This window comes from Pseudomonas sp. DWP2-2 (assembly GCF_049897065.1).
GTDB lineage: Bacteria > Pseudomonadota > Gammaproteobacteria > Pseudomonadales > Pseudomonadaceae > Aquipseudomonas > Aquipseudomonas paracarnis.
In genome coordinates, this window is the sequence record NZ_JAFCVN010000005.1 from 54,551 (window position 1) to 277,067 (window position 222,517).

General features: G+C 60.9%; 211 protein-coding genes, 1 other RNA gene, 2 pseudogenes and 1 riboswitch. Of the genes and pseudogenes, 87 read left to right on the plus strand and 127 right to left on the minus strand.

All coding sequences use genetic code 11. The features are described 5' to 3' along the window. Positions 1-133 precede the first annotated feature (133 nt). Positions 134-2,131 carry a transketolase gene (gene tkt / locus ACP7CZ_RS12920; RefSeq protein ID WP_034128906.1) on the minus strand — a complete coding sequence of 666 codons (1,998 nt, stop codon included), beginning with the start codon at positions 2,129-2,131 and terminating at the stop codon, positions 134-136. A 259-nt stretch (positions 2,132-2,390) separates the two neighbouring features. Here tkt and ACP7CZ_RS12925 point away from each other — a divergent pair, with 259 nt between their 5' ends. The 5 genes from ACP7CZ_RS12925 (at position 2,391) to ACP7CZ_RS12945 (ending at position 7,352) form a co-directional block, all read left to right on the plus strand. Next, positions 2,391-3,386 (plus strand): ArsR/SmtB family transcription factor, encoded by a 996-nt coding sequence (locus ACP7CZ_RS12925; protein ID WP_054899040.1) that lies wholly within the window; start codon positions 2,391-2,393, stop codon positions 3,384-3,386. A gap of 19 nt (positions 3,387-3,405) precedes the next feature. Continuing rightward, the gene (gene metK, locus ACP7CZ_RS12930) at positions 3,406-4,596 is read left to right on the plus strand and encodes a methionine adenosyltransferase (protein WP_003194964.1); all 1,191 of its coding nucleotides are present in this window, start codon (positions 3,406-3,408) and stop codon (positions 4,594-4,596) included. A gap of 212 nt (positions 4,597-4,808) precedes the next feature. Continuing rightward, positions 4,809-5,159 carry a DUF1090 family protein gene (locus ACP7CZ_RS12935; RefSeq protein ID WP_057976504.1) on the plus strand — a complete coding sequence of 117 codons (351 nt, stop codon included), beginning with the start codon at positions 4,809-4,811 and terminating at the stop codon, positions 5,157-5,159. 95 nt (positions 5,160-5,254) lie between these two features. Then, positions 5,255-6,919 carry an NAD-dependent DNA ligase LigB gene (gene ligB, locus ACP7CZ_RS12940; RefSeq protein ID WP_057976502.1) on the plus strand — a complete coding sequence of 555 codons (1,665 nt, stop codon included), beginning with the start codon at positions 5,255-5,257 and terminating at the stop codon, positions 6,917-6,919. Between the two features lie 37 nt (positions 6,920-6,956). Continuing rightward, complete coding sequence (locus tag ACP7CZ_RS12945; protein ID WP_034129072.1) at positions 6,957-7,352, plus strand: DUF1090 domain-containing protein; 396 nt, start codon at positions 6,957-6,959, stop codon at positions 7,350-7,352. A gap of 6 nt (positions 7,353-7,358) precedes the next feature. Here ACP7CZ_RS12945 and ACP7CZ_RS12950 read toward each other — a convergent pair whose 3' ends face one another. Further along, entirely contained in the window at positions 7,359-7,808 is a 450-nt protein-coding gene (locus ACP7CZ_RS12950) for a c-type cytochrome (protein ID WP_054922352.1), read from the minus strand. Positions 7,809-7,936: 128 nt separating this feature from the next. On the opposite strand from ACP7CZ_RS12950, the gene mltA reads away from it, so the two are divergent. After that, entirely contained in the window at positions 7,937-9,130 is a 1,194-nt protein-coding gene (mltA, locus tag ACP7CZ_RS12955; protein WP_034128910.1) for a murein transglycosylase A, read from the plus strand. Positions 9,131-9,254: 124 nt separating this feature from the next. Here mltA and ACP7CZ_RS12960 read toward each other — a convergent pair whose 3' ends face one another. Further along, the gene (locus tag ACP7CZ_RS12960; protein ID WP_034128911.1) at positions 9,255-9,641 is read right to left on the minus strand and encodes an MAPEG family protein; all 387 of its coding nucleotides are present in this window, start codon (positions 9,639-9,641) and stop codon (positions 9,255-9,257) included. Between the two features lie 29 nt (positions 9,642-9,670). Further along, a complete protein-coding gene (locus ACP7CZ_RS12965; protein ID WP_054899037.1) occupies positions 9,671-10,504 on the minus strand; it encodes an EamA family transporter in 834 nt (277 codons plus the stop codon). Positions 10,505-10,607: 103 nt separating this feature from the next. Here ACP7CZ_RS12965 and ACP7CZ_RS12970 point away from each other — a divergent pair, with 103 nt between their 5' ends. Continuing rightward, positions 10,608-11,867, plus strand: a complete 1,260-nt coding sequence (locus ACP7CZ_RS12970) for a cation:proton antiporter (protein ID WP_294195680.1) — start codon at positions 10,608-10,610, stop codon at positions 11,865-11,867. On the opposite strand, the gene ACP7CZ_RS12975 is transcribed toward ACP7CZ_RS12970, so the two are convergent. Together ACP7CZ_RS12975 and ACP7CZ_RS12980 are read right to left on the minus strand one after the other, a co-directional pair. After that, entirely contained in the window at positions 11,861-12,748 is an 888-nt protein-coding gene (locus ACP7CZ_RS12975) for a formate/nitrite transporter family protein (protein WP_034128914.1), read from the minus strand. The two genes, ACP7CZ_RS12970 and ACP7CZ_RS12975, sit on opposite strands and share 7 nt — an antisense overlap. A gap of 76 nt (positions 12,749-12,824) precedes the next feature. Further along, positions 12,825-13,229: an acyl-CoA thioesterase gene (locus tag ACP7CZ_RS12980; protein WP_034128915.1), complete on the minus strand. Its 405-nt coding sequence runs from the start codon at positions 13,227-13,229 to the stop codon at positions 12,825-12,827. Between the two features lie 198 nt (positions 13,230-13,427). Next, positions 13,428-13,534, plus strand: a riboswitch (S-adenosyl-L-homocysteine riboswitch). A gap of 21 nt (positions 13,535-13,555) precedes the next feature. Here ACP7CZ_RS12980 and ahcY point away from each other — a divergent pair. The 5 genes from ahcY (at position 13,556) to ACP7CZ_RS13005 (ending at position 20,124) form a co-directional block, all read left to right on the plus strand. Beyond that, positions 13,556-14,965 carry an adenosylhomocysteinase gene (gene ahcY, locus ACP7CZ_RS12985; RefSeq protein WP_034128916.1) on the plus strand — a complete coding sequence of 470 codons (1,410 nt, stop codon included), beginning with the start codon at positions 13,556-13,558 and terminating at the stop codon, positions 14,963-14,965. A gap of 178 nt (positions 14,966-15,143) precedes the next feature. Beyond that, positions 15,144-15,989 carry a methylenetetrahydrofolate reductase [NAD(P)H] gene (gene metF, locus ACP7CZ_RS12990; protein WP_034129073.1) on the plus strand — a complete coding sequence of 282 codons (846 nt, stop codon included), beginning with the start codon at positions 15,144-15,146 and terminating at the stop codon, positions 15,987-15,989. A 79-nt stretch (positions 15,990-16,068) separates the two neighbouring features. After that, the gene (locus ACP7CZ_RS12995) at positions 16,069-17,151 is read left to right on the plus strand and encodes a hypothetical protein (protein ID WP_034128917.1); all 1,083 of its coding nucleotides are present in this window, start codon (positions 16,069-16,071) and stop codon (positions 17,149-17,151) included. A 63-nt stretch (positions 17,152-17,214) separates the two neighbouring features. After that, positions 17,215-18,018: a substrate-binding periplasmic protein gene (locus ACP7CZ_RS13000; RefSeq protein WP_034128918.1), complete on the plus strand. Its 804-nt coding sequence runs from the start codon at positions 17,215-17,217 to the stop codon at positions 18,016-18,018. Between the two features lie 222 nt (positions 18,019-18,240). Then, on the plus strand, positions 18,241-20,124 hold the full coding sequence (locus ACP7CZ_RS13005; RefSeq protein ID WP_054897559.1) for a DEAD/DEAH box helicase: 1,884 nt from the start codon (positions 18,241-18,243) through the stop codon (positions 20,122-20,124). A 142-nt stretch (positions 20,125-20,266) separates the two neighbouring features. Here the strand turns inward: ACP7CZ_RS13005 and ACP7CZ_RS13010 are convergent, their stop codons facing one another. Then, positions 20,267-20,866, minus strand: a complete 600-nt coding sequence (locus tag ACP7CZ_RS13010; protein WP_014720298.1) for a YceI family protein — start codon at positions 20,864-20,866, stop codon at positions 20,267-20,269. 32 nt (positions 20,867-20,898) lie between these two features. After that, positions 20,899-21,450: a cytochrome b gene (locus ACP7CZ_RS13015; protein WP_014720299.1), complete on the minus strand. Its 552-nt coding sequence runs from the start codon at positions 21,448-21,450 to the stop codon at positions 20,899-20,901. Between the two features lie 272 nt (positions 21,451-21,722). On the opposite strand from ACP7CZ_RS13015, the gene ACP7CZ_RS13020 reads away from it, so the two are divergent. Together ACP7CZ_RS13020 and ACP7CZ_RS13025 are read left to right on the plus strand one after the other, a co-directional pair. Continuing rightward, on the plus strand, positions 21,723-23,129 hold the full coding sequence (locus tag ACP7CZ_RS13020; protein WP_034128920.1) for an adenosylmethionine--8-amino-7-oxononanoate transaminase: 1,407 nt from the start codon (positions 21,723-21,725) through the stop codon (positions 23,127-23,129). 137 nt (positions 23,130-23,266) lie between these two features. Beyond that, positions 23,267-23,986: a 16S rRNA (uracil(1498)-N(3))-methyltransferase gene (locus ACP7CZ_RS13025; protein WP_054897560.1), complete on the plus strand. Its 720-nt coding sequence runs from the start codon at positions 23,267-23,269 to the stop codon at positions 23,984-23,986. Between the two features lie 74 nt (positions 23,987-24,060). Here the strand turns inward: ACP7CZ_RS13025 and ACP7CZ_RS13030 are convergent, their stop codons facing one another. From ACP7CZ_RS13030 to ACP7CZ_RS13040, 3 genes are read right to left on the minus strand one after another with little or no spacing between them, the layout of a single operon-like run. Further along, positions 24,061-24,963 (minus strand): transporter substrate-binding domain-containing protein, encoded by a 903-nt coding sequence (locus ACP7CZ_RS13030; RefSeq protein WP_294195679.1) that lies wholly within the window; start codon positions 24,961-24,963, stop codon positions 24,061-24,063. A gap of 25 nt (positions 24,964-24,988) precedes the next feature. Continuing rightward, positions 24,989-25,339: a RidA family protein gene (locus ACP7CZ_RS13035; protein WP_034128923.1), complete on the minus strand. Its 351-nt coding sequence runs from the start codon at positions 25,337-25,339 to the stop codon at positions 24,989-24,991. A 10-nt stretch (positions 25,340-25,349) separates the two neighbouring features. Beyond that, a complete protein-coding gene (locus tag ACP7CZ_RS13040; protein WP_034128924.1) occupies positions 25,350-26,591 on the minus strand; it encodes a D-amino acid dehydrogenase in 1,242 nt (413 codons plus the stop codon). Between the two features lie 107 nt (positions 26,592-26,698). Here ACP7CZ_RS13040 and ACP7CZ_RS13045 point away from each other — a divergent pair, with 107 nt between their 5' ends. Continuing rightward, entirely contained in the window at positions 26,699-27,601 is a 903-nt protein-coding gene (locus ACP7CZ_RS13045; protein WP_294195678.1) for a LysR family transcriptional regulator, read from the plus strand. 31 nt (positions 27,602-27,632) lie between these two features. Here the strand turns inward: ACP7CZ_RS13045 and trhA are convergent, their stop codons facing one another. Further along, positions 27,633-28,250: a PAQR family membrane homeostasis protein TrhA gene (trhA, locus tag ACP7CZ_RS13050; RefSeq protein ID WP_003195019.1), complete on the minus strand. Its 618-nt coding sequence runs from the start codon at positions 28,248-28,250 to the stop codon at positions 27,633-27,635. A 145-nt stretch (positions 28,251-28,395) separates the two neighbouring features. Between trhA and ACP7CZ_RS13055 the strand changes: the two genes are divergently transcribed. Next, the gene (locus ACP7CZ_RS13055; RefSeq protein WP_014720307.1) at positions 28,396-29,310 is read left to right on the plus strand and encodes a LysR family transcriptional regulator; all 915 of its coding nucleotides are present in this window, start codon (positions 28,396-28,398) and stop codon (positions 29,308-29,310) included. A gap of 124 nt (positions 29,311-29,434) precedes the next feature. On the opposite strand, the gene madM is transcribed toward ACP7CZ_RS13055, so the two are convergent. The 15 genes from madM to pilG all read right to left on the minus strand — a co-directional run bounded on the left by madM (position 29,435) and on the right by pilG (position 46,679). Then, positions 29,435-30,199 (minus strand): malonate transporter subunit MadM, encoded by a 765-nt coding sequence (gene madM / locus ACP7CZ_RS13060; RefSeq protein WP_032897715.1) that lies wholly within the window; start codon positions 30,197-30,199, stop codon positions 29,435-29,437. A 5-nt stretch (positions 30,200-30,204) separates the two neighbouring features. Further along, a complete protein-coding gene (gene madL, locus ACP7CZ_RS13065; RefSeq protein WP_057702139.1) occupies positions 30,205-30,597 on the minus strand; it encodes a malonate transporter subunit MadL in 393 nt (130 codons plus the stop codon). Between the two features lie 67 nt (positions 30,598-30,664). Then, entirely contained in the window at positions 30,665-31,564 is a 900-nt protein-coding gene (gene mdcH, locus ACP7CZ_RS13070) for a malonate decarboxylase subunit epsilon (protein ID WP_294195668.1), read from the minus strand. Next, the gene (locus ACP7CZ_RS13075) at positions 31,561-32,157 is read right to left on the minus strand and encodes a malonate decarboxylase holo-ACP synthase (RefSeq protein WP_294195666.1); all 597 of its coding nucleotides are present in this window, start codon (positions 32,155-32,157) and stop codon (positions 31,561-31,563) included. Before ACP7CZ_RS13075 ends, mdcH begins: the two co-directional genes overlap by 4 nt. Continuing rightward, positions 32,151-32,921 carry a biotin-independent malonate decarboxylase subunit gamma gene (gene mdcE, locus ACP7CZ_RS13080; protein ID WP_054916897.1) on the minus strand — a complete coding sequence of 257 codons (771 nt, stop codon included), beginning with the start codon at positions 32,919-32,921 and terminating at the stop codon, positions 32,151-32,153. Before mdcE ends, ACP7CZ_RS13075 begins: the two co-directional genes overlap by 7 nt. Beyond that, the gene (locus ACP7CZ_RS13085) at positions 32,918-33,760 is read right to left on the minus strand and encodes a biotin-independent malonate decarboxylase subunit beta (RefSeq protein ID WP_070415464.1); all 843 of its coding nucleotides are present in this window, start codon (positions 33,758-33,760) and stop codon (positions 32,918-32,920) included. The genes mdcE and ACP7CZ_RS13085 overlap by 4 nt, the downstream gene beginning before the upstream one ends. Then, positions 33,753-34,052 (minus strand): malonate decarboxylase subunit delta, encoded by a 300-nt coding sequence (locus ACP7CZ_RS13090; protein ID WP_054897567.1) that lies wholly within the window; start codon positions 34,050-34,052, stop codon positions 33,753-33,755. The genes ACP7CZ_RS13085 and ACP7CZ_RS13090 overlap by 8 nt, the downstream gene beginning before the upstream one ends. Continuing rightward, positions 34,052-34,885 carry a triphosphoribosyl-dephospho-CoA synthase gene (locus tag ACP7CZ_RS13095; RefSeq protein ID WP_054916900.1) on the minus strand — a complete coding sequence of 278 codons (834 nt, stop codon included), beginning with the start codon at positions 34,883-34,885 and terminating at the stop codon, positions 34,052-34,054. Before ACP7CZ_RS13095 ends, ACP7CZ_RS13090 begins: the two co-directional genes overlap by 1 nt. Next, on the minus strand, positions 34,886-36,556 hold the full coding sequence (gene mdcA, locus ACP7CZ_RS13100; protein ID WP_054916902.1) for a malonate decarboxylase subunit alpha: 1,671 nt from the start codon (positions 36,554-36,556) through the stop codon (positions 34,886-34,888). It abuts the gene before it with no gap. Positions 36,557-36,832: 276 nt separating this feature from the next. Further along, entirely contained in the window at positions 36,833-37,288 is a 456-nt protein-coding gene (locus tag ACP7CZ_RS13105) for a chemotaxis protein CheW (RefSeq protein WP_003195048.1), read from the minus strand. Then, complete coding sequence (locus ACP7CZ_RS13110; RefSeq protein ID WP_294195654.1) at positions 37,281-43,100, minus strand: Hpt domain-containing protein; 5,820 nt, start codon at positions 43,098-43,100, stop codon at positions 37,281-37,283. The genes ACP7CZ_RS13105 and ACP7CZ_RS13110 overlap by 8 nt, the downstream gene beginning before the upstream one ends. Positions 43,101-43,275: 175 nt before the next feature. Further along, positions 43,276-45,327 carry a methyl-accepting chemotaxis protein gene (locus ACP7CZ_RS13115; RefSeq protein ID WP_034128934.1) on the minus strand — a complete coding sequence of 684 codons (2,052 nt, stop codon included), beginning with the start codon at positions 45,325-45,327 and terminating at the stop codon, positions 43,276-43,278. Further along, positions 45,324-45,848, minus strand: coding sequence for a chemotaxis protein CheW (locus ACP7CZ_RS13120; RefSeq protein WP_034128935.1), 525 nt, complete (start codon positions 45,846-45,848; stop codon positions 45,324-45,326). Before ACP7CZ_RS13120 ends, ACP7CZ_RS13115 begins: the two co-directional genes overlap by 4 nt. Positions 45,849-45,859: 11 nt before the next feature. Then, on the minus strand, positions 45,860-46,225 hold the full coding sequence (pilH, locus tag ACP7CZ_RS13125; RefSeq protein ID WP_014720320.1) for a twitching motility response regulator PilH: 366 nt from the start codon (positions 46,223-46,225) through the stop codon (positions 45,860-45,862). A 46-nt stretch (positions 46,226-46,271) separates the two neighbouring features. After that, complete coding sequence (gene pilG, locus ACP7CZ_RS13130; protein ID WP_014720321.1) at positions 46,272-46,679, minus strand: twitching motility response regulator PilG; 408 nt, start codon at positions 46,677-46,679, stop codon at positions 46,272-46,274. Positions 46,680-46,917: 238 nt separating this feature from the next. Here pilG and gshB point away from each other — a divergent pair, with 238 nt between their 5' ends. The 7 genes from gshB to ACP7CZ_RS13165 all read left to right on the plus strand — a co-directional run bounded on the left by gshB (position 46,918) and on the right by ACP7CZ_RS13165 (position 52,970). Then, entirely contained in the window at positions 46,918-47,871 is a 954-nt protein-coding gene (gene gshB / locus ACP7CZ_RS13135) for a glutathione synthase (RefSeq protein ID WP_054897572.1), read from the plus strand. Between the two features lie 77 nt (positions 47,872-47,948). After that, positions 47,949-48,854: an energy transducer TonB gene (locus tag ACP7CZ_RS13140; protein WP_034128937.1), complete on the plus strand. Its 906-nt coding sequence runs from the start codon at positions 47,949-47,951 to the stop codon at positions 48,852-48,854. A gap of 173 nt (positions 48,855-49,027) precedes the next feature. Beyond that, entirely contained in the window at positions 49,028-49,597 is a 570-nt protein-coding gene (locus ACP7CZ_RS13145) for a YqgE/AlgH family protein (RefSeq protein WP_017139445.1), read from the plus strand. Next, positions 49,597-50,034 carry a Holliday junction resolvase RuvX gene (ruvX, locus tag ACP7CZ_RS13150; RefSeq protein ID WP_003195067.1) on the plus strand — a complete coding sequence of 146 codons (438 nt, stop codon included), beginning with the start codon at positions 49,597-49,599 and terminating at the stop codon, positions 50,032-50,034. The genes ACP7CZ_RS13145 and ruvX overlap by 1 nt, the downstream gene beginning before the upstream one ends. 132 nt (positions 50,035-50,166) lie before the next feature. Beyond that, entirely contained in the window at positions 50,167-50,673 is a 507-nt protein-coding gene (pyrR, locus tag ACP7CZ_RS13155; protein ID WP_019817751.1) for a bifunctional pyr operon transcriptional regulator/uracil phosphoribosyltransferase PyrR, read from the plus strand. A 24-nt stretch (positions 50,674-50,697) separates the two neighbouring features. Further along, on the plus strand, positions 50,698-51,702 hold the full coding sequence (locus ACP7CZ_RS13160) for an aspartate carbamoyltransferase catalytic subunit (protein ID WP_034128938.1): 1,005 nt from the start codon (positions 50,698-50,700) through the stop codon (positions 51,700-51,702). Next, positions 51,699-52,970 (plus strand): dihydroorotase, encoded by a 1,272-nt coding sequence (locus tag ACP7CZ_RS13165; RefSeq protein ID WP_294195644.1) that lies wholly within the window; start codon positions 51,699-51,701, stop codon positions 52,968-52,970. The genes ACP7CZ_RS13160 and ACP7CZ_RS13165 overlap by 4 nt, the downstream gene beginning before the upstream one ends. A gap of 125 nt (positions 52,971-53,095) precedes the next feature. On the opposite strand, the gene ACP7CZ_RS13170 is transcribed toward ACP7CZ_RS13165, so the two are convergent. Then, positions 53,096-53,524, minus strand: a complete 429-nt coding sequence (locus ACP7CZ_RS13170; RefSeq protein WP_054897575.1) for an NINE protein — start codon at positions 53,522-53,524, stop codon at positions 53,096-53,098. Between the two features lie 249 nt (positions 53,525-53,773). Between ACP7CZ_RS13170 and ACP7CZ_RS13175 the strand changes: the two genes are divergently transcribed. Beyond that, positions 53,774-54,412 (plus strand): C40 family peptidase, encoded by a 639-nt coding sequence (locus ACP7CZ_RS13175; RefSeq protein WP_034128941.1) that lies wholly within the window; start codon positions 53,774-53,776, stop codon positions 54,410-54,412. Between the two features lie 146 nt (positions 54,413-54,558). Here the strand turns inward: ACP7CZ_RS13175 and ACP7CZ_RS13180 are convergent, their stop codons facing one another. Beyond that, on the minus strand, positions 54,559-55,593 hold the full coding sequence (locus ACP7CZ_RS13180) for a type IV pilus twitching motility protein PilT (RefSeq protein ID WP_054916912.1): 1,035 nt from the start codon (positions 55,591-55,593) through the stop codon (positions 54,559-54,561). Between the two features lie 57 nt (positions 55,594-55,650). On the opposite strand from ACP7CZ_RS13180, the gene ACP7CZ_RS13185 reads away from it, so the two are divergent. The 9 genes from ACP7CZ_RS13185 to ACP7CZ_RS13225 all read left to right on the plus strand — a co-directional run bounded on the left by ACP7CZ_RS13185 (position 55,651) and on the right by ACP7CZ_RS13225 (position 62,355). Further along, entirely contained in the window at positions 55,651-56,337 is a 687-nt protein-coding gene (locus tag ACP7CZ_RS13185) for a YggS family pyridoxal phosphate-dependent enzyme (RefSeq protein ID WP_054916915.1), read from the plus strand. 34 nt (positions 56,338-56,371) lie between these two features. Beyond that, positions 56,372-57,190: a pyrroline-5-carboxylate reductase gene (proC, locus tag ACP7CZ_RS13190; RefSeq protein WP_294195638.1), complete on the plus strand. Its 819-nt coding sequence runs from the start codon at positions 56,372-56,374 to the stop codon at positions 57,188-57,190. A gap of 25 nt (positions 57,191-57,215) precedes the next feature. Beyond that, a complete protein-coding gene (locus ACP7CZ_RS13195) occupies positions 57,216-57,803 on the plus strand; it encodes a YggT family protein (protein ID WP_054897579.1) in 588 nt (195 codons plus the stop codon). Positions 57,804-57,995: 192 nt separating this feature from the next. Beyond that, a complete protein-coding gene (gene metX / locus ACP7CZ_RS13200) occupies positions 57,996-59,147 on the plus strand; it encodes a homoserine O-succinyltransferase MetX (protein ID WP_034128945.1) in 1,152 nt (383 codons plus the stop codon). Next, positions 59,144-59,764 (plus strand): methionine biosynthesis protein MetW, encoded by a 621-nt coding sequence (gene metW, locus ACP7CZ_RS13205; protein WP_003195091.1) that lies wholly within the window; start codon positions 59,144-59,146, stop codon positions 59,762-59,764. Before metX ends, metW begins: the two co-directional genes overlap by 4 nt. A 21-nt stretch (positions 59,765-59,785) precedes the next feature. After that, positions 59,786-60,220, plus strand: coding sequence for a DUF4426 domain-containing protein (locus tag ACP7CZ_RS13210; protein WP_032894709.1), 435 nt, complete (start codon positions 59,786-59,788; stop codon positions 60,218-60,220). Next, positions 60,217-60,813, plus strand: coding sequence for an RdgB/HAM1 family non-canonical purine NTP pyrophosphatase (gene rdgB, locus ACP7CZ_RS13215; protein ID WP_070415484.1), 597 nt, complete (start codon positions 60,217-60,219; stop codon positions 60,811-60,813). The genes ACP7CZ_RS13210 and rdgB overlap by 4 nt, the downstream gene beginning before the upstream one ends. Next, positions 60,810-62,012, plus strand: coding sequence for a radical SAM family heme chaperone HemW (gene hemW, locus ACP7CZ_RS13220; RefSeq protein ID WP_070415485.1), 1,203 nt, complete (start codon positions 60,810-60,812; stop codon positions 62,010-62,012). Before rdgB ends, hemW begins: the two co-directional genes overlap by 4 nt. 19 nt (positions 62,013-62,031) lie before the next feature. Beyond that, a complete protein-coding gene (locus tag ACP7CZ_RS13225) occupies positions 62,032-62,355 on the plus strand; it encodes a DUF3392 domain-containing protein (RefSeq protein WP_003195099.1) in 324 nt (107 codons plus the stop codon). 138 nt (positions 62,356-62,493) lie between these two features. Here ACP7CZ_RS13225 and trmB read toward each other — a convergent pair whose 3' ends face one another. The 4 genes from trmB to ACP7CZ_RS13245 all read right to left on the minus strand — a co-directional run bounded on the left by trmB (position 62,494) and on the right by ACP7CZ_RS13245 (position 64,732). Beyond that, positions 62,494-63,219, minus strand: a complete 726-nt coding sequence (gene trmB, locus ACP7CZ_RS13230) for a tRNA (guanosine(46)-N7)-methyltransferase TrmB (protein ID WP_003195101.1) — start codon at positions 63,217-63,219, stop codon at positions 62,494-62,496. Between the two features lie 9 nt (positions 63,220-63,228). After that, positions 63,229-64,023, minus strand: a complete 795-nt coding sequence (locus ACP7CZ_RS13235) for a thiazole synthase (RefSeq protein WP_054897581.1) — start codon at positions 64,021-64,023, stop codon at positions 63,229-63,231. A gap of 54 nt (positions 64,024-64,077) precedes the next feature. Next, positions 64,078-64,278 (minus strand): sulfur carrier protein ThiS, encoded by a 201-nt coding sequence (gene thiS, locus ACP7CZ_RS13240; RefSeq protein ID WP_020301926.1) that lies wholly within the window; start codon positions 64,276-64,278, stop codon positions 64,078-64,080. A 79-nt stretch (positions 64,279-64,357) separates the two neighbouring features. Further along, positions 64,358-64,732 carry a DUF423 domain-containing protein gene (locus tag ACP7CZ_RS13245; protein ID WP_054917012.1) on the minus strand — a complete coding sequence of 125 codons (375 nt, stop codon included), beginning with the start codon at positions 64,730-64,732 and terminating at the stop codon, positions 64,358-64,360. A gap of 74 nt (positions 64,733-64,806) precedes the next feature. Between ACP7CZ_RS13245 and mtgA the strand changes: the two genes are divergently transcribed. Beyond that, a complete protein-coding gene (gene mtgA, locus ACP7CZ_RS13250; RefSeq protein WP_200583588.1) occupies positions 64,807-65,529 on the plus strand; it encodes a monofunctional biosynthetic peptidoglycan transglycosylase in 723 nt (240 codons plus the stop codon). 188 nt (positions 65,530-65,717) lie between these two features. Here mtgA and rpoH read toward each other — a convergent pair whose 3' ends face one another. The 4 genes from rpoH to ftsY form a co-directional block, all read right to left on the minus strand. Next, on the minus strand, positions 65,718-66,572 hold the full coding sequence (rpoH, locus tag ACP7CZ_RS13255; RefSeq protein WP_003176698.1) for an RNA polymerase sigma factor RpoH: 855 nt from the start codon (positions 66,570-66,572) through the stop codon (positions 65,718-65,720). Positions 66,573-66,702: 130 nt separating this feature from the next. Beyond that, the gene (ftsX, locus tag ACP7CZ_RS13260; protein WP_003195111.1) at positions 66,703-67,725 is read right to left on the minus strand and encodes a permease-like cell division protein FtsX; all 1,023 of its coding nucleotides are present in this window, start codon (positions 67,723-67,725) and stop codon (positions 66,703-66,705) included. Beyond that, positions 67,722-68,393 carry a cell division ATP-binding protein FtsE gene (gene ftsE / locus ACP7CZ_RS13265; protein WP_003195112.1) on the minus strand — a complete coding sequence of 224 codons (672 nt, stop codon included), beginning with the start codon at positions 68,391-68,393 and terminating at the stop codon, positions 67,722-67,724. The genes ftsX and ftsE overlap by 4 nt, the downstream gene beginning before the upstream one ends. Continuing rightward, the gene (ftsY, locus tag ACP7CZ_RS13270) at positions 68,390-69,790 is read right to left on the minus strand and encodes a signal recognition particle-docking protein FtsY (protein ID WP_294195605.1); all 1,401 of its coding nucleotides are present in this window, start codon (positions 69,788-69,790) and stop codon (positions 68,390-68,392) included. The genes ftsE and ftsY overlap by 4 nt, the downstream gene beginning before the upstream one ends. A 232-nt stretch (positions 69,791-70,022) precedes the next feature. On the opposite strand from ftsY, the gene ACP7CZ_RS13275 reads away from it, so the two are divergent. The 4 genes from ACP7CZ_RS13275 to ACP7CZ_RS13290 all read left to right on the plus strand — a co-directional run bounded on the left by ACP7CZ_RS13275 (position 70,023) and on the right by ACP7CZ_RS13290 (position 74,637). Continuing rightward, complete coding sequence (locus tag ACP7CZ_RS13275) at positions 70,023-71,378, plus strand: M16 family metallopeptidase (protein ID WP_054897586.1); 1,356 nt, start codon at positions 70,023-70,025, stop codon at positions 71,376-71,378. Further along, positions 71,371-72,861, plus strand: a complete 1,491-nt coding sequence (locus tag ACP7CZ_RS13280) for a M16 family metallopeptidase (protein WP_294195603.1) — start codon at positions 71,371-71,373, stop codon at positions 72,859-72,861. Before ACP7CZ_RS13275 ends, ACP7CZ_RS13280 begins: the two co-directional genes overlap by 8 nt. After that, positions 72,861-73,478, plus strand: a complete 618-nt coding sequence (gene rsmD / locus ACP7CZ_RS13285) for a 16S rRNA (guanine(966)-N(2))-methyltransferase RsmD (protein ID WP_034128953.1) — start codon at positions 72,861-72,863, stop codon at positions 73,476-73,478. The genes ACP7CZ_RS13280 and rsmD overlap by 1 nt, the downstream gene beginning before the upstream one ends. A 160-nt stretch (positions 73,479-73,638) precedes the next feature. Next, the gene (locus ACP7CZ_RS13290) at positions 73,639-74,637 is read left to right on the plus strand and encodes a hydrolase (protein WP_054897587.1); all 999 of its coding nucleotides are present in this window, start codon (positions 73,639-73,641) and stop codon (positions 74,635-74,637) included. Between the two features lie 116 nt (positions 74,638-74,753). Here ACP7CZ_RS13290 and ACP7CZ_RS13295 read toward each other — a convergent pair whose 3' ends face one another. Together ACP7CZ_RS13295 and ACP7CZ_RS13300 are read right to left on the minus strand one after the other, a co-directional pair. Next, positions 74,754-75,608: a sulfurtransferase gene (locus ACP7CZ_RS13295; protein WP_054897588.1), complete on the minus strand. Its 855-nt coding sequence runs from the start codon at positions 75,606-75,608 to the stop codon at positions 74,754-74,756. Between the two features lie 33 nt (positions 75,609-75,641). Further along, positions 75,642-76,313 (minus strand): TetR/AcrR family transcriptional regulator, encoded by a 672-nt coding sequence (locus ACP7CZ_RS13300; RefSeq protein ID WP_005792294.1) that lies wholly within the window; start codon positions 76,311-76,313, stop codon positions 75,642-75,644. Between the two features lie 145 nt (positions 76,314-76,458). Here ACP7CZ_RS13300 and ACP7CZ_RS13305 point away from each other — a divergent pair, with 145 nt between their 5' ends. The 5 genes from ACP7CZ_RS13305 to ACP7CZ_RS13325 all read left to right on the plus strand — a co-directional run bounded on the left by ACP7CZ_RS13305 (position 76,459) and on the right by ACP7CZ_RS13325 (position 81,107). Next, positions 76,459-77,886: a coniferyl aldehyde dehydrogenase gene (locus ACP7CZ_RS13305; protein ID WP_054897589.1), complete on the plus strand. Its 1,428-nt coding sequence runs from the start codon at positions 76,459-76,461 to the stop codon at positions 77,884-77,886. Between the two features lie 29 nt (positions 77,887-77,915). After that, positions 77,916-78,461, plus strand: a complete 546-nt coding sequence (locus tag ACP7CZ_RS13310; RefSeq protein ID WP_020301931.1) for a hypothetical protein — start codon at positions 77,916-77,918, stop codon at positions 78,459-78,461. Positions 78,462-78,514: 53 nt separating this feature from the next. Next, complete coding sequence (locus ACP7CZ_RS13315) at positions 78,515-80,110, plus strand: GMC family oxidoreductase N-terminal domain-containing protein (RefSeq protein WP_426174445.1); 1,596 nt, start codon at positions 78,515-78,517, stop codon at positions 80,108-80,110. Between the two features lie 103 nt (positions 80,111-80,213). Further along, a complete protein-coding gene (gene coaD, locus ACP7CZ_RS13320; protein WP_003195136.1) occupies positions 80,214-80,693 on the plus strand; it encodes a pantetheine-phosphate adenylyltransferase in 480 nt (159 codons plus the stop codon). A gap of 162 nt (positions 80,694-80,855) precedes the next feature. Further along, positions 80,856-81,107, plus strand: coding sequence for a YfhL family 4Fe-4S dicluster ferredoxin (locus tag ACP7CZ_RS13325; protein ID WP_003195146.1), 252 nt, complete (start codon positions 80,856-80,858; stop codon positions 81,105-81,107). A gap of 123 nt (positions 81,108-81,230) precedes the next feature. Here the strand turns inward: ACP7CZ_RS13325 and mutM are convergent, their stop codons facing one another. Together mutM and ACP7CZ_RS13335 are read right to left on the minus strand one after the other, a co-directional pair. After that, entirely contained in the window at positions 81,231-82,043 is an 813-nt protein-coding gene (gene mutM, locus ACP7CZ_RS13330) for a bifunctional DNA-formamidopyrimidine glycosylase/DNA-(apurinic or apyrimidinic site) lyase (RefSeq protein ID WP_014720348.1), read from the minus strand. 21 nt (positions 82,044-82,064) lie between these two features. Beyond that, on the minus strand, positions 82,065-82,877 hold the full coding sequence (locus tag ACP7CZ_RS13335; protein WP_169918786.1) for an HDOD domain-containing protein: 813 nt from the start codon (positions 82,875-82,877) through the stop codon (positions 82,065-82,067). A 277-nt stretch (positions 82,878-83,154) separates the two neighbouring features. Here ACP7CZ_RS13335 and ACP7CZ_RS13340 point away from each other — a divergent pair, with 277 nt between their 5' ends. The 3 genes from ACP7CZ_RS13340 to ilvD all read left to right on the plus strand — a co-directional run bounded on the left by ACP7CZ_RS13340 (position 83,155) and on the right by ilvD (position 87,738). After that, positions 83,155-84,351 (plus strand): class I SAM-dependent rRNA methyltransferase, encoded by a 1,197-nt coding sequence (locus tag ACP7CZ_RS13340; RefSeq protein WP_005792302.1) that lies wholly within the window; start codon positions 83,155-83,157, stop codon positions 84,349-84,351. A gap of 125 nt (positions 84,352-84,476) precedes the next feature. Next, positions 84,477-85,667: an MFS transporter gene (locus tag ACP7CZ_RS13345; protein ID WP_181124119.1), complete on the plus strand. Its 1,191-nt coding sequence runs from the start codon at positions 84,477-84,479 to the stop codon at positions 85,665-85,667. 229 nt (positions 85,668-85,896) lie between these two features. Further along, the gene (gene ilvD, locus ACP7CZ_RS13350; RefSeq protein WP_003195159.1) at positions 85,897-87,738 is read left to right on the plus strand and encodes a dihydroxy-acid dehydratase; all 1,842 of its coding nucleotides are present in this window, start codon (positions 85,897-85,899) and stop codon (positions 87,736-87,738) included. Between the two features lie 205 nt (positions 87,739-87,943). On the opposite strand, the gene ACP7CZ_RS13355 is transcribed toward ilvD, so the two are convergent. The 4 genes from ACP7CZ_RS13355 to ACP7CZ_RS13370 all read right to left on the minus strand — a co-directional run bounded on the left by ACP7CZ_RS13355 (position 87,944) and on the right by ACP7CZ_RS13370 (position 93,268). Beyond that, a complete protein-coding gene (locus ACP7CZ_RS13355) occupies positions 87,944-90,385 on the minus strand; it encodes a TonB-dependent siderophore receptor (protein ID WP_259038946.1) in 2,442 nt (813 codons plus the stop codon). A 129-nt stretch (positions 90,386-90,514) separates the two neighbouring features. Then, entirely contained in the window at positions 90,515-91,462 is a 948-nt protein-coding gene (locus ACP7CZ_RS13360) for a FecR family protein (RefSeq protein WP_054917027.1), read from the minus strand. Then, on the minus strand, positions 91,459-91,992 hold the full coding sequence (locus ACP7CZ_RS13365; protein ID WP_034128963.1) for an RNA polymerase sigma factor: 534 nt from the start codon (positions 91,990-91,992) through the stop codon (positions 91,459-91,461). Before ACP7CZ_RS13365 ends, ACP7CZ_RS13360 begins: the two co-directional genes overlap by 4 nt. 214 nt (positions 91,993-92,206) lie before the next feature. Continuing rightward, positions 92,207-93,268 (minus strand): hypothetical protein, encoded by a 1,062-nt coding sequence (locus ACP7CZ_RS13370; protein WP_054898691.1) that lies wholly within the window; start codon positions 93,266-93,268, stop codon positions 92,207-92,209. A gap of 242 nt (positions 93,269-93,510) precedes the next feature. Between ACP7CZ_RS13370 and ACP7CZ_RS13375 the strand changes: the two genes are divergently transcribed. Further along, positions 93,511-94,902 (plus strand): L-cystine transporter, encoded by a 1,392-nt coding sequence (locus ACP7CZ_RS13375; protein ID WP_054917031.1) that lies wholly within the window; start codon positions 93,511-93,513, stop codon positions 94,900-94,902. Between the two features lie 112 nt (positions 94,903-95,014). On the opposite strand, the gene ACP7CZ_RS13380 is transcribed toward ACP7CZ_RS13375, so the two are convergent. Next, complete coding sequence (locus ACP7CZ_RS13380) at positions 95,015-95,527, minus strand: dihydrofolate reductase (protein ID WP_054898689.1); 513 nt, start codon at positions 95,525-95,527, stop codon at positions 95,015-95,017. 69 nt (positions 95,528-95,596) lie between these two features. On the opposite strand from ACP7CZ_RS13380, the gene ACP7CZ_RS13385 reads away from it, so the two are divergent. Continuing rightward, a complete protein-coding gene (locus tag ACP7CZ_RS13385; protein WP_200649212.1) occupies positions 95,597-96,976 on the plus strand; it encodes a DUF2868 domain-containing protein in 1,380 nt (459 codons plus the stop codon). After that, the gene (locus tag ACP7CZ_RS13390) at positions 96,969-98,336 is read left to right on the plus strand and encodes a DUF3482 domain-containing protein (protein WP_294195465.1); all 1,368 of its coding nucleotides are present in this window, start codon (positions 96,969-96,971) and stop codon (positions 98,334-98,336) included. The genes ACP7CZ_RS13385 and ACP7CZ_RS13390 overlap by 8 nt, the downstream gene beginning before the upstream one ends. 29 nt (positions 98,337-98,365) lie before the next feature. Here ACP7CZ_RS13390 and ACP7CZ_RS13395 read toward each other — a convergent pair whose 3' ends face one another. The 6 genes from ACP7CZ_RS13395 to ACP7CZ_RS13420 all read right to left on the minus strand — a co-directional run bounded on the left by ACP7CZ_RS13395 (position 98,366) and on the right by ACP7CZ_RS13420 (position 106,854). Next, positions 98,366-99,493: a TIGR03364 family FAD-dependent oxidoreductase gene (locus ACP7CZ_RS13395; protein WP_054917032.1), complete on the minus strand. Its 1,128-nt coding sequence runs from the start codon at positions 99,491-99,493 to the stop codon at positions 98,366-98,368. 123 nt (positions 99,494-99,616) lie between these two features. Next, on the minus strand, positions 99,617-100,630 hold the full coding sequence (locus tag ACP7CZ_RS13400; RefSeq protein ID WP_294195463.1) for a putative 2-aminoethylphosphonate ABC transporter substrate-binding protein: 1,014 nt from the start codon (positions 100,628-100,630) through the stop codon (positions 99,617-99,619). 22 nt (positions 100,631-100,652) lie between these two features. Beyond that, positions 100,653-102,365 carry a putative 2-aminoethylphosphonate ABC transporter permease subunit gene (locus ACP7CZ_RS13405; protein ID WP_294195462.1) on the minus strand — a complete coding sequence of 571 codons (1,713 nt, stop codon included), beginning with the start codon at positions 102,363-102,365 and terminating at the stop codon, positions 100,653-100,655. 1 nt (position 102,366) lies between these two features. After that, positions 102,367-103,431: a putative 2-aminoethylphosphonate ABC transporter ATP-binding protein gene (locus ACP7CZ_RS13410; protein ID WP_236452451.1), complete on the minus strand. Its 1,065-nt coding sequence runs from the start codon at positions 103,429-103,431 to the stop codon at positions 102,367-102,369. A 224-nt stretch (positions 103,432-103,655) separates the two neighbouring features. Continuing rightward, entirely contained in the window at positions 103,656-104,519 is an 864-nt protein-coding gene (locus ACP7CZ_RS13415; protein ID WP_054917036.1) for a LysR family transcriptional regulator, read from the minus strand. A 16-nt stretch (positions 104,520-104,535) separates the two neighbouring features. Next, on the minus strand, positions 104,536-106,854 hold the full coding sequence (locus ACP7CZ_RS13420) for a heavy metal translocating P-type ATPase (protein WP_236452453.1): 2,319 nt from the start codon (positions 106,852-106,854) through the stop codon (positions 104,536-104,538). A gap of 85 nt (positions 106,855-106,939) precedes the next feature. On the opposite strand from ACP7CZ_RS13420, the gene cadR reads away from it, so the two are divergent. Next, positions 106,940-107,380, plus strand: coding sequence for a Cd(II)/Pb(II)-responsive transcriptional regulator (cadR, locus tag ACP7CZ_RS13425; protein WP_003195185.1), 441 nt, complete (start codon positions 106,940-106,942; stop codon positions 107,378-107,380). A 130-nt stretch (positions 107,381-107,510) separates the two neighbouring features. Here the strand turns inward: cadR and ACP7CZ_RS13430 are convergent, their stop codons facing one another. Beyond that, positions 107,511-108,344, minus strand: a complete 834-nt coding sequence (locus ACP7CZ_RS13430) for a thymidylate synthase (RefSeq protein WP_005792328.1) — start codon at positions 108,342-108,344, stop codon at positions 107,511-107,513. Positions 108,345-108,395: 51 nt separating this feature from the next. Next, entirely contained in the window at positions 108,396-109,208 is an 813-nt protein-coding gene (gene lgt, locus ACP7CZ_RS13435) for a prolipoprotein diacylglyceryl transferase (protein WP_294195455.1), read from the minus strand. A gap of 216 nt (positions 109,209-109,424) precedes the next feature. Here lgt and ACP7CZ_RS13440 point away from each other — a divergent pair, with 216 nt between their 5' ends. Continuing rightward, positions 109,425-110,171 (plus strand): NRDE family protein, encoded by a 747-nt coding sequence (locus ACP7CZ_RS13440; protein ID WP_060763936.1) that lies wholly within the window; start codon positions 109,425-109,427, stop codon positions 110,169-110,171. 98 nt (positions 110,172-110,269) lie between these two features. On the opposite strand, the pseudogene ACP7CZ_RS13445 reads toward ACP7CZ_RS13440, so the two are convergent. From ACP7CZ_RS13445 to ACP7CZ_RS13460, 4 genes and pseudogenes are all read right to left on the minus strand, one after another. Continuing rightward, positions 110,270-110,419, minus strand: a pseudogene (locus tag ACP7CZ_RS13445) (hypothetical protein); the annotation flags it as partial. Between the two features lie 133 nt (positions 110,420-110,552). Further along, a pseudogene (locus ACP7CZ_RS13450) lies at positions 110,553-110,690 on the minus strand (hypothetical protein); the annotation flags it as partial. Between the two features lie 145 nt (positions 110,691-110,835). Next, a complete protein-coding gene (gene ptsP / locus ACP7CZ_RS13455) occupies positions 110,836-113,115 on the minus strand; it encodes a phosphoenolpyruvate--protein phosphotransferase (protein WP_426174456.1) in 2,280 nt (759 codons plus the stop codon). Positions 113,116-113,137: 22 nt separating this feature from the next. Further along, complete coding sequence (locus ACP7CZ_RS13460) at positions 113,138-113,617, minus strand: RNA pyrophosphohydrolase (protein WP_003176750.1); 480 nt, start codon at positions 113,615-113,617, stop codon at positions 113,138-113,140. Positions 113,618-113,760: 143 nt separating this feature from the next. Here ACP7CZ_RS13460 and ACP7CZ_RS13465 point away from each other — a divergent pair, with 143 nt between their 5' ends. Next, complete coding sequence (locus tag ACP7CZ_RS13465; protein ID WP_070415404.1) at positions 113,761-114,417, plus strand: HAD family hydrolase; 657 nt, start codon at positions 113,761-113,763, stop codon at positions 114,415-114,417. Between the two features lie 105 nt (positions 114,418-114,522). Here ACP7CZ_RS13465 and ACP7CZ_RS13470 read toward each other — a convergent pair whose 3' ends face one another. Beyond that, positions 114,523-114,936: a DUF2269 family protein gene (locus ACP7CZ_RS13470; protein WP_054917042.1), complete on the minus strand. Its 414-nt coding sequence runs from the start codon at positions 114,934-114,936 to the stop codon at positions 114,523-114,525. 40 nt (positions 114,937-114,976) lie between these two features. Then, positions 114,977-116,491 carry a threonine ammonia-lyase, biosynthetic gene (ilvA, locus tag ACP7CZ_RS13475; RefSeq protein ID WP_034128978.1) on the minus strand — a complete coding sequence of 505 codons (1,515 nt, stop codon included), beginning with the start codon at positions 116,489-116,491 and terminating at the stop codon, positions 114,977-114,979. A gap of 138 nt (positions 116,492-116,629) precedes the next feature. Here ilvA and rpiA point away from each other — a divergent pair, with 138 nt between their 5' ends. Together rpiA and ACP7CZ_RS13485 are read left to right on the plus strand one after the other, a co-directional pair. After that, positions 116,630-117,301 carry a ribose-5-phosphate isomerase RpiA gene (gene rpiA, locus ACP7CZ_RS13480; protein WP_034128979.1) on the plus strand — a complete coding sequence of 224 codons (672 nt, stop codon included), beginning with the start codon at positions 116,630-116,632 and terminating at the stop codon, positions 117,299-117,301. A 333-nt stretch (positions 117,302-117,634) separates the two neighbouring features. Continuing rightward, positions 117,635-119,581 carry an autotransporter domain-containing protein gene (locus tag ACP7CZ_RS13485; protein ID WP_294195451.1) on the plus strand — a complete coding sequence of 649 codons (1,947 nt, stop codon included), beginning with the start codon at positions 117,635-117,637 and terminating at the stop codon, positions 119,579-119,581. On the opposite strand, the gene ACP7CZ_RS13490 is transcribed toward ACP7CZ_RS13485, so the two are convergent. The 4 genes from ACP7CZ_RS13490 to ACP7CZ_RS13505 form a co-directional block, all read right to left on the minus strand. Then, positions 119,582-120,490, minus strand: a complete 909-nt coding sequence (locus ACP7CZ_RS13490) for an SdiA-regulated domain-containing protein (protein WP_034128981.1) — start codon at positions 120,488-120,490, stop codon at positions 119,582-119,584. A gap of 121 nt (positions 120,491-120,611) precedes the next feature. After that, positions 120,612-121,535 (minus strand): SdiA-regulated domain-containing protein, encoded by a 924-nt coding sequence (locus ACP7CZ_RS13495; RefSeq protein WP_034128982.1) that lies wholly within the window; start codon positions 121,533-121,535, stop codon positions 120,612-120,614. Between the two features lie 247 nt (positions 121,536-121,782). Next, positions 121,783-122,448, minus strand: a complete 666-nt coding sequence (locus ACP7CZ_RS13500) for a fumarylacetoacetate hydrolase family protein (RefSeq protein ID WP_034128983.1) — start codon at positions 122,446-122,448, stop codon at positions 121,783-121,785. Between the two features lie 22 nt (positions 122,449-122,470). Next, on the minus strand, positions 122,471-123,865 hold the full coding sequence (locus ACP7CZ_RS13505; RefSeq protein ID WP_005792341.1) for an FAD-binding oxidoreductase: 1,395 nt from the start codon (positions 123,863-123,865) through the stop codon (positions 122,471-122,473). A gap of 205 nt (positions 123,866-124,070) precedes the next feature. Here ACP7CZ_RS13505 and serA point away from each other — a divergent pair, with 205 nt between their 5' ends. Next, a complete protein-coding gene (serA, locus tag ACP7CZ_RS13510; RefSeq protein ID WP_003195214.1) occupies positions 124,071-125,300 on the plus strand; it encodes a phosphoglycerate dehydrogenase in 1,230 nt (409 codons plus the stop codon). Between the two features lie 135 nt (positions 125,301-125,435). Here serA and ACP7CZ_RS13515 read toward each other — a convergent pair whose 3' ends face one another. Then, the gene (locus ACP7CZ_RS13515) at positions 125,436-125,876 is read right to left on the minus strand and encodes a DUF4399 domain-containing protein (RefSeq protein WP_034128985.1); all 441 of its coding nucleotides are present in this window, start codon (positions 125,874-125,876) and stop codon (positions 125,436-125,438) included. A gap of 134 nt (positions 125,877-126,010) precedes the next feature. Here ACP7CZ_RS13515 and ACP7CZ_RS13520 point away from each other — a divergent pair, with 134 nt between their 5' ends. Continuing rightward, positions 126,011-126,484 carry a transporter substrate-binding domain-containing protein gene (locus ACP7CZ_RS13520; protein WP_054895975.1) on the plus strand — a complete coding sequence of 158 codons (474 nt, stop codon included), beginning with the start codon at positions 126,011-126,013 and terminating at the stop codon, positions 126,482-126,484. Positions 126,485-126,592: 108 nt separating this feature from the next. Here the strand turns inward: ACP7CZ_RS13520 and ACP7CZ_RS13525 are convergent, their stop codons facing one another. Beyond that, positions 126,593-127,075 carry a DUF523 domain-containing protein gene (locus ACP7CZ_RS13525; RefSeq protein ID WP_034128986.1) on the minus strand — a complete coding sequence of 161 codons (483 nt, stop codon included), beginning with the start codon at positions 127,073-127,075 and terminating at the stop codon, positions 126,593-126,595. Between the two features lie 2 nt (positions 127,076-127,077). Next, entirely contained in the window at positions 127,078-127,710 is a 633-nt protein-coding gene (locus tag ACP7CZ_RS13530) for a 2OG-Fe(II) oxygenase (protein ID WP_003195222.1), read from the minus strand. 131 nt (positions 127,711-127,841) lie between these two features. On the opposite strand from ACP7CZ_RS13530, the gene ACP7CZ_RS13535 reads away from it, so the two are divergent. After that, positions 127,842-128,594 (plus strand): DUF2059 domain-containing protein, encoded by a 753-nt coding sequence (locus ACP7CZ_RS13535; protein ID WP_003195224.1) that lies wholly within the window; start codon positions 127,842-127,844, stop codon positions 128,592-128,594. Between the two features lie 86 nt (positions 128,595-128,680). Here ACP7CZ_RS13535 and ACP7CZ_RS13540 read toward each other — a convergent pair whose 3' ends face one another. Beyond that, positions 128,681-129,622 (minus strand): alpha/beta hydrolase, encoded by a 942-nt coding sequence (locus tag ACP7CZ_RS13540; protein WP_197882812.1) that lies wholly within the window; start codon positions 129,620-129,622, stop codon positions 128,681-128,683. 98 nt (positions 129,623-129,720) lie between these two features. Between ACP7CZ_RS13540 and ACP7CZ_RS13545 the strand changes: the two genes are divergently transcribed. Both ACP7CZ_RS13545 and ACP7CZ_RS13550 read left to right on the plus strand, forming a co-directional pair. Continuing rightward, on the plus strand, positions 129,721-130,296 hold the full coding sequence (locus ACP7CZ_RS13545; protein WP_032894642.1) for a DUF6436 domain-containing protein: 576 nt from the start codon (positions 129,721-129,723) through the stop codon (positions 130,294-130,296). Between the two features lie 26 nt (positions 130,297-130,322). Beyond that, positions 130,323-132,677, plus strand: a complete 2,355-nt coding sequence (locus ACP7CZ_RS13550) for a penicillin acylase family protein (protein ID WP_294195441.1) — start codon at positions 130,323-130,325, stop codon at positions 132,675-132,677. Between the two features lie 109 nt (positions 132,678-132,786). Here the strand turns inward: ACP7CZ_RS13550 and ACP7CZ_RS13555 are convergent, their stop codons facing one another. Further along, positions 132,787-133,695 carry an AraC family transcriptional regulator gene (locus ACP7CZ_RS13555; protein ID WP_034128990.1) on the minus strand — a complete coding sequence of 303 codons (909 nt, stop codon included), beginning with the start codon at positions 133,693-133,695 and terminating at the stop codon, positions 132,787-132,789. 99 nt (positions 133,696-133,794) lie between these two features. Between ACP7CZ_RS13555 and ACP7CZ_RS13560 the strand changes: the two genes are divergently transcribed. Continuing rightward, entirely contained in the window at positions 133,795-134,148 is a 354-nt protein-coding gene (locus ACP7CZ_RS13560; RefSeq protein ID WP_034128991.1) for a carboxymuconolactone decarboxylase family protein, read from the plus strand. Here ACP7CZ_RS13560 and ACP7CZ_RS13565 read toward each other — a convergent pair. Next, on the minus strand, positions 134,126-135,091 hold the full coding sequence (locus ACP7CZ_RS13565) for a GlxA family transcriptional regulator (protein ID WP_034128992.1): 966 nt from the start codon (positions 135,089-135,091) through the stop codon (positions 134,126-134,128). The two genes, ACP7CZ_RS13560 and ACP7CZ_RS13565, sit on opposite strands and share 23 nt — an antisense overlap. 248 nt (positions 135,092-135,339) lie before the next feature. Between ACP7CZ_RS13565 and ACP7CZ_RS13570 the strand changes: the two genes are divergently transcribed. Continuing rightward, complete coding sequence (locus ACP7CZ_RS13570) at positions 135,340-135,981, plus strand: HD domain-containing protein (RefSeq protein ID WP_054917059.1); 642 nt, start codon at positions 135,340-135,342, stop codon at positions 135,979-135,981. Positions 135,982-136,109: 128 nt separating this feature from the next. Here the strand turns inward: ACP7CZ_RS13570 and ACP7CZ_RS13575 are convergent, their stop codons facing one another. The 7 genes from ACP7CZ_RS13575 to ACP7CZ_RS13605 form a co-directional block, all read right to left on the minus strand. Beyond that, positions 136,110-136,994 carry an ABC transporter permease subunit gene (locus ACP7CZ_RS13575; RefSeq protein ID WP_003195236.1) on the minus strand — a complete coding sequence of 295 codons (885 nt, stop codon included), beginning with the start codon at positions 136,992-136,994 and terminating at the stop codon, positions 136,110-136,112. Then, positions 136,991-137,911, minus strand: coding sequence for an ABC transporter permease subunit (locus ACP7CZ_RS13580; RefSeq protein WP_003195238.1), 921 nt, complete (start codon positions 137,909-137,911; stop codon positions 136,991-136,993). Before ACP7CZ_RS13580 ends, ACP7CZ_RS13575 begins: the two co-directional genes overlap by 4 nt. Continuing rightward, on the minus strand, positions 137,908-139,050 hold the full coding sequence (locus ACP7CZ_RS13585) for an ABC transporter ATP-binding protein (RefSeq protein ID WP_003195240.1): 1,143 nt from the start codon (positions 139,048-139,050) through the stop codon (positions 137,908-137,910). The genes ACP7CZ_RS13580 and ACP7CZ_RS13585 overlap by 4 nt, the downstream gene beginning before the upstream one ends. A 66-nt stretch (positions 139,051-139,116) precedes the next feature. Beyond that, positions 139,117-140,211 (minus strand): polyamine ABC transporter substrate-binding protein, encoded by a 1,095-nt coding sequence (locus ACP7CZ_RS13590; RefSeq protein WP_034128995.1) that lies wholly within the window; start codon positions 140,209-140,211, stop codon positions 139,117-139,119. Between the two features lie 211 nt (positions 140,212-140,422). Then, positions 140,423-141,517, minus strand: a complete 1,095-nt coding sequence (locus ACP7CZ_RS13595; protein ID WP_034129075.1) for a polyamine ABC transporter substrate-binding protein — start codon at positions 141,515-141,517, stop codon at positions 140,423-140,425. A gap of 183 nt (positions 141,518-141,700) precedes the next feature. Then, positions 141,701-143,065, minus strand: a complete 1,365-nt coding sequence (locus ACP7CZ_RS13600) for an aspartate aminotransferase family protein (protein ID WP_054917061.1) — start codon at positions 143,063-143,065, stop codon at positions 141,701-141,703. A 57-nt stretch (positions 143,066-143,122) separates the two neighbouring features. Next, positions 143,123-144,481, minus strand: a complete 1,359-nt coding sequence (locus ACP7CZ_RS13605; RefSeq protein WP_003195249.1) for a glutamine synthetase family protein — start codon at positions 144,479-144,481, stop codon at positions 143,123-143,125. A 597-nt stretch (positions 144,482-145,078) separates the two neighbouring features. Between ACP7CZ_RS13605 and ACP7CZ_RS13610 the strand changes: the two genes are divergently transcribed. After that, entirely contained in the window at positions 145,079-146,455 is a 1,377-nt protein-coding gene (locus tag ACP7CZ_RS13610; RefSeq protein WP_003195252.1) for a glutamine synthetase family protein, read from the plus strand. 245 nt (positions 146,456-146,700) lie between these two features. After that, positions 146,701-147,330 carry a TetR/AcrR family transcriptional regulator gene (locus ACP7CZ_RS13615; protein ID WP_054917063.1) on the plus strand — a complete coding sequence of 210 codons (630 nt, stop codon included), beginning with the start codon at positions 146,701-146,703 and terminating at the stop codon, positions 147,328-147,330. 122 nt (positions 147,331-147,452) lie between these two features. Here the strand turns inward: ACP7CZ_RS13615 and ACP7CZ_RS13620 are convergent, their stop codons facing one another. From ACP7CZ_RS13620 to ACP7CZ_RS13655, 8 genes are all read right to left on the minus strand, one after another. Beyond that, positions 147,453-147,668 (minus strand): TOBE domain-containing protein, encoded by a 216-nt coding sequence (locus tag ACP7CZ_RS13620; protein WP_003176783.1) that lies wholly within the window; start codon positions 147,666-147,668, stop codon positions 147,453-147,455. Between the two features lie 19 nt (positions 147,669-147,687). Further along, on the minus strand, positions 147,688-148,494 hold the full coding sequence (gene ssuB, locus ACP7CZ_RS13625) for an aliphatic sulfonates ABC transporter ATP-binding protein (protein ID WP_032902254.1): 807 nt from the start codon (positions 148,492-148,494) through the stop codon (positions 147,688-147,690). Beyond that, positions 148,491-149,276, minus strand: a complete 786-nt coding sequence (ssuC, locus tag ACP7CZ_RS13630; RefSeq protein WP_003195258.1) for an aliphatic sulfonate ABC transporter permease SsuC — start codon at positions 149,274-149,276, stop codon at positions 148,491-148,493. The genes ssuB and ssuC overlap by 4 nt, the downstream gene beginning before the upstream one ends. Before the next feature lie 9 nt (positions 149,277-149,285). Then, positions 149,286-150,434, minus strand: a complete 1,149-nt coding sequence (gene ssuD, locus ACP7CZ_RS13635; RefSeq protein WP_294195414.1) for an FMNH2-dependent alkanesulfonate monooxygenase — start codon at positions 150,432-150,434, stop codon at positions 149,286-149,288. A 26-nt stretch (positions 150,435-150,460) separates the two neighbouring features. Then, positions 150,461-151,429 (minus strand): sulfonate ABC transporter substrate-binding protein, encoded by a 969-nt coding sequence (locus tag ACP7CZ_RS13640; protein WP_294195412.1) that lies wholly within the window; start codon positions 151,427-151,429, stop codon positions 150,461-150,463. 97 nt (positions 151,430-151,526) lie between these two features. Continuing rightward, positions 151,527-152,120 carry an NADPH-dependent FMN reductase gene (ssuE, locus tag ACP7CZ_RS13645; protein ID WP_014720392.1) on the minus strand — a complete coding sequence of 198 codons (594 nt, stop codon included), beginning with the start codon at positions 152,118-152,120 and terminating at the stop codon, positions 151,527-151,529. A 328-nt stretch (positions 152,121-152,448) separates the two neighbouring features. Beyond that, complete coding sequence (locus tag ACP7CZ_RS13650; protein ID WP_070415459.1) at positions 152,449-153,087, minus strand: peroxiredoxin; 639 nt, start codon at positions 153,085-153,087, stop codon at positions 152,449-152,451. A gap of 274 nt (positions 153,088-153,361) precedes the next feature. Then, positions 153,362-154,705: an OprD family porin gene (locus ACP7CZ_RS13655; RefSeq protein ID WP_034128998.1), complete on the minus strand. Its 1,344-nt coding sequence runs from the start codon at positions 154,703-154,705 to the stop codon at positions 153,362-153,364. 370 nt (positions 154,706-155,075) lie between these two features. Here ACP7CZ_RS13655 and tauA point away from each other — a divergent pair, with 370 nt between their 5' ends. Further along, the gene (tauA, locus tag ACP7CZ_RS13660; RefSeq protein WP_089041501.1) at positions 155,076-156,062 is read left to right on the plus strand and encodes a taurine ABC transporter substrate-binding protein; all 987 of its coding nucleotides are present in this window, start codon (positions 155,076-155,078) and stop codon (positions 156,060-156,062) included. A gap of 113 nt (positions 156,063-156,175) precedes the next feature. Here tauA and argA read toward each other — a convergent pair whose 3' ends face one another. Beyond that, the gene (gene argA / locus ACP7CZ_RS13665; protein WP_003195273.1) at positions 156,176-157,474 is read right to left on the minus strand and encodes an amino-acid N-acetyltransferase; all 1,299 of its coding nucleotides are present in this window, start codon (positions 157,472-157,474) and stop codon (positions 156,176-156,178) included. A gap of 133 nt (positions 157,475-157,607) precedes the next feature. Beyond that, a complete protein-coding gene (gene argE, locus ACP7CZ_RS13670; protein WP_294195406.1) occupies positions 157,608-158,756 on the minus strand; it encodes an acetylornithine deacetylase in 1,149 nt (382 codons plus the stop codon). A gap of 158 nt (positions 158,757-158,914) precedes the next feature. On the opposite strand from argE, the gene ACP7CZ_RS13675 reads away from it, so the two are divergent. Then, the gene (locus tag ACP7CZ_RS13675; protein WP_020301821.1) at positions 158,915-160,282 is read left to right on the plus strand and encodes an inorganic triphosphatase; all 1,368 of its coding nucleotides are present in this window, start codon (positions 158,915-158,917) and stop codon (positions 160,280-160,282) included. A gap of 127 nt (positions 160,283-160,409) precedes the next feature. Here the strand turns inward: ACP7CZ_RS13675 and ACP7CZ_RS13680 are convergent, their stop codons facing one another. Continuing rightward, positions 160,410-160,880: an Lrp/AsnC family transcriptional regulator gene (locus tag ACP7CZ_RS13680; protein WP_003195279.1), complete on the minus strand. Its 471-nt coding sequence runs from the start codon at positions 160,878-160,880 to the stop codon at positions 160,410-160,412. Positions 160,881-161,007: 127 nt separating this feature from the next. On the opposite strand from ACP7CZ_RS13680, the gene ACP7CZ_RS13685 reads away from it, so the two are divergent. The 4 genes from ACP7CZ_RS13685 (at position 161,008) to ACP7CZ_RS13700 (ending at position 164,823) form a co-directional block, all read left to right on the plus strand. After that, the gene (locus ACP7CZ_RS13685) at positions 161,008-161,346 is read left to right on the plus strand and encodes a hypothetical protein (RefSeq protein WP_236452488.1); all 339 of its coding nucleotides are present in this window, start codon (positions 161,008-161,010) and stop codon (positions 161,344-161,346) included. A 79-nt stretch (positions 161,347-161,425) separates the two neighbouring features. After that, the gene (locus ACP7CZ_RS13690) at positions 161,426-163,123 is read left to right on the plus strand and encodes a GspE/PulE family protein (protein WP_057975327.1); all 1,698 of its coding nucleotides are present in this window, start codon (positions 161,426-161,428) and stop codon (positions 163,121-163,123) included. A gap of 78 nt (positions 163,124-163,201) precedes the next feature. Next, positions 163,202-163,516, plus strand: a complete 315-nt coding sequence (locus ACP7CZ_RS13695; RefSeq protein WP_003176799.1) for a DUF2388 domain-containing protein — start codon at positions 163,202-163,204, stop codon at positions 163,514-163,516. A 164-nt stretch (positions 163,517-163,680) separates the two neighbouring features. Further along, on the plus strand, positions 163,681-164,823 hold the full coding sequence (locus ACP7CZ_RS13700) for a DegT/DnrJ/EryC1/StrS family aminotransferase (RefSeq protein ID WP_294195393.1): 1,143 nt from the start codon (positions 163,681-163,683) through the stop codon (positions 164,821-164,823). 144 nt (positions 164,824-164,967) lie between these two features. Here ACP7CZ_RS13700 and gcvH read toward each other — a convergent pair whose 3' ends face one another. The 9 genes from gcvH to ACP7CZ_RS13745 form a co-directional block, all read right to left on the minus strand. Continuing rightward, positions 164,968-165,351, minus strand: a complete 384-nt coding sequence (gene gcvH, locus ACP7CZ_RS13705) for a glycine cleavage system protein GcvH (RefSeq protein WP_003195293.1) — start codon at positions 165,349-165,351, stop codon at positions 164,968-164,970. 52 nt (positions 165,352-165,403) lie between these two features. After that, entirely contained in the window at positions 165,404-166,486 is a 1,083-nt protein-coding gene (gene gcvT / locus ACP7CZ_RS13710) for a glycine cleavage system aminomethyltransferase GcvT (RefSeq protein ID WP_034129004.1), read from the minus strand. A 156-nt stretch (positions 166,487-166,642) separates the two neighbouring features. Further along, positions 166,643-168,259 carry an ABC transporter permease gene (locus tag ACP7CZ_RS13715; protein ID WP_020301817.1) on the minus strand — a complete coding sequence of 539 codons (1,617 nt, stop codon included), beginning with the start codon at positions 168,257-168,259 and terminating at the stop codon, positions 166,643-166,645. Positions 168,260-168,409: 150 nt separating this feature from the next. Further along, positions 168,410-169,414, minus strand: coding sequence for an extracellular solute-binding protein (locus ACP7CZ_RS13720; protein ID WP_057975325.1), 1,005 nt, complete (start codon positions 169,412-169,414; stop codon positions 168,410-168,412). A gap of 162 nt (positions 169,415-169,576) precedes the next feature. Beyond that, positions 169,577-170,794, minus strand: a complete 1,218-nt coding sequence (locus ACP7CZ_RS13725; RefSeq protein WP_236452503.1) for a 2-octaprenyl-3-methyl-6-methoxy-1,4-benzoquinol hydroxylase — start codon at positions 170,792-170,794, stop codon at positions 169,577-169,579. Between the two features lie 8 nt (positions 170,795-170,802). Next, positions 170,803-171,288 (minus strand): DUF4442 domain-containing protein, encoded by a 486-nt coding sequence (locus ACP7CZ_RS13730; RefSeq protein ID WP_198790962.1) that lies wholly within the window; start codon positions 171,286-171,288, stop codon positions 170,803-170,805. After that, positions 171,281-172,468 carry a 2-octaprenyl-6-methoxyphenyl hydroxylase gene (gene ubiH, locus ACP7CZ_RS13735; protein WP_259038955.1) on the minus strand — a complete coding sequence of 396 codons (1,188 nt, stop codon included), beginning with the start codon at positions 172,466-172,468 and terminating at the stop codon, positions 171,281-171,283. Before ubiH ends, ACP7CZ_RS13730 begins: the two co-directional genes overlap by 8 nt. Beyond that, the gene (gene pepP, locus ACP7CZ_RS13740; protein ID WP_034129009.1) at positions 172,465-173,787 is read right to left on the minus strand and encodes a Xaa-Pro aminopeptidase; all 1,323 of its coding nucleotides are present in this window, start codon (positions 173,785-173,787) and stop codon (positions 172,465-172,467) included. Before pepP ends, ubiH begins: the two co-directional genes overlap by 4 nt. Positions 173,788-173,808: 21 nt before the next feature. Beyond that, positions 173,809-174,366 carry a YecA family protein gene (locus tag ACP7CZ_RS13745; protein WP_034129010.1) on the minus strand — a complete coding sequence of 186 codons (558 nt, stop codon included), beginning with the start codon at positions 174,364-174,366 and terminating at the stop codon, positions 173,809-173,811. A gap of 138 nt (positions 174,367-174,504) precedes the next feature. Here ACP7CZ_RS13745 and ACP7CZ_RS13750 point away from each other — a divergent pair, with 138 nt between their 5' ends. The 4 genes from ACP7CZ_RS13750 (at position 174,505) to ACP7CZ_RS13765 (ending at position 175,927) form a co-directional block, all read left to right on the plus strand. Beyond that, a complete protein-coding gene (locus tag ACP7CZ_RS13750) occupies positions 174,505-174,714 on the plus strand; it encodes a TIGR02449 family protein (protein WP_003177365.1) in 210 nt (69 codons plus the stop codon). Further along, positions 174,711-175,028, plus strand: a complete 318-nt coding sequence (locus ACP7CZ_RS13755; RefSeq protein WP_054895993.1) for a cell division protein ZapA — start codon at positions 174,711-174,713, stop codon at positions 175,026-175,028. Before ACP7CZ_RS13750 ends, ACP7CZ_RS13755 begins: the two co-directional genes overlap by 4 nt. A gap of 30 nt (positions 175,029-175,058) precedes the next feature. Continuing rightward, a non-coding RNA gene (ssrS, locus tag ACP7CZ_RS13760) (6S RNA) lies at positions 175,059-175,237 on the plus strand. A gap of 57 nt (positions 175,238-175,294) precedes the next feature. Further along, complete coding sequence (locus ACP7CZ_RS13765) at positions 175,295-175,927, plus strand: 5-formyltetrahydrofolate cyclo-ligase (RefSeq protein WP_034129012.1); 633 nt, start codon at positions 175,295-175,297, stop codon at positions 175,925-175,927. Positions 175,928-175,936: 9 nt separating this feature from the next. Here the strand turns inward: ACP7CZ_RS13765 and ACP7CZ_RS13770 are convergent, their stop codons facing one another. Beyond that, a complete protein-coding gene (locus ACP7CZ_RS13770; protein WP_010207387.1) occupies positions 175,937-176,086 on the minus strand; it encodes a hypothetical protein in 150 nt (49 codons plus the stop codon). Between the two features lie 195 nt (positions 176,087-176,281). Here ACP7CZ_RS13770 and ACP7CZ_RS13775 point away from each other — a divergent pair, with 195 nt between their 5' ends. Beyond that, positions 176,282-176,731: an EVE domain-containing protein gene (locus ACP7CZ_RS13775; RefSeq protein WP_294195257.1), complete on the plus strand. Its 450-nt coding sequence runs from the start codon at positions 176,282-176,284 to the stop codon at positions 176,729-176,731. Between the two features lie 109 nt (positions 176,732-176,840). On the opposite strand, the gene ACP7CZ_RS13780 is transcribed toward ACP7CZ_RS13775, so the two are convergent. Next, a complete protein-coding gene (locus ACP7CZ_RS13780; RefSeq protein WP_198790960.1) occupies positions 176,841-177,248 on the minus strand; it encodes a flagellar basal body-associated protein FliL in 408 nt (135 codons plus the stop codon). Positions 177,249-177,398: 150 nt separating this feature from the next. On the opposite strand from ACP7CZ_RS13780, the gene ACP7CZ_RS13785 reads away from it, so the two are divergent. Next, entirely contained in the window at positions 177,399-178,376 is a 978-nt protein-coding gene (locus tag ACP7CZ_RS13785) for an NADPH:quinone oxidoreductase family protein (protein WP_294195252.1), read from the plus strand. Positions 178,377-178,667: 291 nt separating this feature from the next. Continuing rightward, positions 178,668-180,005: a glycerol-3-phosphate transporter gene (gene glpT, locus ACP7CZ_RS13790; protein ID WP_032878817.1), complete on the plus strand. Its 1,338-nt coding sequence runs from the start codon at positions 178,668-178,670 to the stop codon at positions 180,003-180,005. Here the strand turns inward: glpT and ACP7CZ_RS13795 are convergent. Next, positions 180,002-180,655 carry a gamma-glutamylcyclotransferase gene (locus ACP7CZ_RS13795; RefSeq protein WP_034129015.1) on the minus strand — a complete coding sequence of 218 codons (654 nt, stop codon included), beginning with the start codon at positions 180,653-180,655 and terminating at the stop codon, positions 180,002-180,004. The two genes, glpT and ACP7CZ_RS13795, sit on opposite strands and share 4 nt — an antisense overlap. Positions 180,656-180,905: 250 nt before the next feature. Between ACP7CZ_RS13795 and ACP7CZ_RS13800 the strand changes: the two genes are divergently transcribed. Next, complete coding sequence (locus ACP7CZ_RS13800) at positions 180,906-181,388, plus strand: hypothetical protein (RefSeq protein ID WP_034129016.1); 483 nt, start codon at positions 180,906-180,908, stop codon at positions 181,386-181,388. A gap of 60 nt (positions 181,389-181,448) precedes the next feature. Here ACP7CZ_RS13800 and ACP7CZ_RS13805 read toward each other — a convergent pair whose 3' ends face one another. The 6 genes from ACP7CZ_RS13805 to ACP7CZ_RS13830 all read right to left on the minus strand — a co-directional run bounded on the left by ACP7CZ_RS13805 (position 181,449) and on the right by ACP7CZ_RS13830 (position 188,722). Continuing rightward, complete coding sequence (locus tag ACP7CZ_RS13805; protein WP_034129017.1) at positions 181,449-182,417, minus strand: CDP-6-deoxy-delta-3,4-glucoseen reductase; 969 nt, start codon at positions 182,415-182,417, stop codon at positions 181,449-181,451. After that, entirely contained in the window at positions 182,417-183,883 is a 1,467-nt protein-coding gene (gene ubiD / locus ACP7CZ_RS13810) for a 4-hydroxy-3-polyprenylbenzoate decarboxylase (protein WP_294195242.1), read from the minus strand. The genes ACP7CZ_RS13805 and ubiD overlap by 1 nt, the downstream gene beginning before the upstream one ends. A gap of 59 nt (positions 183,884-183,942) precedes the next feature. Further along, entirely contained in the window at positions 183,943-185,925 is a 1,983-nt protein-coding gene (locus ACP7CZ_RS13815; RefSeq protein ID WP_054895998.1) for an acyltransferase family protein, read from the minus strand. A 156-nt stretch (positions 185,926-186,081) separates the two neighbouring features. Further along, positions 186,082-187,341, minus strand: coding sequence for a transcription termination factor Rho (rho, locus tag ACP7CZ_RS13820; RefSeq protein WP_003176825.1), 1,260 nt, complete (start codon positions 187,339-187,341; stop codon positions 186,082-186,084). A 234-nt stretch (positions 187,342-187,575) separates the two neighbouring features. Next, positions 187,576-187,905, minus strand: coding sequence for a thioredoxin TrxA (gene trxA, locus ACP7CZ_RS13825; protein WP_034129019.1), 330 nt, complete (start codon positions 187,903-187,905; stop codon positions 187,576-187,578). 121 nt (positions 187,906-188,026) lie between these two features. Continuing rightward, complete coding sequence (locus tag ACP7CZ_RS13830) at positions 188,027-188,722, minus strand: FadR/GntR family transcriptional regulator (protein ID WP_294195200.1); 696 nt, start codon at positions 188,720-188,722, stop codon at positions 188,027-188,029. Between the two features lie 254 nt (positions 188,723-188,976). Between ACP7CZ_RS13830 and ACP7CZ_RS13835 the strand changes: the two genes are divergently transcribed. From ACP7CZ_RS13835 to ACP7CZ_RS13850, 4 genes are read left to right on the plus strand one after another with little or no spacing between them, the layout of a single operon-like run. Then, entirely contained in the window at positions 188,977-189,762 is a 786-nt protein-coding gene (locus ACP7CZ_RS13835; RefSeq protein ID WP_294195197.1) for a transporter substrate-binding domain-containing protein, read from the plus strand. A gap of 14 nt (positions 189,763-189,776) precedes the next feature. Then, a complete protein-coding gene (locus ACP7CZ_RS13840; protein WP_294195194.1) occupies positions 189,777-190,445 on the plus strand; it encodes an amino acid ABC transporter permease in 669 nt (222 codons plus the stop codon). Continuing rightward, positions 190,442-191,092, plus strand: coding sequence for an amino acid ABC transporter permease (locus tag ACP7CZ_RS13845; protein WP_034129023.1), 651 nt, complete (start codon positions 190,442-190,444; stop codon positions 191,090-191,092). The genes ACP7CZ_RS13840 and ACP7CZ_RS13845 overlap by 4 nt, the downstream gene beginning before the upstream one ends. Continuing rightward, a complete protein-coding gene (locus ACP7CZ_RS13850) occupies positions 191,079-191,816 on the plus strand; it encodes an amino acid ABC transporter ATP-binding protein (protein ID WP_034129024.1) in 738 nt (245 codons plus the stop codon). Before ACP7CZ_RS13845 ends, ACP7CZ_RS13850 begins: the two co-directional genes overlap by 14 nt. A gap of 4 nt (positions 191,817-191,820) precedes the next feature. Here the strand turns inward: ACP7CZ_RS13850 and ACP7CZ_RS13855 are convergent, their stop codons facing one another. The 5 genes from ACP7CZ_RS13855 to ACP7CZ_RS13875 all read right to left on the minus strand — a co-directional run bounded on the left by ACP7CZ_RS13855 (position 191,821) and on the right by ACP7CZ_RS13875 (position 197,126). Then, on the minus strand, positions 191,821-192,363 hold the full coding sequence (locus ACP7CZ_RS13855) for a hypothetical protein (protein WP_070415456.1): 543 nt from the start codon (positions 192,361-192,363) through the stop codon (positions 191,821-191,823). Positions 192,364-192,373: 10 nt separating this feature from the next. Continuing rightward, entirely contained in the window at positions 192,374-194,878 is a 2,505-nt protein-coding gene (locus ACP7CZ_RS13860; protein WP_269667773.1) for a fimbria/pilus outer membrane usher protein, read from the minus strand. 6 nt (positions 194,879-194,884) lie between these two features. Then, positions 194,885-195,586: a fimbria/pilus chaperone family protein gene (locus ACP7CZ_RS13865; RefSeq protein ID WP_081095710.1), complete on the minus strand. Its 702-nt coding sequence runs from the start codon at positions 195,584-195,586 to the stop codon at positions 194,885-194,887. Positions 195,587-195,691: 105 nt separating this feature from the next. Next, positions 195,692-196,351, minus strand: a complete 660-nt coding sequence (locus ACP7CZ_RS13870; RefSeq protein WP_157717968.1) for a DUF1120 domain-containing protein — start codon at positions 196,349-196,351, stop codon at positions 195,692-195,694. Between the two features lie 115 nt (positions 196,352-196,466). Then, entirely contained in the window at positions 196,467-197,126 is a 660-nt protein-coding gene (locus ACP7CZ_RS13875; protein ID WP_294195186.1) for a DUF1120 domain-containing protein, read from the minus strand. A gap of 755 nt (positions 197,127-197,881) precedes the next feature. On the opposite strand from ACP7CZ_RS13875, the gene ppx reads away from it, so the two are divergent. Then, positions 197,882-199,384 carry an exopolyphosphatase gene (gene ppx, locus ACP7CZ_RS13880; RefSeq protein ID WP_003195352.1) on the plus strand — a complete coding sequence of 501 codons (1,503 nt, stop codon included), beginning with the start codon at positions 197,882-197,884 and terminating at the stop codon, positions 199,382-199,384. 139 nt (positions 199,385-199,523) lie between these two features. Here ppx and ppk1 read toward each other — a convergent pair whose 3' ends face one another. Continuing rightward, positions 199,524-201,746: a polyphosphate kinase 1 gene (gene ppk1, locus ACP7CZ_RS13885; protein ID WP_054896006.1), complete on the minus strand. Its 2,223-nt coding sequence runs from the start codon at positions 201,744-201,746 to the stop codon at positions 199,524-199,526. Between the two features lie 18 nt (positions 201,747-201,764). Further along, a complete protein-coding gene (gene hemB, locus ACP7CZ_RS13890) occupies positions 201,765-202,778 on the minus strand; it encodes a porphobilinogen synthase (RefSeq protein WP_034129028.1) in 1,014 nt (337 codons plus the stop codon). A gap of 208 nt (positions 202,779-202,986) precedes the next feature. On the opposite strand from hemB, the gene ACP7CZ_RS13895 reads away from it, so the two are divergent. Further along, positions 202,987-203,622 carry a DedA family protein gene (locus ACP7CZ_RS13895; RefSeq protein WP_034129029.1) on the plus strand — a complete coding sequence of 212 codons (636 nt, stop codon included), beginning with the start codon at positions 202,987-202,989 and terminating at the stop codon, positions 203,620-203,622. Here ACP7CZ_RS13895 and ACP7CZ_RS13900 read toward each other — a convergent pair. Next, a complete protein-coding gene (locus ACP7CZ_RS13900; RefSeq protein ID WP_070415500.1) occupies positions 203,603-204,838 on the minus strand; it encodes a sterol desaturase family protein in 1,236 nt (411 codons plus the stop codon). The two genes, ACP7CZ_RS13895 and ACP7CZ_RS13900, sit on opposite strands and share 20 nt — an antisense overlap. Before the next feature lie 115 nt (positions 204,839-204,953). On the opposite strand from ACP7CZ_RS13900, the gene elbB reads away from it, so the two are divergent. Continuing rightward, positions 204,954-205,619 (plus strand): isoprenoid biosynthesis glyoxalase ElbB, encoded by a 666-nt coding sequence (gene elbB / locus ACP7CZ_RS13905; RefSeq protein WP_294195179.1) that lies wholly within the window; start codon positions 204,954-204,956, stop codon positions 205,617-205,619. Between the two features lie 151 nt (positions 205,620-205,770). Here the strand turns inward: elbB and ACP7CZ_RS13910 are convergent, their stop codons facing one another. From ACP7CZ_RS13910 to abc-f, 5 genes are all read right to left on the minus strand, one after another. Then, positions 205,771-206,226 (minus strand): YaiI/YqxD family protein, encoded by a 456-nt coding sequence (locus ACP7CZ_RS13910; protein ID WP_034129032.1) that lies wholly within the window; start codon positions 206,224-206,226, stop codon positions 205,771-205,773. 1 nt (position 206,227) lies between these two features. Then, positions 206,228-208,123 carry an FTR1 family protein gene (locus tag ACP7CZ_RS13915; RefSeq protein ID WP_054896007.1) on the minus strand — a complete coding sequence of 632 codons (1,896 nt, stop codon included), beginning with the start codon at positions 208,121-208,123 and terminating at the stop codon, positions 206,228-206,230. 202 nt (positions 208,124-208,325) lie between these two features. Next, positions 208,326-208,958 carry a LysE family transporter gene (locus ACP7CZ_RS13920; protein ID WP_005792425.1) on the minus strand — a complete coding sequence of 211 codons (633 nt, stop codon included), beginning with the start codon at positions 208,956-208,958 and terminating at the stop codon, positions 208,326-208,328. A 169-nt stretch (positions 208,959-209,127) separates the two neighbouring features. Beyond that, positions 209,128-209,694: a mechanosensitive ion channel family protein gene (locus ACP7CZ_RS13925; protein WP_034129034.1), complete on the minus strand. Its 567-nt coding sequence runs from the start codon at positions 209,692-209,694 to the stop codon at positions 209,128-209,130. Next, complete coding sequence (abc-f, locus tag ACP7CZ_RS13930) at positions 209,694-211,604, minus strand: ribosomal protection-like ABC-F family protein (protein WP_014720438.1); 1,911 nt, start codon at positions 211,602-211,604, stop codon at positions 209,694-209,696. Before abc-f ends, ACP7CZ_RS13925 begins: the two co-directional genes overlap by 1 nt. A 50-nt stretch (positions 211,605-211,654) precedes the next feature. On the opposite strand from abc-f, the gene ACP7CZ_RS13935 reads away from it, so the two are divergent. After that, positions 211,655-212,119, plus strand: coding sequence for a TIGR02444 family protein (locus tag ACP7CZ_RS13935; RefSeq protein ID WP_034129036.1), 465 nt, complete (start codon positions 211,655-211,657; stop codon positions 212,117-212,119). On the opposite strand, the gene ACP7CZ_RS13940 is transcribed toward ACP7CZ_RS13935, so the two are convergent. After that, positions 212,116-213,279, minus strand: a complete 1,164-nt coding sequence (locus ACP7CZ_RS13940) for an AlgP family protein (RefSeq protein ID WP_089041514.1) — start codon at positions 213,277-213,279, stop codon at positions 212,116-212,118. The genes ACP7CZ_RS13935 and ACP7CZ_RS13940 overlap by 4 nt on opposite strands. Positions 213,280-213,471: 192 nt before the next feature. On the opposite strand from ACP7CZ_RS13940, the gene ACP7CZ_RS13945 reads away from it, so the two are divergent. Further along, positions 213,472-214,149 (plus strand): FKBP-type peptidyl-prolyl cis-trans isomerase, encoded by a 678-nt coding sequence (locus tag ACP7CZ_RS13945; RefSeq protein ID WP_034129038.1) that lies wholly within the window; start codon positions 213,472-213,474, stop codon positions 214,147-214,149. A gap of 53 nt (positions 214,150-214,202) precedes the next feature. Here ACP7CZ_RS13945 and ACP7CZ_RS13950 read toward each other — a convergent pair whose 3' ends face one another. The 7 genes from ACP7CZ_RS13950 to ACP7CZ_RS13980 all read right to left on the minus strand — a co-directional run bounded on the left by ACP7CZ_RS13950 (position 214,203) and on the right by ACP7CZ_RS13980 (position 220,591). Then, positions 214,203-214,661, minus strand: a complete 459-nt coding sequence (locus tag ACP7CZ_RS13950) for an Rsd/AlgQ family anti-sigma factor (protein WP_057975310.1) — start codon at positions 214,659-214,661, stop codon at positions 214,203-214,205. A gap of 209 nt (positions 214,662-214,870) precedes the next feature. Next, on the minus strand, positions 214,871-215,392 hold the full coding sequence (locus tag ACP7CZ_RS13955; protein WP_034129040.1) for a disulfide bond formation protein B: 522 nt from the start codon (positions 215,390-215,392) through the stop codon (positions 214,871-214,873). A 236-nt stretch (positions 215,393-215,628) separates the two neighbouring features. Further along, entirely contained in the window at positions 215,629-216,870 is a 1,242-nt protein-coding gene (locus ACP7CZ_RS13960; protein ID WP_034129041.1) for a heme biosynthesis protein HemY, read from the minus strand. Between the two features lie 5 nt (positions 216,871-216,875). After that, a complete protein-coding gene (locus ACP7CZ_RS13965; protein ID WP_034129042.1) occupies positions 216,876-217,991 on the minus strand; it encodes a uroporphyrinogen-III C-methyltransferase in 1,116 nt (371 codons plus the stop codon). 18 nt (positions 217,992-218,009) lie between these two features. After that, on the minus strand, positions 218,010-218,768 hold the full coding sequence (locus ACP7CZ_RS13970; RefSeq protein WP_294195151.1) for a uroporphyrinogen-III synthase: 759 nt from the start codon (positions 218,766-218,768) through the stop codon (positions 218,010-218,012). Further along, entirely contained in the window at positions 218,765-219,706 is a 942-nt protein-coding gene (gene hemC, locus ACP7CZ_RS13975; RefSeq protein WP_034129044.1) for a hydroxymethylbilane synthase, read from the minus strand. Before hemC ends, ACP7CZ_RS13970 begins: the two co-directional genes overlap by 4 nt. A gap of 138 nt (positions 219,707-219,844) precedes the next feature. Beyond that, the gene (locus ACP7CZ_RS13980; RefSeq protein ID WP_034129045.1) at positions 219,845-220,591 is read right to left on the minus strand and encodes a LytR/AlgR family response regulator transcription factor; all 747 of its coding nucleotides are present in this window, start codon (positions 220,589-220,591) and stop codon (positions 219,845-219,847) included. A 500-nt stretch (positions 220,592-221,091) separates the two neighbouring features. Between ACP7CZ_RS13980 and argH the strand changes: the two genes are divergently transcribed. Further along, a complete protein-coding gene (argH, locus tag ACP7CZ_RS13985) occupies positions 221,092-222,486 on the plus strand; it encodes an argininosuccinate lyase (RefSeq protein ID WP_054896011.1) in 1,395 nt (464 codons plus the stop codon). Positions 222,487-222,517: the final 31 nt, after the last annotated feature.

Genomic DNA, 222,517 nt, shown 5'->3' on the forward strand with positions numbered 1-222,517 from the left:
CCCCTATATTGTTTTTTACTTTTTTTATGTTCGGGGCCCCCGGGCGGCACCCCCCGCCCCCCCGGGGCCCGTTCAACAAATTGGGGGGGGGGGTTGCCCCGCGATGGCACCAGTACAGACAACGCAGACTGACTTAGTCTTCCAGCAACTCTTCAGCCTGACCCAGGATGTTTTCCAGGGTGAAACCGAACTCTTCGAACAACGCTGGCGCCGGCGCCGACTCACCGTAGGTGGTCATGCCGATCACACGGCCTTCCAGGCCCACGTACTTGTACCAGTAGTCGGCGTGAGCCGCCTCGATGGCGATACGCGCACTGACCTGCAACGGCAACACCGATTGCTTGTAGCCGGCGTCCTGGGCTTCGAACACGCTGGTGCACGGCATGGACACAACGCGAACGTTGCGGCCTTGCTCGGTCAGCTTGTCGTACGCCTGAACGGTCAGGCCCACTTCGGAACCGGTGGAGATCAGGATCAGCTCCGGCTCGCCGATGCAGTCCTTGAGCACATAACCGCCACGGCTGATGTCGGCGATCTGCGCGTCGGTACGCACCTGGTGCTGCAGGTTCTGACGCGAGAAGATCAGCGCCGAAGGGCCGTCCTTGCGCTCGATGGCGTGCTTCCAGGCCACGGCGGATTCCACGGCGTCGGCTGGGCGCCAGCAATCCAGGTTCGGCGTGGTGCGCAGGCTGGTCAATTGCTCGACCGGCTGGTGCGTCGGGCCGTCTTCGCCCAGGCCGATGGAGTCGTGGGTGTAGACGTGGATCACGCGCTTCTTCATCAGCGCCGCCATACGTACGGCGTTACGTGCGTATTCCATGAACATCAGGAAGGTTGCGCCGTATGGCACCAGGCCGCCGTGCAAGGACACGCCGTTCATGATGGCGCTCATGCCGAACTCGCGCACGCCGTAGTACATGTAGTTGCCGCTGGCGTCTTCGGCCGAGACACCTTTGCAACCCTTCCACAGGGTCAGGTTGGAACCGGCCAGGTCAGCCGAACCGCCGAGGAACTCAGGCAGCAACGGGCCAAAGGCGTTCAGGGTGTTCTGGCTGGCTTTACGGCTGGCGATGGTCTCGCCCTTGGCCGCGACTTCAGCGATGTAGGCCGAGGCCTTTTCCGAGAAGTCGGCAGGCAGGTCACCGGCCAGGCGGCGTACCAGCTCGTTGGCCAATTCAGGGAATTCGGCGGAGTACGCAGCGAAACGCTGGTCCCACTCGGATTCAGCCGCCAGGCCTTTTTCCTTGGCATCCCATTCGGCGTAGATGTCGGCCGGGATTTCGAACGGGCCGTGGTTCCACTTCAGCGCTTCGCGGGTCAGGGCGATTTCCGCGTCACCCAGCGGGGCGCCGTGGCAATCTTCTTTACCTTGCTTGTTCGGCGAGCCGAAACCGATGGTGGTCTTGCAGCAGATCAGGGTTGGCTGCGCGCTCTTGCGAGCGGTGTCGATGGCGATCTTGATTTCTTCCGGATCGTGGCCGTCGACGTTGCGGATCACCTGCCAGTTGTAGGCTTCGAAACGCTTTGGCGTGTCGTCGGTGAACCAGCCTTCGACTTCACCGTCGATGGAGATGCCGTTGTCATCGTAGAAGGCAATCAGCTTGCCCAGGCCCAGGGTACCGGCCAGGGAAGCGACTTCGTGGGAGATGCCTTCCATCATGCAGCCATCACCCAGGAATACGTAGGTGTGGTGGTCAACGATGTCGTGGCCGGGGCGGTTGAACTGCGCGCCCAGGACTTTTTCCGCCAGGGCGAAACCAACCGCATTGGCCAGGCCTTGGCCCAGGGGACCGGTGGTGGTCTCGACGCCCGGGGTGTAGCCGAATTCCGGGTGGCCCGGGGTGCGGCTGTGCAGCTGACGGAAGCTCTTGAGGTCGTCGATGGTGACATCGTAGCCGGTCAGGTGCAGCAGCGAATAAATCAGCATCGAGCCGTGGCCGTTGGACAGCACGAAGCGGTCACGGTCGGCGAACGACGGGTTGCTCGGGTTGTGTTTCAGGTAGTCACGCCAAAGTACCTCGGCGATATCCGCCATGCCCATCGGGGCACCGGGATGGCCGCTGTTGGCTTTTTGCACGGCATCCATGCTGAGGGCACGAATGGCGTTGGCACGCTCACGACGGCTGGGCATCGCTGATCTCCTGGAGTTTGCTGAAAAGAAACGGAAAAAAGGACCGGCATTTTCCCTCAGCCACCGCCTGCGGGCAATGACAGATAGTCACTTGAGGGCGTTTTTCCTGTGCTTTGGGCATCAATCCCTTGCAGAAACCTTTAACCGGTTCGTCTTAAGGTTATAGCGACGGCTTATAACCGCCACTTATCGTTCAATATCAAAACTTTTTGATATTGGCCTTGCGAGGATCTACACCCGTCACTAGACTGCTGGCCTTATGAACCTACCCGTGCCCTCCCTGCGTCCTGACGACGGCGATGAACTGGCTGCCTTGTGCAAGGCCGCTGGCGATCCGTTGCGCTTGAACGTACTGCGCGCACTGGCCAACGATTCTTTCGGAGTACTGGAGCTGGCGCAGATCTTCGCCATCGGCCAGTCCGGCATGAGCCACCATTTGAAGGTGCTGGCCCAGGCCGACCTGGTGGCCACCCGTCGCGAAGGTAATGCGATTTTCTACCGGCGTGCACTGCCCCATACCGAACTGCTTGGCGGCAAATTACACGCTGCCCTGCTCGAAGAAGTGGATAACTTGTGCCTGCCCGGCGATGTGCAATCGCGTATCGGCCAGGTGCACGGGCAACGCGCCGCCGCCAGCCAGGATTTTTTCTCACGGGTGGCCGATAAGTTTCGCGCCCAGCAGGATCTGATCGCCGGCTTGGCACAGTACCGCGAAAGCGTACTGGCGCTGCTGGACAAGCTGAGCTTCAGTGAAGAGGCCACGGCCTTGGAAGTCGGCCCTGGCGACGGCGGTTTCCTGCCCGAACTGGCGCGCCGCTTCGAGCAGGTGACCGCGCTGGATAACAGCCCGGCGATGCTTGAACTGGCGCGCCAACTCTGTGAGCGCGAAGCCTTGGGAAATGTGCGCCTGCAGTTGGCCGACGCCCTGAGTGACACCGGCCTGCGAGCCGATTGCGTGGTGCTGAACATGGTCTTGCACCATTTCGCCGCACCGGCAGAAGCTCTCAAGCAAATGGCCGGGTTGCTGCACCCCGGCGGTAGCCTCCTGGTTACGGATTTATGCAGCCACAACCAGAATTGGGCCAAGGAGGCCTGCGGTGATCTCTGGCTGGGTTTTGAACAGGACGATCTGGCCCGTTGGGCCACCGCTGCGGGACTCGTTCCCGGGGAAAGCCTCTATGTAGGTTTACGTAATGGTTTCCAGATTCAGGTCCGCCATTTTCAGCGACCGGCTGGCGACACTCACCATCGGTAAATATCAGGAAAACATCGAGATGAGCGAATACTCCCTTTTCACCTCCGAGTCCGTGTCTGAAGGGCATCCGGACAAAATCGCCGACCAGATTTCTGACGCGGTGCTGGACGCTATCATCGCTGAAGACAAGTTCGCCCGTGTGGCGTGCGAGACGCTGGTGAAAACGGGCGTGGCGATCATCGCCGGCGAAGTTACCACCACTGCCTGGGTCGACCTGGAGCAGATCGTGCGTGACGTAATCACCGACATTGGCTACAACAGCTCCGACGTCGGCTTTGACGGCGCAACCTGCGGTGTGATGAACATCATCGGCAAGCAGTCCCCGGACATCAACCAGGGCGTTGACCGGGCCAAGCCTGAAGACCAGGGCGCCGGCGACCAGGGCCTGATGTTCGGCTACGCCAGCAACGAAACCGACGTACTGATGCCCGCGCCGATTACCTTCTCGCACCAGCTGGTACAACGCCAGGCCGAGGCGCGTAAATCCGGCGTACTGCCATGGCTGCGCCCTGACGCCAAGTCCCAGGTGACCTGCCGCTACGAAGGCGGCAAAGTCGTGGGCATCGACGCCGTCGTACTGTCGACCCAGCACAACCCGGACGTGTCCTACGCCGACCTGCGTGAAGGCGTGATGGAGCTGATCGTCAAGCATGTGTTGCCTGCCGAACTGCTGACCAAGGACACCCAGTTCCACATCAACCCGACCGGCCAGTTCATCATCGGTGGCCCCGTGGGCGACTGCGGCCTGACCGGCCGCAAGATCATCGTCGACAGCTACGGCGGCATGGCCCGTCACGGCGGTGGTGCATTCTCCGGCAAGGACCCTTCCAAGGTTGACCGTTCTGCGGCTTACGCCGGTCGTTATGTGGCCAAGAACATCGTGGCTGCCGGCCTGGCCGAGCGCTGCGAAATCCAGGTTTCCTACGCCATTGGCGTGGCCCAGCCTACGTCGATCTCGCTGAACACCTTCGGCACCGGCAAGATCAGCGATGACAAGATCGTCAAGCTGGTGCGTGAGATCTTCGACCTGCGCCCTTACGCAATCACCACCATGCTCGACCTGCTGCACCCGATGTACCAGGAAACCGCAGCCTACGGCCACTTCGGCCGCACCCCTGCGCAGAAGACTGTGGGTGATGACACCTTCAGCACCTTCACCTGGGAAAAAACCGACCGCGCCAACGACCTGCGTACCGCCGCCGGCCTGTAATCGTTCGCGGCAAATAGAGCCCCGCCAGGTCTGCCTGGCGGGGCTTTTTGTTGCCTGCAGGACCACTTCGGGCTTTTTTGGATCCAAGGCTTGCAGGCCAAATGATGGCCCACTAGAATCCGCGCCCTCTCGGGCCCTTCACCTTATTTGGATATTGCACTGCGCCCGCCCGGGATGGATAAGCGCGCAGGCAATCGAACATTGAGGTTTTCATGCGCATTTCCACGCTCGCCCCTGCCGCCCTTCTGCTCAGCCTGTTCACCCTGTCGGCCCAGGCCGCTGACCTGAACGCTTTGAGCGGTGCCCTGAGTGCCCAGCTCGGTGGCGGCAATGCCGGCGACTGCCAGCAGCAACCCAAAGACCTGCAAGCCAAGATCGACGCGGCCAATGCCAAGAACGATCTGCTGAAAGTGCGGGCGTATGAGACTGCGTTGGAGCAGGTCAACAAAGCTTGCAACAAACTCGCCGACAGCCAGGCAAAAGTCGACGCCAAGCAGCAGAAGCAGCAGGCCAAGGCTGAAAACAATGATGCTGTGAAGGCCTTGGGCGGCCTGTTCAAGTAAACAGAAACACCCGGTAAAAAGCCCCGCTCGGTCGGGGCTTTTTTGTGGGCGCACGGATCACTTAGGCTGGCCCCCCTTTTCGAGCAAGGATGCTCATGATGCACGTATTACTGGCTGTTCTCATAAGCGCCGCACCCGCCTGGGCCTGGGCCGAAACCTGCCCCGATGACGTTCACTCACAGCTGGAAACCCTGTCCAGGCAAATCCAGCAGTGGGACGACAGCTACCATCGACAGGGCCAAGCCCTGATCAGCGATGAGCTCTACGACCAGGCCCGCAGACGCCTGGCGCATTGGCAAGAATGCACTCGCGAGCAGACACCCAAGCCTGATAACCCGCTGGCCAGTGCGCGCGGTACCTTACCTCACCCGGCCGCACACACTGGCCTGCAAAAGCTGCCGAGCGAGCCGGCCGTCAGTGACTGGCTCAGCACTCGACAGGATGTCTGGGTCCAACCCAAGGTCGATGGCGTTGCGGTGACACTGGTGTATCGCCAGGGCCGCTTGCATCAGCTCATCAGTCGGGGCGACGGCCTGCTTGGCCACGATTGGTCAGCCTCCGCCGTCAAGATCCCCGGCATTGTCCAACAGTTGCCCGACGCCGTTGATGTGGTGCTGCAAGGCGAACTCTATTGGCGCCTCAACCACCATGTGCAATCGCTCAAGGGCGGGCTCAATGCACGCAGCAAAGTGGCTGGCCTGATGAACCGTCGTCGGTTGAGCGATGCCGAGGCTGCCGGGATCGGCCTGTTCGTCTGGGCGTGGCCAGACGGCCCGACGGACTTCACCGAACACCTTGCCACCTTGGCGCGCTGGGGCTTCACCGATAGCCAACAGTACAGCCAACCCGTCAGCACCATCAGCGAAGCTGCGCATTGGCGCACGCATTGGTACAACGCGCCATTACCCTTCGCCAGCGACGGCGTGGTGCTGCACCAGGCTGCGCGAGCGCCCGCCGAGCGCTGGCAAGCCAGTGCGCCCTACTGGTCGGTTGCCTGGAAGTACCCGGCTATCAAGGCACTGGCCCTGGTGCGCAAGGTCGAGTTCAGGGTGGGACGTACCGGGCGTATTACACCTATCCTCGAATTGGAGCCCGTACGGCTGGATGATCGGCAGATCAGCCGAGTGAGCGTCGGCTCCCTGAAACGCTGGCAAGCCCTGGATATCCGCCCCGGCGATCACGTGTCGATCAGCCTGGCGGGCCAGGTCATACCGCGACTGGACGAGGTGATCCTGCGCAACGAGACACGCGTGGACGTGCAGGTACCCAACGCTCAAGACTTCCACGCCTTGAGCTGCTGGCAACTGGACCCTGGCTGCGAAGACCAACTGCTCGCCCGCCTCACCTGGCTGAGCGGTAAACACGGCCTGGCCTTGCCCCACATGGGGCGCGAAACCTGGAACGTATTGATCCAGGCCGGTCTAATCGCAGGCTTTCTCGATTGGTTGACACTTGATGCGGCCGAGCTTGCTACCATTGAGGGCTTAGGCGAGCGTACCCGTGCGCGGGTGCTCGACAGTATTCAAAGCGCCCGGCAACGCCCTTTTTCACTATGGCTCAAGGCCTTGGGCGTGCCGCCGGCGGCGCGCAACAACCTGGAAGGAGACTGGCAGACGCTGGTCGCCAAAGACACTCAAGCCTGGCTGGCCTCAGATGGCATCGGCCCGGGACGCGCGGCGCAACTCAGCGCTTTTTTTCGCGACCCGCAGGTACAAGCCTTGGCTGAAACATTACGCGGAGCCGGGATAGATGGGTTTTGATCCCCTCCCCCACCTGATTGCGAACCTGGAGTCTTATATGAAATTTCTCGCCCCCTTTGCCTTGCTGACCTTCGCGAGCTTCATGGCCACGCCGCTGTTGGCCGCCGAAGACGCACAACCCCTCACCGGCTGCGCCGCCAAGCGCCAGGCCATCAGCAGCCAGATCGAACAAGCCAAGGCCCACGGCAACAGCGCGCAACAGGCTGGCCTGGAAAAAGCCCTGGCCGAAGTTACCGCCCACTGCACCGATGCCGGCTTGAAGAAAGAACGTGAAAACAAGGTGCTCGACGCCAAGCACGAAGTCAGCCGCCGTCAGGCCGACCTCGACAAAGCCATGAAAAAAGGCGACCCGGACAAGATCAACAAGCGTAAGGAGAAACTGGCCGACTCGCGTAAAGAGCTGCAGGACGCAGTGGAAGAACTCGACCAGTAAAACCGATCAATGATCGCGGAACTGTTTATGGCAGGCGCTGCAGGCATCTTCAACTTTTTGCACCGGAGGTTGAAGGCTACTGGCTTTATAAGGCTGCACCTGGCTGGCGATCACCAATTCACCGGTGGCCGCCTCAAGTTCGCGGGCCAGTTGCTGGAACTGCGCCTGTTTTTGCCACACATCATCTTTGGCACTGGTGTGGTCTTCTTCGCGTACGCTCGGGAAATGTTTCCACGGTTCATGGGACAACGCATCCAGCTTGACCGCACCCTCGGCGAACTTGGCGCCATCAAATGGGATACGTCCGCGCAGCATGCCGCCCAGGTCTTCACCGGTCTTGAGCATCTGCTTGAAGATCGCCTTGCGCTGGCCCAGGGGGGAATTGGGATCAACACCGCCACAGGCAGACAAAGCCAGGCAGGCCAGCAATACAACGGTCAGTTTTTTTAACATCATCATGGCTTCAAGGTCACGGGAAACGGCGGCCAGTATCCTCGCACCGCCCACAAAGACCAATAGCCCTATTAATAATAAGGTTGCCCGGATGCAGTGAAGCGCGGGCAATCGTTTCAGGAATTGCTTGCATGAATGTCACCTTCAAACCCTGGGGCCGCCGCCTGGCTTGGGCTCTGCCAATGTTCGCGCTACTGGCCGGCTGCGATGCCGGTAAAGACACCGATAAAGAAGTTGCCCAGGAGCCAACCAAACCTCACGCCGTTGCCACCTATGTGAGCGCACCGTGGGAAGCCCTGCCGAGCGTTTCCGACAGCGACTTGCTCGCCGGGTTTGAATCCTGGCGCAGCGCCTGCCAGCGCCTCAAGGCCGACCCGATCTGGGGCCCGACCTGCGCGACAGCGGCCAGCGTACCGGGCGATGCCGTAGCGGTTCGTAGCTTTCTCAAGGAACACCTGGATGTCTTCGGCCTGCGTTCGGCCAACAACACGCCAAACGGCTTGATCACGGGTTATTACGAGCCGGTCTACCCCGGCAGCCTGACCAAGACCGCCACCGCCCATGTGCCGGTATACGGCGTGCCGGACGACCTGATTGTCGTCAACCTCGAAAGCATCTATCCGGAGCTCAAGGGCAAGCGCCTGCGCGGGCGCCTGGAAGGCCGTGTGCTCAAGCCGTATGACGACGCCAGCACTCTCAACAGCCAAGGCTCCACCGCCAAGCCGATCGCCTGGCTGACCGACCCGATGGACCTGCAGTTCCTGCAAATCCAGGGCTCGGGGCGTATTCAACTGGCCGGCGGGCGTCAACTGCGTGTGGGTTACGGCGACCAGAACGGCTACCCGTACCGCCCTATTGGCCGTTGGTTGGTGGAACAAGGCGAACTGAAAAAAGAAGACGTGACCATGGGCGCCATCAGCGCCTGGGCCAAGGCCCATCCGCAGCGCATTCCAGAACTGTTGGCGAGCAACCCCAGCTACGTATTCTTCAGCGCCCGCCCCGACAGCAACGAAGGCCCGCGCGGTTCGCTGAACGTGCCATTGACCGCTGGCTACAGTGTGGCAGTGGATCGCAAGGTGATTCCGCTGGGCAGCCTGTTGTGGTTGTCGACCACCAAACCAGACGGCACGCCACTGGCACGCCCCGTCGCCGCGCAGGATACCGGCGGCGCAATCACCGGAGAAGTGCGCGCAGATCTGTTCTGGGGCACAGGCAATGCCGCAGGCGAGTTGGCGGGGAATATGAAACAGCAAGGGCAGATCTGGATGCTGTGGCCCAAAGGCGCGGCGTTGCCCCAGGTGCCGGATGCGCCTGCCGGAACCTGACAATCACTGGCGCTTTTTTTAGGAGCGAGCTTGCTCGCGAAAAACGCACAGGCGCCGCGCTTACTCAGGAAGCACGCGTTATCGTTGACGTTCTTCGCGAGCAAGCTCGCTCCTACAACACCCCTTACATCGAAACGAAGAAGAAACTCGCAATCAACGCCATACCCACGGCCCACACCAGCGAACGCAAGATCGCCCAGTCCGCCAGGTAGCAAATGATGTACAGCAGGCGGCTGGTGATAAACAGCACTGCCAGCACGTTGATCGTCACCAGTTCGGCGTTGCCGGCCAGGTGCGCAATGATGACTGCAGCGGCAAACGCCGGGGTCACTTCGAAACTGTTGAGTTGCGCGCTATGAGCACGCTTGGCGACGCCTTCCAGGCTATCGAGGAAGGCACGCGGGTCGTGGTTATCCCGTGGCCCGAACTTGCCTGTGCTGAACTTGGCCACACCGGTGCAAATGTACGGCAGAAAGATTGCGATCAATACACACCATAAAGCGACTGTCATCACCGATTCCTTTTAGTTTTATCCGACGGTTAGAGTTTCATCACCAACATGCCAATCAACACCAACCCACAGGCTATGAGCCGTGGACGGCCAAAAGGTTCTTTCAAGTAACGCATGCCGAACAGCACCACCAGAATCACACTGACTTCGCGCAGCGCGGCGGCTTCGGCAATCGAGCCCAACTGCATGGCCCAAAGTACCAAAGCGTAGCTCAACAACACGCACAGCCCCACGCTCAAGCCCAACCGCCACTGGGTGCGCCAGAACAGGCTGAAGGCCGCACGCTTGCGCACCAGCGCCAGCAACGGAAACGGCCAGGCGCTGATCAGCGTCAGCCACACCAGATAATCCAGCGGATGCGACCAGCGCCGCAGCGCCTGCCCGTCCAGAAAGGTGTAGCAGCCGATGCACAGACCAATCAATACCACCACCGGTAGCATCGACCAGGGCAACCGGTCACCGCCGCCGCCCTGCCACAGCAGGCACACCATGCCGAACGGAATCAGCAGAATCCCCAGAATCTGCTGGGTATTCAATACTTCGCCGGCAAACACCAGGGTCAGCACCAGCACCACCAGCGGCGACAAACCGCGCATCAACGGATACACCAGGCCCAGGTCACCCACCCGATAGGCCTGGATCAACAAATAGCGATAGAGCAACTCAAACAACGCAGAAGCAATGATCCACGGCCAGATGTCCAGCGGCGGCCAGGACACGAAGCCCACCGCGAATACCACGAACAGCAGTGCCACACTGTCCATGCAGGCAATGACTAAAAGGCGCTCGCCACTGAACTTGATCAAGGTGTTCCACGTCGCATGCAACAGCGCCGCTACCAGCACCAGGGCTGTCGCTACCACCAGAACCTCCTTAATTGATACGTCATGTAACAGCACCTGTTTATACTAACTACCGATTCGACGCACCCCGTGCGCCTATATTTCCCTGCTCCAAGGACCCCGGATGCTTGAACTTGTCGCCGCCTTCATCTGCCTCACCACCCTGCTCACTTATGTGAACTTCCGCTTGATCGGCCTGCCGCCCACCATTGGCGTGATGGTCACCGCACTGTTGTTCTCGCTGATCCTGCAAGGCCTGAGCGTGCTCGGCTACCCAGGCCTGGAAGAACGTATCCAGCAGTTGATCGGCCAGATCGACTTCGGCGATTTGCTGATGAACTGGATGCTGTCGTTCCTGCTGTTCGCCGGCGCCTTGCACGTCAACTTGAACGACTTGCGCAGCTACCGCTGGCCCATCGGCCTGCTGGCAACCTTTGGCGTATTGATCGCCACCGTGGTCATCGGCAGCCTGGCGTACTACATCTTCGCCCTGTTTGGCTGGCACGTGAGTTTCCTTTACTGCCTGCTGTTCGGTGCCCTGATATCCCCTACCGATCCCATTGCGGTGCTCGGCGTGCTACGGACCGCCAATGCCTCCAAACCGCTGAAAACCACCATCGTCGGCGAATCGCTGTTCAATGACGGCACCGCCGTGGTGGTGTTTACCGTACTGCTGGGTATCGCGCAGTTGGGTGAGACGCCCACCGTGAGCGCCACGGCCATGCTGTTTGCCCACGAAGCCATTGGCGGCGTGCTGTTTGGCGGGCTGATCGGCTATCTCGTGTACCTGATGATCAAGAGCATCGAACAGCACCAGATCGAAGTCATGCTGACCCTCGCCCTGGTGATCGGCGGCTCGGCCATGGCCTCGGAGCTGCATGTGTCCGCACCGATTGCGATGGTGGTCGCGGGGCTGATCATCGGCAACCTGGGGCGCAAACTGGCGATGAACGACATGACGCGTCGCTACCTGGATGGTTTCTGGGAACTGCTCGATGACATGCTCAATGCCTTGCTGTTTGCGCTGATCGGCATGGAGCTGCTGCTATTGCCATTCAACTGGCTGCACGTGTTCGCGGCCAGCCTGCTGGCAGTGGCGATCCTGCTCTCGCGCCTGCTGACCGTGGCCCCGGCGATCCTGTTGCTGCGCCGTTGGCGCACGGTACCGCGCGGCACTATCCGTATCCTTACCTGGGGTGGCTTGCGCGGCGGGGTTTCGGTGGCACTGGCCTTGGCCCTGCCTCTGGGCCCGGAGCGTGACTTGTTGCTGAGCATCACCTACATCGTGGTGCTGTCTTCGATCCTGTTGCAGGGGTTGAGCATCGGCAAGCTGGTCAAGCACGTGACCCGGGACGAACCCCAGGCCACGCCTGAGCATCACTGATCCTTGTTGATCTGCTGCGGATGCCTCGGGTCCGCAGCCTTTTTACCTGGCAGGCTGCTTTCGCTGCGAACCTGCGCATGGCTGATCAACGCGAAGATGAAACTGCCGCCGATGATGTTGCCGGCCAGGGTCGGCCCGGCGAAGACCAGCCAGAAATCCTTCCATGGCAACTCGCCGGCAAATACCAGGTAGGACACTTCGGCTGAACCGACGACGATATGGGTGAAGTCACCCAGAGCCATGAAGTAGGTGATCAGAATGATGATCCACAGCTTGGCACTCTCCATCGACGGGATCATCCAGACCATGGTGGCGATCATCCAACCGGAGACGATGCCCTTGGCGAACATCTGCGCGGGGTCGTTCTCCATGACCTTGCGCCCGATCTCGAGGAAGGCCAGGTCGGTCTTGGTATCGAAGATCGGCAGGTGCAGCATCACGTATGCCACCAGCAAGGTGCCACACAGGTTGCCCACCAGCACCACTGACCACAGCCGCAACAGACGCCCGGCATTCGCCAGGGTTGGCTTGCTCATCACCGGTAGCACGGCGGTCAGGGTGTTTTCGGTAAACAGTTGCTGGCGTGCCAGGATCACCGCGAGGAAGCCCGCGCAGTAGCCGAAGCTGGCAATTACCTTGAAGGCTTCGCCCTCAGGCAGGCGTGAATTGAGCAGCCCCATGGCCATCAGTGACAAGCCCATGGTCAGCCCGGCTGCCAAGGCCGACCACCACAACGCGGCGACACTGCGCTCCAGCTCCTGGTCGCCCTGGGTACGAATGATTTCGTGCAATACCGCTGCGCGGGGCGGCTGGTTCTTGTCGACGTCCTGCTGCTCTTCCTGGGACAGGTTGGGGGTCTTGCCGTCTTCTTGCGTAGCCATGGTGATACCTGAACGGGGGGCGATGTTCAGGTACGACCTATGGTTGATGAAGAGCGTTCACTGGTCCTGCGCGGGATTACTCGCTGAGGCCGTCTTCCTGGAACTGATCCTTGACGTACTTGATCTCTGTACGGCCGTGAGGCGCGGGCAAACCGTCTTCGCCGAGGTTGACGAAGACCATTTTTTCTACCGTCAGGATGCTTTTGCGCGTGATCTTGTTACGCACTTCACAGGTCAGGGTAATAGAGGTACGACCAAACTCGGTGGCCGTGATCCCCAGCTCGATGATGTCGCCCTGGCGCGAGGCGCTGACAAAGTTGATTTCCGAGATGTACTTGGTGACCACGCGCTGGTTGCCGAGTTGGACAATGGCGTAGATGGCCGCTTCTTCGTCGATCCAGCGCAACAGACTGCCGCCGAACAGTGTGCCGTTGGGGTTGAGGTCTTCGGGTTTTACCCATTTGCGGGTGTGGAAGTTCATGGTCACTCCAAAGCGTCTTGCCAAATGATAGGCAACATCATGGCAGAGCAAGGACCCAAGCTCTATGAACCATTAGCTATCAAGCCCATGAACGATCTTCATGCCGCCGACAGAAAGGCTTGGGAAGTGCCGCTTACACGGCTATAATCGCCTCCGCTTCAAAACGGTCATCTTCGATTGATACCGTTCTCCCGCCACCTGTCCGAGGGGCGCTGCAGCAGGTTCAACCTGTCAGGCTCGGATGGGGCGTTGTCCGGCCTGGTTGCCCTGGCCTGATACTAAACGCACAACGGCGCCCATTCGCACACTACGAATGGAGGCTCTCTATGAGCGCTGTAATGACGCCTGCAGATTTCAACGACTACAAAGTCGCCGACATGTCCCTTGCTGCCTGGGGCCGTCGCGAAACCTTTATCGCCGAATCCGAAATGCCAGCCCTGATGGGCCTGCGCCGCAAGTACGCCGCTGAGCAGCCGCTCAAGGGCGCCAAGATTCTCGGCTGCATCCACATGACCATCCAGACTGCCGTGCTGATCGAAACCCTGGTTGCTCTGGGTGCCGAAGTGCGTTGGTCGTCCTGCAATATCTTCTCGACTCAAGACCAGGCCGCTGCCGCTATCGCTGCTGCCGGTATCCCGGTATTCGCCTGGAAAGGCGAGACCGAAGAAGAGTACGAGTGGTGCCTGGAGCAAACCATCCTCAAAGATGGCGCGCCTTGGGATGCCAACATGATCCTTGACGACGGCGGCGACCTCACCGAGTTGCTGCACAAGAAATACCCGCAGATCCTCGACCGCGTCCACGGCGTGACCGAAGAGACCACCACCGGCGTACACCGCCTGCTGGACATGCTGGCCAAGGGCGAGCTGAAAATCCCGGCCATCAACGTCAACGACTCGGTGACCAAGAGCAAGAACGACAACAAGTACGGCTGCCGTCACAGCCTGAACGATGCGATCAAGCGCGGCACCGACCACCTGCTGTCGGGCAAGCAAGCCCTGGTGATCGGCTACGGTGACGTGGGCAAGGGCTCGTCCCAGTCCCTGCGTCAGGAAGGCATGATCGTCAAGGTCTCCGAAGTCGACCCGATCTGCGCCATGCAAGCCTGCATGGACGGTTTCGAAGTGGTTTCGCCGTTCATCAACGGCCAGAACGACGGCACCGAAGCCAGCATCGACAAAGCCCTGCTGGGCAAGATCGACCTGATCGTCACCACCACCGGTAACGTGAATGTGTGCGATGCGAACATGCTCAAGGCCCTGAAGAAGCGCGCCGTTGTCTGCAACATCGGTCACTTCGACAATGAGATCGACACCGCTTTCATGCGCAAGAACTGGGCATGGGAAGAAGTGAAGCCGCAGGTACACAAGGTTCACCGTACCGGCGCTGGTGATTTCGACCCACAGAACGATGACTACCTGATCCTGCTGGCCGAAGGCCGCCTGGTGAACCTGGGCAACGCCACTGGTCACCCAAGCCGCATCATGGATGGCTCGTTCGCCAACCAGGTGCTGGCGCAGATCTTCCTGTTCGAACAGAAGTACGCCGACCTGTCGCCAGCCCAGAAAGCCGAGCGCCTGACTGTGGAAGTACTGCCGAAGAAACTCGACGAAGAAGTGGCCCTGGAAATGGTCCGCGGCTTCGGCGGCGTGGTGACTCAACTGACCAAGACCCAGGCCGACTACATCGGCGTGACGGTTGAAGGCCCGTTCAAGCCGCACGCTTACCGCTACTGATCGGCCTTGCTGGCGCCGGCTCTTCTGTGGGAGCCGGGCTTGCCCGCGATGCAGACGCCTCGGTGTTCCAGTAACACCGAGCGGATGCTATCGCAGGCAAGCCAGCTCCCACAGAAAGCCAGGCACCCGCATCGATTGTGTATGCCTTCCAGGCTTTCGAGTTTCCAAGGGTATGACCATGTCCCAAGACCGTCGCTACAGCTTCGAGTTCTTCCCGACCAAGACCGATGCTGGGCATGAAAAACTGATGGCAACTGCCAAGCAGTTGGCCAGCTTCAGCCCTGACTTCTTCTCCTGCACCTACGGCGCTGGCGGTTCGACCCGTGATCGCACGATCAACACCGTGTTGCAGCTTGAAAGTGAAGTCAAAGTTCCCGCCGCTCCGCATTTGTCCTGCGTGGGCGACAGCAAGGCCGACCTGCGTAGCCTGCTGACCCAATACAAAGCCGCCGGCATCAAGCGCATCGTTGCCCTGCGTGGCGACCTGCCATCGGGTATGGGCATGGCCAGCGGTGAGCTGCGCTACGCCAACGATCTGGTGAGCTTCATCCGCGAAGAAAGTGGCGATCACTTCCATGTCGAAGTAGCCGCTTACCCGGAGATGCACCCCCAGGCGCGCAATTTCGAAGACGATTTGCAGAACTTCGTGCGCAAGGCCAATGCCGGCGCCGACAGTGCGATCACCCAGTATTTCTTCAACGCCGACAGCTACTTCTACTTCGTCGAGCGTGTACGGGCGATGGGCGTGAACATCCCGATCGTGCCGGGCATCATGCCGATCACCAATTACAGCAAGCTGGCGCGCTTCTCCGACGCCTGCGGTGCCGAGATCCCGCGCTGGGTGCGCAAGCAACTGGAAGCCTATGGCGATGACGTCAAAAGCATCCAGGCGTTCGGCGAGCAGGTCATCACCGAGATGTGTGAGCAATTGTTGCAAGGTGGTGCACCAGGGTTGCATTTCTATACCCTGAACCAGGCTGAACCCAGCCTTGCCATCTGGAACAACCTCAAGCTGCCACGTTAACGCTTGACCGGTTGTACCAAGGCCCTCGTTCTGACGAGGGCCTTTGTCGTTTTACGTTACCCACGGAACCCCGCAGTCCATGAATACAGTGCCCTCGACGTCCCGCCCGCAACTGGTCTACCTGGTCTTCGGCGCCGACACCTACCATCAGGAAGCCGTATTCAGCATCGCCAGCGCACTGGCATTCCTGCAGGACACGCCGGACGCGAACATCGACATTCAGGTATTCAGCGACAACCCCGAACCCTATCGCTTGCTGCCGGTGCGCGTCCGCCCGCTGGACGAGGCCACCCGCAAACGCTGGAGCGAGCCCCACGGCTATCACTTTCGCACCAAACACGTGGTGCTGCGCCAGGTGCTGCAAGAATCCCCGGTAGCATTGCTCATCGACACCGACACCTTCTTCCATCATTCGCCCATGGCCCTGTTCGAACGCGTACAGCCCGGCACCCTGCTGTGCAACGCTTTCTACACCAAGTACGGCGACAATCACGAAAGCATCCTCTACACCGCCCTGCGCCAGCGCCTGCTGGACATGGGCGTGGCCGACGATGACATGATGACCCTCAACTCCGGCGTCATGGGCCTGACCCAACAGGATGCGCACATCCTCGACCACTCCATCGAGTTGATGGATGAACTGTTCCCCCACGCCCAGGGCGCCTACACCCTGGAAGAGTTCTGCCTGTCCATCGCCGCCTACCGTACCCTCAAGGTGCGCGAGTGCCCGGACCTGATCCACCACTACTGGAGCCGCAAACAGCTGTTCCGGGCCAAGGTCAAGGCGTGGATCGCCAAGCACGCCAGCGCGCCCACCAGTGTGCAAGCCCTGGCCGATACGCGCCAAGTCTCCTCGCACCTGCCGCGCCCGCCGCGTTTGCAGCGTTTGATGTACAAGCTGATCACCCTGCTGCTGCCCAAGCATCAGCAACAGTTCATCCGCGAGATTCTCTACGGCTGCTACGAACACGAAAACGAGTTCGACCAGGCGTGCGGCCCGGTTTGGTGGGACAAGGCCCGACAAAACCAGGAAGAACGCCAGAAGCGCCCGATTGATGCCCACCAGTTGGAACACTGGTTCGCCAACCCCGTGGTGCGTTTGATTCTGGGTGAGCGCCGGGCCGCGATCCACGAACACCTGCTGAACGCTCCCGCGAAGTAAGACCGCCCGCCAATGCGCGTGCCAGAGCTTCTCTTTCTTCGGGGAGCGTCGTAACCTCAGGGTATGCCCGTCCTCTTCAAGCTGTTGACCGCTGTGCTGTTTTCTTGCCTGAGCCTGGCCGCTCATGGCGAGAAACTGCGCATTGTCACCGAACCCTGGGCGCCCTATGTCTACGAAGACAACGGCACCATGGCCGGCCTGGATTATGAAACCACCCTGATCGTGTTCCAGCGCCTGGGGGTGGAGGTGCAATGGCAGTTCCTGCCCTGGAAGCGCTGCTTGGCGATGCTCGAGCAGGGCCACGCCGACGGCGCGCTGGATATCTTTCACAGCCAGGAGCGCGACGCGTTGCTGCTCTATCCCAGCGAGCCGTTGTCGGAAGTCGAATTTGTCTTGTTCTATGCCAACGAACGCCCTCACCCCGCCGCCACGCTCGACGACCTGCGCGGCCTGACCGTTGGCGTTTCCCCTGGCTACCTTTATGGCGACGCGTTCAGTAAGTCCAACACCTTCCAGCGCGAACCCGCCCCCAGCCATGAAGCCAACTTTGGCAAACTCATGCTGGGGCGCGTCGATATGGTGGTGACTGACCGGCGCGTGGGGCACCACGTGCTCAAGGCCCTGGGCCTGGAAGGTAAAGTCAGCCAGGCATCGGTGGTGGTCAGCCGCCAGCAGCAATTTCTTGCGGTACGCCGTGGCGCAGGCATGGACCTGCTGGTGCAACGCTTTGCCGCCGAGCTCAAGCGCTTCAAGCAAGAGCCCGCCTATGCCACATTGAGCGCCAAATATGGCCGGATGCACGAGCAAACGGCACCCATACCAGCCCCCGAACACGCCGTTGAGCAGCAGGAAAGCAGCGCGCAGTGATTGCTCTGTTATACTGCGGCCTTTCCGCCAGGCTTACGCCCGGCCGCTCGGGTCTTGAAAACGGCACCCAACCCAGCTACTGCGCAGCTTTGCAGCCCGCGCGAGCCGGTGGAGTGCCCGCCAGACGCAGCAGGACCGGACGGGGTTGCGCTCCCCTAAGCGCCATTCACGCCCGGCAAGATTATCCCTTTGGGCCAAGCCCTAACTAAAACAGGATTACTCATGTCCTTTGCTTCCCTCGGTCTCTCCGAGGCTTTAGTCCGCGCCATCGAGGCAGCGGGCTATACCGAGCCTACTCCGGTGCAACAGCGGGCCATTCCCGCCGTGTTGCAAGGTCGCGACCTGATGGTCGCGGCTCAGACAGGTACTGGTAAAACCGGCGGTTTCGCCCTCCCGATCCTGGAGCGGTTGTTTCCCAACGGTCACCCGGACAAATCCCAACGTCACGGCCCGCGCCAACCGCGTGTACTGGTCCTGACCCCAACCCGCGAACTCGCCGCTCAGGTGCACGACAGCTTCAAGCTGTATGCCCGCGACTTGAAGTTCGTCAGCGCCTGCATCTTCGGCGGCGTCGGCATGAACCCTCAGGTTCAGGCCATGTCCCGTGGCGTCGATGTACTGGTGGCCTGCCCGGGTCGCTTGCTCGACCTGTGCGGCCAAGGCAGCGTCGATTTGTCCCACGTGGAAATCCTCGTGCTGGACGAAGCCGACCGCATGCTCGACATGGGCTTTGTCCATGACGTGAAAAAGGTCCTCGCCCGCCTGCCGGCCAAACGTCAGAACCTGCTGTTCTCGGCAACGTTCTCCAACGACATCACCGCCCTGGCCGGCAAGCTGCTGCACAACCCGGAGCGCATCGAAGTCACGCCGCCCAACACCACGGTCGAGCGTATCGAGCAACGCGTGTTCCGCCTTGCCGCCAGCCACAAGCGCTCGCTGCTGGCGCACCTGATCACCCAGGGTGCCTGGGAACAGGTGCTGGTGTTCACCCGCACCAAGCACGGCGCCAACCGCCTGGCCGAGTACCTGGACAAGCACGGCCTCACCGCCGTCGCCATCCACGGCAACAAGAGCCAGAACGCGCGCACCAAAGCCCTGGCCGACTTCAAGGCCGGCAGCGTGCGTATCCTGGTGGCCACCGATATCGCCGCACGCGGCCTGGATATCGACCAGTTACCACACGTGGTCAACTTCGAGCTGCCAAACGTCGATGAAGACTATGTGCACCGTATCGGCCGTACGGGCCGTGCCGGTCGTTCGGGCGAGGCCATTTCGCTGGTCGCGCCGGACGAAGAAAAACTGCTGAAAAGCATCGAGCGCATGACCAAGCAGAAAATCGCCGATGGCGACCTGATGGGCTTCGATGCCAGCGCCGTGGAGGCCGAGAAGCCAGAAGCGCGCGAGCGTCCGGATGTGCGCAACCCGCGCAACCCACGTGGTCCGAAGGGCGATGGCCCGAACGGCGGCGGTGGTGGCGGTGGTCGTCGCGACAAAGGCAAGGACAAGGGCAAGGAAAAATCCGCGACCAGCAGCCGTGGCGAACGCCCGGCCCGTGAGCAGAAGCCCCGTGAAGGCACCCCGGCCCGCGAACAGCGCCAGCCGAGCCAGCCGCCACGCGCCGCGGCCGACCGCGCCCCGGACGAGTTCCTTGACGACGATATCGATAACTTCGGTAACCGCGTCGACTACGTGCCCCAGGCCAAACCGGCCCAGGGCCGTGGCCGTCGCCCAGGGGCTCCTGCCCAGGGCGCAGGCGCTCCACGTAGCGGCCAGCCGCAGGGCGGTCGCCAGAACGCCCCGCGCAACAGCAGCGGCGGCACCACCGGTACCCCGCCTGCCAAGCGCAGCGGCCCGCGCAATGGCGCACCGCGTGACGGCCAGGCCCGTCGCGAAGATTCACGCAGCAACAACCGCCGCCCTGCCCGTGACGATCAGCCTCGCTCGTCCGAGCCTGCAGTACAAAACCCACGGGGTGGCCCGGCGCCGAAGATCATCCACAAGGAGTCGAAAGCGGATCGCTTCCCGACACCTGAGCAGTTGGATCAACTGCCAGGCCGCCCTCGTGGTGAGAAACCAGCGCTGCTGACTCGCAACCGCGAAGCATAAAAAAAACCCGTATCGTGAGATACGGGTTTTTTTTGCCTGTAGGAGCTAGCTCGCGAAGGTCGTCAACGATAACGCGGGCATCCTGGTTTAACGCGGTGTCCTTGCGGCCTTCGCGAGCAAGCTCGCTCCTACATACGAAGCATTACTTCGCTTTCACACCTTCAAACGTGATGTACAACTGCACGTTGTCAGACTGTGGACCTACGTCCATGCCGTCCTTGTTGAATTCCTTGCGGCTGATGTTGGTGGTGCCTTCGAAGCCGGCACGGTAGCCGCCCCATGGATCCTTGCCTTCGCCCAGGAACGTGGCTTTGACCAGGATCGGCTTGGTCACGCCGTGGAAGGTCAGGTCCCCGGTCACATCAGCAGTCAGCTTGCCATCAGCATTTTTGCCAGTTGGCTTGACGCTGGTAGAAACGAACTTGGCATCAGGGAATTTGCCCGACTCCAGGAAGTCCTTGCTGTTGACGTGCTTGTCGCGCTCGGCGTGGTTGGAGAACACGCTGGCAGTACGCACGTTGACTTCAATCTTGGCGTCTTCGGGCTTGGCGGCGTCAAAGCTGAACTTGCCATCCAGGTCCTTGAAGGTACCGGTGATGTAGCTGTAACCCAGGTGGCTGATTTTGAAATCGACGAAGGCGTGCTGGCCTTCCTTGTCGATCACGTAGTCAGCGGCCATCGCCGAACCTGCGGACAGCAGGGCAGAACCGATTGCCAGCGCAGCGAGTGTTTTTTTCAACATGCTTTCTATTCCTTGTGAGTCGAGGTTGAACATCAGGCTTTGCGTCCCAGCATTCGCGCAAGGGTCGCATCACGATCGATAAAATGGTGTTTCAGTGCCGCCACGCCGTGCAAGCCAGCGAAGACCACCAACACCCAGGCGAGGTACAGGTGCACCCAACCGGCGGTATCTGCCTGGTCCGGTAGACCGGAAACCACGGCAGGAATTTCAAACAGGCCAAACACCGGGATACCGACACCGTCTGCGGTGGAAATCAGGTAACCGGCAATCATCACGGCAAACAGCCCAACATAAAGAAATGCGTGCCCAAATGCGGCACCGATCCGCGTCATGCGGCTATAGCTGGCCAGCGGCGGAGGCGGCGGACTGACCAGGCGCCAGACGATCCGTACCAGCATGATGGCGAACAGCGTGATGCCAATGCTCTTGTGCAAGTCGGGCGCATCTTTGCGCCAGGCGCTGTAGTAATCGAGTCCGACCATCCACAAGCCCAAGGCAAATAAACCGAACACCACCAGGGCTACACCCCAGTGCAGAACCATGCTGACCCAACCATAGCGGGCCGGCGAATTACGTAGCTGCATGTACTTAATCCCGTAAGAACTGTGCCCAAGACTAGCGCTTTACCTATCGAATTAAAGCGGAAAATTTTGCTTTGAAATATCGAAAAATACGATAACGAGGCTAGGCATCATAAATTAACAAGGGATTAAGACTATCCCTGGGAAACGTGACAGACCGTCCTGCATTTACCGCGAATTTCCCCACAATGGCTTGTGACCCAAGCCACCATTGCATAGGCTTGCGCGATTGTTTCGCCTGCGCCCGCCGCAGGACCGCTTCGAGGAGATCACCGATGGGCTTGAATAACCAGTGGATGCAACGCGACCTCGCGGTGCTGTGGCATCCCTGCACCCAGATGAAAGACCACCAGCAATTGCCCCTGGTGCCCATCAAGCGCGGTGAAGGCGTATGGCTGGAAGACTTCGAAGGCAAGCGCTACCTCGATGCCGTCAGTTCCTGGTGGGTCAACGTATTCGGCCACGCCAACCCGCGGATCAACCAGCGTATCAAGGATCAGGTCGATCAGCTGGAGCACGTGATCCTCGCCGGTTTCAGCCATCAACCGGTGATCGAGCTGTCCGAACGCCTGGTCGCGATGACGCCCGAAGGGCTGACCCGCTGCTTCTACGCCGATAACGGTTCGTCCTGCATCGAAGTGGCGCTGAAGATGAGCTTCCACTACTGGCTCAACCGCGGCCAGCCGAACAAAAAGCGCTTCGTCACCCTCACCAACAGCTACCACGGCGAAACCATCGCCGCGATGTCGGTGGGCGACGTGCCGCTGTTTACCGAGACCTACAAGGCGTTGCTGCTCGACACTATCAAGGTGCCGAGCCCGGACTGCTACCTGCGCCCCGAAGGCATGAGCTGGGAAGAACACTCGCGCAACATGTTCCTGGCGATGGAGCAGACCCTGGCCGAGCATCACGACACCGTCGCTGCCGTGATCGTCGAGCCGCTGATCCAGGGTGCCGGTGGCATGCGCATGTACCACCCCGTGTACCTCAAGCTGCTGCGCGAAGCCTGCGACCGCTATGGCGTGCACTTGATCCACGACGAGATCGCCGTGGGCTTTGGCCGCACCGGCAGCATGTTCGCCTGTGAACAGGCCGGCATCCGCCCGGACTTCCTGTGCCTGTCCAAGGCGCTCACCGGCGGTTACCTGCCACTGGCCGCCGTGGTCACCACCGAAGAGGTCTACAGCGCCTTCTACGACGACTACCCGACCCTGCGTGCCTTCCTGCACTCCCACAGCTACACAGGCAACCCGCTGGCCTGTGCGGCAGCGTTGGCGACGCTGGATATCTTTGAAGAAGACAACGTCATCGAAAACAACAAGGCCCTGGCCCAGCGCATGGCGACCGCCACCGCGCACTTGGTCGACCATCCTCACGTGTCCGAAGTGCGCCAGACCGGCATGGTGCTGGCCATCGAGATGGTGCAGGACAAAGCCACCAAGGCCGCCTACCCGTGGCAGGAGCGCCGTGGCCTGAAGGTCTTCGAGCACGCGCTGGAGCGCGGGGCGCTGTTGCGGCCACTGGGCAGCGTGGTGTATTTCCTGCCGCCGTATGTGATTACCCCGGAGCAGATCGACTTTCTGGCCGAGGTGGCCAGCGAGGGGATAGATATCGCCACCAACAGCAAGGTCAGTGTGGCGGTGCCCAAAGATTTTCACCCGGGCTTCCGTGATCCGGGTTGATTGCCGAAATCCTTGTAGGAGCGAGCTTGCTCGCGAAGGCATTCCAGGCGCACCGCTGCGTCGGATGTACATTTTTCGCGAGCAAGAACTAGGCGTCCCCCTCGCTCCTACATAAACAACCTCTTCAGAGAACAGACATGAGACTGTCCCGCTTTTTCACCGACACCCCGCTGAGTCTCGGTGACCACGAACTGCCCGAAGCCCAGGCGCATTACATCAGCCGTGTGCTGCGCATGAGTGAAGGCGATGCCGTGCAATTGTTCGACGGCTCCGGCCAGGAGTTTCGTGGCACCTTGCTGGAAGTCGGTAAAAAACGCGTCACCGTGCAACTCACGGATAGCTTTGCCGGCCAGGCCGAATCGCCCCTGCATATTCACCTCGGCCAGGGCCTGTCCCGGGGCGAGCGCATGGATTGGGCGATCCAGAAGGCCACTGAACTGGGCGTCAATGCCATCACACCGATCTTCAGCGAGCGCTGCGAAGTGCGCCTCAAAGACGAACGCGCCGACAAGCGCTTGCTGCACTGGCGCCAGGTGGCAATCAGTGCGTGTGAGCAATGTGGGCGTTCGACGGTGCCGGTGATTCACCCCCCGCTCTTGCTGGCAGACTGGCTCAAGCAAACCGAGGCGGATTTGAAGCTGGTGCTGCACCCGGTGGCAGAACCGATGATCAGCCACGCCAAGCCATCGAGCCTGGCGTTCTTGATCGGCCCCGAGGGTGGGCTCACCGACAATGAAGTCGAGACCGCCCAGGGCGCCGGCTACCACGCCGCTCGCCTCGGCCCGCGGGTGTTGCGTACCGAGACCGCGCCCGTCGTCGCACTCTCCGTCGCCCAACAACTCTGGGGCGACTTCTAACCTCACCCTGTAAACCCAATCAACTGTAGGAGCTGGCTTGCCTGCTCCCACAGTTTTATCGGGTTACCCCAGGCTTACTCCACTGGGTCACTCACCGGCTTGGCGATGATCGCTTTCAACTCGCTGGTCATCGGGAACTCCAGGTTCAAGCCCTTGGGCGGAATCGGCTGCTCGAACCAGCGCTGGTAAATCCCGTTGATCTCTCCCGAGCGGTACAGCTCGCCCAGGGTTTCGTTGACCACCGCGAGAAACTGCGGGTCATCCTTGCGCACCATGCAGCTGTAGATCTCCCGCGACTGCTCCTCGCCGACGACCACCCAGTGATGCGGGTCCTTGGCCTTGGCGCGCTCGCCGTAGAGCAACGCGTCGTCCATATAGAACGCTACGGCCCGGCCAGTCTCGAGCATCTTGAACGCTTCGCCATGGTCCTTGGCGCTGATCACGAACATATTGGCTTTGTGTTCAGCGTTATAACTTTTGAGAAAGCGCTCATTGGTGGTGCCGGCAGTGGTCACCACATTCTTGCCCGCAAGGTCGGCAAAGCCTTTGATCCCACTGTCCTTGGCCGTGAGCAACTGGCCCTTTACATAGATAAACCCGTAGGAGAATGCCACCTGCTTCTGGCGCTCAGCCGTCACGCCGGTGGAGCCGCACTCCAGGTCGACAGTGCCGTTCTGCACCAGCGGGATGCGGGTTTGGGACGTCACCAGGTTGTACTTCACCTTGAGGTCGCCCACTGCGGTTTTCTGCTGAATACGCTCGACAATCCTGTTTGCCAGGTCCACCGAGTAGCCCATCGGTTTACCACTGTTATCCCCCACATAGGAAAACGGCACCGACGCATCGCGGTAGCCAAGGGTGATGGACTTGGCGCTGGCGATCTTGCTCAAAGTGCCCTCCAGTGGCGCTTCGGTTGCATGGGCCTGTGCGCTCAACAAAAGCCCCAGCGCGCAGCTGGTCAACAGGATTGTTTTCATTGTTATTCTCCGTGGGTCTTTGAGGTTATTTACGGACTGCAATCACGCTGATTTCCACCAGCACACTCGGCCGCGCCAGCTCTGCTTGCAAGGTAGTGCGCGTGGGCGCCATGCCTGGCGAGAGCCATGCGGACCAGACTTCATTCATCGGCGTAAAACCGGCAGCGATGTCCTTCAGGTAGATCGTCGCGTTGAGCAAGTGGTCCTTATCGCTGCCCGCCTCGGCCAACAGCGTATCAATCCTGGCCAGCACTTCCCGGGTCTGGGTGGCCACATCCAGGCCGTCGCCGGGCACCTGGCCCGAAAGGAACACCAGTTCCTTGAACGTCACGGCACCGCTGAGTCGTTCGTTGCTGTTGATTCGGGTAATGGTCACGGCTGCATCCTCAAGCGGCGCGGGGCGTCAGGCCCTGCATATCAATGGAAGGGGTGCGCTGGTCGATCAATTCGGCCAGCAATTGGCCGCTGCCGCAGGCCAGGGTAAAGCCAAGCGCGCCGTGGCCCAGGTTCAGCCACAGGTTGCGATAGCGACTGGCGCCAATCAGCGGCACGCCCGTTGGCGTGGCCGGGCGCATGCCAGCCCATTCGAGCGCGTGTGCGTAGTCAGCTGCATGGGGAAATGTCTCTACTGCCTGGCGCTTTATCAACGCCAGGCGCGAAGGCTCAAGGCCGGCATCGAATCCCACAATATCCACCATGGCCGCGACCCGTAGTTGCTCGCCGAGGCGCGCGTAGACGATCTTGCGGTCGTAGTCGGTGATGCTCACATTCGGCGCCTTGTGTTGCGGGCCAATCGGCGCGCTCAAGCTGTAGCCCTTGAGCGGGTATAAGGGCAGTGACAGCCCCGGCAGTGCCAACTCAGCGCTGCGATAACCGGCCGCCAGGACCAGTTGCTCGACTGGCATCACCTCATCACCCAGTTCGATGGCCTGCACCGCACCGCCAGCATGGCGCAGCCCGGTGACCTTGCGCCCGAGCAAGAACCTGCAGCGCCCCGACGCCTCAAGCCGGGCCGCCAATTGCCGGCAAAAAGCGTGACAATCCCCCACTTCCTCGTTCGGCGTGTAGATGCCGCCGACAAAGCCACCGGCCGCCAGTGCGGGCTCCAGGCGAGCGCACTCAACAGACGACAACACCTGTTGCTGCAGGAAATTTGTGACCTTGGCGCGGGCATGTTCGAAGGTGCTGGTACTGCGAAACATCACCAGCTTGCCGTTGCGCCGCCAGTCGAAGCCGCCCAGGCGATCATCCTCGCGCCACTGCTGTAACGTGCCCTGACTCAGGGTAGCCAAGCGCAGAAGATGGGCACCGTTACGCGTGTTGACCGAACCTCGGCAAGCGCCGATAAAGGCCGCCATCCAGCGCCATTGCTGTGGGTCAAGGCGGGGTCGCAACTTCAAGGGCGAGTCGCCCCGCAGCAACCACCCGATTGCCTGCAAGGGCACGCCCGCGTCAGCCAGTGGCGCAACATAGCGATAGGACAGTTGCCCACCGTTGGCAAAACTGGTTTCGCTGCCCAAGGTGCCACGGGCATCGATCAGCGTGACCTCATGGCCAGCCCGCACCAACGCATAAGCGCTGGCCAAGCCGATAACCCCACCGCCGATAATGCAAACCTGCCTGGCCATCCCAGCCCCCAACCGTTGATTAAGAGCGCTCAGCGTAGAGCCAGGTGACAGGTCACCAACAATGAATAAAGATGGCTCACCTATAAACAAAGGTTATGGGACTCGCCATGCGCTTGCGTCATATCGAAATCTTCCAGGCCATCCGTCAGACCGGCTCCATCAGTGCCGCCGCGCAGTTGCTGCACGTCTCGCAACCGGCGGTGACCAAAGTGCTGCAGCACGCCGAGCTGCAGTTGGGCTTTGCGTTATTCCTGCGGGTACGGGGTAAATTGCAACCCACCCCGGAAGCCCTGGCGCTGGAACGCGAAGTCGAGAAAGTCAGCGCAAGCCTGCAAGGCGTGCGGCGCCTGGCGAAAAGTTTGCGCCGCGAACCGGGACAAAGCATTCGCATCGGCGCAATCCCGGCGCTGGCGCTGGCGCTGCTACCGCCGGCGGTCCTGGAATGGAAGCGCGATTACCCGGACATTGCCTGTGAACTGTCCAGTGACCATAGCCACGAGCTGGTGCAAAAGCTGTTGATGCGCGAGATCGACCTGGCGCTGACGCTCAACTTTTCCGGGCATCCGGGGCTTACCACTCAAGTATTGGCCAACGGGGTGTTGGTGGCATTGGCGTCCAAAGGCTATTGGCCCGATGCCGAACGGCATCAGCCCCTGCCGTTGGACGAACTGGCCGGCGCGCCCTTGATCGGCCTCTCCAGCGCTGACCCGCTGGCCGCCAAGCTGGAGAGTTATCTGGAAAGCGTCGACCCGCCACCACGCGTGACGATCTCGGTGCAGACCTATTCACTGGCCCGCGCGATGGTCGAATCCGGCGCGGGCCTGACCGTGATCGATCCGTTCACAGCATTGGGTGCTTCAACGGCCACCACCCATATCCGAACGCTCACCCCGCCGCTGCCGATTACCCTCTACGCGCTGACCCGTGCCAACGAACCTCCACCGCATATGCTGGCCAAGTTGCTAGAGATTTTCGGTAGCCGCGCCCAGGTGTTACTGGAACGCCTTTAAGTGTGGGAGCCGGGCTTGCCCCCTCCCACAATCAGAGCACGTAATGCATGATCGCCACGAAATGCAGCAGGCTGCCGCCAATCACAAACAAATGCCAGATGCCGTGGGAATGGCGCAAGCGATCCTCCAGGGCAAAAAAGATAATGCCTACGGTGTACAGCACCCCACCAGACGCCAACCAGATAAACCCTGCCGTACCCAACGCCGCCATCAACGGCTTGACCGCTACCAGTACGATCCAGCCCATCACGGCGTAGATCACGATGGACAGAATCCGCGCCTCCGAACGCGGCTTGATCTCCTGCAGGATGCCGATCACCGCCAGCCCCCACACAATCCCGAACAACGTCCAGCCCCACGGCCCGCGCAGGGTCACCAGGCAGAATGGCGTGTAGCTGCCGGCAATCAACAGGTAAATGGAAAAGTGATCGACCTTCTGCATGATCGCTTTTCGCCGGCCTCGCACGCTGTGGTACACCGTCGACGCGCTGTACAGCACCATCAGGGTAAAGCCATAAATCGCCACGCTGACGATCTTCCAGGGGCTGCCGTCAAGGCTCGCCACTACCAACATCCACACGGCGCCAATACAGGCCGCGACTGCACCGAGCAAATGGCTCCAGGCGTTGAATCGTTCCCCGTGGTACATCTGTCACTGACCTCCCGTAACCCTCAAGAACAGGCGGACAAGCGTCCAGCCTTGCGCATCAGAGTGCAAGCGGCACGTGACGTTCCGGCGACGACAGCCGCGTTTACGGGCACAATCGAGTGCAATCGAACAAGAGCCCAAGGCCATGCTGATCGACGAAGAATTCACCCTCAAGAAGCTGGAGATCTTCCTGGCGTTCATGCGCACCGGCAACCTGGCCCGCGCGGCCGCCGAGTTGCAAACCAGCAATGTCAGCGTGCACCGCGCCATTCACTCCCTGGAAAGTGCCCTGCGCTGCCCGCTGTTCAAACACGAGGGTCGCAACCTCACTCCGCTGGAAAGCGCCTACGTGCTCGAAGAGCGTGCGCAGAAACTGGTGGCCGACGTGGTCGACAGCGTGCGCCTGACCCGCGAAGCCGCTGGGTTCTCGGCCGAACGTTTCAAGCTCGGCTCGCTGTATTCGCTGACGGTCAAGACCGTGCCACAGTTGATCATGGGCCTGAAAATCCGGCGCAGCGAACTGAATATCGACCTGATCCTGGGCTCCAACTTCGACCTGCTCTATAAGCTCAAGAACATGGAAGTGGACGCGATTCTCATCTCCCTCGACGAACACGCCCACGACCCCGACTGCGAGCAGATCGCGCTGTTCAGCGATGACATCTTCCTCGCCACCCCGGCCGATTCGCCCCTGGACCGCGATCAGGAAATCGACCTGGCCGACGTGCGCGATGCCACCTTCATCACCCTCACCCAGGGCTTCGCCACGCATCAGGACGGCAACCGGGTGTTCCATCAGGCCGGGTTCGAGCCGAAGGTGGCGATGCAGGTGAACGATATCTTCACCTTGCTGAGCATGGTCAGTTCAGGGGTGGGTTATGCGCTGCTGCCAGGACGTATCGCAGCGGTGTATGAGAACCGCGTGAAGCTGATACCGTTGCAGCCCAGGTATCGCTTGCAACAGCAGATCGGTGTGGTGTTCCTGAAAGCCAAGGAGCGCGATCCGAACTTGCTGGCGTTGTTGGCGGAGTGTCGGATGTACGCCAATCGCCAAAGCTGAGGACGATCGCTCCCACGCTCTGCGTGGGAGCGCAGCTTAGGAAGCTCCGCGTCCGCTTTTTGACCGTGACGCAGAGCGTCACAAGAGGCGTTCCCACGCGGAGCGTGGGAACGATCATCCCCTATCAGCCCACCAACCCACGCATCAGCAAAAACAACAACGACGGCCCCAACAAACACCCCAGCGCCGTATAGAACGCCGCCGTCAAACACCCATAAGGCACCAGCTTCGGATCAGTCGCCGCCAGGCCGCCCGCCACACCGCTGGAGGTGCCCATCAAGCCACCGAAGATCACCGCGCTGCGTGGGTTGTTCAGCCCGATCAGCGGCGCCACGAACGGCGTCATCACCATTACCAGAATGGCCTTGATCAACCCCGCGGCAATGGACAGCGCCATCACCTCGGAGCTGGCCCCAATCGCCGCGCCGGTCACCGGGCCGACGATATAGGTCACGGCCCCGGCGCCGATGGTGGTGAGGCTCACCGCATCGGTGTACCCGAACGCCATCGCCACCCCTACCCCGGCAACGAACGACGAGCCCACGCCGACAAACAGCGCCAGCACCCCCACGAAGCCGGCGCGTTTGAGCTCATCCACACTCACGCCAAAGGCCGTGGCGACAATGGCAAAGTCGCGCAGCATCGCACCGCCCAGCAGGCCGATGCCCGACAACAGTGGAATATCCACCACGCCCTTGGAACCACCCGTAAACGCACCGCCCACATACGACAGCGCCAACCCCAGCAAAATGGCAATGGCCGAACCATGCAGGCGGCCCTTGGTGAAGGTATCGGAGATCCAATAAGACACCCACATGGTCAGGCCGATTACGGCGAAACCACTGATCAAGCCGTAGCCGGTGATCACTTTCATCATCGATTCGTACATGGCGATCACCCCGCTTCTTTAGTGGGAGCAACCGCAACCGGCTCGCGGTTACCGATACGCACCAGCACGGGCACCAGGGCAAAGCCAAGCACCACGGCGAGGGTCCCGGCCAGAATCGCCATAGGCCCACCGCTGATCGCGCCATACACGTTTTGCTGGGCAGCCATCGCCACCACAATCGGGATATACACCGCAGCCCAGAAACTCACGCCTTGCTCTGACTTGCCGGTAAACAGGCCGCGTTTGCTCAGGTAGCTGCCCAGGCCGATCAACAGCAGCATGGCGATACCCACGCCGCCGACGTTGGCCGGGATACCCAGCAGCTTGCCCAGCAGCTCACCCACAAACAGCCCTGCCAACGTGCAGAACGCCAAAAAAGCCACACCGTAGATAATCATGGTTGTTGTCCTCAAAGTGCTCGTTCGAAATTGTTGTTTTTGTGCTTCGAAAGCCTTGGGTACTGCGTTATCGGTGGCGGCGTTCCTCCTCTTGCAGCAGGGCCTGCAAGGTGTCCAGGCGGGCGCCTTCGCAGGCGATCACCGTGCCTTGTTCAAAAACACGGCGTGACAGACCGGTGAGCACCGCGCCCGGAGGCAGCTCGATTTGCAGGCGCACACCGCGCTCGTAGGCGCTCTGCACCGTGCCGCGCCAATCGACAACGCGGCACATATTGAAGGCGAGGTCGTCACGCAGTTGTTCGGGGTTGTGGATAGGTCGCGCGCGGGTGCTGCTCAGGTAAGTGATGCGCGGCGCCTTGAGTGGGACGAAGGCTTGGAACAGAGCCTGGGCGGGTTGCTCCAGCAACGGGCAGTGAGACGGCACGCTGACCGCTAAGCGCTTGGCGACACCGTTGCCTTTGATGCGCTCGGCAACCCGCTTAATCGCCTCGTTGCTGCCGGCGATGACGGTCTGGTTGTCGGCATTGATATTGGCCAGGTACACCGGCGTTTGCGGGCTGTGGATATCCGCCAGCAAGGCCTCGACGCTGGAAAGATCAGGGCCGATCAGCGCCGTCATGCCATAGCCCTGTGGATAAGCCTGCTGCATCAGTTCGCCACGCAGGCTGACCAGTTTTATCGCATCAGCAAAACCCAGGGACCCGGCGATCACCGCAGCCGGGTAGGCGCCGATGGACAGGCCCGCCACATAATCCGGCGTGCACTGTAATCGCCGGGCATGGGCCACTCCGGCGATCAACAGGCACAGTTGCACAGCCCGCGTCGATTCAAGCGCCTGCGCCGAGTCGAGCCGACGAACGTCTTCACCCAGGGCATCGCTGGCCTCTTGCAGAATCTCGGCCGACAACGCCTGGAGCATGCCGCTGCGTTGGGCGCCCTGCCCCGGAAACACCAGAAGGCTGCTCATGCCACGGCCTGCCAAGGGTCGAGCACTAGGTGCGCACCGCTGACGGTCTTGAGCAGTACACGGCGTGAGGGGCCGGCCCATTCGCGCAACGCGACGGCGCCGAAAGGGGTTTGCAGTTGCAGGTCGACGGCGCAGGGCGCGGTGTCCAGGATCGCCAACAGCGCTCGCGCCTCGCTACGATCCAGGGGCTTGGGCGCGCACAGAATCAAATCCAGATCACTGTTGGCATGCAGCGCTTCAATGCCACTGGCCAATTCAAACCCGGCACTGCCGCTGACGCCCCAATCTTGCGGCGCCAGCACCGGCCGCAGTTGATCGAGGGCCCGCAGCGCCGGTAAATCCCGTGGTGAGACCGCCGCTCGCAAAGCTTGCGGCGCCACCCGCCGTTGCACCGCCGCCACGGGCATCTGGGCGGCAAAACGCTGCTCACGCAAACGCCCACGCACACCGACCGCCACATGGCCCGGCTCGGCGATGGCACGCCGCACCACTACCGGATGCCCGGCACGGATCGGGTCCCGCACCCAGGCCGGGGCATCGGCAGGCAGATGCGCCAGGGTCATGCCCCAGAGTAAGTCGTGGGCGTTCACCATTGCTCCCGCAACAGCTGGCGCACTCGGCTGGAGGCGGCTCGGTTGGTGGCGCCAAGGCGTGAGCTCAAGTCGGTACTGCCAATATCCTTGACTGCCTGCACCAGGCAATCGCTGACTCGCGCCACGTCATCCGTCGTAGGTTGTTCAATCCGGGTGACTGACAACGTCTCCCACAGCAATCCCAGGCTGGCATAGCTGTCGATGTCATAGGCCATCGGCGGCACGCTGGCGGCCAGGGTTTCCAATTCTTCGACGCTACGCAAGGTCACCCGTGCCGCCGAGGCCTTGCCCATGGCATGCACCATCACGCCAGGGTCGCGCAGGGCGATCAGGCGATTGGCCTGGTAGCCGTGGGCGAGGAACGCCCCCGACATGGCCTTGCCCACCAACAGGGCGATCACCGGGTGGCCGGCGAGCCGAGCGCGAGCGTAGCTGTCAGCGGCGGCGGCCAAGGCCTGATGAATGCCAAGGGCTTCTTCGCGACGACCATAGGCTTGGCTGGGTACGTCGACGATAGCGATGATGGGGCGCTTGTCACCCCGGGCGATGGCTTCGTCCACCGCCTTGGCCAAGCCCCAGCCTTCCAGTAGGCCGACTTCGCCATTGCGGGCGCGGGGGAAGCGGTTGTGCGGGTCGGGGACCACGGCGATATAGCGCACCGCCTGTTCACCCAACACACCATCCGCCACTTTCAATGAGCCCGGCAAACCTTCGACCGGCGTTGCGTTGGCGCTCAATGCGTTGAACCACTGCAAGCCTCTCATGAGCGTTCTCCCTGATACAGCGCGCGAACCGTCGCCGGCTCGATTTGCGCGCTCGCGTCCAGTTCGGCCAGGCGCGCCAGGTAAAAATCAGCGCGCCGGCTGCGCGGTTGTGTGGGCACGCCCTGCTGCAACAGCGCGCTGACAGTCTGCTGGATCTGCGCCACATCGTCGGCCACATAACGGTCGGCCAAGCCACTGTTGAAGCGCTGCTCGCCACCGGTAAGGCTCCAGATAAACGGGCGGTCGCGGGAGTCGTATTCCTCCAGGCCAGCCTCCTGCTCGATCACTTGCGGGCCATTCAAGCCCAGACGTGCTTCGCGAGTCACCACCAGGTAGCTGCACAAGCCAGCCGCGATGGACATGCCCCCAAAGCAACCGACACTGCCGGCCACCACGCCGATCACTGGCTGGTACTGGCGCAGGTCGACAATCGCCGCGTGAATGTCGGCAATGGCAGCCAGGCCCAGGTTGGCTTCCTGCAAGCGCACGCCGCCCGTTTCCAGCAGTAGCACCGCGCAGGTGGGGACGCCGTTGCGGTTGTCTTCGGCGGCCAGTTCCAAGGCGCCCGCGATTTTCGCACCGCCAACTTCACCCAGGCTGCCGCCCTGGAAATTACCTTCGATCGCGGCAATCACCACAGGCTTGGCGCCGATGCTGCCCTTGGCGATCACCACACCATCATCGGCCTGGGGCACCACGCCTTGGCGGCTGAGCCACGGCGACATGACCCGCTGGAACGGGTCGATCAACTCGCGGAAGGTGCCGGCATCTAACAGCGCCTTGGCGCGCTGTCGAGCGCCAAGTTCGACAAAGCTGTGTTTAGCGAGTAAGTCAGTCATGGCCGACCTCCTCGAAACCTTGCTCCAATCGCAAGCGCACCACACCGGGCGTGGCACCGAAGTCGTGGATATCAATGTTCAGGGCCGGTGGCGTCTGCTCCTGGAAGATGCGTTCGAACAGGTGCTGCCAGCGTTGCTGCGCGCCATTGACCGAGGTTTGCACCTGGATGGTCAAGGTGCCGGGCGTGCCCGGCTCCAGCAGCACTTCCAGGTCGCCCGAGCCGACGCAACCCACCAGCGCACGGCCTTTGGGGGGCTGCCCGGCGGGGAATTCAAAGGATAAGGTTTCCATCACAACGCTCCGTCGAGGCGGTCGATAAACAGGCAGGCGGCCAACAGGTCGGCGGCGCCGCCGGGGGAGGCATTCAAGGCCAGCAGTTGCAGGTCCAATTCATGCAGTTGGCGGCGTCCGGCCAGGGTTGCGCTGCCACCGGCGTCGAGCACAGCCTGGGCGCCCTGTTGCATGGTGGCCAGGCCTTCGGTACCGGCGCGGTAGAGCACGCAGGTGTCTGCCAGGTCCGTCATGATCGCCAGCAAAGCATCCAGCCGGGCGTTCTGCTCACCGGCGTTTTCGCGGCGGCTCTTGTGCAGTTGCGGCAGGCCGCGTTGGGTCACCGAGGGGAAGCCAAGCTGCGCCTCTTCACGGGCACCACGTGCGCCGTAGCGTTGGGCGACCTGGGCGCCATGGCTCATGGGCTGCGGGGAGAAGCGGTCGTTGAGCAGGGCCAGCTTGGCGGCGGTCAGGGTTATGGTGCGGGGCTCCAGGGCCGCCGCAGCGGTAAGCAACCCCAGGGCCCAGATCGCACCGCGATGGGTGTTCACGCCCTGGGTGGTGGCGAGCATGGCCTGCTCACCTTCCCGGCCAATACGCCCGAGCGCTTCGCGCAGGGGCAGGCCGACTTCGCCGATGTCGAGCGCGGCCTCGGCCATTTCCTTGAACATCGGCCACAGCGACAGCGCCGAGGCGTGCATCAGCCCCAGGTGCAAATCGCTGTGGGCGCCGTTGCCGCGCCGGTCTACCAGAGCGGGTTTAGGCGACAAATCCGCTTCGTCGATCAGCGCATCCACGGCCATATCCGCCAGGCGATCGGCCAGGCTCAGTTCATGCTGTTTGAGCGCGCGCATTTACCAGCTCCTGAATTTGGCGGGCGGGTTGTAGAGGCCACCAGACCAGTCCACCAGGTCGGCCACGCTCTTGGCGGCCAACAACTCGCGGGTGGCGTCGGTGCGGCGAATACCCAAGTCTTCGGGCAAGGCAATCAAGCCTTCGCGGCGCATGCGCGCAGTGTCCTTGGGGTTGTGGCGCATACCGATGGCGGTCACCCCGGCGACGGCGGCGATCATCGCCTGACGTTCTTCCAGGGAGCGTGCCTTGTACAGGTAGGCGATGCCTTCTTCGGTGAGCAAATGGGTAACGTCGTCGCCGTAGATCATGATGGGCGCCAGGGGCATACCGCTTTTGCGGGCCACTTCCACCGCGTCGAGAGTGTCGACAAAGGTCGGTTTGCCGCCTTCCTGGAAGGTCTCGACCATTTGCACCACGAGTTTTTTGCCGCGTTCAAGCAAGGCTTCGGGGGCATCGTCGTGGCGCATATCCAGCCAGGCCGGTGTGCCATGACGGCGGCCGCGTGGGTCGTGGCCCATGTTCGGCGCGCCACCGAAACCGGCGAGGCGGCCACGGGTCACGGTGCTGGAATGCCCGTCGCCATCCACTTGCAGGGTGGCGCCGATAAACAGGTCCACGGCGTATTGGCCGGCGAGTTGGCAGAACATGCGGTTGGAGCGCATCGAGCCATCGCGGCCGGTGAAGAACACATCCGGGCGTGCGGCAATATAGTTTTCCATGCCCAGTTCGGTGCCGAAGCAATGCACGCTTTCTACCCAACCGCTTTCAATCGCCGGGATCAATGTGGGGTGCGGGTTGAGGGTCCAGTTGCGGCAGATCTTGCCTTTGAGGCCCAGGGATTCGCCGTAGGTGGGCAGGATCAATTCGATGGCAGCCGTGTTGAAGCCGATGCCATGGTTGAGCGACTGCACATTGTGTTTTTCGTAGATGCCACGGATCGCCATCATCGCCATCAACACATGCACCGGCTTGATATGGCGCGGGTCGCGGGTGAACAGCGGTTCGATGTAGAACGGCTTGTCGGCCACCACCACGAAATCGACCCAGCTTGCGGGGATGTCGACGCGGGGCAAGTCGGTGACGTCATCCACCAACTGGTTGACTTGCACGATGACGATGCCATCGCTGAAGGCGGCGGGTTCGATCAGCGCCGGGGTGTCTTCGGTGCTGGCGCCGGTGTAAATGTTACCGGCACGGTCGGCCATGAAACCAGCGGAGAGCACCACGTTGGGGATCAGGTCCACCACCAGCCGCGCATAGAGCTCGATGTAGGTATGAATCGCGCCGATCTCCAGCATGCCGTCTTCCAGCAACTGGCTGATGCGCAGGGATTGGGTGCCAGCGAAAGAGAAATCCAGCTTGCGGGCAATGCCCTTTTCAAACAGGTCCAGGTGCTCGGAACGGCCCACGCTGGGCATGATCATGTGCAAATCGTGGAGCTTGGCGGGGTCGGCCTTGGCCAGGGAGCGCGAGAGGAAGTCGGCCTGCTTCTGGTTGTTGCCCTCCAGCACTACGCGGTCGCCGGGGAGGATCAAGGCTTCAAGGGCCTCGACGATCTTGTCACTGGGCAACACCGCCCCGTCTGCGTATTTTTTGACCAGCCCGAGCCGCCGCTGCTTCTCGTCGCGCCGCCGCGTCCAGCGCGAGTCGGGGGTGATGGTTGTTGTCATGGTCGCTCCACGGGGGGTTGCTGTCGTGGGGCTTACCTTAGGAGTGAAGCGTTAAGGCATCAATCAAGCTGGAGGACGAACCGTTACGCCTGGAGTAACGAAGATCAAACTGTGGGAGCTGGCTTGCCTGCGTTGATGGTGGGTCAGTGCATAACTGATCGTTCCCACGCTCCGCGTGGGCATGCATCCTGTGACGCTCTGCGTCACCCTTATGCTGACTGGCGGGACGCGGAGCGTCCCCGGCGTCATTCCTACGCGGAGCGTGTGAACGATCAGTCAGGCCAGGCCGGACTCTACCAGCAGCGCTTCAAGCCCCATCAAGTCCGGCACCTTTGCCACCTGCTCGCCCACTTGCACCGCCGCCAGTTCCAGCGGGCACAGGGGCACGTCCACGTAGCTCAATTCGCTGTCGAGCTTGTACGAGCGGGGAATACCCTGGATCACCAGGGCAATGAACTTCAAGGTCGGTCGCCCGCCCAGTGCATTCAACACCACGATGCGTGAGCGTTCTCCCGTCATGCTGGCTTCACCGCAGGCAGCCTCAAAACTGATCAACGGAATTTGCCGATCGCGCCAGGTCACTTGCCGCAGATACCACGGCGGCGCATCGCTGGCCGGTTCGCCACGCTGGAAATCGATCAGTTCGGCCACGGCAACGTTGGGCAGCACCAAGTGGCGGTCGGCCAGGGGCAGTAGCAAGCCGGTGAGTTGGCTGGTGCGGTGTTCAAGCATGGGACTTGCTCCAGTAGGCGATGCTCTCCAGCAGCACCGACTCTTGGTACGGCTTGCCGAGGTAGTCGTTGACGCCAATGGCCATGGCGCGGTCGCGGTGTTTCTGGCCGGTGCGTGAGGTGATCATGATGATCGGCAAGCGCATCAGGCGCGGGTCATTGCGTATCTGAATGGCCACTTCGAAGCCGTCCATGCGCGGCATTTCGATGTCGAGCAGCATCAGGTCCGGGGTGTGTTCTTCCAGGATGGCGAGGGCGTCGATACCGTCCTTGGCGGTGAGCACGTTCATGCCGTTGCGCTCCAGCAGGCGGCTAGTGACTTTGCGTACGGTGACCGAGTCGTCCACCACCAGCACCAGCAGCGGGCGTTTTTTCAGTGGGTCGTTGAGGATCAGCGGCGCATCCACTGCCTGGGCCGGCAAGGCCGGTTGCCGAGCGCGGATGTGCGCCAGCAGGTCGATGATCAGCACCACATGGCCGTCGCCCAGGATGGTCGCGCCGGTCACGCCCTGCACCCCGGAGAACTGCGGCCCCAGGCCCTTGACCACGATCTCGCGAGTACCGGCCATGGCATCCACGTGCACCGCCACGCGGCGTTCATTGCAGTGCACCAGCAGCACCGGCACCGGCTGGTACTGGCCCAGCAGTTTAGGGCGGCTGGCGGTGTGCAGCAGGTCACCGAGGTAGAACAACTCGTAGCGCTGGCCGGCGTATTCATAGTGCGGCGGGTCTTGCTGGTAGTGCCCCGCCAATTCGTGGGGCAGCACGCGCACCAAGCCTTCGATGGTGTTGAGCGGGATCGCGTATTGGTCGTCCGCGCAGTGCACCATCAGCGCACGATTGACCGACACGGTAAACGGCAGGCGAATGCGAAAATGCACGCCCATGCCCGGCGTCGAGTCGATCACCATCGAGCCGCCGAGCTGGCGCACTTCCTCATGCACCACGTCCATGCCCACGCCGCGCCCGGAAATCTGGGTGATTTTTTCGGCGGTGGAAAAGCCCGGTTGCAGGATGAACTGCAACACGTCACGGTCGCTGATCTCTTGATGGGGGGCGAGCAGGCCGCGCTTGATCGCCTTGCGTCGCACCGCTTCGAGGGGTACACCCGCGCCGTCGTCACGCATGTCGAAGACGATGTCGCCGCCTTCGTGGGTCAGGTCCAGGGTGATGCGGCCCTTCTCCGGTTTACCCGCAGCCAGCCGCACTTCGCGCGACTCCAGGCCGTGGTCGACCGCGTTGCGCAGCATATGCTCCAAGGGGGCCGCCATGCGTTCCAGCACATTGCGGTCCATCTCGCCTTCGGCATTGCCGACGATAAACTCCACGTCCTTGCCCAACTCGCCCGCCACTTGCCGCACGATGCGCTTGAGGCGTGGCAACATGCGCTCGAAAGGCACCATGCGCGTGCGCATCAGGCCTTCCTGCAATTCGGTGTTGATGCGTGCCTGTTGCTGCAGCAGGTTGTAGGCATCCTGGTTGCGACGCTCAAGGGTCTCTTTGAGATCGAGCAGGTCGGAGGCAGATTCGGACAGCGCACGGGCCAGCTGTTGCAGCTGCGAGTGGCGGTCCATTTCCAGCGGGTCGAACTCTTCGTAGCCCAGGCGTTCGGCCTCGGCTTGCTGGCGGCTCAAGAGGCGGCCCTGGGTTTCGCTGTCGAGCCGGCGCAATTGGTCGCGCATGCGCTCGATGGTGGTTTCCATCTCACTCAAGGCAATGCGCGCATCCTTGACTTGCTGCTCGATACGCCCACGGAAGATCGAGGTTTCACCAGCCAGGTTGACCAGGTCATCGAGCAAGTCGGCAGAGATTTTCACCATGTCGGCGGCCGGGTCGGCGACCGCTTCGGCCTTGCCCGCCGGCAGCGCCACCGGTGTGACCGGCTCATCACTGGGGTGCACCAGGCTCTTGATGCGCTCGATGAGTTTATCCACCGAACCCACCGGCAATCCCTCGGCCACGGCGTCGATCATTTGCGCCAGGCGATCATGGCAACCTTGCAGCAGTGCGAACAACTCAGGGGTCGGCGCGAGCAAACCGGCGGAAAGCCCTTCGTAAAGAAACTCCAGCTCATGGGCCAGATCGCCGATCGGCCCGATCTCGACCATGCGTGCACCACCCTTGAGGGTGTGCAGGTCACGCAGCAGGGTTTCCACTTCCTGGCGATTGCCCGGCTCGTCCTGCCAGCGCAAAAGCGCGCTGCCTGAGCTGTCGAGGATATCGGCGGCTTCTTCGAGGAATATATCCAGCAATTCCGGGTCGGCACCCGAGGCTGGCGCCACCGCAGCCGGCGCTGCCGGGCTGCTGGCCTGGCGCAATTCCCGCAGCCTTTTGACCAGTTCGGCGCCGTCACTCAGGGGTTGCTGTTGTTGCAGCTCTTCCAATTGTTGAGCCAAGCGTTCGTGGCTGGCCATCAGTGCCTGGGATAGCTCGACAGAGTAGCTATAGCGGCGGTCCACCAGCCCCTCATAAACGCATTCCAGCTCGTGGGCCAAGTCGCCCACCGGGTCGATTTCGGCCATGCGCGCGCCGCCCTTGAGGGTGTGCAGATCCCGCTGCAACGAGGACAAGGGCGCAGCGCTGTCGGGCTCCAGTAACCATCGCTTGAGCGACTGGCCGGCGCTGTCGAGGATGTCTACGGCCTCCTCAAGGAAGATCTCGACAATCTCGTCGTCCATCGCGGTGGCGTGATCCAGCTGCGCGGTGGCCGCGCCCAATTCGGAGATACTCAGGGCGCGGCTGCCGTCGCTTTTGATCAGGCCTGTGGCGGACGGGTCCAAGGCTTCGTCCAGCAACGCGCGTAACGCCTGCAGCCGTGCAGGCGCGGGGCTGATTTCCTGGCCGGCGGCCAACTGGTCGAGCATGTTGATCAGCGCGTCGTGGGCCTGTTCAGCCTCTTGGAAGAACCGGGCGCTGACTGCCAGGCTGCTTTCCTCTACCGCGCCATACAGGTCGAGCAAGGCTTCGCACAACGCGTCGATAGGATGCAGGTCGGCAAGGTGCGCGCCCTCGCCCAGGGTGGTCAGTTCGTCCAGCAACGCCGTGAGTTCCTGACGGTCGCCGGGGTGTTGCTGCCAGCGGCGCAGCAGGCTTTCGGCGTCGAGCAGGATGTCCATGCCCTGGGCCAGGAAGTTGGTGATCAAGTGCGGGTCACGCTTGACGCGCAGGCCGGCCGTGGGCGCGTCGAGCAAGGCGGCCAGTTGATCCTCCAGCAGGTGTTGGGTGCGGCTGATCACGCTGGCCGCGCCGTGGATCGGCGCCAGGGGATTGTTGTCCAGGTCACGCACCCCGCGCTGGAACAGCCCTTGTGCCTCAAGCAACAACGCCACTTCGTCCTTGTCCAGCGGCACGCGGTGGGCCTTGTACTCACGGGTGAGGTGATCCAGCGGGCGCGCCAGTTCGGCAATGGGCAACACGCCGGCCATGTAGGCGCTGCCCTTGAGGGTGTGCAAGGCGCGTTGCAGTTCATCGCTGACCTGCAGCGGCACCTGCTCGGCGGCCTGTTGCAGGAAGTGGTCGAGGCTGTCCAGATGGCCCAGGGCTTCGTTGCGGAAGATCTCCAGCAGCATTGGGTCATGGGGCTCGGTGGTCGACGTTGCAGCACCACTGGCCAGGGCATGGGCACGGGCGGCCAAGGCGTCGACTTCATCGCGCTGGCGCTGGTCGTCGCTGGCGAAATCGGCGATCAGCTCCGGCAGCAGGGCCACGGCCTCATCCAACACCTGCCGCACCTCAGGGCCAAGGACCACACTGCGTTCCAGCACGCGATTGAGCAGGTTCTCCACGGCCCAGGCCAGCTCGGCCAGCACCAGGGCGCGCACCATGCGGCCGCTGCCCTTGAGGGTATGGAAAGCCCGGCGCATTTCGCCCTGGGCGGCTTTGTCCGCGCTGTCGGGCAGGTAGCGATGCAACACGTCGAGGACTTCATCGGTTTCTTCAAGGAAGACTTCGCGCAGTTCATCGTCAATCGGTTCTTCACCGGCCGGCGGCGGCAACAGGCTACCGGGACGCTGCAAGGCTGGAGGGTTGAGACGTGATGCAGGGCTGGCCAAGGCATCGAACTGGGATTGGTTTGGCGCGGCCTCGGTGGACAGTGCCCCCTCCGGCGCGACCAAGGCCTGGCGCCAGGGTTTTTCCACCGGCAGGTAGCCCAATGCATTCAAGCCCTGGGTGGCCAATTCCAGCACTTTTTCCCCTGCCGCGTCAGGGTCTTGAAGCATGCGCTCAAGGTAATACTCCAGGCTGCTGACCACCTCGGCGAAATGCGCCAGTTGAGCCGCCGAAGGTACGGCCTCGCTGATCATCAATTGCTCGTCGACGTAGTCGGTGCAACCGCGCATCAGGCTCGCCGCACGCGGCAAGGGAATCATCGCCAGAGCACCACGCACCTGGCTCAGTAGCTCGGGCAAGGACTCCAGGCGCTGACGATCCCAATCAGCCTCAATGCAGTCGATCACCAGCTCCTTGGCTTGGCGCAGGCACTGGCACGATTCACGAATCACCAACTGATGGATCTGGGTCAGGTCGGTGGTGGGCAAGCGGCTGTCTTCACGGCTTTGCGGTTCGACGGTGCCGATCATCCCGGCCAACGTCGCTTCGACATACAGCAACGCGCCGGCCACATCCATCAACACCGCGTCATTGGGTTCGCGCTGCCCCTGGACCAGGCTCAACACCACGGCGAGTTGGTCGATGATCACTTTGCGCGGCTGGCCGAAACCCAACACCGCGAGGGTATCGGCTATCTGCCGCAAGGGCGCCAGCAACGGATCGAGGTCCTGGGTGTGCTGGCGATCACTGCGCACGAACAGATCCAGGCGTTCCTTGACCCGCACCAGTTCCTCACACAACGCCCCGAGTACCGAGCCCATGGCATTGCGATCCGGCCCGGCCAGCCGTGCACGTTCAGCATCGACCACGGCGCTGTCGGGCAACGCTTCGTCCAAGCCGTAGCGCTCCTTCAGGCTCTGCATGCGCGGCGTCGGCCGGGTGACTTTGGCGACGTAGAACAACAGGCTCTTGAGCAACTCGTCCGGTGCCGGCTGGTTGATGCCATTGATGCCTTGAACCAGCAAGCGCTTGAGTTGCTTGTCGCTGGCCTTGAGCAGGCTGCGTAGCGCCGGGCTGTTGGCGACCACGCCGGTGAGCATGCCTTCGACCAGCGCCGAGGTGACCTGCCACAACGGCAGCAGCGGCGCACCCTGGCATAGCGCTTCAAGGCGTGCGAACACCCGCGCCATGTCTTCCAGGTTGCTGGGGCCGTGGTCTTCACGCAGCAATCCGGCGAGGGCTTGTTGCAGCAGGTGGCGCCATTGGCGCAACTGCTCATGCAGATCCGGCGTGGCCCGCTGGGCCAGGGCTTGCTCAGGCAACGGTTCGATCGATAGCAGTTGCGGGCTGAACAGGCTGGTCTCCGATAGCAGGCTTTCACCACGGGCGCTGCGCAGGTCGTTGAGCAGCGGTAGCACCACCAGCGGCAAGTCGCGGCGGGCACTGTGCACGCGGTCGAGGTACAGCGGCAGTTGGCCGAGGGCTTGTTGCAGCAGCCGGATACCTTCATCGCGTTGGCCAACGTGCCCGGCCTGTAGTGCCAGGGCCAGTTCCTCGATTTCTTCGGCCAGCAGCGCCGCGCCGTAGAACTCGACTATTTGCAGCGCGCCATGTACCTGGTGAATACCGGCCAGGCATTCGTTTAGAGCGTCGTCGTCATGGGTTTCAACGTACGCGTCCAGGGCCGACCGGGCCTGTTTCAGGGTTTCGGCAATATCGCCCTTGACCCATTCGAGGGCCACGTAGTCGTGCCGATCAACCATAACTGCTCCGCTTAGAATTCATGAGTTGCTGGTATCTCACAAACAATGGAGATCCAATGTGGGAGCTGGCTTGCCTGCGATAGCGGTGGGTCAGCACTATTTCTGTATCTGACAGACCGCTATCGCAGGCAAGCCAGCTGCCACAGTTGGACTGTGGTGTTCTTCAGGTCGTATTTCAATCATCGACCTGCTTGGGCGGCGGCAAGGTGAAACCCGATACCGACCTGCGCAACTGGCTGGCCATCTTCGCCAGGTTACCAATGCTTTCGGCGGTGGCGGTGGAACCCGACGACGTCTGGGTGGTGATCTGCTGGATCACGTTCATGGTCAGGGAAATCTGCCCCGCCGATGAGGTCTGTTGCTGCGCCGCGTTGGAAATACTCTGGATCAGCGCCGCCAGGGTTTTGGACACGCCTTCGATCTCTTCCAGCGCCACCCCGGCGTCCTGGGCCAGGCGCGCGCCGCGCACCACTTCCGTGGTGGTCTGTTCCATGGAGATCACCGCTTCGTTGGTGTCGGCCTGGATGGTGCGTACCAGGGTTTCGATCTGCCGGGTGGCCGCCGAGGAGCGTTCGGCCAACCGTTGCACTTCATCGGCCACCACCGCAAAACCGCGCCCGGCGTCACCGGCCATGCTGGCCTGGATCGCGGCATTGAGGGCGAGGATATTGGTCTGGTCGGCGATATCGTCGATCAGGCTGATGATGTCTCCAATTTCCTGGGACGACTCGCCCAAACGCTTGATGCGCTTGGCGGTGTCCTGGATCTGCTCGCGAATGTTGTCCATGCCGTGGATGGTGTTGTGCACCACCTCGTTGCCTTTGTTGGCGATCTCTACCGAACGTTCAGCTACCGCCGAGGATTCGGCCGCGTTGGCCGACACCTGGTCGATGGACTGCGCCATCTGGTTGATCGCCGTGGACGCTTCGGCAATCTGCTGGGCCTGATGCTCCGACGCCTGGGCCAGGTGCATGGCGGTGGCCTGGGTGTCCTGCACGGCACCGGCGACCTGCCCGGCAGTGAGGTTGATGGTGGCGACCAGGTCGCGCAGTTGGTCCACGGAATAATTGATGGAGTCTGCGATGGTGCCGGTGAAGTCTTCGGTGACCGAGGCGGTGACGGTGAGGTCGCCGTCAGCCAGGTCTTCGATTTCATCCAGCAGGCGCATGATCGCGTTCTGGTTGCGCTCGTTCTTCTGCGCGGTTTCATGCAGTTGGCGGTTGGTCTCGCGCACCATGACCAGGCCGATCAGGATGATCGAGGCCAGCGCCAGCAAGCCCAGCACGTAACCGCCGATGGTGTCGAAGCTGCGCCCGCTGGCGAGGTTTTCAAAACCCGTGGCCAGGTGCGAGGCTTCATCGAGCAGGGTTTGCGACAGGTTGAAAATATTGCTCGCCGAGGCGCGCACCTGGAACAACTGCGGCGAGGTCTCGAGAATTTCATCCACGGAGCCGGAGACAAATTCGAACAGCTCGGCGATGTCCGCCAGCCGCGCCCGGGCATCCGGGTCTTCGACCTGGGTGATACGCAGCCCCGGGTTGCCGTTGAGCATGCCATTGAGCACCACGCCAAAACGGTTGGCATCGCGACCGAAGGCATCGGCGGCCTGCCCGGCGGTTTCATCCCCCGCCAGCACCGTGTTGACCGCCCCCAGGATACGTTCGGCCAGCAGCGACTGGCGTTGGGCCAAGGCTACCTGGCTGGCCGGGGCGCCGCGTTGCAGCAGGATATCCACGACTTTTTCCGACTCGATCTGCAGTTGCGGTACGGTTTCGGCCAGGGTCGCCGCCACCTGGTGCAACGACAACACGGTCTGCTCGCTGGCCAGGATGGCGTCGGTGTTTTTCAGCAACGCCTCCCAGTCGGTCTGCACCGCCCGCATTTCGGCGCGCACCGCACTGGGCGCCGCCGGTAAGCCGGTTTGCGGGTCACCTTTTTTCAGGTAGCCCCAGCGCTGGGCAAAATCGTTGCGCGCATCGCCCAGCAGCTTGAACGCCGCCGCTTTCCCGGCAGCGGCCTCGGTGGCGTTCTTGGCAATGCGCTGGGACAGCACGCGCAGCTCACCGGCGTGGCCGATGTACTGCTTATCGTAAGTGGACTGGGTGTTGAGGTACGCGAAGTTGGCGAACAGCAGCATGATGAACACGATCAAGGCGATAAACAGCACGATGATCTGCGAACGGCTGCGCGAAGCGGCCTGGGGTTTGGGCGTGGTAGCGGTGCTCATGCGGCAACATCCATGAAGCCAGGGGCCTGGGCCAGGGCGAAGGGGCTGAAGACTTGCCACGGCGGGTCGCCGTCGAACTGGCCCTGAATAAACGGCGCGCTCGAGGCAGCGCTCGCCACCCAGGCATCCAATGGGAAATGCTGCATGCCTACCACCTCATCTACCAGCAGCCCGACAAACAGGTCGTTGAACTCCACCACCAGCACCCGCCGTTGCTTGCGCGCCCTGGACAACTCAAGGCCCAGGAAACCGCCCAGGTCCATCACCGGAAGCAAGCGCCCGCGCAGGTTGGCCACGCCCTTGACCCAGGGCTTGACCCCCGGCATCAAGGTGCAACGTGGCTCATGCAACACCTCGGCGACTTCGCCCATGGGCGCCACGTAGGCGTTTGGCCCTATGCGGAAAGCGATGCCGCTCCAGCGTTGCAGGCGCGTTTCCTGGGACGGCAGGTCCGCGGCCAGCAAGCGGCAGCGGCGGTCGATGTCCAGCAGCAGCTCGAAGGCGGTTTGCGACTCGGTCATGATCGCAAGCCTTAGCCGGCCAGCACCTTGTTCAGGGTGGCAATCAGGGTTTCTTCATCCACAGGCTTGGTCAGGTAGTCCTTGGCGCCCTGGCGTGCGCCCCAGATCTTGTCGGTTTCCTGATCCTTGGTGGTGATGATGATGATCGGGATACCGTTGGTTTCCGGCTCCTTGGACAACTGGCGCGTGGCCTGGAAGCCGTTGAGGCCGGGCATCACGATATCCATCAGCACCGCGTCGGGCTTTTCCTGACGGGCCAGGGCCACGCCGTCCGCGCCGTTTTCGGCCTTGAGCACCTGGTGGCCATGCTTTTCCAGCATGCCGGTGAGTTTGTACATTTCGGTCGGCGAATCGTCGACGATCAGAACACGTGCCATGGTTTTCCCCGCTACATTGGTCGGCGCCGGCCCTCGTGAGGCGGCGTCAGTGTGCTTGTTCTACTGCGGCGAACCCAGGCACATAGGCCTTGATCGCCCCCAGCAGTTCTTCCTTGCTGAAAGGCTTGGTCAAAAATTGATCGACACCCACGATGCGCCCCTTGGCCTTGTCGAACAGGCCGTCCTTGGAAGACAACATGATCACCGGGATCGACTTGAACGCCGGGTTGTTCTTCACCAGGGCGCAGGTCTGGTAGCCGTCCAGGCGCGGCATCATGATGTCGACAAAGATAATGTGCGGGTGATGATCGACAATACGGGCCAGGGCGTCGAAACCGTCGATCGCCGTGATGACCTCGCACCCCATGTTCTTCAACAGCGTCTCGGCGGTGCGGCGGATCGTTTTCGAATCGTCGATTACCATCACCTTCAAGGCGTTGGAATGCTGTTCCATATCTGCTCTACCATCGCCACAGCGAATCGGTTTTCGGTGTGTACTGCCTGATGTTGCACAGGATGAACGCCGCAAGCCTTGGAATTCAAGGGCTGCTGCGCCGTGCCAGCCTTTTTAGCACAGTCTCCTGGCGCAATCTATCGAGGCACCCGCCCAGTGGTTTTTCCTTGACCCACAACAGCCGCAGCGCCACTCTGACGCCACTTTTATGCGCCCTAATTTGCTAGAGGAAATCCCCATGAGCGTTCGCGTCGGCATTGTCATGGACCCTATCGCCAGCATTTCCTATAAAAAGGACAGTTCGCTGGCCATGCTCCTGGCCGCCCAGGCCCGCGGCTGGACCTTGTTCTATATGGAGCAGCGCGACCTTTACCAGGGTGACGGAGAGGCCCGCGCACGCATGCGCCCGCTGCAGGTGTTTGCCAACCCCGAGAAGTGGTTCGAGCTTTCTGACGAAATCGACAGCCCGCTGAGCGACCTCGACGTGATCCTGATGCGCAAGGATCCGCCGTTCGACATGGAATTTGTGTACTCCACCTACCTGCTGGAGCAGGCCGAACGCGCGGGCGTGTTGATCGTCAACAAGCCGCAAAGCCTGCGCGACTGTAATGAAAAACTGTTCGCCACCCTGTTCCCGCAGTGCACGCCACCGACCGTGGTCAGCCGCCGCGCCGATGTACTGCGTGAATTCGCCGCCAAGCATGGCGACGTGATCCTCAAGCCGCTGGACGGCATGGGCGGCACCTCGATCTTCCGTCACCGCGCCGGCGACCCGAACCTGTCGGTGATCCTCGAAACCCTGACCGCCCTGGGCACCCAGCAAATCATGGGCCAGGCCTATCTGCCGGCGATCAAGGATGGCGACAAGCGTATCCTGATGATTGACGGCGAGCCGGTGGATTATTGCCTGGCGCGCATCCCGGCAGCCGGCGAGACCCGTGGCAACCTGGCCGCCGGTGGTCGCGGTGAAGCGCGGCCGTTATCAGAAAAAGACCGCTGGATTGCCGCTCAAGTCGGTCCAACCCTGCGGGAAAAAGGTCTGCTATTTGTCGGACTAGACGTAATTGGCGAGAACCTCACTGAAATCAACGTCACCAGCCCGACCTGTATTCGCGAGATCGACAACGCATTTGGCACGAACATCGGTGAAATGCTGATGGTCGCCATTGAACGCAAGCTACAAGCCAAGTGACATAGAACAGCCGGACACCTACCAACATTGCGTTATCATGCGCCACCTGTGAAACGCGCGATGTTGGTTTTCTTGTCATGACACTCCCGTCCGATCTGCCCCCCGAATTCTCCCCCAGCGGCGTGCGCCCGGCCGATCGTCTCGGTTTTACCCTGTTTCTCGCTGCCTTGATTCATCTCGCCCTGCTCCTGGGTGTGGGGTTCACCCTGGTCGAACCCAAGCAGATCACCAAGACACTGGAAATCACTCTCGCCACGTTCAAGAGCGAAAAGAAGCCCGAAAAGGCTGACTTTCTCGCCCAGGACAACCAACAGGGCAGCGGCACCCTCGACAAGAAAGCCGTGCCCAAGACCACCGAGGTAGCGCCCTTCCATGACAACCAGGTCAAGAAGGTCACTCCGCCGCCAGCGCCCAAGCCTGAGGTCAGGCAGGCCACGCCCAAGGCCGCGGTGACCACTGTCGCGCCCAAACCGCAAAAAGCCCCGACCCAGCGCGAAAAGGCCAAGACCGAACCCAAGCCCGAGCCAGTGAAACCTGCGCCGACGTTCGACAGCTCGACGTTATCCGACGAAATTTCCAGCCTGGAAGCCGAACTGGCCCATGAGCAACAGCTTTATGCCAAGCGCCCGCGCATCTACCGCCTGAACGCCGCCTCAACCATGCGCGATAAAGGTGCCTGGTATAAGGACGAGTGGCGCAAGAAAGTCGAACGCATCGGCAACCTCAATTACCCGGACGAGGCGCGGCGCCAGCAGATTTATGGCAATTTGCGCTTGCTGGTGTCGATCAACCGTGACGGCTCGCTGTATGAGGTGCAGGTGCTGGAGTCCTCCGGCCAGCCGCTGCTGGACCAGGCTGCGCAACGCATCGTGCGCCTGGCCGCGCCCTTTGCGCCGTTCAGCGGCGACTTGAGCGACGTGGACCGCCTGGAAATCATCCGCACCTGGCGGTTCGCCAAGGGCGACCGGTTGTCCAGCAACTGATCACACAGATCGTTCCCACGCTCCGCGTGGGAATGCCGCCATGGACGCTCTGCGTCTGCTCTTGGGACGCGGAGCGCCCCGGGATGCATTCCGACGCAAAGCATGGGAACGATCAGCGACCAGGCTCGCGCCCGCACTTGTCAGTTCGCCCCTCCAACGCCACACTAGCGGACATGAAAAACGTCAGCCCGACCTACCTCAAGCACCAATTCCTGATCGCCATGCCCCATATGGCCGACCCGAACTTTGCGCAGACCTTGACCTACATCGTCGAGCACACGGCCAATGGTGCCATGGGGTTGGTGGTCAACCGCCCGCAGGAGCTGAACCTGGCCGATATCCTTGAGCAACTGCGCCCGGAAATCGACCCGCCGGCGCGTTGCCAGGGCGTACCGATCTACATCGGCGGGCCGGTTCAGACAGATCGCGGTTTTGTGCTGCACCCCACCGGGCCCAAGTTCCAGGCCACGGTAGACCTTGAGGGTGTGTCATTGTCCACATCCCAGGACGTGCTGTTCGCCATCGCCGACGGCGTCGGCCCTGAGCAAAGTGTGATCACCCTGGGCTACGCCGGTTGGGAAGCCGGGCAACTGGAGGCCGAACTGGCCAGCAATGCCTGGCTGACCTGCCCGTTCGACGCTGACATCCTGTTCAACACCGCCAGCGAACTGCGCCTGGAAGCGGCAGCAGCCAAGCTGCGGGTCAACCTCAGCCTGCTGACCAGCCAGGCGGGGCACGCCTGATGGCCTTGCGTCTGATCCTCGGTTTTGACTACGGCACCAAACAGATCGGCGTAGCGGTTGGCCAGGTCATCACCGGCCAGGCCCGCGAGCTGTGCACCCTCAAGGCCCAGAACGGCGTGCCGGACTGGAACCAGGTCGAAGCCCTGATTAAAGAGTGGAAGCCTGACGCGGTGGTGGTCGGCCTGCCCCTGAACATGGATGGCACCCCCAGTGACATGTGCCTGCGCGCCGAGAAGTTCGCGCGCCGCCTCAATGGCCGCTACAACCTGCCCTTCTATACCCACGACGAACGCCTCACCACCTTCGAAGCCAAGGGGGAGCGCCGCGACCGTGGCGGGCAAAAGGGCAGTTACCGCGACAACCCGGTAGACGCCATCGCCGCGGCCTTGCTGTTGCAGGGCTGGCTGGATGAAAACACCGCTTTATTTGAATCCTGACCCGCCGCGATCCTGTGGGAGCGGGCTTGCCCGCGAAGAACGTTAACGATACCGCGAGAAGACTGGATGAACGCGGTGCCCATGAGTTTTTCGCGAGCAAGCTCGCTCCTACACACTTGATAAGGAGCCACCATGAGCTTGCCGAACCCTGCCGAACTGATCAGCCAGATGGCGATACGCCTCAAGGCGCACCTGGAACACCGTGCCATCAGCGAACCGCGCTTTATCGGCATACGCACCGGTGGCGTGTGGGTGGCCCAGGCATTGCTGGAAGCACTGGGCAGCGATTCGCCCCTGGGCACCTTGGACGTGTCCTTCTACCGCGACGATTTCAGCCAGAACGGCCTGCATCCACAAGTGCGCCCTTCGGCCCTGCCCTTCGAGATCGAAGGCCAGCACCTGGTACTGATCGACGACGTGCTGATGAGCGGCCGCACCATCCGCGCCGCCATGAACGAACTGTTCGACTATGGCCGCCCGGCCAGCGTGACCCTGGTGTGCCTGCTGGACCTGGATGCCGGCGAACTGCCGATCAGCCCGGACGTCGTAGGCGCGACCCTGTCGCTTGCCCCCCAGCAGCGGGTAAAATTGTCCGGTCCTACGCCGCTCGAACTCGAACTGCAAGACCTTGCCCTTTAAACCGCCTTGTAAAGAGTCCCCGCGATGACGCCTCTAGATGCCAAGCGCCCGCTGCAGCTCAATGCTCAGGGCCAGTTGCAACACTTCTTGTCCCTCGACGGTTTGCCCCGCGAACTGCTCACCGAAATCCTCGACACCGCCGATTCGTTCCTGGAAGTCGGTGGCCGGGCAGTGAAGAAAGTCCCGCTGTTGCGCGGTAAAACCATCTGCAACGTGTTCTTCGAGAACTCCACCCGCACCCGCACCACCTTTGAACTGGCGGCCCAGCGGCTGTCGGCCGATGTGATCACGTTGAACGTGTCCACCTCGTCGGCGAGCAAGGGCGAAACCCTGCTCGATACCCTGCGCAACCTGGAAGCCATGGCAGCCGACATGTTCGTGGTACGCCACGGCGACTCCGGCGCTGCGCATTTCATCGCCGAGCATGTGTGCCCGAACGTGGCGATCATCAATGGCGGCGACGGCCGTCACGCGCACCCGACCCAGGGCATGCTCGACATGCTCACCATTCGTCGGCACAAGGGCAGCTTTGAAAACCTCTCGGTAGCCATCGTCGGCGACATCCTGCATTCGCGGGTTGCACGTTCGAACATGCTGGCTCTCAAGGCCCTGGGTTGCCCGGATATCCGCGTGATCGCGCCCAAGACCCTGTTGCCAATCGGCATCGAACAGTATGGCGTGAAGGTCTACACCGACATGGCCGAGGGCCTCAAGGATGTGGACGTAGTGATCATGCTGCGCCTGCAACGCGAGCGCATGGCCGGGGGCTTGTTGCCCAGCGAAGGTGAGTTCTACCGCCTGTTCGGCCTGACCACCGCACGCCTGGCCATGGCCAAGCCGGATGCAATCGTGATGCACCCGGGGCCGATCAACCGCGGCGTGGAAATTGAGTCGGCGGTGGCCGATGGCCCGCAGTCGGTGATTCTCAACCAAGTGACCTACGGCATCGCCGTGCGCATGGCCGTGCTGTCCATGGCCATGAGCGGGCAAACCGCGCAACGTCAATTCGAGCAGGAGCAGGCCCAGTGAAGCTCAGCATTCTCGGCGCCCGGGTCATCGACCCGGCCAGTGGCCTGGACCAAGTTACCGATCTACACCTGGACGCCGGCAAGATCGTCGCCATGGGCGCCGCCCCCGCAGGCTTCAACGCCGGCCAGAGCATCGATGCCAAGGGCCTGGTGGCCGCGCCTGGGCTGGTGGACCTGAATGTCGCCCTGCGTGAACCGGGCTACAGCCGCAAAGGCAATATCGCCAGCGAAACCCAGGCCGCGGCAGCCGGTGGCGTGACCAGCCTGTGTTGCCCGCCCAACACCAAGCCGGTGCTGGACACGTCGGCCGTGACCGAGCTGATCCTCGACCGCGCCCGCGAAGCCGGCAACTGCAAAGTGTTTCCCATTGGTGCCTTGAGCAAGGGCCTGGATGGCGAACAACTCGCCGAATTGATCGCTCTGCGTGACGCCGGTTGCGTGGCCTTCGGCAACGGCCTGGAAAGCTTTCGCAGCACGCGCACCTTGTGCCGCGCCCTGGAATACGCGGCCACCTTCGACTTGACGGTGATCTTCCATTCCCAGGACCGCGACCTGGCCGAAGGCGGCCTGGCCCACGAAGGCGCAGTGGCCAGCTTCCTCGGCCTGCCGGGCATTCCGGAAACAGCAGAAACCGTGGCCCTCGCCCGTGACCTGTTGCTGGTGGAACAAAGCGGCGTGCGTGCGCATTTCAGCCAGTTGACCAGCGCCCGGGGCGTGGCTCTGATCGCCCAGGCCCAGGCCCGTGGCTTGCGGGTCACCGCGGATGTCGCCCTGTACCAACTGATCCTGACGGATGAGGCGCTGATCGACTTCTCCAGCCTGTACCACGTACAGCCCCCGCTGCGCACCAAGGCTGACCGTGACGGTTTGCGTGCGGCGGTGAAGTCGGGTGTGGTGTCGGCGATTTCCAGCCATCACCAACCTCACGAGCGAGACGCCAAGCTGGCACCGTTTGGCGCGACCGAGCCAGGCATCAGCAGCGTGGAGTTGTTGTTGCCACTGGCGATGACGCTGGTGGAAGACGGCTTGCTGGACCTTCCGACACTGCTGGCACGCCTGAGCGCCGGCCCGGCCGAGGCCCTGCGCTTGCCGGCGGGCCAGTTGTCGGTGGGTTCACCGGCGGACCTGGTGCTGTTCGACCTGGCAAGCTCGACGGTGGCTGGTGAGCGTTGGTTGTCCAAGGGCGAAAACTGCCCGTTCATCGGCCACAGCCTGCCGGCGACGGTGCGGTATACCTTGATGGATGGGCGGATCAGCTACCAGGCTTGACGCGCAAGCTCGTTCCCACGCTCTGCGTGGGAACGCATCCTGTGACGCTCTGCGTCAGCACTCCAAAGGTGGACGCGAAGCGTCCTGGGCTGCATTCCCACGCGGAGCGTGGGAACGATCAGTGCTCAGCGCCCGCTGTTGCGCTCGGCATTGCGGATCGAGATCTGCGTGTTCAGCGTCCAGAAGTCATACAGCACCCCGATCAGGAACAAACCGCCGGTCAGCAGGTAGATCAGGCCGGTGATCCATTTGCCCTGGTACATACGGTGCACACCAAACACCCCCAGGAACGCCAACAGAATCCACGCCACGCTGTATTCAATCGGCCCTGCGGTAAACCGCAGGTCGGCTTCACGGTCCATGGCCGGGATCAGGAACAAGTCGATCAACCAGCCAATGCCGAACAAGCCGAAGGTGAAAAACCAGATCGTGCCCGTCACAGGCTTGCCGTAATAAAAGCGATGAGCCCCGGTAAAACCGAAAATCCACAGCAGGTAACCAATCGCCTTGCTGTGGGTGTCTTGCTGCTGAGCAACCTGTTGATAGGTGTTCATGAAGGACCTCTTTTGCTTCGATAGATAAATTTTTTCATTTTCTTTGTGACTTTTTTACGGGCGCCCGACGTACGGCAAATGGTATCGTCCTGCCCTCAAAGCCTTGTAGCGCCTGACTTGTGTAGGACAATTGCGGCGAATCGTCGCGTTTTTCCTGAATTTGACCCCAAGGTTCAGTCGACAAACGGGCTGAGAACAGCACAAAAAGCTGTTATAAAGTTGCGCGCAAACCCATAAGAGCCACGCCTAATGCGACCATTTTTCAAGACATGGCTAACCATTTGCCTATTAATGCCACTGGCCGCCCACGCCACCAATCGTGAGCAACGACTTCCGAACGTTAACGGTTTCACCCCTAAAGTCCATAGCACGCCCAGCACTGCCAAATCGGCAAAGCCGACCGTCAGCCGCCCGACTCAACTGAGCAAGGCCCACGGCAAAGCGCTTTCCACCCAGTTGGCCGTGAACACCAAGCAAAGCAGCAACGTCTTGAGCCGTGCCGTCAACGTGCTCGGTACACCTTATCGTTGGGGCGGCAGCAGCCCAAGTAAAGGGTTCGACTGCAGCGGCCTGGTGAAATATGCATTTAACGATGTAAAAGCGGTGGACCTGCCACGCACTTCCAACGCCATGGCGGCCGGTCATGGGTTGAAGGTGGACCGTAAAGACCTGAAACCGGGCGACCTGTTGTTTTTCAAACTCAAGAGCCGCCAGGTCAATCATGTCGCCATCTACCTGGGCAACGACCGCTTTATCCACGCACCGCGCCGTGGCAAGTCGGTGAGCATCGACACACTGAAAAAGCCGTTCTGGGACAAGAACTACGTGATTGCCAAGCGGGTACTGCCTAAAGAGCAGAACAACAACCTGCGGATCGTGCAGCGCTAAGCAAGGCGCTACTGAAGCTCCCCATTTGAAATGCAATCAAATGTGGGAGCTGGCTTGCCTGCGATGACGGTGTGTCAGTTGGCAGAGAGTGCCTGACAGTCCGCTATCGCAGGCAAGCCAGCTCCCACATTGTGCATCTGTGTGTTCTAGATATCTGCCGGTACCCTCGCCTTCTCCCGGGCCTCTTCCCGACTGACCAGCCCCGAGCCGACCAACGCCTTCAAACTCATATCCAGGGTCTTCATCCCCAACGCCCCTCCCGTCTGGATAGCCGAAACCATCTGCGCCACCTTGTCTTCGCGAATCAAGTTACGAATTGCCGGGGTGCCCAGCATGATTTCATGAGCGGCCACGCGCCCACCGCCCACCTTCTTCACCAGCACCTGAGACACCACCGCCTGCAACGACTCCGACAGCATCGAGCGGACCATGGCCTTCTCCCCGGCCGGGAAGACGTCTACCAGCCGGTCCACTGTCTTTGCCGCCGACGAGGTGTGCAGGGTGCCGAACACCAGGTGCCCGGTCTCTGCCGCCGTCAGCGCAAGGCGGATGGTTTCCAGATCGCGCAATTCACCCACCAGGATCACATCCGGGTCTTCCCGCAGGGCTGAACGCAGGGCCACCGAGAAACTGTGAGTGTCGCGATGCACCTGGCGCTGGTTGACCAGCGCCAGTTTCGGCCTGTGGATAAACTCGATGGGGTCTTCCAGCGTGAGGATATGCTGGCGTCGATGCCGGTTGAGGTCGTCGATCATCGCCGCCAGGGTCGTAGACTTGCCCGAGCCGGTGGGCCCGGTCACCAGCACCAGGCCACGAGGAAGGCGGGCGATACGCTGGAACACCTCGCCCAGTCCCAGGTCCTCCAGGCTTTGGACCTCAGTCGCAATAGCCCGGAACACCGCACCCACGCCGCGATCCTGGCGGAACACGTTCGCCCGGAACCGGGCGACGCCTGGCAATTCGAAGGCAAAATCCGTTTCAAGAGATGTTTCGAAATCCTTTTGTTGATGTTTATTCAGCAAAGGGCTCAATAAGTCGACCACTTGGGTAGCGTTCAGCGCTGGCCCATCCAGCGGCCAAACCTCGCCATCAATGCGCAGCATCGGTGCCAGGCCGGCTGACAGATGCAGGTCTGAGGCGCCTCGGCTTACGCTGGCCGTCAGCAATTGCGTGATATCCATAGGGCTTTCCATTTCCAGTAGAATGCCGCGGACTCCATATCCACGGGCGCATCTTGAATGTCGACGATAGCAGACAACATCGGCCTGGTTATCCAGCGCATCCGCGCCGCAGCCGCCGCCGTGCAACGTGACGCAAGCAGCATCCACCTGCTGGCCGTGAGCAAGACCAAACCCGCGCAGGCGGTACGCGACGCCTATGCCGCCGGGCTGCACGACTTTGGGGAAAACTACCTGCAGGAAGCCTTGGGCAAACAGGCGGATTTGACCGACCTGCCCTTGAGTTGGCACTTCATCGGCCCCATTCAATCGAACAAGACTCGCGCCATCGCCGAGAACTTCGCTTGGGTGCATTCCGTGGACCGCCTGAAAATCGCACAACGCCTGTCCGAACAACGCCCGACCGACCTGCCGCCGCTCAATATCTGCATTCAGGTCAATGTCAGTGGCGAAGCCAGCAAGTCCGGCTGCACACCCGCCGACCTGCCGGCCCTGGCCACGGCGATCAGCGCCCTGCCGCGCTTGAAGCTGCGGGGTTTGATGGCAATTCCCGAGCCGACTGAAGACCGGGCGGAGCAGGATGCGGCGTTTGCCACAGTGCGCGACCTGCAAGCCAGCTTGAACCTGCCGCTGGACACACTTTCCATGGGCATGAGCCATGACCTTGAGTCGGCCATTGCCCAAGGCGCCACCTGGGTGCGGATCGGTACCGCCCTGTTTGGCGCCCGCGACTACGGCCAGCCGTGAAATGGCTGACATCCCTCGAAAATAAGGACCTGTCATGAGCAACACGCGTATTGCCTTTATCGGCGCCGGTAACATGGCGGCCAGCCTGATCGGTGGCCTGCGGGCCAAGGGCCTGGACGCCGCGCAGATCCACGCCAGCGACCCGGGCGCCGAGACCCGCGAGCGCGTCAGCGCCGAACACGGTATCCAGACCTTCGCCGATAACGCCGAGGCCATCCACGGCGTCGATGTGATCGTGCTGGCGGTCAAGCCCCAGGCCATGAAGGCCGTGTGCGAGAGCCTGCGCCCGAGCCTGCAACCTCACCAACTGGTGGTGTCGATTGCCGCTGGCATCACCTGCGCCAGCATGACCAACTGGCTCGGCGCCCAGCCCATCGTGCGCTGCATGCCCAACACCCCGGCGCTGCTGCGCCAGGGCGTCAGCGGTTTGTATGCCACTGGCGAAGTCACCGCGCAGCAACGTGACCAGGCCCAGGAACTGCTGTCTGCGGTGGGCATCGCCGTGTGGCTCGAGCAGGAACAGCAACTGGACGCGGTCACCGCCGTCTCCGGCAGCGGCCCGGCCTATTTCTTCCTGTTGATCGAGGCCATGACGGCCGCCGGCGTCAAGCTGGGCCTGCCCCACGACGTGGCCGAGCAACTGGCGGAACAAACCGCCCTGGGCGCCGCGAAAATGGCGGTCGGCAGCGAGGTGGATGCCGCCGAACTGCGCCGTCGCGTCACCTCGCCAGGTGGTACCACACAAGCGGCTATCGAGTCGTTCCAGGCCGGGGGCTTTGAAGCCCTGGTGGAAACAGCACTGGGTGCCGCCGCACATCGTTCGGCCGAGATGGCTGAGCAACTGGGCAAATAGTCGTCCCTTACCAAGGTAATCAAACATGCTCGGAATCAATGACGCTGCCGTTTTCATCATCCAGACCCTGGGCAGCCTGTACCTGCTGATCGTGCTGATGCGCTTTATCCTGCAACTGGTGCGTGCGAACTTCTACAACCCGCTGTGCCAATTCGTGGTGAAGGCCACCCAACCGCTGCTCAAGCCGCTGCGCCGGGTGATCCCGAGCCTGTTCGGCCTGGACATGTCGTCGCTGGTGCTGGCATTGCTGCTGCAGATCCTGCTGTTCGTGGTGATCCTGATGCTCAACGGCTACCAGGCGTTCACCGTATTGCTGTTGCCATGGGGCCTGATCGGTATTTTCTCGCTGTTCCTGAAGATCATTTTCTGGTCGATGATCATCAGCGTGATTCTTTCGTGGGTCGCGCCAGGCAGCCGTAGCCCGGGCGCCGAATTGGTGGCTCAGATCACCGAACCGGTGCTGGCACCCTTCCGTCGCCTGATCCCGAACCTGGGTGGCCTGGATATCTCGCCGATCTTTGCGTTTATCGTGATTCAGCTGCTGCAGAGCTGGGTGATTCCACGCCTGGCGTACTTTGCCTACATGCCAAAAGAGTTGTTTGGCCTGATCTGACCGATAGATCGTTCCCACGCTCTGCGTGGGAATGCAGCCCGTGATGCTCCGCGTCACAAGGACGGGACGCAGAGCGTCCCAAGAGGCATTCCCACGCGGAGCGTGGGAACGATCACGCTAACCCCGACCTTTGCTTGCCGCTAGGGTCCCCGCTCTTTAGACTTACGCCTCATTTAAACGAGAGCAGGGTCGATGCCAGCTGCCTTCCCCCCCGATTCTGTTGGACTGGTCGTGCCACAAGTGGCGCACTTCAGCGAACCGCTGGCCCTGGCCTGCGGCCGTTCGTTGCCGGCCTACGACCTGATCTACGAAACCTATGGCCAACTGAACGCCACGGCGAGCAACGCCGTGCTGATCTGCCATGCCTTATCCGGCCATCATCACGCCGCCGGCTTCCATAGCGTTGACGACCGCAAGCCCGGCTGGTGGGACAGCTGCATCGGCCCCGGCAAGCCCATCGACACCAACAAGTTCTTTGTGGTCAGCCTGAACAACCTTGGCGGCTGCAACGGTTCCACCGGCCCCAGCAGCCTCAACCCGGAAACCGGCAAGCCGTTCGGCGCCGACTTCCCGGTGCTGACGGTAGAGGACTGGGTGCACAGCCAGGCACGCCTCGCCGACCTGTTGGGCATCAGCCAGTGGGCCGCCGTGATTGGCGGCAGCCTGGGCGGTATGCAGGCGCTGCAATGGACCATCACTTATCCGGACCGTGTGCGCCACTGCCTGGCTATCGCCTCGGCGCCCAAGTTGTCGGCGCAGAACATCGCCTTCAACGAAGTGGCACGCCAGGCCATCCTCACCGACCCCGAGTTTCACGGCGGTTCGTTCCAGGAAGCGGGCGTGATCCCCAAGCGTGGTTTGATGCTGGCGCGGATGGTCGGCCACATTACCTACCTGTCCGACGATTCCATGGGCGAGAAATTCGGCCGTGGCCTCAAGAGCGAGAAGCTCAACTACGACTTCCACAGCGTCGAGTTCCAGGTGGAAAGCTACCTGCGTTACCAGGGCGAGGAGTTCTCGGGGCGTTTCGACGCCAATACCTACCTGCTGATGACCAAGGCCCTGGACTACTTCGACCCGGCCGCCAATCACGATGACGACCTGGCGAAAACCTTCGAGCACGCCACGGCCAAGTTCTGCGTGATGTCGTTCACCACCGACTGGCGCTTTTCGCCAGCGCGCTCCCGTGAGCTGGTGGATGCCCTGATGGCCGCCAAGAAAGACGTCTGCTACCTGGAGATCGATGCACCGCAAGGCCACGACGCCTTCCTGATTCCGATCCCACGCTACCTGCAGGCGTTCAGTAACTACATGAACCGTATTTCGCTTGTGAGAACGCCATGAGAGCCGACCTGGAAATCATCCAAGACTGGATCCCCGCCGGCAGCCGCGTGCTCGACCTGGGCTGCGGCGACGGCGAACTGCTGAGCTGGCTGCGCGACCACAAGCAAGTCACCGGCTACGGCCTGGAAAACGACCCGGACAACATCGCCCAATGCGTGGCCAAGGGCATCAACGTGATCGAGCAGGACCTGGACAAGGGCCTGGGCAACTTTGCCAGCAACAGCTTCGATATCGTGGTGATGACCCAAGCCCTCCAAGCGGTGCACTACCCGGACCGCATCCTCGACGAAATGCTGCGCGTGGGCCGCCAATGCATCATCACCTTCCCCAACTTTGGCCACTGGCGCTGCCGCTGGTACCTGGCCACCAAGGGGCGCATGCCGGTCTCCGACTTCCTGCCGTACACTTGGTACAACACGCCGAACATCCACTTTTGCACCTTCGAAGACTTCGAAGCCCTGTGTGGCGAACGTGAAGCCAAGGTGATCAACCGCCTTGCCGTCGATCAACAGCACCGCCACGGCTGGGCGAGTAAGCTATGGCCCAACCTGTTGGGCGAAATTGGTATCTACCGGGTCAGCAGTCCTGGCCTGACCGACCACAAAGTTGCCGTCTAATCATCTTCAAGAGGGACGTTCATGAGTCGTTTGGCTATTTTTCTATTGACCGCATGCCTGGGCGCCAGCGCCATGGCCGCCGACACTATCGACGCTAATCGCAAAAAAGACTTTGGCGATATCACCGTTCATTACAACACCTTCACTTCAAGCTTCCTGCCACCCGAGACCGCCCAGAAAGTCGGCGTGGTGCGCAGCAAGGAGAAGGGGTTGATCAACGTCACCGTGATCAAGGGCGTAAGCCCAGTGGCCGCGCAAGTCACCGGCACTATCAAGGACCTGGGCGGCAAAAGCGAGATCCTGACGTTCAAGCAGATCGAAGAAAAAGGCGGCATCAGCTACCTCGCGCCCTACACCGTGACGCAACGGGAATACAAGACCTTCACCATCAACGTTGAAACCGGCGGCAAGGCCCACGGCTTCCAATTCAACCAAGAACTGTTCCCCGCCCAATGATGAACCTTACCCAACTCGTACTCGCCAGCCATAACGCCGGCAAACTCAAAGAACTGCAGGCCATGCTCGGTGAGTCTGTGCAACTGCGTTCGATCGGCGAGTTCAGCCAGGTCGAACCGGAAGAGACCGGCCTGTCGTTCGTCGAGAATGCCATCCTCAAGGCCCGCAATGCTGCGCGTATCTCTGGCCTGCCGGCCCTGGCGGATGATTCGGGCCTGGCCGTGGATTTCCTCGGCGGCGCCCCTGGTATCTACTCGGCCCGTTACGCCGACGGCCAGGGCGATGCAGCCAACAACGTCAAGCTGCTCGACGCCCTCAAAGACGTGCCGGAGGCCGAGCGTGGTGCGCAGTTCGTCTGCGTGTTGGCCCTGGTGCGGCATGCCGACGACCCGCTGCCGATTCTGTGCGAAGGCTTGTGGCACGGGCGCATCCTGCACGCGGCCAGCGGTGAACATGGCTTTGGCTATGACCCGCTGTTCTGGGTGCCGGAGCGCAATGTCTCCAGCGCTGAACTGAGCCCGGCCGACAAAAATCAGATCAGCCACCGCGCCCGCGCCATGGCGTTGCTGCGCCAGCGCCTGGGTTTGAAATGACCCAGAACACCTCTGCGCAGCCGCTGATCCACGGTGGCGCGCAAACACCACGGGCGGCCCTGCCCCATCTGCCGCCCCTGGCGCTGTATATCCACATCCCGTGGTGCGTGCGTAAATGCCCGTATTGCGACTTCAACTCCCACACCGCGAGCAAAGTGCTGCCGGAAGAAGAGTATGTGGATGCCCTGCTGGCCGACCTGGACCAAGACCTGCACGCCGTATATGGCCGTAAGCTGAGTTCGATCTTCTTTGGCGGCGGCACGCCCAGCCTGTTCAGCGCGGCTGCACTGGGCCGCCTGCTCAAGGGCGTTCAAGCGCGTATCCCGTTTGCTGACGATATCGAGATCACCCTGGAAGCCAACCCCGGGACGTTCGAACAAGAGAAGTTCGTGGCGTACCGCAAACTGGGGATCAATCGCCTGTCCATCGGCATCCAGAGCTTCCAGCAAGAGAAGCTTGAAGCCCTGGGCCGCATCCACAATGGCGATGACGCCGTGCGCGCAGCCGGCATGGCGCGCCAGGCCGGGTTCGACAACTTCAACCTGGACTTGATGCACGGCCTGCCCAACCAGTCCCTGGAGGACGCCTTGGGCGACCTGCGCCAGGCCATTGCACTCAAGCCGACGCACCTGTCCTGGTACCAACTGACCCTGGAACCCAACACCGTGTTCTGGAACCAGCCGCCCGCGCTGCCGGAAGACGACACGCTGTGGGATATCCAGGAAGCCGGCCAGGCACTGCTCGCCGAACACGGTTACGCACAATATGAAGTCTCGGCCTACGCCCAACCGGGACGGCCGGCGCGGCATAACCTCAATTACTGGAGCTTTGGCGACTTTATCGGCATCGGCGCCGGGGCCCACGGCAAGCTCAGCCACCCGGACGGGCGCATTATCCGCACCTGGAAAACCCGTGCACCAAAGGACTACCTCAACCCGGCCAAAAGCTTCCAGGCCGGCGCGAAAGAACTGACCAACGATGAACTGCCGTTCGAGTTTCTGATGAACGCGCTGCGCCTCACCGAAGGGGTTGATGCCAAGCTCTACGCCGAGCGCACCGGCCTCGATCTGGCCAGCCTCGATGAAGGCCGCCGCGACGCAGAACAAAGTGGATTAATGCAGGTCGAACCGTCACGCCTGGCGGCCACCGACCGCGGGCAACTCTTTCTCAATGACCTGTTGCAGAAGTTTTTGAGCTGATAGCTCTTAAGGAAATCGAATGGATCTGGTACTCGACCTGCTCGCCACCGTATCCCGCTGGAGCCGTAGCAACCTGTCGGAAATCTCGTTGGCCCTTGTGGGCTGTTTGCTGGTTCTGTTCGGCGCCGACATCAAGGGCTGGGTCGAAGCGCGCCTGGGCAGCATCGCCGGCGCCTTGCGCGTACCCTTGATGGCCCTGCTGTGCCTGATCGGCAGCGGTGCGGCGTTGATCTATGCCACGCCGTGGATTGTGCGGGGGTTGAGCCAGTTCAATAACTACAGCCTGGCACCGGTGTTGATCGTGGTGCTGGTGTTGATTGGCGTGGTAGCAGACCGCCGCTGACTCAGCAGGCACTACAAAACAAATGTGGGAGCTGGCTTGCCTGCGATACAGACACCTCGGTGTATCAGTGATACCGAGGTGATGCTATCGCAGGCAAGCCAGTTCCCACATTTGATTGCGTTTCAAGCTGATGACTGTTTAAGCCAGCTTCTCGAATTTCAAATCCCACACCCCATGCCCCAATCGCTCGCCACGGCGTTCGAACTTGGTGATCGGCCGCTCGGCCGGGCGTGGCACGCATTTGCCGTCTTCGGCCAGGTTGCGGTAGCCAGGGGCGACATTCATCACTTCCAGCATGTATTCCGCGTACGGTTCCCAGTCGGTGGCCATGTGCAGGATGCCGCCCACTTTCAGCTTGCTGCGCACCAGTTCCGCGAAGGACGCCTGGACGATGCGGCGCTTGTGGTGACGGGCCTTGTGCCATGGGTCGGGGAAGAACAGCATCAGGCGGTCGAGGCTGTTGTCGGCGATGCAGCGGTTGAGCACTTCAATCGCATCGCAGTCGTAGACCCGCAGGTTTTTCAGGCCTTGGGTCAGCACACCGTTGAGCAGTGCGCCGACGCCTGGGCGGTGCACTTCCACACCGATGAAATCCTGCTCCGGCGCGGCTGCGGCCATTTCCAGCAGGGAATGGCCCATACCGAAACCGATTTCCAGGGAGCGCGGGGCCGAACGGCCGAACACTTGGTCATAGTCCACCGGCGCGTCGGCCAGGGGCAACACGAACAGCGGCGTGCCCTGCTCCAGGCCCTTTTGTTGGCCTTCGGTCATGCGGCCGGCGCGCATCACAAAACTCTTGATGCGGCGGTGCTTGGACTCGTCGCCTTCTTCCACGGTGTTCGGCGTTTCGTTTGATTCAGTCATCAATAGCTCTTACTTGATCAGACCATCCAGCGGCGAAGAGGCGCTGGCATAGAGTTTTTTCGGCATGCGCCCGGCGAGGTAGGCCAGGCGGCCCGCGACGATGGCGTGGTTCATGGCTTGGGCCATCATGATTGGTTGCTGGGCATGGGCAATGGCCGAGTTCATCAATACGGCGTCGCAGCCCAGCTCCATGGCGATGGTCGCGTCGGAGGCTGTGCCCACGCCCGCATCCACCAGTACTGGAATCCTGGCTTCTTCGAGGATGATCTGCAGGTTATACGGATTGCAGATCCCCAGGCCGGAACCGATCAGACCGGCCAGCGGCATCACCGCGATGCAGCCGATTTCTGCCAGTTGGCGCGCGATGATCGGGTCATCGCTGGTGTAGACCATCACGTCGAAACCTTCCTTGACCAGGGTTTCGGCGGCCTTGAGGGTTTCGATCACATTGGGGAACAGGGTTTTCTGGTCGGCCAGCACTTCCAGCTTCACCAGGTTGTGGCCGTCGAGCAGCTCACGGGCCAGGCGGCAGGTGCGCACGGCTTCGATGGCGTCGTAGCAGCCCGCGGTGTTTGGCAGGAAGGTGTAGCGCTCCGGCGACAGCACTTCGAGCAGGTTCGGCTCGCCCTCGATCTGGCCGAGGTTGGTGCGGCGCACGGCGAAGGTGACGATCTCGGCACCCGAGGCTTCGATGGCCAGGCGGGTTTCTTCCATGTCGCGGTACTTGCCGGTGCCGACCAGCAGACGGGACTGGTAGGTACGACCGGCCAGGACGAAAGGCTTGTCGCTACGAACGATGCTCATGGGAAATCCTCTGGTTGGATGAGGTTCTGCAGAATGCGTTGCGGCCGTGGCGGGCTAGCCGCCGCCGATGGCGTGGACCACTTCGATCTGGTCACCTTCGGTGAGCGCAGTCTCGGCGTGCTGGCTACGCGGGACGATATCCAGGTTGAGCTCCACTGCGACGCGACGCCCGGTCAGGTCCAGACGGGTCAGCAGGGCCGCAACGGTTTCGCCGTCGGGCAGTTCAAAGGGTTCGCCGTTCAACTGAATGCGCATGCCACGGGCCGCCATCGTTTTTAGGGGCCCGCATTCTAGCGCGATTGGAACCTGAAGGTCAGCTCCAAGCGTCAAGCGGTCAAAGCTGCAAACGCCACGCCGCCAGGCCCAGGAAGAACCAGCCGAGCAGGAACGCCAGCCCGCCAAACGGCGTGATGATCCCCAGTTTACTGATGCCGGTCATCGTCAGCACATACAGGCTGCCCGAGAACAGCAGGATACCGACGGTAAACGAAATACCCGCCCAAGTGACCAGCCGACCCGGAATATGCGCCGCCAGCAAGGCCACGCCGAACAGTGCCAGGGCATGCACCAACTGGTAGGTCACACCAGTATGAAAGATCGCCAGGTAGTCGATGCTCAGGCGGTTTTTCAGGCCGTGGGCGGCGAACGCGCCCAGGGCGACACCGGTAAAGCCGAAAAAGGCAGCCAGCATCAGAAAGCTACGCAGCATGGGGAACTCCAGTCAGACTCATCGGGCAGGGTCTGTATAATGGCCCGCTCAACGGGTTCGGCCAAGCCATCTCTATGCTGCGTGTCCTCTTCAAACGCTTTCTCAACGTCGTGAAATGGTTTGCCATCGGCAGTGTGTTGCTGGTGCTACTGTTTCGTGTGGTGCCGCCACCGTTCACTGCGCTGATGGTGGAGCGCAAGGTCGAGTCCTGGGTCGACGGTGAGCCTATCGACCTGCAACGCAGTTGGGTGCCATGGGATGAAATATCCGATGACCTGAAAGTGGCGGTGATGGCCGGTGAAGACCAGCGCTTCCCACAACATTGGGGTTTTGATTTCGGCGCGATCCAGGCGGCGATTCTGCACAACGAACGCGGCGGCTCGATTCGCGGTGCCAGCACCCTGAGCCAGCAGGTGTCGAAAAACCTGTTCCTGTGGGCCGGCCGCAGCTATTTGCGCAAAGGCCTGGAGGCGTGGTTTACCGGTTTGATCGAGGTGTTGTGGCCCAAGCAGCGGATTCTTGAGGTGTACCTCAACAGCGTGGAATGGGATGAAGGTGTGTTTGGCGCAGAGGCAGCGGCGCGGCACCATTTTGGCGTGAGCGCCAAGGGCCTTTCGCGGCACCAGGCCAGTTACCTGGCGGCGGTATTGCCCAATCCACGGGTGTGGAGTGCCAGCCATCCGACGGCCTATGTGGCACGGCGGGCGGCGTGGATTCGCCAGCAGATGAGCCAATTGGGCGGGGATGGTTACCTGGTGGAGCTGAACAACTCTCGAAAGGCACCGTGGTCCGACTGACACAATATGGGACCTGTGGGAGCTGGCTTGCCTGCGATAGCGGTGGGTCAGTAACCCATGCTTCAGCTGACACGGCCTCATCGCAGGCAAGCCAGCTCCCACATTAAACCGAGTTGGGCTTGAGACTTTTCGAACACAAACAAAAATGCCCCGGTCTTTCGACCGGGGCATTTTTTGTTCGCTGCATTTTAAGCGGCGATCGACAACTTCAGCTTGTTCATCGCGCTTTTCTCAAGCTGACGAATCCGCTCGGCCGACACGTTGTACTTCTGCGCCAGGTCGTGCAGCGTGGCCTTTTCTTCTGCCAGCCAACGCTGGTAGAGGATGTCACGACTGCGGTCGTCCAGCACTTCCAGCGCTTCGTGCAGGTTGTGGTTGGAGTTGTCGCTCCAGTCGGCGTCTTCCAGTTGACGCGCCGGGTCGTACCGGTGGTCTTCCAGGTAGTTGGCCGGCGATTGGAAGGCGCTGTCGTCATCCGCTTCGGCGGCTGGGTCGAAGGCCATGTCATGGCCGGTCAGGCGGCTTTCCATCTCGCGCACTTCACGCGGCTCCACGCCGAGGCTTTCGGCCACGCGGTGGACTTCTTCGTTGTTCAGCCACGCCAGGCGTTTTTTCTGGCTGCGCAGGTTGAAGAACAGCTTGCGCTGGGCCTTGGTAGTGGCCACTTTCACGATGCGCCAGTTGCGCAGGATGAACTCGTGGATTTCCGCCTTGATCCAGTGCACGGCAAACGAAACCAGGCGCACGCCCATTTCAGGGTTGAAACGCTTCACTGCCTTCATCAGGCCAACGTTGCCTTCCTGAATCAGGTCGGCCTGGGCCAGACCGTAGCCGCTATAGCTACGGGCGATATGTACGACAAAACGCAGGTGGGCGAGCACCATCTGCCGAGCCGCCCCCAAATCCTGCTCATAGTAGAGACTCTCGGCCAGTTCACGCTCCTGCTCGGGCGTCAGCAATGGAATGCTGTTGACCGTGTGCACATAAGCCTCCAGGTTCGCACCCGGGACCAAGGCATAAGCAGGTTGCAAAGAAGTGGTCATACGAAAAAACCTCCGACTCACATAACTCGTGCAGTTCAGCACTGCGAAAATTGACCTGGGAACCGTAGGACAAGTTCCCTAAACCGCTGATACGGTCAATACAAACGAAACCACATTAATCTGGCATTAACTACTTCGGCGCCAGCTCACGTAAATGCCGTGCCACCGCAATCCACGCACCGATATACCCCAACAACACCGCGCCAAGCAAGAGACTCAGACCATCGGCTACCGGCACACCGGCCAGAGCGAAATCACTGCCGTAGAGCCCGGCCAAGCCGACAACCGCGTCGTTCAACCAATCCAGGCCAAACGCCAGTACGCCCCAGGACAAGATCCCCGCACCCAGGCCATACAGCGCGCCCATGTACAGGAAAGGCCGACGCACATAGCTGTCTGTGCCGCCCACCAGTTTAATCACTTCTATCTCGGTGCGACGGTTTTCAATATGAAGACGAATGGTATTACCTATCACCAAAAGTAATGCAGACACTAATAACACCGTCAGGCCGAACACAAAGCGGTCACCCAGCTTGAGGATTGCGGCCAGGCGCTCTACCCAGACTAGATCAAGTTGCGCCTGTTGCACCTTCGGCATCTCTGCGAGTTTTTGTCGCAGGGCTTCCAGCGCCGGCTTGTCGACCTCGTTCGGCGTTACCAACACCACGCCCGGCAGCGGGTTCTGCGGCAGCTCCTTGAGCGCCTCGCCCAGGCCCGATTGCTGCTGGAACTCTTCGAGGGCTTGGTCGCGGCTGATGTACTCGGCCTCGGCTACCCCCGGGATGTTCTTGATATCGTCACGCAGCGCTTCGCCTTCCTTGCTGCTGGTGTCCAGGTTCAGGTACAGCGAAATCTGCGCCGCCCGCTGCCAGGAACCGCCCAGGCGCTCCACGTTATTAAGCAAAAGCGACAAGCCCATCGGCAGGCTCAAGGCCACGGCCATGACCAGGCAGGTGAAAAAGCTGCCGATCGGCTGCTTGCCCAGGCGCCGCAGGCTGTCCAGCAGGCTGGCGCGGTGGCTTTCGATCCAGGCGTGCACCAGGGTGCCGAAGTCCGGGCCGTCGTCTTCGTCGTGTTTTTTCTTTTTCGGTTGCGGGTCGGCTGGCTTCGGAGCCACCCGTTCGGAAACTTTAGGGCTGCGTGTAGCACTCATACGCCAGCCTCCCCATCGCCGATCAGGCGGCCGCGTTGCAGGGTGAGCATGCGATGGCGCATACGGGCAATCAAGGCCAGGTCGTGGCTGGCGATCAAGACGCTGGTGCCCAGGCGGTTGATGTCTTCGAACACCCCCATGATCTCGGCCGCCAGGCGCGGGTCGAGGTTACCGGTGGGTTCGTCCGCCAGCAGCAAGGCCGGGCGATGGACGATGGCGCGGGCGATACCGACACGCTGTTGCTGGCCGGTGGACAGGTCGCCGGGGAAGAGGTCGGTCTTGTCCGACAAGGCCACACGCTCCAGGGCCGAATCCACGCGCTTGACGATCTCGGCCTTGGACAGCCCCAGTATCTGCAACGGCAGGGCCACGTTGTTGAACACCGTACGGTCGAACAGCAACTGGTGATTCTGGAACACTACGCCGATCTGGCGGCGCAGGAATGGAATTTGCGCATTGCTGATAGTGGCCAGGTCCTGACCCGCCAGCAACAACTTGCCGGTGGTCGGGCGTTCCATGGCCAGCAGCAGGCGCAACAGCGTACTTTTGCCCGCGCCCGAATGGCCGGTGACAAACAAGAATTCGCCGCGACGCACTCGAAAGCTCAGCTCATGCAAGCCCACATGCCCGTTGGCATAGCGTTTACCGACCTGCTCGAATCGAATCATGAACGCTCCCGCTCGGCAAACAGTGCCTGTACAAAGGGTTCGGCTTCAAAGGTGCGCAGGTCGTCGATGCCTTCACCGACGCCGATATAACGAATCGGCAACCCGAACTGTTTGGCCAGGGCGAAAATCACACCGCCTTTCGCCGTGCCGTCGAGCTTAGTCAATGCCAGGCCGGTCAGTTGCACCGTCTGATTGAATTGCTTGGCCTGGCTGATGGCGTTCTGGCCAGTACCGGCGTCAAGCACCAGCAGGACTTCATGGGGTGCATCGGCGTCAAGCTTGCCGATCACGCGGCGCACTTTCTTCAGTTCTTCCATCAAATTGTCTTTGGTGTGCAGGCGGCCGGCTGTATCGGCGATCAGCACATCGATGTTGCGCGCCTTGGCGGCTTGCACAGCATCGAAAATCACCGACGCAGAGTCGGCACCGGTGTGCTGGGCAATCACCGGGATCTTGTTGCGCTCGCCCCACACCTGCAACTGCTCGACGGCTGCGGCACGGAAGGTGTCACCGGCGGCGAGCATGACTTTCTTGCCCTCCCCCTGCAGCTTCTTGGCCAGTTTGCCGATGGTGGTGGTCTTGCCAGCGCCGTTTACACCTACAACGAGGATGACGAACGGCTTTTTCGGCGTGATCACCAGCGGCGCTTCAACCGGCTTGAGCATGGCGGCCAGCTCAGCCTGCAGGGATTTGTACAGGGCGTCGGCGTCGGTCAACTGCTTGCGCGCGACCTTCTGCGTCAGGCTCTGGATGATCACGGCGGTGGCTTCGACGCCCACGTCGGCGGTGAGCAGGCGGGTCTCGATGTCTTCCAGCAGCTCGTCATCAATGACTTTCTTGCCCAGGAACAGGCTGGCCATGCCTTCGCCAATACTGGCGCTGGTCTTGCTCAGGCCCTGCTTGAGACGGGCAAAAAACCCGGTTTTGCTGGTTTCGGTGGTGGCGGCGACAGGCTCTGGCTCGACGACGGCAGGTGCGGCAACAACCGGTGCCGGCACTTCAACGACGGGCGGAACTTCAGCCACAACCTCTACCGGCGCCGGCTCAACCACTGCAGGAATCGGCGGCACGACGTGCTCGGCCTGAACATCCTCCACCAACGCCACAGGCTCTTCGGCCACCGGCAGTTCCAACCAAGGCTTGTGCTCAGGCGCAGGCTCAGGTTCCGGCTCGGCCTCGACGACCGGCTGCAACACCGGCTCAGCCATCGGCAACACCACCGGAACTGGCGTCTCGGCAACCGGTTCGGCTTCTATTACGGGTTCAGGGGTGGGTTCAGCGTGAACCTGTGGCTGTTCGACGACGGTTTCCTGCGGCTTTTTGCGCAGCCATCCGAACAGGCCTTTCTTCTCGCCAGCCGCAGCTGGGGTCTTCTTGTCGTCGTTGGAACCAAACATGGAGACGGCTATCTCAAGGTAGCGACGCGCCAAGGGGCGCTTCGGTAAATAAAATTCGATGCGTAACAGACTGTTTTTTAGCCAGCTCGTTCATGCGCAACATTTTGTAAGGCCTAAATAGGGCCTCAACAAGACAGCCACAGTGGCCGTCCCTAGGTCGGATCAGTATCCTAGCACCTCCTCGCCCGCCGACGCTAAGACCAAGCGGGCAGCCCAACAGGTTTAAAAACGAATGAATGCTCTAGCCCGCCGCGCCGCAGGCCTGCTGTTCAGCACAGTTTGTCTGCCTCTCTCAGCTTTGGCTGCCGATCCACAACCCACCCATGAATTCACCCTCGATAACGGCCTCAAGGTGGTCGTGCGCGAAGATCATCGCGCGCCGGTGGTGGTTTCCCAGGTCTGGTACAAGGTTGGCTCAAGCTACGAAACACCGGGCCAGACCGGTTTGTCCCACGCCCTGGAACACATGATGTTCAAGGGCAGCGCCAAGGTTGGCCCCGGTGAAGCCTCGCTGATCCTGCGCGACCTGGGCGCCGAAGAAAACGCCTTCACCAGCGACGACTACACCGCGTACTACCAGGTATTGGCCCGTGATCGCCTGGGTGTGGCCTTTGAGCTGGAAGCCGACCGCATGGCCAGCCTGCGCCTGCCGGCCGACGAGTTCAGCCGGGAAATCGAGGTAATCAAGGAAGAGCGCCGCCTGCGCACCGACGACAACCCGATGTCCAAGGCCTACGAGCGCTTCAAGGCCATGGCCTTCCCCGCCAGTGGCTACCACACGCCGACCATCGGCTGGATGGCCGACCTGGACCGCATGAAGGTCGAGGAACTGCGCCACTGGTACCAATCCTGGTACGTGCCGAACAACGCCACCCTGGTGGTGGTCGGCGACGTGACCCCGGACGAGGTGAAAAACCTCGCCCAACGTTACTTCGGCCCGATCCCCAAGCGTGACGTGCCGCCGGCAAAAATCCCGATGGAACTGGCCGAGCCCGGCGAGCGCCTGCTGACCCTGCACGTGCAGACCCAATTGCCAAGCGTGTTCCTGGGCTTCAACGTGCCTGGCCTGGCCACCGCCGAAGACAAACGCTCGGTGCAGGCCCTGCGCCTGATCTCGGCGCTGCTGGACGGCGGCTACAGTGCACGGATCTCCGAGCAACTGGAGCGCGGTGAGGAACTTGTGTCCGCGGCTTCCACCAACTACGACGCCTACACCCGCGGCGACAGCCTGTTTACGCTCTCGGCCACGCCGAACCAGCAGAAGAAGAAAACCGTCGCCCAAGCCGAAGCCGGCCTGTGGCGCCTGCTCGATGAGTTGAAGGCCAAGCCGCCGACCGCCGAAGAACTGGAGCGCATCCGTGCCCAGGTCATTGCCGGCCTGGTGTACCAGCGTGACTCCATCACCAGCCAGGCCACGGCCATCGGCTCCCTGGAAACCGTTGGTCTGTCCTGGAAGCTCATGGACACGGAGCTTGCCGACCTGCAAAGCGTGACGCCGGAAGATATCCAGAAAGCCGCGCGCACCTACTTCACCCGCGAACGTCTGAGCGTCGCCCATGTTTTGCCAGAGGAGACCGCTCATGAGTGATCGCAAAAACAGCCGCCTGATCCTGCCCGGCCTGATCGCCGTCACCCTGATGGCGGCCAGCGCCGTTTACTTCTTGCGCCCCAGCGAGTCGGTCGCCAGCCAGGCCCTGGACAAGGCTCAAACGGCCAGCACCCTGCAGTCCCTGGCGGAACTGGATGGCAAGGCACCGACCAACCGCAAGCTCGACGTACAAACCTGGACCACCGCCGAAGGCGCCAAGGTGCTGTTCGTCGAAGCCCACGAATTGCCGATGTTCGACATGCGCCTGCTGTTCGCCGCCGGCAGCAGCCAGGATGGCGACGTGCCAGGCCTGGCGCTGATGACCAACGCCATGCTCAACGAAGGCGTGCCGGGTAAGGATGTCAGCCAGATCGCCAGCGGGTTCGAAGGCTTGGGAGCCGACTTTGGCAACGGCGCCTACCGCGACATGGCGCTGGTGACCCTGCGCAGCCTGAGCGACAGCGCCAAGCGCGACGCCGCCCTGTCACTGTTCAACCAGGTGATTGGCCAGCCGACTTTCCCGGCAGACTCTCTGGCACGCATCAAGAACCAGATCCTGGCCGGCTTCGAGTATCAGAAGCAGAACCCCGGCAAACTGGCGAGCATCGAGCTGTTCAAGCGTCTGTACGGCGACCATCCTTACGCGCATCCGAGCGAAGGCACCCCAGAAAGCGTGCCGAAAATTACCCTGGCACAGCTGCAGGCGTTCCATGCCAAAGCCTATGCGGCGGGTAATGCGGTGATTGCGGTCGTCGGCGACCTGACCCGTGCAGAAGCCGAGGCCATGACGGCCAAAGTGTCGGCATCGCTGCCCAAAGGCCCGGCCATGGTCAAGATCGCTCAACCGACCGAGCCAAAAGCCGGCCTGAGCCGTATCGAGTTCCCGTCCAAGCAAACCCACCTGCTGTTTGCGCAGTTGGGCATCGACCGTGCCGATCCGGATTACGCAGCCTTGTCCCTGGGTAACCAGATCCTCGGCGGCGGTGGCTTCGGGACCCGCTTGATGAGCGAAGTGCGTGAAAAGCGCGGCCTGACCTATGGCGTGTATTCCGGTTTCTCACCGATGCAGGTGCGCGGCCCGTTCATGATCAACCTGCAGACCCGCGCCGAAATGAGCGGCGGCACCCTGCGCCTGGTTGAGGATGTACTGGCTGATTACCTCAAGAACGGCCCAACACAAAAGGAACTGGACGACGCCAAGCGCGAACTGGCCGGCAGCTTCCCGCTGTCCACCGCCAGCAACGCCGATATCGTCGGGCAGTTGGGCGCCATGGGTTTCTACAACCTGCCGCTGAGCTATCTGGAAGATTTCATGAAACAATCACAGGCCCTGACCGTCGATCAGGTCAAGGCTGCAATGAACAAACACTTGAGCGCCGACAAGATGGTCATCGTGACCGCCGGCCCGACGATTGCGCAAAAGCCACTACCGCCCCCCACTGATAAACCTGCCGAGCAGCCGCTCGGGGTTCCGGAGCATTAATGGCCAGTTCATCTCGCCCGAAAAAACCTGTCCACAACGTGCATAACGGTGTGGGCCAACTGCGCATCATTGGCGGTGAATGGGGCAGCCGCAAGCTGAGCTTCCCCGACGTCGTGGGCCTGCGCCCGACGCCCGATCGCGTGCGTGAAACCTTGTTCAACTGGCTCGCGCCGTACATAGGCGGGGCCAAAGTGCTGGACCCGTTCGCCGGCAGCGGCGCGCTGTTCCTGGAGGCGCTGTCCCGTGGCGCGGCGCAGGGCCAGGCGCTGGACGCCAGCAATGTGGCGGTGTCCAGCCTCAAGGAGCACCTGGGCACGCTGCGTTGCACCACCGGCCAGGTGCAGACGGCCGACGCGCTGCGCTACCTGGAAACCCAGGCGGCCACTGAATACGACGTAGTGTTCCTCGACCCACCGTTCAACCAGAACCTGCTGCCGACCGTCTGCACACTGCTGGAAGAACGCCAGTGGCTGGCACCGGATGCCTGGATCTACACTGAGAGCGAGACCGCGCCGTCCACGCTCGGCCTGCCAAGTGGCTGGCGCCTGCACCGGGAGCAGAAGTCCGGGCGGGTGTATTACGCGTTGTGGCATCGTTTGGTCGAAAACGCCGCCTGATCGTGTGGCTAGAGATTGCTCCCGCTGGGCTGCGAAGCGGCCCTGAAACCTGCCAAGGTGTTCCGACTGAATAAACGCAGTGTTCTTGATGGGGCCGCTACGCGGCCCAGCGCGAGCAAGCTCGCTCGCCACAGTGAGTTCACTTGCCACCGAGAGCGTCATGACCCCTTCTTGCGACCTGTTCAAACCCGCCTTCGGCCTCGGCAACCCTCACTTGCAGACACTGTGGGGGCCGCTGTGGCGCCCGACCACCCACATCGAGCGTCAGCGTGAGCGCCTGTGGCTGGAGGATGGCGACTTCCTCGATCTCGACTGGCACGGGCCTCATGACGTGCAAGCGCCTTTGGTGCTGGTGTTGCATGGGCTGACCGGTTCGTCCAATTCGCCCTATGTGGCCGGCCTGCAAAAAGTCCTCGCCACCCAAGGCTGGGCCAGTGCTGCGTTGAACTGGCGCGGCTGCTCGGGCGAGCCCAACCTGCTGGCTCGCAGCTATCACTCCGGCGCCAGCGAAGACCTGGCAGCCGCGATTGCTCATCTGCGCGCCAAGCGGCCTTTGGCGCCCTTGTACGCGGTGGGTTACTCCCTGGGCGGCAACGTGTTGCTCAAGCATTTGGGGGAAACCGGCGAGGCCTCAGGGCTGCAGGGCGCGGCGGCGGTGTCGGTGCCGTTTCGCCTGGATCAATGCGCGGATCGCATTGGGCTGGGGTTCTCGCGGGTGTATCAAAAGCACTTCATGCGCGAGATGCTGGCGTATATCCGCGTCAAGCAACGCCAATTCCTGCAGGACGGTCGTGAGGATGGGCTCAAAACCCTGGAGGCCCTTGGCTCCCTGGAAAAGATGCGCACGTTCTGGGACTTCGACGGGCGGGTAACCGCGCCGCTGCACGGTTTCTTGAGTGCCGAGGATTACTATCGCCGCGCTTCCAGCCGCTATTACCTGGGCGGTATCCGCACGCCGACGCTGATTATCCAGGCGGCTGATGATCCGTTTGTGTTTGCGCACAGCTTGCCTGACGCCAGTGAGCTGTCGGCCTGCACCGAGTTCGAGTTGCTGGCCAAGGGCGGGCATGTGGGGTTTGTGGAGGGTTCGTTGAAGCGCCCTGGTTACTACCTGGAACGCCGGATCCCGCAGTGGCTCCAGACCCAATACGGTCAATAGTGTGGGAGCTGGCTTGCCTGCGATAGCGGTGGGCCAGCCAATGTTGAGGTGGCTGACACTCTGCTATCGCAGGCAAGCCAGCTCCCACATTTCAATGAAACGTTTACACCGGTCGTTTACTCGCCCGTGGCTATTTCCCGAGCTGGATCAGTAATCCACTCACTCCACGACCCCGCATACAACTTACCCAACGGGTACCCCGCCAGGCTTAACGCAAACAGGTTATGGCACGCCGTCACCCCAGACCCGCAATACGCCACCAACTCCTGCGGCGGGCGCCCTTGCAGCTGCGCGGCAAAGCGTTGCTTGAGCTGATCAGCCGGTAAGAAACGACCATCACTGCCCAGGTTTTCACTGAACGCCGCGCATTGCGCGCCAGGGATATGCCCGGCAATCGGGTCGATGGGTTCTACTTCGCCACGAAAGCGCGGCTGGGCGCGGGCGTCGATCAAGGTCAGGCCGGGTTGGCCCAGGCGTTTTTGCAGGTGTTCGGCATCCAGCAACAGACGATGATCCGGCGTACCGGCGAAGGTACCTGGCTCAACCACGGGCGCGTCCAGGCTCAGGGGGAAACCGGCGGCATGCCAGGCCTTGAGGCCACCATCCAGAATAAACACACCATCACGCTTGCCCAGCCAGGCCAGCAGCCACCAGGCACGGGCGGCGTAGGCACCGGGGCCGTCGTCATACAGCACCACATCGGTGTCGGCACTGATACCCCAGGCCCGCAGTTGCCTGGCGAACGTGTCCGCCGCCGGCAAAGGATGACGACCGGTCACGCCCTTGGTCACCGGGCCGCTCAGGTGGCGCTCCAGGTCGGCGTATTGCGCGCCCTCGATATGCCCTTCGGCGTAACTGCACAAGCCGTAGTCCGGGTCTTCCAGGGCAAAGCGGCAATCCAGGATCACCCACCCGCTCGACTGTTGGCGCTCGGCCAATTGCTGGGGGCTGATCAGTTGGGCAAGCGGCATGACTGACTCCTGTGAATACAAAGGGGAAAGGTCTTACTTCACTTCTTCCAGTGCCTGATTCAACGGCACGTAAAACTCTTTGAACAAGGCGTCCACCGCCTCTTTGGCCTGTGGCGTGACAAACCCCGCCTCCAGCACCAGCACCTGATAAACCCCACGCTTGATCGCCTCGGCGCTCAGGTGGGTGGATTTTTCATTGGTGGTACACAAAAAGCGCACCCACGAGGTGAGGATGATCCACGCATTCAGGGTCAGGGCTTCTGTTTGCACCGGGTCCATATTGAGAATGCCGGCATCGACAAAGCCCTGGTAGATCGCGCCGCCCTGAATCAGGCAACGCTGGGAAAAACGCCGGTAGCCGGTCGCCAGTTCCGGGTCGCTCTCCAGCAGGTGTTCGAGGTCGCGATGCAGGAAGCGATAACGCCACATGCCGGCCAATACGGCTTGCAGGTAAAAGCGTTTATCCTCCACCACCATCGTGCGTCCCTGGGGTGGGCGCAGGAAACTGTCTACCAACGCTTCATATTCGCGGAACAGCACGGCGATGATCGCCTGCTTGTTAGGGAAGTGGTAGTACAGGTTGCCCGGGGAAATTTCCATGTGGGCGGCAATGTGGTTGGTACTGACACTGCGCTCGCCCTGCTGGTTAAAAAGCTCCAGGCTGGTTTGCACAATGCGCTCGCTGGTCTTTACTCGTGGTGCCATAGGGGATCAGCTTCTATACACGGGATGGGGCATCTTACGGCCTAACCCGGCCAGGATAAATCTGGATGTTACTGCAATGTTATTTGACAATTTAGAGCAATGACTCTAAAAATCCAGGCAGACCAATAACAATCGGTGCCGCGCCATGTCTGCCAACGTTGCCTACCTGCAAGATTCCCAGGCGCTGGATCAACTCCAGGACCTGTTCGACGCCCAACGCCGCGCCTATGCCGCCAACCCGATGCCGCCGGCCGGGCAGCGCCAGCAATGGCTCAAGGCTCTGCGGGATCTGCTGAGCGACGAACGCCAGGCGCTGATCAATGCGATCAGCCAGGATTTCAGCCATCGCAGCGCCGACGAAACCCTGTTTGCCGAATTGATGCCTAGCCTGCATGGCATTCACTACGCGAGCAAACACCTCAAGGGCTGGATGAAACCTTCCCGCCGCGCTGTAGGCATTGCCTTCCAGCCCGCCTCAGCCAAAGTCATTTACCAGCCACTGGGCGTCGTCGGCGTCATCGTGCCGTGGAACTACCCGCTGTACCTGGCCATCGGCCCGCTGGTTGGGGCATTGGCTGCCGGTAACCGGGTGATGCTCAAGCTCAGCGAGTCCACGCCGGCCACCGGCGAGCTGCTCAAGGCGTTGCTGGCCAGGATCTTCCCCGAGGACTTGGTGTGCGTCGTGCTGGGCGAAGCTGACGTGGGCATGGCGTTTTCCAAGTTGCGCTTCGATCACCTGCTGTTCACCGGCGCTACCAGCATAGGCAAGCACGTGATGCGTGCGGCGGCCGAAAACCTCACGCCGGTGACCCTGGAGCTGGGCGGCAAATCGCCAGCCATTGTCTCGGCCGACGTGCCGCTCAAGGATGCTGCCGAACGCATCGCTTTCGGCAAAGCCTTGAACGCCGGACAAACCTGCGTGGCGCCGGATTATGTGCTGGTACCGGAAGATCGCTTGGAGGGCTTTGTCGAGGCGTATTCCAAAGCCGTGCGCGGGTTTTATCCGACGCTGGCCGACAACCCAGACTACACCGCCATCATCAACGAACGCCAACTGGCCCGGCTCAATGCCTACGCCAAGGACGCCACCGACAAAGGCGCCACCTTGATCCCGCTGTACGAGCAAGGCCAGGCGCGGCGAATGGCCCACAGCCTGCTGTTGAATGTCAGCGACGACATGACCGTGATGCAGGACGAAATCTTCGGCCCGCTCCTGCCCATCGTGCCGTATCGCGGCCTTGACCAAGCCTTTGCCTACATCAACCAGCGCCCTCGCCCACTGGCCTTGTATTACTTCGGCTACAACAAAGGCGAACAAGCGCGGGTGCTCCACGAAACCCATTCCGGCGGTGTGTGCCTGAACGACACCTTGCTGCACGTCGCCCAGGACGATATGCCGTTCGGTGGCATCGGCCCGTCAGGCATGGGCCATTACCACGGTCACGAAGGTTTCCTGACGTTCAGCAAGGCCAAGGGTGTGCTGGTCAAACAGCGCCTGAACGCAGCGAAGTTGATCTACCCGCCCTATGGCAAGTCGATCCAGAAGCTGATCCAGAAGCTGTTTATCCGCTGATAACCGCCACCTTCGGGACTATAAAAACAATGAACCCCAGCCTGACTGATTCACCCGCGCTGTCACGGCGCGGCGTCTTGAAAATCGGCCTGTGTGCCAGCGCCTTCCTCGCCACCGCCGGGTTGGGCGCCAGCCTCAGTGGTTGCTCCAGCAGTACGCCGGCCAGCGGCTTTGCGATGTTGCGCACCAGCGACTTGCCGTTCTTGCGGGCGGTGATCCCGGTGCTGCTAGAAGGCGCGGCCAGTGCCGAACAAGTGCTTGCAGGTATTGAGGGCACCCTGAAAAAGCTCGATTACAGCCTGCAGCACTTGTCGCCCGAGATGTTCAAGCTCACCCAGCAATTATTCGACGTACTGGGCATGGGCATTACCCGCGGCCCGCTGACCGGTATCTGGGGCAGTTGGGAAAACGCCAGCAGCGAACAGATCCGCAATTTCCTGCACCGCTGGGAAAACAGTTACCTGAACCTTTTGCGCATGGGCCAGGGCTCGCTGCTCAAACTAGTGATCATGGCCTGGTACTTCCGGCCCGAGTCCTGGGCCCATTGCGGCTACCCCGGCCCGCCCAAGATCTAGCCTGGGCAATCCCCCAAGATTGCATCTTCCGACAAGAATAAGAGAGCACACCTATGCCCGTACCCGATCTGTTCCGCGACGGCCTGGCCCGTGGCTGGAAAACCCACAATGGCGCCGCCCTGGATCACGACCTGACCCTGGAAGCGGATGTCGCCATCATCGGCAGCGGCGCCGGGGGCGGTACCACCGCCGAAATCCTCAGCGCCGCCGGCTACAAAGTGTTGCTGATCGAAGAAGGCCCGCTCAAGACCAGTAGTGATTTCAAGCTGCTGGAAGACGAAGCCTACGCCAGCCTTTACCAGGAAGGCATCGGCCGCATGAGCAAGGACGGCGCTATCACCATCCTGCAGGGCCGGGCGGTGGGCGGTACCACCTTGATCAACTGGACCTCCAGCTTTCGCACCCCTGACGCTACCCTCGCGCATTGGGCCAGCGAATATGCGGTCAAAGGCCACAGCAGCGCCGAAATGGCGCCCTGGTTCGAAAAAATGGAGCAGCGCCTGGGCATCGCGCCCTGGGCGCTGCCGCCGAATGCCAACAACGATGTGATCCGCAAAGGCTGTGAAAAGCTCGGCTACAGCTGGCATGTGATCCCGCGCAATGTGCGCGGCTGCTTCAACCTGGGGTATTGCGGCATGGGCTGCCCGGTCAACGCCAAGCAGTCAATGCTGGTGACGACCATCCCGTCCACCCTGGAAAAGGGCGGCGAACTGCTTTACCTGGCCCGCGCCGAACGGCTCACATACAGCGGCGACACCATCAGCAGCCTCGAATGCGTGGCCATGGACGAACGCTGCGTAGCGCCAACAGGGCGCAAGATCAGGGTGAAAGCCAAGCACTATGTGCTGGCGGGCGGCGGCATCAACAGCCCGGCCCTGCTGATGCGCTCCGACGCGCCCGACCCACACTCGCGGCTGGGCAAGCGCACCTTCCTGCACCTGGTCAATTTCTCCGCCGGGCTGTTCGACGAAGTGATCAACCCCTTCTACGGTGCGCCGCAATCCATCTACTCCGACCACTTCCAAAGGCAGGACGGCACTACCGGCAAAATGTCCTACAAACTGGAAGCACCGCCCCTGCATCCAGGCCTGGCGAGCACCCTGTTTGGTGGCTACGGCAACCAGAACGCCCTGGACATGAACCAATTACCCCACACCCACGCCATGCTCGCCCTGCTGCGCGACGGCTTTCACCCCGACAGCCCAGGCGGCACGGTGGAGTTACGCGGTGACGGCACGCCAGTGCTCGACTATCAGGTCTCGCCCTACGCCTGGGACGGCCTGCGCCGGGCCTTCCACAGCATGGCCGAGATTCAGTTCGCGGCGGGGGCCAAATCGGTCAAGCCCCTGCATCACGACGCGCGTTTTGTGAACAACTTGGCCGAAGCGCGCAGCGTGATCGACGGTCTGAACCTGGAACTGCATCGCACCACCCTGGGCAGCGCCCACGTGATGGGCGGTTGTGCCATGGGTGAAGATCCGAAAAATGCCGTCGCCGACAGCCTGGGTCGCCATCATCAGTTGCGTAACCTGTCGATCCACGATGGCTCGCTGTTCCCCACCAGCATTGGCGCCAACCCGCAATTGTCGGTGTACGGATTGACCGCGCAACTGGCGAGCGCATTGGCCGAACGTCTGAAAACGGCATGAAAAGACAGGGTATTCACGGTATCTATCTACATAAGTCGACTTGGCCCACCGGTAATGCTGCGATACCATCCGGTTCCCCAACGGACTCCGCCAGGACGACGCGATGAACCGAGTGTTGTACCCAGGTACCTTCGACCCGATTACCAAAGGCCATGGCGATCTGGTCGAACGCGCCTCTCGCCTGTTCGACCATGTGATCATCGCGGTCGCGGCCAGCCCCAAGAAAAACCCGCTGTTTCCCCTGGAACAACGTGTGGAGCTGGCGCAAGAGGTCACCAAGCACCTGCCGAATGTGGAAGTAGTGGGCTTTTCGACACTGCTGGCGCATTTCGCCAAGGAGCAGAACGCCAATGTGTTCCTGCGTGGCCTGCGTGCGGTGTCGGACTTCGAATACGAATTCCAGCTGGCCAACATGAACCGCCAATTGGCGCCGGACGTGGAAAGCCTGTTCCTCACGCCGTCGGAGCGTTATTCGTTCATTTCCTCGACGTTGGTTCGTGAAATCGCTGCTTTGGGCGGAGATATCACCAAGTTCGTGCATCCAGCTGTAGCCGATGCACTGACATTGCGCTTCAAGAAGTAAGACTCATTGTGGCGAGGGAGCTTGCTCCCGCTGGACTGCGCAGCAGTCCCAATCCTTTCATCCCTCACCACAGAGACAGGCTCGCACTGCGGGCGTCAATGCGGCACAATTGCGCGCATTAGTTTTCAGATGCCTTGGCAGAGTGCCCTGGCAGGAGTTTCCATGTCCCTGATCATCACCGACGATTGCATCAATTGCGACGTCTGCGAACCCGAGTGCCCGAACGCCGCCATTTCCCAAGGCGAAGAGATCTACGTGATCGACCCCAACCTGTGCACCCAGTGCGTCGGCCACTACGACGAACCGCAGTGCCAGCAGGTATGCCCGGTCGATTGCATTCCTCTGGACGAGGCACACCCTGAGACTGAAGAGCAGTTGATGGAGAAGTACCGCAAGATTACCGGTAAGGCCTAAGCCTCTTCGTTGCCCGTAAAGGCCTCATCGCAGGCAAGTCAGCTCCCACACTTGGATATGTGAATACATTCAAATGTGGGAGCTGGCTTGCCTGCGATAGCAATCTCAGCCCTCACCCAACCATCAGCTCTGACACCTAGGGCAAAACACACTCGCCCGCTGCCCCAGCACCACATTGCGCAGCTCAGTGCCGCAGACCTTGCACGCCTCGCCGCCCCGGCCATACACGAACAGTTCCTGCTGGAAATACCCCGGCTGCCCATCGCCACCGATAAAGTCCCGCAACGTGGTACCGCCCCGCTCGATGGCAGCGGCCAGCACCCGCTTGATCTCAATCGCCAGCTTCAAATAACGCCCGCGTGAAATTCCCCCGGCGGCGCGGCGCGGGTCAATCCCAGCTGCAAACAGCGCTTCTGTCGCATAGATATTGCCCACGCCTACCACCACCGCGTTGTCCATGATGAACGGCTTCACCGCCATCGACTTGCCGCGAGACAGCTGGAACAAACGCTCGCCATCAAACAGGTCGGTCAACGGCTCCGGCCCCAGCCGCATCAGCAACTCATGGTTGTGCGGGTCGTGGCTCCAGAGCATCGCACCGAAGCGCCGCGGGTCGGTGTAGCGCAGAGCCATACCCGATTCCAGCTCGATATCCACGTGTTCATGCTTGGCCGCGGGCATGCCGACTTCCACCAGGCGCAAGTTGCCCGACATGCCCAGGTGGCTGATCAAGGTGCCCACTTCGGCATTGATCAACAGGTATTTGGCCCGGCGCTCCACCAGCACGATGCGCTGCCCTGACAGGCGCACATCCAGATCTTCCGGAATCGGCCAGCGCAGGCGCCGCTCACGCACCACCACGCGGCTGACGCGCTGGCCTTCCAGGTGCGGGGCAATGCCGCGTCGGGTGGTTTCGACTTCTGGTAACTCGGGCATGTGTACCTCTTGAATGACGGGTCAGTGCGCGCCCAGTTCGCGGATCGACAACTTCAGGCTCTCGAAGTCGTAGTCCGACAGGCCCACGTAATCCAGCACCAGGTGGCCGATGGCATTCCACTCATGGTCCACCGCCTGGTTACCCAGTACGCGGTAAGACGAACAGATATGCTCGGCCATCTTCAAAATGGCCAGCAGGTTCTTGAGCTGCGGGTTGCGCGTCGTCTCATCGCTGAAAATCACCAGGGCGTTATGGTGATTGGCGATGGCGTCGGTGACATGCTCCGGCAGGCGCCAGGACTTGGCGGTGTAGTAGCCGACTACCGCATGGTTGGTGTGGAACGCATTGTTCTCGGTATCGACCACGCGGCAATCCGGGCCGGCGTTGGCGTAAGCCTGTTCCAGCACGGACATGTAGTTGGGGAAGCGCTTGAGCATCAACGGCACGCCGCAATCGTGGAACAGGCCCAGGGCATAGGCTTCGTCGACGGTTTGCGAGCCGGTGCGCTTGGCCAGTGTGAGGCAGGTCATGGCCACATCCTGGGCAGTGTCCCAGAAGCGGTTGAGGGTGACGATGGTGTCGTCGCACATCTCGCCCTTGATTGACTGCGCGTTGATCAAATTGATGATCGAGCGGCTGCCCAACAGGTTTACCGCGCGCTGGATCGATGCAATTTTGTTGCTCAGGCCGTAATACGGCGAATTGACGATCTTGAGCAGCGCGCCGGACAAGCCCGGGTCCTGGGAGATCAACCTTGCAATCACTTCCAGGTCCGGGTCGGGCATGTACTGCTCCATCTGCAAATCCACCATGATTTGCGGTTGGGGCGGCACGCTGATGCCTTGCAGGGCCTGTTGGATCTGCTCGGGGGAAAGCTCTTGGGACATAAGTACACACTCTGGGCTAGGCGCGAATTCTACCCCTTATGCCGATGTGGCCGACACCCAAAAACCCAACTGAAACCCGATCGAATGTGGGAGCTGGCTTGCCTGCGATAGCCTCACCACCGTACGTCTGATACACCGCGCCGCCCGCATCGCAGGCAAGCCAGCTCCCACATGAAAGAGTGCGCAAAGGGTATACTCCCGCTCTTTTTTCCGGAGCGACGTCATGTCCCTGCCAAGCCTGCGTCTCAAAGCCAACGCCGATCGTCGTTTGCGCAACGGCCACCTGTGGGTCTACAGCAACGAAATCGACGTGGCCGCCACCCCACTCCACGGCTTCCAGGCAGGTGACCAGGCTATCCTGGAAGCGGCCGGCGGCAAGACCCTGGGCATCGTGGCCATGAGCCCGAACAACCTGATCTGCGCCCGCCTGCTGTCGCGCGACATCAAGTTGCCGCTGGACAAGTCGCTGCTGGTGCACCGCCTCAACGTCGCGCTGTCCCTGCGTGACCGCCTGTTCGACAAGCCGTTCTACCGCCTGGTCTACGGTGATTCCGACCTGCTGCCGGGCCTGGTGGTCGACCGTTTCGGCGACATCCTGGTGGTACAGATCGCCTCGGCGACCATGGAAGCGCATAAAGAAGACGTGATCGCCGCGCTGACCCAAGTGCTCAAGCCCAGCGGCATCCTGTTCAAGAACGACTCCGCCGCACGCGACGCCGAAGGCCTCAACCGCTACGTCGAAACCGTGTTCGGCCTGGTGCCGGAGTGGGTGGCGCTGGAAGAAAACGGCGTCAAGTTCGAAGCCCCGGTGATCCAGGGCCAGAAAACCGGCTGGTTCTACGACCACCGCATGAACCGCGCCCGCCTGGCCCCGTATGCCAAGGGCAAGCGAGTACTGGACCTGTACAGCTACATCGGCGGCTGGGGCGTGCAGGCTGCAGCCTTCGGCGCCAGTGAAGTGTTCTGCGTCGACGCTTCGGCCTTCGCCCTCGACGGCGTAGAGCGCAACGCCGCGCTGAACGGTTTTGCCGAGAAGATGACCTGTATCGAAGGCGACGTCTTTGAAGCGCTTAAAGAACTGAAAGCCAGCGAAGAACGCTTCGACGTGATCGTCGCCGACCCACCGGCCTTCATCAAGCGCAAAAAAGACATGAAAAACGGCGAAGGCGCCTACCGCCGCCTCAACGAGCAAGCCATGCGCCTGCTCAGCAAAGACGGCATCCTCGTCAGCGCCTCGTGCTCCATGCATCTGCCGGAAGACGACCTGCAAAACATCCTGCTCACCAGCGCCCGCCATCTGGACCGCAACATCCAGATGCTCGAACGTGGCGGCCAAGGCCCGGACCACCCGGTGCACCCGGCGATTGTCGAGACGCGCTACATCAAGAGCATTACCTGCCGGTTGCTACCCAATAGCTGATGCTGTTCCCCTGTAGGGACTTGCGGGTTCCTACAGGTTTTCAGGAAATGTCGTACTGCCCCAGGCTTTGACTTTCCGTAGCGCAGACTCGATCCTCGCCCCTCTCATGGAACCGAGGCTCGCGCATGTCGAAGGCAATTACACAGGCTGAAAAACCGCTCTTGGTTTTCTGGCTGATGACCATGACTTTGCTGGGCGTCCTCCCCCTTGACGTCGTACTGCCCTCCTTTCCCGCCCTGGCTGAACACTTCCATACTTCGACCACCCATATCGCTCGATCCGTCAGCCTGTTCGCCATTGGATTTTCCTGCTCAATGCTGCTGATCGGCCCGCTGTCCGACAGAATCGGTCGCAAGAAGCTACTCCTGGCCAGTATGGTAGTAGCCATCCTGGGTGCAGTCGGGTGTCTGGCCGCCAGAAACACGCCCCAATTCCTGTTCTTCCGAGTCATTCAGGCCATAGGCTGCGGTGGTTTCATACTGTCCCAAGCGCTGGTGCAGGACCTTTTTTTCGGCAGGGAACAGGAGCGGTTGCGCATAGCAATGGCCACGGCCGGAGGCATTTTCATCTCGATTTCCCCAGTGCTGGGCGCATGGCTGCAATTGCACTGGGGATGGAAAGCCAGCTTCTACGCGTTTATCGCCCTCTGTGCCGCAACGTGGATTATGGCTCACCGATTACTGCATGGCGGCTTCCCTCCAACCGCGCCAGGCGAGCGGGGTATTTTCAGGGCCTACGCCAAGGTTTTCGCCAACAGACATTTCGCCAGCTACGCCACGATCTCCGCGATCACCTTCGCCTGTCATTTCTCATTCATCGTTGTGTCACCGCTCATTTTCATGGACCAGTTAAAGCTGTCACCCCATGAGTACTCATTGACCTTGCTTCTCTACGGCGCCGCCTACGTAGTGGGTGGCCTCTGTGCAGGCGTCCTGCACAAACGGCTGGCGGCGGCTACCCAGATGGCAGTCGGGCTGGTTCTGATCGCTATCTCTGGCGTGGTCATGCTGCTGTTGGCCTACCTGTTCGGCTTATCAACCCCGACAGTGTTGGTGCCCATGCTGCTCTGCACGGCGGGCACCACCATCACCCGGCCCATTTCCAACTCCAAGGCCATGAGCCTGTTTCCAGACAATGCGGGAGCCGCGGCTTCCGCCGTTGCGGCAGTGCTGTTCATTGCTGGCGGCTGTATCAGTGCGTTTATCAGCACCTTTACCCACCAGTTGAGTACTGCGCTTGGCTTGTGTTTTCTGATCCTGAGCCTCGCCGCCCTTGCGTTGAACTCATGGGCAAGGCGCCACCCGCACGTCCTGTAGCGGCTAACTTCAAGGTTGCGCCCATTCCCTCCAGCCGCCAGCGGTGTAGAATCGGCCCTATTCATCGCCAGTCATCCCCCGGCGGGTTTATGAGCTCGAGGCCCAAGCAAGCGGCGATCCCGCGACGCGAGTGGCAACTTCCGGACACACGGCCATTTTCTGAGTGTTCCAGTCGTCAATTAGAAGCTCACTCCCCTTTAGTACTTGATTAGCCGCCCGGAGTGCTCCAATGCCTGATTACCGCTCGAAAACATCCACCCACGGCCGCAACATGGCCGGTGCGCGCGCGCTGTGGCGTGCCACGGGGATGAAAGATGACGACTTCAAAAAGCCGATCATCGCGATTGCCAACTCGTTCACCCAGTTCGTGCCTGGCCATGTCCACCTCAAGGACCTGGGCCAACTGGTCGCCCGCGAGATCGAACGCGCCGGTGGCGTGGCAAAGGAATTCAACACCATTGCCGTGGATGACGGCATCGCCATGGGTCATGACGGCATGCTGTATTCCCTGCCGAGCCGCGAGATCATCGCCGACTCCGTGGAGTACATGGTCAACGCCCACTGCGCCGACGCCATCGTGTGCATTTCCAACTGCGACAAGATCACCCCCGGCATGTTGATGGCTGCATTGCGCCTGAACATCCCGGTGATCTTCGTCTCCGGCGGCCCGATGGAAGCCGGCAAGACCAAGCTCGCCTCCCACGGCCTCGACCTCGTCGACGCCATGGTGATCGCCGCCGATTCCAGCGCTTCTGACGAGAAGGTCGCGGAATACGAGCGCAGCGCCTGCCCGACCTGCGGTTCGTGCTCCGGCATGTTCACCGCCAACTCGATGAACTGCCTGGTGGAAGCCCTGGGTCTCGCCTTGCCGGGCAACGGTTCCACACTGGCCACTCACAGCGACCGCGAGCAGTTGTTCCTGCAGGCCGGCCGCACCATCGTCGAGCTGTGCAAGCGTTACTACGGCGAGAACGATGAGTCGGTGTTGCCGCGCAATATCGCCAACTTCAAGGCGTTCGAAAACGCCATGACCCTGGACATCGCCATGGGCGGTTCCACCAACACCATCCTGCACCTGCTGGCCGCGGCCCAGGAAGCCGAGATCGACTTCGACCTGCGCGACATCGACCGCCTGTCCCGTCACGTGCCGCAACTGTGCAAAGTCGCGCCGAACATCCAGAAGTACCACATGGAAGACGTGCACCGCGCCGGCGGGATCTTCTCGATCCTCGGCTCCCTGGCCCGTGGCGGCCTGCTGCACACCGATCTGCCAACCGTGCACAGCAAGTCCATCGCCGAAGGCATCGCCAAGTGGGACATCACCCAGACCGACGACGAAGCCGTGCACACCTTCTTCAAGGCCGGCCCGGCCGGTATCCCGACGCAGACGGCGTTCAGTCAGTCGACCCGTTGGGACACCCTGGATGACGACCGTGAAAACGGCTGCATCCGCAGTGTCGAGCACGCCTACTCGCAAGAAGGCGGCCTGGCCGTGCTGTACGGCAACATCGCCCTCGACGGCTGTGTGGTCAAAACGGCGGGCGTGGATGAGTCCATCCACGTCTTCGAAGGCCGCGCCAAGATCTACGAAAGCCAGGACAGCTCGGTACGCGGCATCCTCGCGGACGAAGTGAAGGAAGGCGATATCGTGATCATCCGCTACGAAGGCCCCAAAGGCGGCCCGGGTATGCAGGAGATGCTTTACCCCACGTCCTACCTGAAATCCAAAGGCCTGGGCAAAGCCTGCGCCCTGCTGACCGACGGCCGTTTCTCCGGCGGCACGTCGGGCCTGTCCATCGGCCACGCTTCGCCGGAAGCCGCCGCCGGTGGCGCGATTGGCCTGGTGCAGGATGGCGACAAGGTGCTGATCGACATCCCGAACCGCTCGATCAACCTGTTGATCAGCGATGAAGAACTGGCAGCACGCCGGGTTGAGCAGGACAAGAAAGGCTGGAAGCCAGTGGAGAAGCGCCCGCGTAAAGTCACCACCGCATTGAAGGCCTACGCGTTGTTGGCCACCAGTGCCGACAAGGGTGCCGTACGCAACAAAGCCATGCTCGACGGCCTGTAAGCCCCGCGCATAAAAAAGCCCCGCCAGGTGCGGGGCATTTTTATGCCTGGAAATCCCATATGGGACGGGGCTTACCCCTGATGCCAGTGTAGGAGCGAGCTTGCTCGCGAAAAGCGTCAACGATAACGCGTACTTACTGAATAAACGCGGTGCCTTTGAGTTTTTCGCGAGCAAGCTCGCTCCTACAGCAATGATGCGTCAAGCTTTAGAACTGTGGGGTATAGGTCATGGTGAACATCACATTGCGTGGGTCCCCGTAGTAGTTGCTGCCCCAGTTCGCGTTGTAGGCCGGGATGTAATACTTCTTGTCGAACATGTTGTTCAGGTTTGCCGCCACGGTGAATTCCTGGTTGATCTTGTAGGCCACCCGCGAATCCCACAATGCATTGCCCGGCACGCTGAACGTACGGTCATAGGCTTCGGTGCTGCTTTGCGCGGTCACACCGGCACCCACGCTCCAATGCTGCCAATCGCCCGGCAACTGGTAATCGCCCCAGACCTTGAGCAAGTGCTTGGGGGTCCAGGTGCTGAAAATCTTGCCTTCGTAGGTATTGTCCTTGAGGAATTTAGTGGTGTTGTAGGTGTAGCTGGAGGCCAGCTGCAGGCCTGGCAGCACCTCACCACTGAGTGTGGCTTCAAAGCCTTGGCTGCGGACCTTGCCGGAAGCGACCGAGCAGTACCAACCATTGCAGTTCATTGGCCCTTGCAGGTCCTGCACGCTACGGTTTTCCTGATCGTAACGGAAGATCGCAAACGAGGTATTGAGGCGCCCGTCAGCCAGCTCTCCCTTGATGCCCAACTCGTAGTTTTTGCCCTCGATAGGCTTGAGCAGGGAGCCGGAGGTGGTCAGGTTGGTTTGCGGCTCAAAGGCATCGGCATAGCTGGCGTAGGCCGACCACTGCTCGTTGAGCGCATAGACCAGGCCGGCGTAGGGCGTAACCTTGCCATTGGACTGGGTGGTATTGTCTTGCGGGGCACCATATGTGCCTTTGAAACCACTCTGGCCAATGTAGGAATAGTCATACCAACTGGTACGCGCACCGACGATCAACGTCAGCGGGTCCAGGACTTTCACACGCCAGGTGCCATAGATGCCTTTCTGGCGAATGTCATACCAGCTCTTCGAGGCGGCACCCTCCTGGAACAATTGGTATTTGTCGCGCTGTGGGCGGTTGTGGTCGATGTTGAAGATATCCGCGCCGGGGTTTGAAGCCCGTGCCCACTGGTCGTCGGTGGTGAGCTTGGAATAGTTGGCGCCCAGCACCACTTCCTGCTGGAAGCCCAGCCCCTCAAACTTGCCGTTTACATACACATCCGCGCCGCGGCTCTTGGTATTGAAGTCGGTGATCCAATCCACATAGGGCACAGCGCCACCGCCGACGGGTACCGTGTCCCACGTCGCCTGGTAGGTTGCGTCGTTGTGCTCATCCATGGCTACCAGTGCGGCTTTCACTTTCCAGTTATCGTTGAAGCGGTGCTCGATGTCGGCAAACACCTGAGTCTGATTGTTGACGCTGCGGTTCCAACTGGCGCCGACAAATGTCGAACGCGGCAGACCGATATCACTGCCGTCGGCATAACGGGGCAACGACATGAAGTTGGGGCGCGAATGGCCCTTCTGGTTACTGATGCCCAGGCCGACGGTGGTGTCGGGAGTGAAATCGTAGTCGACGGCGCCATAAACCGTCTGGTTCCAGCCGCCCGCATAGTCGACGAAGGAGTCGGTGGTGTCGTAATCCGCCACGAAGCGTCCGCGCAAGGTGCCTTCGGCGTTCAGCGGGCCACCGACATCGACCTGAGTGCCGTAGTGGTCCCATGAGCCAGCCTTGGCGGTAATGGTCGCCGTCGGCGCTTGCTGCCCGCGCTTGCGCACCAGGTTCATGGTGCCGCCGGGGCTGTTGGCACCTTGCAGCAAGGCGGCCGGGCCGCGCAGCGTCTCGACGCGGTCGTAAATGGCCATGTTTTCGGTGAGATAGCTACCCAAGGTGTAAGTGTTACGTGGAATCCCCACACCGTCGTATTGCAGGGTGCCAACCTCGAAGCCACGGGAGAAGATGAACATACCGGAGCCGGGAGACTTGGTCGCTGTCAGGCCGGGCGTGCGCTTGACCACTTCAGAGAGCTTGGTGGTGTTCTGATCATCCATCTGCTTGCGGGTCATGACGCTGACCGACTGCGGGATGTCCTTGAGTTTTTGCTCGCCCTTGCCCAGGGTCACGGCCCCCGTGGTGTACGAGCCCGTGCCTTCGGTGGTGACGCCCAGGCGTTCGGCCGTGATGGTGGTGGCGCCCACTTCCAGGGCAGAACCTGGTACCACACGTTTTTCCAGGGTGACGGTATCGGCATTGATAAACGCCGCGCTCAGTCCCGTGCCGCCGAGCAGTTGCCCCAAGGCTTCACGCTGCCCCAGGTTGCCCTTCACACCCGGCGATATCACCCCCTGGGTCAACTCCCCATTCACTAGCACCTGAACCCGCGTCACCGCCGAGAACGCCGCCAGCGCAGCGTCCAGGCCCTGCCCGGGAATATCGAAGCGGTAGGTCTGGGCCTGCTTGGCCTCAGCGGCCTGCAGGTACGACGGCGCGATACAGCTGGCCAAGGAAATGGCCAAGGCCAGCAAGGGCCGTGTGGCGAATCGGTGTGCCATGAATGGTGCTCCCCGGTACAAAAGTCTGTGATCGGCGCCGCACTACTTGAGAGTGCTTACTATTTACGCCTCAGTGATCAAGGACGATGGCTTGCGGGGAAACCCTGAAAATATTTTGAGAAATTGCCGTCAGGACGCATTGCCTTCACGCAACACCAGCAAATACGGGGTGTAGTGCTCGGCACGCAGGTTGAGGGTGTATTCCAACGCCTTGAGCACGGCATCGGGCTTGTCGATTTCGAACACGCCGGACACTACCCGACTGCGCAACGCATCACCGAGCACCAGCGTCTTGCCGGGCCAGTAACGGTTCAGTTCAGAGACCACCACCGACAAAGGTTGCTGACGGAACACCAGTTGCCGCTGACGCCAGGCAAAGCCGCTGGCCGGGTCGAAACCGTGGACGTGTGCAAGGTGCCGGCTCTGATACTCCACGGCCCGCCCCGGTTCCAGATAGACCGGCGTGCCGCTCCCTGCACTGACTTCAACCTTGCCCTGCGCCACCTGCACACGCGTCTGGTCATCACGCCGCGCCACACTGAACTGGGTGCCGACCACTCGCACCCAGCCGTCGCCCGACTGCACCACGAAGGGCCGTGCGGGGTCCTTGGTCACATCGAAGAAACCTTCGCCACGCAGCAAACGAATCTGCCGCTCACCCGCAGTCATGCGGATTTGCACCGCACTGTCGGTGTTGAGTTGAAGGTGGGAACCATCGGCCAGTTCAATGCTGCGCGACTCGCCAGTGCCGGTGGCGTAGTCGGCGCGCAAGCGGTCAAGCCAGGGAGTGTTCTGCACGGTCAGGCCCACGGCCAGCAACACGGCAGCCGCATACGCCCAGCGCCGCAGCGGTTTACGCCAGGTGGCCTGCTCGGCACGGCGAATGACGCGCGCCGGCTCACGCAGGCCACCGAGCATCGCCTGCACTTCCTGCCAGGCATCATCCTGCGCCTGGCCCTGACCGAGCCACGCAGCAAAGGCGTCCATTTCAGCCGGGGTCAAGTCCTCGGCGTGCAGGCGGAAATACCAGCCGGACGCCTCTTCGAACAACACATCAGCAGTAGGCAGGGCAGTCATGACCGACGTCCTTGTGCATCGCAGGCTAGGCGCGTCTTGATGTACCCACGGCATTCAATCAAGGCGCGACGCAATTGGTATTCCACACTGCGCGGGCTGATCGACAGGCGTTCGCCAATCTCGCGGTAGGAAAGCTCGTCGACATGATAGAGCAGGAAGATCTGCCGAGTCGCCTCGGGCAGGCCCAGGATCGCATCCTGCATCAGTTGCTCCTGCTGATAGGCGGCCAGTTGTTCGTCGGCACCGGGGTTGCTGCAGGGCAGTTCTTCGCTCGGTGCGCCGGCATCCAGACGCTCGCGGCGGATAGCCTGGCGCTGGTGGTCGCGCACCAGGTTGCTGGCAATGGTGAAGAGGAACGCGGGTAGGTTATCGATCTTCTCGCCGGACTCCAGGCGCGCCAGGCGCAGGAAGGATTCCTGGGTCAGGTCGGCAGCCACCTGGGCGCTGCCGGTGCGGCGCGTGACGAAGGCTTCGAGGGCTTTCTTCTGCTCCGCGAACAGGCGCGCGATCTGCGTATTCCAGGAGGACACAGCACTACCTTGAGAAGAACGGACGGTTCAGGGAGTGCGCACGCTAGCAAAGAATGAGATTAGTTCGCAATTGATATCTATTTTTGCCTTTGAGTCTGCGGTGTTCTTAAGACCGCCTTCGCGGGCAAGCCCGCTCCCACAGTTGACCGCGCCCCAACATGAGAATGCGGTCGACGGTGGAAGCTGGCTTGTCTGCGATGCAGGTGACTCGGTCTTACTGGATCTCTTCCGGCTTGACGATCACCCAGTTCTTGTCCGCCGTCACCGGCAGCCCTTCCTTGGCTTGCGCCGCCGCGTGCTTGGCGATCATGCCGTTGAGCTGGGTCATGTACTTGTCTTTGCGGTTGATCCACAGGTGGACGCCGCCCTTGGCCACGTCCACATCGTGGAACAGCATGTAGCCGTCGCTGGTCGGTGTGTCACCGCCGACAATCACTGGTTTTTTCCATTCGTCGATGTAGGTGAGGATCGCCGCGTGCTTGCCGGCCATCCAGGTCGCCGGGGTCCACAGGTAGGGGGTCAGTTCCAGGCCGAGGTTGCTCTTCTCGTCATACTTGCCGGCAGTGATCTGTTTGCGTGCGGTGGTCAGCTCGCCGGTCTTGCGATCCTTGAGCAAGGTGGTCACGCCGATGACGTTCTGGGGTTTGACGTTGTAGCCGTACTTCGGATCAGCCGCGACCATGCGCACCAACTCCTCGGACGCGGCGGTCATCACATATACCTCGATGCCGTTTTCCATCAGTTTGTTGTACAGCTCGGCCTGGCCGGTGAAGACTTTTGGCGGCTGTACCTCGGATTTTTTCACCACGTCGCCTTCGAAATAGCTGACCGGCACGGGCTTGCCGGAGGCCATAAGCTCGTCGACCTGCACTTTGAGTTCCTTGAGGGTGAAGCCGGAAAAAATCTGCGCAACCCAGGGGTAGCAGACCATGTCGTCGACTTCACACAGGCGATAGTAGTAGCTGAACAGACTTTCCTTATGGTCGGCGGTGTCTTTGAAGGGGATAAGCTTGAGCGAAGGGTCCATGGTCTCGCGGGTGATCAGGCCCTTGTTTTCCATGAACGGCAGCAAGGACTCTTCAAGGTCGTAGCGGTAACTGGTGTTGTCCATATCGAACACCGCGTAGTTACCCTTGTTGGCGTTGGCGGCGATCATTTCATTGAGTTGTTTGGCGGCAGGTGCCGGCCAGTGTTTCAACTCGGTGGCGGCAAACGCCTGGCTGGCGAGCCCGAGGCAAAAGGCGGCGGATAACAGTAGTTTCGGCGCGAGCTTCATAGGCGTTGTCTCCCTCAAGTGAAAGACATCGACGCTAACAAATCCGTATGACACTTATCGCCCGAGCGCGACCGCTGACGTCGCGATTGCGCCAAGCGCATACGCCTGGGCGTCAAACGCTTATTCCAAAAACGACAGTCGCCATTCCATATTGGTATTAAATCAATATATTTCAAGCTGTTAGGCTTCCCGGTTCGCAATCGCAGGCTCACGCGATTGGCTGCCTTCTCAACGGAGCTTCAATGAATCTGCCCCTGATTCTCAATTTATTGGTGTTCGTGGCCCTGTTGCTGGGCCTGGCACAAACCCGCCGTACAAACTGGAGCCTCGCCAAGAAGGTGCTGTTCGCCCTGGTGCTTGGCGTGCTGTTCGGTGCGGCGTTGCATACGATCTACGGCGACGGCAACCCGGTGCTCAAAGCTTCGATCGGCTGGTTTGACCTGGTCGGCAACGGCTATGTGCAGCTGCTGCAAATGATCGTGATCCCGCTGGTATTCGCCTCGATCCTCAGTGCCGTGGCACGCCTGCACAACGCCTCGTCCCTGGGCAAGATCAGCTTCCTGACCATCGGCACGCTGCTGTTCACCACGGCCATCGCGGCCCTGATCGGCATCGGCCTGACCAACCTGTTCGGCCTCACTGCCGAAGGCCTGGTGGCCGGCACCCAGGAAATGGCGCGCCTGCAAGTGATCCAGAGTGATTACGCGGGCAAGGTTGCCGACCTGAATATCCCGCAGTTGCTGCTGTCGTTCGTACCGGCCAACCCGTTCGCCGACCTGGCCCGGGCCAAGCCGACGTCGATCATCAGCGTGGTGATTTTCGCCGCGTTCCTTGGGGTTGCCGCGCTGCAACTGCTCAAGGACGACGTGGAAAAAGGCCAGAAAGTCCTTAACGCCATCGACACCCTGCAAGCCTGGGTGATGCGCCTGGTGCGCCTGGTGATGAAGCTGACCCCCTACGGTGTGCTGGCGCTGATGACCAAAGTGGTCGCCGGTTCCAACCTGCAAGACATCATCAAGCTGGGCAGTTTCGTGGTGGTGTCGTACCTGGCCCTGGGCCTGATGTTCGTGGTGCACGGCCTGCTGCTGTCCTTGGCCGGGATCAACCCGCTGCGCTTCTTCCGCAAGGTGTGGCCGGTGCTGACTTTCGCCTTCACCAGCCGCTCCAGCGCTGCAAGCATCCCGCTGAGCATTGAAGCGCAGACCCGTCGCCTGGGCATCCCGCAATCCATCGCCGGCTTCGCCGCCTCGTTTGGCGCGACCATCGGCCAGAACGGTTGTGCCGGTCTTTACCCTGCGATGTTGGCGGTGATGGTCGCGCCGACTGTGGGCATCAACCCGTTGGATCCGCTGTGGATCGCGACCCTGGTGGCGATAGTGACCTTGAGTTCGGCGGGCGTTGCCGGCGTGGGCGGCGGTGCGACCTTTGCCGCGCTGATCGTGCTGCCGGCCATGGGCTTGCCGGTGTCACTGGTGGCGCTGTTGATTTCCGTGGAGCCGCTGATCGACATGGGCCGTACGGCGTTGAACGTCAATGGTTCGATGACGGCGGGGGCGATTACCAGCCAGATCATGGGGCAGACGGATAAAGCGTTGCTGGATGCCGATGAGCATGCCGAACTGGCGCAGGCATAAAGGCTTATAACCTGTAGGAGCGAGCTTGCTCGCGAAGAACCTGAGGGCGCCGCGTTCATTCAGAATGCACGCGTCATCGTTGACGATCTTCGCGAGCAAGCTCGCTCCTACACTAGTTGCGCTCCCACACCTCGAAGTTGTAGGCCGGCTTATCACCTTCAGCCGGATTTTCGACATTCGACACCAGCTTCCACTGGTTCCCATCAAACTGCGGAAACCACGCATCCCCTCCCGGGCTCAGCGCCACGCGGGTCAGGTACAAGCGATCGGCCTGTTCCAGCCCCTGCGCATACAACTGCGCGCCGCCAATCAGCATCAGCTCGTCCACGCCTTGCGCCTTGGCCCATTCCTCAGCGCGCTCGACCGCTGCACCCAGTGAAGGAAAAACTTCCGCACCTTCCAGCACAAGATCGGTCTGACGGCTGACCACCAGGTTCAAGCGCCCCGGCAGCGGTCGGCCCAGGGAGTCCCAGGTCTTGCGCCCCATGATGATCGGCTTGCCAAGGGTGGTGGCTTTGAAATATTTGAAATCCCCCGGCAAATGCCAGGGCATGCTGTTGTCGACGCCGATCACACGGTTTTCACCGAGGGCTGCGATCAGGCTTAAAGGGAGAGTTTTTTTCATGGCGACGAGAATACCAGAGCGGCGAGCCAGCGGTTATGCTCCAACCTCATCAACACGACAGGACGGCGCGTGACTGCACTGAACCCGCTGCACAGACTTTGGCTGACAGAAACCGTGCGCCTGCGCGAAGAACACGCCGGCCCCCTGGAAGACCTGGAAGCCAACCGCTTGGCCCGCACCGCCGGGGGCGACCTGGCCACGCGCATCCAGCAGCGTGCGCTGCACCTGGCCGAGCGCGATGGTTTGGCCGCCGCGCTCAGCCGCTGGCTGCAAGGCGCACGCCTGGCGCTGTTGTTACTGGCGGCGGTCGCCGTCATCAGCGGCGCCGGTTTGGCGTTCGCCGCGCTGGGTAATGGCCTGGCCCCGGTGAATGTGTTCTGGGCCTTGGGCAGCCTGCTCGGCCTGAACCTGATCTTGCTGATCAGTTGGGCCCTGGGCCTGTTGTTTGCCGGCGAACACAGCGCCAGCCTTGGCCGGCTGTGGTTGTGGCTCAGCGAGAAACTGGCCCGTGACGCCAAGGCCGCGCAACTGGCCCCGGCGTTGTTGCTGTTGCTGCAACGGCAAAAACTCAATCGCTGGGCGGTGGGTGTGCTGGTCAACAGCTTGTGGTTGCTGGCCTTGCTCAGCGCCCTGGTGATCCTACTGACTCTGCTCGCCACCCGCCGCTATGGGTTTGTGTGGGAAACCACCATTCTCGGCGCCGATACCTTTGTCGCCGTGACCCAGGCCCTTGGCACACTCCCGGCTCTGCTCGGTTTCAATGTGCCCACCGTGGAGATGATCCGCGCCAGCGGCGACTCCGCGCTGAATATCGAAAGCGCCCGCCAGGCCTGGGCGGCCTGGCTGGTGGGCGTGTTGCTGGTCTACGGTCTGCTGCCGCGGTTGATCCTTGCCTTGCTGTGCCTGTGGCGATGGAAACGCGGGCGCGCAGCGTTGCACCTGGACCTCAACCTGCCCGGCTACGCCCAACTGCGCGAACGCCTGATGCCCAGCAGCGAGCGCCTGGGGGTCAACGATGTGGCGCCCGATCACCTGCACTCGATCAGCGGCGGCGCAAGTGAGCTGGAGAGTGATGGCGCCTTGCTGGTCGCCATCGAACTCGACGACCAACACCCTTGGCCCCCCAAACTGCCTGCCAACGTCAAGAACGCCGGCATCCTCGACAGCCGCGAATCACGCAACAAACTGCTGGAGCAACTCAGCCGTTTCCCACCCGCGCGCCTGGCCATCGCCTGTGACCCGCGCCGCTCGCCCGACCGTGGCAGCCTGGCACTGATCGCCGAGCTGGCACGCAGCGCCACCGACACTCGCGTATGGCTGCTGCAGGCACCACCGGGCCAGGCGCTGGACGCCGAGCGCCTGGGCGACTGGCATGCCGCGTTGCAACAGCTTGAAGTGTCGTTTGCCGATTGCGCGCCGCTCACTTGGCTGGAGACAGGTCATGACTAAACCGCTGAAACTCGCCGTGGTCGGCCATACCAACGTGGGCAAAACCTCATTGTTGCGCACCCTCACCCGCGATGTCGGCTTTGGCGAAGTGTCCCATCGCCCCAGCACCACGCGGCACGTGGAAGGTGCACGCCTATCGGTAGATGGCGAAGCTTTGCTGGAGCTGTACGACACTCCCGGCCTGGAAGACGCCATCGCCCTGCTCGATTACCTGGAACGCCTCGACCGCCCCGGCGAACGCCTGGATGGCCCTGCGCAGCTGGCGCGTTTCCTGGAAGGCAGCGAGGCAAGCCAGCGTTTCGAACAGGAAGCCAAGGTGCTGCGCCAGTTGCTGGCCTCCGATGCCGGCCTGTACGTGATCGACGCTCGCGAGCCGGTGCTGGCCAAGTACCGCGACGAACTGCAAGTGCTGGCCAGTTGCGGCAAGCCGTTGTTGCCGGTGCTCAACTTTGTCAGCAGCAGCGACCACCGTGAACCGGACTGGCGCGAAGCCCTGGCCCGCCTCGGCCTGCATGCGCTGGTGCGTTTTGACAGCGTGGCACCGCCCGAAGACGGCGAACGCCGGCTGTATGAAAGCCTGGCCCTGCTGCTGGAAAACTCACGGCCGCAGTTGGAACGCCTGATCCTCGATCAAGAAGCCCAGCGCCAGGCTCGCCAGCAAAGCGCCGCCCGCTTGATCGCCGAACTGTTGATCGACTGCGCGGCCTGCCGTCGCAGTGTGACAACCGAGAATGAGCCCCAAGCCGTCAGCGACTTACGCAAGGCCGTGCGCCAACGCGAACAAAAGTGCGTTGAAGCCCTGCTCAAACTGTTCGGCTTTCGCCCACAGGACGCGGCGGCCAGCGACCTGCCGCTGCTCGACGGTCGCTGGGGCGATGACTTGTTCAACCCCGAAACCCTCAAGCAACTTGGCGTGCGGGTCGGCGGCGGGATAGCTGCCGGAGCCGCTGCCGGTGCTGGCGTGGATCTACTGGTCGGCGGCCTGACCCTTGGCGCCGCGGCCCTGGCAGGCGCTATCGCCGGTGGCGCCCTGCAAACCGCACGCAGCTACGGCAGTCGCCTGCTCGGCAAGATCAAGGGCCAGCGCGAGCTGACCGTCGACGACAGCGTGCTGCGCCTGCTAGCCCTGCGCCAGCGCCAGTTGCTCAAGGCCCTGAACCTGCGCGGCCATGCGGCAATGCACAGCATCAAGGTCGATACGCCCCAGGACAAAACCTGGCGCGAGGGCAAACTGCCCGACGCCTTGAACAAAGCCCGCGCCTATCCGCAATGGTCATCCCTCAACCCCCACGCGAAACTAAGCCAGGCCGAGCGCCAAGAGCAGGTTGAAGCCCTGGCCCAACGCCTGGACCAGACCTGAACCGCCAATGCCTGCCTGTTCCGGGTTCATCACGCTTCTCCCCATAACCTGCGGATATTGCGCTCGGCCATGGCCGGCCCCACGCTCATCCCTACGCCGGTGTGCATCAAGGCAGCGCTGACGCCAGGTGCCGCCTGCACAAACGAAAACGGCCCGGGGCCGCGAGCGCCGTAGACGCCTTGCCAGCGCTCGACCACCTGGATGTTGCACCCCAGGGTCTGCTGCGCCAGCTCGATCATCCAGTCATCGATCTGCTCGGCATTGAAGGGCGACGGGTCGCTGTCGTAATGGTGGGAGTCGCCGATGATCAGCTCGCCATGGGGCGTGGGGCTGATCAGCAGATGAATGCCGTGTTCCTGCAGATGTGGCGTTTCGCGCAGAATCTGCGCCTGGACCACAGCGGCTTCCGGCAGGTCGGCGAAAGCGCCGTAATGCACGCAACTCAAGCCGGTGAGCAGCGCGTGTTGCAGGTTCAGATTAAGCACCGGCCGCGCACGCAGCATTTGCAGGCGGCAGGTGTGCGGGTTGAGCGGGGCGATGGATTCGGCCAGCAGGGTCTGATAGTCGTGGCCTGAACAGACAACGATCTGCTCCCCGCGAAAGCTGCCGGCCGTGCTGTGCAGCTGGCCCGGCTCTACGTCACGTACCAGCGTGGAGAAGTGAAACTCCACGTGCAAGTGCTGGCTCAGGTAATGGATCAGCGCCGGGATCGCCTCGCGGGAGTACAACTGCTGGTCATCCTTGCCATGCAGGGCGGCGCGGTGATGGCGGAACTGGCCGGCGTACAGGTCGTTCATGGCAGCGCCCTGCAGCAGCTCGACGTTGTAGCCGTGCTCCCGCGCGCGCCCGGCGCAGAAGGCTTCGAGCAGATGTTCTTCGGCTTCGGTGCGGGCGAACAGGTAGGAGCCATTGCGCTTGAGCGCCAGGCCCGCCGCTTGCGCCCACTGGCCCCAGATTTCGCGGCTTTCCCGCGCTAGGTCCAGCATTGGCCCTGGTGGTTGACCGGTGACCAGTGCCTGGCCGAAGTTGCGCACTGAGGCGCCCAATGGCGTGGCGCTGCGCTCGAACACCTTGACCTTGAGGCCGCGCCTGGCGGCGGCATAGGCGTGGGAGAGGCCGAGGATGCCGGCGCCGACGACTAACAGATCACTACTCATACTGTCCTCTGGTTCCCGCGCTCCGCGTGGGAATTCATCCGGTGACGCTCCGCGTCACGACCTTTAAAAGCGGACGCGGAGCGTCCAGAGCGGCGTTACCACGCCGAGCGTGGGAACGATCGGTTACTGTTTTTCCGACTTACCGTCATAACGCTTACGCCATTCGGCCAGGATGCTGTCACGGTTCCTGGAAGCCCAGACAAAGTCGTTCTTGATCAACCGTTGCTCATAGTCCGCCGGCAATTCGGTCTGCGGCTTGGCGATACCCGGTTGCGCGAGCACGGCGAAGTTTTCCTTGTACAGGTCCATCGCCGCGGTGCTGGCAGAGAAGTCGGCGAGTTTTTTCGCCGCGTCGGCATGGGCAGTGCCCTTGATCACAGCGGTGGCTTCGATCTCCCAGCCCAGGCCCTCTTTGGGCAGGATGATCTCCAGCGGCGCGCCCTGGCGTTTGAGCTGAACCGCCGGGTATTCGAAGGAAATGCCAATCGGGAACTCACCGGACGCCGCCAGCTTGCACGGCTTGGAGCCGGAGTGAACGTACTGGCCGATGTTCCGGTGCAGGTCGTCCATGTACAGCCAGCCTTGCTTCTCGCCGAAGGTCTGGAGCCAGGCGCTGACATCCAGGAAGCCGGTGCCTGAAGACGCCGGGTTAGGCATCACGATCTTGCCCTTGTATTCGGGCTTGGTCAGGTCCTGCCAGCTCACCGGTTTGGTGAGGCCCTGCTTCTCGGCTTCGACGGTGTTGAAGCAGAGGGTGGCGGCCCACACGTCCATGCCCACCCAGGCCGGAGGGTTGGCGGCGTCGCGGTAATGCTTGCCGATCTTGTCCAGGTCCTTGGGCGCGTAGTTCTCGAGCATGCCTTGCTGATCGAGGATCGCCAGGCTGGAGGCGGCCAGGCCCCACACTACGTCAGCCTGGGGGCGGTCTTTCTCGGCCAGCAGTTTGGCGGTGATGATGCCGGTGGAGTCGCGCACCCACTTGATCTCGACGTCGGGGTTGGCCTGTTCGAAAGCTTTTTTGTAGGTCTTCAATTGCTCGGCTTCAAGGGCCGTGTACACGGTCAACTCGGTCTTGGCGAAGGCATTCAGACTGAATGCCGTGAGGACTGCAGCGACCAGCGCCAGGGGCTTGAACATGGAGCACCTCCTTCAGGGATGTTTATTGGCCAGGTGCGCGCTGGCGCCAGGCTTGGGAGCGGCGCAGCGCGCCACGTGAAGCCCACGCCAGCAGCAGCGAGACGCTGGCCGAGGTGAACAGGATCAGGGTCGACATGGCCGCCGCGCCCCCCACATTGCCGGCGTCGTCCATGTTCAGCACGGCGACGGCGGCGAGGATGGTGTCGGGGCTGTAGAGGAAGATCGCGGCGGAGACGGTGGTCATCGCCGAGACAAACAGGTAGCGCAGGATGTCCAGCAGCGCCGGCAGACAGATCGGCACCGTGACGCGCAGATAATGGCGGTACAACGGTGCCTTGAGGGACAACGCGGCGGCTTCGAACTCGGCGTCCAACTGGCGCAAGGCGGTGGTTGCAGTCATCTGCGCGGTGGTCAGGTAGTGCGCAATGGTGCACACCACCAGCAACGCCATGCTGCCGTACAACACATGCAACGGGTTGCCGTTGAGGTTGAAGAAGAACACGTAGCCCAGCCCCAGGACCAGGCCCGGCACGGCCATCGGCACGAAGCTGAGCATGCGCAGCGCCAGGTTGAGGTTCTTCTGGCCCTTGGTCTTTTCCATCAGGTAGGCACCGGTGAAAATCAGCACGCTGCCGATCAACGCCGTGCACAGCGCCATGGTCAGGCTGTTGCGATAGGCCAGCCAGCCGCCGCCGGCGGTGTCTTCGAATTGGTAGTGGTTGAGCGACAGCGACAGGTTGTACGGCCAGAATTTCACCAGCGAGGAGTACACCGCCATGCCGAACACCAGCAGCAACGCCGCGCAAATCAGCAGTACGACGGCCAGGTAGCACCCGTCGCGCAGCCGCGATGGCGCTGGCTGGAACACCTGGGCGCGGCCGCTCATCGCGTCGCCATGCCGACGGCGCAACCACGCATCCACGCCAAAGCTGAACAGCGCCGGCAGCAGCAACACCATGCCGATCAACGCGCCGCGACCGAACTGTTGCTGGCCCACCACCGCCTTGTAGGCTTCCAGCGCCAGCACCTGATAATCGCCGCCCACCACCACCGGTACTCCGAAGTCGGTGATGGTCAGGGTGAACACCAGGCAGAAAGCGGCGAACACCGCCTGGCGCGTGGCTGGCCAGGTAATGCTGCGAAACGCCCGTGCCGGGCTAGCGCCCATGCTCGAAGCAGCGTCAAACAAGCGTGCATCCGCCAAGGACAACGCCGACAGCAAAATCATCAAGGCATGGGGAAAGGTGTAGATCACCTCACCGAGCACAATGCCCCAGAAGCCGTAGATATTTTCCGAGAACAAGCCGCGCAGCAGGCCCTGGTTGCCGAACAGATAAACCAGGGCAATACCTGGCAGCATCGACGGCGCCATCAATGGCAGCAATGACAGGCCGCGCCAGATGGACTTGCCGGGGATCAGCGTGCGTTGCAGGGCATAGGCAAACAAGTAGGCCAGCGGCACGACGATGGCCGCCACGCTGAGGGAAACTTTCAGGCTATTGCCCAGCAACCAGTGAAAGTTGGCGCTGCTCAGCAGTTCGCGAGCGGCTACCAGGCCACCGCCCTGCCCGGCTTCGATGCTGAAGCCGCGCCAGAAGATCGCCAACAGCGGCAACAGCACCGCCACCACTAACAGGCCCAGCCAGAGCCACTTGCCGCCGACCACGAAGAGGCGGTCGCCCCACTCGGCGCGTGATACCTGACGCAGGACCGGCAATGTCATCACAGCCCCCATCTCAGGCAAACACCTGCAGGCTGCGCGGCGGCAACGCCACCCAGATGTCCTGGGCGCCCAGGCGCGGCATCGCTTCCGGCGCCAGTTCAGCCAGCAACGGATGGCCCGGCAATTGTTCCAGCTCAAAGCTCATGCGGCAGCGGTTGCCGAGAAAGGTGATCTCGCGAACCTTGGCCGGGAACAGGTTTTCTTCATGCACCGGTGGGTTGACGCAAATGGCTTCCGGGCGGCAGAACAAGCGGCCGGACTGGGCGACACCGGCGTCCTCAGCCAGGCGCATGTTCAACCCACCCACCTGAGCATGGCTGGCGCTGTTACGGCTGAACGGCAACCAGTTGCCCTGGCCGACAAACTCCGCCACGAACGGCGTGGCCGGGCGGTCATAGATTTCCTGGGGCGTGGCGTACTGCTCGACCTTGCCGTTGTTCATCACGGCAATGCGGTCGGCCATCAACATGGCTTCGTCCTGGTTGTGCGTCACCATCAAGGTGGTGATGCCCAGGCGCCGCTGCAGTTGGCGCAGTTCGGTGCACAGGTGCTCGCGTACCCGGGCATCGAGGGCCGACATCGGCTCATCCAACAGCAATAACGACGGCGCCGGCGCCAGTGCGCGGGCCAGGGCGACGCGCTGTTGCTGGCCGCCGGAGAGTTGGCCGGGGTACTTCTTTTCGCTGCCCATCAGGCCGACCAGTTCGAGCATCTGCGCGACCCGCTTGCGCACTTCATCGCGGCCGCTGCCGGTGAGGCCGTAGCCGATGTTCGCTTCAACGCTGAGGTTGGGAAACAACGCATAGGACTGGAACAGGATGCCGTAGTCCCGCGCCTGGGGTGGCAGCAAGGACACGTCCCGCTCGCCCAGGTAAAGCTCACCGCTGTCCTGGCGCTCCAGGCCGGCGATGCAGCGCAGCAGTGTGGTCTTGCCGCAGCCGGAAGGGCCCAGCAGACACACCAGCTCGCCGGCGGCGACGTCCAGGGAGACGTTGTCCAGCGCGGTGAAGGCGCCAAAGCGTTTCTGGATTGCGCGCACTTTCATCGGTGCGCCGGGTTGGGTCAGGGCTGTGTGCATGGTGGCACCTCATCGAACGGATGAAGGCCATGCTAGGAGGGCAATGCGTAGCGGGTGTGGCAGAAAGGCAAAAAGAGGTGATAGTGGTATTGGTGGATTTGTGTAGGACTCACGACCGCTATCATGACCGTTCCCACGCTCTGCGTGGGAATGTCTCTAGTGACGCTCCGCGTCACGGACGCGGAGCGTCCTGGGCGGCGTTCCCACGCGGAGCGTGGGAACGATCAGAGGGGTGACATTTCCTGTGCCAGGCCAAGGAACGCCGCCGGCAGGCGCGCCCCTTTGCGCTCCTTGAGGCAATACAGATACTCCGGAATCTGCGGTGCATTCTCGATGGTCAGCACGCGCAACTGCGGGTCATGGGGCACTTCCTGGCGGGCGATGATGCTAATGCCGATGTTGCGCAGCACCGCCTCGCGAATCGACTCACGGCTGCCAATCTCCAACAACGGGCCATATCCGACGCCCGCATTCTTCAACATCTCTTCCGTCAGCCTGCGGGTAGTGGAGCCCGCTTCACGCATCAGCAAGGTATGCCCGACTAGCGCGCTCAACGTTACGTGATCGAGCTTGGCCAACGGGTGATTGCGGTGCACCGCCAGCACCAGCGGGTCGGTGCCCAGCACGCGGCGGATCAGCCGGGCGTCTTCCAGCAATTGCGATGAGGCCGCGACATCGACGCGGTAATCGTCCAGCGCCTCAAGCACCTGCTGGGAGTTGCCGATTTCCACCGACACGTCCACCTGGGGCAGGCGCTCGCGAAAGGCTTTGACCAGATCGAGGATGTAATACGGCGCCGTTGCGGCAATTCTCAGCGCACCCTGGACCTGGCCGTTGTTGCGCAGGAAAAACTCGATATCCGCTTCCTGCTGCAACAGCGCCTTGACCATCGGCAACAGCCGCGCGCCCTCGTCGCTGACGGTGAGGCGGCGGCCGCCACGGTAGAACAACTCGACGCCGTAGTGGCCTTCGAGGTTGCGAATCTGGGTGGTCACCGTGGGCTGGCTCAAGCCGAGTTTCTTCGCCGCCTGGGTAATGCTGCCCAGCCGGGCGACCATGAAAAACGCCTTTAACTCAGCACTCAGCACACCACCCTCTCATCCACTATTTGCGCACCAGGCGCAGGCCATTGAACACCACCAGCAGGCTCACGCCCATGTCGGCGAAGACCGCCATCCACATGGTCGCCATGCCCATAAACGTGACGGCCAGGAAGATCGCCTTGATCACCAGCGCCAGGGCGATGTTCTGCTTGAGGATACTCGACGTTTGCCGCGACAGCCGAATGAAAGCCGGAATCTTGCGCAAATCATCATCCATCAACGCCACGTCGGCGGTTTCGATGGCGGTGTCGGTGCCCGCCGCGGCCATGGCGAAGCCGATCTCGGCACGGGCCAGGGCCGGGGCGTCGTTGATGCCATCACCGACCATGCCCACCCTATGGCCCTGGCCGTAGAGGGTTTCGATGGCTTGCAGCTTGTCGGTGGGCAACAGGTCGCCCTGGGCCTGGTCGATACCGACCTGGGCTGCAATGGCCTGGGCGGTGTGGGTGTTGTCACCGGTGAGCATCAGGGTCTTGATGCCCAGGTCGTGCAGTTGCTGAATGGCTTCGCGGCTACTGTCCTTGACCGTGTCGGCCACGGCAAACAGCGCCAGGGGGCCGGACTTGTCCAGCAGCAGCACGACGGACTTGCCTTGTTTTTCCAGGGCGAAGAGTTTTTCTTCCAACGCCTCTGAGCACAAGCCCAGGTCTTCCACCAGGCGGTGGTTGCCCAGGTGATAGGTCTGGCCGTTGATGTCGCCGCGCACACCGCGCCCGGCCAGGGCCTCGAAGTTATCCACAGCGTGAGTCGACAGGTTTTTATCCACAGCCGCGTTGGCAATCGCCAGGGAGACCGGGTGATCGGAACGCGATGCCAAGCTGGCAGCCAAGGCCGGCGCGCTGTCTTCGAGATTCGGGAACAGCGGCAGGTAATCGGTTTGCACCGGTTTGCCGTGGGTGATGGTGCCGGTCTTGTCGAGGGCCAGGTAGTCGAGCTTGTAGCCGCCCTCCAGGTAAACGCCGCCCTTGATCAGGATGCCTTTGCGCGCTGCGGCGGCCAGACCGCTGACGATAGTCACCGGGGTCGAGATCACCAGGGCACAAGGGCAGGCCACCACCAGCAGCACAAGGGCGCGGTAGATCCAGTCGAACCACACGCCCGCCATGAACAGCGGCGGGATCACCGCCACACCCAGGGCAAACAGGAACACTGCCGGGGTGTAGACCCTGGAGAAACTGTCGACAAAGCGCTGGGTCGGAGCACGCGCACCCTGGGCCTGTTCCACCGCGTGGATGATTCGCGCCAGGGTCGAGTTGTTGGCCGCTGCAGTGACCTTGTATTCCAGGGAACCGGCCTGGTTGATGGTGCCGGCGAAGACTTTATCGCCCACAGTCTTTTCAATCGGCAGGCTTTCCCCGGTGATCGGCGCCTGGTCGATAGTGGACTGACCGGCGGTGACTTCACCGTCCAGACCAATACGCTCGCCAGGTTTTACCCGCACGATTGCGCCCAGTTCTATACTTTTGACTTCCTGTTCCAGCCATGAACCGTCGGCCTGGCGCACGGTCGCCTGCTCCGGGGTCATCTGCATCAAGCCGCTGATGGCATTGCGCGCCCGGTCCAGGGACTTGGCCTCGATCAACTCGGCCACGGTAAACAGGAACATCACCATCGCCGCTTCCGGCCACTGACCAATCAGGATGGCGCCGGTCACGGCGATGCTCATCAGCGCGTTGATGTTCAAGTTAAGGTTTTTCAGGGCGATCCAGCCCTTTTTGTAGGTGGTCAAACCGCCGCTGAGGATCGACACCAGCGCAACCAGCGCGATCACCCAGGTCGGTGCCACGCCCGTGAAGTGCAGCACTTCGGCACCCAGAGCGCCCACGCCCGAGAGTGCCAGTGGCCACCAGTGCTTCTTGGCGGGCGGCGCGGCGGCGGGGCTGCCTTCCTCTATAGGGTCGGCCTGCATACCGATGGACTTGATCGCCGCGATGATCGGCGCCGTGTTCGGCAGGTCATGGGTGACGCCGAGGATGCGGTTGATCAGGTTGAATTCCAGTTGCTGCACGCCAGCGAGCTTACCCAGCTTGTTCTGGATCAGCGTCTGCTCGGTGGGGCAGTCCATGGCTTCGATGCGGAAGGTGCTCAGGCGCGAGCCGGCGGTGGGCGCCTCGCTCAGGGTCACGATGGCAGGCCCGGCAGCGCCGGAGCAGCAGGAGCCGGAGTGACCGTGGCTATCCACAGGCGTGAGTTTCGCCGGGGCATGATCATGTTTGTGATCGTGGCCATGCTCATGCGGGTGGCCGTGGTCATGAGCATGGTCGTGATCATGATCGTGCGGGTGGTCGTGCTTGTGCGGGGTGTGAATGGAGTGGCTCATCAGGTCGCGTCCGTAAAGGTGCCTGTTGCCAAGTAAAGACCCTGTAGCCACTATAGGGTCAAGCACCCATTTGGAGATTGCTGCGATGAAGATCGGCGAACTGGCCAAACTCACCGATTGCCCGGTGGAAACCATCCGTTATTACGAGAAGGAAAACCTGCTGCCGCCCCCGGCACGCACCGACGGCAACTACCGCGTATACACCCAGGCGCATACCGAACGGCTGACCTTTATCCGCAACTGCCGCAGCCTGGACATGACCCTCGAAGAAATCCGCAGCCTGCTGGGGCTGCGCGACAGCCCCCAGGACCAATGCGAAAGCGTGAATGCCTTGATCGACGAGCATATCCACCATGTGAAAGCGCGGATCGACGGGTTGTTGGCCTTACAGGAACAACTGCTGGACCTGCGCCAACGTTGCGGCGGTGGGAACCAGTGCGGGATCTTGCAGCAGTTGGAAGTCAGCGGCGGGATTGCGGCCAGCGAGGCCGAGCCTTCGCATGTGGGCAGAAGCCACGGCCATTAACTCAGGTGAACACCAAACCCATGTGGGAGCTGGCTTGCCTGTGATGGCGGTGGGCCAGCGACATTAATGTCGCCTGACACTGCGCTATCGCAGGCAAGCCAGCTCCCACAGTTTTTCACCGAGTAAGGCTTTAGATCGCCACGTCGGCCTTGATGCTTGGGTCGGCGTCGTAACCCACGATTTCGAAGTCTTCGAACTTATAGTCATAGATCGACGCAGGCTTACGCTTGATCACCAGTTCCGGCAGTTTTTTCGGCGTACGCGCCAACTGGGTCTGGATCTGTTCCATGTGGTTGCTGTAGGCGTGGGTGTCGCCGGTGGTGACGATGATCTCGTGGGGGATCAAATCGCACTGCTGGGCCAGCATGTGGGTCAGCAACGCCAGCGCGGCAGTGTTGTACGGCAGGCCCAGGAACACGTCGGAGCTGCGGATATACAGCTGCATCGACAGATGGCCGTCATGCACGAACGCCTGGTAAAGCAAATGGCACGGCGGCAAGGCTTGCTTGCCGTTACGCGCGTTTTCCTGCGGGCTCTGGGTTTCGTCCGGCAGGTATTCGACGTTCCAGCCGTGGAACAGGATGCGACGGCTGTTGGGGTTGGTCTTGAGCGTGTGCACCATGTAGTCGATCTGGTTGATCGTGCCGCCGTCCTTGGTCGGCCAGGCGGTCCACTGCTCGCCGTAGACCGGCCCCAGGTCGCCGTCTTCGGTGGCCCACTCATCCCAAATCTTCACGCCATTTTCGTTGAGCCACTTGATGTTGGTGTTGCCGCTCAACATCCAGATCAGTTCGTTGGCGATGCTTTTGAAGTGCAGCTTCTTGGTGGTCAGCAGCGGGAAGCCGTCGGCCAGGTTATGCCGATATTGACGAGCGAACACGGCCTTGGTGCCGGTGCCGGTGCGGTCGCCCTTGGTCAGGCCATTGGTCACGACGTCGTGCAGCAGTTCGAGATATTGCTTCATGTTTTTACCCGTATCGTTGAAGCCAAGACCTCCTGGTCTTGGCATTCGAATTTAAAGCGCGGCGTTCTTCAGCGGCTGCGGGCGATTGTACGCCCACCACAGCATGCCCAGGCCCGACAGGATCATCGGCAGGCTAAGCACCTGACCCATGGTCAGCCAGCCCCACGCCAGGTAGCCCAACTGCGCATCCGGTACCCGTACGAATTCGACGATAAAGCGGAAAATCCCGTAGAACAGCGCGAACATGCCCGACACGGCCATGGTTGGGCGTGGCTTGCGCGAGAAGATATAGAGAATAAGGAACAGCGCCACACCTTCCAACGCGAACTGGTACAGCTGCGACGGGTGGCGCGGCAATTGCGCCGGGTCGCTGAACGGCGGGAACACCATCGCCCACGGTACGTCGGTCGGCTTGCCCCACAACTCGGCGTTGATAAAGTTACCAATGCGCCCGGCGCCCAGGCCGATCGGCACGAAGGGTGCGACGAAGTCCATCAGTTGGAAGAACGACTTGCCATTGCGCCGACCAAACCACCAGGCGGCGATCATCACGCCGATAAACCCGCCGTGGAACGCCATGCCGCCCTTCCACACTTCGAAGATCAGGGTCGGGTTGGCGAGATACGCAGACAGGTCGTAGAACAGCACATACCCCAGGCGCCCGCCGACGATCACGCCCATCGACATCCAGAACACCATGTCGGAGAGCTTCTCCTTGGTCCAGGTCGGGTCGAAACGGTTCAGGCGCCGGGAAGCCAGCAGCCAGGCACCGCCGATGCCGATCAGGTACATCAACCCGTACCAATGGATTTTCAGCGGACCGATGGCCAGGGCCACCGGGTCGATCTGCGGGTAAGGCAGCATTGCGACTCCTCGTTAAAACATTTAGTCATGACGCACCGGACCATGCCGATGTGCGATTAAGCCTGCGTTACAGCTGCGAGATCAAATTAAGAAGTTCACATACACACCAAACAGCCCGGCATGTTAACGGATCAGAGGTGCGCGGCCCAACTTCGAGACGATGGAACACCGGCGCGTCTGTGGGTAGAGTGGCAAAAACACAAAAGGGGTCACCCGATGTGCCTGATTGTTTTCGCCTGGCGACCGGGCCATGCCCAACCGCTGATCGTTGCGGCCAACCGCGATGAGTTCTACGCCCGCCCCAGCCTGCCGCTGGCCCAGTGGGCGGATGCGCCCCAGGTCTATGCCGGTCGCGATCAGGAGGCCGGGGGCACCTGGCTGGGGGTGAACGCGGATGGGCGCTTTGCCGCCTTGACCAACATCCGCGACCCGCACCAGCCACCGGCACGCAAGTCTCGCGGCGAACTGGTTGCGCGGTTTCTCAGCGGTTCGCTGCCGATCGACGATTATTTGGCCGATGTAAATGGCCGCTCGATTGAATATGCCGGGTTCAACCTGCTGGTGGGCACGCGGGATGAGCTGTGGCACTACAACGCCAATGATACCGAGCCGACGCGATTGAAGGCTGGGGTGTACGGGTTATCCAATGCCGGGCTGGATACGCCATGGCCGAAGCTGGTGAAGGCCAAAGCAGCGTTCAGCGCCGTGCTGGAAAACCCCGAGCCTGAGGCACTGCTGGGAATTCTCAGCGACCCGCAGACCGCGCCGTTTGCTGAGCTGCCGGACACCGGCGTAGGCCTGGCGACCGAAAGCCTGCTGTCGAGCGTGTTTATCGCCAGCCCCAGTTATGGGACACGGGCGAGCACAGCGCTGATCGTGAATGCCGATGGGACGCGGCGGATGCTGGAGCGCAGCTTTGGCCCGCACGGGGGGCGGCTGGGTGAGGTGGACCTGATGTTTTAGCGCTGCTTGGACCACCGCTATCGCAGGCAAGCCAGCTCCCACAGGGGAATGCATTCCACAGGTGGGAGCTGGCTTGCCTGCGATGAAGGCGCCTCGGTCTAAAGGGTTTTGGCCGAGGCCGGGTTGATCATCCGGGTCAACCCCAGATTTTTCAGCGCCAATTGCAGCGAGCTGTGGATAACTTGCGGGTTGTCGATGGTCATCAACTCGGCGAGCAAATCCTTGGCCCTGCTCAATTCCACCTGGCGCATTGATCGTTCCCACGCTCTGCGTGGGAACGCCTCTTGTGACGCTCTGCGTCACGCTCTAAAAGCCGACGCGGAGCGTCCCAGGGCTGCATTCCCACGCAGAGCGCGGGAACGATCTGCTAGAAGCTCGCTCCTACAGGGTTTTGGCCGAGGCCGGGTTGATCATCCGGGTCAACCCCAGGTTTTTCAGCGCCAATTGCAGCGAGATGTGGATAACCTGCGGGTTGTCGATGGTCATCAACTCGGCGAGCAAATCCTTGGCCCTGCTCAATTCCACCTGGCGCATTGATCGTTCCCACGCTCTGCGTGGGAAACGCCTCTTGTGACGCTCTGCGTCACGCTCTAAAAGCCGACGCGGAGCGTCCAGGGCTGCATTCCCACGCAGAGCGCGGGAACGATCTGCTAGAAGCTCGCTCCTACAGGGTCTTGGCCGAGGCCGGGTTGATCATCCGGGTCAACCCCAGGTTTTTCAGCGCCAATTGCAGCGAGCTGTGGATAACTTGCGGGTTGTCGATAGTCATCAACTCGGCGAGCAAATCCTTGGCCCTGCTCAATTCCACCTGGCGCAGCATCCACTTCACTTTCGGCAAGTTGGTGGCGTTCATCGACAGGCTGTCAAAGCCCATCGCCATCAACAGCACCGCCGCCGCCGGGTCACCGGCCATTTCGCCGCAGATACTCACCGGCTTGCCTTCGGCATGGGCGTCGCGCACTACGTGTTGTAGCGCTTGCAGCACCGCCGGGTGCAGGTAGTCGTAGAGGTCGGCCACCCGTGGGTTGTTACGGTCCACGGCCAGCAGGTACTGGGTCAGGTCGTTGGAGCCTACCGACAGGAAGTCCACCTGCCGCGCCAGTTCCTTGGCCTGGTACACCGCCGCAGGGATTTCGATCATCACGCCAATCGGCGGCATCGGCACATCGGCGCCTTCGTCGCGCACTTCGCCCCAGGCGCGGTGGATCAGGTGCAGGGCTTCTTCCAGTTCATGGGTGCCGGAGATCATCGGCAGCAGGATACGCAGGTTGTTCAAGCCCTCGCTGGCCTTGAGCATGGCACGGGTCTGGACGAGGAAGATTTCGGGATGGTCGAGGGTAACGCGAATACCGCGCCAGCCAAGGAAGGGGTTGTCTTCCTTGATCGGGAAATAGGACAGTGACTTGTCGCCGCCAATATCCAGGCTGCGCATCGTCACCGGTAACGGGTGGAAGGCTTGCAGTTGCTCGCGATAAATCGCCAGCTGCTCCTTCTCGCTCGGGAAACGCTGGTTGATCATGAACGGCACTTCGGTGCGGTACAGACCCACCCCTTCGGCGCCGCGTTGTTGCGCACGGGCTACATCCGCCAGCAGGCCGGTGTTGACCAGCAGCGGTACGCGGTGGCCGTCGGGGGTGACACACGGCAGCTCGCGCAGCGAATCCAGGCCCTGGGCCAGTTGCTTCTCTTCTTCCACCACCTCGGCGTATTGCTTGCGCAGCACGTCGCTGGGGTTGGTGAACACCTCGCCGCGATGCCCGTCGACGATCATGTCGATGCCATCGACCTTGGAGTACGGCAGGTCCACCAGGCCCATCACCGTCGGGATACCCATGGCCCGGGCCAGGATCGCCACGTGGGAGTTACCCGAACCCAATACCGAGACCAGGCCTACCAGCTTGCCTTCAGGCACTTCGCCAAGCTGGGTGGCGGTCAATTCTTCACTGACCAGGATGGTGTTATCGGGGAAGACCATGTTGGTGCTGCGGTCTTCCTGCAGGTACGCCAACAGACGGCGCCCCAGGTCGCGCACATCCGATGCCCGCTCGCGCAGGTAGGCGTCGTCCATCATTTCGAAACGGTTGACGTGATCGGTGACCACCTGGCGCAACGCGCCCTGGGCCCACTGGCCGGTCTTGATCACGGTCTTGACTTCGTTACCCAGGGACGCGTCGTCGAGCATCATCTGGTACACGTCGAACAGCGCACGCTCTTCGGGGCGCAACTGGGTGGCCAGCTTGGTCGACAGGTTGCGCATGTCGGCGCGCACGCCTTCGAGGGCGGTCCTGAACAGTTTGATCTCGGCGTCGATGTCACTGACGCTCTTGTCCGGCACCACATCGAGGTCGGCTGGCGGCAGCATGACCACCGCGGTACCCACCGCGGCGCCTGGCGAACCCGGTACGCCGACGAACTTGGCTTCCTGGATGCCCTTGCCCTGGCGCCCCAGGCCGCGAATCGAGCCGGTCGCTTCGGCGTGGGCGATAACCCCGGCCAGTTGCGCGCTCATGGTCACCAGGAAGGCTTCTTCGCCTTCGTCGAACTGGCGACGCTCTTTTTGCTGGATAACCAACACGCCGACAACGCGGCGGTGGTGAATGATCGGCGCACCAAGGAACGAGGCGTAGCGCTCTTCGCCGGTTTCGGCAAAGTAGCGATAACGCGGGTGATCGGCCGCGTTCTCGAGGTTCAGGGGTTCTTCACGCGTCCCCACCAGGCCCACCAGACCTTCATTGGGCGCCATGCTGACCTTGCCGATGGAGCGCTTGTTCAAGCCCTCCGTGGCCATCAGCACAAAACGGTTGGTCTCGGGGTCCAGCAGGTAAACCGAGCAGACCTGGCTGCCCATGGCTTCCTTGACGCGCAACACAATAATCCCCAACGCCGCCTTGAGATCCTTGGCGGAGTTAACTTCCTGGACGATCTTGCGCAGCGTATTGAGCATGGCTCGGGGTCGAACTCCGTCGTCAGTCGCGCGCTAAAAGGCGCGGGGCAAGCTCTTTGAGAGCGCGACGATAAACCTCGCGCTTGAATGTCACCACCTGGCCCAACGGATACCAATAGCTGACCCAGCGCCAGCCATCGAACTCCGGTTTACCGGTCAAATCCATCCGCACCCGCTGCTCGTTGGAGATCAGGCGCAAAAGAAACCATTTCTGCTTCTGGCCGATGCACAGCGGTTGGCTGTGGGTACGCACCAGGCGTTGCGGCAAACGATAGCGCAACCAGCCACGGGTACAGGCCAGAATTTGCACATCTTCGCGCTCAAGGCCGACTTCTTCGTTCAACTCACGGTACAAGGCGTCTTCAGGGGTTTCGTCGGGGTTGATTCCACCTTGAGGAAACTGCCAGGCATCTTGGTTGATTCGGCGAGCCCATAGCACCTGTCCGGCATCATTCGTCAGAATAATGCCGACATTAGGACGGAAACCATCGGGGTCGATCACGGCAACAACCTCGCAAACGCATGTCGTCGCATTGTTCCACAAAGGTTGTTCCAGCGGCAACGAGGCTTCTTACCTTATGTGCACTCTTGTGAAAAGACCGTATTCTGGACGCCTTTTTACAGACTTTTCAGCGAGTAACTGCAATGCGCCTGGCTTTATTCGACTTGGACAATACCCTTCTGGGCGGTGACAGCGATCACGCCTGGGGCGATTACCTGTGTGAACGCGGGATTCTCGACGCGGTAGCCTACAAGGCCCGCAACGACGAGTTCTACCAGGACTACCTGGCCGGCCGGCTGGATAACGCCGCCTACTTGAACTTCTGCCTGGAAATCCTCGGCCGCACCGAGATGGCCCAGCTGCACGCCTGGCACAACGACTACATGCGCGACTGCATCGAGCCCATCATGCTTCCCAAGGCCGTTGAACTGCTGGCCAAGCACCGCGCCGCCGGTGACAAGTTGGTGATCATCACCGCCACCAACCGCTTCGTCACCGCGCCGATTGCCGCCCGCCTGGGCGTCGAGACTCTGATCGCCACCGAGTGCGAAATGGTGGATGGCCGCTATACCGGGCGCAGCACCGATGTGCCGTGCTTTCGCGAGGGCAAGGTGACACGTTTGAACCGCTGGTTGGAAGAAACCGGGCACAGCCTGGAAGACAGCTACTTCTACAGCGACTCGATGAATGATTTGCCGTTGCTGGAGCAGGTGACGCACCCGGTGGCAGTGGATCCGGATCCGAATTTGCGCGCGGAGGCTGAAAAGCGAGGCTGGCCGGTGATTACACTGCGCAGCTGATAATGCTATCGCAGGCAACCCAGCTCCCACATTTTGACCCTGTTCTCATGTTGGAATCCGGTCAAGTGTGGGAGCTGGCTTGCCTGCGATGAAGCCAACGCGGTTTCAAACAGGCTTGGCGCCCATGAGCCCTGCAATCGCCACAAACCCCACCAGGCTGACCACCGCCAGCACCAGGGTGAAATTCAGGCTCCCGCCCTCGCCCTTGCGCAGCCGATTGAGCCGCGCCACCAGCCAGAACCAGGCCAGCGCCGCCACGGTGTAGAGGATGCTGGAGCCCAAGATCCAGGTTTGCCCCAATGGCCAGCCGAGCAGGTGCACCAGCCACCAGCCGGTGAAGGGCATGCTCACCAGGCAAATCCCCATCAGCAGCCATATAAATGCCCAGGGGCGCTGCACGGTCGCGGCCGGGCCGGCGCTGCGTTTACGCCACGCCAATACGGCCAGGCCGAGGCCGCTGAGCAGCAGCAATACGGTGGCGGTGATGTGGATCACCTTGAGGGTAGTCAGCGTTTCCATGGTCTCTATTCCTTATAGGCCGCTCAGTCAGCGTAGTCGCTCAACCGAGGAACAGCTGGTAAGCCGGGTTTTCGCTTTCATCCCAGTACGGGTAACCGATTTGCGCCAGCGCGGCAGGCACCAGGTGGCGCTCGTCCGCCGGTACTTGCAAGCCCGCCACCACTCGGCCGTCAGCCGCGCCGTGGTTGCGGTAGTGGAACATCGAGATGTTCCAGCGCCCGCCGAGCTTGTGGAGAAAGTTGAACAACGCCCCCGGCCGCTCCGGAAACTCGAAACGAAACACCAGCTCGTCGCTGACTTTGGCAGCATGCCCGCCGACCATATGGCGAATGTGCAACTTGGCCAGTTCGTTCTCGGTAAGGTCCAGCACCGGGAAACCCTGGCTGGTCAGGCTGGCCACCAACGCGCTGCGCGGGTCGTTCTCCGGGTGGGTCTGCACGCCGACGAAAATGTGCGCTTCGCTGCCGGAGTGGTAGCGGTAATTGAATTCGGTGATCTGGCGCTTGCCCACCGCCTCGCAGAAGGCCTTGAAGCTGCCCGGCCGCTCGGGGATGGTCACCGCGATGATGGCCTCACGGCCTTCACCGAGTTCGGCGCGCTCGGCCACATGGCGCAAACGGTCGAAGTTGACGTTGGCGCCCGAGTCGATGGCGACAAAGGTCTGGCCGCTGACACCGCGGGTCTCGACGTATTTTTTGATCCCGGCCACGCCCAGCGCGCCGGCCGGCTCGGTGATGGAGCGAGTGTCGTCGTAGATGTCCTTGATCGCCGCACAGATTTCATCGGTGCTGACGGTGATCACTTCATCCACATAGTCCTTGCAGATGTCGAAGGTGTGCTGGCCGATCTGCGCCACTGCCACGCCGTCGGCAAAGAGGCCGACAGTCGGCAATACCACGCGCTCGCCCGCCGCCATGGCGGCTTGCAGGCAGTTGGAATCGTCCGGCTCCACGCCGATGATCTTGATCTCCGGGCGCAGGTATTTCACGTACGCCGCAATCCCGGCGATCAGACCGCCGCCGCCCACCGGTACGAAAATCGCGTCCAGAGGCCCTGGGTGCTGGCGCAGGATTTCCATCGCCACGGTGCCCTGCCCGGCAATGGTGTGCGGATCATCGTAGGGGTGGATGTACACGTAGCCTTTTTCGTCGACCAGCTTGAGCGAGTAGGCCAGGGCTTCCGGGAAGGAATCACCGTGCAGCACCACTTTGCCGCCACGGGAGCGCACGCCTTCGACCTTGATCTCCGGGGTGGTCTTGGGCATCACGATGGTGGCTTTCACCCCCAGCACCTTGGCCGCCAGGGCCAGGCCCTGGGCATGGTTGCCGGCCGACGCGGTGACGACGCCGCGCGCACGTTCTTCGGCACTGAGCTGGGTCAGCTTGTTGTAGGCGCCGCGAATCTTGAACGAGAACACCGGCTGCAAGTCTTCGCGCTTGAGCCAAATCTTGTTACCCAGCCGCTCGGAGAGCTGGCGGGCAGTCTGCAAGGGGGTTTCCACGGCGATGTCGTAAACACGCGAGGTGAGGATTTTTTTGACGTAGTGTTCAAGCATCGGCAGGCATCTACTTCACGGGTTGGGCAGGGCCAAGGAGTCTAACCCAGCGTTTGGCCGGGCGACCACACGAATCCCGAGGTTTTGTTGGGTTATACTCGCCGCCCTCGTTAATTCCCCGCCCGTTCCGGAGCCCGCATGACCCAGGATCAACTCAAACAGGCAGTGGCCCAGGCCGCTGTCGATTTAATCCTTCCTAAGCTCGACGACAAGAGCATCGTCGGTGTCGGCACCGGTTCCACCGCCAACTGCTTTATCGACGCACTGGCCCGGCACAAGGGCGCGTTCGACGGCGCCGTGGCCAGTTCCGAAGCCACCGCCGCCCGCCTCAAGGGCCATGGCATTCCGGTGTACGAGCTCAACACCGTGAGCGACCTGGAGTTCTACGTCGACGGCGCCGATGAAAGCGACGAGCACCTGAACCTGATCAAAGGCGGCGGCGCGGCCCTGACCCGCGAGAAGATTGTCGCGGCCGTGGCCAAGACCTTCATTTGCATCGCCGACGCAAGCAAGCTGGTTCCCGTGCTGGGCACGTTCCCACTGCCGGTGGAAGTCATCCCCATGGCCCGCAGCCACGTGGCCCGCGAGCTGGTGAAGCTGGGCGGCGACCCGGTGTACCGCGAAGGTGTGTTGACCGACAACGGCAACATCATCCTCGACGTGTTCAATATGCAGATCACCAACCCGGTGGAGCTTGAGACGCAGATCAACGCCATTGTGGGCGTGGTCACCAACGGCCTGTTCGCAGCGCGCCCGGCGGATGTATTGCTGCTGGGCACCCCGGAAGGCGTGAAAACCCTCAAGGCCTGACCCTGTGGGAGCCGGGCTTGCCCGCGATGCAGACGACTCGGTGTATCAATGGATACCGAGGCGATGCCATCGCAGGCAAGCCAGCTCCCACATGTGTTAGCGCTCGACTCTAGAGTGATGTAACAAAAACGCTACTTTTCGCAGCACTCCTCGCCAAAACCGTGCGCTCTGTCACGGCATCCCCTGCCACGCCTGGTATCCAATCCGTTACAAATTACAGCCACGCGACCCACGCGTTTAACAATGCGCCAATTCGCAGCCGCCCATGGAATGAGGCGCGCATTGTGCAAAGGGTCTGGGCTTGCACATTCCCATCACCTCAAGGAAGACCTTGTGATAAAGCCTCTAGCCCTCGCCATCAGCGTTGCCGGTGCCCTGCTGTCCACGCATACCCAGGCCTACGATTACGGCCAGCACGCCAACACCACCCTGGAAAAACTGATCAACGACTACCCTGGCCGATATCGAGGCACGGCAAATTTTGCCGGGGCAGCCGACTGGATGCAGAGCCAGATGGGCACGGCCTATAACTTCAGCCGCCAGGACTTCACCTGGAACAACGGCAGCCGGGCTTCGCAAAACGTGGTGGCCTCTGCCGCTGGTACCAAGGCCCAGTACGTGGTGATTGGCGCGCACTTCGACACTTACTTCGGCCGCCCGACCCTGCAAGGCCTGGATGACAACGGTTCCGGCGCCAGCGTGTTGACCGAGGTGGCGAAGAATCTCGGCGGCCTGTCACTGGAAAATGGCCTGCAAATCGTTGGCTTCGGCGCCGAAGAAGAAGGCCTGCGCGGCTCCCGTGCCTTTGTCGACTCACTCAGCGCCAGCCAGCGCGCCAACATGCTCGCGATGATCAACCTCGACAGCCTGATCACCGGCGACATGATGTATGCCCACGCCGGCCAGAACAGCACCGCCAACCCGGCCTTGGCCTCCTTGCGCGAGCACGCCTTCCAGATCGCCAAGGAGTTGAACATTCCCTTGTTCAGCAACCCCGGCCTCGACCCGCAGTACCCGAAGGGCACGGGCTGCTGCAGCGATGGTGAAGCGTTCGAACCGCTCAATATCCCGATCCTTTATATAGAGGCCACCAACTGGGAACTGGGCGACCTGGACGGCTACACCCAGACCGACAACCCGAAAATCCCCGGCGGCTCGACCTGGCACGACCCGAACGAAGACAACAAAGCCGTGCTGACCGATGCGTTCGGCCAGGCGCGCATCGACCAGCGCCTGCGTGACTATTCACGCCTGCTCAGCCGCCTGGTGCTGGAACTGACCAACGCCGACCTGATGGCCTCGACCGCTTCTGGCGGTGCCGTTGCGCGCAATATGCAAGACAACCTGCAGCGCCAGCATCAGGCCCTGGTGCGCCTGCATGATCGCCGCTGGCTGACCCTGCAAGCGGCCAGCCGCGAGGTCGCAAGCTTCGATGGCGAGATCGGTGTGGATGGCGAATACAACCCGGACAGCGGCTTCGACACGGCCCCCAACCCCGAAGCCCGGCGCGTGGGCCTGCATGCCCTCGGCGACTACCAACTGACTTCAAGCCTGAATATCGGCGCCAGCCTCAGCTACCTCAATGGGCGCGACAAACTGGAGCATCGCGGCAAGCTCGACAGCGACACCTGGCAGGCAGCCGTCTATGCACTGCTCAACGATGGCGGGCCACGCTGGCTGGCCGGTGACCTGAGCGTGGGCCACGCGCGCTTCGACTCCAAGCGCAACCTGGTCATCCAGGCCAATGGCGGGCCGATCCTGCTCAACCAGCAACTGACGGGCGATACCGATGCCCTGGCGTTGGGCGCACGGGTGCTGGGTGGCTATGACTTTGACTTTGGCGCGATCAAGAGCGGGCCGTTCGCCGGCCTGGACTACAGCCATTACCGCATCGACAAGTTCCACGAAAAGCAGAACCTGCGCACGGCCCTGGAGTACGAAGAGCAGTCTTTCGACTCCCTGGAAGCCAGCCTCGGCTGGCGCGTGCGCGGCGCTGTTGCCCTGCCCTATGGCCTGAACCTGATGCCCTACGGCGACATCGCCTGGGTCAAGGAATTGGCCGACGGCCGCCTGGACGATCTGCAACTCACCGCACGCGCCGATGGCCAGGCCCGCACCGCCAGGCTGGGCTCAGTGGATAAGAGCTTCGCTCGCGCACAACTCGGCAGCCAACTGGCGATCACCCCACAGTTGGGCGTGTTTGCCGAGGTCAATGGCCGCCTCGGGCATGCTGAAGGCAGCCAGACCGGTTATTCGCTGGGTGTGCAATGGATGTTCTGATCAGGGTTTCTTGAACACGTAAAACAAGTTGGGCTCACTGACCATGTACAGCGTGCCGTCGTCATCCATGGCGATCCCTTCGGCCTGGGGCACGCGCTTGCTCAGCCCATGGCGCCCTTTAAGCAACGACAGACTGCTTAGAGGGCGACCATCAATATCCAGCTCCAAGACCAGGAACGACTCATCCGACAGCGCCAACAGATGGCCACTGCGCTCGTCGTATTGCAGGCTCGACAGGTCGCGCACAAACAGCCCGGCATCGCGCTTGGGGTTGTTTATCACATGTACCGAATAGGTTTTTTCCGGCTTGAAATGGGGAAACCCGTGCACCTCGTAGATCAGCATGGGGTCGCGTTCCTTGGCCACGAACAAGCGCTTGCCCACCGAGTCGTAGGCCAACCCTTCAAAGCCTTTGTTGCCGCCAACGTGCACGCCCAGGGTCATTTGCTCGGCATCGGCGGCGTCGAGGAACGTGGTGTCATCGTCCACATGCACTTTGATCAAGCGCTGCTGGCGCTCATCGCTGATGACGTAGATGTTGTCGCTGATAAATTCCACCGCTTCGGCATCGCCAAAGCCCACCAGCGGAATGCGCCGCAGGATCTTGCCCTCCAGCGACAACTCGACCAGTTCGGCGTTTTTATTGGTGACAGTAAACAGGCTTTTGCGCACGGGGTCGTAGGTCAGGGCCGAGACATCGTCGTCGAGCCCTTCGATCACCTGGCCTTCGAGGGTGACGCGATAATCCGCCAGGCCAATCGCGCGCTCATCCGCAGGCTGGTACCACACCTGCCAGTTGAACCAGGCGCGTTCGAACAGACGGAACTGCTGTGCCACCAGCCCGGCAGCGACCAAGGCGAGCAACAGCAGGATAAAAACAGCAGGTTTGGGGCGGGCAAGTCGACGCATCGGGGCGGGCTCAGAGAAAAAACTGGCGAATAGATATCAAGGTCACCTGAATTTAAACTTAAACGCACCGGACTGCCTGGCGAATGCCGTTTATAAAGAAAACTCTGACGTAATTCGTCAGTTATTTCTGCTTTTCAAAGCGATAGAACAGGTTTGGCTCACTGACCATGTACAGATTGCCGCTCTCGTCCATGGTCACGCCTTCGGCACGTGGGATCGTGTCTTTCAGGCCATTGAAGCCGCCAAGCAAGGTCATGAAGCTGACTTGCTCGCCCGTTTCATCCAGTTCCAGCAGCAGGTGGGAATCGGCCGACAGCACCAGCAAATGCCCGGTACGTGGGTCGATGGACAGGGCCGACAGGTTGCGCACATCCAGTTCGGTGCTGGCCAGTTTTTGCTTGTCGCCGGTCAGCGTATTGCCATCGCTTTTCCAGGTAAACAAGGCCGGCGGACGCTCTTCGCCCAGCACCAGCTGCTGGTTGCGCTTGTCCCATGTGACGGCTTCAAAGGCTTTGTTCTGATCTTTGGACGGGCCCAGGTCATGGCTGGGGAAATCGGCCTTGTTCAGCGCCGTAGTGCCGGCGTCGACCTTGACCACGGTCAGGCTGTGATCGCGTTCATCGACCACCGCCATCAAGCCGTTTTCCATCACCGCCACGCCTTCCGGATTGTTCCAACCGTTGAGCGGCATTTTGCGCAACACATCGCCTTGCAGGCTCAACTCGACCAGGAAGGGGTTCTTGCCCATCACCGAAAACAGGGTTTTGGTCTGAGGGTTGTAGGACAGGTCCGAAGCCTCATCCTTCTCCATACCGGGCAGCAACTTGGCGTCGATCACCGCGTGATAGTCGGGCAGCCACACACTCTCCCGGCGCTCAGCCGAACTCTCGAAACGCTCCAGCACCCACAGCAGACCGCGATCGTCCCAGTGCATGGCCCAGGCCACGCCATACAAAATGGCACCGGCCAAGAACACCCAGGAATACCAGCGCATGGACAAGCGGGAGCGGAGCGAGGTTTTCGAAGTGGGCAAAGGCACGACCATTGAGCGCTTTTCCGGAAAGTGAGCCGTAGGGGATAGCACAGGATTCAAGGCCCCGCGCGCAAGAGCAGGGAATTATCCGGATGGCGTGTGAAAAAAATGCAAAACGCCGGATCCTGCAGATGTACACAAACAACTGTGGGAGCGGGCTTGCCCGCGATTGAGGGCGTTCAGTCAACTATTCAGTGACTGTCACACTGCCATCGCGGGCAAGCCCGCTCCCACAGTTTAATTGCAGTTTGGCAGTGATTTAGCGCACAACGCTTTCGAAGCGATTGACACCCGCCAGCTCCAACACCACTTCATCCCCCACATTCAACGGGCCAACGCCCGCCGGGGTGCCGGTCAGGATCACGTCGCCCGCTTGCAGGGAGAAGCAACCCGCCATGTACTGAATCATCGGCACAATCGGGTTGAGCATCTGCGCGCTGTTGCCGTCCTGGCGCACTTCACCGTTGATGCTCAGGCGAATGCCGATATCGGTCACGTCTGCAAAGGTACTGCTGACCACGAAGGGGGCAATCACCGCCGCGCCATCGAAAGACTTGGCGATTTCCCACGGCAAGCCCTTGGCTTTGAGCTCGGCCTGCTTGTCGCGCAGGGTCAGGTCCAGGGCCGGAGCGAAGCCGGAGATGGCGTCCAGCACTTCTTCCCGACTCGGCTTGGCGGACAAAGGCTTGCCGATCAATACGGCGATTTCCGCTTCGTAGTGCACCGAACCACGCTCGGTCGGAATGGCAAAACCGCCTTCCAACGGCACCACGCAGCTGCCCGGCTTGATGAACAGCAGTGGCTCGGTAGGCACCGGGTTGTCCAGTTCCTTGGCGTGTTCGGCGTAGTTACGCCCGATGCACACCACTTTACCCACCGGGAAGTGGATGTTGGTGCCGTCGACATACTTGTGCTGGTAGCTCATGGAACGACTCCTTCAGGTGCGGTTAAACAGCGAAGATCTTGCCGGGGTTCATGATCCCGTTAGGGTCGAACACGGCTTTGACGGCCTTCATGTATTCGATTTCAACCGGTGAACGGCTGTAGGTCAGGTAATCGCGCTTGGTCATGCCCACGCCGTGCTCGGCGGAGATCGAGCCGTTGTACTTGGCGACGGTCTCGAATACCCACTTGTTAACGGTGGCGCACTTGGCGAAAAACTCGTCCTTGCTCAGGTTTTCCGGCTTGAGGATGTTCAGGTGCAGGTTGCCGTCACCGATATGGCCAAACCAGACGATTTCGAAGTCCGGGTAGTGTTCACCGACGATCGCGTCAATTTCGCTCAGGAACGCTGGCACTTTCGACACGGTCACCGAGATGTCGTTCTTGTACGGCGTCCAGTGGGAAATGGTTTCGGAGATGTACTCGCGCAGTTTCCACAGGTTGTGCAGCTGGGTTTCGCTCTGGCTCATCACGCCATCCAGCACCCAGCCCTGCTCCACGCAATGTTCGAACGTTTCCAGGGCGTGGTTGGCGACTTCTTCGGTGGTGGCTTCGAATTCCAGCAGGGCGTAGAACGGGCACTCGGTTTCGAACGGCGCCGGCACGTCGCCACGGCCAAGGACTTTGGCCAGGGCCTTGTCGGAGAAGAATTCGAAGGCGGTCAGGTCCAGCTTGCTCTGGAAAGCGTGCAGCACCGGCATGATCGAGTCGAAATCAGTCGTGCCGAGCACCATTGCCGTGAGGTTCTTTGGCGCACGGTCCAGGCGCATGGTGGCTTCGACCACAAAGCCCAGGGTGCCCTCGGCGCCGATAAACAGCTGGCGCATGTCGTAGCCGGTGGCGTTTTTGATCAGGTCGCGGTTCAGCTCCAGCACATCGCCTTTGCCGGTGACGACCTTCATGCCGGCCACCCAGTTGCGGGTCATACCGTAGCGAATTACCTTGATCCCGCCGGCATTGGTGCCGATATTGCCGCCAATCTGGCTGGAACCGGACGAGGCGAAGTCCACCGGATAATACAGGCCGTTTTCTTCAGCGACGTTCTGCAGTTGCTTGGTGACCACACCCGGCTGGCACACGGCGGTGCGGTCGGTGAGGTTCACGTCGAGGATCTGGTTCATATAGTCGAACGACACCACCACTTCACCATTGGCGGCAACGGCAGCGGCCGACAGACCGGTGCGCCCGCCCGATGGCACCAGCGCCACCTTGTGCTCATTGGCCCACCGCACGATGGCCTGCACCTGCTCGGTGGTCTTGGGGAACACGATGGCGCTAGGTGCGGGAGCGAAGTGCTTGGTCCAATCCTTGCCGTAAGCCTCCAGGGAGTCGGCGTCGGTCAGCACTTTGCCGGGCTCAACCAGGGTCTTTAGCTCATCAATCAGGGCAGGATGGGTCATCGACAGAACTCTCGAACAATTCATGGTCATCCTGAGAACGCTTCACGTCGCAGGAATAGGTGTTTAGCGGGGTGCGTATGCTAGCATACCGCCCCCGCAGGACAGACCCAAAGGGCGTTTCTGCGGTGACGGCTTTCCTGCCGTCCGGGTCAGCTTGCGCTGCTCGACTCCCTGCCAATTTTCTCCGGGATACAGGTTTACGCAGATGAGCAAGACTTCTCTCGATAAGAGCAAGATCAAGTTCCTTCTTCTGGAAGGCGTCCACCCATCGGCTGTCGACGTTCTGAAAGCCGCCGGGTACACCAGCATTGAGTACATCACCAGTTCTCTGCCGGAAGCCCAGCTCAAGGAAAAGATCGCCGACGCGCACTTTATCGGCATTCGCTCCCGCACTCAGCTGACCGAAGAGATCTTCGACCACGCCAAAAAACTCGTGGCTGTCGGCTGTTTCTGCATCGGCACCAACCAGGTCGACCTCAATGCAGCGCGCGAGCGCGGCATCGCGGTGTTCAATGCACCGTACTCCAACACCCGTTCCGTAGCGGAGCTGGTGCTGGCCGAGGCCATCCTGCTGCTGCGCGGTATCCCTGAGAAGAACGCTTCCTGCCACCGTGGCGGCTGGATCAAGAGCGCGGCCAACTCCTTCGAAATCCGCGGCAAGAAGCTGGGCATCGTCGGCTACGGCTCGATCGGCACGCAACTGTCGGTGTTGGCTGAAGGCCTGGGCATGCAGGTGTTCTTCTACGACACCCTGACCAAGCTGCCATTGGGCAACGCCACCCAAGTGGCCAGCCTGACCGAGCTGCTGGGCATGTCCGACATCGTCACCCTGCACGTTCCGGAAACGGCCGAGACCCAGTGGATGATCGGTGAGAAGGAAATCCGCGCGATCAAGAAAGGCGGGATCCTGATCAACGCCGCTCGCGGCACCGTGGTCGAGCTGGATGCCCTGGCCGACGCGATCAAGGACAAGCACCTGATCGGCGCTGCCATCGACGTGTTCCCGGTGGAGCCACGCTCCAACGATGACATCTTCGAAAGCCCGCTGCGTGGCCTGGACAACGTGATCCTGACCCCGCACATCGGCGGCTCCACCGCTGAAGCCCAAGCCAACATCGGCCTGGAAGTCTCGGAAAAACTGGTCAAGTACAGCGACAACGGTACCTCGGTATCGTCGGTCAACTTCCCGGAAGTGGCCCTGCCGGCTCACCCGGGCAAGCACCGTCTGCTGCACATCCACCAGAACATCCCTGGCGTGATGATGGAGATCAACAAGGTCTTCGCGGAAAACGGCATCAACATCTCCGGTCAGTTCCTGCAGACCAACGAGAAGGTCGGCTACGTGGTGATCGACGTCGACGCCGAGTACTCGGACCTGGCGCAAGAGAAGCTGCAGCACATCAACGGCACTATTCGTAGCCGCGTGTTGTTCTAGTAGGAGCGAGCTTGCTCGCGAAGAACGTCAACGATGACGCGTTTAAGCTGTTTAAACGCGGTGCCCTTGGGATTTTCGCGAGCAAGCTCGCTCCTACAAATAAAAACGGGAGCCCCGCAAAGGGCTCCCGTTTTTTTATTTGACGTTAACAGTGATCACTTTCGATGCAACAGTGGGCTCAAACTGGCGATGCACGTTGTCGCCGGCCACCAGTTGCAGGGTGTGCTTGCCTGGCGTCAGGGTCAGCTCGGTTTCGGTCTGCGCCTTGCCGAAGTGAATCGAGGTAGGCGTTGCCGGGATCGCCTCATTGGCGTTGAGCGACTCCACCTTCTGGTCTACCAACAGGTGGTGGTGCCCGGCGTTAGGCACTTGCTTGTCGATCGGTTCCAGGTCCAGCTTCTTGACGCCGAATTTGACGGTGAAGGTTTTATCAACGGTGGCGCCATCTTTCGGCGAGACGATGAACACTTCGGCACCTTCAGGCGCAGGCGTACGAGGAAGGTCTGCGGCACTGGCCAACATCGAGGTACCCAGCAAAAGGCTGGCAATCGTTGCACGGGACAAAAGGGCTTTCATTCGCTTCTCCAGTTTTTCTGTGAAATCTGTAGGGTTATGACAACTTCGCGATAAATTGCGGTCCAAGGCACCCGACACCATAACAAAACGTTGCTGAACGGCGCCTCGCCTGTACGAATTCTTTAGGAGTGACCATGCGCTTTTCGCCTGGCCTGTTGCTGTTGCTTCCTCTTCTGAGCCCCTTGGCTCATGCCGAACTGATTGACGACGTCAACGATCGCGGTGAACTGCGCATCGCCCTGGAAGCCGATACTCCGCCGTACAATTTCAAAGAGGGCGACAAACTCGCCGGCTTTGAAGTGGAGCTGGGTGAACTGCTGGCCAAGGAAATGGAGGTGCGCTCCTCGTTTATCACCACCGATAACGCGGACCTGCTTTCCGGCGTGGAAACCGGCAAGTACGACGTGGCCATTAACCATATGGCTATGACTGCCGAGCTTGAGGATCGTTTCGATTTCAGTGAGCCTTATCACCAGAAGCCGACATTGGCGATCCCGTTCCAGAAGGGCAACCCGGCGTTCAAGACCAGTTTGAACGGGGCGTTGAAGCGGGTTAAGGACGATGGCCGGTTGAAGGCGCTGTCGCAGAAATGGCTCAAGGCGCAATAAATGTGGGAGCTGGCTTGCCTGCGATAGCGGTGTATCAGCACCTTATGTGTAACTGGCAGACCGCTATCGCAGGCAAGCCAGCTCCCACACTTGATCTGTTTAAGCTTCTTAAAGCTGCGTGAGGGCAATCGCCGCCTGTGGCAACTCCAGCTCACTGAACACCTGCACACCATGGCGCTTGAGCAGCGCCGCCGTGACGCCTTCGCCACTGACCTTCACCCCGCTGAAGGTGCCGTCATAGGTCAACAGATTGCCGCAGGATGGGCTGTTGGCCTTGAGAATGGCGATGCGGATGTGATGGCGTTGCACCAGCGCCAAGGCTTGGCGGGCACCGTCGAGAAAGGCGCTGGTGAAGTCTTCGCCCTCGGCCGTCAGCACCTGGGCGCGGCCTTCCCACACGTCGATGCCCTGCCCGCCTGGGATTTCGGCCGAGGGCCGCGGTGTGGGCAAGCCGCCCGCCACTTCCGGGCAGATGGCAACCACGCGACCTTCAGCTTGCCACGCCGCCAGTTGATCGAACGGGCCGCTGGCCCCGCCGTCATAGCGCACCTTGTGCCCGAGCAGGCAGCGGCTGACCAGAATCTTTTCCATGTTTAAAACGGCTCGTTGCCCCGCCGGCGAAACCAGCCCGTCAAGGACAGGCGTTCGCGCGTAGCGGGCAGGACTTCGTGAGGCACCTCGCCCGACAGGAATACCACTAGGCAGCCCCCGGTGGGCACCACGTCGTATTCGACACCGCCCTTGAGGTACATGCGCAGTTGGCCGCCATGCTCGGGCAGCCAGGCGTCGTTCAAGTAGATCACCGCCGAGACCATGCGCCGGTCATCGTCGCGAAAACGGTCTACATGCTTGAGGTAAAACGCGCCCGGCGGATACATCGCGAAGTGGCTTTCGAAATCTTCCAGGCCCAGGAACAGGCTGCGATTCATCGCCAGGCGCAGGCCGTCCATCACGCCCATGTAGGTATCGCAGATAGGCGCGTCCCCCTCCTCCAACCACTGGATATGGTCACCGCGAATGCCCTCGCGAATCTCCTGGGCCGGCCCACGACCTACTGCTGCGGGCGCCAGTTCACCTTGCGCCGCACGTTTACGGCACTCAGCCGCCAGCTCCAGGGTCAGAGCCTGGGGCAGGAAGCCATTTTGCTGCGACCAGCCTTTTTCGGCCAGGTCGTCGACGATGCGTTGCAGCAGCGGGTGATCGAGGGGTATTTGCATGGCGCGCATAGTATCCATACGCCTGAAAATCCGACAGCGCCGTTGAGCGTCTGAATACACTTTAGTCAGGTGACTGATAGGACTTCTCGACAAATCCTACGCCCGACACGGACAATAGTGGCCGACTGACAGGAGTCCTTATGCGTCGTTTGTTTTTTTCTGTGTTGATGTTCTGCGTTTTGCCCGCCTGGGCAGACGGCCATGACCAGTTGTACAAGGTCGCCGGCTGGGCCGAACAACGTGCGCACTTCAATGACGCCCTCAGTGCCGCCCAGCAGCGCTACCGCAATAGCCTGCCGCCGGTGGTGTACCAGGCGCTGGTGGACAACAGCAATAAACGCTTTGCCGCCCAGGCCATGGACCAGCGTGCCGAGGCGCAACTGCGCAAGCACTTGCCCGACCCGAAACCTGCCCTGGCGTTTTTCCAGTCGCCCCTGGGCCGCAAGATCGTCGCCGCTGAGTTGCTGGCCACGCGCCGCGACCAACTGGCAAAAAACGCCCAGGGTCTGCCTAAACTTGAAGCCGATGCCACCCGCAGCCTGATCATCGGCCACTTGGCCCAGGCCCTGCCCGCCCGCGAGGCCGGCGCCGAGGTCAGCCTGGCGATTGCGGGCGTGGCGGCCGACAGCTTGAGCCAGATGATCCCAGGCCTGCTCGGCGGCGGTCAGGCGCAAGGAATGTTGAATGGCCAGCGCGAGCGGTTGATGCAGCAGATCGACAAGGATTTGAACAATACCTTGCTGTATGTCTATCGGGATTTGTCCGACCCGGAGCTGGAAGAGTTCGCCACCTTTGCCGAGTCGCCGGAGGGCAAGGCGTATTATCAGGCCGCCCTTGCAGCCATTCGCGCAGGGCTTGCCGTTGGTCAAAGCACCTCAAGCCTGACGCAGTAAACCCTGTCGGAGCTGGCTTGCCTGCGATTGCGCTGTGTCAGTGACACCGCTATCGCAGGCAAGCCAGCTCCCACATTTGGACTGCGTTATTTCAGGTGATCCGTGAGGAAGTTAAAATATGCTTCGCGAATCTGCGGAATTTCATTGGCCAAGTGATGCCGACCCCGCTTGAGCATCAACACCTCAGGCCGGTCGAACTTACCCCGCAACACCTGCAAATTGTGCTGCCAGTCCACCGTCATATCTTCCTCACCCTGCACGATCACCGGGCGCCGGGGGCTGCGTGGTGCGGCTTCGATGCGTTTGATCCAGCGCGCCAGCGACCCCACCCAGGCGGTAGGCAGCTGGCGAGGCTGTAGCGGGTCGGCTTCCAGGAACGGCTTGAACGCAGGGTCGTTGGAGTTATCGCTGAAACGCCGGGCGATGCCTTTGACGAACGGGCGCAGCAGGTAATAGCTGACCTGCGACCAACCCCAGGCACGCGGCCGCACCAACGGCGACAACAGGAAGGTCTTGCCCTGGGCCGGGCTTTGGGCGCCGTGGTTGAGCAGATGGTCCACCACGATGGCGCCGCCGGTGCTTTGCCCGAACAGGTGCCAGGGTTGCGGCAATTGCAGCGCCTTGGCCTCGACGAACAAGGCCTGCACCACGCTCTGGTACACCGCAAAGTCATCGATGCTGGCGCGTGCGCCGCTGGACAAGCCATGGCCAGGCAGGTCGCAGGCGATCACCACGAAGCCCTGGTCCAACGCCCAATCCACCACATGGCGATACAGCCCCATGTGATCGTAGAAACCGTGGAACAGGAACATCGTCGCCACTGGCGCTGGCGGCCACCAGACCTGGGCCACCACCTCGAACCCATCCACCTGCAAGCGCCCCAGGCGGCTCACCGCCGGCACCTGGCGTGCGGCCAGGTCGAGCCCGTAGAAACGCTGGTAAACCCTCGCCTCGGCTGACAGCGGTTGCGCATCCACCAGGGGGCGCAAGCTTTCGCGCAGATGATCAGGGTCAAAGGTGACGGGCATAAAGGTTTCCAGACTTGCGGTGAAGATGAATATCGAGCTGCGATATTCATCTGTCAGGACAAGCATGGCAAGCTACGCGACCTGCGAGGATACATCCAATGCGACCGCCCTACCGTAACGCCCTGTTCGCCAGCCTGATCCTGGTTATCTGCGCCGGGGTGCTGTGGGCGGCCTATGACTGGTTCCAGGGCCGCTACCTGCGCGCCTTCAGCGAACACACCGCGGTATTTTCCGGCGATGCGCTGCAACTACCCGCAGCTCTCAGCGGCCCTGGCCCGATTCGCCTGGTGCACTTCTGGGACCCGGCGTGCCCGTGCAATGTCGGTAACCAGCAACACCTGGGCGAGTTGATCGAGCAGTACGCGCCCCAAGGGGTGGAGTTCTATGCCCTGCAAAAACCCGGCAGCCACGGCCAGTTGCCCGAGAACCTGCGCCATCTGAAAGTCCTCGATGCCCTGCCCGGCGCGGACCAGATCCCCGCCAGCCCGGCCGTGGGCATTTGGGACCGCACCGGCAAGCTGGCGTATTTCGGCCCCTACAGCGAAGGCCTGACGTGCAACGCCAGCAACAGTTTTATCGAGCCAATTCTCAAGGCCCTCGGAGCCGGACGCGAAGTGAATGCCACTCACACCCTCGCGGTAGGCTGCTATTGTTCGTGGCCTAAGGATCTGTAGTCCGTCCACTTTGGTAAGGAATGTTCATGAAGCGCGTCTTGCAGGTTTTTGCGGTGCTGATTGTGCTGGTCGCCCTGGGCGTCGGTTGGTACGTCTACAGCAAACAACCCACGCGCCAGGGCACGGTGACGCTGGCGCACCTGCAAGGCTCGGTCACGGTGCGCTACGACGACCGTGGCGTACCGCATATCCGCGCCGAAAACGAAGCCGACCTGTACCGCGCCCTGGGCTATGTGCATGCCCAGGACCGCCTGTTCCAGATGGAGATCATGCGGCGCCTGGCCCGTGGTGAACTGGCCGAGGTGCTGGGGCCCAAGCTGCTGGAGACCGACAAACTGTTTCGCAGCCTGGGCATTCGCGAGCGTGCCTTGAGCTATGTGGAACACATGGACCCTGGCTCAGCCTCGTCCAAGGCCCTGCAAGCCTACCTGGACGGGATCAACCAGTATCAGGACAGCCACGCCAGCCCCATGGAATTCGATGTGCTGGGCATCGCCAAGCGCCCGTTTACCGCCGAAGACAGCATCAGCGTCGCCGGGTACATGGCCTACAGCTTTGCCGCAGCCTTTCGTACCGAGCCGGTACTGACCTACGTGCGCGACCGGCTGGGCAGCGCCTACTTGAACGTCTTCGATCTCGACTGGCAACCCAAGGGCGCCCTCAACCTGGCGGCCAGCGATTGGCAGACGCTTGGCGCCATCGCCGCCCTGAGCGAAAAGGCCCTGGCCGACAACGGCCTGCCGCAGTTCGAAGGCAGCAATGCCTGGGCCGTCAGCGGCAGCCATACCCAAAGCGGCAAACCGTTGCTGGCGGGTGACCCACATATCCGTTTCTCGGTGCCTTCGGTCTGGTACGAGGCGCAGCTGTCGGCGCCAGGCTTCGAGTTGTACGGCTACCACAACGCGCTGGTACCGGTGGCGTTCCTGGGGCACAACCTGGACTTCGGCTGGAGCCTGACCATGTTCCAGAACGACGACCTCGACCTGGTCGCCGAGAAGGTCAACCCGGACAACCCCAACCAAGTTTGGTATCACGGCCAATGGGTGGACATGAGCAGCAGCGAGCAGCAGATCCAGGTCAAGGGCCAGGCGCCGGTAACCCTCACCCTGCGCCGTTCGCCCCACGGCCCGATCATCAACGACGTGCTCGGTGAGAACGCCGGCAGCACACCGATTGCCATGTGGTGGGCGTTCCTGGACAGTGAAAACCCGATCCTCGATGGCTTCTATCAGCTCAACCGTGCCGACACCCTGGCCAAGGCACGTGCCGCAGCCGCCAAGGTGTCGGCGCCAGGCCTGAACATCGTGTGGGCCAATGCCAAAGGCGATATCGGCTGGTGGGCGGCAGCGCAGTTGCCGATCCGCCCGGCCGGCGTCAACCCGGCGTTCATCCTCGACGGTAGCACTGCCCAGGCCGACAAGCTGGGTTTCTACCCCTTCAGTGCCAACCCCCAGGAAGAAAACCCGCCGCGCGGCTATGTGGTGTCCGCCAATGCCCAGCCGGCATCGCCCACCGGCATGCCGATCCCCGGTTATTACAACTTGGCTGACCGCGGCCAGCAGTTGAACGCGCAGTTGAGCGACACAAGCGTGAAGTGGGATGTGACCAACAGCCAGGCCCTGCAACTGGGCACCACCACCGCCTACGGCCCACGCCTGCTGGCACCGCTGTTGCCGGTGCTGCGCGAGGTGGTCAAGGACCCGGCGCAACTCAAACTGGTGGAACAGCTTGCCAACTGGAAGGGTGACTACCCACTGGACTCCACCAATGCCACGCTGTTCAACCAGTTGCTCTTCAACCTCAGCGACGCAACCTTTCACCCCAAACTCGGCGATGCCTTGTTCAAGACCCTGCTCGGCACCCGCGTGATCGACGCCGCATTGCCCCGCCTGGCCGCGTCGGCAGACTCGCCCTGGTGGAACGGCAATCGGGCCGACACCGTCAAGCTCGCCTGGGACAATAGCCTGGCCCACCTCAAGGCTACGTTCGGCGATGACCCGGCACAGTGGCAGTGGGGCAAGGCGCACACCCTGACCCACGGCCACCCGCTGGGCCTGCAAAAACCGCTGGATAAAATCTTCAACGTCGGCCCGTTCCCGGCACCGGGCAGCCACGAAGTGCCGAACAACCAGACCGCCCCGATTGGCCCGGCGCCGTGGCCTGTGACCTACGGCCCGTCGACACGGCGCCTGATCGACTTCGCCGACCCGGCCCACGCCCTCACCATCAACCCGGTGGGGCAAAGCGGTGTGCCCTTTGATACGCACTATGGCGACCAGGCGCAGAGCTATATCGAGGGCAGGTATGAGCAGGCGCACTTCAGTGAGGAGGAAGTGACGGCCAATACCCGCGGCACCTTGAAACTGCTACCCGCCCGATGATCGTTCCCACGCTCCGCGTGGGAATGCAGCCATGGACGCTCCGCGTCCGCCCTTAGAAGCGGGACGCAGAGTGTCCCAAGAGGCGTTACCACGCAGAGCGTGGGAATGATCATCGGGTGTGAGCCCGCATGCGCCCTGGCGCTTGGCCGTAGGTGTCCTTGAATTTCTTGCTGAACGCCGCCTGGGATTGATAACCCACCTGGGCGGCGATATCGATCAGGCTCAGGCGTGACTGGCGCAGCAGGTTGAACGCCATCTCCATGCGCAATTGGGTGAGCAACACCCAGGGCGATACACCTGCCACTTTGACGAACGCACGCATAAAAGTCGCACGGGACATGCTGGCCGCCGACGCCAGACCATCGATGGTCCATTCATGCCCAGGTTCGGCCAGCATGGCTTGCCAGGCCTTGCTCAAGCGCTTGTCAGCGAGCAAGGCGAAGGTTCCCGCCCCTGGCGCCTGGTCGCTCAGCCAACTGCGCAGGATCAAGGTGAACAGGGCTGACGACAGCGCATTGATAAACGAACGGGCACCCACTTGCTGCCCGTCCGCTTCACTGCGCAGCAACGCTATCAACGCCGCCAGTTGCCCATCGCCTTGCCACTGGCGGCTGGACACCACCAGGTAGTCCGGCAACGCATCGAACAACAGCGATTGGCGGTTGTAGTGAAAGCTGCCACACAGCATATCCACATCCGGCTGTTCACCGCCCAAACGGTGCACGGTCAGCGCACCCCCTTCGATAACGCGAGGCTGCATCGGGCGGATCCGCGCGCCCTGGCTGCGCAGCAAGTGGGTACCGCCACCGGGCATCAGCAGGATATCGCCCTCCTCCAACGTTACATATTGCCCGCCAGACAACTCGGCGCGGCAGGTGCCGCTAAGCACGATGTGATAAGGCGCCACGCCGAGGTTTTCCGGCGCATGGTCCAACGCCCAGTCCCCTTGGAACTGGCAACGCAAATCCAGGCTGCCGCGCAGGTTGGCCAGCGCGATAAGGGTGTCGATGGCATTCATTTGCGAGCATCGGTCAAAAAAATGAGCGGATTGAACAATAGCCGTAGCCTTCAACGCTACAGACTGGCTTCACACCCAACCTGTTCAGGAGTTACCGCAATGTTCAATAACTGGTCCGACTTGCTGCCTACCGTGAAGAAAGCCTTTGGCTCACTGGGCAAGAGCAACCCGAAGATGGTCAAAGCCTACATGGCGCTGGGGGAAGCTGCCGAGGAAAACAATGTACTCGACGCCAAGACCCGTGAACTGATTTCCATCGCGGTGGCGATCACCACCCGCTGCGACGGTTGCATCGGCGTGCATGCCGATGCCGCGATCAAGGCCGGGGCAACCCGCGAAGAAGTGGCGGCCACACTGGCCACCGCGATCTCGCTGAATGCAGGCGCGGCCTACATCTACTCGTTGCGCGCCCTGGAAGCCTACGACACGCTCAAACCGGCGCCGCAAAGTTAAGCCTGAACTGTTGCGGCGTGACGCCCAGCCGGCGGTTGAACACACTGCGCATGTGCTGGGCGTCGCGAAAGCCGCATTGATAGGCCACGGTCTTAAGCGGTGCGTGGCTGCTTTCAAGCATCACCCGTGCCGCATCCACGCGCGCCCTCTCGACAAATTCCGCCGGCGTAATCCGCGCTTCACGGGCAAACACCCGGGAGAAATTGCGCGCACTCATATTGGCCGCCTTGGCCAGGTCGGCAATGGTCAAGTCTCCCGTCAGGTTGGCCAGCACGTACAGCTGCACCAGCGCCACCGCCGAGGTGGTTTCGGCATGGGGCGTGAGGAACGGGCTGAACTGCGATTGCCCGCCCGAGCGCTGGGTGAACACCACCAGGCGCTTGGCCACGCTCAGCGCCACTTCCGGGCCGTGATCCTGGGCCAGCAAGTACAACGACAGGTCGATACCTGCCGTGACCCCGGCGGAGGTGTAGAGCTTGCCGTCCTGCACATAGAGACGGTCGGCTTCGACCTGGGCCGAGGGACACAGGCGCGCCAGGCTGGCGGCATCGTTCCAATGGGTAGTGACGGTCTTGCCGTCCAGCAGACCTGCACGGGCCAGCATGAAGGCGCCATTGCAGATCGAGCCGAAGCGCTGCGCCTTCGCGGCGGCCGCGCGCAGCCAAGCGTCAAACTCGAAGCCGAAATCCTCGAAGGGTAACTGCGGGCCACCGGCGACCAGCAACAGGTCATAGGGTTGCCGGGCTTCGCTGTAGTGCTTGTGCGCCTGCAGTGACAAACCGTTGGAGGCCGCCATGGCGCCGTGGCCAAAGCCGAGTACTTCCAGCCGATAGTGATCCTCGGGCGCCAGGAAGCGGTTGGCCTCGCAGAACACATCCATCGGCCCGCTCACGTCCAGCGACTGGACACCGGGGAAGATCAGGATGGCGACGGTTTTGCCCATGGTCACAAACACCTTTTTCCAACTGGATAAATGCGCCCCCCTTGTGGGAGCTGGCTTGCCTGCGATGCAGACGACTCGGTACCTCAGGTACACCGAGGTGATGCTATCGCAGGCAAGCCAGCTCCCACAGGGGATCGCCTACATGCTTGGCACGATGTGGCGGCACATTGGCCGGGATCGCCTCCCTGTCGCAATAGCCGCTTCAGGGTCATGGGACCAGACTGAAGTCTTTCCAGAGGAGATCCACCATGAGCATCACCATAGCCGGTATTCAGATCCCTGATAGCGCCTTGGCCAGGGCCACCACCGAATACATCCGCGACGTCGAATCGGACCTGCTCTACCACCATTCGCGCCGGGTCTTCCTGTTCGGCGCCTTGAGCGGTGAGCGCAAGCAATTGGCCTACAACCCGGAGTTGCTTTACGTCGGCGCGATGTTCCATGACCTGGGCCTGGTGGAAGGCCACCGCAGTGACGACGAGCGTTTTGAAGTGGACGGCGCCAACGCCGCCGCCGCATTTCTCAAGCCCTATGGGCTGAGCGATGACGATATCGAACAAGTGTGGCTGTCCATCGCCCTGCACACCACGCCGGGTGTGCCGCAACACCTGCGCCCCACCGTAGCACTGGTAACCGCCGGGGTGGAAATGGACGTGTTGGGCATGGACTACGCCGCGTTCAGCAGCACGCAGCGCGAAGCGGTGGTGCACGCGCATCCACGAGGTGAAGGGTTCAAGGAGTGCATTATCTGCGCGTTCGCCGACGGCTTGCGCCATCGCCCGCAGACCACGTTTGGCAATGTTAAGACCGACGTGCTGGTGGACCAGGAGCCGGGGTTCAAGCCGATGAATTTTGTGCAGGTGATCCGCACGTCGCCGTGGGCTGCATAGCTAAACCCCACTGTAGGAGCGAGCTTGCTCGCGAAAAACCTGAGAGCGCCGCTGGGTGTCAGGTACCCAGCGTCATCGTTAACGTTCTTCGCGAGCAAGCTCGCTCCTACAGTGGATCGCGTCGGCAGTCAGACCGGCGCTGGCGCCCGGCGCTTGTCCGGCTGCTGCCAGCCATCCGCTGCGGCTTCTTCAATCGCTTGCTGAATAGCCTTCTTGCGATGCTCTTCGGCCCGACGGCTGAAGAACCACACCAGGAAGGTCACCAGCGACACCGCCAACAGAATCAGGCTCGCCACGGCGTTGATCTCGGGTTTAACCCCCAGACGCACCGCCGAGAACACTTCCATCGGCAAGGTGGTGGAACCGGGGCCCGACACGAAGCTGGCCAGTACCAGGTCGTCCAGCGATAGCGCGAACGACATCATGCCGCCCGCTGCCAGCGATGGCGCGATCATCGGGATGGTGATCAGGAAGAACACCTTCCACGGCCGCGCGCCCAGGTCCATCGCCGCTTCTTCGATCGACAGGTCCAGCTCACGCAAGCGCGCCGACACCACCACCGCCACATACGCCGCACAGAAGGTGGTGTGGGCGATCCAGATGGTGACGATGCCACGCTCCTGGGGCCAGCCGATCATCTGCGCCATGGCCACGAACAGCAGCAACAGCGACAGGCCGGTGATCACTTCGGGCATTACCAACGGCGCCGTCACCAAGCCACCGAACAGCGTGCGGCCCTTGAACTGGCTGATGCGCGTCAGCACGAAGGCCGCCAGAGTACCCAACGCCACCGCCGCCACCGCCGTGTAGCAGGCGATTTCCAGGGAGCGGGCCACCGAGCCCATCAACTGGGTGTTGTCCAACAGGCCCACGTACCACTTGATCGACCAACCGCCCCACACTGTCACCAGCTTGGATTCGTTGAACGAGTAGATCACCAGGATCAACATCGGCAGGTAGATGAACAACAAGCCTGCGACCAGCATGAAGCTGGAGAAACGAAAGCGCTTCATATCTTGCCCTCCAGCTCTTTGGCTTGGCTGCGGTTGAACAGGATGATCGGCACGATCAGGATCGCCAGCATCACCACCGCCAGGGCAGACGCCACCGGCCAGTCACGGTTGTTGAAGAACTCTTGCCACAACACCTTACCGATCATCAGGGTTTCCGGGCCGCCGAGCAGTTCAGGAATCACGAACTCGCCCACCACCGGGATAAACACCAGCATGCAACCGGCGATGATGCCGTTCTTGGACAGCGGCACGGTGATTTTCCAGAAGCTGTTGAAGGTGCTCGAACCGAGGTCCGAAGCGGCTTCCAGCAGGCTCTGGTCGTGCTTCACCAGGTTGGCGTACAGGGGCAGGATCATGAACGGCAGGTACGAATAGACCACGCCGATGTACACCGCGATGTTGGTGTTGAGGATCTGCAGCGGCTCGTTGATCAAGCCCATGGACATCAGGAAGCCATTGAGCAGGCCGTTGTTGCTGAGGATGCCCATCCACGCATACACCCGGATCAGGATCGCGGTCCAGGTGGGCATCATGATCAGCAGCACCAGCACGGTCTGCATCTCTTTGCGCGCGGTGGCAATGGCGTAGGCCATCGGGTAGCCGATCAGCAGGCACAGCAGCGTGCTGAAAAACGCCATCTTCAGCGAGCCCAGGTAGGCGGCGATGTACAACTCGTCGCCCGCCAGCAAGCTGTAGTTGGCCAGGTTCAGCACCACCTCCAGCTTTTGCTCAACGTAGGTATAGATCTCGGTATAGGGCGGGATCGCCACATCGGCTTCGGCAAAGCTGATTTTCAGCACGATGAAAAACGGCAGTGCGAAAAACAGGAACAGCCAGAGGAAGGGAATCCCGATGACCACCTGCTTGCCATTGGGCACGATGCGATCCAAGCGCCGCTTGAATTTCTTCATGTTCATGAGCGAAGTACCACGCCGCTGTCGTCTTCCCACCACACGTACACCTGGTCACCCCAGGTTGGGCGCTGGCCACGGCGTTCGGCGTTGGCGACGAAAGACTGCACCAGCTTGCCGCTCGGCAGCTCCACGTAGAACACCGAGTGGCCGCCCAGGTAGGCGATGTCGTGCACCTTGCCGCTGGACCAGTTGTGTTCGCAGGTCGGCATTTCGGTGGTCACCAACAGCTTTTCCGGGCGAATGGCGTAGGTCACCGACTTGTCTTCCACCGAGGTGGCGATGCCGTAGCCTACGTAGATGTCGCGGTCCAGGTCCGGGCACTTGAGCACTGCGTGGCCTTCGGCGTCGTCCACCACCTGGGTGTCGAAAATGTTGACGTTGCCGATGAACTCGCACACCAGGCGGCTGGTGGGAGTTTCGTAGATATCGATCGGGCTGCCGATCTGAGCGATCCAGCCCAGGTGCATGATCGCGATGCGTTCGGCCATGGTCATGGCCTCTTCCTGATCGTGGGTCACCATCACGCAGGTCACCCCAACGCGCTCGATGATCTCCACCAACTCAAGTTGCATCTGCGAGCGCAGCTTCTTGTCCAGTGCGCCCATCGGCTCATCGAGCAGCAGCAGCTTCGGGCGCTTGGCCAAGGAGCGGGCCAAGGCCACACGCTGGCGCTGGCCGCCGGACAATTGGTGCGGCTTGCGCTTGGCGTACTGGCTCATCTGCACCAGCTTGAGCATCTCGGCCACGCGTGCGTCGACTTCAGCCTTGGGGATCTTGTCCTGTTGCAAGCCGAAGGCGATGTTCTGCGCCACGGTCATGTGCGGGAACAAGGCGTAGGACTGGAACATCATGTTGATCGGCCGCTCGTAGGGCGGCATGTCGGTGATGTCCACACCGTCGAGGTAGATGCGACCTTCGGTTGGGCGCTCGAAACCTGCAAGCATGCGCAGCAAGGTGGATTTGCCCGAACCCGAACCGCCGAGCAAGGCGAAGATCTCGCCTTTCTTGATTTCCAGGGACACATCGTCCACGGCAATCGTCTCGTCGAACTTCTTCGTGACCCGGTCGATTTTGACCAGCACCTTTTTCGGTGTCTGGTCGCCCTCGAGGGCTTTCTTATAGGCGCCGGAGGCAACTGCCATTTACGAAACTCCCAAAAAAAACTGTGCAGCCGGCCCAATGCGGGCCAGCCTTGGATAGTTTTAGCCTTACTTGCCCGTCTTGACCTTGGTCCAGCTACGGGTCATTAAACGCTGCACTTTCGGGGGTAGCTCAAAGTTGACGAATGTCCGCTCGAGAACCGCCTGCGGTGGGTAAACCGCTTCGTCGGTGCGTATCGATTGCTCCATCAGTTTGTCCGCCCCTGGGTTAGGGTTGGCGTAACCGACTTGATCGCTGACCTGAGCGATCACCTCAGGCTGCAGCAAATAGTTGATGAAGGCGTGGGCTTCCTTGACGTTGCTGGCATCCTTGGGAATCGCCAGCACGTCGAACCACAGGTTGCCGCCTTCTTTGGGAATCGTGTAGGCGATGTTCACGCCTTTGCCCGCCTCCGCCGCACGGGCCTTGGCCTGGAACACATCGCCGGAGAAACCGGCCGCCACGCAGATGTTGCCGTTGGCCAGGTCCGAGATGTATTTGGAGGAATGGAAGTAGGTCACGTAGGGCCGCACTTTCAGCAGTTTTTCCTCGGCTTTCTTATAGTCGGCCGGGTTGGTGCTGTTGGGGTCCAGGCCCATATAGTTGAGTACCGCCGGTAGCATTTCATCGGCCGAGTCCATGAACGACACGCCGCAAGTGGCCAACTTCTTCATGTTTTCCGGTTCGAACAACACCGCCCAAGAGTCGATCTTGTCGACACCCAGCACTTCCTTGACCTTGTCGACGTTGTAGCCAATGCCGTTGGTGCCCCACAGGTACGGCACCGCGTACTGGTTGCCCGGGTCGTTCTTTTCCAGGCGCTTGAGCAGCACCGGGTCGAGGTTGGCGTAGTTTGTCAGCAGTGACTTGTCGAGCTTCTGGAACGCTCCAGCCTTGATCTGCTTGCCCAGGAAATGGTTGGACGGAACCACGACGTCGTAGCCGGTACGCCCGGCGAGCAACTTGCCTTCCAGGGTTTCGTTGGAGTCAAACACGTCATACACAGGCTTGATACCGCTGGCCTTTTCGAAGTTGGCCAGGGTGTCGGGGCCGATGTAGTCCGACCAGTTATAAATATGCACCGTCGGTGCGGCCTGTACGCTGGCAGCCAGCGTGATACCTGCACCCACCAGCATGGCTTTGCGAAATAAAGAAATTGGCAAGTGGAGGTCCTCTTGAATAGTTGGGGCCTTGAAGTTGTTGCCCGGCAACAAAACCGGCGCGCAACTTACCGTCGATAAACCGATCCGGCAAAACTTTCTTTGATCTAATTTGTGGGAGGGGGCTTGCCCCCGATGGCGATGCACCATCCGAGAGAATCGCCGACTGACACTCCGTCATCGGGGGCAAGCCCCCTCCCACAGGTTTTGAGGCTTACTTGCCCGATTTGATCTTGGTCCAGCTACGGGTCATTTCACGCTGAGTTGCCGCTGGCATGTCGGCAATGGCGTAGAGCTTGGATTGCACTTCGGCCGACGGATAAATACCCGGGTCGCTGGTGATGTCTTTATCGACCAGGGCAGTGGCTTTCTCGTTACCGTTCGGGAAACGCACACTGTTGGTGATCGCGGCCATGACGTCTGGCTTGAGCAGGTAGTTCATGAATGCGTAGGCAGCCTCGACGTTTTCAGCATCCTTGGGAATGGCGACCATGTCGAAGAAGCTGCCAGCACCTTCCTTGGGAATGTCATAGGCGATCTTGACCTTGCCACCGGCTTCAGCCGCGCGGGTTTTGGCCTGTTCGATGTCACCCGAGTAGCCCACAGCCACGCAGATGTTGCCGTTGGCCAGGTCGGAGATGTACTTGGAGGAGTGGAAGTAGCCGATCGAAGGACGGATTTTCATGAACAGGTCTTCGGCCTGTTTCAGATCAGCCTTCTTCGTCGTGTCGGTCGGCAGGCCCAGGTAATGCAGCGCTACCGGCAGCATTTCGGTTGGCGAATCGAGGAAGCTCACGCCGCAGCTTTTCAGCTTGGCGATGTTTTCCGGCTTCATCAGTACGTCCCACGAGTCGATCTTGTCCACGCCCAGTGCGGCCTTGACCTTCTCCGGGTTGTAGCCGATGCCCATCGAGCCCCACATGTACGGGAAGGCGTGCTTGTTGTCCGGGTCGCTGACCGATACGGCCTTGAGCAGGGATTTGTTCAGGTTGTCGTAGTTGGACAGCTTGGACTTGTCCAGCTCTTGGTAGACACCGGCCTTGATCTGCTTGGCGAGGAAGCTGTTCGACGGCACGACGATGTCGTAGCCGGACTTGCCTGCCAGCAACTTGGCTTCCAGGGTTTCGTTGCTGTCAAAAACGTCGTACACCACTTTGATGCCCGACTCTTTTTCAAAGTTGGCGATGGTGTCCGGTGCAATGTAGTCGGACCAGTTGTAAACGTGCAGCACTTTATTGTCTGCCTGGGCCGCGCCCGCCATTGCACCCATCAGGGACAAGGCGAGGAGGGTCTTGCCAGCGTTCTTCAAACCTAATGCCTTCATTTGGTGATGCTCCAATTTTTTCTTTTTTGGGCCACAAGCGTTGTATGTTTTACGGCCCAACCGAAGGGCAACAAAACAGGGCGACAGTCTGGCAAGTTCAGGGGCCGGCTTTCAACCAAAGCCCCTGCATTTTTAACTGCCCAGTGCACCGCGCACTGAGCCTAGCACTTAGCCCTGCAAGGCAGCCAAAGTCAGGTCCAGGCAATGGCGGGCCTTGGTTACCAGCTCGTCGATTTCAGCCTTGCTGATGACCAGTGGCGGCGAAATGATCATGGTGTCGCCCACGGCGCGCATGATCAGGCCATTTTCAAAGCAGAAGGTTCGGCAGATCATGCCCGCGCCTTTGCCTTCATGACGCTTGCGCGTCGCCTTGTCCTGCACCAGCTCGATCGCACCGAGCATACCGACGCCGCGGACTTCACCCACCAGCGGATGATCGCCCAGTTCCCTCAGACGCTTTTGCAAATACGGTGCCGTTTCGTCGTGCACACGGTTAACGATGTTTTCATCGCGCAGGATGCGGATGTTTTCCAGCGCCACGGCCGCGGCCACCGGGTGGCCGGAGTAGGTAAAGCCGTGGTTGAAATCGCCCCCTTCGTTGAGCACCGCCACCACTTCGTCACGCACGATCAGGCCGCCCATGGGCACGTAGCCCGAGGTCAGGCCCTTGGCGATGGTCATCATGTGCGGCTTGAGGTCGTAGAAATCGCTACCGAACCACTCACCGGTACGGCCGAAGCCGCAGATTACTTCGTCGGCGACAAACAGGATGTCGTACTTGGCGAGGATTTCCTTGATGCGCGGCCAGTACGTGGCAGGCGGCACGATCACGCCACCGGCACCCTGGATCGGCTCGGCAATAAAGGCGCCGACGTTGTCCACGCCCAGCTCCAGGATTTTCTCTTCCAACTGGTTGGCGGCCCACACACCGAATTCCTCGGGGCTCATGTCGCCGCCTTCGCCAAACCAGTACGGCTGCGCGATGTGGGTAATGCCCGGGATCGGCAAGTCGCCCTGCTCGTGCATATAGGTCATGCCGCCCAGGCTGGCGCCGGCCACGGTAGAGCCGTGGTAGCCATTCTTGCGGGCAATGATGGTTTTCTTGTTGGGCTGGCCCTTGATCGCCCAGTAGTGGCGGACCATGCGCAACATGGTGTCGTTGCCTTCGGAGCCAGAGCCGGTGAAGAACACGTGGTTCATGCCAGCCGGCGCGACATCGGAAATGACCTTGGCCAACTCCAATACCGGCGGGTGTGCGGTCTGGAAGAACAGGTTGTAGTACGGCAGTTCTTTCATCTGCTTGGCGGCGGCATCGGCCAGTTCATCGCGACCGTAACCGATCGCCACGCACCACAGGCCGGCCATACCGTCGAGGATCTTGTTGCCTTCGCTGTCCCACAGGTAAACGCCGTGGGCTTTGGTGATGATCCTTGGGCCTTTCTCTTTCAATTGCTTGAAGTCGCTGAACGGCGCCAGGTGGTGATCATTGCTCAAGGCTTGCCATTCACGGGTTTGCGGGTTGTTGCTGGACATACCAATCTCCTAGACTTTTCAGTGAAGGCGCGCCGTTTGAAGGGCGCGCCCGGCGCATCAGACGGCGAAGAGCAGGAATTCCCGCTCCCACGAACTGATCACGCGCTTGAAGTTTTCATGCTCGGCCCGCTTGACCGCGACGTAGCCTGTGATGAATTTTTGCCCCAGATATTTCTCGATGGTCTTGCTGTTTTCCATGCGTTCCAGGGCGTCTTCGATGGTCAACGGCAGGCGCAGGTTGCGTCGCTCGTAACCGCGGCCCACCACCGGCGCGCTCGGGTTATGGCCTTCGACCATGCCGATGTAGCCGCACAACAGGCTGGCGGCAATCGCCAGGTACGGGTTGGCGTCGGCGCCAGGCAGGCGGTTTTCCACGCGGCGATTCTGCGGGCCGGCATCCGGTACGCGCAGGCCGACGGTGCGGTTTTCTTCGCCCCATTCCACGTTCACCGGCGCCGAGGTGTCGGGCAGGAAGCGGCGGAACGAGTTCACGTTGGGGGCGAATAAAGGCAGCAATTCAGGGATGAATTTCTGCAGGCCGCCAATATGGTTGAGGAACAGTTGGCTCATGGTCCCGTCTTCATTGGAGAAGACGTTCTTGCCGGTGGCAATGTCGATGATGCTCTGGTGCAGGTGCATCGCGCTGCCGGGCTCGCCGGTCATGGGCTTGGCCATGAAGGTGGCGGCCACGTCGTGCTTGAGCGCGGCTTCACGCATGGTGCGCTTGAACACCAGGATCTGGTCGGCCAGAGACAGGGCATCGCCGTGACGGAAGTTGATTTCCATCTGCGCGGTGCCGTCCTCGTGGATCAGGGTGTCGAGGTCCAGTTCCTGCAGTTCGCACCAGTCGTAGACGTCTTCGAACAGCGGGTCGAATTCGTTGGCTGCTTCTATAGAGAAGGACTGGCGACCGGTTTCCGGGCGGCCGGAGCGGCCAATCGGCGGTTGCAGCGGGAAGTCCGGGTCTTCGCAGCGCTTGGTCAGGTAGAACTCCATCTCCGGCGCCACGATGGGCTGCCAGCCGCGGTCGGAGTAGAGTTTGAGGACTTTCTTGAGCACGTTGCGCGGCGACAGCTCGATCGGGTTGCCTTGCTTGTCGTAGGTGTCGTGGATCACCTGGGCGGTCGGCTCGATGGCCCAGGGCACCAGGAATACCGCGTTCTGGTCGGGGCGGCAGATCATGTCGATGTCGGCCGGGTCGAGCAATTCGTAATAGATGTCGTCTTCGACATAGTCGCCGGTCACGGTCTGCAACAGAACACTCTCGGGCAGGCGCATGCCTTTTTCGGCAATGAACTTGTTGGTCGGCGAGATCTTGCCCCGGGTAATACCGGTGAGGTCGCCAATCATGCATTCGACTTCTGTGATCTTGTGGTCTTTCAACCAATCGGTGAGCTGGTCGAGGTTGTTACTCATAAATGCCTCTGGGCTGGGTTTCCTGGCATCCATTAAAGGCCAGGCGTTGGTTGACGCAGCATCCGCGTCGTTTTTTCATTCAGGGTAGGAGCTTACCTGCCATTTGCCCATGGGTTGCATTCCTCAGGCCAAAGTTGTGCGCAATTATGATCGGCACGGCGGATGAGGGTCGCTCAGTGGCGTCGGAGATGGCAAAAAGGAGATCGGCCGGGCCGTCAAGAATATTGGCCGGTGCCTGGGCATTCACACGGGGCGAACGAGCTGCGGACAAAGCCTGGCTGGAGCAGGCAGAGACGCCGATTGGCGGCAGGTGAAACATGAAGCACCCCGGTATTATTGCTGTTATGGGTTTGAATCGAGCTTAGCCTTGTTCATTTTTTTACACAACACCCCCGTAAAAAATCCTACACGGCCCGCTCAAGCCTGCAGGTCCCAAGCCCCTAAAACCCAAAAAACCGCCCCAAAACCCCGCAAAAAAGGCTTCATGGCGCTTTTTTAGGGCAAAAAATGCCTCGCTTGACTTCGGCAGGCCGTTCGGGTTGACTGAAACCAGAAAAGATCAATGATTGATATTTTTAACAACAAAGGTGTTGCATCATGTCGGTACCCCCGCGTGCCGTTCAGCTTAACGAAGCGAACGCGTTCCTTAAGGATCATCCTGAGGTTCTGTACGTAGACCTTCTAATTGCGGATATGAATGGTGTGGTGCGCGGTAAGCGCATCGAACGCACCAGCCTCCACAAGGTTTACGAGAAGGGCATTAACCTGCCTGCCTCTTTATTTGCCCTGGATATCAACGGCTCTACGGTGGAAAGCACCGGCCTGGGCCTGGACATCGGTGATGCTGACCGAATCTGTTATCCAATCCCCGACACCCTGTGCAATGAACCCTGGCAAAAGCGCCCCACCGCGCAACTGCTGATGACCATGCACGAACTTGAAGGTGAACCTTTCTTCGCCGATCCGCGCGAAGTGCTCCGCCAAGTTGTCACCAAGTTTGACGACCTCGGTCTGACCATCTGCGCCGCTTTCGAGCTTGAGTTCTACCTGATCGACCAGGAGAACGTGAACGGCCGCCCACAACCGCCCCGCTCGCCGATCTCCGGCAAACGCCCGCACTCGACACAGGTCTACCTGATCGACGACCTCGACGAATACGTCGACTGCCTCCAGGACATTCTGGAAGGTGCCAAGGAGCAAGGCATTCCGGCCGATGCCATCGTCAAGGAAAGTGCCCCGGCGCAGTTCGAAGTGAACCTGCACCACGTCGCCGACCCGATCAAGGCCTGCGACTACGCGGTACTGCTCAAGCGCCTGATCAAGAACATCGCCTACGACCATGAGATGGACACCACCTTCATGGCCAAGCCTTACCCAGGCCAGGCAGGCAACGGGCTGCACGTACACATTTCCATTCTGGACAAGGACGGCAAGAACATCTTTGCCAGCGAGGATCCCGAGCAGAACGCCGCATTGCGTCACGCGATCGGCGGTGTGCTGGAGACCCTACCCGCCCAAATGGCGTTCCTGTGCCCCAACGTCAACTCCTACCGTCGTTTCGGCGCACAGTTCTACGTGCCGAACTCGCCGTGCTGGGGCCTGGATAACCGCACCGTGGCGATTCGCGTACCCACCGGCTCGTCCGATGCCGTGCGTATCGAACACCGTGTGGCTGGCGCCGATGCCAACCCTTACCTGCTGATGGCCTCGGTATTGGCGGGCGTACACCACGGCCTGACCAACAAGATCGAGCCGAACGCTCCAGTGGAAGGCAACAGCTACGAGCAGAACGAGCAGAGCCTGCCGAACAACCTGCGCGATGCGCTGCGTGAGTTGGACGACAGCGAGGTGATGGCCAAGTACATCGATCCTAAATACATCGATATCTTCGTCGCCTGTAAGGAAAGTGAGTTGGAGGAGTTTGAACACTCCATCTCCGACCTTGAGTACAACTGGTACCTGCATACCGTGTAAGCGGTTGCTGCAATAAAAGAACGCCGCTGATTTTGGTCAGTGGCGTTTTTTTATGGGTTTATTTTGGGAAACCGGGTTGGCCTCATCGCAGGCAAGCCAGCTCCCACATTTGATCGCGTTCCAACCTTGAAATGCGTTCCATTGTGGGAGCTGGCTTGTCGGGTCGCCGCATCGCTGCGATAGCGGCCTGGCAGACAACACACCTTCCTGCTCATACAATGCCCGCTGCCTTGTAGGAGACATCCATGACCACCCGCCCCGCCACTGTTCGCAAACCCCGCGCCCGCAGCCAGGCCCGGATCGACGCGATCCTCGACGCCGCCCGCACCTTGCTGGCCGCCGAAGGTGTGGCCAGCTTGTCGATCTACAGCGTGGCCGAACGGGCACAGATTCCACCGTCATCGGTGTACCACTTTTTCGCCAGTGTGCCGGCGTTGCTTGAGGCGTTGACCGCTGACGTTCACGCAGCCTTTCGCGCCGCCATCCAGGCGCCCATCGAGCATGAATCGCTCAAGCATTGGCGCGACCTGTCCTACATCGTTGAACAACGCATGCTCAGCATCTACAGCAACGATGCCGCGGCGCGCCAGTTGATCCTGGCCCAGCATGGGTTGACCGAAGTGACCCAGGCCGATCGCCAGCATGATCTGGAATTGGGCGACTTGATGCTGGCGGTGTTCAATCGCCACTTTGAAGTGCCAACGCTACCGGGCGATGTGGACGTGTTTGCCCTGGCATTGGAGTTGAGCGACCGCGTGTACGCGCGCTCGGTGCATCAGCATGGGCTGATTACGCCGCGCATGGCGGAGGAAGGGATGCGGGTGTTTGATGCGTATGTGGGGCTTTATTTGCCGGCCTATCTGCCCAAGCGCTGATCGTTCCCACGCTCTGCGTGGGAATACATCCCGTGACGCTCTGCGTCACCTTTGGCACAGCGGGACGCGGAGCGCCCCAGGCGGCATTCCCACGCAGAGCGTGGGAACGATCAGTGGGGTTATCACAACTTGGCAATCGACACCTCAGTGGATTTCACAAAGGCAATCACTTCACTGCCGATCACCAACTCCAACTCCTTGACCGAACGGGTGGTGATCACCGAGGTGACAATGCCGGACGCGGTCTGCACGTCAATTTCCGACAGCACGTCGCCGACCACGATTTCCTTGATGGTGCCTTTGAACTGGTTACGCACGTTGATGGCTTTAATAGTCATGGTGTTTTTCCTGTGTGAGTTATTGAGCCCAACGCAATTGCGTCGGCAGCGGTGAAACAGGTTCGGGTTCCGGTGGGGAACCGGGTAGCGACAGCACGCGGTTGAGCACTTCGGCTTCCAGCGCGGCCAGGCGGTGTGAGCCACGGGCCCGTGGGCGTGGCAGGTCGATGTTCAGGTCGAGGCCGATTTCGCCGTTTTCAATCAGAATCACGCGGTCGGCAATCGCCACGGCTTCGCTGACGTCGTGGGTCACCAGCAACACCGTGAAACCGTGCTTGCGCCACAGGTTTTCGATCAGTTGCTGCATCTCGATGCGGGTCAGGGCATCCAGTGCGCCCAGCGGCTCATCGAGCAGCAACAGGCGCGGCTGATGGATCAACGCCCGTGCGAGTGCCACGCGCTGTTTCTGGCCACCGGACAACGCCGCCGGCCATTCATTGGCGCGCTCGGCCAGGCCAACCGCTTCCAGCGCATCCAGCGCTTTGGGCCGCCAGTCGCCCTTGAGGCCCAGGCCGACGTTATCGATGATCTTTTTCCAGGGCAGCAAACGCGCTTCCTGGAACATCAACCGCGTATCTTCAATCGCTTCGTGCAGTGGCGCGGAGCCGGCCAGCAGCTCGCCGCCACTGGCTTTGTCCAGCCCCGCCAACAGGCGCAGCAAGGTACTTTTGCCGCAACCGCTGCGGCCGACCACAGCCACGAACTGCCCCGCGGGAATATGCAGGTCAATCTCTTTGAGCACTTCGCGGGTACCAAAGGCCTTGCGCAATTTGCGCACCGCCAGTGGGATACCCTTCAACAGACGCGGAGGTTGTTGGGCCGTCATGCTGCACCTCCTTTGACTTGATACGCCGGGTGCCAGCGCAGCCACACACGCTCCAGCCCACGGGCTGCCAGGTCGGCCAGTTTGCCGAGGATGGCGTACATGACGATGGCCAGCACCACCACGTCGGTTTGCAGGAATTCACGGGCATTCATCGCCAGGTAACCGATGCCGGAACTTGCCGAGATAGTTTCCGCCACGATCAACGTCAGCCACATGAAGCCCAGGGCAAAGCGCACCCCCACCAGGATCGACGGCAGCGCGCCCGGCAGGATCACTTGCCAGAACAGGCTGAAACCGGACAAGCCATAGCTGCGCGACATTTCCACCAGTGCCGGGTCGACATTGCGGATGCCGTGGTAAGTGTTCAGGTAGATCGGGAACAAGGTACCCAGGGCCACCAGGAAAATTTTCGCGGTCTCATCAATGCCGAACCACAGGATCACCAGCGGAATCAGCGCCAGGTGCGGCACGTTGCGGATCATCTGCACCGAGCTGTCGAGCAAGCGTTCACCCCACTTCGACAAGCCGGTAATAAAGCCCAGGGCCAGACCGATACTGCCACCGATCACAAAGCCCAGGCCGGCGCGCCAGCCGCTGATGGCCAGGTGCGTCCAGATTTCGCCGCTGACCACCAGGTTCACCCCGGCTTCGATCACTGCACTCGGCGCTGGCAGAATGCGCGTCGACAACCAACCCGCCGACACCGACAACTGCCACACCGCCAGCAATAAGATCGGCAGCACCCAGGGCGCCACGCGATGGCTGATTTTTTCTAAGTCCATAACGGCGCCTCAGCTCTGTGACGCAGCTTTGGGAAGGATGTCGTTGGCCACCATCTCGCCAAACGGACTGACGTAGCCGGCGCTTTTTGGCAGCTCGGGACGTTCGATATCCAGGTGCGGGAACAACAGCTCGGCGACCCGATACGACTCTTCCAGGTGTGGATAACCGGAGAAGATAAAGGTATCGATACCCAGGTCCGCGTACTCCTTGACCCGCGCCGCAACCGTTGGGCCATCGCCCACCAGCGCCGTCCCTGCGCCGCCACGTACCAGGCCGACGCCGGCCCACAGGTTGGGGCTGACTTCCAGGTTGTCACGGCTACCGCCGTGCAAGGCTGCCATGCGTTGCTGGCCCACCGAATCGAAGCGCGCCAAGGACGCCTGGGCGCGGGCGATGGTCTCGTCGTTCAGGTGGGAGATCAGTTTGTCGGCGGCTTTCCAGGCTTCGTCGTTGGTTTCGCGCACGATCACATGCAAGCGAATGCCAAAGCGCACCGTGCGTCCCAGTTTTGCAGCCTTGGCGCGTACCTGCGCGATCTTTTCCGCAACGGCTGCCGGCGGCTCGCCCCAGGTCAGCACCATCTCGACCTGTTCGGCCGCCAGGTCCTGGGCGGCTTCGGAGGAACCCCCGAAATACAGCGGCGGGCGTGGTTGTTGAATCGGTGGGTAGAGCAATTTTGCGCCTTTGACGCTGATGTGCTCGCCGTCGTAGTCCACGGTCTCGCCTTCCAGCACACGGCGCCAGATGCGTGTGAATTCCACCGACGCCTGGTAGCGCTCTTCATGGCTCAAGAACAATCCATCGCCAGCCAGTTCTTCCGGATCGCCACCGGTGACCAGGTTGAACAGCGCACGGCCACCAGACAGGCGATCCAGGGTCGCGGCCTGACGCGCGGCCACGGTCGGGGAGATGATCCCAGGGCGCAGGGCAACCAGGAATTTCAAGCGCTGGGTCACGGGGATCAGCGAGGCGGCCACCAACCACGAGTCTTCGCAAGAGCGACCCGTAGGGATCAACACCCCGCCGAAACCCAGGCGGTCAGCAGCCTGGGCCACTTGTTGCAAGTAACCGTGGTCGACAGCGCGGGCGCCTTCGGCGGTGCCAAGGTAATGACCGTCGCCGTGGGTGGGCAGGAACCAGAAAATATTGAGGCTCATGGAGTTGTCTCCTGAATGAAGTCGGATTACGGCGCTTTGGCAACCGCGGCGGGTGGCGTCCAGATCACGTCCTTGATGCTCAAGGGCTTGGGGATCAATTTGAGTTGGTAGAAGGTGTCTGCGATTTTCTGCTGGGCGGCGACCACTTCCGGGGTCAGGAACAGCGCGCCGTAGCCCTGGCGTTTCACCGATGTGAGGGTGATATCTGCCGGCAGGCCGAGCAGTGGGGCGACCTGCTCAGTCACTTCCTGCGGGTTGGCCTTGGACCATTCGCCTACCGCACGCACCTCTTCCACCAACGCCTTGATCACTTGTGGGTGCTGTTCGGCGTAGGGTTTGGTGGCCAGGTAAAACTGATGGTTGTCGGCAATCCCGGTGCCGTCTCGCAGGGTGCGCGCTTGTAGTTGCTTCTCGGCGGCGGCCTGGTACGGGTCCCAGATCACCCAGGCGTCCACGCTGCCACGCTCGAACGCAGCACGGGCATCGGCGGGGGGCAGGAACACGGTCTTTACGTCGGTGTAGTTGAGACCGGCATCTTCCAGGGCACGCACTAGCAGGTAGTGCACGTTGGAGCCTTTGTTGAGCACGACCTTTTTACCCTTGAGCTCGGCCACCGATTTGATCGGCGAGTCCTTGGGCACCAGGATCGCTTCGCTGGTAGGCGCGGGTGGTTCGTAGGCGACATAGAGCAGATCGGCGCCAGCCGCCTGGGCAAACACCGGTGGAGTTTCGCCAGTAACGCCGAAGTCGATGGAGCCGACGTTCAGGCCCTCGAGCAATTGCGGGCCACCGGGAAACTCGGTCCACTGCACCTGCACGCCTTGGTCGGCCAGGCGTTTTTCCAGGGTGCCCTTGGCCTTGAGCAGCACCAGGGTGCCGTACTTCTGATAACCGATCCGCAAGGTCTCGGCGGCTTGGGCTTGAACGATGGCGCCGAAGGACACAGCCGCAGCAAAGAGTGCGACCAGACCACGACGCAAGATGACAGTGCGCATGGCGCTCTCTCCAACTGTGCGATTAGGGTTTTGGCTGCACCTGCTTGGCCGTTGTCGGCTGAGTAAGGTGAGTGTTTCCAGGTTTCTGGGGTGAGGCTCAGATGCTCCAGCGAGCACTCAACAAACGTTCATTCAATACGTCAGGGTCCAGCGGTTTTGGCCGGCGCGCCATGGCGCTGTAGAGCTGCTCCAGGGCTTCGTGCAGACGCTGTTCGAGTACCGGCACCAGTTGCGCCTGCACGCTGCCTTCGCCATAGGCGATCTGGCTGTCTTCGGCAAAAATACCGTGGAGCAATTCCTGGGCCTTGAGGGCCGACAGCACCGGCTTCAGGGCGTAGTCCACCGCCAGCATGTGGGCGATGCTGCCGCCGGTCGCCATCGGCAACACCACCTTATGGGCCAGCGCACGCTCCGGCAGCAGGTCCAGTACGGTTTTCAACGCCCCGGAAAACGACGCCTTGTACACCGGCGTGGCGATCACCAGGCCGTCGGCATTGGCGACTTGTTGCAGCAGGTCAATGACCTTGGGGCTGTCGAAGCGTGCGTGCAGCAAGTCTTCAGCCGGGAAGTCCCGTACCTGGTAACTCACCACTTCCACGCCCTGCTGTTGCAGCCACTGACGGGTTTTATCCAGCAAGACCCCGGAGCGGGAACGCTGGCTGGGACTGCCTCCAAGTGTTACGACCAGCATGCAGGAGATTCCTTGAGCAAGTGTCGGCGGTTCGCTGTACGGCGATGGCGCCAAGATGGGATAGACCTTATCAGCAGATTTATATATCTATAAATCTTATTTATTCATTTGTTTATTCCATAAAAACATAAGCGATTGATCAATCCCCAGGCGAAAAAAAAGGCCGTGGAAACGGCCTGAAAACCCCTGCTGTGAGTCAGTGCTTTTTGGTAGGAGCGAGCTTGCTCGCGAAAAACTCACAGGCGCCGCGTTCATTCAGGAAGCACGCGTTATCGTTGACGTTTTTCGCGAGCAAGCTCGCTCCTACAGAGGCATGGTCCGTGATGCCTTAACGATTGGGTTGTGGGGTAAGACGCAGGTACGGCTTCACCGCGCGATAGCCCTTGGGAAAGCGTTTCTTGATCTCTTCCTCGTCCTTGAGTGACGGCACGATCACCACCTCATCCCCATCCTGCCAGTTGGCCGGTGTTGCCACCTTGTGGTTGTCGGTCAGCTGCAGCGAGTCGATCACCCGCAGGATTTCATGGAAATTACGCCCGGTGCTGGCCGGGTAGGTGATGGTCAGGCGGATCTTCTTGTTCGGGTCAATCACGAACAAGGAGCGCACGGTGAGGGTATCGCTGGCATTCGGGTGGATCAGGTCGTAGAGGTCCGAGACCTTGCGGTCGGCGTCGGCCAGGATCGGGAAGTTGACCGCGGTGTTCTGGGTCTCGTTGATGTCTTCGATCCACTTGTGGTGCGAGTCCACCGGGTCTACCGACAGGGCGATGGCCTTGACGCCACGCTTGGCGAATTCATCCTTGAGCTTGGCGGTAAAACCCAGCTCGGTGGTGCACACCGGCGTGAAGTCCGCAGGGTGGGAAAACAGCACACCCCAGCTGTCGCCCAGCCATTCGTGGAAGCGAATCTTGCCGGCGCTGGAATCCTGTTCGAAGTCGGGGGCGATGTCGCCCAGTCTTAGGCTCATGGTGTGGCTCCTGATGAGTGCTTATGGAGCCCACTGTGCATGGATTTTTTGCGGTTTAAAAAGAATAAATATCGATTTATCTAGACGATAAAAGAATATTAAAAATCAGTTCATTGGACTTGGGAACGGCCTGAGGCCAACATCGCCTTCAAGGTTCGAGAAGGCCTTGAGACGCTGCAAAAAAGAGGGATTCAGGAAGGGCTTGCGGGGGTTGAGCCCGACTTGAATAGCAAGACACCTTGCCCGGCATTGCGCCGGGCAAGGTTTTACAGTCTTACAACAGCGGGATCGAGTAGCTGACGATCAAGCGGTTTTCGTCCTGGTTACGCGCGTTGGCGATGTCGCTGCGCCACATAGCGTTTTTCCACGCCACGCCGACGTTTTTCAGCGGACCTTCCGGTACGACGTAGGCAACAGTGATGTCACGTTCCCACTCGGACTGGCCGGTGAACTCGGTACGGTTGCTGGCGACGGTGTCGATATGATCACCTTTCAGGTAAACCACACCGGCGGTCAGGCCAGGCACGCCGACTTTGGCGAAGTCGTAGGAGTAGCGAGCTTGCCAGGTGCGCTCGCCGGCACGGGCGAACTTCTGGATCTGCATGTCGGTGGTGATGTAAGCCGACGAGCCGTCACCCTGGTTCAGCCAAGGGAAGTCGCTGCTGCCGTTGCTGACCTGGTAACCGCCACCGAAGGTGTGGCCGGCAACCGAGTACAGGAACAGGCCGCTGTACAGGTTGTTGTCGACTTTGCCACGGCCGGAGTTCACGCCGCTGTAGTTGCCCGTCGAGAAATAAGCGGACTGGTTACCGTTGTTGCCATCGTCGGAGCTGTTGAAGTAACGCAGGTCAGACTTCAGCACGCCAGGACCGATGGCCCAGTTGTGGGTCAGGCCCAGGAAGTGTTGCTTGTAGAAATCTTCCAGGTTGCCGTAGTAGTACTGGGCGGTCAGATCCTTGGTGATCTTGTAGTCGCCACCGGCGTAGTAGAACTTGTTGCTCGAACGCCAGTTCACACCGCGGCTGTTGGCGCCGGAAATGGACAGGCTTTCGTTGTTGCTGGAGTTACGGCCCTTGGCCTTTTCGATCTGGCCCGCGACCAGGGTCAGGTCCTTGATGTCACTGGAGGTGATCTGGCCACCTTGGAAGGTTTGCGGCAGCATACGACCATCGTTGGTGACGATGACCGGCAGCTTGGGCTGCAAGGTACCCAACTTCAGTTCGGTTTGAGAGATCTTGGCCTTGGCAGTCAGGCCCAGGCTGGAGTAGTTATCAACGGCTTCGCCATTGGACTTGCTCGGGAAGATCGTGCCACCGTAGGAGCTGGCAGTCGCGCCGTTGGTGCCACCGCCGGAATCCAGGCGAACACCCAGCAGGCCGATAGCGTCCAGACCGAAGCCGACGGTGCCTTGGGTGTAACCGGAGATGAAACGCAGATCGAAGCCTTGGCCCCACTCTTCGTTGCGGCTCGGGTTGGCCGTGCCTTCGCGGTTATCGGTGTTGATGTAGAAGTTACGCAGGCCCAGTGTGGCCTTGCTGTCTTCGATGAAACCGGCAGCGCCTGCTTGCTGGGCGATTGCGCCCAACGTTACAGCCACAGCCAAGGTGGACTTCTTCATGTACCGCTCCTCTCATTTCTAATTTTTGTATTTCTTTGGTCTCGGGTCTGACGCCCTCGATCCACAGATGCGCGATTAGCGCCAGATAGTGACCACCAAGTCAATCGTAACCTTGTGTGTCTACTACCTTCGTCTAATCGCAGTTGATTTGGTCCCTGCAGGGTAATGAGTTTTTCATACACCCAAAAAGAATTATTTCATTCTTTTTCATACGATCCAGGAATAAGACTTTCCGTGAAGCTGGCCGGTCAGGATAGACGCGCCGCTCCATAAGCTAATTCCTAAAGGGTATTTACTGGTGCTTTTTTAGATCGATTAGTGTTGCCGTACGGTTGTATACGTCACTCACGATCAAAAAGGCGACGCCATCATGGCCAAACGCACATCCTCCCGTCAATTTGTTACAGTTTTTGTATCGCTATTACTTTCTTTTGGTGTCAATGCCGCCGACCTGACGGTGGGCTACCAGACCGGCATCGATCCCAGCAAGGTTCCCCAGGCCGACGGCCTGTACGAAAAAGCCATCGGCGAAAAAATCGCCTGGCGCCGCTTCAACAGCGGGCCAGAGGTAGTCGCGGCCATCGCTTCGGGTGATGTACAAATCGGCAACCTCGGCTCCAGCCCACTCGCGGCGGCGGCCTCGCGCAACCTGCCGATTGTGGCGTTTATCGTATCGGCACAGATCAACGCTTCTGAAGCCCTGGTGGTGCGCAACGGCAGTGGCATCGACAACCCCCAGGACTTGATCGGTAAAACCATCGCCACGCCCTTCGTCTCAACCTCCCATTACAGCCTGCTCGGCGCGCTGAAACACTGGGGGCTGGACACCAAACAAGTCAAAGTGGTGAACCTGCAACCGGCCGAAATCGCCGCCGCCTGGAAGCGTGGCGATATTGATGGGGCTTTTGTGTGGTCCCCGGCCTTGGGCGAAATCCGCAAGAGCGGCAAGACCCTGACAGACGCGGCGCAGGTGGGCCAATGGGGTGCACCCACATTTGAGGTGTGGGTGGCGCGCAAGGATTTTGCGCAAAAACATCCTGAGGTAGTGGCCAAGTTCGCCAAAGTTACCCTGGATGCCTTTGCCGACTATGCCGCCCACAAAGGCAGCTGGACGGTGGATTCCGAGCCAGTGCAGAAAATCGCCAGATTGACAGGTTCAAATGCGGATGACATTCCGGAACTCTTGGCCGGTACGACGTTTCCGGATGCGCAGGCACAGCAAACCGCTGCGCTGCTCAAGGGCGGCACGGCGAAGGCGATTGAGGAGACGGCGAAGTTCTTGAAGGAACAGGGGAAGGTGGAGACGGTGCTGCCGGATTATTCGGCCTATGTGACCGACAAATTCATCACACAATAAATACAGTCTTCGGTGGGAGCTGGCTTACCTGCGATACCAGCAACTCGGTCCTTCAGATAAACCGAGGCGCCACTATCGCAGGCAAGCCAGCTCCCACACAGAGCCGTACTCTTTTACAGGGCCTTTTCAAAGATCTTGGAGTTGCGCTGATAGTTGTACAGCGACGCTCGCGCCGACGGCAGGCGGTCCACGCTGCTGGGTACAAAGCCGCGTTCGCGGAACCAATGGGCCGTGCGCGTGGTGAGTACAAAGAGGGTTTTCAAGCCTTGGGCGCGTGCCCGGGTCTGGATGCGTTCGAGCAACACATCGCCTCGCGCGCCGTGGCGGTACTCCGGGTTCACTGCCAGGCACGCCAACTCCCCCGCATCCGAATCCGCGATCTGATACAGCGCCGCGCAGGCGATGATCATGCCTTCGCGCTCGACCACGCTGAACTGCTCGATCTCACGCTCCAGCACTTCCCTCGAACGGCGCACCAGAATGCCCTGCTCTTCCAGCGGGCTGATCAGGTCCAGCAAGCCGCCGACGTCTTCAATCGCCGCTTCGCGCACCAGTTCGAATTGTTCCTGGGCCACCAGCGTACCGCCACCATCGCGGGTGAACAGTTCGGTAAGCAAAGCGCCATCTTCGGCGTAGCTGACGATATGGCTGCGCCCTACTCCACCCCGGCAGGCTTCGGCAGCGGCATCGAGCAGTTCGGCTTGATAGTTGCTGCCCAGGCGTTGCAGGTGCGCGGGTACTTGTTGTGGGCGCAATTCACGCACCAGGCGGCCGTTCTCATCGATCAGACCGGGATCGGCGCCGAACAGCAGCAACTTGTCGGCGCCCAGGTCGATGGCGGCGCGGGTGGCGACGTCTTCGCAGGCCAGGTTGAAGATCTCGCCGGTGGGCGAATACCCCAGGGGCGAGAGCAGCACGATAGAGCGCTCATCCAACAGGCGGTTGATGCCCTTGCGGTCGACCCGGCGCACTTCGCCGGTGTGGTGGTAGTCCACGCCTTCAAGCACGCCGATTGGCCGTGCGGTGACCAGGTTGCCGCTGGCCACACGCAGGCGCGAGCCCTGCATCGGCGAGGACGCCATGTCCATGGACAAGCGCGCCTCGATGGCAATACGCAAATGACCCACCGCGTCGATCACACACTCCAGCGTCGCAGCATCGGTGATGCGCAAGCCTTCGTGGTAAGCCGGGGTAAGGCCGCGTGCTTCAAGGCGGGTTTCGATTTGCGGGCGCGAGCCATGCACCAGCACCAGACGCACACCCAGGCTGTGAAGCAGCACCAGGTCGTGGACGATATTGCCGAAGTTGGGGTGGTCCACACCATCGCCGGGCAGCATGACCACAAAGGTGCAGTCGCGGTGGGCGTTGATGTAGGGTGAAGCGTGACGAAGCCAATTGACGTATTCGGGCATAACACCTGGGCCTGTAATAAAAAGCAGCCAAATAAAGGATCAATCGTGAAAGCGCACAGCGGCTGATGGTTATCGTCGGAACAGGCTTGGCGACACGCTCACTCTCCTTATGTACGAATGGGCAGGGGCAAATTTATGCAGGTTTCAGGCAGTAGTGTTCGATCAGTTCCCGCAATAGACGCACTGTAGGCGCCAAGCGTGACATTTCAAGGTACTCGCCAGGCTGGTGGGCGCAGGCAATGTCGCCAGGGCCGAGCACCAGGGTTTCGCAACCAAGGCGCTGAAGATAAGGCGCTTCGGTGCCGAACGCTACTGCTTCGGCACGATGACCGGTCAAACGCTCCGCCACCCGCACCAACTCGGCGTCTTCGGGCTGCTCAAAGGGTGGCACTTCGGGGAACAACGGCGCGTAGTCGATCTTGACCTTATGCCGCTCGGCCAGGGGTTCGAGCTTCTGGCGGATCGCGGCGCGCAGCACCTCGGGGTCCATGCCCGGCAGGGGTCGCAGGTCGAACTCCAGGGAGCACTGGCCGCAGATGCGGTTGGGGTTGTCGCCGCCGTGAATGCAGCCGAAGTTCATCGTCGGCTGCGGCACGCTGAATTGCGCGTTGCGGTACTCGCGCTGCCAGGCCAGGCGCAGGCCGCGCAGTTCGCCGATGGCGTCATGCATGGCTTCCAGGGCGCTATGGCCCAGGCTGGGGTCCGACGAGTGGCCACTGCGCCCGAGGATCTCGATGCGTTCCATCATCACGCCCTTGTGCAGGCGGATCGGCTTGAGCCCGGTCGGCTCGCCGATCACCGCTGCACGACCTAATGGGCGCCCCGCCTCGGCCAGCGCACGGGCACCGGACATGGAGCTTTCCTCGTCACAAGTGGCAAGGATCAACAGCGGTTGCTTGAAGGGTTGGTCCAGCAGCGGCAACACCGCGTCGATAACCAGTGCGAAAAACCCCTTCATGTCACAACTGCCCAGCCCTACCCAGCGGCCGTCGACTTCCGTCAGCTTGAGCGGGTCGGTGTTCCACAGCGCCGCGTCATACGGCACGGTATCGCTATGCCCCGCCAACACCAAGCCACCGGGGCCGCTGCCGAAACTGGCCAACAGGTTGAACTTGCCGGGGCTGACTTGTTGGATATCGATGGCAAAGCCCAGGTCGCCCAGCCAAGCGGCGAGCAGGTCAATCACCGGGCGGTTGCTCTGGTCGAGAGACGCCTGGGTGCAGCTCACCGACGGCGCGGCGATCAAGGCGGCGAACTGCTCTTTCATGGACGGTAACGGCATGCGCGGTCTCCCAACTTCCCGGATGAACCTCACTATAGAGGCATCTGCGCAACACAATAAACCGTTGCGGCACGTTGCCGGGCTCAGTCCTGTACACTGCACGACCTTGGCAGCCACACTTTTCCCCGGCTGCGCTCCCGATCCTGGATTTTCCGGCCATGCAGAAAGAAACCGAAATCAAGCTACGCGTCAGCCGCGAAACACTCGCCGCGCTGCGTGAGCACCCGTTACTGAAAAAACGCAACAAAAGTGGCTGGGAACGCCGTGAGTTGATGAACCAGTACTTCGACACCCCCGAGCGTGACCTGGCCCAGGCCAAGGTTGCCCTGCGCCTGCGCAAGGACGGTGACGACATCATCCAGACCCTCAAGACCCGCGGCCAAAGCGTCGCCGGCTTGTCGGAACGCAACGAATACAACTGGGACCTGCCCAAAGCCAAGCTCGATGTGAAGAAACTCGATGGCGAGTGCTGGCCCGAGCAACTGGCCGAGCTGGACAAAAAGACTCTCAAGCCGATCTTCACCACCGACTTCGTGCGTGAACGCGCCGAAATCGCCTGGGGCCGTGGCAAGGCCAAGGTGGTGATCGAAGCCGCCCTGGACCTGGGCCATGTGGTGGTCGGCAAGCAGAAAGAAGAAATCTGCGAGCTGGAACTGGAACTGCGCGAAGGCGAACCGGCGGCCCTGCTGGAACTGGCCGCCGAGCTGGCTGCAACCCTGGCCCTGATGCCGTGCGACATCAGCAAGGCCGAACGCGGCTATCGCCTGTATGACGCCAGTAGCTATTCCCTGAGCCTGCCGGCGCCACAGATCCACGCCGAAATGCCATTGGACGACGCCTTCGCCGCGATCTTGTGGCACCTGCTGGGCAGCAGCCAGCGCCTGGCTGAGCAATACCGCTTCAATGGCCACTGGCGCCTGTTGCAGGACTGGGTCGAGAACCTCGGCGAGTTGCGCGCCCTGATCGGCAGCCTCGGCCAGGCCGCGCCGCGCCAATCCACCAGCGAACTGCGCAGCGCCTTGGATGCGTTGCTGGAAGACTGGCGCCCGCTGGTCCAGGCCGGTGACGACGATGAAGACATTCGCAAAGCCGCGCCGGAACAGTTCATCGAAGAGCTGCAAGACGTGCGCTGGGGCCTGTTCTCACTCAACCTCTCGCGCTGGCTGCTGGCTCGCACCTGGACGGCCGAACGTAACGTGCGCGGCAACCGCCAGGGCGCTGCGCAAATTACCAACTGGCTGCCACGCCTGTTGGCCGACGACGCTGTCGCCCTGCAACTGCAGCGCTACCAGCAACAGCCGGAAGACCTGGCCGAGCAACTGCCGCGTATCGAACGCATCCAGGCCTGGCTGCACCATGCGCGCCATGTGGTGGACATTCCTGAGCTGGACCGTTTGTACGGCGAGCTGAACAAGCTGGCGCACCTGGCCAACCAGCCGATTACCGATGAGTCGCTGGATGCGCGTATGCACCAGGCGATTGCGGTTTATCAGAATCGTGCCTGGAAGACCCTTCTGCGCCTGTAAGTCACTCTACCTGTAGGAGCGAGCTTGCTCGCGAAAAACCCGAGAGCGATGTGGGGAGCCAGGCTTCCCGCGTTATCGTTAACGATCTTCGCGAGCAAGCTCGCTCCTACAGTCAATGGCATGCCTGTCAGCGCAATACTGGCAGGCTGGTGGTGGACTTGATCTCCGACAGCGCCACAATCGAGTTGACCTCCTGAATCCCCGGCACCATCGACAACTTCTCGAAGAAAAACCGCTCGTACGCCTCGATATCCGAGGTGACGATACGCAGCAGAAAATCCACCGCCCCCATCAGCACATAGCACTCCAACACTTCCGGGAACCCGCGAATCGCCTCGGTGAACTCAGTGAAATTGGAGCGACCGTGGGCGTTGAGTTTGACCTCGGCGAAAATCTGCGTGTTGAGCCCGATTTTCTTGCGGTCCAGCAGGGTGACCTGGCCGCGGATCACGCCCTCCTCCTTGAGCCGCTGAATACGCCGCCAGCATGGCGACTGCGACAGGCCGACCTGTTCGGCAATCTGTGCACTGGAGAGCGAGGCATCCTCTTGCAGCAAGGCCAGGATGCGGCGGTCGTAGGCGTCCAACTCACTGTGCATAAAAGTACCCATGAATAGGCTTATCTTGAATTGTTTTGGTCTATTTATCGCCAAATAGGCTTATTTTAGATAAGAAATCTCCCCAGGCGAATGTAAAAATTTTCCCAGTCGAAACTGGAGAGTCAGCATGCATGCCGTCGAAACCGCCTACCCCGCGACCCGCGTCGATGCGTGGGCCGCCAATAGCAGCCACTGCCAAGCGCACTATCGCATCGTCGCCGAGGCTGAACCGGACGTGCTGTGCCGGGTGCTGAACCACTTCGCGCTGCAATTGCTCACGCCCACCCAGGTCAGCATGAACCGGGAAGCCGACCTGCTGAGCATCGATATCGTGATGACCGGCCTGAGCTGGCACCGCGCCCAAGTGATCGGTGAAAAGATTCGAAACCTGATCAGCGTCTGCACCCTGGAGCTGTGGTCGGCTGATTCCGAGCGGCCTCAAGCGTTGGCGGCGATGGCGCAGTAAAAACCGGCAATACAAGCGCCAGCAGGATCTTCAGCGGCCGGCTAGCCTGGGATTACCCCCACGCCCCAGGAAAACCTGCATGCCCGTCGCCACTCACGATCACCCCTTGGAACTGCAGCAATTATTGCCGGAGTTGGTCGAGCAAGGGCTGATCACGGCGCAGGCGGCGCAAAAGGTAGCGCCAGCGTCCGGCAGCCAGCATCCCTTGGAATGCATCGCAGCCCAGGGCCCTTGCGTGGAGACCTTGACCCAATGGCTGGCCCGGCAGGTAGGCCAACCTTACCTGCGCATCGACCCGTTGAAGATTGATGTGGCAGCCGTGGTGCCGTTGATGTCCCACGCCTTTGCCCAGCGCCACGGCATTCTCGCAGTCGCCGTCGATACTCACAGCGTGACGATCGCCAGTGCCCAACCCCATGTCACCACCTGGGAAGCCGGGCTGTCCCAGGTGCTCAGACGCACGATCAAGCGCGTGGTTGCCAACCCCAGCGATATCCAGCGCTGTATCAACGAGTTTTACCGTTTAGCCAAGTCCGTCAGCGGTGCGGATGAAAAGATGACGACGCCTGGCAATCTCGACTTGCTCAGCCTCGGCGCCAGCGACAAGGAGCCGGATGCCAACGACGCGCATATCGTCAACATCGTCGACTGGCTGCTGCAGTACGCCTTTGGCCAACGAGCCAGCGATATCCATATCGAGCCCTGCCGCGACCAGGGTCGGGTGCGCTTTCGCATTGATGGGCTGCTGCATGACGTCTATCAATTTCCCCCACAGGTCACCATGGCCGTGGTCAGCCGCCTGAAAAGCCTGGGGCGAATGAACGTGGCCGAAAAACGCAAACCCCAGGATGGCCGCGTCAAGACCCGGAACCCTGCGGGTGTCGAAGTGGAATTGCGGCTTTCGACCCTGCCCACGGCATTCGGCGAAAAACTGGTGATGCGAATTTTCGACCCACAAGTGCTGCTCAAGGACTTTGACCAGTTGGGTTTGTCCAACGCCGACCAGCAGCGCTGGCACGCCATGACGCGACGCAGCCACGGCATCATCCTCGTCACCGGCCCCACCGGCTCAGGCAAGACCAGCACCCTCTACACCACCCTCAGGCAACTGGCGACCCGCGAGGTCAACCTGTGCACGGTGGAAGACCCGATTGAAATGGTCGAGCCGGCCTTCAACCAGATGCAGGTCCAGCACAACATCGACCTCACGTTCGCAAGCGGCATCCGCGCCCTGCTGCGCCAGGACCCGGACATCATCATGATCGGCGAAATCCGCGACCAGGAAACCGCAGAGATGGCTATCCAGGCCGCGCTGACCGGGCACCTGGTTTTCTCGACCTTGCACACCAACGATGCACCCAGCGCCATCAGCCGCCTGCAGGAACTGGGCGTTGCTCACTATTTGATCAAAGCTACGCTCATAGGGGTGATGGCGCAGCGCCTGGTGCGGCTGCTGTGCAGCCATTGCAAGCGCCCGCTGGGCCAGGAGGACGCTGACGGCTGCGAAGCCGTCGGCTGTGCGCAATGCCGTGACAGCGGTTATCGAGGCAGGGCCGGGCTGTATGAAATCATGCTCATGGACCCGGCACTCCAAGCGCTGGTCACCCCGGGCGCGGACGTACAAGCGCTGCGCCGTGAGGCACTGGCGCAGGGCATGAGCAGCCTGCGCATGGCCGGCGTCGAGAAAGTGAAGGCCGGCCTGACCACGATGACGGAGGTATTGCGGGTCACGCCAGGGGATTCAGAAACAAATTCTTCGGGTTTGATCGAGTACTGAAACTGTTTAGTCAGTGATGGAACTGGATCGGGTTAACTACAATCAAAACGTACAGATAACCCACCGGAGTCACCCATCATGCGTCTCAAATATGCTGTCGCAACCCTCGCTGTGCTTTCCCTACCTGTCGGCTCAGCCATGGCCGATAGCTTCTGGCGTAATGTCATCTCGTCGGGCGCCACCACTGGCTCGACTTACCTGACGTTCAAGGACCACAAGCTGGTGGTCGCCGCCCAGGACGACGCGGGCAGCTTCGTCGCCAGCGACGGCGGCATTCGCGGCCCGTATCTGGAAGCGGCCATGCAGAAGGTCCGCGCCGATAACCCTGGCCTCCAAGCCACGGACATGGAACTGGCTAACGCCATCCTGGCGAAGAATGCTGTAACCGAGTAACAACTGCCCTCATAAAAAATGCCGCTTTCTCAAGCGGCATTTTTTTGCCTGCTGCATGACGAATCGTTCATGGATGACAGGCTATATTCAGTCTCAGCGTGCAACCATGCCCTACTGACTCGTCTATCTTTCATTGCCTACCTGAAACGGATGCCTTCTTCGTCATGAGCCAACAGCCCTTCCTGCCGTTTTCCAAACCGACCATTGATGAAGCCACCATTTCGGCGGTCGGCGATGTTCTGCGTTCCGGCTGGATCACCAGCGGACCAAAGGTGCAGGCGTTCGAAGCACAGCTGTCGGACTATTTTGGCGGCCGTCCGGTGCGCACCTTCAACTCGGGCACCTGCACCATGGAGATCGCCTTGCGCATCGCCGGGATCGGGCCTGGGGATGAAGTCATCACCACCCCAATTTCCTGGGTTGCCACGGCTAACGTGATTCTCGAAGTCGGTGCCACTCCGGTCTTTGCCGACATCGACCCGGTGACGCGCAATATCGACCTGGCCCAGGTAGAAGCGGCCATTACTCCGCGCACCAAGGCGATCATCCCGGTCTACCTGGCCGGCTTGCCTGTGGATATGCCGATGCTCTACGCGCTGGCCAACAAGTACAACCTGCGTATTGTCGAAGATGCTGCCCAGGCCCTGGGGTCCAGCTGGGATGGAGAACGCATCGGCGCAACCGGCGACTTCGTGTCCTTCAGCTTCCAGGCGAACAAGAACATCACGTCGTCCGAAGGCGGCTGCCTGGTGTTGAACAATGCCGAGGAGGCCCGTCTGGCAGAGAAGTACCGACTGCAAGGCGTCACCCGCAGCGGCTTCGATGGCCTGGATGTGGATGTGCTGGGTGGCAAGTTCAACATGACCGACATTGCCGCCGCCATAGGCCTGGGGCAATTTGCGCACATCGAGAAGATCACCGCCCATCGTCAGAACCTGGCACGGCACTACTTCAACTGCTTTGGCAGCGATTTCGAAGCCCAATACGGCGCGCAACTGCCGCCGGCCGACTTCGAAAACAGCAACTGGCACCTGTTCCAACTGGTATTGCCGGAGCGCCAGGATGGCCTGCCAGCCCGCGCCACGTTCATGGAACAGATGCAGGCCCACGGCGTGGGTATCGGCTATCACTACCCGCCGATCCACCTGCTGAGCCTGTATCGGGCACAGAGTTTCAAGGAAGGCATGTTCCCGGTGGCGGAGCGTGTTGGGCGTTTGATTGTGTCGTTGCCGATGTTCACGGCGATGACAGAGGCGGATGTGGAGCGGGCTGTAGCGGCGGTTAAAGCCGTATTGAAAAGAGACTGATCACAACCAGCAGACACACCCCAATCAACTGTGGGAGCTGGCTTGCCTGCGATGCTGGCACCTCGGTGTATCGGTGATACCCGGGTGATCCAATCGCAGGCAAGCCAGCTCCCACATTGATTTGTGTCGTTGTAACTATGGCGTTTATTCGCCGATGGCGGCTTTGTAGCCCGCGGCATCCAGCAGCTTGTCCAGCTCGGCCTTGTCGCTTGGCTTGAGCTTGAAGATCCACGCGCCGTACGGGTCAGAGTTCAGCAGCTCAGGGCTGCCACTCAGCTCTTCGTTGACAGCAATCACTTCGCCGGCAACCGGCGAGTAGATATCCGAGGCTGCTTTCACCGACTCAACCACACCCGCCTGGCCTTGCGCTTCAAAATTGGCACCCACTTCCGCCAACTCAACAAACACCACATCACCCAAAGCTTCCTGTGCATGGTCGGAGATCCCGACGGTCACGGTGCCGTCAGCTTCCAGACGGGCCCATTCGTGACTTTCGGCAAAACGCAGGTCGGCAGGGATATTGCTCATAGTCTGTGTCCTCAAGATGAAATGTCAGCGGCCTTTGGCCTGCCGGAATTGGTTAGATCAGGGTTTTGCCATGACGCACGAAGGTCGGCTTGACCACTCGAACCGGATACCACTTGCCGCGGATTTCCACTTCGGCCCGGTCGGCAGTCGCCGTCGGCACACGCGCCAGCGCAATGGATTTGCTTAGCGTAGGCGAGAAACTACCACTGGTGATCTCTCCTTCGCCAACATTGGCGATACGAACCACCTGATGAGCACGTAGCACGCCACGCTCTTCGAGGACGAGCCCCACCAGTTTGAACTGCACGCCGGCCGCTTTTTCTGCTTCCAGCGCAGCGCGGCCAATGAAGTTACGCTCGACCGGTTCCCAGGCGATGCTCCAGGCCATGTTGGCCGCCAGGGGCGAGACGGCCTGGTGAATATCCTGGCCATACAGGTTCATGCCGGCCTCCAGGCGCAAGGTGTCGCGCGCACCGAGGCCGATGGGGGAAATGCCTGCGCCCACCAGATCGTTGAAAAAGCCCGGTGCCTGATCGGCCGGCAGCACGATTTCGAGGCCGTCTTCGCCGGTATAGCCGGTGCGGGCGATAAACCAGTCACCGTCGGCCCGGCCTTCGAACGGCTTGAGCTGGTGGATCAGGGTGCCACGGGACTGGGTCACCAGTTCGGCGATTTTCTGCCGGGCGTGGGGGCCTTGGATGGCGAGCATGGCCAACTCTGACCGCTCATGCAGCTGCACTGAGTAGGTGCCCAGTTGCGCCTGCATCCAGGCCATGTCCTGATCGCGGGTGGCGGCGTTGACCACCAGGCGGTAACCGGTTTCGGTGCGGTAGACGATCATGTCGTCCACTACCCCGCCCTGCTCGTTGAGCATGGCGCTGTATAACGCACGGCCACAGCCATGCAGTCGGTCGACATCATTGGCCAGCAGGTACTGGAGCCATTCCTTGGCCTGGGGGCCGGTGACATCGATCACGGTCATATGAGATACATCGAAGACCCCGCAGTCACGTCGCACCTGGTGGTGCTCTTCAACTTGCGAGCCGTAATGCAAAGGCATATCCCAACCGCCAAAATCGACCATTTTCGCGCCGAGGGCGAGATGCAGGTCATACAGAGGCGTACGCTGTCCCATGGGTTTCTCCTTCCGGGCTTGGCGAAGGCGCGCAGAGCTGCCACTTGCGCCGAACACCTTGTACTACAAGGCCCGCAGCCACATACAGCAGGTCGATCCGAAAGACGGAGCGCACCGAATGCCGCGCATTGTAGCCTCAAGCCGTAGGACTGGCACCTAACCGATTTGCCGAGCCGAGCGACGAATCAGCCCGATGACCGGCAACAAGCCAACCAGCACAAGGGTCAGCGCCGGCAAAGACGCCCGCGCCCATTCGCCTTCACTGGTCATTTCAAAGATGCGGACCGCCAGGGTGTCCCAACCAAACGGGCGCATCAGCAAGGTGGCGGGCATTTCCTTGAGCACATCCACAAACACCAGCAGCGCTGCGCTCAACGTGCCCGGCAGCAATAACGGCAGATACACTTTGCAAAACAGTCGTGGGCCGCTCACGCCAAGGCTGCGTGCCGCTTCGGGCAGTGACGGACGGATTCGCGCCAGGCTGTTTTCCAGCGGCCCGTAGGCCACCGCCAGGAACCGCACCAGGTACGCCAGCACCAGTGCCGACAGGCTGCCCAGCAGCAAAGGCTTGCCCGCCCCGCCCAGCCATCCGGAGAGCGGCACCACCAACTCGCGGTCCAGGTAACTGAACGCCAGCATGATCGACACCGCCAGCACCGAGCCTGGCAAGGCATAGCCGACATTGGCCAGGCTGATACCGGAGCGAATCGCGCGAGTGGGCGCCAGACGGTTGGCAAAGGCCAGTATCAGCGCCACGCTGACCGTGATCAGCGCTGCGATACCGCCCAGGTAAAGGGTATGCACGATCAGCCCGGTGTAACGTTCATCCAGGTCGAAGCGGCCACGCTGCCAGAACCACGCCACCAGTTGCAGCATCGGAATCACGAACGCACAGGCGAAGACCAAGCTGCACCACGCGCTGGCCGCCACGGCTTTGAACCCGCGCAGGTGGTACAACGCCTTGCCCCGTGGGCGCTCATTGCTCGGTCGGCTGGCCCCGCGCGCACGTCGCTCGCCATACAGCACCAGCATCACTACCAGCAGCAGCAGGCTGGCCAGTTGCGCGGCACTGGACAGGCTGAAAAAGCCGTACCAGGTTTTATAGATTGCGGTGGTAAAGGTGTCGAAATTGAACACCGAGACCGCGCCAAAATCCGCGAGCGTCTCCATCAGCGCCAAGGCCACACCGGCACCAATTGCTGGTCGCGCCATTGGCAATGCCACGCGCCAGAACGCTTGCCATGGCGATTGCCCCAGCACCCGCGCCGCTTCCATCAAGCCTTTGCCCTGGGCCAGGAACGCGCTGCGCGCCAGCAGGTAGACATAGGGATAGAACACCAGCACCAACACAATGACCACGCCGCTGGTAGAGCGTACCCGCGGCAAACGCAGCCCGGTGCCGAACCACTCGCGCAGCAGGGTTTGCACCGGGCCGGCGAAATCCAGCAGGCCCACAAACACGAAGGCCAGCACATAGGCAGGGATTGCAAAGGGCAACATCAGTGCCCAGTCGAGCCAGCGCCGCCCGGGGAACTCGCACAGGCTGGTCAGCCAGGCCAGGCTGACGCCCAGCAGCGTCACGCCCAGGCCGACACCGAGCACCAGGGTCAAGGTGTTGCCCAGCAAGCGGGGCATCTGAGTGTCCCAGAGGTGCGACCAGATCTGCGGGTCGATGCTTTGCCAGGACAGCAGCAGCACGCTCAGCGGCAACAGCACCAGGGCGGCGACGCTGAAAACCGGTAGGTACCAGCGACGTTGGGCGGGGTGGGCCAAGGAAAAGCTCTCAGAAAAATAAAGATGTTGAAGCGGCCACTAACCAATGTGGGAGCTGGCTTGCCTGCGATACAAGCACCTCGGTGTATCAGTGATACCGAAGTGATGCAATCGCGGGCAAGCCAGCTCCCACAGTTAAGCGGCGCAGCTTCAGTTCCAGCCAGCGCGATCCATCAGGCGAATCGCTTCGGCCTGGCGCTTGCCTGCCACTTCCACCGGCAAGGTATCGGCCACGAACTTGCCCCAGGTCGCCACTTCCGCCGATGGCGGTACCGCTGGGTTGGCCGGGAACTCCTGGTTGACGTCGGCGAAGATCTTCTGTGCCTCAGGCGTGGTCATCCACTCCACCAGCGCCTTGGCCGCTTCCGGGTGCGGTGCGTGCTGGGTCAGGCCGATGCCAGAGAGGTTCACATGTACGCCGCGGTCGCCCTGGTTCGGCCAGAACAACTTCACCGCCAGCTCTGGCTTCTGCTTGTGCAGGCGACCGTAGTAATAGGTATTGACGATACCCACGTCGCATTGCCCGGCGTTGATGGCCTCCAGCACGGCGATGTCATCGGAGAACACGTCAGTGGAGAGGTTATTCACCCAACCCTTGATGATTTCTTCGGTCTTGGCCGCGCCATGGGTTTCGATCAACGTGGCGGTCAGCGACTGGTTGTAGACTTTTTTCGCCGTGCGCAGGCACAGGCGGCCTTCCCACTGCTTGTCGGCCAGGGCTTCGTAGGTGGTCAGGTCGCCCGGTTTTACCCGGTCGGTGGAATAGGCGATCGTTCGCGCACGCAGGCTCAAACCGGTCCAGGCGTGGGCCGATGAGCGATATTGCAGAGGAATGTTCTTGTCGATGACAGGAGAGGTGAACGGTTGCAGGATGCCCATCTGCTCGGCCTGCCAGAGGTTACCGGCGTCAACGGTGAGCAGCAGGTCGGCGGTGGCGTTCTCGCCCTCGGCCTTGATGCGCTGCATCAACGGGGCTTCCTTGTCGGTGATGAACTTGACCTGTACGCCGGTCTTTTTGGTGTAGGCGTCGAACACGGGCTTGATCAGTTCGTCGATACGCGAGGAGTAGACCACGACTTCGTCGGCCGCCTGCACGGTGGTGCTGCCGATCAGGGTGAGTGCCAGGGCAGTCAGGAGGCGCTTGGGTGCCAACATGGGTGCGGTCTCTCATTTGCAAATGGAGGGCAAATGATAAGGACTCACATTTGGTAACGCTTGGTGGAGGCGTTACCAGATGTTGCACAGCCAGAATATGCGCTGGAGCTGATGGCCTCATCGCGGGCAAGCCCGGCTCCCACAGAGGGTTGTATTGTCAGTTCAGGGTTTGGCGAGTTCGGGAAGATCGCCAGTCAACCCCAGCGCCTGGCGCACAAACACTGCCTTGGCTTCGGGCATCTGGTCGACGATTTTCAAACCCGCGTTGCGCAACCAGCGCAGCGGCAGTTGATCGGCCTGGAACAAGCGCTCAAAGCCTTCCATCGCCGCCATCAGCGCCAGGTTATGGGGCATGCGGCGCCGCTCGTAACGGCTCAGCACTTTTACATCGGCCAGGCGCTCGCCGCGCTCGGTCGCCGCCAACAGCACTTCGGCCAGCACGGCTGCATCGAGGAACCCCAGGTTGACGCCCTGCCCCGCCAACGGGTGAATGACGTGGGCGGCGTCGCCGATCAACGCCAGGCCTTCGGCCACATAACGTTTGGCATGGCGCTGGCGCAACGGTACGCACACACGCGGGTCGGCACTAACCACAGTGCCCAAGCGCCCCTCGAAGGCACGCTCCAGTTCCCGACAGAAGCGTTCATCATCCAGCGCCATCAAGCGCTCGGACTCCGCGGGCGTGGTCGACCAGACAATCGAGCACCAGTCTTCCTGCCCATCGCGCACCAGCGGCAGGAACGCCAACGGGCCGGTGTCGGTGAAACGTTGCCACGCGGTGCGCTGGTGCGGCTGACTGCTGCGCACGCTGGTGACGATGGCGTTGTGCAGGTAATCCCATTCGCGGGTAGGTGTACCGGTCAGGCGGCGTACGGCGGAGTTGGCACCGTCGGCGGCCACCACCAGCGGCGCGCGCAGCTTGCGGCCGTCGGCCAGGGTCAACAACCAGTCATCGCCGGATCGGCGCATCTGTTCCAGGCGCGCATTGGCCAGCAGGCCGAGGTCGCAGTCATGCAGGCGATCGAGCAAGGCATCCTGCACCACGCGGTTCTCGACGATATGCCCAAGCACCTCCGCATGCACACTGGCCGCCGAGAAGTGGATCTGCCCAGTGCCGCTGCCGTCCCATACCTGCATTTCGCCATAGGGGCTGGCACGCCGCTCTACGATGCCGTCCCACACGCCCAGGCACTCAAGAATGCGCTGGCTGGCCGCCGACAGCGCGCTCACCCGCGGTTCAAACGCCGCAGCCGGTTCAAACGGCTTGACGCTCAACGGGCTGCCGTCGAGCAGCAGCACCTGCAGGCCACTGCCCTGCAACGCCAGCGCCAGGGCGCTTCCGACCATTCCGGCCCCGACAATCAGCACATCTGCGCGCATGTCCATATTCAAGCCTGTCTCGCTGGCGGCTTGCGCCGCACATAAAGGGTTTTGTCGACCCGCGCCACCAGGGTGCCGGAGCCGTCATGAATCTCGACCTTGAGGTGGGGCAGATATTTCTCGCCACCTGCGGTCTGGCGCCAAATTTCATCGAGCAAAGTGTCGTCGATGGAGAATTCGGCATACACCGGGCCTTTGCCCGGCGAGATGAAGTCGATACTCGCAGCCTTGTCCCACACGATGTAGTCGCGGCCCAGGTTTTCCATCAACAGCAACATGTAGAACGGATCGACCATCGAATACAGGCTGCCGCCAAATTGCGTACCGACGTAATTGCGGTTGTACCAACCCAGGCCCATGCGCACCTTGGCATGCCGGAAGTCGGCACTCAGTGCCTGCACCCGCACCCCGGCGCCGAGGTACGGCGGGTACAGGGTGAGGAACCAGCGCAACAGCCGCGCCTTACCCACGCGTTGGGTTAGCCACTTACGCATCGGAACGCGTACCCAGGCCCATGGCCTGGCGGGCGAACCAGCGTTTGGCTGGTGGCAACAGGTCGAGGCCGAGCAAGCCCATATTGCGGCCCAGCGCCACCAACGGTTGGGCACTGCCAAACAGGCGCGTGACCTGGTCGGAGAAGCCTACGGTGAGTTGCTGGTCCAGGCGCTGGCGCTCGCGATAGCTTTGCAAAGTCGCCAGGTCACCCGGCACAGCAGGCCCGGCCAGCAGCGCTTCGGCCAAGGCATTGGCATCGCGCAGAGACAGATTGAACCCCTGCCCGGCAATCGGGTGCAGGCTATGGGCGGCATTGCCGAGGACCGCCAGGTGCGAACGCACTTGCTCTTCGGCTTCCACCAGGGTCAACGGGTACAGGTGGCGGGCACCCACTTGCTTGAGGGTGCCCAGGCGATACCCGAACACACCCTGCAGTTCGCTCAGGAAGCTACGCTCGTCGAGGCTGGCCAAGCGCTGGGCGTCCATGCCGATGCGGGTCCAGACCAGCGCGCAACGGTTGTCCGGCAGCGGCAGCAAGGCCATGGGGCCTTCATCGGTAAAGCGCTCGAACGCCTCGCCATTGTGCGCTTCGCTCGGGGTGATGTTTGCGATCAGCGCGCTCTGGTTGTAGAGGCGGGTTTTCACGCCAATGCCCAGTTGCTCTCGCAGGCCGGAACGGCCGCCATCAGCCAGTACCGCAAGGTCGCATTCCAGCACGGTTTCATCGTTGAGGGTCAGGCGATAGCCATCGGGCAGAGGCTCCATGCGCGTGACTTCCGCCGGGCAGCGCCAGCTCACCACGTCCTTGTCCAAGCCTTGCCACAGGCATTGGCCGAGCCAGGCGTTTTCCACCACATAACCCAGGGCTGGCACGCCCTCCTCCATCGCGGACAAACGCGCGGTGGAGAAGCGCCCACGGTCCGATACATGGATCTGCTTGATCGGCTCCGCACGTCGGGAAATGGCATGCCACAGGCCCAGCCGCTGGTAAATCTGGCGCGCGCCAAACGACAGCGCGGAAGAGCGCGCATCGTAGCTCGGCTGGTAGCTGTCGCCCGGTGCAAAGGGTTCGATCAGCACGATTTTCCAACCCCGCGCCTTGGCCCCCGCTTGCAATGCCAGGGCCAGGCTGGCGCCCACCAGGCCACCGCCGATAATCGCCAGGTTGACCCGGCTCATCGGGCAGCCGCCATCAACGCTTCGATCTCGGCAACGGTCTTGGGCACGCCGCCAGTCAGGATTTCACAGCCTTGCTTGGTCACTACCACGTCGTCCTCGATGCGCACGCCAATGCCACGCCATTTTTTTGCCACGTTCTGGTTGTCCGGGGAAATATAGATACCCGGCTCCACGGTCAAGGCCATGCCCACTTCCAGCACGCGCCATTCACCGCCCACTTTGTACTCGCCCACATCATGCACATCCATGCCCAGCCAGTGGCCGGCACGGTGCATGTAGAAGGCGCGGTAGGCTTCGCTGGCGATCAACTCGTCAACGTCACCTTGCAACAACCCCAGCTTCACCAGGCCGGCGGTGATGACCTGCACGGTCGCCTCATGGGCCTGGTTCCAATGTTTGTTCGGCGCGATCTGCTTGAAGGCGGCTTCCTGGGAGGCCAGCACAATCTCGTAGATCGCCTTCTGCTCCGGCGAAAACTTGCCGTTGACCGGCCAGGTACGGGTGATGTCGCTGGCGTAGCAATCGATCTCACACCCGGCGTCGATCAGCACCAGGTCGCCGTCCTTGAGCACCGCGTCATTCTGCTGGTAATGCAGGATGCAGCTGTTGCGCCCGGCGGCGACGATGGAGCCATAGGCCGGCATCTTCGCGCCGCCTTTGCGAAACTCGTAATCCAGCTCGGCTTCCAGGCTGAACTCATGCAGGCCGGCACGGCTGGCCTGCATCGCCCGCACATGGGCCGCACAGGAAATTCGCGCTGCCTCGCGCATCACCTTCACTTCTGCCGCCGATTTATACAGGCGCATATCGTGGAGCAAATGATCCAGGGCAACGAATTCGTTCGGCGGCTGGGCGCCCAGGTGTGCTTTTGAACGGATCACGTTGATCCACTCCATCACGTGCCGGTCGAACTCGGCATTGCTGCCCATGGCCGAGTACACACGGTCGCGACCTTCGATCAGGCCGGGCAGGATGTCGTCGATATCGGTAATGGGGAAGGCGTCATCCGCGCCAAAGTCGCGAATCGCGCCCTCGGTGCCCGCACGCAGGCCGTCCCACAATTCGCGCTCGGCATTGCGCTCGCGGCAGAACAGCACGTACTCGCCATGCTGGCGACCGGGCATCAGCACGATCACCGCTTCGGGCTCGGGGAAACCGCTCAGGTACTGGAAATCGCTGTCCTGGCGGTAAACATGCTCGACATCGCGGTTGCGGATGGCCACGGCGGCGGCCGGCAGGATCGCGATGCTGTTGGGTTCCATCTGCGCCATGAGCGCCTTGCGGCGACGGGTGTATTCCGCTTTGGGGATATGAATCATGGGCAGATGGGCTTCCTTTCTTTAGTGCAACGACGGCTTGGCAGCGACCGGCTCAGCGGACTTCCTGGTCTCGGTGAACAGCAGCAACGGCGCGACGCGCAGGTATTCCATGACTTCCATGTAGTCGCCTTCGCCATCTTCGGACTCTTCCAGGGCATCTTGCACCTGTGAGATCGCCGCCAGGTCCTGCAGCACTTCCTTGGCGTCGGTGCTCAGCTCCAGGCCGCCGGCATTCACGCCGAAACCGTGGAGGAAGCCCTGGCACCACTGGCCCAGGGCAGCAGCGCGCTCGGTGAGCGGCGCGTCATCGGTCGGCAGCAGCAGGACCACGGTGACGTCGTCACCGGTCAACTCGCCCTTGACCATCTCTTGCAGGCCGATCAACGCATTGCGCACGTTCTCGGTGGGTTCGGTTTCCAGCAACTCGGCCACATCGGCCAGCCAGTTGTCGGCATCAAAGCCCACACCGGTGCAACTGCGGCCCAACAGCACGCCGTGCAGTTCGGCAGGCGAGCAAGGGTGGCCGCTGGTGCTCAGCAGTTTGGAAAAAGCGTCGTACGGGGAATTTTGAATGGGCATGGTGAGCTAGGCGCCAGACGGCGCAATGTCTAGAATGGAGCGCTGTATCCTAGCACCGGCAGACGTACCAAGACTATCGAGGGCGTCAGATCGTTTATCCTGCAGTTGCCATTCATCAGACAAATCCAGTGGAACCCAATGGAAGACACCGACCTGCAAGCGCTGATGGCCAGACTCGAACTGCTAATTGATCGGGTCGAGCAACTTAAGAGTCAAAACGGACTCCTATTAGCTCAGGAAAAGACCTGGCGCGAGGAACGCGCTCACCTCATTGAAAAAAACGAAATCGCCCGGCGTAAGGTCGAATCGATGATTTCGCGCCTGAAGGCCCTGGAGCAAGACTCATGAGTTCAAGCAATAGCGTTACCGTGCAGATCCTCGACAAAGAATATTCGATCATCTGCCCCCAGGAAGAACGCAGCAACCTGGTGAGCGCTGCCCGCTACCTGGACGGCAAGATGCGCGAAATCCGCAGCAGCGGCAAAGTGATTGGCGCCGACCGCATCGCTGTGATGGCCGCGCTGAATATCACCCACGACCTGCTGCATAAGCAGGAGCGCCCTGACGTACAGGCCAGTGGTTCGACGCGCGAGCAGGTTCGTGACCTGCTTGATCGCGTGGATCTGGCGCTTTCCACCGATTCAGACACACCCAAGGGCTGATTGCCGAGCGGGTTTAAGGTATACTCGCCCCACTCCCTGGCGTGTTTGCCAGTCGGCGATGTCCCTGAGCCGATTCGCACTACCCTGGAAGTTGCACGTTGGGCTGGTGTGCATGTCCGCTAGACGGAAAGCCTTAAAGCCTACTGCTTCTTCCACCTTGAACTTTCGGGTTCAAGGGCTAAGTCGACAGCGGCTCTGTCGGGGAGCCTGAATTCCCAAACTCAATGCCAGTCCCCGGACTGGCATTGTTTTATGAGCCGAAAATCATGACCGAACCTGCGCCGCTATCTCGTCCGCAACTTCGACGCATGTTGCGCAAGGCCCGCCGCGCCCTCACGCCAAGCGAGCAGCGCCAGGCCGCTCAGGGTCTGTACCGGCAACTGGCACAGCACCCGCTGTTTCGCCGGGCCAAACATATCTCTTTATATTTGCCCACGGATGGTGAAATCGATCCGCGCCTGCTGCTGCGTGCGGCCCAGCGCCGCGGCAAAGCCACTTACCTGCCGGTGCTCAGCGCCTGGCCGCGCACCAAGATGGTGTTCCAGCGCGTACGGCCTGGGGATAAGTTGCTGCCCAACCGCTTTCGCATCCTTGAACCACGGGTCAATGCCCATCGTCAGCGCCAGGTCTGGGCGCTGGACCTGGTGTTATTGCCGCTGGTGGGGTTCGACGATGTGGGTGGGCGCCTGGGCATGGGCGGCGGGTTCTACGATCGCAGCCTGGCCTATCTTGCCCGCCGCCAGAGCTGGCGCAAGCCAACGCTGCTGGGGCTGGCCCATGAATGCCAGAAAGTCGAACGCCTGGCGCAGGCGAGTTGGGATGTGCCGTTGGCGGGGACGGTGACTGATACGCAGTGGTATGACGCACAAACGCCGCTGGAAACAGCGGCGCCTTGGTGAATGCTTGAGTTAACGCTTGAACGGTTGTGGCTGCTGCTGAGCCAGTTCAACCGGTGCATCGGTCTTGTTCGACCACAGGCTCTGGGCATAACCGGTGGTCACGACGCCCAGACCAAACAAAATAACCAAAATCCATAGTAAATCCGGCTTACGTTGCATCGATTGCCCCCCTTTCAGGCACCTCGTACACGATGACAACAACGTTCCAAAGTAGTCCGTTGCAGCTGCGTCAAGCTTAAAAGCGCGCATTCTGCGGTAACGTGAACCAACACGCAAACCTTGACGCCAACCGACTGTCGGTTTGTCACGCAATTGCCCGACAACTTGCCCAATGCCTTTTTCAGGAGCCCAACAATGGCCTACTGGCTGATGAAATCCGAGCCCGACGAACTCTCTATCAAAGGCCTGGAAAAGCTCGGCGAAGCGCGCTGGGACGGGGTACGCAACTATCAGGCCCGCAACTTTTTGCGCGCCATGGCCGTGGGCGACGAGTTTTTCTTCTACCACTCCAGTTGCCCGGAGCCAGGGATTGCCGGCATCGGCAAAATCACTCGGGCCGCCTATCCGGACCCCACTGCGCTGGAACCAGAAAGCCACTATTTCGACGCCAAGGCCACCCCGGAGAAAAACCCGTGGAGCGCGATCGATGTCGCGCACGTGCAGACCTTCCCCAAGGTGCTGGGGCTCGGCTATCTAAAGCAGCAAACTGCACTGGCTGAAATGCCGCTGGTGCAGAAAGGCAGCCGGCTTTCGGTCATGGCGGTCACACCGCAACAGTGGGCGGTGGTCCTTCATTTGCTTTAACTGACCTGGCTTCTTGTAGGAGCGAGCTTGCTCGCGAAAAACTCACAGGCGCCGCTTTTATTCAGGAAGCACGCGTTATCGTTGACGTTTTTCGCGAGCAAGCTCGCTCCTACTGGATGATCAGGTTGTTGAACAGCAGGTCTTCTACCACTGGCTTGCCGGTTTCATCGTTCATCACCTGCTGCGTTTGCTTCAACGCTTCCTGACGCAGCTTTTCCTTCCCTTCCACACTGCTCATGGTCTCGTTGGTCTGCTGGGTAAACAGCGCGACCAGTTGGTTGCGAATCAACGGGTCGTTGGCCTTGACCAACTTCGCCGCCTCATCACCGGTCACGCGCAGAGCAATGTCGGCCTTGTAGACCTTGAGCTTGGCCGTGCCATCCAGGCCGTAATTGCCCACGAACGGCGGCGTCAGGCTGATGTAGCTGACTTTCGGCGCCTCGCCTTCCTTGGCTTCTTCGGCCTGGGCTGCCATCGGCAACGTCAGGGCAAGCATCAACAGGATCCACGCTTTCACAGTTCATTCCTCGAATTCGGTTGCCGGGTAGCATAACGCTAGCAAGGCTGAGCACAAGCTTATGGGGGCTTATCAGGCGCGGGCATGCTCGTTGACCCACGGGCGTTCCCTCCTACACTTATCGGCCACGACGCCAAAAGGAATAGTCCGATGAAAGCTGTGCTGTGCAAAGCCTTCGGCCCCGCCGAAACCCTGGTGCTGGAAGAGATCGCCAGCCCCGCGATCAAGAAGAACGAAATCCTGTTGGACGTGCACGCGGCCGGGGTGAATTTCCCGGACACCCTGATCATCGAAGGCAACTACCAGTTCAAGCCGCCCTTTCCGTTCTCACCCGGTGGCGAAGCGGCAGGCGTGGTCAGTGAAGTGGGTGAGAAAGTCAGCCATCTGAAAGTCGGTGACCGTGTGATGGCGCTGACCGGCTGGGGCAGCTTTGCCGAGCAGGTCGCGGTGCCCGGCTATAACGTGCTGCCGATCCCGCCGAGCATGGATTTCAACACCGCCGCTGCCTTCAGCATGACGTACGGCACCTCCATGCATGCGCTGAAACAACGCGCCAACCTGCAACCCGGCGAGACCTTGCTGGTGCTTGGTGCGTCCGGCGGCGTGGGCCTGGCCGCAGTGGAGATCGGCAAGGCCATGGGCGCCCGGGTGATTGCCGCCGCCAGTAGCGCCGACAAGCTCGCAGTGGCCAAGGCCGCTGGCGCCGATGAGCTGATCAACTACAGCGAAGCCAGCCTCAAGGATGAGGTCAAGCGTCTGACCGATGGCAATGGCGCCGATGTTATCTACGACCCGGTGGGTGGCGACCTGTTTGACCAGGCCATTCGTTCGATCGCCTGGAATGGGCGGCTGCTGGTGGTGGGGTTCGCCAGTGGGCGTATTCCTGAACTGCCGGTGAACCTGGCGCTGCTCAAGGGCGCAGCGGTGGTCGGGGTGTTCTGGGGCTCGTTTGCCCAGCGCCAGCCGCAGGATAACGCGGCGAATTTTCAGCAGTTGTTCACGTGGTATGGCGAGGGCAAGTTGAAGCCGTTGGTGTCACAGGTGTATCCGCTGGAACAGGCCGCAAAGGCGATCAATGATCTGGGGCAGCGCAAGGCAGTGGGTAAAATAGTTGTCCAAACCCGATAACACACCTGAAATGCAATCCATGTGGGAGCTGGCTTGCCTGCGACAGCGGTGAGTCAGCTGCTACAGATGAAGCTGAAAGACCGTCATCGCAGGCCAGCCAGCTCCCACAGTAGTTACTTCGCGGTCTTAGGACCTAACCACGACCATCACTTATCTATAGGCGACATGTTCGTAAAAGAACATGCAATTGCTCTCGTTTCCTGTGTTTGCAGATAAGAGGCGATGCTATTTTCGGTAACGAAACTGTAACATTCGCATCCGCAGTCAAAACAAGAAATTTGGAGCTCTTGAATGTTTGCTTTCTTTCGTCCTGCCGCACACCAGGCGCCCTTGCCTGAAGAAAAAATAGACAGTACCTACCGACGGCTGCGCTGGCAGATCTTCGCGGGTATTTTCTTTGGTTACGCCGGTTACTACCTGCTGCGTAAAAACTTCTCCCTGGCCATGCCCTACCTGATCGACGAGGGTTACACCCGCGGTGAACTGGGCCTGGCAATGTCGGCGATTGCGATTGCCTACGGCTTGTCCAAGTTCCTCATGGGCCTGGTGTCCGACCGCTCCAACCCACGCTATTTCCTGCCCTTTGGCCTGCTGGTTTCGGCGGGGGTGATGTTCATTTTCGGTTTCGCACCTTGGGCAACGTCCAGCGTGACCATGATGTTCATTTTGCTGTTCATCAACGGCTGGGCCCAGGGCATGGGCTGGCCGCCAAGTGGGCGGACCATGGTGCACTGGTGGTCGCAGAAAGAACGCGGCGGCGTGGTGTCGGTTTGGAACGTGGCGCATAACGTCGGCGGTGGCTTGATCGGCCCGCTGTTCCTGCTGGGCATGGCGTGGTTCAACGACTGGCATGCGGCGTTCTATGTACCGGCCACCGTGGCCTTGGCGGTGGCAGCGTTTGCCTTCATCACCATGCGCGACACACCGCAATCGGTGGGCCTGCCGCCTATCGAGAAGTACAAGAACGATTACCCGGAAGGCTACGATGCCAGCCACGAAGACGAATTCAGCGCCAAGGAAATCTTCGTCAAGTACGTGCTGCGCAACAAAATGCTCTGGTACATCGCCTTCGCCAACGTGTTTGTCTATCTGCTGCGCTACGGCGTACTGGACTGGGCGCCGACCTACTTGAAAGAAGCCAAGCACTTCACGGTCGATAAGTCGTCCTGGGCGTACTTCTTCTACGAGTGGGCAGGTATCCCGGGCACGCTGCTGTGCGGCTGGATGTCGGACAAGATCTTCCGTGGCAACCGCGGCCTGACCGGTATCGTGTTCATGGCCCTGGTGACAGTGGCCACCCTGGTTTACTGGCTCAACCCGCCGGGCAACCCGATGATCGACATGATTGCGCTGTTCTCCATCGGCTTCCTGATCTACGGCCCGGTGATGCTGATCGGCCTGCAGGCATTGGAACTGGCTCCGAAGAAGGCCGCCGGCACCGCAGCGGGCTTCACCGGTCTGTTCGGTTATCTGGGCGGTTCGGTAGCGGCAAGTGCGGCCATGGGCTACACGGTCGACCATTTCGGCTGGGACGGTGGTTTCGTGCTGCTGATTGGTGCGTGCGTACTGGCGATCGCGTTCCTGATCCCCACGCTGTGGCACACCAACAGTGTCAGCTCGGCGCGTTAATCGCCCGGGCAACCCTTGGCACAACGCTTGAGCCGCGCCTCCAGGTTTTTATCTGGCATGGCGTGGCTACGCAGGGCGTTCACGGTCTGCTCGACATAATCGCGAGTCGTGCCGTAACGCCCGCAAGCGCTTTGCAGTACATGGTTAAGCACGATATCGGGCAAGTTGCCGGCATAGCTGGGCAAATGCCGCTCCAACACAAACCCCAACGCCTGCACGGTACTGCCATCCTGTAACCGACAGCTGAGCCAGTGCGGCCGGTAAGAGGGGTAAGGCATCTCACGTTGCCACAGGGCATACAGCGAGGCCTCCAACTGATCGTCCGGCAAACGGTAGGCGAACCCGCTGCAGGAACCACCGCGGTCCAGCCCGAACACCAACCCCGGCAATTCCGGCGTACCCCGATGCTCATGGGACCACAGGTACAAGCCCCGGTGATAACCGTGGACCCGTGCCCGTACGCGCTCGGTGGATGAACATTCAGGGCGCCAGATCAGTGAACCATAAGCAAATAGCCACACCGGCCCGCCCTTATGCCGCGCCATGGTGGCTTGCATCGAGCTCATCAACTGTTCGTGTGTGAGTTGCGGCCCAAGATCGAGGCGCGGAGGGTAAGCCAATTGCAGAAGATCGGTTTCAATGGCGGTCATGGCGAAATGCGGTGCGCCTCCTGAGTGTTACCAGTTGTGAGCGACTTTACCGTAATAAAACGCAGCGCTGTAACCGTACGGCGAAAAAGTGCCACTGGGCATTAATCAACGCCGCCACTCGTCAGGATCTGGACGGTTAATCCCGCTACTGTCAGCCCCGGTTCAGCCTGGGCGGGCGCCATGCCGTCAAACTAGCGCGCACATAACGACCCACTTAGCCGTTCATTACATCGACTATCGAGGTCGCCCCATGAAAAAATTTCGATTGCCTGGGCTGTTGTTCCTGGCCCAAGCCACCACCGCGCTGGCGAGCGAAACCCCACTCGCCAACGACGACAAAGGCTTCTGGTACGCCCAGACCAGTGTCTACACCCGGCACTTCGCACCCGACCCCGAGCACAACAACAAGCAGGACTTGATCGGCCTGGAACGCAACGAGGCATCGGGGCTGTTGTATGGTGGGGTGACTTTTCGCAACTCGTTCCGCCAGCGCTCGTACTACGCCTATGCGGGCAAGCGCTATGACCTGGCCGACTATCCGGTGTATGCAAAATTGACCGGCGGGCTGCTTCAGGGCTATCGCGGCGACTACCGCGACAAGATCCCGTTGAACCGATTCGGTGTGGCGCCGGTGATCATTCCGTCGGTGGGCGCGCATTACGGGCCGGTGGCGGCGGAGTTGGTGTTGCTCGGGTTCAACGCGGCAATGGTGACAACTGGCGTGCGCTTCTGACACGACACTGTCCCCTGTGGGAGCTGACTTGCCTGCTCCTACATTATTCAGCGCAAGGCTTCAGGGCCTTGGGGCGTAGGCGAAGACGTCGGCGCGCATCCGGTGCGCATCCATGCCGGCGCTGACCAGTGCGTCCAGCGTGCCGTAGATCATCGCCGGCGAACCGCTGGCGTAGACGTGCACGCTATTGAGGTCGGCAATGTCTTCGCACACTGCCTCATGCAGCAAACCACAGCGCCCTTCCCAACCACACAGGTCGCTGACGACTTTGTGCAGGAACAGGTTGGGTAATTGCAGCCATTGATCCCAATGCTCGATTTCGTAGAAATCTTCCGGCAGACGCACGCCCCAATACAGATGCACCGGGTGCTTGAAACCTGAAGCGCGGCAATGCTCGATCAGACTGTTCATCTGCGCCATGCCGGTGCCGGCGGCCATCAGTACCAGTGGCCCGTCTGGCAGTTCAGCCAGGTGAGTGTCGCCAAACGGCAGCTCGACGCGCGCCATCTGGTTACGCTGCAACTGTTCGATGAGGCTGCGCGCGCTGGCTTCCCGTGCCAGTACATGCAACTCCAACTCACGCCCGGCATGGGGCGCCGAGGCCAGGGAAAACGCTGACTTCTCGCCGTTGTCCCGCTCGATCATCAGGTATTGCCCGGCGTGATAACGCACCGCCTTGCCAGCCGGGGCGCGCAGGCGCACGCGCCACACATCGCCACCCACTTGCGCACACTCGATCAATTGGCACGACAATTTGCGCAACGGCAACTCTCCCGGCGCCAGAACGCCATCCCACAGCACCACACAATCCTCCAGGGGCTCGGCGATACAGGTGTAGAACTCCCCATGATCGCGCACTTCCCCGGCTTGGCGTACCCGGCCCTCCACCAGCAACGCCGCGCAGACATGGCACACGCCATTGCGACAGGCTTGAGGGCACTCATAGCCCAGGCGACGGGCGCCTTCGAGGATTCGCTCGCCAGGAGCCAGCTCCAGCACAGCACCGGAAGGTTGCAGGGTTACACGCATCAATCTATTCCCAATTCTTTCCAGATCGCATCGACCCGCGCAGTGACAGCTTCATCCTTGACGATCACCCGGCCCCACTCACGCGTGGTTTCGCCCGGCCATTTGTGCGTGGCATCCAGGCCCATCTTTGAGCCAAGGCCCGATACCGGCGACGCGAAGTCGAGGTAGTCGATAGGCGTGTTGTCGATCATCACCGTATCGCGCTTGGGGTCCATGCGCGTGGTGATGGCCCAGATCACGTCGTTCCAGTCCCGGGCATTGATGTCGTCGTCGGTGACAATAACGAACTTGGTGTACATGAACTGTCGCAAAAACGACCATACGCCGAGCATTACCCGCTTGGCATGCCCCGGATACGACTTCTTCATGGTCACGATGGCCATGCGATACGAACAGCCCTCGGGCGGCAGGTAGAAGTCGGTGATTTCCGGGAATTGCTTTTGCAGGATCGGCACGAACACTTCGTTGAGCGCCACGCCGAGGATGGCGGGCTCATCGGGCGGACGACCCGTGTAGGTGCTGTGGTAGATCGGCTTGACCCGATGGGTGATGCGCTCGACGGTGAACACCGGGAAGCTGTCGACTTCGTTGTAGTAACCGGTGTGGTCGCCGTAGGGGCCTTCATCGGCCATTTCACCTGGGTGAATCACGCCTTCAAGGATGATTTCGGCGGTGGCCGGCACTTGCAGGTCATTACCGCGGCACTTCACCAGCTCCGTGCGATTACCGCGCAACAAACCGGCGAAAGCGTACTCGGAGAGGCTGTCAGGTACGGGCGTGACCGCGCCGAGGATGGTCGCCGGGTCGGCACCCAGGGCCACGGATACCGGGAACGGCTTGCCGGGATGCTTTTCGCACCACTCACGGAAGTCGAGGGCGCCGCCACGGTGGCTCAGCCAGCGCATGATCACTTTGTTACGGCCAATGACTTGCTGACGGTAGATACCGAGGTTCTGGCGGTCCTTGTTCGGGCCTTTGGTGACGGTCAGGCCCCAGGTGATCAACGGGCCGACGTCGCCGGGCCAGCAGGTTTGCACCGGGAGCATGGCCAGGTCGACATCGTCGCCCTCAATGACCACTTCCTGGCACACCGCGTCCTTGACCACCTTGGGGGCCATGGCAATGATCTTGCGGAAGATCGGCAGCTTGGACCAGGCGTCCTTCAAGCCCTTGGGCGGCTCGGGCTCCTTGAGAAAAGCCAGCAGCTTGCCGATCTCGCGCAGTTCGCTGACGGACTCGGCGCCCATGCCAAAGGCCACGCGCTCGGGAGTGCCGAACAGGTTGCCCAGCACCGGAATATCGAAGCCGGTCGGGTTTTCGAACAACAGCGCCGGGCCCTTTTTGCGCAAGGTGCGGTCGCAAATCTCAGTCATTTCCAGCACCGGAGAAATCGGCATCTGGATACGTTTCAACTCTCCGCGCTGCTCAAGTTGCTGCACGAAATCCCGAAGATCCTTGAATTTCATTAACCATGCCACCCGTAAAATAGGCGTACATCCTACCTGCTCTGAGGGCGGCTGGCAGCTTAATTGGCCGTCAATCCGCGTGATTGCAACGAACTGAACAACGGCTCCAGGAAGGCTTCGATGTGTCGCGCGCCGACGTCTGAAAGGTGGTTATCGTCGGTATACAGCGCTCGGCCATTGAGTTCGACCCGGCATACACCGTCGGTGCCACACAGCAAAGGTGCAGGGTCCAGCACCGCGACACCGCTGTCGGCCGCCGCCAACTCATCAAACAAGTGCGTGATAAAGGCCTGGCGCTTTACATGCTCGGCCACGGCGAGCCCTTCACCGTCCACGGGGCGGTTCATCATGGCCAGGCGGCTGAGACGGTAAGGTACGATGATTTCCTGCAGCGGCACTTCCTTGACCAGCCAGACCTTGTGCCCGGCAGCGCGCAAGCCCTGGATGCGCTCGCGCAAGCCCTGGGCAAAGCGTTGTTCGGCGACGGCACGCACATACTGGCCGGTGCCGGGGTCTTTGAGCGCATGCTCCTTGTCACCGGACATTTGCCCGTACACATACAGGCTCCAGCGAGCGGCCAACACCACATCGCTGAAAGCCTGCTCGGACATGGCCTTCTCGACGCGACGATTGAAATGCGCGCAGCGGGCAATATTCTCCAGGCCATCGAGGGGAATACAACCGGCAAAACTGGCTTCGACCAGGCTGATATCGTGGCGATCAGCGCCCTCTTTAAGTGCGGGTATCAGCGCGGTGGCGTGACTGTCGCCCCATACCAGCGCTGAAACAGATTGGCCTTTCGGGCCGAAATGGCAGAACAAGCGTTCATCGGGCGTATCTTTGTCGGCCATGCACGCCAGCAGGTCAGGGCTCCACTTCTTGGCCTGGGCAAAACGCAACGCCTGTTCGGACAAGCGCGAAGGCACGCCGTCAGCTTCGCGTATCGCAAGGCCAGTGAAGCCCAACCCCAGAATGCCGACCATGGCTGACGCCAGAATCGCCTTACGCGAAGCCAGCAAACGTTTTTCCCGGAACGGCGTTTCCACGAAGCGCCAGGACAGATAGCCCAGCACCAGCGAAAGCAGCATCAGCCCCGCCAGCTCCAGCGCGCTCAAGCCATCCACCGCGGCATAGTTGGCGTACACGAACACCGGCCAGTGCCAGAGGTACCAGGAATAAGAGATCAGCCCGATACCCACCATGATCCGTGTGCCCAACAGGCGAGCGACCCAGGTCTGTTGCTGACCGTTGGCCCAGATCAACCCGACCACCCCCAGCACGGGCAACAACGCGGTCGCACCTGGGAACGGCGTTTTCGCGTCGTAGCCCAGCACAGCGATGAGGATCAATGCCAGGGAAGCCAGGCTGACCCCTTGAGCCAAGGCCGGCGAGGCGCGCCATTCACGCTTGGGCTGCACCGCCAGCATTGCACCGGCCAGTAGTTCCCAGGCCCGCAGGTGCAACAGGAAGAAGGCTTTCTGCGGCTCATGCTGAACCGCCCAGACGCTCATGCCAAACGACACCAACAGTACCGCGAACAATGCCAGGCGCCAGTGCTTCAACCGACTGGAAAGCAACGTCAGCAGCAATGGGAAGAAAATATAGAACTGCTCTTCTACTGCAAGCGACCAGGTATGCAGCAAGGGCTTGATGTCGGATGAGGCATCAAAGTAGCCATGCTGACGCGAGAACAACAGGTTCGACGTAAAGGTCACCTGATAGTGCGCAGACCGCCCTAACTCCTCATAGTCCTTGGGCGCCAACAGAAACCAACCCACTGCCAGTGTCGCGGCGATCATCACAAACAGGGCCGGCAAGATACGCCGGGCTCGACGAGCCCAGAAGTCGATGAAGCTGAAGCGTCCAGCTTGACGCTCACGCCAGATAATTGACGTGATCAGGAAACCTGAGATGACGAAGAAGACGTCAACGCCAACAAAACCGCCAGTAATGCCAGGGACACCAAAGTGGAACAACACGACTGCAAGGACAGCAATGGCACGCAGGCCATCGATGTCTCTGCGGTAAGCAAGGGTGGTCATAAGAATGTGGTCAGTCTGCGACGAAAGGGATGAGCGAAGTCACGCGTCAATTTTTGTTACTTAACGGATACTTATGCCACAAAAATCGCAGAATCTCGACGCAAAAAAAATGGCGTCCGATTAAGGACGCCATTTTTTTGGACCTGAAACGCTGTATTACTTGCGTTTCATCGACAGGAAGAACTCGTCGTTGGTCTTGGTGGTTTTCAGCTTGTCGATCAGAAACTCGATGGCCGCAACTTCGTCCATCGGGTGCAGCAGCTTGCGCAGGATCCACATACGCTGCAGTTCGTCGTCTGCGGTCAGCAACTCTTCGCGGCGGGTGCCGGAGCGGTTGATGTTGATCGCCGGGAACACACGCTTTTCAGCGATGCGGCGGTCCAAAGGCAGTTCCATGTTGCCGGTACCCTTGAACTCTTCGTAGATCACTTCGTCCATCTTCGAGCCGGTTTCAACCAGCGCGGTGGCGATAATGGTCAGCGAGCCGCCTTCTTCGATGTTCCGCGCAGCGCCGAAGAAACGCTTTGGTTTCTCCAGGGCGTGGGCATCGACACCACCGGTCAGCACCTTGCCGGAGCTCGGGATCACGGTGTTGTAGGCACGGGCCAGACGCGTGATGGAATCGAGCAGGATCACCACGTCTTTCTTGTGCTCGACCAGGCGCTTGGCCTTTTCGATCACCATTTCGGCAACCTGCACGTGGCGGGTTGGCGGCTCATCGAACGTCGAGGCAACCACTTCGCCGCGCACGGTGCGCTGCATTTCGGTCACTTCTTCCGGACGCTCATCGATCAACAGCACGATCAGATGAACTTCAGGGTTGTTACGTGCAATGTTCGCGGCGATGTTCTGCAGCATGATGGTCTTGCCGGCTTTCGGCGGTGCGACGATCAGGCCACGCTGGCCTTTGCCGATCGGAGCGCAGAGATCGATCACACGACCGGTCAAGTCTTCGGTGGAGCCGTTACCGGCTTCCATCTTCATGCGCACGGTCGGGAACAGCGGGGTCAGGTTCTCGAAGAGAATCTTGTTTTTCGCGTTCTCTGGGCGGTCGAAGTTGATCGTGTCGACCTTGAGCAGGGCGAAGTAACGCTCGCCTTCCTTCGGAGGACGGATCTTGCCAACGATGGTGTCACCAGTGCGCAAGTTGAAGCGACGGATCTGGCTCGGCGAGACGTAGATATCGTCTGGGCCGGCGAGATAGGACGCGTCTGCAGAGCGGAGGAAGCCGAAGCCGTCCTGGAGGATCTCCAGCACGCCATCACCGGAGATTTCCTCGCCGCTTTTCGCGTGCTTCTTGAGCAGGGAGAAAATCACGTCCTGCTTGCGCGAACGGGCCATATTTTCTATGCCCATTTCTTCGGCCAATTGGAGCAGGTCGGTAATCGGCTTTTGCTTGAGTTCAGTCAGATTCATATAGGAATGACGTAATCATTTATGGAGGGGGGAAATTAAGCTTTTGGCTTAATGAGGCCGCGCCGCAGAGAAGGCGACAGGATCGCGTACTAATCGAAAAGGAATGCGTCGGCGACGGCTTGCAGGGGGCAGTGGAGAAACCACTGCGGGGCCGAATGTACCACCTGGATTTCGGAGCGTCTAGCCCTGCTTTACGAAAAAGCCCCGCTATTTGCGGGGCTTTTTTGACGACGCTTAGATGTTCGCGTCGAGGAAAGCTTGCAACTGGGACTTCGACAGCGCGCCCACTTTAGTCGCTTCAACATTGCCGTTCTTGAACAGCATCAGCGTAGGAATACCACGTACGCCATGCTTGGCCGGAGTTTCCTGGTTGTCGTCGATGTTCAGCTTGGCAACGGTCAGCTTGCCTTCGTAGGTGGTTGCAATGTCGTCCAGGACCGGAGCGATCATTTTGCAAGGGCCGCACCATTCAGCCCAGTAGTCAACCAGCACCGGGCCGGCAGCCTTGAGTACTTCGGCCTCAAAGGTCGCGTCGGTGACGTGCTTGATAAGATCGTTGCTCATGGATGTCTCCGGATTGTAAGCAAAAAAAACGTTGCCCATCATAGCCGCCCTTCCCCTGTTCAGGAAGCCGCGTCTGATTGAGTCTTGCTATGAAGTTGAATGAGTGTGGGTATGACCCCACTCACGACGTAACGGGCGTCACGAACGCAATGCCCGTGCGCAACGCAGCATTACGTATATGTTCCTGCATGGTTTTCTGCGCCGTCGTACTGTTGCGGCGGGCCAGGGCGCGCAGGATCCTGCGATGTTCCTGCCAGGTTTCCATGGCCCGCTCCGGCCGGATGAACGGTAGTTTCTGACTCTCCAAAAACACCTCGGCACTGGCACTGAGGATACTCACCATTGCCTGGTTACCGCTGGCCAGCAGAATGCACTGGTGAAATTCGAAGTCCAGGCGAGCGGCCGCTTCGAAGTCACCCGCCTTGAGCACTCTGTGCATGGCTTCGACATTATCCTCCAGGCTGTCCAGCGCCTCGATGGTCAGTGCCATTGCTGCCAACCCCGCCGCAAACCCCTCCAATGCGTAGCGCAGCTGGAAGATATCCGGCGGCGTAGCCTGCGCCGCGAAGGGCCAGGCAAAGCCTGGCGCTTCTTGCACGTCCTGCACGAACACGCCCTTGCCCGCCTGCACACTGACCACGCCCAAGGCGCTAAGCGATGACAGCGCCTCACGCAACGAAGCCCGACTCACCCCCAATTGCAGGGCCAGGTCGCGCTGGGACGGTAACGCATCGCCCGGCCCGAAGCCTTGCTCCTTGATGAGTTTGCGGATGGCCTGCAAGGCCGCTTCCGGTACGGCTTGGGCAATGGAATTCATAAAATGCACAGGTTCCCGATATCTGCGTGACCCGTTGTAAAACTATTTATGGCCGGCTGCAAGCCACGCCCCAAAGGGGCTCGCAGCTTTTTGTCAGCGCTCGAAAAGGGTGCGAAAACCCTGGCAACTGTTCAGACCAGTAAGACCTGTGCATCTCAATAAACATCAGCCTTGCAGACGATCCGAACGGTGCTGGCATGGGCTGTGCACTGGGCAAATTCAGAAAATTCCTTCGCCTTTTTCGGAGAGTTGCCATGACCAAGCGCTACAGCGCCCTGCTCACTGCCCTGTTTGCCAGCCTTATGCTGAGCCAGGCACCCGCCCAGGCGAATGGTCTGGATGACATCGTCGCTCGTGGCACGCTGAAGGTTGCCGTCCCCCAGGACTTTCCGCCGTTTGGCTCGGTGGGCCCTGACATGCAACCCCGTGGCCTGGACATCGACACCGCCAAGCTGCTGGCCGACCAACTCAAGGTCAAGCTGGAACTGACCCCGGTGAACAGCACCAACCGCATCCCGTTTCTCACCACCGGCAAGGTCGATCTGGTGATTTCCAGCCTGGGCAAGAACCCCGAGCGCGCAAAGGTCATCGACTTTTCCAACGCCTACGCGCCGTTCTACCTCGCCGTGTTTGGGCCGCCTGACGCCGCCATCGCCAGCCTCGACGACCTCAAGGGCAAGACCATTAGCGTGACCCGTGGCGCCATCGAGGACATCGAGCTGACAGCGGTAGCGCCCAAGGAAGCCACGATCAAGCGCTTTGAAGACAACAATTCCACTATCGCCGCCTACCTGGCCGGCCAGGTCGACTTGATCGCCAGCGGCAACGTGGTCATGGTGGCCATCAGCGAACGCAACCCCAAACGCGTACCCGCGCTGAAGGTGAAGCTCAAGGACTCGCCGGTATACGTGGGCGCGAACAAGAACGAGCCGGCGCTGTTGGAAAAGGTCAACCAGATCCTGGTCGCAGCCAAGGCTGACGGTAGCCTGGAGAAAAACGCCATGCAGTGGCTCAAAGAACCGCTGCCTGCCGACCTCTGACGCGGAGCTCAACGATGGCCTATCAATTCGACTTTGTGCCGGTGCTGGCCAATACCGACCTGCTCCTGCGTGGCGCGCTGTTCACCCTTGAGCTGACGGCCATTGGCGCCACCCTCGGTGCGGCCCTGGGCACTGTCGGCGCCGTGGTACGGGCGTGGAAGATCCAGCCGTTTGCGTGGCTCTTTGGTGTGTATGTCGAGTTGATCCGCAACACGCCGTTCCTGGTGCAACTGTTCTTCATCTTCTTCGGACTGCCGTCCCTGGGATTGAAAATCACCGAATGGCAAGCCGCCGTGCTGGCGATGGTAATCAACCTGGGGGCGTACTCCACCGAGATCATACGTGCGGGTATCCAGGCCATCCCACGGGGGCAACTGGAAGCGGCCGCGGCGCTGGCAATGACGCGCTTCGAGGCGTTCCGCCATGTGGTGTTGCTACCAGCCCTGGGCAAGGTGTGGCCAGCCCTGAGCAGCCAGATCATCATCGTGATGCTCGGCTCGGCGGTGTGTTCGCAGATCGCGACTGAAGAGCTGAGCTTTGCCGCCAACTTTATCCAGTCGCGTAATTTCCGTGCCTTTGAAACCTATGCCCTGACCACCCTGGTGTACCTGTGCATGGCGCTGATGATTCGCCAGTTGCTCAACTGGATCGGCCGACGGTTTGTCATGAGGAACAGCCGATGAGTGATTTTTCGTTCTGGGACATCGTGCGCAACCTGCTTACCGGCCTGCAATGGACGCTGCTGCTATCACTAGTGGCGTTTGTGGGCGGCGGCCTGATCGGCTTACTGGTGATGACCCTGCGCATCAGCCGCAAAGCGTTCCCACGCAACATTGCCCGCGCCTATATCGAACTGTTCCAGGGCACGCCACTGCTGATGCAGCTGTTCCTGGTGTTTTTCGGCGTTGCCCTGCTCGGCGTGGACATATCGCCCTGGCTGGCAGCGGCGATTGCGTTGACCCTGTTTACCAGCGCTTACCTGGCTGAAATATGGCGCGGCTGCGTCGACTCAATTGCCCACGGCCAATGGGAAGCCTCGGCCAGCCTGGCCCTCAACCCGCTTGAACAACTGCGCTACGTGATCTTGCCCCAGGCGCTACGTATTGCTGTCGCGCCGACAGTGGGCTTCTCGGTGCAGGTGGTCAAAGGCACCGCCGTGACCTCGATCATCGGCTTCACCGAACTGACCAAGACGGGCGGCATGCTCGCCAACGCCACCTTCGAACCCTTCATGGTCTATGGCCTGGTGGCCCTCGGTTACTTCCTGCTTTGCTACCCCTTGTCCCTCAGTGCGCGCTACCTGGAAAGGAGACTGCATGCCTCTGCTTAGAATTTCTGCCCTGCATAAATATTACGGCGATCACCACGTGCTCAAGGGCATCGACCTGACGGTGGACGAAGGCCAGGTGGTGGCAATCATCGGCCGCAGCGGCTCGGGCAAGTCCACCTTGCTGCGCACCCTCAATGGTCTGGAGTCGATCAACGACGGCGTCATCGAAGTCGATGGTGAATACCTCGACGCGGCCCGCGCCGACCTGCGCAGCCTGCGGCAGAAGGTCGGCATGGTGTTCCAGCAATTCAATCTGTTCCCGCACCTGACCGTGGGCGAGAACGTGATGCTGGCGCCGCAAGTGGTGCAGAAAGTGCCAAAGGCCAAAGCGGTGCAGTTGGCAAAGCAGATGCTGGAACGGGTAGGCCTGGGCGAGAAGTTCGACGCTTTCCCTGATCGACTGTCCGGTGGCCAGCAACAGCGAGTCGCCATTGCCCGCGCACTGGCCATGTCACCCAAAGTGCTGCTGTGCGATGAAATCACATCGGCCCTGGACCCTGAGCTGGTCAATGAAGTGCTCAGCGTGGTGCGCCAACTGGCTAAAGACGGCATGACCCTGATCATGGTGACCCACGAAATGCGTTTTGCCCGGGAGGTTGGGGATAAGTTGGTGTTCATGCACCAGGGAAAGGTGCATGAAGTGGGCGATCCGAAAGTGCTGTTTGCACATCCGCAATCTGCCGAGCTGGCAAACTTCATCGGCAGCCATGGATCACCTGCCTGAGGACTCAGCCACCGGACACCAGCTCGAAACGCCCATTGCCCTCGTATGTGGTTTTATTGCCAACAGCAGTGGCTGCGCTCGATAGCCAGGTGTCTACTTGCACCTGCGCCGAAAAAGCGTGGCCTCTGGCAGGAGCTCCGCCGACCAGCACTACCAGAGATTGGCCTGGGCGTAGCTGGGCGTCCCGTTCGGTAGGGTTGTGCCATTGCGCTAACTCGATGGGTTTACCGTCGAGTTGAGGATGCTGAAGCGTCAGGTTGAAAAAGCCCTGGCGGCCAAACCTGTAGCCAGTCTCATTGGCCGGCACGCCTTGAAAACGTAGCGCAATCACCGCAGCCTCCACGCAGATCACGTTCAGACGTACCATACGCTTCCCCAGCGAAGCACCCCGGTTTTCGAGCTGTTCGCCTGGGCGAAGCAGGCCGTAATCGATGATGGGCTGGCTCAGGGACAGGCGGCAGTTCGCAGCGCTTGCCGGCGCTGCCAATAAAAGGCAGCTCAACAACAGCCCCAAGCCTTTGAGGCACCCGATACGCCACTCGTTCATGCGGGCCATCTCACCGACAGACCGCCGAAGCGGTTTCGTAGAATTTGCCATTATAGGTTTGCTCCGGAAGGTCGAGCTGCAGCGCGCAGGACACTGTGCTGGAAGAGACTTTAAGGGCCTGGGGCGCGTCGACGTTGCTGAGAAAAATCATCCCATCCCCAACCACCGTGGTCAGCAATGCATTTTCTGGCCCCAGCACGGCAGCGCCCTGAGGCAATGGTTTGCCGTGCATATCCGTAGCGCGCAGCAGTACCCGGCGTACGTTGATTACTTCGAAATCGACCCTGTTGAAGGACCCACGGCCCGCTTCCAGGACCTTGGTACCGTTCTTGATATCCATCTGGCGAGGTAGGCTTTTGCCTTCCAGCTCCAACACGCTCGACTGATAAGCCGGCAAACTGGCGATCACAGCCTTGCCCCACGGGTCGGTCCAAACCGGCCCTTGAGGTGTGGTAAGACGAGCACCGGCAACCTCGCCCACCGAGACCACGCCAAACGTGTCCTCAACCCGATACGGCGACAATGTGAAACCTTCAGAATGGGCGACCACCGCCCCTTGCAATTGCCCGGAGTAACTGGTGCTGGACGAGTCACGATTCAGCCCCAGCCCCACTTGCGCGTAACGAGAAGACGCGTTGAGCGTGCCGCCCAGGGTGTGCTCACGATGCCCTGCGAAGTCTCTGTCGCTGCGTATCTGGTAGTTCAGCGTCTCGTCGACACGCTCATCATAGGCAGTGCCGATACTGGAGCGCTCTCCCTGACGTCGAGCGAATGCGCTGAGGCTCCGATCACGGCCCAGGGGAACACTGACCTGCAGTCGAATACCCAGTCCGTCATCGTTCCGGTCATCGGCACTGTTGGACTGGCCAATCTGAGAGTCCACGGTCACACCGACGCTGGCATATCTGAAACTCTTGTTCCACGTGCCGTAGATATTCTGGGTAATCCGGCTCTTGAAATCGGCCCCCCGGTTATAACCGATGGAGAAGCCACCCAACTGAGGGTCCGCCCAACTGAATCCTACGGTGTACTGGTTCTTGAATCGCGAGCCATCCACATCGTTTACATGAGGCGTCACTGTATCGATGACGTCACGATAGCCCGGTGTCTGCGCAGTAGCACTCAAGGACATCTGTACATTCGCAGGCAGGCCGACGCTCACAGACACACTGTTGCGCGCGCCTTGTACGTTTGTTGAATGATCCCGGGACAAGTTGTTACGCACCCCCAGGGAAAAGCGCTGGGAAAAGCTGCTGTCCAGGGCAAGCCCCACCGCATTGTAGCTATCGGTACCTTGTACCCCTGCGCTGACCGCGCTGTCCTTGCCCACAGCCCACGTACCACTGGCCATGGCCAGCAGGGGCTCTTTGGCCCCTCTCCCCTCCACCTCGCGGATCTTGCCCAAAGAAGCTGTATATCCAGACTTCACGGGGACCACTGCGCGGAACGTAGCAGCCGGCACGATAAAACTGCGCTGCCCGCCCTGGGTCTCTATCACCGTGACCTGAAGGTCACTGGTGCCGTTGAGCAAGGGCAGATTGGTCAGCGTAAAAGGCCCCTCAGGAACGACCGTGGTATAGATCAACGCGCCGGATTGCCGTACTTCCACCCTTGACTGGCTCAGGGCTCGCCCCTCGACTACCACGCCATTGTGACTGCCACCACTTTCAATACCATCGGGAAAAATCTGCGCGCCCGTCAGTTGTACTCCCCCAAACACCGGGTTATTGCTCGATATCTGACCGACCTGGAAGGTCGAAGCCAAAGGCAAGAAATCCCGTTGTGCATAGGCGAAAAGGTGTTCGGCCGTTGTGCGGCGATCGTTGGAAATATAAAGCTGGCGGCTGCGGGCAATCCAATCGCCAAAATTGAAGCCCACCTCTGTGGAGGCTGAAAGATACCGATAGGTATCCGCCCTGGAATGACTGTTGATTGCCTGGACGTCGTAATTGAGTAGCGCTGCCGTGCCTCCGCGCGCATAGCTGCCGGAGTCTCGCTGAACGTCTCGCAGCGCTTGCGTAGGCACCACCAACGACACCTCTTCGTTGCCAGGACGCAATGTCGTTACTGTCTCAGGGTATTCGGCTTTGAAGTCATGACAGGCTTGCTCGGGGGGGACACTTTTGTCGATCACCGAGGAAGGTACCCGCAAGCTGCCACGATCAAGCAAACTGCGGGTAAAGCATAGCTCACCTTCTTTATCGAACCGAGCATCCGTCAAGCCTATCCGCTCACCGTTGACGTGCAGGTCCACGACCCTCACACCCTCACTGAAACGTGGCGCATGACGAAAATAGTGGGCAACCGAAGGGCTGATACCACGCGCCTGCAGCGTTTCCAAGTCGAACCCGGAAATGCTCGATACACGGGCGGCAGAAGCATCCGTGACCACCACCGCCATCATTGCCATGCACACCGACAGGCTCAGCCCGTTTCGCCTGAAAAGCGCCTCACGCTTTTGTACATGATTCAAGTCGTCGGGAACTGCACCGAAACTGCCATTGGTTGTGTTCATGAACGGTCACGGCGCATTCGTGATGAGCAGCGCATCGTAGCTATCGACAGCGAAGCCGTAGACGGTCGCGGGTTCAAGGGTGACCGAGGTCGCACCGGGTACAGGCTTGTCCAAGGCCACCTGCAATACTTCGCCAGGCAGCACGTAGGTACGAGCAAGGCTGGCCGTCACTCGTTGCGGATTAAGACGGACGTCTGCCGCCAAGCGAACTACGTAGGGGCTGTCGTTGCGCACACTCAAGACGTTGGCCTGAAGATGCCAGGTCAGTAGCTCCCAAGGCGCATCGTTCTTTGGCAAGCCTTTGGGATGCAGGATCAGCGGAAGGTTCTGCCGAAGGCTGATACCAATGGTCGCACCGGAACCAGGTTGTGCCTGAGGAATTCCTTCGAAGGACACACGCTTCAGGCGCTGGGTCTTGAGTGGTTCGGTGCCTATTGAAAGAAACCGCACCATCTGACGCTCTCCTGCATCCACACGTGTGACCGGTGGGGTGACAACAATCAGTTGCTCGGTATCTTCCGGGACATCCTCGATAACCGAGTGCAGCAGTGCCGGACTGCTATCCGTATTGGTGACGTTAATGCTGACTTCACCTTCTGCCTCATGTAGCACAATGACGGTGGTATCAGGACGCATACCGTCGGCGAACAGCACCGCCGGCAAGAAAAAACCTATTAACAAGCATGATTTAAGAAATCTTTTAACCATCACTTCACTACCCACTTGTGCGCACAGGCTTTGCGAAAGAAATATTGGCCGACACAAAGCCCGCTTAATAAAGCGTGGCTCTGCTCGGCCCCTTTCCGAACCTAGTTATAGATAGCGCAGCTCTAAAGTAGCCTGACCGTCCAGATTAATCTGATTACTCATATTTAACTCTGATGTTTTATTGATAACAGGCAACACTTCAATTTGGCCTGCCACCGTATTAAGCTTGATAGGTGCGTAGACATTTCCTGCCCGCCAAGCCGTAAGGTTGGAGGTATGGCCGACGGCTTGGGTGCTATTCGTATGCCAATATCCGCCATTATTCTCGGAACCAACAATCCCCACCGCTACACCGTCCGCCACAGAATTACGTAGGTGGATCAGATACCCACCAATCTTTTGCCCTTGGGACGTAGCACCCAATCCGAAGTTATAAATATCTTTATAATTACTGCCAAAAAGACTGAGCATCATGCCGGGAATTCGAGAGCTTGCACGATTGTCCGACGCCCTGATCGCCACCGTTGTCTTGACATTGCTGGCACACTTGATCGAATAAGGCGTTGTCTTTTTAGCCAACTGTGTATAACGCGTCGGGCTCAGGGAATTCGGGTCAATCCTTCCGTAGTCAAAAACCGAATTGGTTATCGTGAAACTGCAGCTGACGGGGGCAATCGTTCCTTTCACACTCAGGTCAGCAGCTTGAGCATGAAAACCAAGGGACGCCAAGCACGCGACACTCATTACAAACATCGTCTTATTCATTTTTAGCACTCTCAACATAACGATAAATATCAGATCAAACCCGATGACAATTAGGCCTGCGCTATCACCCACACACCGATGCGAATTATCTGATCAAGGAAGTACGAATAGGAGCCTAGAGGTAACGAAGCTCCAAGGTTGCGTGACCGTCCAACTCGATTTTACTGCCCACATCGAGCGCGGACTGTTTATTAATAAAGGTGATAATCTGAATATTCCCCGATACCGAATTAACCTTAAGTGGTGTTTGCGCTCCTGAACCACCCCACCAGGCAATGACATCGCCGCCTTGACCCAACGCGTTACTTCGATAGTTCGTCCATGTATTGCCATTGTCTGCGGAAGTCACTGTACGGACGGTTCGCCCATCAGCAATAGAGTTTTGAACATGTACGGCATAACCCCCTATTTTTTGTCCTTTGGACGACAAACCCAATCCATAGTTGTAGTTATCAGTGTAGCCCTGGTCTATTGAGCTAACGATACCTGGCACTTTGCTGGATGAACGATTATCCACTGCCTTGAGCCCAACCGCAGTAAGTGCACTTCCCTCGCATTTAACAGCGAACGGCGTAGACTTCGCCGTCAAACGCGTATACTGAGTTTCGCTTAGGCTCGACGGCCGGATATCACCATAATCGAAAACGGCATTAGTCATTGTAAAACTGCAACTGGCAGGAACAATGGCCCCCTTTACGCGCAACTCTGAGGCCTGAGCACTCAGACTAGCCACCGAAAGCACCATACCTGCCACCAAAACAAACTTTACTTTCATGATCTTACATCCTGCATAGACGTAGAAATGGATTCGCTAGCAAAAAACCAATATCGCTCATCACTAAAACTGCCGACACAACAACTGTCGGAAATAACACAGCTCTAGCGCAGGCTGCTTGCCATCGAACTCATAGTGTTAAACTGCAACGGGCGGGGCCATTAATACCCTTCACTCGTAGATTGGCTGCTTCGACGCTTAAATCTACAGCAGCCAGAAGCAGTCCCGCCGGCACTGACACTTTGCTCTTCATCTGAGCACCTTAATTTCCTGAATATGTAAAAACAGCACCTATAGTCAGCGATGTGAGGTGTTCACTTGTTTAACCCCACACGCATAACTACCCCCTTGTACAAGCCCTGAGCGACAAATAATTACCGCCACGGCTTAATTGCCGACCGGCAGTATCGGCGCCACACATAAATAATTAAGCCGGAAAAATACCTCAATCAACGTAAGACAGCTCTGCGAAAACGGCTCACATTTAGATTGTTTACTGTAGGAGCAAACACAAAAAACCAAGACAAATATGCATACACATGTAGGACTAAGTTGACCATCCAGAAATTACGCACACTGCAAGTTATGAACTACAGCGACTCCTGACCCAATAACACAGCTATCGCAACCACCTCCTACAAGCGGCATTCACAATTTCTGATGAGTGATTGGGGAAAATTCCTCTGGCACTACGCGTTGGCGCCAGCCGTCGATCGTGGCACGATGGCAAGGTTATCGACCGAGACCCCCAAACCATGCCGCAATCCCAAGCCAAGAATCTGTCCTTGATCGCCGCCATCGACCTGGGCTCCAACAGCTTTCATATGGTCGTGGCCAAGGCCCAGAACGGCGAGATCCGCATCCTTGAGCGGCTCGGCGAGAAGGTGCAACTGGCCGCCGGGATCGACGACGAGCGCAAGCTCAATGAAGAATCCATGCAGCGCGGACTCGATTGCCTCAAGCGTTTCGCGCAACTGATCAACGGCATGCCCCCTGGCGCGGTGCGTATCGTTGGCACCAACGCCTTGCGCGAAGCGCGCAACCGCAACGAATTCATCCATCGCGCCGAGGAAATCCTCGGGCACCCGGTGGAAGTCATCTCGGGCCGTGAAGAGGCACGCCTGATCTACCTCGGCGTGTCCCACACCCTGGCCGACACGCCCGGCAAACGCCTGGTGGCAGACATTGGCGGTGGCAGCACCGAGTTCATCATCGGCCAACGTTTCGAACCGCTATTGCGTGAAAGCCTGCAGATGGGGTGCGTGAGTTTCACCCAGCGTTATTTCAAGGATGGCAAGATCACTCCGGCGCGCTATGCCCAGGCCTACACCGCAGCGCGCCTGGAAATCATGAGCATCGAACATGCCTTGCACCGCCTGACCTGGGATGAAGCCATCGGCTCGTCCGGGACCATCCGTGCCATTGGCCTGGCTTTGAAGGCCGGTGGCCATGGCACCGGTGAGGTGAACGCCGAAGGCCTGGCGTGGCTCAAGCGCAAGCTGTTCAAGCTGGGGGATGCAGAGAAAATCGACTTCGACGGCATCAAGCCCGACCGTCGCGCCATTTTCCCTGCGGGCCTGGCGATTCTCGAAGCCATCTTCGACGCCCTCGAACTGCAACGCATGGACCACTGTGACGGCGCCCTGCGCGAAGGCGTGCTCTACGACCTGCTGGGCCGGCACCACCATGAAGACGTGCGAGAACGCACCCTCAGCTCGCTGATGGAGCGTTACCACGTCGACCTGGAGCAAGCCGCCCGCGTCGAGCGCAAAGCCTTGCACGCCTTCGACCAGGTGGCTGAGGACTGGGACCTGGAGGACGGCGTCTGGCGCGAGTTACTCGGCTGGGCAGCCAAGGTGCATGAAGTCGGCCTGGACATCGCTCACTACCATTATCACAAGCACGGCGCGTACCTGATCGAACACTCGGACCTGGCCGGTTTCTCCCGGGAAGACCAACAGATGCTCGCGCTGCTGGTGCGCGGCCATCGCCGCAACATTCCCAAGGACAAGTTTGCCGAATTCGGTAAAGACGGCATCAAGCTGATCCGCCTGTGCGCGCTGCTGCGCTTTGCAATCCTGTTCCACCACATCCGCGGCACCCAGGAAATGCCCCAGGTCAAACTGCACGCCGATGGCGATAGCCTGGAAGTGATGTTCCCCAAAGGCTGGCTGGATGAAAACCAGCTGACCCAGGCGGACTTCGCCCAGGAAGCGGAATGGCTGACGCGGGTAGGTTTCAGCCTGAACCTGCGCTAAGCAAATCTAAAAGCATTCTGCAGAACAAATGTGGGAGCGGGCTTGCTCGCGAATGCAGTGGATCAGTCACCAGATGCATTGACTGACACACCGCATTCGCGAGCAAGCCCGCTCCCACATGGAATTGCGTATGCCTGGGCTAGTTCACCGTCAGAATCGGGCTACCCAACTTCTCCAGCAACGTCGCCTGCGCGCTGCGCGGGTTCTGGTTGCCGGTCGGCGTGTTACGCACGTAGCGCCCATCCGACTGCAGGCTCCAGCTATGGGTGTTGTCGGTCAGGTAGCTTTCCAGCTCCTTCTTGACCCGCATGATCAGCTTCTTGCCTTCTACCGGGAAGCAGGTCTCCACACGCTTGTCGAGGTTGCGTTCCATCCAGTCGGCGCTGGAGAGGAACATCTGCTCTTCGCCGCCGTTGAGGAAGTAGAACACGCGTGTGTGCTCCAGGAAGCGGCCGATGATCGAGCGCACGTGGATGTTATGCGACACGCCCACAATGCCGGGGCGCAGGCAGCACATGCCACGCACCACCAGGTCGATGCGCACACCGGACTGGCTGGCCTTGTACAGCGCGCGGATGATCTTAGGATCGGTCAGCGAGTTGAACTTGGCGATGATGTGCGCCGGTTTACCGTCGAGAGCGAACTGGGTCTCGCGGGCAATCATGTCGAGCATGCCCTTCTTGAGGGTGAACGGCGCGTGCAGCAGCTTCTTCATGCGCAAGGTCTTGCCCATGCCGATCAACTGGCTGAACAACTTGCCGACGTCTTCACACAGCGCGTCATCGGATGTCAGCAGGCTGTAGTCGGTGTAGAGCTTCGCGTTGCCGGCGTGGTAGTTGCCGGTACCCAAGTGGGCGTAACGCACAATTTCACCGGCCTCACGGCGCAGAATCAACATCATCTTGGCGTGGGTCTTGAAGCCGACCACGCCGTAGATCACCACCGCACCGGCCGCTTGCAGGCGGCTGGCCAGTTGCAGGTTGGACTCCTCGTCAAAGCGCGCCCGCAACTCGATCACCGCGGTGACTTCCTTGCCGTTACGCGCAGCATCCACCAACGCATCGACGATTTCCGAGTTGGCACCGCTGCGGTACAGGGTCTGGCGCACGGCCAGGACGTGCGGGTCCTTGGCAGCCTGGCGCAGCAGGTCGACCACCGGGGTGAACGACTCGAAGGGGTGCAGCAGCAGGATGTCCTGCTTGCTCACCACGCTGAAGATGTTCTCGCTGTTTTGCAAAAGTTTCGGGATCTGCGGAGTGAACGGCTTGTATTGCAGCTCCGGGTGACTGTCCAAGCCGGTGATGCTGAACAGGCGCGTCAGGTTTACAGGGCCGTTGACCTGGTACAGCTCCGACTCGGCCAGGTTGAACTGCTTGAGCAGGTAGTCCGACAAATGTTTCGGGCAGGTGTCCGCCACTTCCAGGCGCACCGCATCGCCATAGCGCCGCGAGAACAGTTCGCCGCGCAGGGCACGGGCCAAGTCTTCAACGTCTTCGGAGTCCAACGCCAGGTCGGCGTTACGAGTCAGGCGGAACTGGTAGCAGCCCTTGACCTTCATGCCCTGGAACAGGTCATCGGCGTGCGCGTGGATCATCGACGACAGGAATACATAGTTGTCGCCAGCGCCCCCTACCTCTTCCGGTACCTTGATGATCCGAGGCAACAGACGCGGCGCTGGAATGATCGCCAGGCCCGAATCGCGGCCGAAAGCGTCGATACCTTCGAGTTCGACGATGAAGTTGAGGCTCTTGTTCACCAGCAAGGGGAACGGGTGCGTCGGGTCGAGGCCGATAGGCGTGATGATCGGCGAAATTTCGTCCCGGAAGTAACGGCGCACCCAGGTCTTGATCTTGGCGGTCCAGTGACGACGACGAATGAAGCGGACCTGATGCTTTTCCAGCTCCGGCAGCAGGATGTCGTTGAGGATCGCGTACTGGCGGTCCACATGGCCGTGCACCAGCTCACTGATACGCGCCAGGGCCTGGTGCGGTTGCAGGCCGTCGGCACCGGCTTGCTCACGGGCGAAGGTGATCTGCTTCTTGAGGCCGGCAACACGGATCTCGAAGAACTCGTCCAGGTTGCTGGAGAAAATCAGCAGGAATTTCAGCCGTTCCAGCAAGGGGTAGGACTCATCCAGCGCCTGCTCGAGCACGCGGATGTTGAATTGCAGTTGTGACAACTCGCGGTGGATGTACAGGCTGCTGTCATCCAGGTTGGTGACCACTGGCACTGGCGCCGGCGCAGGCGCTTCGGCCACCACCGCAGGCGGTGCAGGCTCCAGCTCCGGCGGGGTCTGGGCGACTTGTTCAACCACCGGGTGAGCGTCTTTTACGGCAACTTCTGAGAGTCCTTCGGTATTCATCGAGTGTTCCTGTGAGGGCTATTGTTGCTCTCTAAGCAATTGGGCGGCGCGGGCGGCGAAGTAGGTCAGAATGCCATCAGCGCCGGCACGTTTAAAGGCAGTCAGGGATTCGAGGATCACCCCTTCACTCAACCAACCATTCTGGATCGCCGCCATGTGCATGGCGTATTCACCGCTGACCTGATAGACAAAGGTCGGCACCTTGAATTCCTCTTTGACCCGGTAAAGAATGTCCAGGTAAGGCATCCCCGGCTTGACCATCACCATATCGGCGCCTTCGGCCAGGTCGGTGGCCACTTCGTGCAGGGCTTCCTGGCTATTGGCCGGGTCCATCTGGTACGAGGCCTTGTTGGCCTTGCCCAGGTTCAGCGCCGAGCCTACCGCATCGCGGAATGGGCCGTAGTAGGCGCTGGCGTATTTGGCCGAGTAGGCCATGATCCGCACATTGACGTGACCGGCCAGCTCAAGGGCTTCGCGAATCGCCTGGATGCGTCCGTCCATCATGTCCGACGGTGCAACCACCTGGGCGCCCGCAGCCGCGTGGGACAACGCCTGCTTGACCAGTGCATCGACGGTGATGTCGTTCTGAACATAACCGTCTTCGTCAAGAATGCCATCCTGGCCGTGGGTGGTGAAAGGGTCCAGGGCCACGTCGGTGATCACGCCCAGCTCCGGGAAACGCTCGCGCAGGGCACGGGTGGCACGCTGGGCAATCCCCTGGGGGTTCCAGGCTTCGGCGGCGTCCAGGGTCTTGAGTTCGGCCGGGGTCACCGGGAACAGCGCCAGCGCCGGGATGCCCAATTCGACCCACTTCGCCGCCTCTTCAAGCAACAGGTCAATGGTCAGACGCTCCACACCCGGCATCGACGCCACCGCTTCCCGGCGATTTTCACCGTCGAGCACGAAAACCGGCAGGATCAGATCATTCGTGGTCAGTACATTTTCACGTACCAGGCGACGAGAAAAATCATCACGACGATTGCGACGCAGACGGGTGGCGGGGAACAGGCGATTGGCAGGGGTAAAGCTCACGACAGACTCCTGAGCCCGTGTTTACGGGCGAGCGTTGCAGTTATAAGCGGCCATTATGACGAATGAATGACAGTTGTGCTTATCGACACGACCTGTAGTCCCATTCGTCATTTGCGTAGGAATTGTTCACTTCGTGACACATCTCGATACTTTCATGAATCTTCGTGAAGGCGTAGGCTGCGCGTTCATTTCGCCAGCACCCTAGACCATGCTTCAACAATTTCTGCATGACTTCGGCTACTTTGCCCTCTTTCTCGGCACGTTCTTCGAAGGCGAGACCATCCTTGTACTCGCAGGCTTCCTGGCGTTCCGTGGCTACATGGATATCAACCTGGTGGTGGTCGTTGCCTTTTTTGGCAGCTACGCCGGCGACCAGCTCTGGTACTACATGGGGCGCAAGCACGGCCGCAAGTTGCTGGCGCGCAAGCCGCGCTGGCAACTGATGGGCGACAAGGCACTGGAACATATCCGCAAGCATCCGGATATCTGGGTATTGAGTTTCCGCTTCGTATACGGGTTGCGCACGGTGATGCCCGTGGCGATTGGCCTGTCCGGCTACCCACCGTTGCGCTACCTGGTTCTGAACGGTATTGGCGCGGCGATCTGGGCCGCGGCACTGGGGGCGGCAGCCTATCACTTCGGCGCAGTGCTGGAAGGAATGCTCGGCAGCGTCAAGAAATACGAGTTGTGGGTATTGGCCGCCTTGCTGGTGCTGGGCTTTGGCCTGTGGCTGCGCCGTCGCTTCAAGAATGCCCGCATCGCCCGCCAAGCCTGTGCCGAGGCCAAGGCTCGGCTGGCTAACGAGCCAGCCTCGGTCGAAACGCCTAAGACACCAACCGAGTAAGCCGGCTTCTGCAACAGTAGAGGCCGATGATGCTGAGCAGGCTGTAGCTCGCCAGGCCCAGCCAGCCCAGGTTGCTGGCGGGCCACAACCCCACCAGCGGCGCCAGCCATACCAAGGGAACATTCAGCGCCAGGCGCGCCAGCTCGGCCTTCAGCGCCCATGGGCGATTCTCCAGCGCCACGCCCAGGGTAAACAACCCCAGCGCCATCGTGCCCCAGCCAAGGACCAGCGCCGTGGAGGGCAAGCCCTCACCGAAATTCATCAGATAACTGCCAAACCCTACATAGGCCGCAAACTGCAAGGCGATGTAGACCTGTTGGCGCACATCCAGCGGCACCTCGAATTTGCGGAACTGACTCAGGTCCGGCTTGGCCATCGGGTACTTGGCCTTGACGTCCGCCGGGCGCCAGCCGGTGCGCATGAACCAGATACGCAGCTTGTCCCACCAACGCTCAGTACGCCGGGCGTCACTCCAGAGTTGCGCATAAAACTGCAGGTTGGCCCACAGCGGGTTCCAGCTGGCCAAGGGTGTGGTCACACCGAAAATCAACGGTTCGTTATCGTCTTCCTCCTGGAAGGTACCGAACAGTCGGTCCCAAATAATGAACACCCCGCCGTAGTTGCGATCCATGTAGAGAGCGTTCTGCGCATGGTGGGCCCGATGATTGGACGGTGTGACGAAAAACCATTCGAACCAGCCAAGCTTGGGAACATGGCGTGTATGGACCCAGAATTGATACAGCAGGTTGAGCGACGCCACGCTGATAAACACCACCAGTGGCACACCAACCACCGCCAGGGGCAAGTAGAAGATCCAGCTCAGCAGGAAACCGGTGCTGGTCTGGCGCAAAGCGGTGCTGAGGTTGTAGTCCTCGCTCTGGTGATGCACCGAATGCGCGGCCCACAGTATGTTGCGCTCATGACCCATGCGGTGCAGCCAGTAGTAGCAGAAGTCATAGAACACAAAGGCAAACACCCAGGTCCAGGCACTCTGGGCAGGCAATTCGAACAGCGCCAGGTGCTCGATGGCGAACGCGTAGGTCAGCAGGCCCACGCCCTTGGTGAGCAAGCCTGTGGTGGTGGACAGCACTCCGGTGCTGAGGCTGTTGATGGCATCCGCCACTCGGTAGTTGCGCACGCCACGCCAACGGTCGGCCAGCAACTCGACCACGATCAGGGCAATAAAAAACGGTACTGCGTAAGGCACAAAGTCCATGGGCTAGTCCGGTCTATTTTTGTTACATCAAGATTAGGTGCAGCGACGTGAGTTCCCATTGGCAAGAGGTTACAAATTAGTAGACATTTAACGCCATGAATCAGGAGAAATGCCCATGAGCAAAAAGATTGCAGTGATCCTTTCCGGCTGTGGCGTGTACGACGGCGCAGAGATCCATGAAAGCGTGATCACCCTGCTGCGCCTGGACCAGCGCGGCGCTCAAGTGGAATGCTTTGCACCCGACGTAGCGCAGTTGCACGTGATCAACCACCTCACGGGCGAAGAAATGCCCGAATCGCGCAACGTGCTGGTGGAATCCGCGCGCATCGCCCGAGGCGCCGTGAAGGATATTGGCCAAGCCAACGCCGCAGACTTTGACGCGCTGATCGTGCCGGGCGGTTTTGGCGCGGCCAAGAACCTGTCGAACTTTGCCGTGGAAGGCGCCGGCTGCAGCATCAACCCCCAGGTGCTGGCACTGGCTGAAGCCTTTGCCGAAGCGGGCAAGCCGGTGGGGTTGATCTGCATTTCGCCGGCCCTGGCCGCCAAGATCTACGGCCCTGGCGTGACCTGCACCATCGGCAACGATGCCGACACCGCCGCAGCCCTGGACAAGATGGGCGCCACCCACGTCGAATGCACCGTGGAGGACATCGTCGAGGACCAGGCGCGCAAGCTGGTGAGTACACCGGCCTACATGCTGGGCAAGAACATCAGCGAGGTGGCCTCAGGCATCAACAAGCTGGTGGATCGGGTATTGGAATTAACCCACGAAAACGACTGACTGATGGGGAATGCACCTGTGGCGAGGGAGCTTGCTCCCGCTGGGTGGCGAAGCAGCCCCATCTAAGCTGACGCAGTGATTCAGATAAAACACTGACGACGGCTTTGGGGCTGCTGCACAGCCCAGCGGGAGCAAGCTCCCTCGCCACAGGTCAGGCTGGTTTCATCAAGCGGGTAAGAATTCGGTCCAGCGCATTGGCAAACGCCTGCTTGTCCTTTTCGCTGTGGGGCGGCGGGCCGCCGCCCATCTGGCCTTGCTCGCGCAGGTCGGTGAACAGGTTGCGCACCGCCAACCGCTCGCTCATGTTCGCAGGGCTGAACTCCTTGCCACGCGGGTCGAGGGCCGTGATGCCCTTCTTCACCAGTCGATCGGCCAAGGGCACGTCGCTGCAAATCACCAGTTCGCCGGGCACGGCGTGCTCCACCAGGTAATCATCGGCGGCATCCGGCCCGCTGGGCACCACGATCAGCTTCACACAGGCAAAGCTAGGCTTGATCTGGCTTTGCCCTGCGACCAGCACCACCTCAAACTGGCGCTTGAGGGCAAACTTCACCACTTGGTCCTTGGCCGCCCGAGGGCAGGCGTCGGCGTCGATCCACACGCGCATGCTACGCCGCCGCCCGGTGCTTTTCGGTCAGGCGGCTACGGCCATACAACACCACAATCGCCAGGATCGCCACGGCCTGTGCCCCCAACGAGTACGCATCGGCGTGGATGCCCAGCCAGTCGAAGTCAAAGAACGCCACTGGCCGCGTGCCGAAAATGCCCGCTTCCTGCAAGGCTTTCACACCGTGCCCGGCGAACACCACCGACAGCGCACACAGCAACGCGGCGTTGATGCCAAAGAACAGCGCCAGGGGCAACTTCGCCGAACCGCGCAGGATCACCCAGGCCAGGCCCACCAGCAGCACCAGCGCCGTGGCACCACCGGCCAGCACCGCGTTGTGCCCGGCAGGGCCGGCCTGCAGCCACAGGGTTTCGTAGAACAGGATCACTTCGAACAGTTCGCGATATACCGAGAAGAACGCCAGCACGGCAAACCCGAAACGCCCACCGCCGCCCACCAGGCTGCTCTTGATGTAGTCCTGCCAGGCCGCCGCGTGACGCCGGTCGTGCATCCACACGCCGAGCCATAGCACCATCACACTGGCAAACAACGCCGTGCAGCCCTCAAGCAACTCACGCTGGGCGCCGCTGACGTCAATGACATAGGCCGCCAAGGCCCAGGTACCCAAACCTGCCAACAGCGCCAGGCCCCAGCCGACGTTGACGCTGCGCACCGCCGATTGCTGGCCGGTGTTACGCAGGAAGGCGAGGATCGCGGCCAGCACCAGAATCGCTTCCAGGCCTTCACGCAGCAGGATCAGCAAGCCGGAGATATAGCTCAACGACCAGCTCAGGCCATCGCCGCCCAGCAAACCAGCCGATTCAGTGAGTTTGCCTTTGGCTGCATCCAAGCGCTGCTGCACCTGCTCGATAGGCAAGCCGTCCTGCAACGATTGCCGATAGGCCATCAGGGCCTTCTCGGTGTCTTTGCGCACATTGGCATCGACGTTATCCAGGGAGCTTTCCACCAGCTCGAAGCCTTCCAGGTAGGCTGCGACGGATAGATCGTAAGCCTGCTCATGGTCGCCGTTGCGGAAAGCCGCGAGGCTCTTGTCCAGGGTGGCGGCAGTGTAGTCGAGCAACTGCGCGGGGCCACGCTGAACCTGCGGCGGCTGCGCACGCTGGGCGCGGAATGTCGTGGCAGCGTCAGGGCCGTCAGCGGCGAGTACTTCAGTGGGGGTCTGGCGGGCCAGGTCGGCGAGGTTGAATGTCTGCTCGCCTTTGGCAGCGGCCGGGTCGGCCGTGAAGCCGGCGATATAGGTTGCCAGGTCCCAGCGCTGGCGGTCGTCCAATTGGTCAGCGAACGACGGCATGTCGGTGCCTTCGACGCCCAGGCCGAGGGTGTTATAGATCGCGTAGAGGCTCAGGCGGTCCAGGCGCGTTGCATCGCGCAGGTTAGCCGGCGGTGGGGTCATGCCCACGCCTGCCGGGCCATCGCCGGCGCCCGTTGTGCCGTGGCACACCGAACAATGCTGGGCGTAGAGCGGCGCGCCGCGCGTCGGGTCCGGCGTGATGGCCGGGGCCTGGCTGACTTCATACGCCACGGCCAGCTTGGCGCCCAATTGACGAGCCTGGCGGGCAACGCTCGCGCCGTCCTGGTGGGCAGTGACCGCGGCCAGCAGCTCATCAACGCCCTTTACCAGCTCGGCGCGCTCAGGCTTGTCTGGCAACTCCGCCACCAGCCCCTGCAATACCCCGAGAAACTCGACTTGTTCGCGGTATTCAGAGTCATCCACCACCTTGCCCGCCTCTACCGTCGGTGGGTAGTCGGCGCCAATGTAGTCAAGCAAATGCAGGGCTTGCGGCGCGCCCTCGGCGGTCGCGGCCGACAGATTGAGGCTGCACGACAGCAATGCCGGCAACAGCAGCCAGGCGAGAAAGCGGAAAGGGGCGGTCATGAATGAATCTCAAGTGGAAATACGAAGTAACACTATTGTTGAGCTTTAATGGATTCGACTCAAGGTGTTATTTCTTATCACCCTAAAACCAATGTGGGAGCGGGCTTGCTCGCGAATGCGGTGCTTCAGTCACTATTTTCTTTGACTGATATACCGTATTCGCGAGCAAGCCCGCTCCCACATTTTTGAGCCAGTCGCTTGGTCAGGCCGTGGCGCGATGCAGGCTGGCAAGGAAACCGGCAGCGCCGACAAACAAGCCAGCAAAGGTGCGGTTCACACGTTTCTGTTGTTTAGGCGTACGCAACAGGCGCAAGACTTTCGAGGCCAACCCTGTGTAGCCCGCCATCACGATCATATCGACGCTGATCATGGTCGCACCAAGGATCAGGTACTGGATCAACAACGGCGCCTGCGGGTTCACGAACTGCGGCAGCACCGCCAGCATGAACACCAACGCCTTGGGGTTGCTGGCGTTGACCAGAAAGCCGCGGAACATCATCGCCATCGGTTTGCCGATCGGGCGTACGGCGGCGTCATCGGTCATGTCCATGGGCAAAGCGCGCCATTGCTTGATGGCAAGGTACACGAGGTAGGCCACGCCGAACCATTTGATCGCATAGAACGCAGTAGACGAGGCCGCCAGAATGGCCCCCAAACCACCGGCGACCACAGCAATCTGCATCGCCAGGCCAAGTTGCAGGCCGATGGCGTTCCAGTAGCCACGCACAAAACCGTACTGTAGGCCGCTGGACATCGAGGCGATGGCACCGGCGCCAGGAGAAAGGGAGATGATCCAACTGGCCAGGAAAAAGGCCAGCCATGTATCGAGAGCCATTGCACACCTCGCAAGGGAGTTAGCGGTTGTGCCTTAAGCTAACTCCAGCGACCAAAGGCTGGCTACAGATTTCTGCAGGAGAGAGCTTGCTCGCGAAAAATGCACAGGCGATGCGGGCTGACTGCAAGCGCTGCGTTATCGTTGACGGTCTTCGCGAGCAAGCTTGCTCCTACAGGATGTTGGTGCCAGAGCCGGGCCAACGGCGTACCGAGCGCTGGAAGAACAGACTATTGGGCACCTGCACCATCGCGCTGTTGGTCCCGGCTTCCTCGACTTCGATCAGCGTGGTGTAGAGCAAGTTGATCGCCACGACCCGGCCCTTCACGCCCGGCTTGTCGACGGTGTCCACCAGCTCGACGATATCACCCAGGCGAAACGGCCCGACGGTAAAGATCAGGATCGCGCACAGCAAGTTGGACAGCACCGACCACATGGCGAAGAACGCCACGGCCGCCACCGCGACAAAGCCGGACAGGGCCGTCCACAACACCGTGGCCGACACACCCAGGCGGCCCAATACAAAGATCAGTGCACTGCCCATGATCAGCCAGCGCAAGCCGCCGCGCAGGGGCATCAGCAATTGCGGCGGGAGCGGGTAGCGCTCACCCAGGCGTGTCAGGCCTTTGGCGACAAAGCGCTGGGCCAGGTAGCCGGCCAGCAGGATCAGCAGGATTTGCACGCCAATCCAGATGGGCTCGATCCATTGCACCGGGACTGGCAATTGCAACGCTTCCATCAGGACAGCGCCTCCAGCTCCGCTTGCAGGGTTTCGAGCAATTCGAGGGCCTCCATCCAGGTTTCCTCCAGTTGCCCCTCTCGCACCTTGAGCTTGGCCTGTTCGGCCAGCAGGTCACGCAGCTCGTCCTTGCGCGCCGCCTCATACACGGCGCTGTCGCCCAGGCTGGCTTCGATCTTGGCCAGGCGCTCATGCACCTTGCCCAGTTCGGCTTCCAGCTTGTCGGCCTCACGTTTGTGCGGCGCCAACTGCTGGCGCAGCGCGGCGGCGGCCTGGCGCTGGGCTTTCTTGTCAGTCTTGTCCGGGTTGACCGGCGTGTTGCTGGCCGGCGCATTGCGCAGGCGGTATTCCGTCAGCCAGCGCGCGTAGTCGTCCAGGTCGCCGTCGAACTCTTCGACCTTGCCGTCGGCGACCAGCAGGAAATTGTCGGTAGTGCTCTTGAGCAGGTGACGGTCGTGAGACACCACCAATACCGCACCGCTGAACTCCTGCAGGGCCATGGTCAGCGCCAGGCGCATTTCCAGGTCCAGGTGGTTGGTCGGTTCGTCGAGCAGCAACAGGTTCGGGCGATCCCACGCGATCAGGGCCAGGGCCAGTCGGGCTTTTTCGCCACCGGAGAAATTCAGCACAGGTTCGTCAATGCGCGCGCCACGGAAGTCGAAACCGCCAAGGAAGTCGCGCAGGGTCTGCTCGCGCTCGGTCGGCGCCAGGCGTTGCAGGTGCAACAGCGGGCTGGCCTTGGCGTCCAGCGAGTCCAATTGGTGCTGGGCGAAGTAACCCACCACCGTGTTCTCGCCACGGGTCAGGCGGCCGGCCAGCGGCTCAAGCTCACCCGAAAGGTTCTTGATCAATGTCGACTTGCCTGCGCCGTTTGGGCCGAGCAAACCGATGCGTGCGCCCGGCGTGAGCTGCAGCTTGACCTTCTCAAGGATGGTTTTGTCGCCATAGCCAAGGCGAGCGTCCGAGAGGTCCAACAGCGGGCTGGAGATCTTCACCGACTCACGGAAGACAAAGTCGAACGGCGAATCGACGTGGGCCGCCGACAGCTCTTCCATGCGTTCCAGGGCCTTGATCCGGCTCTGCGCCTGGCGGGCCTTGGTAGCCTGGGCCTTGAACCGTGCGATGTAGCTTTCCATGTGCGCACGTTGCGCCTGTTGCTTTTCAAAGGCCTGTTGCTGCTGGGCCAGGCGTTCGGCACGCGCGCGTTCGAACGCGGTATAGCCGCCACGGTAAAGGGTGATTTTCTTCTGTTCGACATGGGCGATGTTATCGACCACGGCGTCGAGGAAATCCCGGTCGTGGGAAATCAGCAGCAAGGTGCCCTGGTAACTCTTGAGGAAGTCTTCCAGCCACAGGATCGCATCGAGGTCCAAGTGGTTGGTCGGCTCGTCGAGCAGCAACAGGTCCGAGGGGCACATCAGCGCTTGGGCCAGGTTCAGGCGCATACGCCAGCCACCGGAGAAGTCCGCGACCGGACGGTCCATCTGTTCGTTGGTAAACCCAAGGCCGGCGAGCATCTTGCGAGCACGGGCGTCGGCGGTATAGCCGTCGGCGCTGTCCAGCTCCGAGTGCAGGCGCGCCTGTGCGGCACCGTCCTGGGCTTTTTCGGCCTCAGCCAGGTCGTGCTGCACCTGGCGCAGGCGCAGGTCGCCATCGAGCACGTAGTCGATGGCGATACGGTCCAGGGTGTCGATCTCCTGGCGCATATGGGCAATGCGCCAGTCGGCCGGCAGCAGGCAGTCCCCCGAATCCGGGGTCAGCTCACCCAGCAACAAGGCGAACAACGTGGATTTGCCGGCGCCATTGGCTCCGATCAGGCCGGCTTTGTGACCGGCGTGCAGGGTCAGCTCGGCGTCTTCGAGAAGACGTTGCGGGCCACGCTGTAATGTTAGGCTTTGAAGTCGGATCATAATGGCGGCGGAGTCTACCAGCTTCGTTGGCCGCTGGCTTGGGTGTGAATATGTGCGCTGACCTGTGGAGCTTTGCCCTTTCGACCTATGCCCGCCCGGGCGTGGAGGCCGCTTGCCTGCGCTTGCAGGAGCAAGGGGCAGACGTGTGCCTGTTGTTGTGTGGTGCGTGGCTGGAATGGCGAGGTGTGGCATATAAGCCCGAACGGGTTCAGGCACTGCAGCAGATTGCCCAGCCGTGGCGGGTGCAGGTTGTCGAACCCTTGCGACAAATGCGCGGGCAATGGCGAGCCTTGGCCCAGCAGGATGCGCAATTGGCATTGCTACGAGAGCAGGTCAAGACGCTGGAACTGGAGGCCGAAAGAACGCTGCTGGCGCGCTTGGAAGCGCTGGCGCAGGCGTGGCCGATCAATGAGGTGCCGGGTCAGCAAGAATGGCTTGAAGGCCTGGCGACCGAAGCCGCCAACCTTGACCACGACGCGCTGCTGCAATTGCGCGCCATGGCCACCAACACTTAGGAAGCGCTGGTTGGGGTGGTGCTTGGCGCTACCGGTGCAGGGGTGCTGCTGGCCGATGCAGTTGGAGCGGTGGCTGCTGCCGGAGTAGCAGTGGGTGCTGCTGGAGTAGCTGGCTTTGCGGGCGCTGGCTTGGCAGCGGGCTTCGCGGCCGGTTTAGCGGCAGCAGGTTTAGCAGTTGGCTTAGCGGCTGGTTTGGCAGCAGCGGGTTTAGCGGCCGGTTTGGCAACTGCCGTTTTAGCGACTGGCTTGGCAGCTGGTTTGGCAGCAGCAGGTTTAGCAGCTGGCTTCGCGGCTGGCTTGGCAGCAGCAGTTTTAGCGGCTGGCTTAGCGGCTGGTTTGGCAGCAGTAGTTTTAGCAGCTGGCTTAGCGGCTGGTTTGGCAGCAGCAGTTTTAGCAGCTGGCTTAGCGGCTGGTTTGGCAGCAGCAGTTTTAGCGGCTGGCTTCGCGGCTGGTTTGGCAGCAGCAGTTTTAGCAGCTGGCTTGGCGGCTGGTTTGGCAGCAGCAGTTTTAGCGGCTGGCTTCGCGGCTGGTTTGGCAGCAGCAGTTTTAGCAGTTGGCTTAGCGGCTGGTTTGGCAGCAGCAGTTTTAGCAGCTGGCTTAGCGGCTGGTTTGGCAGCAGCAGTTTTAGCAGCCGGCTTGGCGGCTGGTTTGGAAGCAGCGGTTTTAGCGGCTGGCTTGGCGGCTGGTTTGGAAGCAGCGGTTTTAGCGGCTGGCTTGGCAGCAGTTTTAGCGGCTGGCTTCGCGGCTACTTTTGCAGGCGTACGAGCACCCAGTGCCTTAGCTACGGCTTCCTTCACACGGCCAACGCCTTGGGCCAATTTCAGGCTTTCTTGAGCGTCTTTTTTGAGTTGGGAAATGTAGCTGCGGGTTTCGGCTTGGCGATCCTTGAGAGCATCCAGCAGCTCTTCAAGTTCTTTGACCGCGCCTTTGGCTTTGGCTTGCGCCTTGGACTTGCCGGCAGTGGCGGCGTCTTGCAGTTTGGTGCGGGACTTGTGCAGTTTTTCTTGCGCTTTACCGCGTTGCTTTTCCAGTTTGGCGAGCAGTTTTTCTGCATCAGCCAAGGCTTGGGAGCACGCGCTTTCCAGATGTTCGAGCAGGCTGCCCGAAAGTTGTTGGAGCAAGTGCAACGGGGTATTTACAGGCTTCTGTTTGGCCGACATGGTTTACCTCCTGGCTGACGTGGGTGCGGCTCATACTAGCCCTCTGCTCTTACCGCCGCTAGGGCATGTTGACAGTATCGTTTGCGTTGCGTTGCAACGTGCGAAAATTCTTATCGATATAACGGAAAACCACGTCACTTTTTACGCAGCCGCACTGGCATAATCCGTCGCACTTTCGCCGGGAGAATGCCCATGTCGCGTTACCTTTTTCTAGTGTTCGGCTTGGCGATCTGCGTGGCCGATGCAAGCGAGCAACCCTCTTCAAACACCACCGCCGCAACCCCACACGATCTTGCCTATAGCCTGGGCGCAAGCCTTGGCGAACGGTTGCGCCAGGAAGTCCCCGACCTGCAGATACAGGCTCTGCTCGACGGACTCAAGCAAGCCTACCAGGGCAAACCACTGGCGCTGGATAACGCGCGCATCGAACAGATCCTCGCACAGCACGAAGCGCAGAACGCCGCCGACGCCCAACGACCTCAAAGCGAAAAAGCACTCGCTGCCGAGCAGCAATTTCTCTCAAAGGAAAAAGCCACCGTCGGGGTTCGTCAGTTGGCCGATGGGATCCTGCTCACCGAGCTGGTAGCGGGCACTGGCAACAAGCCGTTGGCCAGCGATGAAGTGCAGGTTAAATACGTGGGCCGACTGCCTGATGGAACTGTCTTCGACAAAAGTACGCAACCGCAATGGTTTCGCCTCAACAGCGTGATCAGCGGTTGGAGCAGTGCATTGCAACAGATGCCGGTGGGTGCGAAATGGCGTCTGGTGATTCCTTCAGCCCAGGCCTATGGCGCAGACGGCGCAGGTGAGTTGATCCCCCCCTATACGCCGCTGGTGTTCGAGATCGAACTACTCGGCACTCGCCACTGACCCATAAAAAAACGGTGCGACATGCGCACCGTTTTCTTACCTCGCCACCAGCTTCAAGCCTGGGTGGCGGGTTCTTCCTTATGAGCGTTGTGCAGCACTTCGATCAAGCAATCTTCCAGCTCGAAACGCTCATGCAACAGCGCCCCCAACTCTTTGAATTTTTCCGCGACACATTTCCCGGCATCACACAGGTCGGTGAACGCCAGCAGCTTTTCAGTGATCACATCAATGCGCGGATAAAGCGTCTCAGCCAACTCCAGGCCACGCTGATCATCGAAGGCTTCGGCCTCCTTGGTCAGTTGCTCGTAGACGCCGAAATGGCCGGCAGACACGTAGTCCACCAACACCTCACAGAACTCCTGCAACGGCTTGCGATTCTCAGCCAACGCTTCGGGCTTGGCGCCGAGAGCATCAAAGGCCCGAACCAGTTCGTGACGTGCCTTCAACCAGCTGTCGATCAGCTTGTGCACCCCACCCCAGCGTTCCTGAGCATTCTGACAACTTTCCAACATGATGATCTCTCTTCCCTATTGGGGCGCCGCAGCTCTGTACCTGCGCAACACTTCAAGGATGAAGCAGCAGACGGACAAGGCCGTGTCTGACAAGCGGTTTGGATAACGCGTGCGGGCCAGATTATGCCCGCATGACTATGGCTTCAAGGTACGCAGGAGAGAATGTTCATACAAGTGTTTAATCCGCTCCTACAACCTGAGTCTCGTTTTCAAGGCGTTGCGAGGCGCAAATGCCTGTCGAACAACAACCGTGACACCTGCATGAACCCCAGGATCAGCATCGCCACGAAGAACAACAGACTCCACTCAGGCAGGCTCAGGTCAAACAGCGTCCAGTTGATTTCGACACAATCGACCGTGCCATTGAACACCGAGCGCATTGCCTGCCAGACAGACAGGTTTTCAAGCATATGCTGCACGCTGGGCCAGCAATCCCCGACCTGACTTGCCGGCCTGTTCTGCAACAGCACTTGCCTGCCTGCGGTGATGGCGCCCAGCAACGCACAGGCCATGCTCGCCAGCCCGTAGAGGCAATGGCCGGAACGCCCAGGTCTATGAAGCGCGGCAATCAGGTTGATCAAGGCAAAAGACGCGAGGAACAGGCGCTGTACCTGGCATAGAAAACAAGGTCGTAGCAGCGCGCCGTATTGAAGGTAGAAAGACGCGCCCAACGTCAGCGCACCCGCCATGAACGCCAGGAAAAACAAAGAGCGTAAAGGGGCCAAAGACATTGTTTATCCGCACTGCAAGAGATAGGTCGCTACGGTAGAGGAAAGGCCCGACCCCTTTCAATACGCCCTAGAGCAGACATTTCCTCGAAAACATAAGGACATCCCGCCACGGGCCCGAGGAAATTCAGTTACAACAAGTAGGAATTAGTAACAAGGCCAGTTAAACCGAGTGTTTTCAAGCGTTGAAGGAGCGGGTGTCGGATCGGTCCGAGCCAACCCACTCACCCTTTCCTACTTCAAGCTCGCGCAGGCACCGGCAGCGGCGAAGACAGCAGGCGATTGTCGAGCAATCCCAAGCCTTCCTGAAACAGCTGGTTGCTGCGCTCGGTGTCGCCCAATTGGGCCAGCAGGCGAGCCAATTCGGCGCAGGCTTCGGGATTGCGCTGCACTTGCAGGCTGCTTTCCAGATAATCCCGCGCCTTGCCCCACAGACTGTTTTGCAGGCACAGACGGCCCAGCGTCAGCAACAGGCTGGCATCGCCTGGGTGGTCCTTGAGCCAGCCTTCGGCAAACTTCAATTGGCGCGCAGGATCACTGCCGCGCAACAGGCCGTACAACCGGATCAAGTGGCTGTCATAACCGCGCTTGAGAGCACCACGCAGCACTTCTTCGGCCTTGGCATCCGCGCCCAATCGACGCAGTTGGTCGGCATACGCCAACACCAGTTGTGGCTGTTGGCGCTGGGCAGTGGTCAGTTGCTCCCATGCGCGTTCCAAGGACTGCAACCCTGCTTCGCCTTGCTCTTCACGCTGGGCCGCCAGGCTCAGGTTCTCGCCCCAGGCGCGACGCTCCAGCTCGGCCAGTTCATTGGCGGGCAAGACTTTGTCCTTGCGCAGCTCAGGCAGCAGGCGAATCACAGACGACCAATCGCCACGCTGTTGATGCAGGCGTTGCAGTTGTCGCAGCACTTGCGCGTTATGCGGGTGACGCTCATGCATCGCCTGAAGAGTGACCAGCGCGCCTTCCGTATCACCTCGATCCATCTGCAATTGCGCGTGGCTCAAGGCAATGGCCAGTTCGGCCTGGGGCTGGCGCTCCAGAGCGCGCTCCAGCAAGCCGTCGGATTCCTCATAACGGCCCTGTTCATTAGCCGCACGGGCGGCACCGATGTAATACAGCAGCGGCTGACGCTCTGCTTCGGCGGCGCGGTGCAAGTGGCGCTCCGCACTGGCCCAACGTCCCTCGGCGAGGTCCATCTGGCCTTGCTCGATAGCGATCTGAACACGGCGGCTGCGATTGCGCCGTGACCAGGGGTTGACCACGCCACCGGATGTGGTGACCAGGCTCCACAACACGCGGACCAGATAAATCGCCAGGCCGATGGCAAACACCGCCACCAATGTCGCCCACAGGCTTGATTCGTAATGCAGCAGGTGAGGATAGGTAATCAACACGTAGCCGGTGTGCTTCGAAATGCCTACACCCAGGGCCAGGGCGAGCGCAATTGCGAGCACCAGGATCACATAGAAACGCTTCATCAGCTCTACTCCTGGGTCGCCGGTTTGCCAGCCGCGGCCTTGGCTTCGTCGGCCGACAGATGACGACGCTCAAGGTACGCCTGCACAGCGGCCAGGCTCGCGGCCAGGTCAGGCGTGACCACGGACACGGCCTTGGGCTCAAGCTCGGCAATGCGCGCCAGCATCGCCTTGCTCTGCGGGTTGTCCTGGTTGAAGTTGTCCTGCAACACGCTGCGCGCTTCCCCCAACGAGCGGCTGTAGACGGCCGCCTCGCCGTTAAGCGCAGCCCATTGGGCTTGCTCCAGTGCCAGGCTCAAGGCCAGGCGCACTTGGTTCAGGCCTTGGCCTGCCAGCAAGGGACGGATGTTGTCATCCGGGTTGAAGTCAATGCGGAAATAACGGGAGATCTGCTCCCACCACTGGCTCAACTGGTTCTGCGTATCGCTGGTGGGGCGCCCCTGGGAAGCAGGCTCCGTGAGCTGATACTCCGGGGCAATCGCCGCCAGTTGCACCACCTGGTCACGCAAGGCAGCCAATTGCAGGTACAGGCCGGTACGGTCCGGTTGCTCGGTGCTGCGCAGCGCGGCCAGGCTCTTGGCCAATTGCTCCCGTGCAGCGAAAGCCCCTGGGTCGCTCTGTTCGCGAAGAATCTCGTCGGCACCCTGGACCAGCGACTGGGCGCTGTTAATGTCTTGCAAGGCGGACAAACGCAAGCTGGCCAGACGGATCAGATGCTCGGCCTCGGCCAGGCGCCAGTCCTTGCGGCTGGCACCCAACACGGTTTCCAGACGCTGGTTGAGGCGCTGCTGATCTCCCTGCAACTGCGTGACCAGGCGGCGACGCTCTTCCAGCTCATCCGCACCCGGCAACTGCGCCAGGCGGGCGGCCAGCTGTTGCTGGCCTTGCTTGAGGCTCTGGGACTGGTCATCCAGGGTCTGCACCTGGCCCAGTTGGTGCTGGCTGCTGGCTTGCAGGGCACGGACCTGCCAGATCCCCCAGCCGCCGGCGGCTACGCCCGCAGCGCCCAACAGCAAGGCGACGACGGCCAGGCCATTGCCACGGCGTGGCGCGCTGACCGGTGTCTCGACCGGCGCATCAAGCGCGGGCTGAGCTTCATCTTTAGGCAAGGCTGTTTCGCTCACGTATCCGTCCTTTGCGTATCAGAGAGTGGGAACGGGATAGCTCCCTAACGCCACTAACAAAGCCGCGGCACTCGCGCCGCGACAATCCACAACTTTTTCTGCACCCGCAGCACGCGCCATTTCATATACACGCGGGCTGGGCACGAACAACGGCAGCTGTGCCACCTCTGGCCAATCGGGGCCGGCTGACGCGTGCAGGTGTAAAAAACCCTGCCCACTGCTGACCACCAGGCCGTTCAAGCGTTCCAACTGGATGCGTTGCATCAACGCGCCCTTTTCATACACCGGAAGAAAACGCCGATACAATTCCAGGTAATCGACACTAGCACCTTGCTCGCGTAAACGCTCTGCCAGCAACTCACGCCCGCCCTCGCCGCGCAGGATCAACACCCGGCCGCCCGGCAGTGCAATAGCCTCGCGCAAGGCGGGCAGTTCAAGCAAGGCCTCGCTATCGTCGCCAGTGGCGGGATAGTGAACCTTGAGGCCATGATCGGCCAGTATCTGTGCCGTCGCCGCGCCGACACTGAACCAGGGCATTGGCGGCACAATGTCCCCCAACCGCTGCAACGCCAGGCGTGCAGCCGGCTTGCTCACCACGATGACGGCACAATAGCGCGGCAGCGCGCCGAATACCGCGCGTTGCTCAGCAGTCACCGGCAAGGCTTCGGTCTCCAGCAAAGGCAGGCAGCTGCTGTGAATGCCGCTCTTGGCCAATAACGCCGCCACGGCCGTCGACTCCTCGGCAGGCCGCGTCAGCAGCACTCGCCATTTGGTCACTGCGGGCCGGCCTCGCCATAGACTTTTTGCAAAATGGCACCCGCGCCTTTTTCCAGCAGTTCCTCGGCAACCTGAATCCCCAGGGCCGTGGCATCACGCTGCGGCCCACGCACCTCGGCGGTCAGCAGGTTACCGCCGTCCGGATCACCGACCAGGCCACGAAGCCACAGGTTCTCACCTTCGAGTACGGCATAGCAGGCGATGGGCACTTGGCAGCCACCGTTGAGGTGTTTGTTCAAGGCACGCTCGGCGGTAACACGCACTTCGGTGTCCGCGTGATCGAGAGGCTTGAGCAGTGCGTGAATTTCGCTGTCGGCGGTGCGACATTCGATGCCGACTGCGCCCTGCCCGCCAGCGGGCAGGCTGTCTTCGACGCTGATGGCCGAGGTGATGCGGTCTTCAAAGCCCAGGCGGATCAGGCCGGCAGCGGCGAGGATGATCGCGTCGTATTCGCCGGCGTCCAGCTTGGCGAGGCGCGTGTTGACGTTGCCACGCAAAAAGCGGATCTGCAGGTCGGGACGCCGCGTCAGCAACTGGGCCTGGCGACGCAGGCTGGAGGTGCCGACGATACTGCCTGGCGGCAATTCGTCCAGAGACGCGAAGGTGTTGGAAACGAAGGCGTCGCGCGGGTCTTCGCGCTCGCAGATACAAAAAAGGCCCAGGCCTTCAGGGAAGTCCATGGGCACGTCTTTCATCGAATGCACGGCGATGTCGGCTTCGTTATCCAGCAGCGCAGTTTCCAATTCCTTGACGAACAGGCCCTTGCCGCCGATTTTGGACAGTGGCGAGTCCAGCAGCTTATCGCCGCGACTGACCATGGGCACCAGGGAGACCTTGAGGCCGGGATGGGCCTGCTCAAGGCGTGCTTTGACGTATTCGGCCTGCCACAAGGCCAAGGCGCTTTTACGGGTGGCGATGCGGATTTCGCGAGAGGACATGGATCAATCCGTACTGAATAGATACGGCGGATAATAACAGCTCAGGCAAATACGCTTTGATTTGAATCAGCAAGTGCGGGGCCTCCCTGGCCACGCCGCACCGGGATAAGGAATGCAGACCGCGCCGCAGCCCTTGGGCTAAAGCTGCTGCATCATTTTGCGCACGCCCGCGACATGGCGTCGGCTGACGATCAACGCATCACCATTGAGCCCCTTCAGGAATAACTGAAAGTGCCCCAGGGGCGTGCGCTGCAGGCGCTCGATACGTTCACGGGCGACCAGCGCGTTGCGATGAATGCGCACGAAACGCTCGCCAAACTCGTCTTCAAGCGCCTTGAGCGGCTCATCGAGCAACACTTCACCGGTCTCGTGGCGCAAGGTCACGTATTTGTGATCGGCAATAAAGTAGACCACCTGGCCGAGTGGGATCAGTTCGATGCCCTTGCGGGTACGCGCGCTGATATGGCTGCGTGGCCCGTTACCACTTTGCGCAGCCGGTTGCGTCAAGGCAGCCAGTTGGGCGCGGCTGGGACGCTCGGCTTTTTTCAAGGCTTTGAGCAAGGCTTCAGCAGTGGCCGGCTTGACGAGAAAACTGACACCGCTGTCTTCCAGCGCCTGTGCAGAAAACTCATCCTGCGCCGCACACAACACCACGGCAGGCGGCGATTCGCGTTCGCTCAGGCGGGCGGCGACCTGCAGGCCATCAAAGCCCGGCATCCGGATATCGAGCAGCACTACATCGGGCTTGTGGCTGTCGATCAGCGTCAACGCCTCCTCGCCACTGGTGGCACTCGGTTCAAGGACTGAATAACCCTCGAGTTCACTGACCAGACGGCTCAGTCGCTCGCGGGCTTGGGGTTCGTCATCAACGATCAGGACATTCATATTGCGCTGGATTCCTGCGTGAGTCTCGCACAAGGATAGCGTAGACAGGTGCGGTGACTGACGTCACAGCGATCCACGCTAAGACTAGCGCGAGCGGCAAAAAGTGCCCTGAGAATGGCACCCAAATTTACCCGGACCTGTTCAATAGCGCCCAAGACCCGCTGCATTCGGGCATCGTCGTAGGGTTCACTGATAAACAATCCGAATACCCCCCTGTTTAATGGATAGTCTGGTTATGACCGCATCACCCGACTTTGGTGCATTCACACACTATCAGTCCAACTGTAGACGCTCAGTGAGGCGACATTGCTCAATCGTCAAATATCGTTTCAATAAGTACCTGTCACCAGTCTCGTCCTGGATGCGGTCGGCGGCAAGGCACTTAGCCATCTCTTACACAAAAAAATTGCCGACCACCCGCAGCACCGCCTCCACGGGCAACCCTGTTATGATCGCCTGCACACCTTCATGCCTCTTTTAAGCAGATCACGAGCGAATCCATGAGCACCGACAAGACCAACCAGTCCTGGGGCGGCCGCTTCAGTGAACCCGTCGACGCCTTCGTCGCGCGCTTCACCGCCTCCGTCACCTTCGATCAACGCCTGTACCGCCACGACATCATGGGCTCCATCGCCCACGCTACGATGCTGGCCAAGGTCGGCGTGCTGACCGACGCCGAGCGTGACAGCATTATCGACGGCCTGACCACCATCCGCGGTGAGATCGAGGCAGGGACGTTCGACTGGCGCGTAGACCTCGAAGACGTGCACATGAACATCGAGGCACGCCTCACTGATCGCATCGGCGTGACCGGCAAAAAACTGCACACCGGCCGTAGCCGTAACGACCAGGTCGCCACCGATATCCGCCTATGGCTGCGCGATGAGATCGACCTGATCCTGGGCGAAATCACCCGCCTGCAAAAAGGCTTGCTGGAGCAGGCCGAGCGTGAATCGGACACCATCATGCCCGGCTTCACCCACCTGCAGACCGCACAACCCGTGACCTTCGGCCACCACCTGCTGGCCTGGTTCGAAATGCTCAGCCGCGACTACGAACGCCTGGTCGATTGCCGCAAGCGCGCCAACCGCATGCCGCTGGGCAGCGCTGCACTGGCCGGCACCACCTACCCGATCGACCGTGAGTACACCGCACAACTGCTGGGCTTTGACGCCGTGGGCGGCAATTCTTTGGACGGCGTGTCGGACCGTGACTTCGCCATTGAATTCTGCGCCGCCGCCAGCATCGCGATGATGCACCTGTCGCGCTTCTCCGAAGAGCTGGTGCTATGGACCAGCGCGCAATTCCAGTTCATCGACCTGCCAGACCGCTTCTGCACCGGCAGCTCGATCATGCCGCAAAAGAAAAACCCCGACGTGCCAGAGCTGGTGCGTGGCAAGAGCGGCCGTGTGTTTGGCGCGCTGATGGGCCTGCTGACCCTGATGAAAGGCCAACCACTGGCCTACAACAAGGACAACCAGGAAGACAAGGAACCGCTCTTCGACGCCGCCGACACCCTGCGCGACTCGCTGCGCGCCTTTGCCGACATGATCCCGGCGATCAAGCCCAAGCACGCGATCATGCGTGAAGCGGCACTGCGCGGATTCTCCACCGCGACCGACCTGGCGGACTACCTGGTGCGCCGTGGCCTGCCGTTCCGTGACTGCCACGAAATCGTTGGCCACGCCGTGAAGTACGGTGTGGACACCGGCAAGGACCTTGCGGAAATGAGCCTGGAAGAACTGCGCCAGTTCAGCGACCAGATCGAGCAGGATGTGTTTGCCGTGCTGACCCTGGAAGGCTCGGTGAATGCCCGTAACCATGTGGGCGGCACTGCGCCGGCACAGGTCAAGGCGGCGGTCGTGCGCGGCAAGGCATTGCTCGCCAGCCGCTAAAACTGTGGCGAGGGAGCTTGCTCCCGCTGGG

Excerpts from the sequence above, each read along its gene's own strand:
- metW (WP_003195091.1), top strand. The coding sequence starts at position 59,144 with ATGAGAGCCGACCTGGAAATCATCCAAGACTGGATCCCCGCCGGCAGC.
- ACP7CZ_RS13615 (WP_054917063.1), top strand. The coding sequence starts at position 146,701 with ATGACCACCCGCCCCGCCACTGTTCGCAAACCCCGCGCCCGCAGCCAG.
- ACP7CZ_RS13895 (WP_034129029.1), top strand. The coding sequence starts at position 202,987 with ATGCTTCAACAATTTCTGCATGACTTCGGCTACTTTGCCCTCTTTCTC.
- ACP7CZ_RS13015 (WP_014720299.1), bottom strand. The coding sequence starts at position 21,450 with ATGCAGCTACGTAATTCGCCGGCCCGCTATGGTTGGGTCAGCATGGTT.
- ftsY (WP_294195605.1), bottom strand. The coding sequence starts at position 69,790 with ATGTTTGGTTCCAACGACGACAAGAAGACCCCAGCTGCGGCTGGCGAG.
- ACP7CZ_RS13210 (WP_032894709.1), top strand. The coding sequence starts at position 59,786 with ATGAGTCGTTTGGCTATTTTTCTATTGACCGCATGCCTGGGCGCCAGC.
- ACP7CZ_RS13375 (WP_054917031.1), top strand. The coding sequence starts at position 93,511 with ATGAATCTGCCCCTGATTCTCAATTTATTGGTGTTCGTGGCCCTGTTG.
- ACP7CZ_RS13700 (WP_294195393.1), top strand. The coding sequence starts at position 163,681 with ATGAGCCAACAGCCCTTCCTGCCGTTTTCCAAACCGACCATTGATGAA.
- gcvT (WP_034129004.1), bottom strand. The coding sequence starts at position 166,486 with ATGGGACAGCGTACGCCTCTGTATGACCTGCATCTCGCCCTCGGCGCG.
- ACP7CZ_RS12960 (WP_034128911.1), bottom strand. The coding sequence starts at position 9,641 with ATGACAGTCGCTTTATGGTGTGTATTGATCGCAATCTTTCTGCCGTAC.
- ACP7CZ_RS13045 (WP_294195678.1), top strand. The coding sequence starts at position 26,699 with ATGCGCTTGCGTCATATCGAAATCTTCCAGGCCATCCGTCAGACCGGC.
- ACP7CZ_RS13945 (WP_034129038.1), top strand. The coding sequence starts at position 213,472 with ATGTCGCGTTACCTTTTTCTAGTGTTCGGCTTGGCGATCTGCGTGGCC.
- ACP7CZ_RS13680 (WP_003195279.1), bottom strand. The coding sequence starts at position 160,880 with ATGCACAGTGAGTTGGACGCCTACGACCGCCGCATCCTGGCCTTGCTG.
- ACP7CZ_RS13950 (WP_057975310.1), bottom strand. The coding sequence starts at position 214,661 with ATGTTGGAAAGTTGTCAGAATGCTCAGGAACGCTGGGGTGGGGTGCAC.
- ACP7CZ_RS13980 (WP_034129045.1), bottom strand. The coding sequence starts at position 220,591 with ATGAATGTCCTGATCGTTGATGACGAACCCCAAGCCCGCGAGCGACTG.
- ACP7CZ_RS12995 (WP_034128917.1), top strand. The coding sequence starts at position 16,069 with ATGAATACAGTGCCCTCGACGTCCCGCCCGCAACTGGTCTACCTGGTC.
- ACP7CZ_RS13775 (WP_294195257.1), top strand. The coding sequence starts at position 176,282 with ATGGCCTACTGGCTGATGAAATCCGAGCCCGACGAACTCTCTATCAAA.
- ACP7CZ_RS13805 (WP_034129017.1), bottom strand. The coding sequence starts at position 182,417 with ATGCGTGTAACCCTGCAACCTTCCGGTGCTGTGCTGGAGCTGGCTCCT.
- ACP7CZ_RS13540 (WP_197882812.1), bottom strand. The coding sequence starts at position 129,622 with ATGCCCGTCACCTTTGACCCTGATCATCTGCGCGAAAGCTTGCGCCCC.
- thiS (WP_020301926.1), bottom strand. The coding sequence starts at position 64,278 with ATGCGCATTCAGTTGAACGGCGAACCCTTTGAACTGCCCGACGGCGAA.
- gcvH (WP_003195293.1), bottom strand. The coding sequence starts at position 165,351 with ATGAGCAATATCCCTGCCGACCTGCGTTTTGCCGAAAGTCACGAATGG.
- gshB (WP_054897572.1), top strand. The coding sequence starts at position 46,918 with ATGAGCGTTCGCGTCGGCATTGTCATGGACCCTATCGCCAGCATTTCC.
- cadR (WP_003195185.1), top strand. The coding sequence starts at position 106,940 with ATGAAGATCGGCGAACTGGCCAAACTCACCGATTGCCCGGTGGAAACC.
- ruvX (WP_003195067.1), top strand. The coding sequence starts at position 49,597 with ATGGCCTTGCGTCTGATCCTCGGTTTTGACTACGGCACCAAACAGATC.
- ACP7CZ_RS13870 (WP_157717968.1), bottom strand. The coding sequence starts at position 196,351 with ATGAATAAGACGATGTTTGTAATGAGTGTCGCGTGCTTGGCGTCCCTT.
- ppk1 (WP_054896006.1), bottom strand. The coding sequence starts at position 201,746 with ATGAATACCGAAGGACTCTCAGAAGTTGCCGTAAAAGACGCTCACCCG.
- ACP7CZ_RS13110 (WP_294195654.1), bottom strand. The coding sequence starts at position 43,100 with ATGGTTGATCGGCACGACTACGTGGCCCTCGAATGGGTCAAGGGCGAT.
- ACP7CZ_RS13245 (WP_054917012.1), bottom strand. The coding sequence starts at position 64,732 with ATGCTGCGTAGCTTTCTGATGCTGGCTGCCTTTTTCGGCTTTACCGGT.
- metX (WP_034128945.1), top strand. The coding sequence starts at position 57,996 with ATGCCAGCTGCCTTCCCCCCCGATTCTGTTGGACTGGTCGTGCCACAA.
- rsmD (WP_034128953.1), top strand. The coding sequence starts at position 72,861 with ATGGCCAGTTCATCTCGCCCGAAAAAACCTGTCCACAACGTGCATAAC.
- ACP7CZ_RS13390 (WP_294195465.1), top strand. The coding sequence starts at position 96,969 with ATGACTAAACCGCTGAAACTCGCCGTGGTCGGCCATACCAACGTGGGC.
- ACP7CZ_RS12945 (WP_034129072.1), top strand. The coding sequence starts at position 6,957 with ATGAAATTTCTCGCCCCCTTTGCCTTGCTGACCTTCGCGAGCTTCATG.
- ACP7CZ_RS13925 (WP_034129034.1), bottom strand. The coding sequence starts at position 209,694 with ATGGAAGCGTTGCAATTGCCAGTCCCGGTGCAATGGATCGAGCCCATC.
- ACP7CZ_RS13275 (WP_054897586.1), top strand. The coding sequence starts at position 70,023 with ATGAATGCTCTAGCCCGCCGCGCCGCAGGCCTGCTGTTCAGCACAGTT.
- ACP7CZ_RS13280 (WP_294195603.1), top strand. The coding sequence starts at position 71,371 with ATGAGTGATCGCAAAAACAGCCGCCTGATCCTGCCCGGCCTGATCGCC.
- ilvD (WP_003195159.1), top strand. The coding sequence starts at position 85,897 with ATGCCTGATTACCGCTCGAAAACATCCACCCACGGCCGCAACATGGCC.
- ACP7CZ_RS13915 (WP_054896007.1), bottom strand. The coding sequence starts at position 208,123 with ATGACCGCCCCTTTCCGCTTTCTCGCCTGGCTGCTGTTGCCGGCATTG.
- ACP7CZ_RS13545 (WP_032894642.1), top strand. The coding sequence starts at position 129,721 with ATGCGACCGCCCTACCGTAACGCCCTGTTCGCCAGCCTGATCCTGGTT.
- trmB (WP_003195101.1), bottom strand. The coding sequence starts at position 63,219 with ATGACTGAATCAAACGAAACGCCGAACACCGTGGAAGAAGGCGACGAG.
- ACP7CZ_RS13295 (WP_054897588.1), bottom strand. The coding sequence starts at position 75,608 with ATGCCGCTTGCCCAACTGATCAGCCCCCAGCAATTGGCCGAGCGCCAA.
- trxA (WP_034129019.1), bottom strand. The coding sequence starts at position 187,905 with ATGAGCAACGATCTTATCAAGCACGTCACCGACGCGACCTTTGAGGCC.
- ACP7CZ_RS13005 (WP_054897559.1), top strand. The coding sequence starts at position 18,241 with ATGTCCTTTGCTTCCCTCGGTCTCTCCGAGGCTTTAGTCCGCGCCATC.
- ACP7CZ_RS13955 (WP_034129040.1), bottom strand. The coding sequence starts at position 215,392 with ATGTCTTTGGCCCCTTTACGCTCTTTGTTTTTCCTGGCGTTCATGGCG.
- ACP7CZ_RS12975 (WP_034128914.1), bottom strand. The coding sequence starts at position 12,748 with ATGGCTACGCAAGAAGACGGCAAGACCCCCAACCTGTCCCAGGAAGAG.
- mutM (WP_014720348.1), bottom strand. The coding sequence starts at position 82,043 with ATGCCCGAGTTACCAGAAGTCGAAACCACCCGACGCGGCATTGCCCCG.
- ACP7CZ_RS13605 (WP_003195249.1), bottom strand. The coding sequence starts at position 144,481 with ATGAGTAACAACCTCGACCAGCTCACCGATTGGTTGAAAGACCACAAG.
- ACP7CZ_RS13600 (WP_054917061.1), bottom strand. The coding sequence starts at position 143,065 with ATGTCCAGCAACAACCCGCAAACCCGTGAATGGCAAGCCTTGAGCAAT.
- ACP7CZ_RS13690 (WP_057975327.1), top strand. The coding sequence starts at position 161,426 with ATGCCCGTCGCCACTCACGATCACCCCTTGGAACTGCAGCAATTATTG.
- ACP7CZ_RS13755 (WP_054895993.1), top strand. The coding sequence starts at position 174,711 with ATGAGTTCAAGCAATAGCGTTACCGTGCAGATCCTCGACAAAGAATAT.
- ACP7CZ_RS13650 (WP_070415459.1), bottom strand. The coding sequence starts at position 153,087 with ATGAGCCTAAGACTGGGCGACATCGCCCCCGACTTCGAACAGGATTCC.
- ACP7CZ_RS13085 (WP_070415464.1), bottom strand. The coding sequence starts at position 33,760 with ATGACTGACTTACTCGCTAAACACAGCTTTGTCGAACTTGGCGCTCGA.
- ACP7CZ_RS13195 (WP_054897579.1), top strand. The coding sequence starts at position 57,216 with ATGCTCGGAATCAATGACGCTGCCGTTTTCATCATCCAGACCCTGGGC.
- rho (WP_003176825.1), bottom strand. The coding sequence starts at position 187,341 with ATGAATCTGACTGAACTCAAGCAAAAGCCGATTACCGACCTGCTCCAA.
- ACP7CZ_RS13055 (WP_014720307.1), top strand. The coding sequence starts at position 28,396 with ATGCTGATCGACGAAGAATTCACCCTCAAGAAGCTGGAGATCTTCCTG.
- mdcH (WP_294195668.1), bottom strand. The coding sequence starts at position 31,564 with ATGAGCAGCCTTCTGGTGTTTCCGGGGCAGGGCGCCCAACGCAGCGGC.
- ssuC (WP_003195258.1), bottom strand. The coding sequence starts at position 149,276 with ATGGACTTAGAAAAAATCAGCCATCGCGTGGCGCCCTGGGTGCTGCCG.
- ACP7CZ_RS13675 (WP_020301821.1), top strand. The coding sequence starts at position 158,915 with ATGCAGAAAGAAACCGAAATCAAGCTACGCGTCAGCCGCGAAACACTC.
- ACP7CZ_RS13610 (WP_003195252.1), top strand. The coding sequence starts at position 145,079 with ATGTCGGTACCCCCGCGTGCCGTTCAGCTTAACGAAGCGAACGCGTTC.
- ACP7CZ_RS13145 (WP_017139445.1), top strand. The coding sequence starts at position 49,028 with ATGAAAAACGTCAGCCCGACCTACCTCAAGCACCAATTCCTGATCGCC.
- ACP7CZ_RS13400 (WP_294195463.1), bottom strand. The coding sequence starts at position 100,630 with ATGTTCAAGCCCCTGGCGCTGGTCGCTGCAGTCCTCACGGCATTCAGT.
- ligB (WP_057976502.1), top strand. The coding sequence starts at position 5,255 with ATGATGCACGTATTACTGGCTGTTCTCATAAGCGCCGCACCCGCCTGG.
- ftsE (WP_003195112.1), bottom strand. The coding sequence starts at position 68,393 with ATGATTCGATTCGAGCAGGTCGGTAAACGCTATGCCAACGGGCATGTG.
- ACP7CZ_RS13120 (WP_034128935.1), bottom strand. The coding sequence starts at position 45,848 with ATGACCGAGTCGCAAACCGCCTTCGAGCTGCTGCTGGACATCGACCGC.
- ACP7CZ_RS13570 (WP_054917059.1), top strand. The coding sequence starts at position 135,340 with ATGAGCATCACCATAGCCGGTATTCAGATCCCTGATAGCGCCTTGGCC.
- ACP7CZ_RS13140 (WP_034128937.1), top strand. The coding sequence starts at position 47,949 with ATGACACTCCCGTCCGATCTGCCCCCCGAATTCTCCCCCAGCGGCGTG.
- ACP7CZ_RS13900 (WP_070415500.1), bottom strand. The coding sequence starts at position 204,838 with ATGGACTTTGTGCCTTACGCAGTACCGTTTTTTATTGCCCTGATCGTG.
- pilH (WP_014720320.1), bottom strand. The coding sequence starts at position 46,225 with ATGGCACGTGTTCTGATCGTCGACGATTCGCCGACCGAAATGTACAAA.
- ACP7CZ_RS13515 (WP_034128985.1), bottom strand. The coding sequence starts at position 125,876 with ATGAAAGCCCTTTTGTCCCGTGCAACGATTGCCAGCCTTTTGCTGGGT.
- ACP7CZ_RS13815 (WP_054895998.1), bottom strand. The coding sequence starts at position 185,925 with ATGACCACCCTTGCTTACCGCAGAGACATCGATGGCCTGCGTGCCATT.
- ACP7CZ_RS12950 (WP_054922352.1), bottom strand. The coding sequence starts at position 7,808 with ATGATGTTAAAAAAACTGACCGTTGTATTGCTGGCCTGCCTGGCTTTG.
- ACP7CZ_RS13405 (WP_294195462.1), bottom strand. The coding sequence starts at position 102,365 with ATGGGGGCTGTGATGACATTGCCGGTCCTGCGTCAGGTATCACGCGCC.
- tkt (WP_034128906.1), bottom strand. The coding sequence starts at position 2,131 with ATGCCCAGCCGTCGTGAGCGTGCCAACGCCATTCGTGCCCTCAGCATG.
- mdcA (WP_054916902.1), bottom strand. The coding sequence starts at position 36,556 with ATGACAACAACCATCACCCCCGACTCGCGCTGGACGCGGCGGCGCGAC.
- ACP7CZ_RS13175 (WP_034128941.1), top strand. The coding sequence starts at position 53,774 with ATGCGACCATTTTTCAAGACATGGCTAACCATTTGCCTATTAATGCCA.
- ACP7CZ_RS13090 (WP_054897567.1), bottom strand. The coding sequence starts at position 34,052 with ATGGAAACCTTATCCTTTGAATTCCCCGCCGGGCAGCCCCCCAAAGGC.
- ACP7CZ_RS13875 (WP_294195186.1), bottom strand. The coding sequence starts at position 197,126 with ATGAAAGTAAAGTTTGTTTTGGTGGCAGGTATGGTGCTTTCGGTGGCT.
- ACP7CZ_RS13465 (WP_070415404.1), top strand. The coding sequence starts at position 113,761 with ATGCGCCTGGCTTTATTCGACTTGGACAATACCCTTCTGGGCGGTGAC.
- ACP7CZ_RS13745 (WP_034129010.1), bottom strand. The coding sequence starts at position 174,366 with ATGCCCATTCAAAATTCCCCGTACGACGCTTTTTCCAAACTGCTGAGC.
- argE (WP_294195406.1), bottom strand. The coding sequence starts at position 158,756 with ATGCCGTTACCGTCCATGAAAGAGCAGTTCGCCGCCTTGATCGCCGCG.
- hemW (WP_070415485.1), top strand. The coding sequence starts at position 60,810 with ATGACCCAGAACACCTCTGCGCAGCCGCTGATCCACGGTGGCGCGCAA.
- argH (WP_054896011.1), top strand. The coding sequence starts at position 221,092 with ATGAGCACCGACAAGACCAACCAGTCCTGGGGCGGCCGCTTCAGTGAA.
- ACP7CZ_RS13395 (WP_054917032.1), bottom strand. The coding sequence starts at position 99,493 with ATGAGTAGTGATCTGTTAGTCGTCGGCGCCGGCATCCTCGGCCTCTCC.
- ilvA (WP_034128978.1), bottom strand. The coding sequence starts at position 116,491 with ATGCTTGAACACTACGTCAAAAAAATCCTCACCTCGCGTGTTTACGAC.
- ACP7CZ_RS13325 (WP_003195146.1), top strand. The coding sequence starts at position 80,856 with ATGTCCCTGATCATCACCGACGATTGCATCAATTGCGACGTCTGCGAA.
- tauA (WP_089041501.1), top strand. The coding sequence starts at position 155,076 with ATGGCCAAACGCACATCCTCCCGTCAATTTGTTACAGTTTTTGTATCG.
- ACP7CZ_RS13490 (WP_034128981.1), bottom strand. The coding sequence starts at position 120,490 with ATGCGTCGACTTGCCCGCCCCAAACCTGCTGTTTTTATCCTGCTGTTG.
- ppx (WP_003195352.1), top strand. The coding sequence starts at position 197,882 with ATGCCGCAATCCCAAGCCAAGAATCTGTCCTTGATCGCCGCCATCGAC.
- ACP7CZ_RS13800 (WP_034129016.1), top strand. The coding sequence starts at position 180,906 with ATGAAAAAATTTCGATTGCCTGGGCTGTTGTTCCTGGCCCAAGCCACC.
- ACP7CZ_RS13500 (WP_034128983.1), bottom strand. The coding sequence starts at position 122,448 with ATGAGCTACCAGCACAAGTATGTCGACGGCACCAACATCCACTTCCCG.
- ACP7CZ_RS13530 (WP_003195222.1), bottom strand. The coding sequence starts at position 127,710 with ATGCGCGCCATGCAAATACCCCTCGATCACCCGCTGCTGCAACGCATC.
- ACP7CZ_RS13785 (WP_294195252.1), top strand. The coding sequence starts at position 177,399 with ATGAAAGCTGTGCTGTGCAAAGCCTTCGGCCCCGCCGAAACCCTGGTG.
- metF (WP_034129073.1), top strand. The coding sequence starts at position 15,144 with ATGTCCCAAGACCGTCGCTACAGCTTCGAGTTCTTCCCGACCAAGACC.
- ACP7CZ_RS13550 (WP_294195441.1), top strand. The coding sequence starts at position 130,323 with ATGAAGCGCGTCTTGCAGGTTTTTGCGGTGCTGATTGTGCTGGTCGCC.
- ACP7CZ_RS13040 (WP_034128924.1), bottom strand. The coding sequence starts at position 26,591 with ATGGCCAGGCAGGTTTGCATTATCGGCGGTGGGGTTATCGGCTTGGCC.
- ACP7CZ_RS12925 (WP_054899040.1), top strand. The coding sequence starts at position 2,391 with ATGAACCTACCCGTGCCCTCCCTGCGTCCTGACGACGGCGATGAACTG.
- ACP7CZ_RS13470 (WP_054917042.1), bottom strand. The coding sequence starts at position 114,936 with ATGGAAACGCTGACTACCCTCAAGGTGATCCACATCACCGCCACCGTA.
- ACP7CZ_RS12970 (WP_294195680.1), top strand. The coding sequence starts at position 10,608 with ATGCTTGAACTTGTCGCCGCCTTCATCTGCCTCACCACCCTGCTCACT.
- ACP7CZ_RS13575 (WP_003195236.1), bottom strand. The coding sequence starts at position 136,994 with ATGAAGCGCTTTCGTTTCTCCAGCTTCATGCTGGTCGCAGGCTTGTTG.
- ACP7CZ_RS13380 (WP_054898689.1), bottom strand. The coding sequence starts at position 95,527 with ATGAAAAAAACTCTCCCTTTAAGCCTGATCGCAGCCCTCGGTGAAAAC.
- hemC (WP_034129044.1), bottom strand. The coding sequence starts at position 219,706 with ATGTCCTCTCGCGAAATCCGCATCGCCACCCGTAAAAGCGCCTTGGCC.
- ACP7CZ_RS13935 (WP_034129036.1), top strand. The coding sequence starts at position 211,655 with ATGTGCGCTGACCTGTGGAGCTTTGCCCTTTCGACCTATGCCCGCCCG.
- ACP7CZ_RS13115 (WP_034128934.1), bottom strand. The coding sequence starts at position 45,327 with ATGAGCACCGCTACCACGCCCAAACCCCAGGCCGCTTCGCGCAGCCGT.
- ACP7CZ_RS13910 (WP_034129032.1), bottom strand. The coding sequence starts at position 206,226 with ATGCGCGTGTGGATCGACGCCGACGCCTGCCCTCGGGCGGCCAAGGAC.
- ACP7CZ_RS13525 (WP_034128986.1), bottom strand. The coding sequence starts at position 127,075 with ATGGAAAAGATTCTGGTCAGCCGCTGCCTGCTCGGGCACAAGGTGCGC.
- pepP (WP_034129009.1), bottom strand. The coding sequence starts at position 173,787 with ATGATTCATATCCCCAAAGCGGAATACACCCGTCGCCGCAAGGCGCTC.
- ACP7CZ_RS13420 (WP_236452453.1), bottom strand. The coding sequence starts at position 106,854 with ATGAGCCACTCCATTCACACCCCGCACAAGCACGACCACCCGCACGAT.
- ACP7CZ_RS13860 (WP_269667773.1), bottom strand. The coding sequence starts at position 194,878 with ATGAACACAACCAATGGCAGTTTCGGTGCAGTTCCCGACGACTTGAAT.
- ACP7CZ_RS13640 (WP_294195412.1), bottom strand. The coding sequence starts at position 151,429 with ATGCGCACTGTCATCTTGCGTCGTGGTCTGGTCGCACTCTTTGCTGCG.
- ACP7CZ_RS13315 (WP_426174445.1), top strand. The coding sequence starts at position 78,515 with ATGCCCGTACCCGATCTGTTCCGCGACGGCCTGGCCCGTGGCTGGAAA.
- ACP7CZ_RS13345 (WP_181124119.1), top strand. The coding sequence starts at position 84,477 with ATGTCGAAGGCAATTACACAGGCTGAAAAACCGCTCTTGGTTTTCTGG.
- serA (WP_003195214.1), top strand. The coding sequence starts at position 124,071 with ATGAGCAAGACTTCTCTCGATAAGAGCAAGATCAAGTTCCTTCTTCTG.
- metK (WP_003194964.1), top strand. The coding sequence starts at position 3,406 with ATGAGCGAATACTCCCTTTTCACCTCCGAGTCCGTGTCTGAAGGGCAT.
- ssuE (WP_014720392.1), bottom strand. The coding sequence starts at position 152,120 with ATGCTGGTCGTAACACTTGGAGGCAGTCCCAGCCAGCGTTCCCGCTCC.
- ACP7CZ_RS13000 (WP_034128918.1), top strand. The coding sequence starts at position 17,215 with ATGCCCGTCCTCTTCAAGCTGTTGACCGCTGTGCTGTTTTCTTGCCTG.
- ACP7CZ_RS13170 (WP_054897575.1), bottom strand. The coding sequence starts at position 53,524 with ATGAACACCTATCAACAGGTTGCTCAGCAGCAAGACACCCACAGCAAG.
- ubiD (WP_294195242.1), bottom strand. The coding sequence starts at position 183,883 with ATGAAATTCAAGGATCTTCGGGATTTCGTGCAGCAACTTGAGCAGCGC.
- ACP7CZ_RS13585 (WP_003195240.1), bottom strand. The coding sequence starts at position 139,050 with ATGGCAGTTGCCTCCGGCGCCTATAAGAAAGCCCTCGAGGGCGACCAG.
- ubiH (WP_259038955.1), bottom strand. The coding sequence starts at position 172,468 with ATGAGCCGGGTCAACCTGGCGATTATCGGCGGTGGCCTGGTGGGCGCC.
- ACP7CZ_RS13795 (WP_034129015.1), bottom strand. The coding sequence starts at position 180,655 with ATGACCGCCATTGAAACCGATCTTCTGCAATTGGCTTACCCTCCGCGC.
- ACP7CZ_RS13855 (WP_070415456.1), bottom strand. The coding sequence starts at position 192,363 with ATGAACGAGTGGCGTATCGGGTGCCTCAAAGGCTTGGGGCTGTTGTTG.
- ftsX (WP_003195111.1), bottom strand. The coding sequence starts at position 67,725 with ATGAGTGCTACACGCAGCCCTAAAGTTTCCGAACGGGTGGCTCCGAAG.
- lgt (WP_294195455.1), bottom strand. The coding sequence starts at position 109,208 with ATGCTGCCTTACCCGCAGATCGACCCGGTGGCCCTGGCCATCGGTCCG.
- ACP7CZ_RS13765 (WP_034129012.1), top strand. The coding sequence starts at position 175,295 with ATGACCGAACCTGCGCCGCTATCTCGTCCGCAACTTCGACGCATGTTG.
- ACP7CZ_RS13725 (WP_236452503.1), bottom strand. The coding sequence starts at position 170,794 with ATGCGCGCAGATGTGCTGATTGTCGGGGCCGGAATGGTCGGAAGCGCC.
- ACP7CZ_RS13370 (WP_054898691.1), bottom strand. The coding sequence starts at position 93,268 with ATGAAGCTCGCGCCGAAACTACTGTTATCCGCCGCCTTTTGCCTCGGG.
- ACP7CZ_RS13305 (WP_054897589.1), top strand. The coding sequence starts at position 76,459 with ATGTCTGCCAACGTTGCCTACCTGCAAGATTCCCAGGCGCTGGATCAA.
- ACP7CZ_RS13750 (WP_003177365.1), top strand. The coding sequence starts at position 174,505 with ATGGAAGACACCGACCTGCAAGCGCTGATGGCCAGACTCGAACTGCTA.
- rdgB (WP_070415484.1), top strand. The coding sequence starts at position 60,217 with ATGATGAACCTTACCCAACTCGTACTCGCCAGCCATAACGCCGGCAAA.
- ACP7CZ_RS13655 (WP_034128998.1), bottom strand. The coding sequence starts at position 154,705 with ATGAAGAAGTCCACCTTGGCTGTGGCTGTAACGTTGGGCGCAATCGCC.
- ACP7CZ_RS13770 (WP_010207387.1), bottom strand. The coding sequence starts at position 176,086 with ATGCAACGTAAGCCGGATTTACTATGGATTTTGGTTATTTTGTTTGGT.
- ACP7CZ_RS13025 (WP_054897560.1), top strand. The coding sequence starts at position 23,267 with ATGAGACTGTCCCGCTTTTTCACCGACACCCCGCTGAGTCTCGGTGAC.
- ACP7CZ_RS12980 (WP_034128915.1), bottom strand. The coding sequence starts at position 13,229 with ATGAACTTCCACACCCGCAAATGGGTAAAACCCGAAGACCTCAACCCC.
- ACP7CZ_RS13010 (WP_014720298.1), bottom strand. The coding sequence starts at position 20,866 with ATGTTGAAAAAAACACTCGCTGCGCTGGCAATCGGTTCTGCCCTGCTG.
- ACP7CZ_RS13580 (WP_003195238.1), bottom strand. The coding sequence starts at position 137,911 with ATGAACATGAAGAAATTCAAGCGGCGCTTGGATCGCATCGTGCCCAAT.
- ACP7CZ_RS13180 (WP_054916912.1), bottom strand. The coding sequence starts at position 55,593 with ATGGATATCACGCAATTGCTGACGGCCAGCGTAAGCCGAGGCGCCTCA.
- coaD (WP_003195136.1), top strand. The coding sequence starts at position 80,214 with ATGAACCGAGTGTTGTACCCAGGTACCTTCGACCCGATTACCAAAGGC.
- ahcY (WP_034128916.1), top strand. The coding sequence starts at position 13,556 with ATGAGCGCTGTAATGACGCCTGCAGATTTCAACGACTACAAAGTCGCC.
- rpiA (WP_034128979.1), top strand. The coding sequence starts at position 116,630 with ATGACCCAGGATCAACTCAAACAGGCAGTGGCCCAGGCCGCTGTCGAT.
- ACP7CZ_RS13440 (WP_060763936.1), top strand. The coding sequence starts at position 109,425 with ATGTGCCTGATTGTTTTCGCCTGGCGACCGGGCCATGCCCAACCGCTG.
- ACP7CZ_RS13720 (WP_057975325.1), bottom strand. The coding sequence starts at position 169,414 with ATGTTGGCACCCAAGCGCCTCCTGACTGCCCTGGCACTCACCCTGATC.
- ACP7CZ_RS13685 (WP_236452488.1), top strand. The coding sequence starts at position 161,008 with ATGCATGCCGTCGAAACCGCCTACCCCGCGACCCGCGTCGATGCGTGG.
- ACP7CZ_RS13030 (WP_294195679.1), bottom strand. The coding sequence starts at position 24,963 with ATGAAAACAATCCTGTTGACCAGCTGCGCGCTGGGGCTTTTGTTGAGC.
- ACP7CZ_RS13535 (WP_003195224.1), top strand. The coding sequence starts at position 127,842 with ATGCGTCGTTTGTTTTTTTCTGTGTTGATGTTCTGCGTTTTGCCCGCC.
- ACP7CZ_RS13185 (WP_054916915.1), top strand. The coding sequence starts at position 55,651 with ATGTCGACGATAGCAGACAACATCGGCCTGGTTATCCAGCGCATCCGC.
- ssuB (WP_032902254.1), bottom strand. The coding sequence starts at position 148,494 with ATGACGGCCCAACAACCTCCGCGTCTGTTGAAGGGTATCCCACTGGCG.
- ACP7CZ_RS13410 (WP_236452451.1), bottom strand. The coding sequence starts at position 103,431 with ATGCACACAGCCCTGACCCAACCCGGCGCACCGATGAAAGTGCGCGCA.
- ACP7CZ_RS13920 (WP_005792425.1), bottom strand. The coding sequence starts at position 208,958 with ATGGCTCTCGATACATGGCTGGCCTTTTTCCTGGCCAGTTGGATCATC.
- ACP7CZ_RS13225 (WP_003195099.1), top strand. The coding sequence starts at position 62,032 with ATGGATCTGGTACTCGACCTGCTCGCCACCGTATCCCGCTGGAGCCGT.
- glpT (WP_032878817.1), top strand. The coding sequence starts at position 178,668 with ATGTTTGCTTTCTTTCGTCCTGCCGCACACCAGGCGCCCTTGCCTGAA.
- rpoH (WP_003176698.1), bottom strand. The coding sequence starts at position 66,572 with ATGACCACTTCTTTGCAACCTGCTTATGCCTTGGTCCCGGGTGCGAAC.
- ACP7CZ_RS13520 (WP_054895975.1), top strand. The coding sequence starts at position 126,011 with ATGCGCTTTTCGCCTGGCCTGTTGCTGTTGCTTCCTCTTCTGAGCCCC.
- ACP7CZ_RS13555 (WP_034128990.1), bottom strand. The coding sequence starts at position 133,695 with ATGAATGCCATCGACACCCTTATCGCGCTGGCCAACCTGCGCGGCAGC.
- ACP7CZ_RS13840 (WP_294195194.1), top strand. The coding sequence starts at position 189,777 with ATGGCCTATCAATTCGACTTTGTGCCGGTGCTGGCCAATACCGACCTG.
- ACP7CZ_RS13940 (WP_089041514.1), bottom strand. The coding sequence starts at position 213,279 with ATGTCGGCCAAACAGAAGCCTGTAAATACCCCGTTGCACTTGCTCCAA.
- pyrR (WP_019817751.1), top strand. The coding sequence starts at position 50,167 with ATGAGCTTGCCGAACCCTGCCGAACTGATCAGCCAGATGGCGATACGC.
- argA (WP_003195273.1), bottom strand. The coding sequence starts at position 157,474 with ATGCCCGAATACGTCAATTGGCTTCGTCACGCTTCACCCTACATCAAC.
- ACP7CZ_RS12935 (WP_057976504.1), top strand. The coding sequence starts at position 4,809 with ATGCGCATTTCCACGCTCGCCCCTGCCGCCCTTCTGCTCAGCCTGTTC.
- ACP7CZ_RS13560 (WP_034128991.1), top strand. The coding sequence starts at position 133,795 with ATGTTCAATAACTGGTCCGACTTGCTGCCTACCGTGAAGAAAGCCTTT.
- ACP7CZ_RS13360 (WP_054917027.1), bottom strand. The coding sequence starts at position 91,462 with ATGACTGCCCTGCCTACTGCTGATGTGTTGTTCGAAGAGGCGTCCGGC.
- ACP7CZ_RS13290 (WP_054897587.1), top strand. The coding sequence starts at position 73,639 with ATGACCCCTTCTTGCGACCTGTTCAAACCCGCCTTCGGCCTCGGCAAC.
- ACP7CZ_RS13105 (WP_003195048.1), bottom strand. The coding sequence starts at position 37,288 with ATGCTTGAACACCGCACCAGCCAACTCACCGGCTTGCTACTGCCCCTG.
- ACP7CZ_RS13850 (WP_034129024.1), top strand. The coding sequence starts at position 191,079 with ATGCCTCTGCTTAGAATTTCTGCCCTGCATAAATATTACGGCGATCAC.
- ACP7CZ_RS13430 (WP_005792328.1), bottom strand. The coding sequence starts at position 108,344 with ATGAAGCAATATCTCGAACTGCTGCACGACGTCGTGACCAATGGCCTG.
- madM (WP_032897715.1), bottom strand. The coding sequence starts at position 30,199 with ATGTACGAATCGATGATGAAAGTGATCACCGGCTACGGCTTGATCAGT.
- mtgA (WP_200583588.1), top strand. The coding sequence starts at position 64,807 with ATGCTGCGTGTCCTCTTCAAACGCTTTCTCAACGTCGTGAAATGGTTT.
- mdcE (WP_054916897.1), bottom strand. The coding sequence starts at position 32,921 with ATGAGAGGCTTGCAGTGGTTCAACGCATTGAGCGCCAACGCAACGCCG.
- ACP7CZ_RS13340 (WP_005792302.1), top strand. The coding sequence starts at position 83,155 with ATGTCCCTGCCAAGCCTGCGTCTCAAAGCCAACGCCGATCGTCGTTTG.
- elbB (WP_294195179.1), top strand. The coding sequence starts at position 204,954 with ATGAGCAAAAAGATTGCAGTGATCCTTTCCGGCTGTGGCGTGTACGAC.
- trhA (WP_003195019.1), bottom strand. The coding sequence starts at position 28,250 with ATGTACCACGGGGAACGATTCAACGCCTGGAGCCATTTGCTCGGTGCA.
- ACP7CZ_RS13835 (WP_294195197.1), top strand. The coding sequence starts at position 188,977 with ATGACCAAGCGCTACAGCGCCCTGCTCACTGCCCTGTTTGCCAGCCTT.
- ACP7CZ_RS13495 (WP_034128982.1), bottom strand. The coding sequence starts at position 121,535 with ATGGTCGTGCCTTTGCCCACTTCGAAAACCTCGCTCCGCTCCCGCTTG.
- ssuD (WP_294195414.1), bottom strand. The coding sequence starts at position 150,434 with ATGAGCCTCAATATTTTCTGGTTCCTGCCCACCCACGGCGACGGTCAT.
- mltA (WP_034128910.1), top strand. The coding sequence starts at position 7,937 with ATGAATGTCACCTTCAAACCCTGGGGCCGCCGCCTGGCTTGGGCTCTG.
- pilG (WP_014720321.1), bottom strand. The coding sequence starts at position 46,679 with ATGGAACAGCATTCCAACGCCTTGAAGGTGATGGTAATCGACGATTCG.
- ACP7CZ_RS13695 (WP_003176799.1), top strand. The coding sequence starts at position 163,202 with ATGCGTCTCAAATATGCTGTCGCAACCCTCGCTGTGCTTTCCCTACCT.
- ACP7CZ_RS13620 (WP_003176783.1), bottom strand. The coding sequence starts at position 147,668 with ATGACTATTAAAGCCATCAACGTGCGTAACCAGTTCAAAGGCACCATC.
- proC (WP_294195638.1), top strand. The coding sequence starts at position 56,372 with ATGAGCAACACGCGTATTGCCTTTATCGGCGCCGGTAACATGGCGGCC.
- ACP7CZ_RS13355 (WP_259038946.1), bottom strand. The coding sequence starts at position 90,385 with ATGGCACACCGATTCGCCACACGGCCCTTGCTGGCCTTGGCCATTTCC.
- ACP7CZ_RS13020 (WP_034128920.1), top strand. The coding sequence starts at position 21,723 with ATGGGCTTGAATAACCAGTGGATGCAACGCGACCTCGCGGTGCTGTGG.
- ACP7CZ_RS13300 (WP_005792294.1), bottom strand. The coding sequence starts at position 76,313 with ATGGCACCACGAGTAAAGACCAGCGAGCGCATTGTGCAAACCAGCCTG.
- ACP7CZ_RS13075 (WP_294195666.1), bottom strand. The coding sequence starts at position 32,157 with ATGGTGAACGCCCACGACTTACTCTGGGGCATGACCCTGGCGCATCTG.
- ACP7CZ_RS13845 (WP_034129023.1), top strand. The coding sequence starts at position 190,442 with ATGAGTGATTTTTCGTTCTGGGACATCGTGCGCAACCTGCTTACCGGC.
- ACP7CZ_RS13960 (WP_034129041.1), bottom strand. The coding sequence starts at position 216,870 with ATGAAGCGTTTCTATGTGATCCTGGTGCTCGCAATTGCGCTCGCCCTG.
- ACP7CZ_RS13505 (WP_005792341.1), bottom strand. The coding sequence starts at position 123,865 with ATGACCCATCCTGCCCTGATTGATGAGCTAAAGACCCTGGTTGAGCCC.
- ptsP (WP_426174456.1), bottom strand. The coding sequence starts at position 113,115 with ATGCTCAATACGCTGCGCAAGATCGTCCAGGAAGTTAACTCCGCCAAG.
- madL (WP_057702139.1), bottom strand. The coding sequence starts at position 30,597 with ATGATTATCTACGGTGTGGCTTTTTTGGCGTTCTGCACGTTGGCAGGG.
- ACP7CZ_RS13830 (WP_294195200.1), bottom strand. The coding sequence starts at position 188,722 with ATGAATTCCATTGCCCAAGCCGTACCGGAAGCGGCCTTGCAGGCCATC.
- ACP7CZ_RS13235 (WP_054897581.1), bottom strand. The coding sequence starts at position 64,023 with ATGAGCATCGTTCGTAGCGACAAGCCTTTCGTCCTGGCCGGTCGTACC.
- ACP7CZ_RS13865 (WP_081095710.1), bottom strand. The coding sequence starts at position 195,586 with ATGGTTAAAAGATTTCTTAAATCATGCTTGTTAATAGGTTTTTTCTTG.
- ACP7CZ_RS13310 (WP_020301931.1), top strand. The coding sequence starts at position 77,916 with ATGAACCCCAGCCTGACTGATTCACCCGCGCTGTCACGGCGCGGCGTC.
- ACP7CZ_RS13160 (WP_034128938.1), top strand. The coding sequence starts at position 50,698 with ATGACGCCTCTAGATGCCAAGCGCCCGCTGCAGCTCAATGCTCAGGGC.
- abc-f (WP_014720438.1), bottom strand. The coding sequence starts at position 211,604 with ATGATCCGACTTCAAAGCCTAACATTACAGCGTGGCCCGCAACGTCTT.
- ACP7CZ_RS13095 (WP_054916900.1), bottom strand. The coding sequence starts at position 34,885 with ATGCGCGCGCTCAAACAGCATGAACTGAGCCTGGCCGATCGCCTGGCG.
- ACP7CZ_RS13730 (WP_198790962.1), bottom strand. The coding sequence starts at position 171,288 with ATGCGTAAGTGGCTAACCCAACGCGTGGGTAAGGCGCGGCTGTTGCGC.
- ACP7CZ_RS13565 (WP_034128992.1), bottom strand. The coding sequence starts at position 135,091 with ATGGGCAAAACCGTCGCCATCCTGATCTTCCCCGGTGTCCAGTCGCTG.